155 protein-coding genes, 6 tRNA genes, 3 rRNA genes and 1 pseudogene (1 of these 165 cut by a window edge) are annotated in these 230686 nt (G+C 50.2%); 69 read left to right on the plus strand and 96 right to left on the minus strand.

All coding sequences use genetic code 11. The features are described 5' to 3' along the window. Positions 1 to 49: 49 nt before the first annotated feature. From rrf to D570_RS0102115, 3 genes are all read right to left on the minus strand, one after another. Positions 50 to 167 (minus strand): 5S ribosomal RNA (rrf, locus tag D570_RS0102100). Positions 168 to 326: 159 nt separating this feature from the next. After that, a 23S ribosomal RNA gene (locus tag D570_RS0102105) occupies positions 327 to 3391 on the minus strand. 406 nt (positions 3392 to 3797) lie between these two features. Next, positions 3798 to 5333 (minus strand): 16S ribosomal RNA (locus D570_RS0102115). Together the 16S, 23S and 5S rRNA genes form the textbook arrangement of a ribosomal RNA operon. 479 nt (positions 5334 to 5812) lie before the next feature. On the opposite strand from D570_RS0102115, the gene D570_RS0102120 reads away from it, so the two are divergent. From D570_RS0102120 to D570_RS0102130, 3 genes are all read left to right on the plus strand, one after another. Beyond that, positions 5813 to 5886 (plus strand) — tRNA-Pro (locus D570_RS0102120). 241 nt (positions 5887 to 6127) lie between these two features. Then, positions 6128 to 6346 carry a hypothetical protein gene (locus D570_RS0102125; protein ID WP_018142751.1) on the plus strand — a complete coding sequence of 73 codons (219 nt, stop codon included), beginning with the start codon at positions 6128 to 6130 and terminating at the stop codon, positions 6344 to 6346. Positions 6347 to 6722: 376 nt separating this feature from the next. Further along, positions 6723 to 7460, plus strand: a complete 738-nt coding sequence (locus D570_RS0102130) for an SIR2 family NAD-dependent protein deacylase (protein WP_018142752.1) — start codon at positions 6723 to 6725, stop codon at positions 7458 to 7460. Positions 7461 to 7591: 131 nt separating this feature from the next. Here the strand turns inward: D570_RS0102130 and ilvA are convergent, their stop codons facing one another. After that, positions 7592 to 8902 carry a threonine ammonia-lyase gene (ilvA, locus tag D570_RS0102135; RefSeq protein WP_018142753.1) on the minus strand — a complete coding sequence of 437 codons (1311 nt, stop codon included), beginning with the start codon at positions 8900 to 8902 and terminating at the stop codon, positions 7592 to 7594. A gap of 114 nt (positions 8903 to 9016) precedes the next feature. Between ilvA and D570_RS08240 the strand changes: the two genes are divergently transcribed. Then, a complete protein-coding gene (locus D570_RS08240; protein WP_018142754.1) occupies positions 9017 to 10972 on the plus strand; it encodes a ClC family H(+)/Cl(-) exchange transporter in 1956 nt (651 codons plus the stop codon). A gap of 31 nt (positions 10973 to 11003) precedes the next feature. Here the strand turns inward: D570_RS08240 and D570_RS0102145 are convergent, their stop codons facing one another. The 8 genes from D570_RS0102145 to D570_RS0102180 form a co-directional block, all read right to left on the minus strand. Then, positions 11004 to 11384, minus strand: a complete 381-nt coding sequence (locus D570_RS0102145) for a fluoride efflux transporter FluC (protein WP_018142755.1) — start codon at positions 11382 to 11384, stop codon at positions 11004 to 11006. 108 nt (positions 11385 to 11492) lie between these two features. Continuing rightward, positions 11493 to 12728 (minus strand): sensor histidine kinase, encoded by a 1236-nt coding sequence (locus D570_RS0102150; RefSeq protein WP_018142756.1) that lies wholly within the window; start codon positions 12726 to 12728, stop codon positions 11493 to 11495. Beyond that, positions 12721 to 13401: a response regulator transcription factor gene (locus D570_RS0102155; protein WP_018142757.1), complete on the minus strand. Its 681-nt coding sequence runs from the start codon at positions 13399 to 13401 to the stop codon at positions 12721 to 12723. Before D570_RS0102155 ends, D570_RS0102150 begins: the two co-directional genes overlap by 8 nt. Beyond that, positions 13401 to 14054, minus strand: coding sequence for a GTP pyrophosphokinase (locus D570_RS0102160; RefSeq protein ID WP_018142758.1), 654 nt, complete (start codon positions 14052 to 14054; stop codon positions 13401 to 13403). The genes D570_RS0102155 and D570_RS0102160 overlap by 1 nt, the downstream gene beginning before the upstream one ends. A 98-nt stretch (positions 14055 to 14152) precedes the next feature. Continuing rightward, positions 14153 to 15154, minus strand: a complete 1002-nt coding sequence (locus D570_RS08995; RefSeq protein WP_245531845.1) for a fluoride efflux transporter FluC — start codon at positions 15152 to 15154, stop codon at positions 14153 to 14155. A gap of 250 nt (positions 15155 to 15404) precedes the next feature. Beyond that, complete coding sequence (locus D570_RS0102170; RefSeq protein WP_018142760.1) at positions 15405 to 16709, minus strand: adenylosuccinate synthase; 1305 nt, start codon at positions 16707 to 16709, stop codon at positions 15405 to 15407. Between the two features lie 239 nt (positions 16710 to 16948). Beyond that, positions 16949 to 18004: a class II fructose-bisphosphate aldolase gene (fbaA, locus tag D570_RS0102175; protein WP_018142761.1), complete on the minus strand. Its 1056-nt coding sequence runs from the start codon at positions 18002 to 18004 to the stop codon at positions 16949 to 16951. Positions 18005 to 18014: 10 nt separating this feature from the next. Next, on the minus strand, positions 18015 to 20090 hold the full coding sequence (locus D570_RS0102180) for a heavy metal translocating P-type ATPase (protein WP_026181787.1): 2076 nt from the start codon (positions 20088 to 20090) through the stop codon (positions 18015 to 18017). A 140-nt stretch (positions 20091 to 20230) separates the two neighbouring features. Between D570_RS0102180 and D570_RS08250 the strand changes: the two genes are divergently transcribed. Continuing rightward, complete coding sequence (locus D570_RS08250; protein WP_018142763.1) at positions 20231 to 20656, plus strand: iron chaperone; 426 nt, start codon at positions 20231 to 20233, stop codon at positions 20654 to 20656. Positions 20657 to 20774: 118 nt separating this feature from the next. Here D570_RS08250 and D570_RS0102190 read toward each other — a convergent pair whose 3' ends face one another. The 3 genes and pseudogenes from D570_RS0102190 to D570_RS09000 form a co-directional block, all read right to left on the minus strand. Then, a complete protein-coding gene (locus D570_RS0102190) occupies positions 20775 to 21542 on the minus strand; it encodes a Cna B-type domain-containing protein (RefSeq protein WP_169331213.1) in 768 nt (255 codons plus the stop codon). Between the two features lie 30 nt (positions 21543 to 21572). Next, positions 21573 to 21710, minus strand: a pseudogene (locus D570_RS09730) (Cna B-type domain-containing protein); the annotation flags it as partial. Then, on the minus strand, positions 21694 to 28188 hold the full coding sequence (locus D570_RS09000) for a Cna B-type domain-containing protein (RefSeq protein ID WP_169331214.1): 6495 nt from the start codon (positions 28186 to 28188) through the stop codon (positions 21694 to 21696). The gene D570_RS09000 and the pseudogene D570_RS09730, both read right to left, overlap by 17 nt. Before the next feature lie 425 nt (positions 28189 to 28613). On the opposite strand from D570_RS09000, the gene D570_RS0102200 reads away from it, so the two are divergent. Continuing rightward, positions 28614 to 29399 (plus strand): acetoin reductase, encoded by a 786-nt coding sequence (locus D570_RS0102200; RefSeq protein ID WP_018142766.1) that lies wholly within the window; start codon positions 28614 to 28616, stop codon positions 29397 to 29399. Positions 29400 to 29502: 103 nt separating this feature from the next. Here D570_RS0102200 and D570_RS0102205 read toward each other — a convergent pair whose 3' ends face one another. Then, positions 29503 to 29841: a glutaredoxin family protein gene (locus tag D570_RS0102205; RefSeq protein WP_026181788.1), complete on the minus strand. Its 339-nt coding sequence runs from the start codon at positions 29839 to 29841 to the stop codon at positions 29503 to 29505. A 258-nt stretch (positions 29842 to 30099) separates the two neighbouring features. On the opposite strand from D570_RS0102205, the gene D570_RS0102210 reads away from it, so the two are divergent. Further along, positions 30100 to 30783, plus strand: a complete 684-nt coding sequence (locus D570_RS0102210) for a hypothetical protein (RefSeq protein ID WP_156812208.1) — start codon at positions 30100 to 30102, stop codon at positions 30781 to 30783. A gap of 104 nt (positions 30784 to 30887) precedes the next feature. Here D570_RS0102210 and D570_RS0102215 read toward each other — a convergent pair whose 3' ends face one another. Next, complete coding sequence (locus D570_RS0102215; RefSeq protein ID WP_018142769.1) at positions 30888 to 31448, minus strand: TetR/AcrR family transcriptional regulator; 561 nt, start codon at positions 31446 to 31448, stop codon at positions 30888 to 30890. Between the two features lie 74 nt (positions 31449 to 31522). Here D570_RS0102215 and D570_RS0102220 point away from each other — a divergent pair, with 74 nt between their 5' ends. Further along, a complete protein-coding gene (locus D570_RS0102220; RefSeq protein WP_018142770.1) occupies positions 31523 to 32287 on the plus strand; it encodes a sulfite exporter TauE/SafE family protein in 765 nt (254 codons plus the stop codon). Between the two features lie 202 nt (positions 32288 to 32489). Here D570_RS0102220 and D570_RS0102225 read toward each other — a convergent pair whose 3' ends face one another. Further along, on the minus strand, positions 32490 to 37073 hold the full coding sequence (locus D570_RS0102225; RefSeq protein WP_018142771.1) for a Rib/alpha-like domain-containing protein: 4584 nt from the start codon (positions 37071 to 37073) through the stop codon (positions 32490 to 32492). A 646-nt stretch (positions 37074 to 37719) separates the two neighbouring features. Here D570_RS0102225 and D570_RS0102230 point away from each other — a divergent pair. After that, the gene (locus D570_RS0102230; RefSeq protein ID WP_018142772.1) at positions 37720 to 38778 is read left to right on the plus strand and encodes an NAD(P)-dependent alcohol dehydrogenase; all 1059 of its coding nucleotides are present in this window, start codon (positions 37720 to 37722) and stop codon (positions 38776 to 38778) included. Positions 38779 to 38975: 197 nt separating this feature from the next. Then, positions 38976 to 46325, plus strand: coding sequence for a Cna B-type domain-containing protein (locus D570_RS09005; RefSeq protein ID WP_018142773.1), 7350 nt, complete (start codon positions 38976 to 38978; stop codon positions 46323 to 46325). A gap of 1044 nt (positions 46326 to 47369) precedes the next feature. Here D570_RS09005 and D570_RS0102245 read toward each other — a convergent pair. From D570_RS0102245 to D570_RS08265, 5 genes are all read right to left on the minus strand, one after another. Continuing rightward, a complete protein-coding gene (locus tag D570_RS0102245; protein WP_018142775.1) occupies positions 47370 to 54455 on the minus strand; it encodes a Rib/alpha-like domain-containing protein in 7086 nt (2361 codons plus the stop codon). Between the two features lie 487 nt (positions 54456 to 54942). Further along, positions 54943 to 55013 (minus strand) — tRNA-Gly (locus D570_RS0102250). Positions 55014 to 55101: 88 nt separating this feature from the next. Next, positions 55102 to 56055: a zinc metalloprotease HtpX gene (htpX, locus tag D570_RS0102255; protein WP_018142776.1), complete on the minus strand. Its 954-nt coding sequence runs from the start codon at positions 56053 to 56055 to the stop codon at positions 55102 to 55104. A gap of 66 nt (positions 56056 to 56121) precedes the next feature. After that, positions 56122 to 57552 (minus strand): FAD-dependent oxidoreductase, encoded by a 1431-nt coding sequence (locus D570_RS0102260; protein WP_018142777.1) that lies wholly within the window; start codon positions 57550 to 57552, stop codon positions 56122 to 56124. 178 nt (positions 57553 to 57730) lie between these two features. Continuing rightward, positions 57731 to 59566 (minus strand): S1C family serine protease, encoded by a 1836-nt coding sequence (locus tag D570_RS08265; RefSeq protein WP_018142778.1) that lies wholly within the window; start codon positions 59564 to 59566, stop codon positions 57731 to 57733. Between the two features lie 423 nt (positions 59567 to 59989). On the opposite strand from D570_RS08265, the gene tgt reads away from it, so the two are divergent. From tgt to D570_RS0102285, 4 genes are all read left to right on the plus strand, one after another. Beyond that, positions 59990 to 61288 (plus strand): tRNA guanosine(34) transglycosylase Tgt, encoded by a 1299-nt coding sequence (gene tgt, locus D570_RS0102270; protein WP_026181790.1) that lies wholly within the window; start codon positions 59990 to 59992, stop codon positions 61286 to 61288. Positions 61289 to 61404: 116 nt separating this feature from the next. Next, positions 61405 to 61488 (plus strand) — tRNA-Leu (locus D570_RS0102275). Positions 61489 to 61683: 195 nt separating this feature from the next. Further along, positions 61684 to 62001, plus strand: a complete 318-nt coding sequence (locus tag D570_RS0102280) for a hypothetical protein (RefSeq protein WP_018142780.1) — start codon at positions 61684 to 61686, stop codon at positions 61999 to 62001. 148 nt (positions 62002 to 62149) lie between these two features. Continuing rightward, complete coding sequence (locus D570_RS0102285; protein WP_018142781.1) at positions 62150 to 63052, plus strand: aldo/keto reductase; 903 nt, start codon at positions 62150 to 62152, stop codon at positions 63050 to 63052. 123 nt (positions 63053 to 63175) lie between these two features. Here the strand turns inward: D570_RS0102285 and spxB are convergent, their stop codons facing one another. The 6 genes from spxB to D570_RS09010 all read right to left on the minus strand — a co-directional run bounded on the left by spxB (position 63176) and on the right by D570_RS09010 (position 75334). Next, complete coding sequence (spxB, locus tag D570_RS0102290) at positions 63176 to 65050, minus strand: pyruvate oxidase (protein WP_211204879.1); 1875 nt, start codon at positions 65048 to 65050, stop codon at positions 63176 to 63178. A gap of 1034 nt (positions 65051 to 66084) precedes the next feature. Then, positions 66085 to 67335: an MFS transporter gene (locus D570_RS0102295; RefSeq protein WP_018142783.1), complete on the minus strand. Its 1251-nt coding sequence runs from the start codon at positions 67333 to 67335 to the stop codon at positions 66085 to 66087. Positions 67336 to 68265: 930 nt separating this feature from the next. Beyond that, positions 68266 to 70626: a YhgE/Pip domain-containing protein gene (locus D570_RS0102305; RefSeq protein ID WP_018142785.1), complete on the minus strand. Its 2361-nt coding sequence runs from the start codon at positions 70624 to 70626 to the stop codon at positions 68266 to 68268. Position 70627: 1 nt separating this feature from the next. Continuing rightward, positions 70628 to 73336 carry a YhgE/Pip family protein gene (locus D570_RS0102310; RefSeq protein ID WP_018142786.1) on the minus strand — a complete coding sequence of 903 codons (2709 nt, stop codon included), beginning with the start codon at positions 73334 to 73336 and terminating at the stop codon, positions 70628 to 70630. Between the two features lie 201 nt (positions 73337 to 73537). Beyond that, entirely contained in the window at positions 73538 to 74110 is a 573-nt protein-coding gene (locus D570_RS0102315; RefSeq protein ID WP_018142787.1) for a transposase, read from the minus strand. Between the two features lie 57 nt (positions 74111 to 74167). Beyond that, a complete protein-coding gene (locus D570_RS09010) occupies positions 74168 to 75334 on the minus strand; it encodes an alpha/beta fold hydrolase (protein ID WP_018142788.1) in 1167 nt (388 codons plus the stop codon). A gap of 441 nt (positions 75335 to 75775) precedes the next feature. Here D570_RS09010 and D570_RS0102325 point away from each other — a divergent pair, with 441 nt between their 5' ends. From D570_RS0102325 to pknB, 7 genes are read left to right on the plus strand one after another with little or no spacing between them, the layout of a single operon-like run. Beyond that, positions 75776 to 76474: an FhaA domain-containing protein gene (locus D570_RS0102325; RefSeq protein ID WP_018142789.1), complete on the plus strand. Its 699-nt coding sequence runs from the start codon at positions 75776 to 75778 to the stop codon at positions 76472 to 76474. Between the two features lie 13 nt (positions 76475 to 76487). Further along, positions 76488 to 77096 carry an FHA domain-containing protein FhaB/FipA gene (locus tag D570_RS0102330; protein WP_026181795.1) on the plus strand — a complete coding sequence of 203 codons (609 nt, stop codon included), beginning with the start codon at positions 76488 to 76490 and terminating at the stop codon, positions 77094 to 77096. Between the two features lie 4 nt (positions 77097 to 77100). Then, entirely contained in the window at positions 77101 to 78987 is a 1887-nt protein-coding gene (locus D570_RS09735; RefSeq protein WP_018142791.1) for a PP2C family protein-serine/threonine phosphatase, read from the plus strand. Beyond that, positions 78984 to 80912, plus strand: a complete 1929-nt coding sequence (locus D570_RS08285) for an FtsW/RodA/SpoVE family cell cycle protein (protein ID WP_018142792.1) — start codon at positions 78984 to 78986, stop codon at positions 80910 to 80912. Before D570_RS09735 ends, D570_RS08285 begins: the two co-directional genes overlap by 4 nt. Then, a complete protein-coding gene (locus D570_RS0102345; RefSeq protein WP_018142793.1) occupies positions 80909 to 82375 on the plus strand; it encodes a peptidoglycan D,D-transpeptidase FtsI family protein in 1467 nt (488 codons plus the stop codon). The genes D570_RS08285 and D570_RS0102345 overlap by 4 nt, the downstream gene beginning before the upstream one ends. After that, complete coding sequence (locus D570_RS0102350) at positions 82372 to 83373, plus strand: serine/threonine-protein kinase (RefSeq protein WP_018142794.1); 1002 nt, start codon at positions 82372 to 82374, stop codon at positions 83371 to 83373. The genes D570_RS0102345 and D570_RS0102350 overlap by 4 nt, the downstream gene beginning before the upstream one ends. Next, a complete protein-coding gene (gene pknB / locus D570_RS0102355) occupies positions 83370 to 85547 on the plus strand; it encodes a Stk1 family PASTA domain-containing Ser/Thr kinase (RefSeq protein WP_018142795.1) in 2178 nt (725 codons plus the stop codon). The genes D570_RS0102350 and pknB overlap by 4 nt, the downstream gene beginning before the upstream one ends. 710 nt (positions 85548 to 86257) lie before the next feature. Here the strand turns inward: pknB and D570_RS0102365 are convergent. Then, the gene (locus tag D570_RS0102365) at positions 86258 to 87397 is read right to left on the minus strand and encodes a class E sortase (RefSeq protein ID WP_018142797.1); all 1140 of its coding nucleotides are present in this window, start codon (positions 87395 to 87397) and stop codon (positions 86258 to 86260) included. Between the two features lie 61 nt (positions 87398 to 87458). Then, on the minus strand, positions 87459 to 88250 hold the full coding sequence (locus D570_RS08290) for a DUF881 domain-containing protein (protein ID WP_018142798.1): 792 nt from the start codon (positions 88248 to 88250) through the stop codon (positions 87459 to 87461). 84 nt (positions 88251 to 88334) lie between these two features. Between D570_RS08290 and D570_RS0102375 the strand changes: the two genes are divergently transcribed. Next, the gene (locus D570_RS0102375) at positions 88335 to 88871 is read left to right on the plus strand and encodes a cell division protein CrgA (RefSeq protein WP_018142799.1); all 537 of its coding nucleotides are present in this window, start codon (positions 88335 to 88337) and stop codon (positions 88869 to 88871) included. A 441-nt stretch (positions 88872 to 89312) separates the two neighbouring features. Here D570_RS0102375 and D570_RS0102380 read toward each other — a convergent pair whose 3' ends face one another. After that, positions 89313 to 90095, minus strand: coding sequence for a rhomboid family intramembrane serine protease (locus D570_RS0102380; protein WP_169331215.1), 783 nt, complete (start codon positions 90093 to 90095; stop codon positions 89313 to 89315). A gap of 138 nt (positions 90096 to 90233) precedes the next feature. On the opposite strand from D570_RS0102380, the gene D570_RS0102385 reads away from it, so the two are divergent. Continuing rightward, positions 90234 to 90467: a hypothetical protein gene (locus tag D570_RS0102385; protein ID WP_018142801.1), complete on the plus strand. Its 234-nt coding sequence runs from the start codon at positions 90234 to 90236 to the stop codon at positions 90465 to 90467. 705 nt (positions 90468 to 91172) lie between these two features. Here D570_RS0102385 and D570_RS0102390 read toward each other — a convergent pair. Further along, positions 91173 to 92258, minus strand: coding sequence for a hypothetical protein (locus D570_RS0102390; RefSeq protein ID WP_018142802.1), 1086 nt, complete (start codon positions 92256 to 92258; stop codon positions 91173 to 91175). Positions 92259 to 92639: 381 nt separating this feature from the next. Between D570_RS0102390 and D570_RS0102395 the strand changes: the two genes are divergently transcribed. Beyond that, the gene (locus D570_RS0102395; RefSeq protein ID WP_026181798.1) at positions 92640 to 93065 is read left to right on the plus strand and encodes a sterol carrier family protein; all 426 of its coding nucleotides are present in this window, start codon (positions 92640 to 92642) and stop codon (positions 93063 to 93065) included. Between the two features lie 325 nt (positions 93066 to 93390). Here D570_RS0102395 and trpS read toward each other — a convergent pair whose 3' ends face one another. Then, positions 93391 to 94479 (minus strand): tryptophan--tRNA ligase, encoded by a 1089-nt coding sequence (gene trpS, locus D570_RS0102405; RefSeq protein WP_018142805.1) that lies wholly within the window; start codon positions 94477 to 94479, stop codon positions 93391 to 93393. 171 nt (positions 94480 to 94650) lie between these two features. On the opposite strand from trpS, the gene D570_RS0102410 reads away from it, so the two are divergent. Next, a complete protein-coding gene (locus D570_RS0102410) occupies positions 94651 to 94992 on the plus strand; it encodes a DUF3073 domain-containing protein (protein ID WP_018142806.1) in 342 nt (113 codons plus the stop codon). A gap of 162 nt (positions 94993 to 95154) precedes the next feature. Here the strand turns inward: D570_RS0102410 and D570_RS0102415 are convergent, their stop codons facing one another. Continuing rightward, complete coding sequence (locus tag D570_RS0102415) at positions 95155 to 96456, minus strand: peptidase U32 family protein (protein WP_083907384.1); 1302 nt, start codon at positions 96454 to 96456, stop codon at positions 95155 to 95157. Positions 96457 to 96787: 331 nt separating this feature from the next. Continuing rightward, positions 96788 to 98458 carry a threonine/serine exporter family protein gene (locus D570_RS0102420; RefSeq protein WP_245531851.1) on the minus strand — a complete coding sequence of 557 codons (1671 nt, stop codon included), beginning with the start codon at positions 98456 to 98458 and terminating at the stop codon, positions 96788 to 96790. Between the two features lie 789 nt (positions 98459 to 99247). On the opposite strand from D570_RS0102420, the gene D570_RS0102430 reads away from it, so the two are divergent. The 6 genes from D570_RS0102430 (at position 99248) to D570_RS0102460 (ending at position 108685) form a co-directional block, all read left to right on the plus strand. After that, positions 99248 to 101932, plus strand: a complete 2685-nt coding sequence (locus D570_RS0102430) for a phosphoenolpyruvate carboxylase (RefSeq protein WP_018142810.1) — start codon at positions 99248 to 99250, stop codon at positions 101930 to 101932. 1163 nt (positions 101933 to 103095) lie between these two features. Next, positions 103096 to 103698 carry a carbonic anhydrase gene (locus tag D570_RS0102440; RefSeq protein ID WP_018142814.1) on the plus strand — a complete coding sequence of 201 codons (603 nt, stop codon included), beginning with the start codon at positions 103096 to 103098 and terminating at the stop codon, positions 103696 to 103698. A gap of 13 nt (positions 103699 to 103711) precedes the next feature. Continuing rightward, positions 103712 to 105070: a hemolysin family protein gene (locus D570_RS0102445; RefSeq protein ID WP_018142815.1), complete on the plus strand. Its 1359-nt coding sequence runs from the start codon at positions 103712 to 103714 to the stop codon at positions 105068 to 105070. A gap of 182 nt (positions 105071 to 105252) precedes the next feature. Next, positions 105253 to 105732: a Dps family protein gene (locus D570_RS0102450; RefSeq protein ID WP_018142816.1), complete on the plus strand. Its 480-nt coding sequence runs from the start codon at positions 105253 to 105255 to the stop codon at positions 105730 to 105732. 384 nt (positions 105733 to 106116) lie between these two features. Further along, complete coding sequence (locus D570_RS0102455; protein ID WP_026181799.1) at positions 106117 to 107592, plus strand: amino acid permease; 1476 nt, start codon at positions 106117 to 106119, stop codon at positions 107590 to 107592. A 184-nt stretch (positions 107593 to 107776) separates the two neighbouring features. Continuing rightward, entirely contained in the window at positions 107777 to 108685 is a 909-nt protein-coding gene (locus D570_RS0102460; protein WP_018142818.1) for an SPFH domain-containing protein, read from the plus strand. A 146-nt stretch (positions 108686 to 108831) separates the two neighbouring features. On the opposite strand, the gene D570_RS0102465 is transcribed toward D570_RS0102460, so the two are convergent. After that, positions 108832 to 109425: a M48 family metallopeptidase gene (locus D570_RS0102465; protein WP_018142819.1), complete on the minus strand. Its 594-nt coding sequence runs from the start codon at positions 109423 to 109425 to the stop codon at positions 108832 to 108834. Positions 109426 to 109699: 274 nt separating this feature from the next. Between D570_RS0102465 and D570_RS0102470 the strand changes: the two genes are divergently transcribed. After that, positions 109700 to 109773: transfer RNA gene (locus D570_RS0102470), tRNA-Ile, on the plus strand. Between the two features lie 57 nt (positions 109774 to 109830). Further along, positions 109831 to 109903: transfer RNA gene (locus D570_RS0102475), tRNA-Ala, on the plus strand. A 340-nt stretch (positions 109904 to 110243) separates the two neighbouring features. On the opposite strand, the gene D570_RS0102480 is transcribed toward D570_RS0102475, so the two are convergent. The 6 genes from D570_RS0102480 to D570_RS0102510 form a co-directional block, all read right to left on the minus strand. After that, the gene (locus D570_RS0102480) at positions 110244 to 111080 is read right to left on the minus strand and encodes a phage major capsid protein (protein ID WP_018142820.1); all 837 of its coding nucleotides are present in this window, start codon (positions 111078 to 111080) and stop codon (positions 110244 to 110246) included. Between the two features lie 173 nt (positions 111081 to 111253). Continuing rightward, positions 111254 to 111904 carry a hypothetical protein gene (locus D570_RS0102485; RefSeq protein ID WP_018142821.1) on the minus strand — a complete coding sequence of 217 codons (651 nt, stop codon included), beginning with the start codon at positions 111902 to 111904 and terminating at the stop codon, positions 111254 to 111256. Between the two features lie 233 nt (positions 111905 to 112137). Then, positions 112138 to 112542, minus strand: a complete 405-nt coding sequence (locus tag D570_RS0102490; RefSeq protein ID WP_018142823.1) for a hypothetical protein — start codon at positions 112540 to 112542, stop codon at positions 112138 to 112140. Between the two features lie 51 nt (positions 112543 to 112593). Continuing rightward, positions 112594 to 113067, minus strand: coding sequence for a hypothetical protein (locus tag D570_RS09390; protein WP_156812212.1), 474 nt, complete (start codon positions 113065 to 113067; stop codon positions 112594 to 112596). Positions 113068 to 113103: 36 nt separating this feature from the next. Next, entirely contained in the window at positions 113104 to 114636 is a 1533-nt protein-coding gene (locus D570_RS08300) for an AAA family ATPase (protein ID WP_018142825.1), read from the minus strand. Between the two features lie 507 nt (positions 114637 to 115143). After that, the gene (locus tag D570_RS0102510; protein WP_018142827.1) at positions 115144 to 115344 is read right to left on the minus strand and encodes a helix-turn-helix transcriptional regulator; all 201 of its coding nucleotides are present in this window, start codon (positions 115342 to 115344) and stop codon (positions 115144 to 115146) included. A gap of 181 nt (positions 115345 to 115525) precedes the next feature. Here D570_RS0102510 and D570_RS0102515 point away from each other — a divergent pair, with 181 nt between their 5' ends. Both D570_RS0102515 and D570_RS09020 read left to right on the plus strand, forming a co-directional pair. Beyond that, on the plus strand, positions 115526 to 116248 hold the full coding sequence (locus tag D570_RS0102515) for a helix-turn-helix transcriptional regulator (RefSeq protein ID WP_018142828.1): 723 nt from the start codon (positions 115526 to 115528) through the stop codon (positions 116246 to 116248). Between the two features lie 371 nt (positions 116249 to 116619). Further along, a complete protein-coding gene (locus D570_RS09020) occupies positions 116620 to 117351 on the plus strand; it encodes a tyrosine-type recombinase/integrase (RefSeq protein ID WP_169331216.1) in 732 nt (243 codons plus the stop codon). Positions 117352 to 118503: 1152 nt separating this feature from the next. On the opposite strand, the gene D570_RS0102530 is transcribed toward D570_RS09020, so the two are convergent. The 5 genes from D570_RS0102530 to D570_RS0102550 all read right to left on the minus strand — a co-directional run bounded on the left by D570_RS0102530 (position 118504) and on the right by D570_RS0102550 (position 125708). After that, positions 118504 to 119517, minus strand: a complete 1014-nt coding sequence (locus D570_RS0102530) for an asparaginase (protein ID WP_018142831.1) — start codon at positions 119515 to 119517, stop codon at positions 118504 to 118506. Between the two features lie 577 nt (positions 119518 to 120094). Continuing rightward, complete coding sequence (locus D570_RS0102535; RefSeq protein WP_018142832.1) at positions 120095 to 121921, minus strand: glycoside hydrolase family 13 protein; 1827 nt, start codon at positions 121919 to 121921, stop codon at positions 120095 to 120097. Positions 121922 to 122614: 693 nt separating this feature from the next. Further along, positions 122615 to 123532, minus strand: coding sequence for a carbohydrate ABC transporter permease (locus tag D570_RS0102540; protein WP_018142833.1), 918 nt, complete (start codon positions 123530 to 123532; stop codon positions 122615 to 122617). 5 nt (positions 123533 to 123537) lie between these two features. Beyond that, positions 123538 to 124452 (minus strand): carbohydrate ABC transporter permease, encoded by a 915-nt coding sequence (locus tag D570_RS0102545; RefSeq protein ID WP_018142834.1) that lies wholly within the window; start codon positions 124450 to 124452, stop codon positions 123538 to 123540. A 23-nt stretch (positions 124453 to 124475) separates the two neighbouring features. Further along, positions 124476 to 125708 carry an ABC transporter substrate-binding protein gene (locus D570_RS0102550; RefSeq protein ID WP_245531853.1) on the minus strand — a complete coding sequence of 411 codons (1233 nt, stop codon included), beginning with the start codon at positions 125706 to 125708 and terminating at the stop codon, positions 124476 to 124478. Between the two features lie 362 nt (positions 125709 to 126070). Here D570_RS0102550 and D570_RS0102555 point away from each other — a divergent pair, with 362 nt between their 5' ends. Further along, complete coding sequence (locus tag D570_RS0102555) at positions 126071 to 127261, plus strand: ROK family protein (RefSeq protein ID WP_018142836.1); 1191 nt, start codon at positions 126071 to 126073, stop codon at positions 127259 to 127261. Between the two features lie 92 nt (positions 127262 to 127353). Here the strand turns inward: D570_RS0102555 and D570_RS0102560 are convergent, their stop codons facing one another. From D570_RS0102560 to D570_RS0102625, 13 genes are all read right to left on the minus strand, one after another. Continuing rightward, on the minus strand, positions 127354 to 128925 hold the full coding sequence (locus D570_RS0102560; RefSeq protein WP_018142837.1) for an amino acid permease: 1572 nt from the start codon (positions 128923 to 128925) through the stop codon (positions 127354 to 127356). 2 nt (positions 128926 to 128927) lie between these two features. Next, the gene (locus D570_RS0102565) at positions 128928 to 130109 is read right to left on the minus strand and encodes a pyridoxal phosphate-dependent aminotransferase (protein ID WP_018142838.1); all 1182 of its coding nucleotides are present in this window, start codon (positions 130107 to 130109) and stop codon (positions 128928 to 128930) included. Positions 130110 to 130404: 295 nt separating this feature from the next. Further along, positions 130405 to 131511: a type 2 isopentenyl-diphosphate Delta-isomerase gene (fni, locus tag D570_RS0102570; protein WP_018142839.1), complete on the minus strand. Its 1107-nt coding sequence runs from the start codon at positions 131509 to 131511 to the stop codon at positions 130405 to 130407. Positions 131512 to 131542: 31 nt separating this feature from the next. Then, on the minus strand, positions 131543 to 132601 hold the full coding sequence (locus tag D570_RS0102575; protein WP_018142840.1) for a phosphomevalonate kinase: 1059 nt from the start codon (positions 132599 to 132601) through the stop codon (positions 131543 to 131545). Further along, a complete protein-coding gene (gene mvaD / locus D570_RS0102580) occupies positions 132594 to 133640 on the minus strand; it encodes a diphosphomevalonate decarboxylase (RefSeq protein WP_018142841.1) in 1047 nt (348 codons plus the stop codon). Before mvaD ends, D570_RS0102575 begins: the two co-directional genes overlap by 8 nt. Positions 133641 to 133643: 3 nt before the next feature. Then, entirely contained in the window at positions 133644 to 134606 is a 963-nt protein-coding gene (mvk, locus tag D570_RS0102585; RefSeq protein WP_018142842.1) for a mevalonate kinase, read from the minus strand. A 51-nt stretch (positions 134607 to 134657) separates the two neighbouring features. Next, positions 134658 to 135275, minus strand: a complete 618-nt coding sequence (locus tag D570_RS0102590) for a DNA-3-methyladenine glycosylase (protein ID WP_018142843.1) — start codon at positions 135273 to 135275, stop codon at positions 134658 to 134660. A 36-nt stretch (positions 135276 to 135311) separates the two neighbouring features. Beyond that, positions 135312 to 136346, minus strand: coding sequence for a glycosyltransferase family 2 protein (locus tag D570_RS0102595; protein ID WP_018142844.1), 1035 nt, complete (start codon positions 136344 to 136346; stop codon positions 135312 to 135314). Positions 136347 to 136461: 115 nt separating this feature from the next. Continuing rightward, on the minus strand, positions 136462 to 137019 hold the full coding sequence (locus D570_RS0102600; RefSeq protein WP_018142845.1) for a GtrA family protein: 558 nt from the start codon (positions 137017 to 137019) through the stop codon (positions 136462 to 136464). Beyond that, positions 137012 to 139444 (minus strand): glycoside hydrolase family 3 C-terminal domain-containing protein, encoded by a 2433-nt coding sequence (locus D570_RS0102605; protein WP_018142846.1) that lies wholly within the window; start codon positions 139442 to 139444, stop codon positions 137012 to 137014. Before D570_RS0102605 ends, D570_RS0102600 begins: the two co-directional genes overlap by 8 nt. A 315-nt stretch (positions 139445 to 139759) precedes the next feature. Further along, complete coding sequence (locus D570_RS0102610) at positions 139760 to 142729, minus strand: glycoside hydrolase family 3 N-terminal domain-containing protein (RefSeq protein ID WP_018142847.1); 2970 nt, start codon at positions 142727 to 142729, stop codon at positions 139760 to 139762. A 466-nt stretch (positions 142730 to 143195) separates the two neighbouring features. Further along, positions 143196 to 144440: an AGE family epimerase/isomerase gene (locus D570_RS0102615; protein ID WP_018142848.1), complete on the minus strand. Its 1245-nt coding sequence runs from the start codon at positions 144438 to 144440 to the stop codon at positions 143196 to 143198. Between the two features lie 226 nt (positions 144441 to 144666). Further along, entirely contained in the window at positions 144667 to 146847 is a 2181-nt protein-coding gene (locus tag D570_RS0102625) for an alpha-galactosidase (RefSeq protein WP_018142850.1), read from the minus strand. Between the two features lie 153 nt (positions 146848 to 147000). On the opposite strand from D570_RS0102625, the gene D570_RS0102630 reads away from it, so the two are divergent. Next, positions 147001 to 147810, plus strand: a complete 810-nt coding sequence (locus D570_RS0102630) for a hypothetical protein (RefSeq protein ID WP_018142851.1) — start codon at positions 147001 to 147003, stop codon at positions 147808 to 147810. A 30-nt stretch (positions 147811 to 147840) separates the two neighbouring features. Continuing rightward, complete coding sequence (locus D570_RS0102635; RefSeq protein ID WP_018142852.1) at positions 147841 to 148473, plus strand: DUF624 domain-containing protein; 633 nt, start codon at positions 147841 to 147843, stop codon at positions 148471 to 148473. A gap of 3 nt (positions 148474 to 148476) precedes the next feature. Here D570_RS0102635 and D570_RS0102640 read toward each other — a convergent pair whose 3' ends face one another. The 8 genes from D570_RS0102640 to D570_RS0102675 form a co-directional block, all read right to left on the minus strand. Beyond that, positions 148477 to 149520 (minus strand): LacI family DNA-binding transcriptional regulator, encoded by a 1044-nt coding sequence (locus D570_RS0102640; protein ID WP_018142853.1) that lies wholly within the window; start codon positions 149518 to 149520, stop codon positions 148477 to 148479. Between the two features lie 177 nt (positions 149521 to 149697). Next, positions 149698 to 152397 (minus strand): glycoside hydrolase family 2 protein, encoded by a 2700-nt coding sequence (locus D570_RS0102645; RefSeq protein WP_018142854.1) that lies wholly within the window; start codon positions 152395 to 152397, stop codon positions 149698 to 149700. Positions 152398 to 152531: 134 nt separating this feature from the next. Continuing rightward, positions 152532 to 153437, minus strand: a complete 906-nt coding sequence (locus tag D570_RS0102650) for a carbohydrate ABC transporter permease (protein WP_018142855.1) — start codon at positions 153435 to 153437, stop codon at positions 152532 to 152534. Positions 153438 to 153445: 8 nt separating this feature from the next. Continuing rightward, on the minus strand, positions 153446 to 154537 hold the full coding sequence (locus tag D570_RS0102655; protein WP_018142856.1) for a carbohydrate ABC transporter permease: 1092 nt from the start codon (positions 154535 to 154537) through the stop codon (positions 153446 to 153448). Positions 154538 to 154687: 150 nt separating this feature from the next. Then, positions 154688 to 156079, minus strand: coding sequence for an ABC transporter substrate-binding protein (locus tag D570_RS0102660; RefSeq protein WP_018142857.1), 1392 nt, complete (start codon positions 156077 to 156079; stop codon positions 154688 to 154690). Between the two features lie 477 nt (positions 156080 to 156556). Then, positions 156557 to 157786, minus strand: coding sequence for a multiple monosaccharide ABC transporter permease (gene mmsB / locus D570_RS0102665; RefSeq protein ID WP_018142858.1), 1230 nt, complete (start codon positions 157784 to 157786; stop codon positions 156557 to 156559). Position 157787: 1 nt separating this feature from the next. Next, entirely contained in the window at positions 157788 to 159335 is a 1548-nt protein-coding gene (gene mmsA, locus D570_RS0102670) for a multiple monosaccharide ABC transporter ATP-binding protein (protein ID WP_018142859.1), read from the minus strand. Positions 159336 to 159418: 83 nt separating this feature from the next. Then, positions 159419 to 160570 carry a substrate-binding domain-containing protein gene (locus D570_RS0102675; protein ID WP_018142860.1) on the minus strand — a complete coding sequence of 384 codons (1152 nt, stop codon included), beginning with the start codon at positions 160568 to 160570 and terminating at the stop codon, positions 159419 to 159421. A gap of 226 nt (positions 160571 to 160796) precedes the next feature. Here D570_RS0102675 and D570_RS09615 point away from each other — a divergent pair, with 226 nt between their 5' ends. From D570_RS09615 to D570_RS0102690, 4 genes are read left to right on the plus strand one after another with little or no spacing between them, the layout of a single operon-like run. Continuing rightward, positions 160797 to 161123 carry a helix-turn-helix transcriptional regulator gene (locus D570_RS09615; RefSeq protein WP_245531847.1) on the plus strand — a complete coding sequence of 109 codons (327 nt, stop codon included), beginning with the start codon at positions 160797 to 160799 and terminating at the stop codon, positions 161121 to 161123. Position 161124: 1 nt separating this feature from the next. Further along, the gene (locus D570_RS08865; RefSeq protein ID WP_245531848.1) at positions 161125 to 161967 is read left to right on the plus strand and encodes an ROK family protein; all 843 of its coding nucleotides are present in this window, start codon (positions 161125 to 161127) and stop codon (positions 161965 to 161967) included. A 52-nt stretch (positions 161968 to 162019) separates the two neighbouring features. Beyond that, a complete protein-coding gene (locus tag D570_RS0102685; RefSeq protein WP_018142861.1) occupies positions 162020 to 162829 on the plus strand; it encodes an ATP-binding cassette domain-containing protein in 810 nt (269 codons plus the stop codon). Positions 162830 to 162880: 51 nt separating this feature from the next. Beyond that, a complete protein-coding gene (locus tag D570_RS0102690) occupies positions 162881 to 163183 on the plus strand; it encodes a hypothetical protein (protein ID WP_018142862.1) in 303 nt (100 codons plus the stop codon). Positions 163184 to 163199: 16 nt separating this feature from the next. On the opposite strand, the gene D570_RS0102695 is transcribed toward D570_RS0102690, so the two are convergent. From D570_RS0102695 to dnaA, 8 genes are all read right to left on the minus strand, one after another. Further along, positions 163200 to 163442 carry a hypothetical protein gene (locus D570_RS0102695; protein WP_018142863.1) on the minus strand — a complete coding sequence of 81 codons (243 nt, stop codon included), beginning with the start codon at positions 163440 to 163442 and terminating at the stop codon, positions 163200 to 163202. A gap of 954 nt (positions 163443 to 164396) precedes the next feature. Further along, on the minus strand, positions 164397 to 165017 hold the full coding sequence (locus D570_RS0102705) for a DUF3566 domain-containing protein (protein ID WP_018142865.1): 621 nt from the start codon (positions 165015 to 165017) through the stop codon (positions 164397 to 164399). A 106-nt stretch (positions 165018 to 165123) separates the two neighbouring features. Beyond that, positions 165124 to 167817, minus strand: coding sequence for a DNA gyrase subunit A (gene gyrA / locus D570_RS0102710; protein ID WP_018142866.1), 2694 nt, complete (start codon positions 167815 to 167817; stop codon positions 165124 to 165126). Between the two features lie 72 nt (positions 167818 to 167889). Then, complete coding sequence (gene gyrB, locus D570_RS0102715) at positions 167890 to 169884, minus strand: DNA topoisomerase (ATP-hydrolyzing) subunit B (RefSeq protein ID WP_083907385.1); 1995 nt, start codon at positions 169882 to 169884, stop codon at positions 167890 to 167892. Between the two features lie 216 nt (positions 169885 to 170100). Beyond that, positions 170101 to 170565, minus strand: coding sequence for a DUF721 domain-containing protein (locus tag D570_RS0102720; protein WP_018142868.1), 465 nt, complete (start codon positions 170563 to 170565; stop codon positions 170101 to 170103). A 45-nt stretch (positions 170566 to 170610) separates the two neighbouring features. Further along, positions 170611 to 171873: a DNA replication/repair protein RecF gene (gene recF / locus D570_RS0102725; RefSeq protein ID WP_018142869.1), complete on the minus strand. Its 1263-nt coding sequence runs from the start codon at positions 171871 to 171873 to the stop codon at positions 170611 to 170613. Between the two features lie 35 nt (positions 171874 to 171908). Then, on the minus strand, positions 171909 to 173033 hold the full coding sequence (gene dnaN / locus D570_RS0102730) for a DNA polymerase III subunit beta (RefSeq protein ID WP_018142870.1): 1125 nt from the start codon (positions 173031 to 173033) through the stop codon (positions 171909 to 171911). A gap of 775 nt (positions 173034 to 173808) precedes the next feature. After that, complete coding sequence (dnaA, locus tag D570_RS0102740; protein WP_018142871.1) at positions 173809 to 175425, minus strand: chromosomal replication initiator protein DnaA; 1617 nt, start codon at positions 175423 to 175425, stop codon at positions 173809 to 173811. A 461-nt stretch (positions 175426 to 175886) separates the two neighbouring features. Between dnaA and rpmH the strand changes: the two genes are divergently transcribed. From rpmH to D570_RS0102775, 8 genes are all read left to right on the plus strand, one after another. Beyond that, a complete protein-coding gene (gene rpmH / locus D570_RS0102745; protein ID WP_007054596.1) occupies positions 175887 to 176021 on the plus strand; it encodes a 50S ribosomal protein L34 in 135 nt (44 codons plus the stop codon). Positions 176022 to 176047: 26 nt separating this feature from the next. Then, positions 176048 to 176452, plus strand: coding sequence for a ribonuclease P protein component (rnpA, locus tag D570_RS0102750; RefSeq protein WP_026181812.1), 405 nt, complete (start codon positions 176048 to 176050; stop codon positions 176450 to 176452). A gap of 17 nt (positions 176453 to 176469) precedes the next feature. Next, positions 176470 to 176751: a membrane protein insertion efficiency factor YidD gene (yidD, locus tag D570_RS09280; RefSeq protein WP_211204885.1), complete on the plus strand. Its 282-nt coding sequence runs from the start codon at positions 176470 to 176472 to the stop codon at positions 176749 to 176751. A gap of 24 nt (positions 176752 to 176775) precedes the next feature. Next, positions 176776 to 177774: a membrane protein insertase YidC gene (yidC, locus tag D570_RS0102755; protein ID WP_018142873.1), complete on the plus strand. Its 999-nt coding sequence runs from the start codon at positions 176776 to 176778 to the stop codon at positions 177772 to 177774. A gap of 69 nt (positions 177775 to 177843) precedes the next feature. Next, a complete protein-coding gene (locus D570_RS0102760; RefSeq protein WP_018142874.1) occupies positions 177844 to 178410 on the plus strand; it encodes a Jag family protein in 567 nt (188 codons plus the stop codon). After that, a complete protein-coding gene (gene rsmG, locus D570_RS0102765) occupies positions 178403 to 179092 on the plus strand; it encodes a 16S rRNA (guanine(527)-N(7))-methyltransferase RsmG (protein ID WP_018142875.1) in 690 nt (229 codons plus the stop codon). The genes D570_RS0102760 and rsmG overlap by 8 nt, the downstream gene beginning before the upstream one ends. Positions 179093 to 179101: 9 nt before the next feature. Further along, on the plus strand, positions 179102 to 180094 hold the full coding sequence (locus D570_RS0102770; RefSeq protein WP_018142876.1) for a ParA family protein: 993 nt from the start codon (positions 179102 to 179104) through the stop codon (positions 180092 to 180094). A 1-nt stretch (position 180095) separates the two neighbouring features. After that, the gene (locus D570_RS0102775) at positions 180096 to 181271 is read left to right on the plus strand and encodes a ParB/RepB/Spo0J family partition protein (protein ID WP_018142877.1); all 1176 of its coding nucleotides are present in this window, start codon (positions 180096 to 180098) and stop codon (positions 181269 to 181271) included. 71 nt (positions 181272 to 181342) lie between these two features. On the opposite strand, the gene trxB is transcribed toward D570_RS0102775, so the two are convergent. The 7 genes from trxB to D570_RS0102810 form a co-directional block, all read right to left on the minus strand. Next, positions 181343 to 182281 carry a thioredoxin-disulfide reductase gene (gene trxB, locus D570_RS0102780; RefSeq protein WP_018142878.1) on the minus strand — a complete coding sequence of 313 codons (939 nt, stop codon included), beginning with the start codon at positions 182279 to 182281 and terminating at the stop codon, positions 181343 to 181345. A gap of 106 nt (positions 182282 to 182387) precedes the next feature. After that, the gene (locus D570_RS0102785; protein WP_018142879.1) at positions 182388 to 183374 is read right to left on the minus strand and encodes a D-alanine--D-alanine ligase family protein; all 987 of its coding nucleotides are present in this window, start codon (positions 183372 to 183374) and stop codon (positions 182388 to 182390) included. After that, a complete protein-coding gene (locus D570_RS0102790; RefSeq protein ID WP_018142880.1) occupies positions 183371 to 184684 on the minus strand; it encodes an aminotransferase-like domain-containing protein in 1314 nt (437 codons plus the stop codon). Before D570_RS0102790 ends, D570_RS0102785 begins: the two co-directional genes overlap by 4 nt. Before the next feature lie 8 nt (positions 184685 to 184692). Beyond that, complete coding sequence (locus D570_RS0102795) at positions 184693 to 186903, minus strand: protein kinase family protein (RefSeq protein ID WP_018142881.1); 2211 nt, start codon at positions 186901 to 186903, stop codon at positions 184693 to 184695. A gap of 78 nt (positions 186904 to 186981) precedes the next feature. Further along, complete coding sequence (gene murJ / locus D570_RS0102800) at positions 186982 to 188703, minus strand: murein biosynthesis integral membrane protein MurJ (protein WP_018142882.1); 1722 nt, start codon at positions 188701 to 188703, stop codon at positions 186982 to 186984. Positions 188704 to 188816: 113 nt separating this feature from the next. Continuing rightward, positions 188817 to 191279 (minus strand): DUF6049 family protein, encoded by a 2463-nt coding sequence (locus D570_RS0102805; RefSeq protein ID WP_018142883.1) that lies wholly within the window; start codon positions 191277 to 191279, stop codon positions 188817 to 188819. Between the two features lie 3 nt (positions 191280 to 191282). After that, a complete protein-coding gene (locus D570_RS0102810) occupies positions 191283 to 192251 on the minus strand; it encodes an NUDIX hydrolase (protein WP_033376823.1) in 969 nt (322 codons plus the stop codon). Positions 192252 to 192293: 42 nt separating this feature from the next. On the opposite strand from D570_RS0102810, the gene D570_RS0102815 reads away from it, so the two are divergent. Further along, positions 192294 to 193715, plus strand: a complete 1422-nt coding sequence (locus tag D570_RS0102815) for a CCA tRNA nucleotidyltransferase (protein ID WP_018142885.1) — start codon at positions 192294 to 192296, stop codon at positions 193713 to 193715. Between the two features lie 106 nt (positions 193716 to 193821). Here D570_RS0102815 and D570_RS0102820 read toward each other — a convergent pair whose 3' ends face one another. From D570_RS0102820 to D570_RS09025, 6 genes are all read right to left on the minus strand, one after another. Beyond that, on the minus strand, positions 193822 to 194439 hold the full coding sequence (locus D570_RS0102820; RefSeq protein WP_018142886.1) for a LytR C-terminal domain-containing protein: 618 nt from the start codon (positions 194437 to 194439) through the stop codon (positions 193822 to 193824). Positions 194440 to 194538: 99 nt separating this feature from the next. After that, complete coding sequence (gene rsmA / locus D570_RS0102825; protein WP_018142887.1) at positions 194539 to 195426, minus strand: 16S rRNA (adenine(1518)-N(6)/adenine(1519)-N(6))-dimethyltransferase RsmA; 888 nt, start codon at positions 195424 to 195426, stop codon at positions 194539 to 194541. Between the two features lie 10 nt (positions 195427 to 195436). Further along, a complete protein-coding gene (locus D570_RS0102830) occupies positions 195437 to 196873 on the minus strand; it encodes an aggregation-promoting factor C-terminal-like domain-containing protein (RefSeq protein ID WP_018142888.1) in 1437 nt (478 codons plus the stop codon). 171 nt (positions 196874 to 197044) lie between these two features. After that, positions 197045 to 197117: transfer RNA gene (locus D570_RS0102835), tRNA-Thr, on the minus strand. A gap of 131 nt (positions 197118 to 197248) precedes the next feature. After that, entirely contained in the window at positions 197249 to 198247 is a 999-nt protein-coding gene (locus D570_RS0102840) for a DsbA family protein (protein ID WP_018142889.1), read from the minus strand. Positions 198248 to 198313: 66 nt separating this feature from the next. Next, complete coding sequence (locus D570_RS09025) at positions 198314 to 200419, minus strand: serine/threonine-protein kinase (protein ID WP_018142890.1); 2106 nt, start codon at positions 200417 to 200419, stop codon at positions 198314 to 198316. Between the two features lie 224 nt (positions 200420 to 200643). Here D570_RS09025 and D570_RS0102850 point away from each other — a divergent pair, with 224 nt between their 5' ends. The 5 genes from D570_RS0102850 to D570_RS0102870 all read left to right on the plus strand — a co-directional run bounded on the left by D570_RS0102850 (position 200644) and on the right by D570_RS0102870 (position 208654). Beyond that, complete coding sequence (locus tag D570_RS0102850) at positions 200644 to 201771, plus strand: ABC transporter ATP-binding protein (RefSeq protein ID WP_018142891.1); 1128 nt, start codon at positions 200644 to 200646, stop codon at positions 201769 to 201771. Between the two features lie 262 nt (positions 201772 to 202033). Further along, entirely contained in the window at positions 202034 to 203389 is a 1356-nt protein-coding gene (locus D570_RS0102855) for a DUF4032 domain-containing protein (RefSeq protein WP_245531854.1), read from the plus strand. 99 nt (positions 203390 to 203488) lie between these two features. After that, positions 203489 to 204193, plus strand: coding sequence for a LytR/AlgR family response regulator transcription factor (locus D570_RS0102860; protein ID WP_018142893.1), 705 nt, complete (start codon positions 203489 to 203491; stop codon positions 204191 to 204193). Then, a complete protein-coding gene (locus D570_RS09030) occupies positions 204193 to 205533 on the plus strand; it encodes an ATP-binding protein (RefSeq protein WP_018142894.1) in 1341 nt (446 codons plus the stop codon). The genes D570_RS0102860 and D570_RS09030 overlap by 1 nt, the downstream gene beginning before the upstream one ends. A 187-nt stretch (positions 205534 to 205720) precedes the next feature. Further along, positions 205721 to 208654 carry a glycoside hydrolase family 3 C-terminal domain-containing protein gene (locus D570_RS0102870; RefSeq protein WP_018142895.1) on the plus strand — a complete coding sequence of 978 codons (2934 nt, stop codon included), beginning with the start codon at positions 205721 to 205723 and terminating at the stop codon, positions 208652 to 208654. A gap of 120 nt (positions 208655 to 208774) precedes the next feature. Here D570_RS0102870 and rlmB read toward each other — a convergent pair whose 3' ends face one another. Further along, on the minus strand, positions 208775 to 209758 hold the full coding sequence (gene rlmB / locus D570_RS0102875; protein WP_018142896.1) for a 23S rRNA (guanosine(2251)-2'-O)-methyltransferase RlmB: 984 nt from the start codon (positions 209756 to 209758) through the stop codon (positions 208775 to 208777). A gap of 224 nt (positions 209759 to 209982) precedes the next feature. Here rlmB and D570_RS0102880 point away from each other — a divergent pair, with 224 nt between their 5' ends. The 6 genes from D570_RS0102880 (at position 209983) to nagB (ending at position 217654) form a co-directional block, all read left to right on the plus strand. Further along, positions 209983 to 211557, plus strand: coding sequence for an ABC transporter substrate-binding protein (locus D570_RS0102880; protein WP_026181814.1), 1575 nt, complete (start codon positions 209983 to 209985; stop codon positions 211555 to 211557). Between the two features lie 191 nt (positions 211558 to 211748). Next, on the plus strand, positions 211749 to 212705 hold the full coding sequence (locus tag D570_RS0102885) for an ABC transporter permease (RefSeq protein ID WP_051067171.1): 957 nt from the start codon (positions 211749 to 211751) through the stop codon (positions 212703 to 212705). 1 nt (position 212706) lies between these two features. After that, a complete protein-coding gene (locus tag D570_RS08325; RefSeq protein WP_018142899.1) occupies positions 212707 to 214845 on the plus strand; it encodes a dipeptide/oligopeptide/nickel ABC transporter permease/ATP-binding protein in 2139 nt (712 codons plus the stop codon). Continuing rightward, positions 214838 to 215665, plus strand: a complete 828-nt coding sequence (locus tag D570_RS0102895) for an ABC transporter ATP-binding protein (protein WP_018142900.1) — start codon at positions 214838 to 214840, stop codon at positions 215663 to 215665. Before D570_RS08325 ends, D570_RS0102895 begins: the two co-directional genes overlap by 8 nt. A gap of 151 nt (positions 215666 to 215816) precedes the next feature. Beyond that, on the plus strand, positions 215817 to 216785 hold the full coding sequence (locus tag D570_RS0102900) for a dihydrodipicolinate synthase family protein (protein WP_018142901.1): 969 nt from the start codon (positions 215817 to 215819) through the stop codon (positions 216783 to 216785). A gap of 80 nt (positions 216786 to 216865) precedes the next feature. After that, complete coding sequence (gene nagB, locus D570_RS0102905) at positions 216866 to 217654, plus strand: glucosamine-6-phosphate deaminase (protein WP_018142902.1); 789 nt, start codon at positions 216866 to 216868, stop codon at positions 217652 to 217654. A 191-nt stretch (positions 217655 to 217845) separates the two neighbouring features. Here nagB and D570_RS0102910 read toward each other — a convergent pair whose 3' ends face one another. After that, entirely contained in the window at positions 217846 to 218637 is a 792-nt protein-coding gene (locus tag D570_RS0102910) for a FadR/GntR family transcriptional regulator (RefSeq protein WP_018142903.1), read from the minus strand. 184 nt (positions 218638 to 218821) lie between these two features. Here D570_RS0102910 and D570_RS0102915 point away from each other — a divergent pair, with 184 nt between their 5' ends. From D570_RS0102915 to D570_RS0102925, 3 genes are read left to right on the plus strand one after another with little or no spacing between them, the layout of a single operon-like run. Beyond that, complete coding sequence (locus D570_RS0102915; RefSeq protein WP_018142904.1) at positions 218822 to 219751, plus strand: DUF4862 family protein; 930 nt, start codon at positions 218822 to 218824, stop codon at positions 219749 to 219751. Next, a complete protein-coding gene (locus D570_RS0102920; protein WP_018142905.1) occupies positions 219735 to 220724 on the plus strand; it encodes an ROK family protein in 990 nt (329 codons plus the stop codon). The genes D570_RS0102915 and D570_RS0102920 overlap by 17 nt, the downstream gene beginning before the upstream one ends. 19 nt (positions 220725 to 220743) lie before the next feature. Then, positions 220744 to 221415, plus strand: coding sequence for an N-acetylmannosamine-6-phosphate 2-epimerase (locus D570_RS0102925; RefSeq protein ID WP_018142906.1), 672 nt, complete (start codon positions 220744 to 220746; stop codon positions 221413 to 221415). Positions 221416 to 221538: 123 nt separating this feature from the next. Here D570_RS0102925 and D570_RS0102930 read toward each other — a convergent pair whose 3' ends face one another. Continuing rightward, positions 221539 to 223053 (minus strand): CPBP family intramembrane glutamic endopeptidase, encoded by a 1515-nt coding sequence (locus D570_RS0102930; protein WP_018142907.1) that lies wholly within the window; start codon positions 223051 to 223053, stop codon positions 221539 to 221541. Between the two features lie 196 nt (positions 223054 to 223249). Between D570_RS0102930 and D570_RS0102935 the strand changes: the two genes are divergently transcribed. Then, positions 223250 to 226246 (plus strand): cation-translocating P-type ATPase, encoded by a 2997-nt coding sequence (locus D570_RS0102935; protein WP_018142908.1) that lies wholly within the window; start codon positions 223250 to 223252, stop codon positions 226244 to 226246. A gap of 76 nt (positions 226247 to 226322) precedes the next feature. On the opposite strand, the gene D570_RS08330 is transcribed toward D570_RS0102935, so the two are convergent. Genes D570_RS08330 through dcd form a run of 3 tightly spaced genes read right to left on the minus strand, consistent with a single transcriptional unit; the run spans position 226323 to position 228702 of the window. Further along, positions 226323 to 227360: an alpha/beta hydrolase fold domain-containing protein gene (locus D570_RS08330; protein ID WP_018142909.1), complete on the minus strand. Its 1038-nt coding sequence runs from the start codon at positions 227358 to 227360 to the stop codon at positions 226323 to 226325. Between the two features lie 24 nt (positions 227361 to 227384). Then, positions 227385 to 228110 (minus strand): phosphatase PAP2 family protein, encoded by a 726-nt coding sequence (locus D570_RS09035; protein ID WP_018142910.1) that lies wholly within the window; start codon positions 228108 to 228110, stop codon positions 227385 to 227387. After that, on the minus strand, positions 228103 to 228702 hold the full coding sequence (dcd, locus tag D570_RS0102950; RefSeq protein ID WP_026181815.1) for a dCTP deaminase: 600 nt from the start codon (positions 228700 to 228702) through the stop codon (positions 228103 to 228105). The genes D570_RS09035 and dcd overlap by 8 nt, the downstream gene beginning before the upstream one ends. A 234-nt stretch (positions 228703 to 228936) precedes the next feature. Here dcd and D570_RS0102955 point away from each other — a divergent pair, with 234 nt between their 5' ends. The 3 genes in view from D570_RS0102955 to ftsY are tightly spaced (at most 50 nt apart) and all read left to right on the plus strand, a layout consistent with a single transcriptional unit that may run on beyond the window. After that, a complete protein-coding gene (locus D570_RS0102955) occupies positions 228937 to 229722 on the plus strand; it encodes an alpha/beta hydrolase (RefSeq protein WP_018142912.1) in 786 nt (261 codons plus the stop codon). Between the two features lie 10 nt (positions 229723 to 229732). Then, entirely contained in the window at positions 229733 to 230152 is a 420-nt protein-coding gene (locus D570_RS0102960; RefSeq protein WP_156812214.1) for a hypothetical protein, read from the plus strand. 50 nt (positions 230153 to 230202) lie between these two features. Beyond that, positions 230203 to 230686: the beginning of a signal recognition particle-docking protein FtsY gene (gene ftsY / locus D570_RS0102965; RefSeq protein ID WP_018142914.1), read on the plus strand. The gene runs 743 nt beyond the window's last position; only the first 484 of its 1227 coding nucleotides appear in the window; it begins with the start codon at positions 230203 to 230205; its stop codon lies beyond the right edge, outside the window.

The following is a 230686-nucleotide window of genomic DNA, read 5'->3' on the forward strand; positions in this document are numbered from 1 at the left end:
GAAGTGAGGGGTGGCACCGTGTTGGTGTCACCCCTCATCATACGTGTGATTGCGGCGGTTTGTTACTCTCCCACACCCTATCGAGTGCAGTACCATCACCGTACTAGGTCTTAGCTACCAGGTTCGAAAAGGATACTGGGCGTTTCCCCTAGGCCATGACCACCGCAAAATCTTCAATTATCAACCCCATCAATAATGGGCTCATGTATCATTTGTTTCGTGTTTGTGGTTCGGGGACCGGCTAGTAGACGCGACACGTTTCGTGTTCTCATATAATGCTCCTTGTTGAGTATTAATCGTATTCGCATAAGGAGTGTTCAATAAGAGTGTGATTACCTTCGACTATTAGTACCGGTCAGCTCCACACGTTACCATGCTTCCACACCCGGCCTATCAACCTCATCATCTCTAAGGAGTCTCACACACCCCCAAAGGAGTGTCAGGAATTCTCATCTTGGAGAGAGCTTCCCGCTTAGATGCTTTCAGCGGTTATCTCTTCCGAACGTAGCTAACCAGCCATGCCACTGGCGTGACAACTGGCATACCAGAGGTTCGTCCACCCAGGTCCTCTCGTACTATGGGCAGGACTCCTCAAAATTCCAACGAGCGCAGAGGATAGAGACCAAACTGTCTCACGACGTTCTGAACCCAGCTCGCGTGCCGCTTTAATCGGCGAACAGCCGAACCCTTGGGACCTGCTCCAGCCCCAGGATGCGACGAGCCGACATCGAGGTGCCAAACCATCCCGTCGATATGGACTCTTGGGAATGATCAGCCTGTTATCCCCGGGGTACCTTTTATCCGTTGAGCGATGCCGCGTCCGTACGCCGGCACCGGATCACTATTTCCGACTTTCGTCCCTGCTCGACCCGTCAGTCTCACAGTCAAGCTCCCTTGTGCAATTACACTCAACACCCGATTACCAACCGGGCTGAGGGAACCTTTGAGCGCCTCCGTTACTCTTTAGGAGGCAACCGCCCCAGTTAAACTACCCGCCAGGCACTGTCCCTGACTAGGATAACTAGTCGAGGTTAGACATCCAATATAAACAGAACGGTATTTCACTTGCCGACTCCACACAAGCTAGCGCCCATGCTTCCAAGTCTCCCGCCTATGCTACACAATCCACACCGAATGCCAATACCAAGGTATAGTAAAGGTCCCGGGGTCTTTTCGTCCTTCTGCGCTTAACGAGCATCTTTACTCGTACTGCAATTTCACCGAGCTCCTGGTCGAGACAGTGGGGAAGTCGTTACGCCATTCGTGCAGGTCGGAACTTACCCGACAAGGAATTTCGCTACCTTAGGATGGTTATAGTTACCACCGCCGTTTACCGGGGCTTAAATTCACCACGTCACATTACTGTTAATGGATCCTCTTAACCTTCCGGCACCGGGCAGGCGTCAGTGCATATACAGCGACTTACGTCTTCGCATGCACCTGTGTTTTTGGTAAACAGTCGCTACCCCCTGGTCTGTGCCACCCCCAAAAGCTCCACCCGCAAAGAGTTTCACCATCAAGGGTCTCCCTTATACCGAAGGCACGGGAGTAATTTGCCGAGTTCCTTGACCAGGATTCGCTCGATCGCTTTGGTATACTCTACCTGACCACCTGTGTCGGTTTAGGGTACGGGCAGTATACACTCTCACACCGAAGTTTTTCTTGACACCAAGACACACCAAAACACCACCCAACGATGATGCGCATCACACCTCACCCACACGTTCAACGGATTTACCTATCAAACAGGCTGCGTGCTTACCATGCCAAAACCACCTGACATGTCGGCTATCACGATGCGTCACTCCTGTGCTGTCCTACTACAAACCAAGATCCCAATCATGAAAACTCACCACACCCGAAAGCATGGATCATAAACATCAGAGGTTAGTATAGTAAGCCTCGGATTTGACGAGTATACACTGGTAGGAGAATATCAACTCCTTCACCCAATCGACTACGCCTGTCGGCCTCGCCTTAGGACCCGACTCACCCAGGGACGATGAACGTGGCCCTGGAACCCTTAGTCATCCAGCGGACGGGATTTTAACCCGTCTTTCGTTACTCATGTCTGCATTCTCACTTCCATACAGTCCACAAAAGTTTCCACTCCTGCTTCACCCCAGTATGGAACGCTCTCCTACCCAACCAGCCCTAAAGACTGATTGCCGCGTCTTCGGTGGTGTGCTTGAGCCCCGCTACATTGTCGGCGCGGAACCACTAGACCAGTGAGCTGTTACGCACTCTTTCAAGGATGGCTGCTTCTAAGCCAACCTCCTGGCTGTCTATGCGACTCCACATCCTTTCCCACTTAGCACACGCTTAGGGACCTTAGACGACGATCTGGGCTGTTTCCCTTTCGACAACGAAGCTTATCCCCCGCTGACTCACTGCTAGACACCACTTCACAGGTATTCGGAGTTTGGCTGCTATTGGTACCCTATACGGGCCCGCAAGCATCCAGTAGCTCTACCCCCTGGAAACTAATCTAACGCTGCACCTAAATGCATTTCGGAGAGAACCAGCTATCACGGAATTTGATTGGCCTTTCACCCCTATCCACAAGTCATCGCCCCAGTTTTCAACCTAGGTGCGTTCGGTCCTCCACAAAGTCTTACCCCTGCTTCAACCTGCTCAAGGATAGATCATCCCGCTTCGGGTCTAGGGCATGCAACTCAAACGCCTTTTAAAACTCGCTTTCGCTACGGATCCCCCACACGGGTTAACCTCGCTACATACCACTAACTCGCAGACTCATTTTTCGATAGGCACGCCGTCACCCCTCAAGGCTCCGACGGATTGTAAGCTCACGGTTTCAGAAACTATTTCACTGTCCTCCCGGACTACTTTTCACCTTTCCCTCACGGTACTCGTTCACTATCGGTCACATGGATATATTTAGACTTACCCAACGGTCTGGGCAGATTCACACGAAATTCCTCGAGTATCGTGCTACTCGGGACAACTCATAGCAAGACAACGCGCTACCACCTACGGGGCCATCACCCTCTCCAGCCAGGCATTCAATCCTGTTCAGCTCACACGCCATTTTATCACTCACCACCAGCCTGTCAGAACCAGTACAAAGCATCCCACAACACCACTCACGCAACCCCTGACAAGTATCACACGCAAATGGTTTAGTCTCCTCCGCTTTCGCTCGCCACTACTCACGGAATATCTCTTCCTGTAGGTACTGAGATGTTTCACTTCCCTACGTACGCCCCCACAAAAAATGGGTATCAAGCATTCATACTTGATGAGTTTCCTCATTCAGACATCCTCGGATCACAGCTCGGTTGACAGCTCCCCAAGGCTTATCGCAGCCTCCCACGTCTTTCATCGCTCCCATGTGCCAAGGCATCCACCCTAAGCCCTTAACAGTAAAAACACCATTAAACACTACCGAATACAATTCCTAGACAACAAATCATCACACTAAAATGATCACAAAACGATCGAACCACAACTCAAAAAAATAAAAATTCTCAGAGTTCGATTCAATTACAACAAACAAGCAAAAAAATAAAACTTGTTTGCTCGCGTCCACTATCCAGTTCTCAAACCACAAACCCACACACAACCACACACCAAACAAACCATCCAGCATGCAATCACATGGGGAAGCTACCAAGACTGCTGTCGCAATCCGGAAACCCAAAAGCATATTCCACACTACAATGTTTCAATAACATTCCACACCAGAACACAACACCCCACACCACAACAGTGCAAGAAAAAAAATATGTTGTGCCACAAAAACAACCCATAACAATGGGTTCTCAAAATCTCCGTAGAAAGGAGGTGATCCAGCCGCACCTTCCGGTACGGCTACCTTGTTACGACTTAGTCCCAATCGCGAACCTCACCTTAGACGGCTCCCCCAGAAAAACTGTTAGGCCACCGGCTTCGGGTGTTGCCCACTTTCATGACTTGACGGGCGGTGTGTACAAGGCCCGGGAACGCATTCACCGCAGCGTTGCTGATCTGCGATTACTAGCGACTCCACCTTCACGGAGCCGAGTTGCAGGCTCCGATCCGAACTGAGACCGGTTTTCAGAGATCCGCTCCAGGTCACCCTATCGCACCTCGCTGTACCGGCCATTGTAGCATGCGTGAAGCCCAAGACGTAAGGGGCATGATGATCTGACGTCATCCCCACCTTCCTCCGAGTTAACCCCGGCGGTCTCTTGTGAGTTCCCACCATAACGTGCTGGCAACACAAGACAAGGGTTGCGCTCGTTGCGGGACTTAACCCAACATCTCACGACACGAGCTGACGACGACCATGCACCACCTGTGAAAACGCTCCGAAGAGAAACCCCATCTCTGAGGCAATCGTTAACATGTCAAGTCTTGGTAAGGTTCTTCGCGTTGCATCGAATTAATCCGCATGCTCCGCCGCTTGTGCGGGCCCCCGTCAATTTCTTTGAGTTTTAGCCTTGCGGCCGTACTCCCCAGGCGGGATGCTTAACGCGTTAGCTCCGACACAGAACCCGTGGAAAGGGCCCCACATCCAGCATCCACCGTTTACGGCGTGGACTACCAGGGTATCTAATCCTGTTCGCTCCCCACGCTTTCGCTCCTCAGCGTCAGTCATAGCCCAGAGACCTGCCTTCGCCATTGGTGTTCTTCCCGATATCTACACATTCCACCGTTACACCGGGAATTCCAGTCTCCCCTACTACACTCTAGCCTGCCCGTACCCAGCGCAAATCCACCGTTAAGCGATGGACTTTCACACCAGACGCGACAAACCGCCTACGAGCTCTTTACGCCCAATAATTCCGGACAACGCTTGCACCCTACGTATTACCGCGGCTGCTGGCACGTAGTTAGCCGGTGCTTATTCAAAAAGTACACTCACAGTAAAACTGCTTGCTCCCAATTAAAAGCGGTTTACAACCCGAAGGCCGTCATCCCGCACGCGGCGTCGCTGCATCAGGGTTCCCCCCATTGTGCAATATTCCCCACTGCTGCCTCCCGTAGGAGTCTGGGCCGTATCTCAGTCCCAATGTGGCCGGTCGCCCTCTCAGGCCGGCTACCCGTCGAAGCCTTGGTAGGCCACTACCCCACCAACAAGCTGATAGGACGCGATCCCATCGTATAGCACTCAATCACTTTCCCACACCACCATGCGATGATGCGGACCATAGGGCATTACCACCCGTTTCCAGGAGCTATTCCCCACTACACGGCAGGTTGATCACGCGTTACTCACCCGTTCGCCACTCTCACCAACCCAAGCAAGCTTGAGCCAGATCCCGTTCGACTTGCATGTGTTAAGCACGCCGCCAGCGTTCGTCCTGAGCCAGAATCAAACCCTCCACAAAAAACTTGCAAAAAGGCCATCAAAAATGACTCACAAAAATAAAATCAACGAAAAAACAAAAAGTTTCAACGCACAAAAAAAGACACTCATCAAACCATCACAGTACCCAAACACAAAACAATATTCAGGCGAGCATCACTGGCATTATCAAAACAATAAAAAGTAGTACAAAACACGCTCTTGAGTTCTCAAACCACCACAACACAAACCAGCACAACCACTCACAAACCAAGCAATCACACCGCATCAGGCAGCGAATAAAAACAATACACCAAACCACAACCCCACGCAAATATTCGGCGTGTTGCCCAGAAAATAAAGGCTTTTGCATTTTCGGGTATTTTTACAAAATATCAGCTCTCGACTGTCCACCTCCAAAAAAAAACACACTCAGGGCACACGAAAATGACCCACGAATTTCAGAATTCGCCTCACCGCGCTACACTGTATTTCTTGTACACACAGTTATCGTATGTACATCGGATTATAGCGCAGCTTGGTAGCGCACCTCGTTCGGGACGAGGGGGTCGTGGGTTCAAATCCCACTAATCCGACTTGGCCCTTACGGGAAGCATTATGCTCTTTTGGAACGATACAAGCTAGTCCTCTGTCGTTTATCAAAATTTTGTTTCCTAAATCACAGTCAATTTTCCGTGAAATTCAATAGATTCCCCCGCATCTAGAGGTCTTTTCCGCTACAATAAATAAACAGGTAGTTGCAACACAACAGATGTATTGTCTACCAAAGAATTAAACGATCACCACTTTATGTGGATAACTAGGAAGGGAGCACTCATGGATATTGTTGAGAACCTCAAGGACGCAGCTCAGGCAGCAGGCGACAAGATTGCAGATGTAGCCTCAGATATCAAGGATAAGGCCGCTGACCTAGCAGATAAGGCTGGCGACAAGTTTGACGAGATCAAGGCTGATGCCGAGGTAAAGAAGGCAGAAGCTGAGAAGGCTGCAACTGAAATCAAGAACGACGTGAAGGATGAGCTGGACAAGGACTAAGAACGTACAACGCATGAAGTACGGCTTTATTTAGTACCTCGGTAGGTTCTACGGACTGCTAAAAGTCCGACATAGCCCCATCAATAGTGAGAATGAGAATCTCCTCCATTGGTGGGGCTTTTCATATTTGCTCCCGCGTGTGCTCTCATACCCCTCGTATAGTGCTCCATTGCGCTAACGACCAATGTGGACCCTTGTGCACCCCCACCTGCGCACCGCATGCCCTGTACACTTCATACCTTGTGCACCCGCTTCCTTATCAGCGTGATGTCAGCGTGATGTGCATTATCCCCGAACTAGGCCTTGAGCGCGAAAACGCAAGTTCGAAAAAAAACTGAAGAGTATTATCGCAATCAGAAGTAGTTTGGAGGGATTTATGGAATCTATCGCAGTTTTTACAGGCGCTGGCATCTCGACGTCTGTGGGCATTCCTGATTTTCGCGGCCCGGATGGAGTGTGGACAAAGCATCCTGAGCAAACGAGCGTCTACGATTATGACCTCTTTTTGAGTAATCAGCAGGCCCGCGAATACTCGTGGCGTTGGCAGAAAGAATCTGCTGTATGGAATGCACAACCTGGCCCTGCACATAAGGCGCTAGTAGATCTGGAAAAAGCAGGCCTTTTGAGTGTTATTGCCACGCAGAACTTTGATGGTCTACATGAGCGCGCAGGAAATTCTTTAGACAAAGTCGTCAATTTGCACGGCACAATTGCCACCTCGCACTGCATTAACTGCCACGAAGGCTATCAAACATCCGATGTGATGGATCAGCTCGAGGAGCATCCAGATCCGCGCTGCACGGTGTGCGGAGGCATGATTAAAACGGATGTCACGTATTTTGGGCAGGCCCTACCGGATGGGGCAATGGAAAAGGCTGCCCAAGGTATTTCAAAAGCGGAGGAATTGTGGGTTATCGGATCAAGCCTCGAAGTTTATCCTGCGGCCTCTTTAGTTCCTTTGGCAGCACAGCTAGGAAAACGAATCCTTATCATCAATGCCGAGCCTACACATATGGATTACCTGGCAAATGCTGAAGATATTATTCGAGAGCCCATTGAGAAAGTCATACCTGAATTGGTTCAGCAGAGGGTTGCACAGAAAAGTCATCAATAATCAATAGAGCGTTTTAGCAGGATTGTCTTTTGCTCCAGCCTCCTGGCATGTACACCTGTATTTTTGTGCCCACACAGCCATCTCAACCGTGTGGGCACAAAAATAATGAAATCCGCTCCGTTTAGTATGCGTTAGTATACGCGGTTAACCCTAAAGCCCTTCATATGTAAGGCATCCATAATTTGCTGGATATGATCTGGACCGTTCGTTTCTACCGTGACTTCCAAAAGCACCGCATTGGTGTAATGCGACTGCGCTTTGAACTGGTCGTGGTTCAGCTCGATAACGTTGGCGCGCAAATCCGCCAAAATCTGAGCAATCAAAGCAAGCTGTCCTGGCGTATCCGGAAGCTCTACACCAAACTGCATAATGCGACCGCGCGAAATCATACCGCGCTGGATAACTGCGCCAATGGTTACTGTATCGATATTGCCGCCAGACAAAATGGGCACGATAACGCGCTTCGAAGGCTCAGGAACTTCCAAGAGCTGAGCGTCTGCACCATCGGATTCCAGTGAGGACACGGACTTAACGCGATCAAGCACATTTAAGGCGGCCAAGGACACCGCACCGGCGGCTTCGACCACGAGCTTGTGCTTTTCCAGCATGAGCAAGATCATTTCGGAAATATCGCGTTCACTGACGGTGACGAAGCCATCCAAATACTTTTCGAGCAAAGCAAATGTGAGATCACCTGGCTCTTTGACAGCCACGCCTTCGGCGGACGTGCTGACTGTGGCGGCAGGATGCACAGTATGCGTGCCGGAAGTGAAGGACTGCCCGAATGCCACGGAACCTTCCGGCGTGACGCCGATGACACGCACATGCGGCGCAAAGGTTTTCACCGCCATGGCCACACCAGCGCCCAATCCGCCCCCGCCGAGCGGTACGAGAATATCCGTAACCTCTGGGCAGTCTTCCAGAATTTCCATAGCAATTGTGCCCTGTCCCGTGAGCACATCGTAGTCATTAAACGGATGAACGAAAGTCATGCCTTCTTTTTCCGATAATTGAGCGGCATACGCGCTAGATTCGTCGAATACATCACCTTCCAGATCTACGCGCGCGCCTAATGCTCGGGTGGCGTCAACCTTCAACGGAGGTGTAATACGAGGCATCACGATGGTGGCTTGTGCGCCGCGTTCCCGAGCGGCATATGCCACACCCTGAGCGTGATTTCCCGCAGAAGCAGTAACAATGCCTCGGTCCAATTCTTCTTGGGACAGTGAGGCAATTTTGTTGTATGCGCCGCGTAGCTTAAACGAGCCTGTACGTTGCAAATTTTCTGGTTTGAGCAAAATCTTTGCACCGGTCATCTCCGATAAAATTTTGGATGGCTCAAGCTGTGTATGACGCACAACCTTCTTCAAGCGTTGTGCTGCTGCCTCTAAATCTGCAGCATGATCGCGATTGACGTACTGCGCGACTTCATCTGGTGTCATTCTGCCTCCTCCACGTGTTTCTCATAGTCTAAACCCGAATAGAAACTGCTCAATGTATCTGACCGATGAGTAAGATAACAATCACGATAATAATGGCGATTTTGGGGCGGCTTCATGGCGATTCATGATGAAGATGCAGAGCACGAGACGGCGGCACAAGCGAGCGCGGGCAGCAGTGCAAAGGATTCGGACTATGAACGTTGGCTTGAGCCGCAGAATCCAGCCGCTCGCGCAACCGCGAATTCTTTCTCTTCTTCCTCTGTTTATGACGATATCGATGATGATTTCGATCTCGAATCCTCCACCTCGGACCAATCCACCGCGTTTACTGCGCACAATGCTCAGTCACCTGATCCCCACACTCAAAAACAACCTTATACTCAGAACCACGCCAATTTCGTATCCTACGGATTTCCGCTCTCCAATAGAAATAAACGACCGTCTTCTCTGCGCAGCGAGTCCACCGCTACGCCGGCTACGCAATTTGCCCGCAGAAAAAACTATCGTACGCATCTTCAAGAGCTGATGAGTGGCTCTTCAAGCCATCGCTGGAGTGTGGCATTGCGCGGCATTATGTGCGGCATCGCAGCCGGCTTGCTCGCCCTGGCTTACCGCGCCCTCATCGGGTACGGCAATACGTGGGCTGTCACCGCCTACACGTACATCCGCACCCATCCGTGGTCTGTACTGCTGTGGCTGGCCATTGCTGCGCTGAGCAGTTGGATTATTACCAAGCTCGTTCAATGGGAGCCTATGGCATCGGGCTCAGGCATTCCCCAAGTCGAGGGTGTACTGCTGTGGGGACTGAAGATGCGGTGGTGGTCCGTGCTTTTTGTGCGCTTTACGGCGGGTGTGCTGTGCGGGTTCTTCGGCATGAGCTTGGGCCGCGAGGGACCATCTATACAAATTGGCGCAGCAAGTGCTTCCGCCATAAGCTCGCGCATGAGCACGAACACCGTGGAAAAGGATAATTACGTTACTGCAGGTGCGGCTGCTGGACTGTCTGCGGCCTTTAGCGCTCCACTGTCTGGTGTGATGTTTTCGCTGGAAGAGGTGTACCGTAGTTTTAATCCTTTGGTGCTTCTTACGGCTACCACGGCTGCACTTACGGCGGATTTGCTGTCCAAGTTGGTGTTTGGGTTTACGCCGGTTTTGCAATTTGCACATATTAGTGCGTTGGATGCAGGCACCTATGTGTGGCTGATTCCTTTGGGTATCATCAGCGGTCTGGTGGGCGCTGCGATGAATAAAATGCTACTTGGTATGCAAACGCTGTTTAATCGCATTCCTACGCGCTGGCGCATGTTTGTATCTCTGGCTATTGCGCTTGCTGTGGGCGTGGCTTTCCCCTTAGCGTTGGGCGGTGGAGCACAATTAGTGCAGCTTGCGCAGACGGGCGCACCGAGCTTGGCTTTCCTCGCATTAATTTTGCTCATTAAAATGCTGTTTACCTCCACCAGTTTTGGAAGTGGAGCCCCGGGCGGTATCTTTTTGCCTATTTTGGCCGTAGGCGCTGTGGCAGGCAGTTTGTGCGCGCGTATTTTAGACAGCCTATCCTTTGTGCATTTTTCTTCGGATAAGAATGTGATTATTACCTTTGCTATGCTGGCTATGGCGGGCACCTTGTCCTCCTCCGTAAAAGCGCCTATTACTTCGCTGCTTTTGGTTTCGGAAATGACCGGATCGTTTATCCATATGTTCCCGGTGGCAGTGGTGACGTTTACCGCGTTATTTGTGGCAGATCAGCTGAAAATTAAGCCCATTTATCATGAATTGCTCAACCGTTATATGGCCAGCCACGCCAAACCACAGCAGACTACACCAACCGAGCAGTCGGGTATCCTCTCCCTGCCCGTTGAACTCGGCAGCGTCGCCATGGGCAAGAAGGTGGGTGATATCGCGTGGCCGGAAGATATGTCATTAATAGCCATTCGCCGCGGAGGGCAGGAATTCGTACCACAAAGCTCCACCGTTATCCACCCAGGCGATGGCGTTGTGGTGCTCTTCTCAGGTAAGGATCAGATGAGTGCCCGGCAGGAATTGGGCTTAATCTGCTTGGCCGCCTATTAGGCATGCTAGTGCAAAAGTCGCGTATGTAGCCTTAGCCGCGGAGCGCCACGAAAAACATGAGACCGCCGATAATTGCTAACACCGGCAATCCCACTGCAAGGAGCAGATAAATCGCAAAATCCACCCAGTGTTTCGCGCGTGCGAGGCTAATAATTTCGTTCATAGCGGTGGAAAAGGTGGAGAATCCACCCAGAAAGCCTGTAGTTGCCAGAGCGTAAAGGCCGATGTGGTTGTCTTGATGGAGGAAGGCGAGCGCGGCCGCAAAAAGCAAGCCTGCAGTAGTATTGATAATCAGCGTAGACCACGGAAAAATCGTAGCTTTGACACGTTTGATGAGCGTGTCCACTACGAAGCGCGCTATGGCGCCGAATCCGCCACACGCGCTAATAGCTAGAAGAGTGGTTATGCTCACGATGTTTATCCCTACTTGTGCTGATATCTTGTGCCTGTCCTCACGAATAGCCGCTCATCACTTGTACGCTAAGAAGCAGTCACCCGTTCATCCGTTCATGCCATCGCTCTAAATTCGAACAACGAAAACTATTGTATCGTCCGCGTAGCGCACGTCAATGCGCCCTTTAAAAAGCTTCACCATATTTTGTGCCATATTGAGGCCGATGCCGAATCCGGCGCTGGAGTGTGATTCATCGTCACGATAGAATCGTTCAAAGAATTGTGAATAATCTTTGTTTTTCCCCTCTGCATAGGTATTGGCCACTTCCAGATGTGCCGTGTAGCGAATGTCTCGGGATTTGCGTAGCTCCACGGAGACTTTGCCCTGCGGGTCGCAGTATTTATTGGCATTATCCACCAAAATGGTGGCAAGCTCATACGCGGATTTGGATTCGGCTTTGATATGAATATCAGGCACAATATTCATCTCGAAACGTTTTCCATCTTTGACAATCGAACTCTTAAAACTTTTTGCGGCTTGATACACCGTCTCGGAAAAATCTATGTCTGTTAGCTCCATATTTGGCTGTTCTTCGAGCCGTGCTAAAGCGACCATGTGGTTGATGAGCGAGGTCATGCGTTCCACTTGAGTTTTGGTCGAAGCACTCCACTCATTTTCGCCTTCAATCATTTCTTGCAGCTCGGTATTTGCAGAAATAATAGCCAGCGGGGTTTTCAGTTCGTGCCCAGCATTGGTAATGAAACGCTTTTGCTTCTCATAATTTTCAACAAAAGGTTGCACAGCCCAGCGAGAGAGGATAGCTGCCACAATAGTAAACACGAGCAAGCCGAGCACAAAAAGAATGACGGAAAGATAAAACAGTCGGGTGCGATTGGCTATCTGAGAATTGATATTGATGGCCGAAATTCTCGTACCGCTCTCCGTCACCTTAATTTGGTAGCTAAAGGACTGTTCCTCGATATCCGTTGTACCCTCAGTTATTGCAGCGCTAATCAGGCTCGAGGCGGCTTGTGTGATTTCATCATCGGTGAGATAGTCAAGATTGCTTTTATTCGTGACAGAAATATTGCCCTCGCTATCTTGGAAGGCGCTGAAATATTGATAATGCAATCCTTCTGTTTTGGTGAAGCTCAAGCCGAAAAATGAGGATTGCAATATTTTTTCTATACGATCTACGGGCAATGTGCCGTCGTTTTCGTTAATGACTTGAAGGATGATGGTATTTTCCCGTCCGCTTTCCCACTGGGAGGTGAGATTCAGAAGAGCAATGGGCGCAATCAAAATGATGCTTAATGCCAATGTGGCAATAAGTGTGAAGCGGATGCGCAAGCTCCTAATCATGGACAGCCTCCAAACCGTAAGGTCCACCGTCATGCCCTGTGATTTTTACCTGAGCACCAATGGCCTTGAGCTTTTGCTTGAGATAAGAAATATAAATCCACACATATCCGGCATCTTTATCCTCATTGTGCTCAAAAATATGCGCATACACATCATCTTGTGTTACGGTCGTATGCTGCGCATTCAAAATGAGGTATTCCAAAAGCTTTGACTCGTTGGCGCTTAACCGCATAGAACTGTGCGCGGCAACTTCTTGCTCGCGGACATTCAGCGTAATATTGCCGCAGTTGAGTTCTTTCTCCGTGAAGCTGGTTTCGAATCGTCTCTCCATCGAGCGCAGGCGAGCCAGCAATTCTTTCAGGGATATGGGCTTGGATAAATAATCGTCAGCACCCAAATCTAGGCCGGTTACGCGGTCATCGATTTCTGCCATGGCGGTCAGCATAATAATGTATGTTTTGTTGCCACTGGCACGTATTTCTGCGAGGGCTTCCAACCCGGATTTCACGGGCATCATAATGTCCAAAATCATGATGTCAAATGCGTGATTTTTCGCCTGATCTACCGCTTCTTGCCCATTTGCCACGGCGGTAACCGCATATCCTTGCTTCTCCAACGCCACCTGATAGGCACGGCGTAAAGCTTGCTCGTCTTCGGCTATGAGAATCTTCATTAGTCGTCATCTCCTTGAATGAGGTGTCGAATGGTTTGCATGCTCAGATCGCAGGATGCAAGCTCGTCCGCACACCTTTTGAGTTCCGCAGCTATGCGCTCTTGGTTATCGATGCCTTTTTTGTACTTCATCTGATGTTCGAGCGCAGCCCACGAATCCATGGCGATGGTGCGCACTTGTACTTCCACAAAATACGTGCCTGGCATATTCCCATCACAGTCGGCGTCGTCACAGGACACTTCAAGAATTGCATGATAAGAACGGTAGCCGTTGGGTTTTGCGTTGTATACATAATCTTTTTCGTTGTATACGCGCACGCCTGGGATAGCGCGCAAAACATCCACCACCCTATGGATATCTTCGATAAAGCCCGTCACTACGCGGATGCCGATGCCATCATGAATAACTTTTAACGCATTATGCGGGGTAGCTTCTAATCCTTTGCGTTGACATTTTTCTCGCATGCTGTCTTCGGACTTAATGCGATAACTCACATGCTCATACAGCTTATAATGGGTTTCCTGATAGCTCTGCGCATTAGCGTTGCTCAGTTCTGCGATGATGCGGTCAAGGACGCTTTGCATGGTGAGGCGATGCGATGCATAGATGGATGTATTCTGCTCACCTATGGCATTGCCCTTACTATCATCCATGAAAAACTCCTTGAACATCCGTGTACTTTACGTAGGTACTCCGCATATATACTCTGCGTTACGCAGTCCTTGTCATTCCATCGTAGTGAGTATCGAGCTTAGTGTCTACGCTTGCGCGCTTTGTCTCCACGCCTCGAATTTTCACGTTTATTTCTCCGTGAAGCACGCGTTTCACCCTGCGATGGTTGAGCTACGCGGTCTTCTCTGTCAGCTGCCTGATGGTGGAGCTCCTGCTGTGCCACCTTCTGATGACGTCGAGAAGCATTACGGCTTCTATTGCGCGCGTATTCTACAGTGGAGTTGCTGGAGGAACTTTTGAGAGCAGGCCGTGTAGCGGGTGAAGCATCCTCCTGATGTGCCATATGCTCCCCATGCTGCGCTCTATGTGTATGTGCAGATTGCGTCGATGGCGCTAACTGACTATCCCGATGCGCAATATAGGACACGGAAGATGACGAGGAGGAGGACGGGTGAGGATAAGCATGCACATTGTGCGTACGGGTCTGGTGATCAGATTCACGCCCTTGGCGTGAACGGTCTGTGCTCCGTGAATTGCGCGAAGATCTATCCGCACGCGCATCTTCCCGGGACCTCACCACGAAAGAACCCGCCCATGAGCCCAGCAAGCAGAAAATTAAACCGGATAGGATCGAAAAAACAGCGTACACCCAGCCATAATGGTTTGCCGTAATTTCCAAAGCAAGCGTAGACATCGTGGATAATCCACCACAAAAGCCCATGCCCACTCCGCGAGAGAGAAGCTGCTCCATCCTGCGCGATGAGGCATGTGACGTGGGGTTAGCTCGCGTATGCTTCCTCCCTGATGCCCGTGAGCGATTGCGTTTTCTAGGCTGTGCTACGAGGATGGCTGCGAGCAGCGCAAAGATAAAGCATGCTACCATATTGGCGATAAACGTGCCCCAGTGAATGCCTAAGGTATATGGTGCCGTATTGAGAGCGGTGCCTAAGGAGTAGCGCACAGCCGTGCCGAAAAATCCGCCGACGAACACAACCACGTAAATCCACACGTCTGTCAGTGGATTATATGCCATGGTTGTGCGTGGAGCGGGTGAAGAAATTCGGTGACTGTGTTTTGCCATAACCATTATTGTACAAAGTGCACCACTGCCGAGTCTGAGTGTGTGCTCTAAACTTTCTGAAGATATGCACGTTCTTTACATGCGTGTGCGAGGTTTTTACACATAATTGAGGCCGGACTAAAAATTCTGCAAGCCCAGCGGAAACGATGGGAAAAATCAAAGGGCAGATTCTACTGCACGTAGATATTCTGCCCCTTGATTTCATCATTTATCACAAGCGTTACGGATTTTTGCGCAGTGCCGTGCGCTTTTACTCATCCAGCAAAGAATGCACAGAAATGATGTGATCGCGCTGAGGACCGGTACCGATGGCGGAGATACGGCAACCGGAGAGCTCTTCCAAACGACGCACATAATTCTGAGTCGTTTCTGGGAGGTCGTCGAAGCTGTGGATTTGAGAAATATCCTCATCCCAACCTGGCATTTCCTCATAAATAGGTGTTGCGCGTGCAATAGCATCCTGATCCGTTGGCATTTCGTCGTAGCGTGTATGAGTACCATCCGCATTTTCTACGTCGTATGCCACGCAGATTGGAATAGTCTTTAAGCCCGTGAGCACATCGAGCTTGGTAAGTACGATGTCCGTCAAACCATTGACCTGAGTTGCGTAACGATTGACCACAGAATCGAACCAACCGCAACGACGTGGACGGCCTGTGGTCACGCCGAATTCATGACCCTGCTGACGCAACCACTCGCCCTCTTCATTGTCTAGTTCTGTAGGGAATGGGCCTTCACCCACACGCGTAATATACGCCTTAGATACGCCGATAACACGAGAAATCTTCGTAGGCCCCACGCCTGTACCTGTGCAGGCGCCACCTGCTGTAGGATTTGAGGAGGTGACGTATGGGTAGGTGCCGTGGTCGACGTCCAGCATCGTAGCCTGTCCGCCTTCAAACAGCACAACCTTCCCCTCATCCAAAGCCTGATTGAGCACCAAGCCCGTATTTGCTACATACTTGCGAATCTTTTCGCCCAGCTGCGTCAAATAATCTACGGTTTCCTGCACATCGATGGCACGCTGATTGTAAATCTTTACGAGCATTTGATTCTTCTGACGCAAGGAGGCTTCCACCTTGTCGTGCAAAATTTCAGGATTAAACAAATCATGCACGCGGATACCAATGCGGTTAATCTTATCCGCATATGCCGGGCCGATACCCCGACCGGTGGTACCAATCTTGCGCTTACCTGCATAGCGTTCAGTCACCTTATCGATGGTGCGATGATATGGCGCGATAATATGAGCCGAATCCGAAAGCAGGAGCTTCGAGCAATCTACTCCACGGGCTTCCAGGCCTTCGATTTCTTCGAGCAAAACCTCAGGATCGACGACCACACCATTGCCAATCACCGGTGTGACATTTGCGTTGACAATGCCTGATGGTAGCAAATGCAGCGCGTAGGATTCATCGCCCACCACGACTGTGTGACCGGCATTATTTCCACCGTTAAAGCGAGCAACGTAATCGACCTTGGAGCCAATTAAGTCCGTAGCTTTGCCTTTTCCTTCGTCGCCCCATTGTGCGCCCACAAGAATAATTCCCGGCATGGTGCCCTCCTTGCTCAAACAAATACACTTAGAGGATACCCTGAAGCGTCTACGAGTAAACCGCCTGCGAGTGCAGAAAAACGTGGAAAATTGCTGGAATTATGACACCTCTCAACTTTCTCAAATTCTGCATGCTGGACTGTGCAGCTGCGTAGGCAAAAGAAAAATCTGGCGACCTCTCAGCCACCAGATTGTGTATATCTGATTGGGTATATCAGAGCCCGAAAAGCACCAAGCTTCTATTTCAGTGCTTTCCCTGCCGAGCCGAGGCGTTCGCAAGCTTCAACCACACGCGCGGCCATGGAGCTTTCACCTTCCACACCCCAGGAGCGTGGATCGTACATCCCCTTCTCGCCTACCTCGCCGTCAATCTTGAGGACCTTGTCGTAATTCGTCATCATATGTCCAGCAATGGCGCGGGTAAACGCATACTGGGTATCGGTGTCGATATTCATCTTGATGACGCCGTTGCGCACAGCTTCGGCAATCTCCTCTTTGCTGGAGCCGGATCCACCATGGAAGACAAGGTAGAATGGCTTATCTGCATGCGCTCCGGGCAGTTGAGCAAAGTTCTCAGCTGTGGCCTGCTGAATTTCTTTGAGCAACTCTGGACGCAGCTTGACCACACCTGGCTTGTACGCACCGTGCACGTTACCGAAGGTGAAAGCCGCCATATAACGCGCATGGCCATTGCTGTCCGTGCTTAATCCCAAACGCTGAGCTACAAGCGCCGCATCCTCCACTGTGGAGTAGAGTTTTTCGTTAATTTCCGCACGCTGACCGTCTTCTTCGCCGCCCACAGCGCCGATTTCAATCTCCAAAATGGTGTGAGCCTGTGCCGATTTCTCGAGCAAAGCCTCTGCTATATCCAGATTATGGTCGAGAGGCACCGTAGAACCATCCCACATGTGGGACTGAAACATTGGCTCCTTGCCCTGCTTGACCTGCTCGATTTCCATATCGAGCAGGGGCTCCACCCATTCGCCTAAATACTGCTCAGCGCAGTGGTCCGTATGGAAAGCCACGGTGATGTGGGGATACTGCTGAGCTACTTCGCGCGCGTAGCTTGCTAACGCGACGGAACCCACCACACGATTTTTGACGCTTTGTCCACTCAAATACGATGCTGAGCCTACAGAAACCTGAATAATGCCATCGGATTCGGCTTGCGCAAAACCCTGTAACGCTGCATTCAATGTTTGAGAACTGGTGACATTGATGGCGGGATATGCGTAGCCACCCTCTCGAGCGGCGGCGAGCATTGCTGAATAACTTTCTGAAGTTGCAACTACCATAATTACTAACCTACTTCTTATCTCGTACAGCGTTTAACGCCCACATAATAGAAATAACATCGATGGCCTCTTGCCCGAAAGCACCTAGCACGGCTGGAATGACGCCGAAGGAGGCAACAATCATGCCAATGGTGGCGAGCGCGAGACCGATGATCACGGCTTGATACATCACGTTTTGTGTGCGTCGTGCGATCAAGATGGACTTTGGGATAAGGCTGACATCGTCATTCATAATGACCATGTGTGCAGTTTCAGATGCGGCTGTGGAGGAGCCGTCTGTAATGGCCACGCCAATGTCTGCAGATGCGAGAACGGGCGCATCGTTGACGCCATCGCCCACCATCATGGTGATGGCGTGGGTGTTTTGGCGAGAGTTGTGCAGGATGCGTTGCTTATTTTCTGGCAACAGCTTGGTGTACACGTCTTTTTGATTGATGCCTACTTGCTCAGCGATGCGATATGCCGAATCTTGGGAGTCTCCCGTAAGCATGGAAATATGGGTGACGCCCAGATCTCGTAGTGTTTTCACGGTATCCGCCGCATTGGCACGTGGGACATCGCGCAAAATAATGCGCCCCACCACGTCTCCATCGATGGAGACGTATGCGGCCATGGAGGCTGGCTCCAAATCGGAGAAGATATCATGCGAGGTGATGGCATCTTCGCGTTGCTTCGCTACATCTGGTAAGGTGCCGCGGACGGGTGCTTTCTGCTCGTTTGCCTGCAGCACATATTTGCGTGCAGGCGCAGAGGAATTGGATTTCTTAAATCCTTGGTTTGGTGCCTCTCCAAGCACAAATGCGAATCGGCCCACTTTGACGGTATGACCGCTGACTTGTGCCGTAACGCCCATGCCGCTGCGCTCTACAACTTGAGAGACGTCATCGACATCGAATTGAGCTAATTGCTCATCCGTAACGCGATCTCTTGCCTTTTTTCCTGCGGAGGCAATGCCTTGGGCCAAAATGTGGATGGAGTACGATTCCACTACACCGACTGCGCTGAGCAACATGTCATCGCTGATGTGATTCCAGAGGTTCGCACGCTCATCGTGTGCGCGCTCGACACGAACGACCTGTGGTTGCTTTACTGTTAATGTGCCTGTTTTATCGAAGAAAATTTGCGTAACTTTGGTCAGCTGTTCGATAATTTCCTGTCCCTTCACCAGTACGCCCGAGGCGGCCAAACGGGAGGTTCCACCGAGGTAGGCGACCGGTGCAGCAATCAGCAAAGGGCATGGGGTGGCAAGCACGAGCACCTCGGCAAAGCGCACGGGGTTGCCACTGAGGAACCAGGCGATGCCCGCAAGTGTGAACGCCACAACGGTAAAAGGCACTGCGAGCAGATCTGCCGTGCGCACCGATGCTGGGCGCGAGTTCTGAGCCGCTTCCACTAGGGACAAAATGCGCTGATACTGTGAATCCGCCGCCGCCGCTGTAGCACGTAACGTAAAGCTTTCGGAGTCGTTTATGGCTCCCGAAGGCACGCGCTGCGCATTGCGCACGGTTTGCGGCAGAGGCTCACCATTAATCATGGAAAGATTGACCACCGCTCTGTCGCTCATGACCACGCCATCGACGGGCACCGTTTCACCCGGCTTCACGAGTAGCAAGTCCATGACCTGCACCTCGCTGACGTCGACGTCTTCGATGTCTGAACCTTCCGCATTACCACCCGCAAAGCGATGCGCAATGCTTGGAGCGGACTTCATGAGCATGGTGAGGTTATGCTTTGCAGAGCTTTGAGCATAGGCTTCGATGACAGATCCCGAGTAAATCATCAGCACCACAGTCCACGATGCCCAATACTCGCCCACCGCAAGAGCGGAAATGATGGCCACCACCGCCAGCACATCGAGACCTACATGACCGTTTTTGATATCTTCAATCATGCCGATCAGCGTGTCACCCACGGTAACGATGACCAGCGCAACGACTATCCACAATCTCCACGCAGCAAACGCGCTGAGCGCAGGAAGGCTAAGGATTACGAGCAGGATAAAAACACCTATGGTTACAAAGAGCATGGGAACATTTTTGGCGGACTCCCAAATATTGCGCCACACTGCATTTTTCATTCTCTTCATCCTCCACACAAGGCGGTAGACGCTTTATTTTTCGTTTTTTCTTGAATTTTCTTCTTGAGCAAACCTAAAGCATCTCAAGTATAATTACTCCTACAATCTTAGTACCTTTTTAACTTTCATTTGACCGTCAAGGAGCCCCTATGTCGGATACCGTTTTGCCTCAAGAATTTGAGGAATATCTCGCTGGCCCACGCGTGCCAGATACTACTCGAGAGTTTCTGCGTGAGCTTCTCGAATGGATTTGCGAGAACCATCCTGAGCTGGACACCCGCATCGCATGGAATCAGCCCATGTTTACACATCACGGCACCTTTATCGTAGGCATGTCTGCAGTCACAAAGCATTTGTGCTTTACTGGCGAGCAGGTGGCTTTGGAAAAGCTACGCGATACCTTTACCGAGCGCGGTTATCGTTGCACGAAAAAGCTGGTGAATTTCCCATTAGATAAGCCTCTGCCTTTCGATCTCATCGAAGAGACTATACAGATGCAGATGAAGCTGAAGAAGGATATTGATAATTACTGGCTGCCTCAAGACGTAATTATCAAGGAACTTGGGCAAGAATAGTTTTTAAATCAATTCTGCCGTTGTTTCGATAGAAAATAGAAATAAGAAATACGTTCAGGGCTCTCGACATGACACGAGAGCCCTGAACTTTTAGCTACCTTCAGCTGTTTCTGCGCATCTATCGACGCGTATGACGCCCTAGCATAGCCTCTCCAGCACGCTTGCGACGAACAACCAGCACAATTCCAGCAATGAGCACTGCGAGAGCAACTCCGGCTATTGCCAGTACATCCGCACCCGTTTCAGATAGCTTCTGCAGGATAGGACTCGTCGGCACAGGAACTGGGATGCGGCGGTTGACCACTTCTCCCAGAGAAATCTCTTGTCCCTGTTCAGCGATGTCAGCATCCGCAGACCATTCAGCCTTTTCAAAGCCTTCTGGAGATTGAGTTTCCACAACGGTGTACTTGCCGTAGGCGAGACCCGTGAAGGACACAGCACCGTTGTCATCCGATACCGCTTGCTTGATTGCCTTTCCATTGCCATCTCGCACCTCAAAGGTTGCGCCGCTGAGTGGCTGTCCGTTGCCATCGACCTTCTTTAAGCTGATGGATCCGCGAATCAAGGTATTCACCATGCTGAAACCATTCTCCATATCACCAGCACTATCCTCAGCCACGTAGCCTTCAACCGGCTCTTCTTCCACGGAGTACTGGATTTCTTCACCCTGCTTATTAACCGGCAGGGATTCAAAGCTTCCCGTCCAATCAGACTCTGCACTCAAGCTGAGCTTCTGATCCGTGCGTTCACCATCCGCCAGCAGATAAACAGTAATGCTGTCTGGGCGCAGATTATCGATATTGTCATCATCTTGCCACGTCTTGCTTACCGAAATATCGCGCACATCCGGTGTGTGAGAATTGGTTACCACATATCCTTCTGCCACACTACCTGTAATCGCGGTGGTGTAGCCGGATACTGCGACCTCTTCAATTCCGTAAGTGATGCTCTTACCCTTGGAATCGTAGGTTGGCAGATCTGTGAAGGAGAATGCCCACTGGGACTGTGCATCTGCTTCGGCGATGGTATTTGTACGCTCACTGTTTCGTAGCAGGTACCATTGTCACAGAGTCGGAACGAATGCCGTCCTGATTGTCCGCATCATCCCAGACTTTAGTGCCCTCAAAGCTGATCAATGGGTTGACCATAGTGTTGGTAAAGGTGAAGCTGTGCGATGCCGCACTTCCCTCCACGGATACCGTGTACTCGTGGCCTGCCAGAGTAATCTTGCCGTTGGCGGCTCCCACTTCTTCCACGGTGTAAGCAATTTCCTTACCATCCTTGAACTGATCCAAGTCTGTAAAGGTATGCTTCCACTCGTTCGTTTGGTTGAGTTTCACCACCTGACCATCAACCGCCTCACCGTTGGCGAGGAGCTGCATCTGCACGTCAGGGGCAGCATCTGCATCAATACCGGACCACTGCTTCGTCACGCCCACAGAGACCTTACCCTCAATAGTGTTTGTCACTGTGAAACCAGTCTCAGCAGTGCCCGTCTTAGCAGAAGAGTAATTGTTTACCGTTGCCTCTTCGACGTCATAAACGATGGCCTTGCCCTGCTTAAACTTTGGCAAATCCTTGAAACTATCTGTCCAATTATTTGCATCGTCCAAGGTCAACTTCTGACCTTCGACAGCCGCACCGTCAGCAGTCAGCTGGATAGTCACGCTATCCGGACGCAGACCCTTTGCATTGTCATCATCTATCCACTGCTTGGTTACAGGCACATCCACGGTAGCTGGCGTATGAGTATTCTTCACTTCGAAGCCTGCATCTGCAGAACCCGTAATGTCAGCCGAATAACCCTCTACGTTATCTTCAGAAACGGTGTAGTTGATTGCCGTTCCACCAGCGTTGACTGGGAGATTCTCAAAAGTGTGCTTCCACTCATTCGAAGCAGAAAGCACAGCCGTAATAGCCACACCATCCACATCCTTTGCCGGTTCACCATTAGCAAGCAGGTTTACCGTAACGGAGTCAGGACGTACACCATCCTGATTGTCTGCATCATCCCAGGTCTTCGACACAGAAATGCTCCGTACATCAGGTGTATGAGAATTCGCGACGATGAAACCATCAGCCATACTTCCACTAATTGCAGTCGTATAACCTTCTACAGCATTCTCCGTCACGCCGTACTCGATGGCCTTGCCCTTGCTGTCATAGGTTGGCAGATTATCGAAGCTGAACTTCCAGTTACTCTCCGCATTGACCTGAGCATTCGTGCCTGCCTGCTCACCATTGCGTGTGAGATTTACGGTTACTGCATCTGGACGAATGCCATCCTGATTATCCGCATCTTTCCACACCTTCGAGCCTTGGACGCTCAAAGTTGGGTTGACGATGGTATTCGTCACCGTGATAACGCGAGAGTCATCGATAGCACCAATAGCAACTTCGTAATCATGTCCGTCCAGAGTAATCTTGCCGTCGGCCGCGCCCACTTCCGCGAGGCTGTAGACGATTTCCTTGCCAGCCTTGTACTGATCCAAATCTGTGAACTCAGACGTCCAGCCATTGTCTTCGGTCAAGCTTGCCGTCTTGCCGTCCACGACGCTGCCATCTGCAAGTAGCTGAACTGTCACAGCTGGAGCCGCATCCGCATCAATGCCCGACCACTGTTTCTTCGCAGTAACAGTAATCTTTCCTGTCAGGGTATTTGTAACGGTGAATCCTGCGCTTGCAGAGCCGGACTTCGCTGACGAGTAATTATTTACTGGATTTTCTGCAATATCATAGGCAATTTCCTTGCCCGCCTTGAACTTTGGCAAATCTTGGAAGCTATCCGTCCAGTTGTTTGCTTCGTTCAAGGTCAGTGTCTGGTTTTCGACATTTACGCCATCAGCCGTGAGCTGGATAGTAACATCCGCTGGGCGCAAACCCTTGGAATTGTTGTCATCTACCCACTGCTTGGCGACTCGCACATTCACTGTAGCTGGCGTATGCGTGTTTTTTACGACAAATCCAGCCTGTGCATCACCGCTAATCTCCGAAGTATAACCCTCTACCGTGTTTTCTGTAACGGTGTAGTTTATGGCTTGACCAGCATTATTTACTGGCAACTGCGAGAAGGTGTACTTCCACTCGTTGGCCGCATTCAGTGTAGCGGTTATCGCCTTACCATCGGCACCCGTCGCAGGCTGATTATCGGCTAGCAGGTTGACGGTCACCGACTCAGGGCGTACTCCGTCTTGGTTGCTGGCGTCATCCCACGTCTTAGAAACCGTGATATCACACACGGCAGGCGTATGTGTATTCGTTACGATATAGCCTGCTGTGGCATCACCGGTAATGGCGGCAGTATAATGCGCTACCTCATCTTCGGTTACGGTATACGCAATTGCCGTGCCATTGTTATGCGTTGGCAGTCCGGTAAAGCTTCCCGTCCAATTACCTGCTGCATCCAGAGTCAGAGTTTTGCCCGTATCTGTGTTATCTGCGAGCAGGTGTACGGTCACGCTATCTGGGCGCAGGTTGTCGCGATTATTATCGTCATTCCACACCTTTGTCACCGACACCGTGGTGCGGTTCAACGCGTTCTCCGCATCAACTGTCACGTCCGGCACCTCACGTGTCAAGGTCACAGCGTGCTCTGTGTTATCCAGCGTGTACCCCACAGGTGCAGTCACTTCGACTACTTTGTAGTCATCCAGTGGCAGATTTTCCCACTTCAGCTGACCATTCGCATCGGTGGTAGCGATATCCAAAGCCTTACCGTCTAGATCCGTCACTGCACTTCCGTCAGCCTTGAGCACGCGAAAGACGGCTCCTGTCAATGGCGCAGCGGTATCGTTTCCGTCCTCCACCTTAGAAGTCTTCTGCACGGTAATCGATCCCGGTATATCCTCTACTGGGATATCGCGCGCGGCAGTGCGGTTCACAGGATTCAGAGCCAATGTGGCAGTCAGCATGGTGTCACCGCTAGCGGTGGAAAGATCCAGATTATTGTTCCCGCCCATGTTTTCAGAGAATTTTTCCGTACGCAGGCGTGTTGCCAGAATGCGATAACTACCACGCAAATACACAGGAGCGGAGTATAAGCCTTCGCTATCCGTGGTTATCGAAATCTCAGAACCATCAGGATTCGTGGCCTCACCCGGCAGCGTAGCCCGCGCTACGGTGTTACCCGCCTGATCTTCCATGAGTTTCAGCGTACGACCTGCCAGAGGCTTATCCGTACCCTCATCGTATGTACCGTTCTTATTCTTATCGAGATACATACGACCCGTCACCGTGTACGTAGCAAAATAAGTTTCCGTGCTATTGGCCTCAGAGTACGTTCTACCATCCAGTGCAAAGGCCGCCGTATTCACCGCCACATCCGGTTTCTCGCTCTGATCGTCCTTCAGCGAGGTATCGTACGGCACCTTCACAGGAATGTAGATATCCACTTCCGACTTACTGGCGATCTCTTGCCCATCCTTGAGCACCATCTTGACGGATTTCACCTGAGAGAAGTCGCTCACTTGATCAGCCGTCAGCCACTCACCGTCTCGCACAGATGCGATGGCGTCACCCTGAGGTGTCAGCTGATAGTAGAAGTCAAACTTCTCACTCAAATCAGGATTTGCTTCCTCCAGACTGCCGTTGAGCCCCGTGACATATGTAGACCCTCTGCTCGGGTATTCGCCATCGTTATTCGCCACGATGGTGTGATCGCCCTTATATGGCAGCACATCAATAATCGACAGCGAATCCAGCGGTTTAATCGAATTATTGAAAGCATTAATCTTATATGTCGCCGGATAGCCCAAATCACCGGTAACCGTTGAGCTAAATTCCCCATCATAGGACACGGAGGTATTCAGCATCAGCTCCAGTGGTGGAATGTAGGTGATGTGACTGGTGGCAAATTGGAAGAGCTCCGTAGTATCCCCATCGTCATCCAGATCCAGCGCATCCTGATAGGTATTTGGGCCTCTACTACCATCTTTATCTATCGGATGGTACCCGTATGGTCGAATCAGGTCGTTATTGGCGTAGGACATGTAAGTGACTACATCGTTTTGACCACGTTTGGCATACTTCGTAGCGCGCAAGGTCAAATCAATCGGAGCACGTTGAGCTGCCGGGATTGAGCCGTAATCGATGACGACAGCGGTCTTACCTGTACCTTTGTAATTCTTAATTTCCTGGACAGTCGGTTGCTGATCCGCACCATCCCACTTCCACGTATAGTACGGCGTGTTATACACCCAGCCGATGCCGTTACCAACTTCCGCTTTTTTCCACCGATCAAAGGTAAAGCCGTCCGGCAGAATTGTTACCGTGCGCACATTATCTATCGTCTTCACCGGCCCATAGGCGGCTGTTTCATCACTCATGTTTGGGAAATCCGGCCCCACACGCACATCGACTGGCGTACCACCCTCTTGGTATGCCACGGTCTTATCTACATCCACTTTTTCATTGACTTTAGGCTGCAGCGGCGTGATGTTGTAGAAGTTCCACGGACCGGAATACGTTGCCGTTGCATTATCTACGACTGCGGATACGCTCGATCTGTACTCCCACGTCAGAGGCTCCGGCATGGCCTCAAGATCTTTCTGACCCTGAGCAGTCAAGTGTGTAAACTCAAACAGCCTCAATGTCATATTATCCAAGACAATGGGTTTAGCCGTTTCAAAGACCAGGGATACGAATTCTCGCTCGGTCTCTTCCTCGATTTTGATGTACTCGCGAAGCTGCACGCTCGACTTCAAAAGTTTACGCGAGCCATCAGCGCGAACGCCGTAAAGACTTACATTTCCATCCTCAAAAATGCTGTCCAAGTTCTTGATTTCATCTTCAGCATTCGATTTCCAAGTTTCGAAACCCTTGACATAAACGCCATTAAACTTTATGCTCTCTGCCCGTTCGCCATCCAGTGATAGCGAGAACTCCGTGACGGTGCTAGCATGCCCACCCGCATTCGGATTGCTGACCCCGGATCCGTTATTTGTATTACTCAACCAAATGTTGTGCGCTAAGCCAGGCTCCGTCACATCACAAAGGTTCATATAGTAATGACCCTTAAAATACTGATAATGATGGTTCGCATGATTAGTGCAGTTATACACGGTGCCAAATTTGTCGTAAAAAGTGTTTCCCAACGTCCGCGCATTGCCGTCTTTGGCTATGTTAAACCTATACGTACCTTTGAAAATTACAGGTTTCAGGAAGAATGTTTCATTTCTACTCGCGATAAAAGTACCGCCGGAGCCATCAGCATTGACATTATAATAATAATCAATAAGAACTGGTAAATCGGTATTTACTGGCAAACCGTTATCGAAACCAACTCTGACATATGGCCTGAACGACTTACGATAGTTTGTACTGTAATCTTCATTAGAATTAAAACTCGGGGTAGGCGTAATTGCAGTCAGCCTTGTCCTGCCGTCCGCCAAAGTTTCCTCTGTATAAGTGGTTTCTCGAGTAAACTCTTTATATGTAATAACCATATTTTCGGGCAGAGTGTAAACGATTTTCACATTCTGCGGGTACGCAAGACCTTGAATCCCCGATTGCCCATTCTGTTTTGCAGAAATACTGGCAAAAATATTGGTTTGTGCCGTCGAGCCGCTGACCGTTACACCGTCTTCTTCAGAATCGATGACAGCGGTGCCCATATTGCGGTGACCGTTAGAAACAAGGCCATCAGGGTTTCCCTTCTCAATGGCTACACCGTCTACGGCATCCAGAACCTCTCCACCAAATCCCGAGGCACCATGGCGCGAAAAAGCATCAAAGCCCGTAACCTTTGCTGTATATGTCTTTTCTGAGCTGGAAATAACCGTTCCATCTCGTGCATACAAGGTGGCATTCATTGTCACCTGATCGCCATTAGATGCATAGTGACCGTCAAAATCAAAGCTCACAGGATAGGTGTTGTGGTAGCCACCAGAAAGCGTGGGGAACGTGTACTTCACATACGTGTAGTTGTCGTCATCGTAGCGCTCCGTAGTACCCGTCTGAGAGTCCACGAAGGTAACGTTTTCGAGTTTGTTTGTTTTTGTGAGGCGAATGATGAGGTATGGATTGTCGATTACGTAGTCCTTACCCGATACATCCAAATCGACCACATCATCCACCGTTTCAAAGGTATAGTAGTCGGTTTTGCCGTCAGAGAGGGAATTGTCATCCGCTAATTGCGCAATCTTCAGACTTACTCTCGAAGTATCGTCGCTACTACCTGTAGCCGCAGGAGCTGTAGCGCGTTCCTGTGCTTGAGGTTGGGATGGCTGGGAAGCGCTAGAATCTTGCGCATCTGAACTCTCATCTAAACTCTCTGGGGAGCTTGCATCCTCAGACTGAGTAGACGAATCAGACTGTGCAGACGAGCCGTTCTGCGAATCTGCGTCGTTTTTCGTAGCTGTATCGTCCTGCGGCGTAGTCGACTCAGTTGTCGTTGTGGACTGCGGGGACGTCGTCGTCTGTGAAGTTGTATCTGGTGTCGTATTCGTATCTGGTGTTGCTGCCACGGCACTTGCAGCCGGCAGAATCATGGACACAGCCATTAATGCCGCCACCAAGAGTCTCTTAACTCTCATTTTCCTCTCCTCTTTCAGCTCAAAATGCGCATCCGCGTATTGTGGGCCCATCACGTCAGCGCTCTACTCTAAACACTTCGTAATAGCTCTAATCATACAGTTCAAAGCTTAGAAAATTGACGATGTCCTCAGATATGTTCAAAACTAGCCATAGGAAATTCAAAAATTTTGAAGTTATGGAGTACGCTCTTACAGCTCCGATATGGCGCAAAAATGTGACATTCATCACATGAAACTAATAGTGATTATCACCAAGGTTTAGTGATAATCTGTAAGAGGTAAATGGCATCGTTGCCATAGTCCCCATGCGCACAGTATGCGAGACAGACACGGTAGTCATTATCCGCAATTAACTATGCGTGCGTGCTGTTCCCCGCAAACGAGACAGCTTCGCACCACTCAGAGCATCACAGAAAGGGTGCGCTATGGCAGAAAATAAGGTTGCAGTTGTTACTGGAGCTGCTCGCGGAATCGGTCAGGGAATTGCTCTTCAGCTCGCTGAGGATGGTTTCGACATTGCTGTGGCAGATTTGCCTACACAGCGTGAAGCAGCAGAGGACACAGTTTCACAAATTGAGGCACTAGGTCGCAAGGCTTTCTTCCGCCCAACTGATGTTTCCGATAAGGATCAGGTTTTCGGACTTATCGACGACACCGTTGACACATTAGGTACCTTTGATGTTTTGGTAAACAATGCAGGCATTTGCCAGGTTGTGCCATTTACTGAAATTACTCCAGAGCAGTTGGAAACTATCTACCACGTCAATATTTTCAGCGTTGTATTTGGCATTCAAGCAGCAGCAGCAAAGTTTGAAGAGCTCGGCAAGGAACGCGGTCGCATCATTTCCGCTTCTTCGATTGCTGGTTTCGAAGGATTCCCTATTTTGGGTGCTTACTCCTCCACAAAGTTCGCAGTGCGCGGTCTTACTCAGGCAGCGGCACAGGAGTTCGCTCCACGCAACATCACCGTCAATGGCTATGCACCTGGCATCGTAGACACCCCAATGTGGGATTACATCGATGAGGAAATGGGTAAGCTCAACGGCAAGCCAAAGGGCGAAAATATGAAGGCTATGAAGGATTCCATCGCATTGGGACGCTATGAGTATCCACGCGATGTCGCTGGTGTTGTATCCTTCTTGGCAAGCGAAAAGGCTGACTACGTTACAGGCCAGACCATCATCGTCGACGGTGGTATGCAGTATCGCTAAAGTGCCGCAATACGCAAATGTAAACGCAAAATAGCATCGCTTAAAAATTCAGGGCTGGAAGAGTTTTACTCAACCAGCCCTGTTGCGTATGTATTATTAGTCTCTAGTGGCAAGTGCCATCAATATCGCATGCACCTGAAGACTCGACCTTAATTGCATTGTCCGTGCGCGCATTCACGCTTGCTAAAGTCTCATTACGATGGACATTGAATTCTTTCGCAAGGAAATCGATGATATCCAGGGATTCATACAGTGGCTTGCCATCGATGAAAAGGCATGGCACCTGAGGCTTCCCGCCAACGCTGATAAGCCTTTCGCGTGCGTGAGGATTGGCAATCACATCGTTCATTTCTATGCGGATACCATTTTCCTCCATAAAATCCATCACCTTATGGCAGTATGGGCAATCTTCCTTATAAAAAAGTTCTAAACTGTGTGCCATCGTGCTGTCCTTTGCTCATCTCGTCATTAATTAAAACAACGGATATTTCGCGTAATTATTCCTCTTCTTACTGTATCGAAAATGCGCGAGGAAGTCCGTGATTATGCTCTGACCACAAACGAAAATTCTGTATTCTGTCGCTTACATGCACAGCAATTATGATGAATTATAAAATTTTCTGAGAATTCTTCATCACTTGAAAAATAAGGCCTGCAGATAAGTCGATATAGCAATTCCTACTGTGCTGCTAGTGCTAAGGTGAGAAGGATAACATTTATCCAGGAGGGGGAAATTACCGTGTCCAAAGCCATCAATCCAAAGAAGGGCATGACGTCTCAGGATTTCGGCGCTGTGCTTGCTGAGGCAGAGAGCCATTATCCTATTAGCGATGCGTTAGAGAAGGAAATGCCACAGAAGAAGAAGCGCTACTGGTTCTCTTCACGTCTGCACGTGAGCGCTTTCTTTGAAGCAAAGATGTGCGAAATAGAGGCTCAAAAGGACGCGGCAAAGAAATTGGGCAAGAAGGGTGCTTTTCCTACGAAGAAGCGCGAAAATCTTGCTTACGCATTCTACGCCTTCCAAGGTTTGCAACGCCCTGAAGCCATTATTTGGATGTATGAAGCGTTGGATCTGGATGAGGCCATCATTCAGGAAACTGCCGAAACACTGCATCACATGCATACAGCAGGTTTGAAGCCAAGCAAGCTGGCCAAATTTGCTCGCGGAGCCTTCGAATGGGATGTCATCGAAGCCGCAGCACTAGCCAAGCATGAGGAACTTGTGCAGCAGTCCATCGAAAACGGCCTCCCTCATTACTCCTTCGCCAAGGAATATGCGCCTGAAAGCGATGAAAATGCCGCCGAAGAAGGAAACACAGAAGCAGAAGAAATTTCGAACGCAGAAAATTCGAGTGCAAAAAATTCAACAGAAAGCGCTGAATAGGTTCAGACTCCACCCTTAACCCAGATCCTCCACTGCACAGCCGTGCGTGGAGGATCTTGTATCTCGTCTCCCTCGCCTGCACCATCACCCAGCGTCAGGTTTGTTCACCACATCAACGCCATCGTTTCGCTTATAATCTCTGATTGACTCAGCCCACGCCTATAACGCTGGAACTCATAGGCATCACTTTTCAGCATGGCAATCAGCATATCTGCTCGAAATCTGCAGGCCTGCTCGCTCATCTGCGGATGACCAGATTTTATAATCTGCATAAAAATGTCGATAACCGATTGATAAATATCACTCGCATAAAAATAACTGCCACTAGCAGCATCACTCGTCACGTCAATATTCATCAGTAATTCATGCTGATTCTCGCGAAATTCCAGATACTTCTTAAGAACTCTTGCAAACTGTTCTTGAGCCGGACGCTGCGTCTCCTCGAGATATGCCCGGCTTTCGTTTACAAAAGTTGCAAGACTGTCATATACGAGTGCAATGCACAGCGCAGATTTGTGGGCATAATGCCGATACAACGTGCCCGCGCCGACGCCCGCGGCATTCGCGATTTGATTCATACTAACTTTGGACACACCAAACTGCCTGAAAAGCCGGCGTGCCGTTTCAAGAATCTCTTCCTGATTTTTTCTGGCATCACTTCGCATCACATTTCACCCCTTAATTGACAAACGGACAGTTCTCCGTTTATTATACACACGTATCGTGTGGAGGCGATTATATGTACAATGCTTTGTTTGGATTTCTCATCGGCGTTTTTGTCAGCCTGATTGGCGGCGGTGGCGCCTCTTTGTATCTCGGCGTACTCAGCGGACAATTATCGACTGCGACTGCGGTGTCCACATCCTTATTCGTAGCATTGCCAGCTCTATTTTTTGGCACGTTATCCCAAATGCACATCCATAACGTGCAATTTAAAACCGGGAATCGGCTTATCCTTGCGGCCCTGCCTAGCATCCTCGTTGGTACTTTTCTCAGCCGCTACATACCTGAAACAATTTATGCCATCTTGATTGGCATGCTCCTCATCATCATGGGAGCAATTGTGCTCCGTAAAAATGTGCTGGCTCTAGGACATCACAGCGTGAGCAATGATTCCCCAGAACCACAGGAATCCAAGCATGGCCCTTGGTCCGCATACGGTCTGGGCGCATTAAGCGGTCTTATGGTTGGGCTCGGCGGTTTGAGCGGCGGAGCAACAACCATGGCCGGGCTGTCCATCATGGGCTTGAGCACGTTTGAAGCTGCAGGGACTAGCACCTACGTGTTATGCGCCATGTCCCTCGTAGGATTTATCAGCCATGCGCTTACCGCGAGCATTGCGTGGTCGGCAGGTGCGACCTTAATGCTTGGGGCAATCATCGGTTCCGTCCTCACTCCTCTGATTCTTTCGCGCATTAACCTGAAGAAAATTGACAGTCGTTTTGGCATTTTCCTCGGCATCCTCATTATCTACTTCGGTGTGAAAATGTTCGTAACTCTGTAGCTTCGACGCGCCCAGGCTGCATAGCACAGGTAGCTCAACGCATCAGCTCCGAGGTCTTGCCTACAAATAAAGGGTTGGATACCTGAGGTATCCAACCCTTTACGTTGCCTAGCTTTGACTAGGCTATTCAATTATTCTCACACAGTGTTTTGGATTTCGACTCACTCACGCAATTGTGAAAACCCAAAACTTACTGCCGAGCCTATGAGCGAGCCTGATCTGCGCGACGACGCTTGATTGCGATGACGCTGGACAAACCAGCAATGAGAGTCATGAGCGCAACTGCAGCGATTGTGGCCACGTCAGAACCGGTCGATGCCAATGCATGAGGCTTGGTGGTAGACACTGTGGTGTTTGGTCCAGTGATCTTTACTGAGAACTGGTCGATAACGTTGCCATCCTTGTCCTTGACGGTTACCGTAATGGTGTCGCCAGGCTTAGCATCATCATTTGGAGTTACAGTAATCGAACCATCTGGATTCAGCTCAGCTGTACCAGGACCATCCACAACTACGGTGGTGCCATCTGGTACCTTACCGCCGTTGTTTGGTACGGTTACTGGCTCGCCAGGCTTGGTGGTGCCATCGTTCCAGTCAGGCTTCTCCCCCGGATTTCCTGGAGTCTTAGGCTCCGTAATTGTAACGACAACCTGGTCGATGTCATTGCCATATGGATCCTTTACCGTAACGGTAATGGTGTCACCAGGCTTTGCATCATCGTTAGGAGTGACTGTAATCGAACCATCTGGGTTCAATTCAGCAGTACCAGGACCGTCGACTACAACGGTTGAGCCATCAGGAACGGTGGTTCCATCGTTTGCATTTGGAACGTTCACTGGAGTCTTTGGCTCCGTGGTGGTGTCATTCCATGCAGGCAAGCACGCTGCGTTAGCCATGGACTTGAAGGTCCATGTCACCGTCTGCTCACCAGAGAACTGGTAACCATCCGCAGGTACAGCCGTGACCGTAACGGTTTCGCCGTATGCATAGGTGTAATGACCATCAGCGTCTGCTGTGAGTACATTGCCCTTCGAATCCTTTACGGTGTATACCACGCCCTCATCCTGTGGAAGCACTACGTATGGAGCAATGCTGCACTGGGATGGATCGTCCGCAGATGGGTTGATTACGAATGGGTTGCCATTGTCGTCCGTGCCATTTGGATCAAATGTAGGAGTGGTATCTGCCTTACCGATAGTGCTCTTACCTGTCTGAGGGTCGGTAGTCTTTGCAGACTTGTCACCATCAGGCTCGTTGTAGTTGATAACTACGGTGTAAGGCTTGTCGGTGACAGCCTCTGTAGGCGTACCGGAGATGACGCACTTGCCATCCTTGTACGTAGCAGTCAAGCCAGCTGGCAAACCGGTAACGGTGCAACCCGTGATATCAGCCTTGCCTGGGTTCTTTACTTCAATTTCCACTGGAGTAATTGGCTTGTTTACAGTACCGGTTACATCTGGCAAGGTGGTGTCAACGCTTGGCGCAACGGCGCAACCGTTCTCATCTACCAGAGCGCCTGCTGGCGTGTTTGCGCACTTATCAGAATCATCAGGTACGCCGTCGCCATCGCCATCCTTGGAATCGGCAGGATTGATGGTGTAGCTACCCTGAGCTGGGTCTGTAGTACCTGCAGTTGCAGAATCTGCTGGCTTGTAAGAAACGGTAACAGTGTAGTTTCCTGTGCCCTCTTCCGTTGGGGTACCGGAAATGGTGCACTTGCCGTCTGCAAACGTAGCGGTCAAACCAGCTGGCAAACCGGTAATGGTGCAGCCAGTGATTTCTGCCTTTCCAGGGTTGTCAATGGTGACTTCCACAGGAGTAATTGCGGTGCCTACCTTACCGGAAATGGCAGGAGCGCCATTGTCTGGAATTGTAGGAGCAACGGAGCAACCGTTTTCATCTACCTTCGCACCTTCTGGCGTAGCTGGGCACTTATCGTCCTTGTCTGGGACGCCGTCACCATCGCCATCCGTGTTGGTCTTTTCCGTCACCTTTACTGGTACGGAAACCGTGTCGGTAGAACCATCAGCATAGGTTACCTTTACAGGAATGCTGTAGTCACCTACGGTTGCATCATCGTTTGCAACCACGGTGATAGAACCATCTGCATTCACAGTTACAGTTCCTGGGAAAGCACCCTTCGTACCATCTGGCAGAGTAATATCGCCATCCTGCTCATAGGACTTTACCTCTGGGTTTGAAGCCTCGCCCGTTGCAGAGTTCTTGAACGTAGGAGCTGGAACGGTAGCATTGCCGCCCTGAGCAACGGTGGTATCGGTTGCATACACAGGTTCATTGTCATCGGCAAGGGTAGGCTCAGCCTTCTTTTCTGTCACAGTAACTGGCACAGAAACAGTATCCGTAGAATCATCGCCATAGGTTACCTTTACAGGCACACTGTACTTTCCTACGGTTGCGTCATCGTTAGCAACAACAGTGATAGACCCATCTGCATTCACGGTTACAGTTCCAGGGAAAGCACCCTTAGTACCATCTGGCAGAGTGATATCACCATCCTGCTCGTAGGACTTTACTTCAGGAGTTGTCGCCTCGCCGGTTTCCGTATCCTTGAAGGTAGGTGCTGGAACGGTAATCGTGCCGCCCTGCTCAACTGTGTTGTTATCTTGGTACACAGGCTCATTGTCATCAGCAAGAGTGTCCTCTAACTTAAGGAAATCAATGAACAGATTTGCCGTATTACCATCAATGGCGATCGTCTCACCATCCTTGAGCTGGCTATCGTCAGCGATGGAATAGCCTGGGGTGCTACCCGAGATAGAAACGGTGTAATCACCCTTAGGGAAGTCTGCAAGACCGAAGTTGTGTACAACTGGGTAACCGTCAGCACCACGCCATGTAGAAGCATCACCTGCGGTGAACACGGTACCAGCTGGTACGGTGACGGACTCGCCCGCTGCATTGGTGTAGGTCATCTCAGACTTTGCAGTCAAGGTCACCACGATATTGCGCAAAGCTGCTGGGAGCTCTGCACCGTTATCCGAGTTGTCGCCGTTGGAGTTCACGACCACTCCATCAATCTTCACACCCTGGGTGACGTGCTGGAAGTCCGCAGTCTTGGTGGTATCGTCTGGCGTGCCGTCGTTGTTGTTGTCTGGGTCAGTAGTGTCTGGATCACCATCGTGATCAGTGTCCTCTACAGCATCGAAGGAATCTGCATATAATGCACCATCAATTACAGAGTCATCAGACGGATCCACAGAAAAGACCATTGCGGTGAACGTAGTACGACCATTCAGGGTATCAGGCACGGTGATTGGATCAGATGCCAATGCTCCAGTAGCATCGGATGTCTGAATATTTGGGTCGCCAACTTTCACCAAGGTACCAGTCGAATCAGTCTTGAACCATTGAATTGCATACTTAGTGTATGGCCTCAAGCCCTTAGTTTCAGTCTGAACCGTTGTACCTGGCGTTGCGAGGTTATCGTAGGAGTTGTACTCCAAGACGTCAAACAGTGGGTCAGCAATGAGGAATGCGAAGTTCTGGTCTTGAATTGTGTAGTTATAGGCATCAATTTTGCCAAACTTAATCGCACCTCCCCACTCTTCCGCAGACTGGAACATGTTATCTTGATACATGTCCATCCAGACATCATATCCACTATCAACCACAGGGTAAACATACATGTAATCATCGTTAATATGACGACGCTTAGCTGCGTTAATTAACCCACCAGTAAATACAGCACGATTGTTTGCAAAGTCAGTCGCAACGGTATGCCACTCATCAGCTGTCACCAAATTGTCAACCTGCGCAATTTGATTCATTCGCGTACGGCTAGCACCGTATGTCCCCTTAAATGGCAAATAGTATGAACCATCAGCTTTTACTGTTGCGACTACTGACTCTGCAATAGCCGAACCTGGAACTCCTGTTTCGGCTTCATACGCTTCTACAATTTGCTTTTGGGCGTCACGGAACTGAGAACGAGTATATCCCTTGTTCGCTGCTTTCCAGTCATCAAAGCGCTGGGCCACTTCATCGTTTACATAGGATCCTACAACTTTGACACCATTTGCAGCATGATCGCCTCTACGCGGATTCTGATGGTACACATAAGGCATACTTCCTTCCGCCTCTTGAGCCTCCCACCAAATAGAACTCTCTATGACACCTGAATCCCCTGTATTAGGGAACTGTCCATCAGAAGTGCCAGCCGTTGTCCAATCTGACTCAGGTTTTGCCAACCAACCATCAAGATTAGGCCTCTCTTGTAAGACCATTGATTGACCAATAATTACGTTTACACCAACTGTGAAGTCCCAAGTTTCCACGGTGCGTTGTAATCGTTTGTGGAATGCTGCAGCCTTGAACGTATCACCCGTCATGGCAACAGAGTACTTAGATGGATCTGGGTTTTTTATCCACGTACGAATCTGGAAATTCGGGTCACCAGCAAGCTTAAAGGATGGCGCACCATATTTGCTTGTAACTGAGTCTTGAACATTGAAATGATACGAACCATCTGTAGCTGTCACCGCCGAAAAGATTGGAGATACTTGTCCCTTACCGTTCATGTACTGCAAATACACCACAGCACCAGCAAGCGGCTCATCTCCTTCGTCAGTGTTCATCACAAAGATTGTGTTAGCTCTGTCAACATAAGCCGTTCCGCGGACCTGCTGAGTAGCACGATCCGCATCCTCGGAAATATTGATTGCTTTGATACCGTCAGTTGACGTAACGGACGTATCATTTGAAGACGGTGTGGAGCTACCGCCATCAGCGGCGAACGCAAGGCTACCCACACCTCCCGTGAACAACATAGTGATTGCTGCTATACACGCAGCTACACTTTTCTTATTTATTTTCAAATTTTCCCCTTCCCTCATACCACCTCGCATTTCGAAAAATGGCAGTGATATCTTTTAGGCAATAAAATCCTAAACTCGAGGGGGGGGGGGGGGGCCAAATTGCGTTTTGTATGTTGCGTACAGTATTAAGAATGAAAATACTTCCATATTTGGTAGATGTCCACATGTACGTTGCATACTCGTTTAATGTTCCTGAGCAGTTGAAAATTAAGGAATTTTCCGTACACTATAGCACTCACTATTTTCCCAAATTGGATAAATTTTATATTTCTAAATAAAATTTTGAACTTTGTTGAGTGTAATATATATCACAAAATTTCTACTTTTGATACAAAAATTCGATTCGATTTCGATTCCGTCATTCAGGTACTATTCAGAAATCATTCGTAAACCACATATCCTGCTTCAAGCTTCTCATTTCACCTCTCGGCGTACACAGTGCACGGTGAACTAAAATACAAATAAGAGGTTGGCTCGATATGCCACACCTTCACCCCATCGTGGCACACCCAGAGTAGGCTGCATCAGCCATTCGGCGTGTATCAATGACGCATTGCCATATGAGGATAATTAACCGTTTAACAGTTTAGGAGCAGTAATGCCTCAAGTACTTGCATATGCTTGCGACGATAAAACAAGCAAGTTCCATAAAACAACCGTGGAAATCCGCGAGCCTGGTCCAAACGAGATTTATTTTGACGTGAAGTACGCCGGAATTTGCCACTCCGATATCCACACCGCACGCGAAGAGTGGGGACCAGCGAAGTTCCCACTCGTTCCAGGTCACGAAATTGCGGGCATCGTGGCAGCCGTGGGATCCGATGTCACAAAATTCAAGGTGGGCGACAAGGTAGGCGTGGGTTGCATGGTAAACGCGTGCGGTCAGTGCGATTTCTGTAAGGCTGGAGAAGAGCAGTTCTGCCAAGGCACACCGGGCGGATTGCAGGGCACCTTGTGGACGTATGGCGATGACGCTGAGGGCAATCCAACAGCGGGTGGATATGCCCAAGGTTTCACCGTTTCGGAGGATTTCGCCTGCCACATTCCAGACGAGATTCCATTTGAAACCGCTGCACCACTGCTGTGCGCGGGCATCACCACCTACTCCCCTCTTGCCCGCTTCAACGCAGGACCAGGCAAGAAGGTGGCCATCGTAGGCATGGGCGGTTTGGGCCACATGGGCGTGCAGATTGCTGCCGCTATGGGTGCTGAAGTTTCCGTCATTTCTCATGGCCGTTCTAAGGAAGCAGATGCCCGCAAGTTTGGCGCTACTTCCTTCTACGCCACCAGCGAGGAGGGTACGCTCGAGTCTCTTGCCAACACCTTCGATCTCATCTTGTGCACGGTTAGCGCCGATGACTTGGACTACACCGGCTTAATCAATACCTTGCGCCCGTTCGGCGTCTTCGTGGATGTAGGTTTGCCAGAAGCACCATCAAACATTCACTTGGCATCGCTGGTGATGGGAAACAAGGTTCTGGCAGGTTCACAGATTGGCGGCATTCGCCAAACTCAGGAAATGCTGGACTTCTGCGCCGAGCACGGCTTGCATCCTCAGGTGGAAATGATTTCCGGCGAAGACATCACCGTAGCCTACGACAATGTGGTGGCTTCGAAGGTGCGCTATCGTTACGTAATCGATACGTCAACCTTCTAATCTGAACACTCAATTTTATAAACTCCGGATTGCAGAACATATCTGCGGATCGGAGTTTTTTTAACGAAAGAGTGGGCTCACTCCAGCCTGTTTTCTTTTCACAATTGGTAAAATGAAAAGAGTTTATCCATACGACTGCGGGCAATGATGCGGTAGTTGCATATGGCGCTTTCGCAGTTTTGAGAGAAGAGGCCATCATGGGTATCGGTAAACGCATTATTTCCATGCTTGTAACGATTTTCGTTGTTTTTGGAACGGCCGGAAGCGCATACGCGGCGGATTTATCCAGCGGCAGCACAGTAGCGGTAAGCCAATCAAGCGAGTCGGGCGAGGCGCCGCCACCAGAGTCATCTGATTCAACGCGCGACAGCTCAGAAGACACGTCTAAGGTAACACAAGGCAAGTCCACCGATGACATCGCGGGGGAAAGTACGTCTGATACGTCCATGAGCGAAACCCCAACGCCTCAGACTCCAGCAACCGAAACAGCCACTGAAGTTCCTGTCCCTTCCATGCAATCAAATAACCAGACGGCAGAAGAACCCGCATCGACACCGTCCGAAGAAACTCAAACCCCAGATAAGGCGCCCGCACAAGCTTCTCCTGCAGCACCACAATCCAACTCTGATGCAACGGAAGATAGCACCCTGAAGGTTGATTTCCGCATTTTTAATCTTGAGTCTGACAATTCAATTAACGATAAGTCTGAATTTTGGGTTGAAAATACGGTCAACGCCACGGCCAGCCTCCAAGTTTCTGGCTCAGGTGCGGATGCCATTATCCGAAATCCTTGGCTCAAAATCACCGTGCCGAAAGCACATATTAAAGACCTGAAGCTCTCCGATTCGCAGAACGCGTATCAGACAATCCGCATTACTGAGAGCGCTGTAGACCCAGATAATGCCTATATCATTTACAAATTCACGGAATTCACAGGTGCGTCCAGCGCAGCTTATCCTGTACCGTTTGTGGTTAACGGCGCACGATCAGTCGATGGTGATACCATCACCGTCAAAGCCGAAATTCTTGACGCCCAAGATGACAGCATCGTAGGTAATCGAAATGACAGCAACAAAGCAAATGTGCTGAAAACATCCAATAATCTTCCCGTACTGTATGAAACTACGAAGACCTACACCATCCGTAAGGTGGAAGAATCCTTCAACCATGCAAGTGTAGCGGCCACAACCGGTAAAGCAGCGGATTCAGGCGAACCGCTTATGCACCTGCGCTACGACAGCAACATCCCAGAGGATGAAAATAACGAAGTCTTTGTATATCGCAAAGTGGACGAGGACACAAGCACCACAACCGGAGACACTGGCGTACGCACAAACTTCTACTACAGCACCGTTATCGATCCTCCTACCGTGCCTGAGGGCCAAACGGCGTATTTCCTGAAGCCAAAACTTATCGTTTCGCAGTTCCGTCTCCCCGATAACGTGGAACCCGCGTGGCCGGAACTTTTTGAAAACGAAACCTTCGTAGACACGAGAAATAAGAGCATATGGTCATACGATGCGGAAAACCACATCCTCACCGTATCCGAACCGGAAAATCTCCTCACACCATGGCGCAACGGCGATTGGTATAGATGGTACAAAGATGGTCGCGATTTCATCGTAGAACTCGTGGTGAAAGATGCCACCTACTGGAATCCTGACACGGACACCACCGAGCAGATGATGGACAAGATAGTTGATATTCCTATCCAATCCACCGTAACAATGCCGGATAATTCGCAATACACACTGCCCGCAGTCACCGCTCACCTCCTCGTGCAAAGGGAGCCCTTCAAACGCCACGGAAATTTCTGGGCATATAAGTCGTATAGGAGCTCCGGCACAACCTTGGAGGATGTGTACGCTGGAGGAGGCGATTATACCCAGCCACTGTCTGTTTATTCAGGCCACTACACCATTCGTAATGGTGTCATTTATGACCGTCTCGGCAATGACCAATCAAAGTTTGGCCTCTACTACAACACTGTGCTCAGGAATACGAACAATGGCTCCTCATCCACAAATCCGGACGGTGGAGCGATAAGCAAGCTTCAATCCTATGAAGATTACCTAGATATCCCTGAAAAAATACAGAACGGAGAATACGGCAATACGTATTACGAAAAATTCGAAATCGTAGATGTGGATACGACCAATCCTTTGCTACCTTCCCTCACCAATGAAAAGCGACAAGAAAAAGTCGACCAGACTATTCGCCAAATTAACGAGGCTGGCAATGTACTTTACGCCATCGCAGAGGATGGCACGAAGGTCGAAATTGCAAGGAATGTGAAGTATCGCCAGGTCGTAAGCATCCATGACACAAATCGCACTTACAAGGGAATTATCCTCGAATTCAATGATCCGATTGTCATGGATAACGTCAGCATAAACATCATTACGGGCGTCCAGCTCACTCAGGATGAATATGAACGGTATCAGGTGAAAGAATATGCCCCGCATCAGTATCGCACCGGCTACGAAGCCAAGTATCTGTCCGACAGCGACAGACAATACACGTGGAATAGGCCGACAGACGGCGCAGCACAGGCAACCGTTTCCAGAATCACTCCGCAGGTTCGAGGAAATGTGCCGGCAGACATGTCCCTACCGTATTCTTCCACAGGCAGCTTCATCAATTATAGATTCTCGGTCGGCGGCTACTCATACGAAGGCTCTTGGGGAAACTTGAAAGAATTCTCAGGATACGCCATACTACTCCTTCCTCCTGCGTTTGTATACGGCAATAAAACCGTTATGGTGGGAGACCGGAACGCTGGCACGCGAGTCGAGCCTCGCATAGTGGAGAACTTCAAGGGCACGGGCCGTACGGCTCTCATCTACCCTTCCTTTGACTTCCAGCCACATCTCAGCACATTAGATGATGCAAACTTCGAAGCAACCATCGAGGCTACAAAATACGCGCAACGTGGAAATAACCAGGTTGATATGTATTTCGTGTATACGAATAACGATGAAATTCAACCAAAAAAGGATGTGAATCTGCCAGACATCTCATACACGGATGAGCTCGATTTGGATAACGACGGAGACGTGAATGAGGTCTTCGTACACAGATGGTCACAGATTAACTACATACCATCCCTGGAAATGGTGGTCACTCATCAAGTTGGACTAGACGCGCAAACCATGGCACTCGCCACCACTGGCGATCTGGGCTATGACTATATCTATGGCGTGACGATCACCAATAACACCATTTATGAAGTACATAATTCCACCATTATCGGCGTCCTTCCTCAGAAGGGAGACAAAGTAGTGGCGCCGAACCAGGATGGAGAATACGCTGATCGCGGCTCCACATTTGGCGTAAGCTTGTCGAAATTCCTGGAGGATGAAGAGACGAATGCGGGACCTTTGGAGCGTTTTACTGTCCTCTACCAAACTGAATCTCACCAAGGGGATATCGATGGCTTGAGAGATGGCGCATGGCTTACCAAGAATCAAGTGGAAGATGTTTCCCAAGTCAAGGCTTTCAAACTAGCGCTCAAAGATGGCAGGACGATCGAGCCTAAGGAGGAGATAAAGATCTACTACACCTCGAAGCTGCCTTTTGATAAAACCTTGACGCCAGCAAATCAAGAGAACGCAGATGTGGCTGTCAGCACCCTCGCCATCTCCACAGACGGCACGGTGTATGCCGAGGGAAACAAGGTCGAAACCAAATACACCTCCTATGATGTGGATGGCACAGTGTACATCGATCGCAACCTCGATGGTGACTGCAACGTGTCCGGCCCGACCGCTCGTGCCGCTGGCTCTGCCGAATCTGAGGAAACCGTCGAAGGTATGCAGGTGGACTTGGTAGATGCCACTTCCCTAGAGCCTGTCACCGATCCTGAAGGGAACCCGATTACTGCTACCACCGACGCGAATGGCTCCTATCATTTTGATGTCTATAGGCGAGGGAGCTATCGCGTGCGCTTTACGAAGCTGGATACGCAGCGCTTTGCGCTGGTGAGCGGCGGCGCAGATGCTCTCACGCCTAACCAACTCGCAGCCAGCGATACTTCGGGCAATCTGGGCTACGGTCCTGTGCTCGCCTTGAATCCTGCACATCTCTCGGCAGTAAGCAATGCTGCAATCGAGTCGCGCATGGACTTTACGGCAAGCAAGAAGTGGATTGGCATTACGCAGGATTCCACGACTGTAGAATTACTTGCAAACGGCACCAAGCTAGAGGTAGCCGCGGACGGCACGATTACACCGGACTTGTTTAATGCCGGCACAGTAATTGAAGGACTCCAGAACCCTGTGACGCTGAATGCGGATTCCTGGTCTCATGTGTTTGCGAACCTGCCGAAGTACGACAAGGATGGTAACGCCGTCACCTACACGGCCCGCGAGCTAGGAGCAGATAATGTTGCCCTCAGTGATGCAGAGAGAATCACCATCAATGGCAAGAATTATACGGTGAGTTACGCAGACACTGCGGAAGCCACGACCGTGACAAACACCATGGATAATCCGAAAACTAGTGTTTCGGGCGAAAAAACATGGGATGATGCAAACAACCAGGATGGAAAGCGCCCCGCGTCGATCACCGTACACCTCATGGCGGATGGCGTAGATACTGGGCAAAGCGCCGTTGCTTCAGCCGATGCTGAAGGCAAGTGGACGTACAGCTTCGCGGATCTAAATACTTTCGATGAAGCTGGGCAGCCGATTACCTATAGCGTTTCCGAAGATGCCGTATCTGGTTATACGGCCACTTACAGCGGTATGAACGTCACCAACACGTACACGCCTGAAAAGGTCACGGTTTCGGGCACCAAAACCTGGGCGGATGCCAATAATCAAGATGGACTGCGCCCACCATCGATTACCGTGCATCTCCTGGCGGATGGCGTAGATACTGGGCAAAGCGCCGTTGTTTCAGCCGACGCTGAGGGCAAGTGGACGTATTCTTTCGCTGGTTTGGATAAGTACCAGAACGGTAAGGAAATCGTTTACACCGTCACTGAGGAAGCCGTGACTGGCTATACCGCCACCTACAAAGGCCTGAACATCACCAATACGCATATGCCAGAGCAGATAACGGTTTCCGGCACGAAGACTTGGGAAGACGCCAATAACCAGGACGGCAAACGACCAGCGTCTATTACTGTGCACCTCTTGGCGGATGGCGTGGATACTGGCCGAAAAGCGGAAGTACGCGCAGATACCGAATGGAAGTACGCGTTTGCGAATGTCGACAAATTTGCCGCTGGAAAGGCAATTGTTTACACCATTTCTGAGGACCGTATCGAAGGCTACACTTCAACGGTTAACGGTATGGATGTGACCAATACCTACACGCCTGAGAAGCTTACAGTTTCTGGTACGAAGACTTGGGAAGATGCCGACAATCAAGACGGCGTGCGACCTGAGACTATTACTCTTCATCTGTGGGCGGATGGCGTGGACACGGGTAAAACCACTACCGCCACCGCAGATACTGGATGGACATATTCCTTCGCAGATCTCGATAAATTCAAGGAAGGCAAGGAAATTACCTACACCATAACTGAGGATGCCGTGGACGCGTATTCCACCACCATCCAAGGTTTCAACATCACAAATACCCATAATCCTGAGAAGCGGGACATTACCGTAACGAAGCTGTGGAACGATGCTGATAATCAGGACGGCGCTCGCCCAGATAAGGTGACCGTCCATCTGTGGGCAAACGGCGAGAATACCGGCAAAACCCTAGATATTTATGCCGCCACAGACGGCACGTGGACCGGCAAATTCACGGATCTCGATGTCTACAAGGCTGGGCAACGCGTGAATTACACAGTTTCTGAGGAAGCGATTTCCGGCTATACCACTGCCATTGATGGCTTTACCATCACCAATACTCATGAGATTGAGACCATCGATGTACCCGTTTCGAAGGTTTGGGTGGATAATGACAATGCGAAGAATCAACGTCCGGACACTGTGAAAATCCAGTTGATGGCCGATGGTTCAGACGTGGAGGACGAGAGTCTCAGTCTCGATGCCCAAGGCGCGTGGAAGGGCACGTTCAAGGATTTGCCAAAGTATAAGGCAGGTGCCATAAAGCAAGAGCTGAACTACAGCATTGAAGAAATCGCCGTGCCGGGTTACTCCACGGTGGTGGAAGGTACTGCGGACGCTGCGGGCTTCACGGTGACAAACACCATTACCGGCAAGGTTTCTGTGGCCGTAACGAAGAAGTGGGAAGGCATCAATACGGATGCTGCACCTGCCGTGACCGTGAATCTGCTGGCGGATGGCGTGAAAGTGTCCGAAGCTGTGCTCGATGGAAATGCTGAAGGCGGCAAGTGGGGTCACACCTTCACCGATCTCGACCAGTTCACCAGTGAAGGACAGGAAATCATCTACACGGTCGAGGAGCACGGCGCCCAAGACGGGCACCTTACTGCCGAAGGGCATGAGTACACGGCTCAAATCGTTCAAACCGAAGGCACCAACACGTGGACTATCACCAATACTTTGGTCAATCCGGAGGTGCAGGTGCCCGTCCGCAAGGTTTGGGATGATGCCGGAAATCAAGACGGCATGCGACCTGAAACGATTGTGATGCGTCTGACTGCCTCCCCGGCTGGTGGGGACACGGCACTTACTGCAGAGACCCTGGATGGGATACCGGTTGGACCTCTAACGTTGACGGCTACCGGTGAATGGAAGGGCTCATTTGTGCATCTTCCACGCTTTGATGCGAAGGGACGCTCGATTACGTATACCGTGTTGGAAGACGAGGTCGATGGATACACCACTGAAATTACCGGGGATGCAGAGTCGGGCTTTGTGGTGACAAATAGCCACACGCCAGAAACAATCAGCATTCCGGTGACGAAGCAGTGGATCGCTGACGCAGATAATGCTGCAAGTTTGCGTCCTGACGGCATCACCGTGCATCTCATGTCCGATAGTAAGCAGGTCGAGACCCAGGAATTGCGGATTACGCCTAACGAGGACGGCGTATGGGCAGGCACATTCAAGAATCTGCCAAAGTACGCTCCAGGTGAGGAAGGCCGCGAAATTGTGTACTCGCTCAGCGAAGATCCGGTCACAGGCTATGTCACGAGCGGCATAGTGGGCGATGCTACTGCAGGCTTCACCGTGTCCAACACCCTCATCACCGGCACCATAAAACTGATGAAGGTGGATGAGGCCGGCAAACCACTGCAAGGCGCACAGTTTGAACTGCGCGATGCGGAGGGGAGCATCGTGGCAACTGCCACCTCTGGCGAGGATGGCTTCGTAATCTTCGAAGGAGTCGTGTTCGGCAATTACACCGTAACCGAGGTGGCTGCGCCTGGAGGTTACGAAAAGAGCGATTGGACGGCAGAGGGTGCGATTGACGAGCTCGGTCAGGTGCTTGATCTGGGGCGAGTAGTCAATAAGCAAATCCCTCATCCGGTCGTCCAGCTGGCTCGCACGGGGGCTGAGATCTCGATGATGCTGAGCTTGGCGGGCAGTTTGCTACTGGCTGGGCTTGTAGCCAGAGGCACAGGTCGCCGCCGCTCGGGAGGTGGTGCGCATAAAGACTAAGGCCTCTCAGGCCTCGCGAGAGTTATAGGGAAGGAGGAGGGGCGGCAGGTGGTCGAAGCGTGATGACTGAAGTGCAGATGCCGAAGCGTGACAAGTGAAGCGTGACAAGTGGAGTGCGGAAACTGAAACGCGGCGGATGAGACACGAAACTAAAGCGTGACAGCTGAAATGAGACTGACGCGATGAAAGCACTTCCCTCTCTGATAACAAACAAAAATACAGTTGGTGGCAATCCGGATTTACGGGTTGCCACCAACCTTTTGTGCTCATGACTGGGTGCTGATAAGAATGGGATATGCACGAGAGTAGCTAGGGTGGTTGCGCTAGCGAATAGTTTTCAAACCGTATGTGAGTGAAAGTGATGAAGTTCTTTGCAGATGTGACCATTTTTTGACTCAATGAGGATGAAATGAGGGGTCAAAATGGGCACATTTACAAAAAACATAGCTCCATTGGGAGCCACACCGGGTTTTTCTGAGGTCGATGCGCACTGCGCATTCGCTGCTTCATCGGAAAGCCAGTTTGGAAAGGTCCTTGCGTGATTTCCACCTCGTTCTTTGCAGATGTGACCATTTTTATATTTGAGCACTCCGAAAGAGGACACCGAAATGGGTCAATCTGCAAAATATCGTACTAAATCGAGCACCTTGCAAATTTTCCCCAAATTTTTGCATTTTTTGCACATCAGCCCAACTTTGCCCCCCAATGACCCCAAACCGGTAATCGTATGGGTCAATCTGCAAAATAACGCGCTCAAATCAGAAGTATTTCGATTTTTATCCCACAGTGCGCTTTCCGACCTAGTTTTTTGCACATCAGCCCACATCCGATTCACTGATTAGCAAGTTCGAATGCACAAATGGGTCAATCTGCAAAAAATCCCAGCCAAAACCCCCTCATCCTCACATAATTTCAGCCACATCCCTTTTCAAACCCCCACACACAAAATTTGTCCCCGGTAGGAATAACCTACCGGGGACAAACTCAATCAATCAATCAGCGCCTTCTCACCGAGCGCCGAGCGCTTTCGACGCACGAGGTGAATTACTCCTCATCACGGCGCTTGCGCGCAGCCAGAGCCATCCAGCCGAATGCGATGAATCCAAGTGTTGCCACTGCGATTGCTACCACATTTGCACCGGTGTCGACGAGAGCGGTAGAACGGTACTTACCGGTATTGGAGGTTGGTACGTTGTTTCCAGCGTTGCCCTTGTTTCCATTGCCGTTAGCATCGTTTCCGTTTTGATCGTTTTGACCATTCTGTCCGTTCTGGCCGTTGTTACCGTTGTCGGTGTCCTCTACGGTAACCTTGACCGTGATTTCTTCACTCGAGCCATCAGGATAGGTGATGCGCACCGTTCCTTCAGAGGTACCAGGCTTGCTGGTATCTGGGGTCTTCGTCCAGTCGATGACTGTGCCCGCAGGCAGGTCGTCGAGATTGCCAATTGCATCGGAAGGATTTGGAGTCTTATCACCAGGCTTGGTGGTGATGTCCTTTCCTTCTGGATTGTAAATATCAGCATCGCTTCCGACCTTGACGTTGACTTCTACTTCTTGAGTGGAGCCATCAGGGAATGTGACGAGCACGGAGCCCTTCTTAAAGCCTGCTTCAGTGGTGTCTGGAGCATTCTTCCATTCGACCGTGGTGCCTTGTGGGAGATCCGCCAAGTTCTTGATGGCGTTGGATGCGTCAGGCAGCTGAGCACCCTTGTCCACCTTCACATCTTGACCGATAGCCGTGTAAGCATCGGCGTCAGAGGTGATCTTGACTGTGACATCCACTGTGTCGCTAGAGCCATCAGGGTAAGTCACCTTCACCTGAGACGTGCTGGTGCCAGGCTTAGATGTATCCGGCTCGGTTACCCACTCAAACGTGGTGCCGTCAGGCAGGTCGCCCGCATTCTTGATGCCATCGCGAGCATCCGGTGTAGCGTCGCCCTTCTTCACCTCAATGGCTTGAGCTTCTGGATTATAAGCCTCAGCATCCGTACCCACCTTGACTGGAACCGTTACCGTATCCTTCGAACCATCCGGATATGTAATAGTCACAGTGCCCGTAGTAGAACCAGGCTTAGTAGTATCAGGCTTTGGCTCATCCCATGTCACAGTCGTGCCGTCAGGTAGCTTGTCTGCATCCTTGACGCCGTCCTTTGCATCTGGGAGATCCTTGCCCGTGTCCACCTTGACTTCCTGGCCCTGTGGATCGTAGGCGTCAGACATTGTCTTTACGGTGACGGTGACAGCAACCTCATCGGTGGTGCCATCTGGATAGGTGACCACAACCGTGCCGGTCTTCTCACCCGCAGTTGAAGTGTCCGGAGCGACATCCTTCCACTCGTAAGTAGTACCCGCAGGGAGATCATCCTTATTGGCAATGCCATCCGAAGCCACCGGTGCAGTACCGGCTGTTACTTCAATGCCTTGAGCAGTTGGAGTGTACGCATCTGAAGCATCACCGTAGGTCAATGGCACAGACACAGCATCCGTGGAACCATCTGCGTAGGTGACGACCATCTGGACAGCCACATTCTTACCATTGGTTGGAATGCTCGTACCCTCAGCCAGCTTGATGCTCTTTACTACGCCTTCTGCAGGTGTAGGGCTGATGCTGACCTTTGCTGCCAAGGCTTCTTCTGTGACCTTCGTGCCGTAAGGGACATTCAATGCTTCGGCGGTGGCATCGTACTTGGTGGCATCCGTGCGGTTATCTGTCACGTTTACCGTAACGTCTACCTCATCGGTGGTGCCATCTGGATAGGTGACTACAACCGTACCGGTCTTCTCACCAGCATCAGAAGTGTCCGGAGCACCATCCTTCCACTCATAGGTGGTACCGTCTGGCAAATCATCCTTATTGGCGATGCCATCAGACGCAGCTGGAGTCTCACCCAAGTCAGTAGCAATTGGTGCAACCTCTGGGGTGTAACTATCGGCAGCATCGGCGTAGGACAGAGTGACGGTCACGGTATCGGAGGTGCCATCCCAGTAGTCAACGACCAAAACTACAGCATTATTCTTGCCACTTGATGGAATCGTCACCTTGTCGGCGAGCTTGATCCGATAATCGTTAGCCTCAGGCTTATCATCACCGGTGAAAGTGACCTGATCAGTCAGATCCTTTAGCGTTGCAGTCTGTCCGTAAGGCTTTGTGACTGTGCCGCCTTGTGGATTGTACTTGATAGAGGCTGGTCGAGGATCAGAGACCACAACTGAAATCTCCTTCTCGTAAGTCGAGTTATCAGGGAAGGTGACCACAACCGTAGCCTTAACCGTGCCTGCCTTGCTGACATCCGGATCTTCCTTCCATGCGAAGGTGGTGCCTGCTGGCACGTCACTGTCGTCACCGGTGACGGTTTGAGTGCCCGCAGCGTCAGGCACCGTACCAATAGGCGTGTATATCGTATCCCTCAATTCGACTTCATAGATATCGTTATCCTTGCCTACCTTCACAGGTACGGTTACGGTATCCTTCGAGCCATCCGGATAGGTGACGGTTACAGTACCGGTCGTGTTGCCAGCCTTTGAGGTATCTGGTGTCTCTGTCCATTCGGCAGTTGTGCCTGAAGGCAGGTCGCCCCAGTTCTTGATGGTATCCGAGGCTGTTGGTACATCACCATTGACTGGGACGAGAATATCATCCTTAGCCTGTGGATCATACAAATCAGCATCCGAACCCACCTTGATCGGCACTTCTACGATATCCGAAGAATTGTCCGGATAGGTGACCTTCACGAATGCGGTGCTTTCACCCGCAGTGGATGTATCTGGATCCTTCACCCATTCATACGTGGTGCCATCTGGCAAATCAGCTGCATTTTCGATGCCGCTCTTTGCATCTGGCACATCCGCGCCGGTCTGTACCGTGACCTGCTGAGCAGTTGGCGTGTATGCATCCGCATCGGTGCCAACCTTCACAGAAACGGTGACATCTTCCGTGCTGCCATCTGGATACGTGACGGTGATAACACCACTCTTCTCACCAGCCGTAGAGGTATCCGGCGAAGTGGTCCATGCAGCGGTAGTGCCGGCAGGCAACTCATCAAGATTAGTAATCGTGGTGTTTGCATCTGGCAGAGTACCGTTCAATGGCACGGTCACATCCTTAGCCTGAGGATTATAAGCATCCTTCTGTGGCTTCGCGGTGACGGTGACTTCCACCTCATCCGTGGTGCCATCTGGATAGGTGACTACGACTGTGCCCGTCTTGTCACCCGCAGTAGAAGTGTCCGGAGCGCCATCCTTCCACTCATAGGTGGTGCCAGCCGGGAGATCATCCTTATTGGCAATGCCATCGGAAGCCACAGGTGTGGTACCTGCAGTCACTTCGATTGGCTGAGCGGTAGGCGTATAAGCATCTGCAGCGTCGCCATAGCTCAGGGTGACGGTAGCAGTATCTGTAGAACCATCCGCGTAGGTGACCACCATAGGCATTGGCAAATTCTTACCATTGCTTGGAATGGTTACACCATCAGCCAGCTTAGTGCTTGTGACTACACCATCGGCAGGTTCTGGGCTGATGTTGACCTTAGCTGCCAAGGCTTCTTCTGTGACCTTCGTGCCATAGTCAACCGACAAACTGCCACCCGTAGCTTCGTACTTAGCAGCATCCTTACGGTTATCTGTGACGGTGACAGTGACAGGAACCTCATCGGTAGTGCCATCTGGGTAGGTGACTACAACCGTGCCGGTCTTCTCACCAGCAGTAGAAGTGTCTGGAGCTCCGTCCTGCCACTCGTAAGTGGTGCCAGCCGGGAGAGCATCCTTGTTGGCAATGCCTTCTGAAGCAGATGGCGTGGATCCCAGATCAGCAGCAATCTCTTGTGCCTCAGGCGTATACGCATCCGAAGCATCGCCGTAGCTCAGCTTGACGGTTACGGTATCCGTAGTCTTATCAGCGTAGGTTACGACGAACACAACGGCGTTATTCTTACCCGAAGTTGGGATGGTTACACCATCGGCGAGCGCGATTGAGTACGAATTGTCGGCAGGTGCTTCACCGGTGAAGGTGATCTTGGCCTTGAGCTCATCCTCTGTGGCGGTCTGTCCGTAAGGCTTTGTCAGTTCGCCGCCCTGAGCATCGTACTTGTTGGAGTCCGCGCGGGTGTCCAAAACGTTCACCTTGACTGGTACTTCATCGGCAGTGCCGTCAGAGTACGTGATGACAACGGTGGCGTCCTTTTCGCCTACGGTGGAGGTGTCAGGAGCGCTGTCCTTCCACTCGATGCTAGAGACCTCGGTCAGCTCGGTTGGGTTTGCAATAGCTGTGGAAGCAGATGGAGCATCACCATTGAGCACGGCGGTAACGTCTTGTCCCTGTGGGTTGTTGCGTTCTGCATCCGTACCGAAGATGACGCGCATTGGCACGGTATCGGTGGAGTCATCTGCATAAGTGACCACCATATCTACGGTGTTAATGCCGGAGGTTGGTAGTTCTTCGCCATCGAGTAGTGCAACGCTCTTCACATCGCTTGCATTGGCAAGTTCTGGTGAGTATGCGATGTTGTTTTGCAACTCTTCGAGGGTTACGGAACCCTCCATTGGCTTGCGGATGACTTCTTTCGCGGATGTCGTGTACTTTTCTGTAGCTGTGCCGAATGCTACTGCTACGTTCACATTTTCAGACGAGCCATCCTTGTAGGTGACAACCATAGGAACCATGTTAATCTTGCCTGCTGTAGGCAGGTTGTCTGGATCTACTGGAGCGATGGTGCCTACGGCGCTCTTGTCTGGGGTGACGGTGACTGCATTCGCTAGTTCGTCTGCGGTGAGCGTGGAGCCGTATTCCTTTTCGATGGCGCCACCGGTTGCGGTGTACTTTTCAGCAGCTGTCTGGTAGGACAGGGTGACAGTGACGTCATCCGTAGAACCATCTGGATAGGTGATGACGAGTGGAATATCGTTATCGATACCGCTGGTTGGAATGCTTGCGCCGTTTGCGAGTGCGACAGTTGGCGTTACGCCATCTGCGAGCTCAGGGTCATAGGTAATGGTTGCGGACAAATCATCCAGCGTTGCCATTTCGCCATATCCCTTGGTGAGGGAACCGCCGCGAGCGCTGTAGGTTTGAGCCTGGGTAGCGTTTTCGGTGACTGCAATGTTGATCGTCACCTTATCTGTGGAGCCATCAGGGTAGGTGACCACGATAGTGGCTGGCACCTCGCCTTCATTGCTCAAGTCTGGGGTGGTTTCCCATGTATAAGTGGTACCATCCGGCAGGTCAGACTTGTTGGTAATCAAAGTGGCAGGATCTGGTGCAGTATCGCCTGGTTTGGCAACTGTATCCTTACCAATTGGCTCATACTGGTCAGCTTGGTTTTCCACGATGGTAATGACGGTGCCTGTGGAGGTGTTTACGCCCTTAGGATCGGAGCCCACCAGCACAGCCTTGGTTACATTCGATGGAATGGTATTTGCTGGAATGCTGAGCGTAAAGGCGCCGGATTCCAAATCGTTGAGCGGGATGCTGTAGGTCGCGTAAACGGTACCATTTGCCGTTTCTGTGCCGTCCGCTTCCGCCTGGACGAGTTTGACGATGGCATTGCCCGCCGCCTCGTTGGTGGCGTGAATCTTCTGCGTGGTATCTGCAGGATTGTCATACACCGTCTTTGGCATAGTGCCCGTGATGGTGCTATCTGCAGAGCGAATCAGCGTGGTGGTTTGAGTAGTTGGTTCGTTGACCTTGTACTGGCCGCCATCTGTACCGACCGTGTTGTCATCGTACAGTTCCTGAGGATCTGGTACGCCATCGCCATCCGTGTCCACGTTCGTGTTGTTATAACCAAAAGCAAACTCGACAAAGTCGAAGATGCCGTCGTTATCCGTATCATTCGACTGCACATACGAGTTTGCGTAGGAATTGGTCAGAACCTTAGGCGTGGCACCATTATCTGCTTTACCAACCAAGCCGCCGAAGATGTACTTATTTTGGTAATCTGCGACCAAATCAGACTGGAAGTTCAGTGTCTTTCCATCTTCTTGCACGAGCTTCTTGACGGTTTCGGTAAATTCTTTTAGCGATACCCCATCCTTGAGCTTATAAGAGATGGTGTAGCTTCGTGGCTGTCCAAGCGTACCCCAGAACACATCATTGGTGTTATCGCGCGCTTTATTTAACTGGGCAAGCGTCAGATCATCGCCATACTGCGCAATAGACAGTGCGGAATCCGTGCCCGTATCGACTCTTCCATCCGCAGTCGTGTTGATGGACCACTTGGTACGGCCGGTATCTACGTACTTACCTTGAGCATCGGAATTGTAGAGCTGCGTACCCGTAGTATCAATGAATGGCAGTAACTCTTCCGGAATTTGCTCACGAATGTAAACAACCCAACCGTAATCCGTCTGCAAGTAGTTTTCTGTAGGCTTGACGGTATGGACCGAGTTGATGCGCATCGTGGTTGGATCCATCACGATAAGATCAGAGACGCCGCCGCCGACTGGCGAGTCAGAGAACTCGTTGTCTTTCTCATTGACCAGATCTGGATTGTTTTGTTGGATAAATCCGGTAGAAACAGCATCACTTGCGATGGCACCGTCGCCTTTAATCCACACGGATTCGAAATTCAGTTTCTCATCAGCGAGACCCAACGATTCAAGTGTCGCGCCATTTTTGAGCTTAATCGTCAGCATATGCTGAAGCGCACTACCAGCAGGTCCAGGACGAACGCCACCAGTTACTGCGATAGGAACTGCCCACGTCGCACCATCAAAATATTTTTGGAGGTATGCGCCTGAGTCTTTGACCTGAATCGTGTCGATCTGCTTATAGAATTCATCTTCCATAAAGCTGAGCACATACTTACCAGCCCACTCATTCGTGGTGCTGGTTCCCCAGCCAGTAATACCATCGGCCCATTTAACAATTTCGAGCGTGATAGTGCCATCGGAATTCACACCAATGTAATTGGTCTTGGAATACCGAAGGTCGGAATCCTCGATACCGGTTGCGGAATAGTGGGTTTCTGTATCGATTGCTCGGGTAGACGTACCATCAGCAGCAAACGCTGCCCCAATACCTCCGACTCCTATTGCGCCAACTAATGCAAGAGCCGACAGCCCTGCAATAATTCGACGCCCTCCCCCTGCAATCTTGAAGATTGCTGCACTATGTGCATTCTCTTTCGGTCTCATTTTTTCCAACTCCTAAACTTTCAGGAAATTAATATGAGATTTAATTTTGCATACTGCACTTTCTATTGTAATGTTTTGTTTTCGTGTGTCCAAAAATGGGGATACCGAGAGAAAGATGACACACGTAATGCGATTTCAAGCCATTGTGTCTCCGTAGAAGCCCGAAAATACAATCCTTACGGAGCTTTTATGACGGGAGCACTCATAACGTGAAATCTATAAGAATCATCATGTATGAGCCGAAACATGCGTAAAAATTCTATTATTCCTACAACAAATAATGAGATATTTTATGAGTGTTCTACAAGAGTTTTTTGAGATGATTCGTTGTGGGATTGCTAAATTTTTCTAAGAACCATGTAAAAATTATTTACACCCCGGACTTCTTCCCGTATGGTTTTCCTTTTCCACATCGGCTATACAGGTCCGCAGAGACTCCTCTATTCACAAAAATCCTCTCGAAAGACATTTCAAGAGGATTAATTCGAGCGAATGACGGGAGTCGAACCCGCCTCTAGAGCTTGGGAAGCTCTCGTTCTACCGATGAACTACATTCGCGATTTCGTGCTTCTAAAGTGCACACGAAGCACCAGATAAGTGTACCACGCCTCAGGACGGAATCCAGCGAAGTATCACGCCAGCTCTCCTACGACTGCCGGTAAGGTGTCTGCTGGAAAGGCTGACCCTGATCATATGAGCCGTAACTAGTACCCATAAACGGCGTTTGGCCCATATCTGCTGCCATTTGCTGCAAACGAGCAATGCGCTCAGCTGTTGGCGGATGAGTAGAAAACAGACGGTTGATATCTGCAGCGCGGAACGGACTTGCAATCATCGAAGCAGACATATTCTCGGTAGCTGCAGTCTTGCGCAAAGGCGCGGTCTGCACACCCCGCTCGATTTTGGCCAGCGCCGATGCCAAAGCGAGAGGATCTTCACTCAGCGTAGAGCCATCCTCATCCGCGTCAAATTCGCGCGTACGAGAAATGGCCATCTGAATCAGGCTTGCGCCAATGGGAGCGAGGATTAAAGCCAACAAACCGCCAATGGCTGCAAACGGGCCATTATCGCGGCTATCTCGGGAGGAACCAAAAAACCGCATGGAGTATGCCAAGTACGTGATGACCATAGACATAGCAGAAGCAATGGCCGAGGTAAGGATATCGCGATTGTACACATGCATGAGCTCGTGGCCGAGCACACCGCGAATTTCCCGATCGTCAAGCAGATTCAAAATGCCCTGCGTGCAGCACACGGCAGCATGCTTCTCGTTGCGCCCCGTAGCAAAAGCATTCGGAGACATCGTAGGCGCCACGTAAATGCGTGGCATAGGCTTGCCGGCCTTCTGAGCCAGTTCGCGCACGATAGCGTAGAGCTGTGGCTGCTCCTGCTCACTCACCGCCACGGCTTGCATCGAAGCGAGCGCGAGTTTATCCGAAAACCAGTAGCTACCGAAGGTCATAGCCACGGCGATGGCCACATAAAAACCGAGCGTGCTCACCGATCCGCTGGCAAAATACCAGACGAGAAAAATAAGCACCCACATAAAGCTAAAAAGCGCTAAAGTTTTGAGACCATTGGCATGTCCGCGAATCTTCATACATCCTCCCTGTTCGCGCGCATTTGGTTACAATTTTTCGGCATAAAGCTAAAACGCCGCCGCTTTTTACTCGTTGCCATACGCAATTTGACGCAGCTGATCCGCATTGATGACCTTGATATGCTCACGCCCCACCTGTGCACCCATGTCGCGTTCAAACTTGTCCACGCGCTGCCATGCCACATAGTCGAGCGGCTTGATTCCCTTGTCCGACAAAATTTGCGCGATATCATCCTCTGGCTGCGGCGCAATGCGTCCGTGAGACTCGGACTGTGCCCAGTCGGCGAGCAGATTTTCTACTGTTTCCAACGCATCTGACTTAGTAGAGCCAATCAATCCTACAGGTCCGCGCTTCGCCCAACCGGTAGCATATACAAAAGGCATACCAGCAATGCGTCCGCCCGCATTTTCGAGGGTATATGCCTGCTCATCGTAAGGAATGCCCGGCACTTGAGCCGGCTTGTAGCCAATAGCATGATACACGGCCTGCACAGGGATAGTTTCAAATTCTCCCGTGCCACTCATCGTGCCATCCGCAGCCGTGCGCGTTTTTTCGATTTTTACTGCGCTGACTGTGCCGCTATCATCGTTGTCCGTCAGGATTTCCACTGGATTTGCGTTGAAGTGCAAGAAGAAACGACGCTGTGCAGGTTTTCCTTCAAAGTCCGTATTTTTCTCCATCATTTCAAGGCTCATTTCGCGCACTAGCACGAGTTCATCGACCATCTGTCGCGTCAGCTTGTCTTTGCTTGCCTCTTCCATGTGTTCATCAGTCAGCACTTCAGGGCTGAAGTCTGCTTCATCCGTGACGATTTGTACGCCTGGTAATGCTTCGAGTTCGCGCAATTCTTGTACAGAAAACTTTGCATGGGTAACGTCACGGCGGATGAAGACATGCACGTCTTTTGCCTTGTTCGCAGCTAAGCCGTCATAGACGTTCTGCGGAATATCCGTATGGAGCAAATCATCTGGATAGCGCACCAATAGGCGGGAGATATCCATAGCCACGTTGCCACCACCCAGCACAGCCACCTGCTGAGCTTCGAGCGGCCACTGTGGGCTAGCCGTTGGGTAGCCGTCATACCACTCCACAAAGCGAGCTGCACCATACACGCCTGCCGCCTGCGCTCCGGCGATCTCCAATGGTCGATCGTCTACTGCGCCGGTAGCAAAAATCACTGCATCATAGCGAGGCTTTAAATCGTCCAAAGTAATATCGCGACCAAATTCCACATCGGCGAGCAAACGAATCTTTGGGTTATTCAAAGTCTTTTCCAAAGCGCCAATAATGTACTTAATAGCAGGATGATCCGGTGCCACACCATAGCGCACCAAGCCAAAAGGCACGGGCAATTTTTCAAAAATATCAATCTGAGCTGTAGCATCTGCTCCAAAGCCCAGTTCTTCGCGCTTTTCTTCAATTTGACGCAACAAAATATCAGACACGTACACGCCTGCAGGGCCTGCGCCGATAACAGCTACTTTAAAATCTCTCATGTGCTTCCATCTATAAGCTATCTGTTTATTTTCTGCCCTCTAGCTTATAGGAAAGGGCATGAAAAGGGAATGAATATATAAAAGCCTTACTGCCTATCCACATGCAATGGCATGACAACTGGAGAGCGCAGTAAGGCTTGAGTACCCATTCGTTATACGGTGAGCTTTAGTTTTATTTTTAGTTTGAGCCGCTTCCGCCGAAGAACTGCTCAAATGGGTTGTTTGAGCTGTTTCCGTTGTTGTTATTTTGGCTGTTGGAGTCGTTGTTGCTCTGGCTGTTGGAATTCGAGGAAGACGTGGTGGTGCTTTCCTCCTTATCCATGTTTACGGTCAAATCCAAGGCCTTGCCATCGCGGATGATGGTCAGTGTGACCTGCTCGCCCTTCTGGGTGGCGCGTACGTAGCCGAGCAATGCGGCGTTAGAGCCTACGGAATGCTTGTTATACGCCACGATGGTATCGCCCTGCTGAACGCCCGCGTCTGCCGCAGCAGAGCCGGATACTACGCTTTGCACCTGGGAGCCGGAGACCGTTACGCCATCAGCCGTTGCCGTAGCAGACTTCACGGTCACACCCAAGGACACATGTGTAGCCGAACCATTTTCGATGATGGAGCTCGTAACCCACTTCACCAGGTTTGCAGGAATGGCAAAACCAATGCCGATAGAACCCGACGAGCCTTCAGAAGACGAAGACGAGCTAGTGGTAGCGATAGAAGAATTAATACCAATCAACTTACCGTCCGTATTGAAGGTTGGGCCGCCGGAATTACCAGAATTAATAGATGCATCAATCTGTACAGCGTTCGTTACGACCACGTCACCACTATTGTCCTCACTCGATACGGATACTGGACGGTTCAGTGCGGACACAATACCGGTGGTTGCCGTATTTTCGTAACCCAGTGGGCTACCAATGGCCATCACAGACTCGCCGACTGCCAAGTCATCAGAGTCCGCAAAGGTCACAGGTGTGAGATTGCTTGGTGGGTTTTGCAGCTTGATAACGGCCAAATCCGTGGTTGGATCCGTGCCTACGACCTCGGCCTCATACATAGCACCATCGGATAAGGTGACCTGAAGATTCGAGGCGCCAGATACCACGTGATTGTTGGTGACGATATCGCCGTCTGTGTTCAAAATTGCACCCGAACCGATAACTGTGCCGCCGGAAACCGTGCCCTGAATGGAAACTACGGATGCGGACACTGCCTTCGCTACAGCAGACCAGTCGCTGGACGAGCTGGTGGCGCTGGCACTGCCGGAGCCGCCGGTGGAGCTGGTGATAGAGCTCAAGGATGAGGAGCTTGGGATGGTGAGAATGCCGCTACGAATGCCCGCAAAACCTAAGCCGGCGACGAGCACGGCTGCGGCGGCCGCAGCACCAATGGAGGTCCAAATCGTGGTAGTGCGGTTCTTCTTTATCAAGCTTTCCACGGTGTGTGCGTTTGCATTCACACCCGCTGCGGTGACGCTGGCTTCGGTGCCGAAAGCATTGGCAGGATCAGCGAAGGCATTACCGTTCTTTTCACGGGAATTCTGCGCATTCTGTCCGTACATTGGGGCGCCTGGGTTCCTGTACTGGTTGGCATTCTGGGCGTGCTGCGCATTCTGAGCAGCCTGTGCTGTCTGTGGCGTTTGCGGAGCTCCATAGACGCCAGCCTGAGCCTGTTGCTGCGATTGCTGTGGCTGCTGGGCATAAGGGAACTGTGCAGTTGGCTGCTCCTGCGCACTGCGATAGTTTCCCTGAGCAATCGGCGTAGTTGGTTGAGAAGCGTAGCCTTGGCCATTATTCTGGCCGTACTGTACAGGTGGGATTGGCTGCGTTGGTTGAGATTGCGCATACTGGGCAGGTGTCACCGGACGCAATGGTTGCGTTGGAGCCGCGAATTGCGAGGACTGCTGATTATATGGCTGAGCCGTATTCCTGTAATCAGAACGAGTCTGCTGAGAGTCGTTTGTGGAATTATTGGTATTCTGATCGTTTTTGGCCTCATCGAAATATTCGTTTGCCATTATTCTCCTTCAGCATATTAATCGCCGTAATGGCGTTATTCATTTCTGATTAATAGGTAAACGTATAAAACTGAGAATAGTCTGAGAATGGGCTAAAAAGTTTCTATTCATCCCTTGAACACATAAAAATTACAGAAATTATCAAGAAAATATCAACTCTGCGAGGATCTCGCTGCGGCCTTATCACTTTGAAATTTGCTCTTCTTGCACATTCTTCGGGTTCCTGCTTTCAAAGATACCCACGTATGGAATACAGTAGAGTAAATGAGCGATTTGAGTAATGATAGCAAGGCATTAACGCCTACCGAGGAGCAGACGGGCACACAGGACACACAGCCCGTTCCAGCGGAAGCTCCCGTAAAGAAGAAGCGCAAGAAGCGCCGTAAGAAGAAGAGTGTTCCTCAATTCACCTACGTCGAGGTGATGACGAAGGCACCCGAAGGCACAGTACGCCCACAGCAAAAATTCTCTCCACTTGGAGCGCACGAGGGCCAGCCGGGCGACCGATCCGCCTTTGGTTTCGACATTCACACCCGTCTAGAAGGCAAGCATGGACGTACGGGCGTTATTCACACGCCACACGGCGATATCAAGACACCCGCCTTCGTACCGGTAGCCACGCAGGCCACCATGAAGGCCGTAACCCGCGAGCAGATGGAAGACAACGGCGCACAGGTAATGCTATCCAATGCTTTCCACCTGTATGAGCGCCCCGGAGAGGCCGTTTTGGACGCGGCTGGAGGCCTCAACGAATTTATGAATTGGGATAAGCCAACCTTCACGGATTCTGGTGGATTCCAGGTCATGAGCCTCGGTGCAGGATTTAAGAAGACCTTGGCTATGGATGTCGAAGGCATGAAAAGCGACGATGTCATCGCCGAAGGTCGCGAGCGCTTGGCTTTTGTGGATGAGGATGGCGTGAGCTTTAAGTCTCCACTCAACGGTGGCATGCATCGTTTTTCTGCGGAAATTTCCATGCGCGTGCAGCACAATATCGGCGCAGATATCATGTTTGCCTTCGATGAGCTAACCACACTGATGAATACGCGCCGCTATCAGGAGCAATCCGTGGAGCGCACGTATCGCTGGGCTCAGCGCTGTGTTGCGGAACACAAGCGCCTCACCGAGGAGCGCTTAGGCAAGCCATATCAGGCTTTGTTTGGCGTCGTACAAGGTGCGAATTACGAGGATTTGCGTCGCAAGGCGGCATCCCAGATTGGCTCTTTGGATTTCGATGGTTTCGGCATCGGTGGCGCTATCGAGAAGCGCATTTTGGGCGAAACCTGCGCGTGGATTTGCGATGAATTGCCAGAAAACAAGCCCCGCCACGTGCTGGGCATTGCGGCTGTGAACGATATTTTTGCGGGCGTGGAAAACGGCGGGGATACCTTCGACTGCGTAGCTCCTGCGCGTACCGCGCGTAACGGTGCCGTGTTTACGAAGGATGGCCGTTGGAATATCAAGCGTGCAGCATATAAGTTTGACTTCTCCCCTATCGAGGACGATTGCGACTGCTATACCTGCCGCAATTACACGCGTGCGTACGTGAACCATTTGCTGCGTGCGGGCGAAATGACGGGTTCCACGCTTGCTACGATTCACAATGAGCGTTTCTTCATCCGATTGCTGGATGATATTCGCGCGTCTATCGATGGCGGTTATTTCTACGAATTTAAGGACCAGTACTTGGCGCGTTTCTACGCAAACGGTTCTCGCGGCTAGCCGAGGCTGGCTAGGCTAGGTAGTCTCGGTCATATCCGAAGAATTCTGGAATTTTTTCAACACTTCAACCCCACACTTTGCGTATGACGTCGTTATATGCTAGTGTGGGGTTGTTTGCGCACATGGCGGAATGGTAGACGCGCTGGCTTCAGGTGCCAGTGACCGTTAAGGTCGTGGGGGTTCAACTCCCCCTGTGCGCACGATAATGTATCGTGCACGGGTTTGCATTGTGTACGTTTTATTGAGTCGCCTTTCTGCGCTTTTAAGATGTCTCATAGGATATTTGTTTATCCGTTTATATTGCCTTCATTTCGGCAATTTTTATTTTTCATTCTGAGATTTTATGAATCTTAAAGCGAGCGCGACTAAAATCTAATACAAAGAAGAAGGGTATTATGTCGCACTATACGTTTAACCGCTTGACTACCACGGATATTGATATTTACACATATCCCAATGGGGATAAACTCCTGACCATTACCCGCTCGGGCCTGCTGAGTTTCCTTCTTTTTGGCAATCATAAGGAAACCAAAGTACTGAGCAACACCATCGATGGTGTGGCTTTTAAGGCTTCACATCACCGTCCGGGTTCTATGAAATTTACTATTAACGGTAAAAAGCAGCACGATGCTACCGTGTATTTCTGGGGCAGTCAGGAGCAGGACAAGGCTTTGGCTTTGTACGACGAATTATCGGATATTATCAAAAAATAAGTGTTCAATATTTGACGTCGCACTGTGTTCGTTCTGCGTTGAAAACATTATAGGTGTATCGTTTTACAAGGAAGCGTATTTGGGTCGACGATGTGGCCTGAATGCGCACGAAACGTGGTCGCAGCTATACAACGATTGGAGCACAATCATGACAGACACCACACAACAGCGCACAATTACACTCAGCAATGGCGTAGAAATGCCTTTGGTAGGTTTTGGCACCTTCCAGCCTTCTGCTAGCGCAGGCGAGGGAGTCAATGATAACGATGCTGAAACCGCCGTATTTGAAGCCCTTAAAGCTGGCTATCGTCTCATCGATACCGCTGCTTTTTACCAGACAGAGGCTGCCGTAGGTCGTGCAGTGCGCCGCGCCGAGGACGAGCTCGGCATCCAGCGCTCCGATATTTTCATTACCACTAAATTGTGGTGGACGTCCGCTACTTATGACAAGGCTGCTCATGCGTACGAGCGTTCGCTGGAGCGTGCGGGCTTGGATTACTATGACCTGTATCTCATCCACAATCCGCTCAATGATATGTATGGCGCTTGGCGCGCGATGATGGAGCTGTATAAGAACGGTCAGGTGCGTGCCATTGGCGTGAGCAACTACTCGCGAACGCGTCTCGAGGATTTCATCACTTTTAATGAAATCGCACCTCACGTCAACCAAATTGAGGTGAATGTTTACCATCAGCAGGATCTGGATGTGAACTATATGAACGAGCACGATATTCGAATCCAGGCTTGGGGGCCGTTTGCACGTGCCAAGCATGATCTTTTCCATAATGAGACTCTGATGCAGATTGCGGAAAAGTACCAGAAAACTACCGCTCAGGTGGTGGTGCGCTGGCTTGTGCAGCGGGGCATTACGGCTCTGCCAAAGAGCGTCAACCCACAACGTGTGCGTGATAATTTCGATGTGTGGGATTTCGAGCTGACGGCTGAAGATATGGAGCTCATCCATACGCTGGATACGGGCACGAGTCAATTCTTTGATTGGTCTGATCCTGCGGCTTACAGCCGTTTGGTGAAGTTGCCTTTTGAAGACTAATGCGTTGTTTGCTTTGAGATAATCAGACGCAACACGGTTCAATACATCCATAAAGCAATGAAGAAGTCCCGTTATCTCTAGCCCAAGAGATAACGGGACTTTTGTGTGAGCCTGAGTATGAAACTAGGCTTCTACTCCTTCTTGCTCGAAGTAGTAGGTCATTGGCAGAAGTTCCTCACCATCATAGGATGCGAAGAATTCTTCCAAGCTATCTGGATGCTTCAAAGTACCGTTGGAATTGTACTTTGGATTAATCGTCTCCACGAACTTGCCATCTTCCACATGGAATTCAAGCTCTTCTACAGGCAAACCACGCTTATCCGTAATTTTGGCATCGATGAGGAATGGGCGACCTGCCTGGGTTACTTCAATTGCCTTGTCGAAAGCGGCTGGAAGTTCATCAGAGGAACGCACTGTAACGGACTCTACGCCCATGCCCTGCGCAATCATGGCAAAGTCTTGATCTTCTAGGAAGATGCCCGAATGCTGTGGGATCGGCAAATCATCCTGCTCCGACTTGATGAAGTTCAAGGCCGCGTTCGACGTAATGACGTTGATGACAGGCAGCTTGTACTTCTTCTGAGTGATAAGGTCCTGCATCACCATGGAGAATGCGCCATCGCCGGAAATATTGAAAATCTGGCGTTCTGGGAAGCTCAGCGCGCCTGCCAGTGAACCTGGCAAACCGTACCCCATGGAAGCGAAGAGCGCAGAGATAGTCCACTTATTCTTTGGCGTCAAGTGCAGGTAACGGAAGGAGTTGATAATGTTGTCACCCACATCGATGGAGAAAACAGCATCCTCCTCAGCGACACGGTTGATTTCCTTGTACACGGCTTCGAATTCGAGTGGATTCGATGGACGGTTAGTCATCTTATCCAAGTATTCGCGCCAATTCTTGTTGGCAGCCACTACTGCGCGGTAGAACGGGGAGGATGGCGATGGCTCGGACATCTCTAGAGCTTTCTCGACGAAGGCGGTGGCATCGGACCATACGCCGTAATCGAGGAAGTGATGCGAGCCGAAATGGCCGGAATCTGCATCGATTTGGATGAACTTGAACTTGTGCGTGCGGTAGACGAGGTTTGCGAATGGGAAGTTCGATCCCAAGGCAATAACGAGATCTGCCGTGGCGAATGCTTCGTCTGCAGCCTTCGAGGCCGCGCGGTTTGCGTAGCCGAGGTTTGCTTCGAAATCGTCTGGCACGAGGCCCTTGGCAAGGCCGGTGAGAATCAACGGGATTTGGAGCTTCTTGGACAGCTCGGCAAGCTTTTCGCCGCCGGCTTGGATGCCGCGGCCCACGTGGATGATTGGGCGTTTGGCGGCCTTAATCATCTTGATCACAGTGCTTACTTCCTCATCCGTTGGCTGTGGAAGTGGGGCTGGCTTGCGGTCGGTTGGCGACGAGCTGGAATATGGCTCATCTGGAATCTGCACGTAGCCGTAATCGTTAGGGATGACGACTACTGCCACACCCTTATGCTTGTAGGCTTCGCGCACGGCCTTGTCGACTACGTAAGGAAGGCTTTCCGGCGTCATCACAGTGCGATCGTAGATGGCGACATCTTCAAACATAGGGTTTTCGGCGAATTCCTGGAAGTAATTGTAATTCATGTTGGTGCTTGGCACCTGGCCAATCAACGCCACAACCGGAGCGTGATCCTCACGGGCATCGTAGAGGCCGGTCAGCAGATTCGTAGCACCCGGACCAGCCGAACCGAAGCACACTTGCACGCGGCCGGTTAGCTTTGCATCTGCGGAAGCTGCGAGCGCGGCGACCTGCTCGTGGCGGACTTGAATGTATTGAATATTGTCTTTTTCAGCATCCAGCGCGGCCATGGTGGAATTGAACGAACCGCCAGGATAACCGTAAATATGCTTGACGCCCCACGATTCAAGAACTCGAAGCATTGCTACGCTTGCTGGGACAGTTGGAACAGTTGAAACATTTGATTGTGCTACATCTGGGCTATTGCTACTCATTATGCTCACTTTCATAACAACCCTCATCCTCGAAGGTCCTTACTGTTAAAGTACCACCCTTGCGAAGCGTTATTCAAGTCGTGAAATCTTGAGAAAAATCACATGCGAGCTTGCTCACAATTGGCTGATTTTGTGGAATTTTTTGGGCTTTGTGTGTGTGGGGGGGGGGGGGACTTGCGGAAGATTGATGCAGGTGCGGCGATGTTTTGACGAACTTTTTTGCAGATGGGACCATCTGTGAATCGTTAATTGCCTAGTTTTGAGAAAATAATGGTCACTTGTGCAAAATACCCAGCGGAATCGCAAACTTAAGTGATGATTTCAATGAGAACTTCGATTCATCGTGCTTCCACAATATTGCCGACTGAAATTCTCAACGCTTTGCACTGTATCAAGGCGAATTACCCCACACCTACCTATGATTTTGCAGATTGGACCATTTTTAACTGACAATTATCTACATTCGAGAAAATAGTGGTCACTTGTGCAAAATAGTTCACTCAAGCAAACACGGTGCGCAGTAATTCGGTTTCGTTTCGATGATTCTGAATTCTGGAAGCTTGCAGGCTACGCTTCCTCATGATTCAGAATTTTTCTCGATGAGTTTTAGCTCACCAGTCTACGTTTTTTGCAAAACGGACCACCTAGATGAGTTCCGCGTCTAAAATCGAGCACGAAAATGGTCACTTATGCAAAAAACTCTGCCCAAACGACAGACATGGGAGTAATGTCAATCCGATTCCTCGAAATAGCTCATGACGGGCACTCTCTTTTTTTCCCCCCCCCCGCCGCATTTACAAGGTTCGGAAGTTTTCCTATTTCGGGTATTAAACTGGCCTATGTTTTTTGCAAAACGGACCGCTTTTGACCAGCAATCACATCCATATAGAGATGATAATGGTCACTTATACAAAAAATCTCCGTAAAGCAACCTACATTCGTTGCAATACGAAGATTTTCGATGTTGACCGTGTCAGCGTCGTTTCTGGTTCAGCGACTCAGTAATCTAGTGACTCAACAACTCAGCAATCTAGCGCTTCAGCCACTGCTTACTTCTTCGACTTATTCATCTGTAGAAGCGAAAAACGCACACCGAGCAAGATGATGTAAGCCACGCCGATATTGACCACCATGACAGCGCCCACCTGACCGAGTAAGTCTGCAGCGATTCCCATGATTGGCGGGACGATTGCGCCACCTACCAATCCGGTAATCATTAGACCGGAAATTTCGTTTTGATGCTCAGGCATGTCATTGAGCAACTGCGCGAGCACAATACTGAAGATGTTTACATTGCCGAAGCCAATGATGAACGTTGCAATCCAAAACTCCCATACCGGTGGATTCGTTGGCGCTGTCGAGAAATGATAGAAGAGGAACAGCGCGAACAGCATAATTCCGCCGCACAATTGTAGCGCCGTTTTGCCGCTCATCTTTGGCAAGAAAATACCGCCCAAGAAACTACCAAACATACGGCCGATGAAATAGACCATTGTTGCGGATGTGGCTGTACTCAGAGCAATGCCCGTATGCTCCATAAGAATGCGCGGAGCCTGAGCATTCATACCCACATCCATACCCACATGGGCAATAATTGCAAAAAAACCGAGTAAAACTGCGCGGTTTTTCAGCAGAGAAAATGCGCTGCCTACCGTCACCTCGGTAGTTGGTTCGGGCTCGTCAATTTTGTCGAATTGCAAGGCGAGTGCGCCCACTACAGCCACGATGAGATAGACCACATACAGTCCCCACCATGCGCCGAATTGAATCAACATCCATGATGCGATGTATGGAGCGAGCAGAGATGCGATTGAGCGGATGAACTGTCCTAGCGTCAGCATAGACGATACTCGTTCGCTGGACACGAATGCTGCCATCAATGGATTGAGCGATACCTGGTTCAGCGTATTTCCAATGCCGAGCAGGCAGAAGGAAATGACGATAAGCACGAAGCGCGCTCTTCCTTGAGTTGCCAGATATGCAAAAATCGGCACAATCATAGCGGCCACGGTAATCCAAATGGACAAAATAACGGTCATACGACGCCCGATTTTGTTCATGAGGATGCTCGTTGGCACGGATAGCAGCAAAAACCAGAAGAACACCATAGTTGTAAACAAATTCGCCGTGGAATTTGAAAGATTGAATTCTGGTTTTACATAATTTGTCGCGGTTCCTACAAGATCCACAAAAGCCATTACGAAAAAGGCGATAAAAATAGGAACGAGTCGAATGAATCCTATTTTTGTAGAATTTGTTGCTGATTTTGTAGGCGCAACGTTATTTTCTGATGTTTTCATATCAGGAAAACCTCCCCATTGAATCATAATCGAAAAAGAGCCAAAAAATGGAGACTTTCGCTGTCATCGTGATATATTGAAATTTTGCCTCAGATTCGTGGAATGTGGATAGTTTTCCCTTTGAATCGGTGTGTGGATTCGATTGTAAGGCGAGGATGTAACTGTTGGGCTTGATGGTCTGAATCTGGCAAGTTTTTTGCAGAACAGACCACTTTTTATGAGATGAGGTACTGAGTTTCGCTCTTCTGTGGTCACTTTTGCAAAAAAGTTGGGCAATATAGAAAAGTCTTAGTAAAAAAGCAACGGTGGAAAGCCAAGTTGGAACGCTCAAGTGGAAAATATCCATTTCATTTTCTTTGGACTCTTCTCTGACCTACATTTTTTGCAGACCGGACCATTGAGCTATGCTGTCTGGGCTTTTCCCCTAATGAAAGTGGTCCGTTGTACAAAGAAGTACACCGAACCTCGAAACTTGCTCGGTCTTTTCACTTTGAATCTTTAACCGACCGACGTTTTTTGCATAAGTGACCATTCTGGGACTTGGACTGGTTATCAAAATGGTCAGACATGATCACTTATGCAAAAGATTGGCCTCAAAGTCCCAGTTGATCCATATATTTCCACTTTTTTGCAGAAAGGACCATTTCGCTGCGCCATCCTGGTCCGTTTCATGACTAATGTGGTCCGTTGTGCAAAAAACTGTAGCGAAACACAAAACTAACCAACCTGAAAATCACAAACTGCACTAGTGACACAACTTCTTCCATACTTTTGCACCTGAGACCATTTGAGTGCATCTAAATATAGGTCTAGGGACCAGCTGTGGTCACATGTGCAAAAAATGTGGGACACAGCCACGCATGGCCCCACATTCTCCAGAAACGTGAAGTGAAAGCCTGTCACAAGTCACAAAGCCCAGGCGTTTACACATCACTCCCCATACACACCGGTCTTGTCCAGCTGCTCCATTACCCAATTCGTACGCACAAGCGGCCGCGCGATAATCAAGCCCACGATAAGCGCAGGCACAAGGAACAGCGCAAACTTGCCCAAAGCCACCCAGTATTCATTCTGATACGAACCCGCAATAGCCGCATGCATCGCCTGAAGCCCATACCTAAACGGCAGCAGCGGATACACGGTTTGGAAGAATTTCGGCATGAGTTCCACAGGGAAGGTACCGCCTGCACCCGCAACCTGCATCACCATCAAGACCACAGCTATCGCCTTGCCCACGGCACCGAAGGCCAAAGTCAACGCATACATCAAGGTGGAGAAGACCAGGCTTGCCATCCACGCCGCAAGGAACAGCTGCCATGGATTCTCGCATTGGATCTTAAGGAACCACAGGTTGCCCATGATGATGAGCGTCGACTGGAAAAGCGAAATCAGCAGGAAGGTCAAGTATCGTCCCCAGTACTCCGAGCCCAATCCAAGCCCGAAGGCCGTTGTATTCCCCGCCACGTGTGGCTTCGCCTTGTCTGGCAGATTCTCGTAGAGCTGCTCGACGCTAGAAAGTCCCAAAACCTTGGCCTTCAGCTTGTCAGATACGCTCGTTTTCATCATGGCTACAAGGAAGACGCTTCCCACCCAGATGGCGAGGATAGTATAGAAGCCAGCCATTGCGGAGCCATAGTTTTCAATGGCAAACACAGCATTACGCTGGAGTTTAACCGGCGACGAAAGCTCTGCTGCGAGTTCCACGGCTGAGCGGTCGCTGTCGGTCAGCACGGACAGCGATTGAGTGCCAGCATTGACACTATCGGAGAGCTTCGTAGCCAGATTGCGCAACGATTGTGCAGAATCGCCCAGCGTAGTATGCGCATCATTCATAGCTGCCACCACATCATCAACTGTGGCGCTTGCCGTAGCGCTTTTTGCTTCCAAGGCATTCAGCACGGCGTGTACAGAGCTAGACGCTTGCTGCGATTTATCCGCCGTATCGTTGAGCTTGCTAGATAAATCATCGAGCTGCGGCTTCACACTGGAGGAGTACGTATTTTTTGCATTCTGAACCGTAGCTTTGACGGCTTCAATCTGCTTTTTCAGTTCCTCTTTTTGACTGGAAATAGTGCTTTGTGCGGTTGAAATATTTTGGGAAGCAGTTGAGATACGGTTGCCCACAGTCGAAATGTCTGAGGATGCCTGATTCAGGCTCGCAATCACAGCATCCAGCTCACTCGATAGGCGCGCTTTTGTGGCATCCGAAAGATCCGAAGAGGAATTGACTTGATCTTTCACGCGCGTCAGCGATGCCGCCAAATCATCGTACCGACCAGAAGACTGGCTAATAGCACCACCCAAGGTCGACATATGCTGCGTCATATCATCCACAGACGTGGAAATCGGCGCCGTCAAAGAATCTAGCTGAGAGGAGACGGAGTCCAAGCTGGAAGCCGCACTCTCCAATGCTGTGCTCACGGCCGACACCGAGGCAGATGACGACTGCGCGAGGTTTTTCACACTATTGACGGTATTATCCAGCTCTGCTTTTACGTCTCCAGCCCCCTGAGTGCCCTGAGAAATAATACTTTGTGAAGAATCCACCAAGCCTGCGCTAGCCGTTAAGAGCTGAGCATACGAGGACAGCTGATTTCCAGCCGCATCCACATCATCCGCCACAGCATTCAGCCTCGTCACAGCCGTGCTGACATACTGCTTGCCCTCATCACTCGTCGCAAAAGTATGGACATTATCCGCCAAATTCAACGCTACAGCGGCCACCGATTCCGAAAACGTACTCGAAATTTGGGTGACAACGGTATCCGCGGCGCTTTGCGTAATGCGCGGCGCAATCGCATTGGATTTTTCGTTGATATAGTACTCAATGCTGGCCTGCTGGGCGTCGTTGGAAAATACGGTCATCATATGGGCGCTGAAATCCTGAGGGATGACGATGGCAGCATAGTAGGTGCCCGCGTTCACGCCTTCCACCGCCTCGTCTTTAGAGACAAATTGCCAATCTAGCTTGTCATTGGCACGCAGGGAGGACTCCACATTATTGCCCACATTGAGCGGAACGGCTATGAGATCAGACTGATAACCCTCATCTTCATTGGCCACGGCAACTTTGAGCTGGTTCGTACTTCCATAGGGATCCCAGCTGGCAGCAATGTTAAACCAGGCATAAAGCGCTGGCACAATGACGAGTCCCATCAGCACTACAACGCCGATGACATTGCGGAAAAGATGACGCTGATCTTCTACAAAGATTTTTGCAATATTGACAAAGGGATTTTGCCAAAGAGCGCGAGGCTTGCGTGACTTTTTCTGAGGTTGATTTTCAGCCATGTTATGCCTCCTTGCCTTCATTTACGTGGGATTGAGATGCTGGCACGCTTTCTGGTGTAGGCGTGGTCGATGACGATGATGCTTGAACATGGCGTCCAGCACCATCCAATCCCTCATCTGAAGCACCATCCGCATCGCCCTCGTTGTGCGCCCAGCGATGCGCAATTTTCTCCAAAACCTGCGCGCGCAAAGCATCTGGCGACAGTGTACTCATGCCCAGCTCACGTTCATAAATTTCGCGAATGTATTCCAAAGAAATGAGGTAGAAATCTATCAATGCAATAGAAATCACCCACAGCATGAGGAAGACGATTTTCGCTTCCACCGTAAAGAGCAGCACGAGGAACATGGCCGGAATCACTCCAATGGCGATAAGCCCCCACGCCACGAGTTTTGGATACAACTTGCCAAATTTCAGTGCTTTACGGCGAATTGTACGCCCGAATTCGTCATGACGCACAATGGTCTGAACGATAGAACTGAGCCTGAAGCGTGCGGAATTGCCCTGAGCCCGCTCGCCCACCAGCAAATCCGTATCCGCCAAACGCCTGTCAAATAAGGCATTCAGATTCATCATATACGGGCGCACAACGAGGCCAAGAACCAAAGAAAATACGAGGAATAAGCTCAGCATTCCCATATTTTTCCAGTAGTAATGGTCGTAGTATCCGCCAATAGTTTCACGCATCGCACCGATGCTGTACGTAAAAGGCAACCATGGTCGGAATTTTTGGAAGAATTCTGGCATAATTTCAATCGGATACGTGCCAGATGAACCCGAGATTTGAATAATCACCAGCACAACCGCCAGCGCCTTACCGATGTGCTTGAAAGTGGCCGCCAGAGCGTAAATCAGGCTGACAAAGACGATGGATGCAAAAATGCCCGCGAATACAAAGGCAAGTGCATCTTTTAATTGAATGCCGATGATTATGTCGCCCACCGTAGCAATGACCCCTTGCGCTACGCCCACCGTCATGAAGAGTAGCCAGCGCCCCATATAGGCTTCGCGGTCACGAATGCGCTTTGAACGGCGAAGACCTTGCAAATTCTTGCGGTCGATTTCAATTTTCATCACCGCAACCAACGCAAAGCCGCCCACCCACAGGGCGATGCTCGTAAAGAATGGCGCGATAGCAGAGCCATAATTTTCGACCGGATACACAGCCTTTTCCACGAGCTGCACGGGAGACTGCATGAAACTGCCCACCGCATCTGCGTTGATATTTGTGCCGCGGATGGCTTGAGCGAGCTTACTCGAGTCCAAGGCCGCCATATCCGTGCGCACGAGACTCAGCTGGCCGATGACATTATCCAGAGATTTTGACGTCTGATCCACGGTATCTGCAGTTTGATGGAGCACATCTTGTAGTTGATTGAGCACAGTTTGAGACTGCTCCATGGAAGAGCTGAGCTGCCCGAGCGAAATGCTGGTGACACGCGCCAGCGAGGATACGCTATCGATGCTAGAAATCAGCGACTGCCCTGTGGAGCCACCCAGCGCGGAAGACGCCGAGGTCAGGGCACTGGAGCCACTTTGAGACGCCGATCCTAGCGATGTCGCGAGTGCGGTCACAGACTGGTTGGCGGCGGTCAGTGATTGCTGCGTGGAGGTGGTATACGCATTCAGCGCATCGCTGTGGTTTTTATTTACCGTTTCTAAGTTGTTCAGAAGGGTGCTGAGCTGCTGGTACGCCTGAGAATTGTGGTCCAGCGTGGAGTCGTTGAGCAGGGTTTCGATTTGGCTGATGGCAGCATTATTGCCGGCTATGACAGCGCTCAAGCGAGCGCTGACATCCGTGATATCGGAGTTCACGGTGGAAATCGAGGAGCTGATTGTGGTACCGGCTTGGCCTGCTTGGATGCCTAAAACGGAGAGATTTGCGCCGGCAAGACCGAGATTTTGTGAGGTTTGTGAAGTGAAATCCTGTGCCGCAGTGGAGACGGTTTGGGCTGTGCTGGAGGCTTGGTCTGCGGCTTTTTGCGCGGAGTCTACGGCAGCTTGCGCATCAGAAACGGCCTGTTTCATGTCCGAAATATCGTCCGCAGTGCTGTTCAGTGAGTCGCGCGCGCTGGAGGCCTTGTTTCGCATGGTTTCGATTTTTTGGATGCTGTCATCGATATGCTCAATGGCTTCGTGGTGGGCGCCTTGGACGATGGTTTGCGCCTCATCCGTGGTTACTTTGAGTTTTTCGGATACGGCTTTTGTCACCGTGCCCACAAAGACGGAATTAAGCGTTCTGTCGAGAGTTGTGGCGCCGGCATCTGTAATTTTCGGAGCAATAGGATTGAGTTTTTCGTTGACGTAGTATTGAAGTTCTGGTCGATCTCCACCATTGAGGAGCATGTCCACGAGTTCTTGAGAAAAGTCCTTATTCACCACGATGACTGCGTAGTATGTGCCCGCGTATACGCCTTCGAGTGCCTCATCTTGAGTTTTGACAAAGTTCCAGCCGAGCTGATTATTCGTTTTTAATTCAGCCACGAGCTGGTCGCCCACATTGATATCACCCGTTATGTCTGAATGTGCGCCAGAGTCGAGATTTGCTACAGCGATAGAAATATTTTGCGTATTAGCATAAGGATCCCAGTTAGAAATGATATTCAGCCACGCATAGAGCGACGGAAGAATAGCGATGCCCACCGTGACGATAATGGCCACGGGGTTTGTCAGTATGCGTTTGAGGTCACGCCAGTAAATACCCCACATTATCTTCTCCGCTCACAGTTGTGTCTTATGAATGCTCAGTCTGGTGTGCACGGTATACACCCAAAACTGCGCCCCGAATTTCAATATAACAATACACCTTGTCCTAGTTAAAGCGAAAGTGTGGGTTGCATATATCGAATTCTTTTTTGTAAGCTTGTACAATTCTTTATTCTATCTCATCAAAGCTTTTGTATGCATTTCTTAAAGCTTGTTTTCATCCTCACTCGAAGCCTCGCTACTGTTTTTCAGCTCACGCATAACGGAAAGCACGGTTTTATCCGCTACGCGCATGCCGAATTCACTGCGCAGAAGCTCCGCTACCTTGCGATGCCCTTTGCCGGCGGCGGCGCCGTCCATCAGACACATCACCTTTTCACGGATTCGCGCATGCACGGTGGCTATAGGATGCTTGGAAATGTAGTGGTATGTAGAGTATTTCAAGCCCAGCAGCGGCAACACATCGCTCAGAGCGTAGCGTTTTTTTACACACAGCCGAGCAATGCGCGCCTTTTCGCGATTAATTTCCTTGGAATTCGTAGATTTTGCAAGAATATCTGACTGCTCGATGAGTTGTGCCACCTCGCGCTCGACAAGAGATTCGGGAGCAAAACTCTCAGCACCTTCGCGTCGGTACTGTCTGCACCACAGCAAAAGCGTGTCTCTTGAGGCAATATCATACTTCTCCATGACCTTGTTCAAAGGCATGGAGTGGTCTACATGATCTTGTGCGGCGCTAAGTTTCGTTTGAGCGCTGTATTGCTTGCGTTTTACCATTGTCTACATCGAAGTTGTGGGTGGTCAGCTCTGTGCCGGCCCCACACAGCAGCTGGGCTAGTTTTCCTGTGCTAGGAACTGTAGCATAGCGGCTACCATATCATGGAGAATCTGAGATTTCTCGATTTCCAATTCGTGGCGCGCGCCTCGCATAAACACTTTCCTCACAGGTTGTGGTCTGGCTTGTAGACGTGCAGCATCGTTGACCTCAGCCATAAAGGCATCCTGCTCATCGTTATCGACCCAAGCATCATTTTCCGCTTGGAAGAGCAGCATAGGCACATGAATTTTCGACTCATTTTCGCGAGTGCGAATGTACTTATTGAGTTTCAGGCTTTCTTTCACCCAGCCGTACGTGGCCGCGGATAGTTGGTTGTATATGCTGGCACAGCGTTGGGTGTGGAGCCATAGGGCACGCCCATGATGTAGACCACGGCAGAATTCCTCATCGAATTGCGTGCTGAAATGGCGTAGTTGCTTGTGCAAAAAAATGCACTTTTTACTGCCAAAAATGCTCGCGAGACCCGCAAATGTGCGGGTAAGCCATAACGGCATCGGACTCAGCGGCAACACCATAGGACTGCTGAGCACGTATTTATCTACTAATTGGGGCGCATACTCGGCGAGGGCTATGGAAATGCCGCCACCCATGGAGTGCCCATACACATACACGGGTGCTGAGTTTCCAAAGGTTGCTTGAGCATGCGGGCGAACTACCTCGCGAATGAGTTTCTCTGCATCGGCTACATAGCGGCGGTAATCATCAATCCATACAAGGTGCGGATCTTGCACATCGCGCGGCGACAATCCGTGTCCCCGATGGTCAAATAAATACACGTCGTATCCCGCTTGCCAGAGGTAGTATGCGATTTCCATCATGCTTTCGGCCACTTCGGCAAAGCCTGTGAAAAATACCATCGTTGGTGTGCCTTCGCGGGGATGCTTCGCAGGAATGTGCACAAAATGCAACATGCCCGAGTGGTTTTCCTCTAAGTGCCTGCTTCCCTCACCTAGGACTTCTCGGTCTACCGGCGCAGGGGCGGGCTTCAGCCCTTCAAAATCCGTGCCTGTCACGTCTTCTGGGCCTGTGGGAGCCAACCACCCGTCTTCGCGCAAAGTATCCAGCAAGGCATGCACACCGCGCATACCTACAAAATATGATTCATCCGTTGTATCGTCAAGGAAGGTGACACCGTACTGAGTCACTCGCTCATCTAATTGCATCGCTTCCTCACTTCGTTTATGTCTCTTCGTTCATCGCACACATACGTACATTCTTTGTAGCCAATGTGCAATTCCTCTTCTATGCTTGTTATCTTAGTCGGAAATGCAATGACTGGGCGGCGTGTGGGGCGATTCCACCCCCAGAAAACAAAGAAAAGCGCAGTCTGTACGAGAAAAACCTCGAAAACCGCACACGCGATGCCTCATCTGATGTGCAAAAACCGTTCAGCATGTGTGGGTTTGAGCGTTATTGCACACAAATGCTCAAGTGAACACCCGGTAAACATCGACGCTGTGATGTTTCAATTCTTCTCAATATCTACAGAATAATCTTTTATAGTTGTGTATGGCGTGTAGAAATGCGTGCAAAATCAAGCATAATTCTATAAATTGCACTACAAATAATAGAAGTTATGTGCATAGCTCTATGAAAGGGAAAACATGGGATTCCTTGACCGATTGGAAAAAACTGTCGAAGGCGCAGTTGAAGGCGCTTTTTCGCGTTTCGGTTCCAAAGACTTACAGCCTGTGGATTTGTCGAGTGCATTAGAGCGTGAAATTGATTCTCAGAGCATGAGCGTGGGCCGAGACCGCACGGTGGCCCCTAACGAGTATCGGATCAAGTTATCCACTCCAGATTTTGACAACATCGAAAAATGGGGCAGCTCCACCCTTGCCAACGAGCTTGCGGACAATCTGACGAAGTATGCTGAAAGCCAGCACTATGCTTTTGTGGGCCCTGTTGTGGTTATTTTCGAGGAAGAATTAGACCTCGCTAAGGGTGATTTCACTCTCAGTTCGGAAACTGTACAGCGCAAGAACGCATCCCAGCCTGCACCGAAGGATACAAAAGACTGCCCAGTACTGGAAATTAACGGTCGCAAGTACCTGCTCACGGCCAGCAAAACCATCATCGGACGTGGCTCAAATAGTGATATCCGCATCGATGATTCAGGCATTTCCCGCAACCACCTCGAAATCGACATCACCGAAAATGGCGTGATTGCGCGAGATATGGGCTCTACAAACGGCACCTACGTCGAAGGGCACCAGACTCCGGCAGCCACATTATTGGATGGAAATACCATTACTATCGGCCGTACACGCATCTTTTTCTGGGCTAGCGCGGTTTCGGAGTAAAATCGCTAGTATTATGACTGATTTAACATTTGCCATCCTCAAGTATGGCTTTCTCCTGTGCTTGTGGATTTTCGTATGGCTTACCGTGCGCGCGATAAATCGTGATGTCGCTACACTTGCCCCGCGGAGATCATCGCGAAGATCCAAACGCGATCACGAAGCACAGATGGTTGTGGTTGGCGAGTCTGGACCTGTTATTGTGCCCGTTGATGAGCAAATTTCTGCGAATAATCAGCCAAATCCTATCAATGCCCATGAGGCAGCGCCCGTGCGTATGCACAGCTCGGCGTCGGGACATACGGGGCTTGCACAGGGCAATGCGTCTGCCGGGCCGGCCGTGCTCACTATTATCGATGGCCCACTTTCCGGCACCACCACCTCGCTGAGCAACGCACCTATCACCTTAGGGCGCGCGGCAAATAATACCTTGGTGCTGGATGATGAATTTGTATCCTCCCACCACGCTCGCGTGTATTTTGACGCCCAGTCCGGTCAGTGGGCTGTAGAAGATCTCGATTCAACGAATGGCACGAAGGTTGCCGGTCAGCCAATTCATAGCGCATGTCTCCTGTCTCCTGGAGTACCTGTGCGTATAGGCGCAACTACTTTTGAATTGAGGTAGACGCATGGCTTTAAGCATGATTTCCACCACAGTCTCTGATATCGGCTTGGTGCGTAAGGACAATCAAGATTCGACTTTTGCAGGCGTTCGCCTTATTGCTGTATGCGATGGAATGGGTGGCCATGCTGGAGGAGATACAGCTTCCACTATTGCTATCCGCTCCCTTGCACACATCGAAAATATTCCCTTGGTAGCCAATAAAAACAAGGCTATTACGGATGTGGCCACTATGCTCTCCACGTCTGTTATCGCAGCCCATGATGCCATCGTGGGCAAGGCTCACCGAGAAAAATCTTTGGCCGGCATGGGCACCACGGTAACCAGCGTGGCTTTGGTCGCGGGGCATTGGGTGATTTCGCACATTGGCGACTCCCGTGCGTATCTTTTGCGCGAAGGCGAAATAATTCGCGTCACTAAGGATCATTCGTACGTGCAGCATCTCATCGACACCGGCCGCATCACCGAAGAAGAGGCGAAATCGCATCCTCAGCGCAATGTCGTCATGCGTGTGCTCGGCGATTTTGACATCGATCCGCGTCCAGATGTGTCCATTCACAAGGCTCAGGCTGGCGACCGCTGGTTGCTGTGCTCCGATGGTTTAAGCGGCGTGGTTAGCGAGGATTCCATTCGCGATACTTTGCTCACACATCCTCATATGCAAGAATGCGCGCAAACCCTGATTATGCTAGCGGAAAAGGGTGGTAGCACGGATAATGTCTCCGCGGTTATCGCCGATGCGTACGATGCGGACGACCCGAATATCCCGGTTTCCATGTCCCATGCCTCCGCGAAGATGTGCCTCGTTGCGGGAGCGGCGAGCAAGCAGCCTCAGACCATTGCTGATACCTTGAATTTGCTGGTAGCCGTGGCCCCAAAATTTGTATCAGAGGAATTAAATAATTCACCGGTACTGAAGGCTGCACAACTGACGGCCTCGAGCCAGCGTGCAGACGCCGCGGATAACTCAGCTGATTCTTACGATGCGGATGATAACGCCGATTATTCCGATTTCTTAGAAGACGAGGATTCGGATGCGCAGTACAGCGACGGTACGGACGATGGCTACGGTTACGGCTTAGACGACGATTATTCGTACGATGTCGACTACTCCGGCGGATATGACATGTACAGCGTGGTGGATGCACGTGCGCAACGCGAAGCTCAGGTTACGGTACGCGCAGGCTCTGTCTCGGATATTACGGATCAGTCAACGGATACAGATCTGGACTCCCGCTACGAAGTGCAGCGCATTGTGCGCCCAAATAGCGGTGGATATGTGTCTCCTGAGGATGCCGCCGTGGTGGCTGCTACGGGTGAAATTCCTATTATCCAGAAGAAAGATGGCTCCATCGTGGACGATCCTCATGACCCGGATGTTATGCAGGCCTTGCATATCCGCAAAATTGAGGATGAGCGTGATTGGAAGCGCAAGAAGACTCGTCGTCGTATTTTGTGGGCTATTCCTATTCTGCTACTACTTGCAGCCCTTGGCATTGGCACGACCCTGACATATAACTGGAGCCAGAACCACTATTTCATCAAAGAAAATAATGGCGTAGTGGCGATTTATCAGGGCGTAGACACGGATATCTTTGGATACTCCCTCAGCCACGTGCTGGAGGATACGAGTATTTCTATGGCGGATCTACCTCAGGGTTGGCAAGAGCGTATTTCTAAGGGCATCGATTCGCAGAGTTATGCGGATGCGCGAGATACGATTCAGACTTTGGAAAATGAGGTTCAGAAGAGCCAGTCCGGCAACTCGAGCCAGTCTGTGCAATCGGAGCAGTCGGGAAGCCAGTCGAGTAACTCGTCAGAAAACTCATCTAGTAGCTCATCTGACAGTTCATCGAGTGGCTCGTCCACCAGCCAAACAGGGAGTAGCCAGTGAAAAAAGAGCTTCTCCATCAAATCACGCTTCTCGCTTTAGTCGCACTCGCCGCAGTTATCGGCTTTTTGCAGATGTTTGAGAAGGTGGCCGGCGGCCTCCCACAGAGGTACACCACCCTTCTGATTGCTATTACTGCACTGAGCATCATCGTGTGGTTGATTTTGCGTTTTACGAAAAAATATGCAAACCAAAATTTCTTCTTTGGCGTGCTTTTGCTCACTCTTGTGGGCAGTATGGAAATCATCCGCATCGACTTCGAAAATGCTGCCTTAGGACGCGATTCCGCAGCCGGCATGAATCAGCTTGTCTGGTTTGTGCTCGCCTTAATACTCATGTCCGGCATACTCATAGCGGTCAATGATTACCGTATTTTTAGGAAATTCAGCTATATTTCTATGGTTATCGGCCTGATTTTGCTGTTTTCTCCGATGGTTCCAGGTTTGGGCGTGACGATTAATGGTTCGCGCATTTGGATTAGCATCCTCGGGCATAGTGTGCAGCCGGCCGAATTTGCCAAGATTTTTATGGCAATTTTCTTCGCTTCCTATCTTTTCGATCACCGCGATCAGCTTGCCGTCGGTGGTAAGAAAATAGGCGGTTTGCATCTGCCACGTTTGCGTGACTTGGGTCCTATTATTGTGGTGTGGGCGGCGTGCATGGGCGTGCTCGTATTGCAACGCGATTTGGGCACAGGTTTGCTGTTTTTCGCTATGTTTGTCTGCATGCTGTACGTGGCAACCGGTCGCACAAGTTGGATTCTTATCGGATTGGTCTTCTTCCTCATTGCTGCATTTGCCGCTGTGAATCTCTTTAGCCATGTCGGCAACCGTGTCGAAGCATGGTTGCACCCCTTTGACCCGCAGGTGTATGAGGCAGTGGGCGGATCGCAACAGCTCGTCACCGGTATTTTTGGTCTCGCGGCTGGCGGTTTGCTCGGTACTGGCTTGGGCCAGGGTTATCCAGCCTTAACGCCGCTTGCAAATTCGGACTTTATTTTCTCCTCCTTGGGCGAGGAGCTGGGGCTGACAGGAATTTTTGCAATTCTGGCCATTTACGCTGTCATTATCGGCACGGGCATTGTCACGGCTATAAAGGTGAAAGACGGTTTTGGCAAGCTGCTCGCATCCGGCCTGGTCTTCACCATGGCATTCCAAGTTTTCACCGTTATCGGTGGCATTACGTTGGTTATTCCGCTCACCGGTTTGACCTTGCCATACATGGCTGCCGGTGGTTCGAGTTTGATTGCAAACTGGGTTATCGCCACCCTGTTGCTTATTATTTCCAACCAGGCGAATAAGCCCGATGCGGATGTCAGCTCGGATACTTTTGCTATGGCTGCCATGGAAGTGATTCAGGAAAAGCAGGAGCAAGAAAAGCAGCGCGAAAAGCTGGCTCAGCGCGAGTCCCGAGCTATCACTTCGGAAGCTATCCCAGTGACGCAGGCGAATGATACGGATACTGAAGCGGCAGAGACTGAGGCTGAAAACGTAACCGAAAACACCTCGGATGCTACTACCGACGATACCTCTGCTCCACCAGCAGCCCACCATCGCGCGCGCAATACCCAAGAATGGGGTCATTACGATGCTGAGGACGCGAGCGAGGATGCGGACGCTTCTGAAGGCACTTCCGCCGATGCGTTGGCAGGCGATGCAGATCTTTCTACGCCTCCACATCCGGGACGGCATAGCGCAGACCATCAGCCGGCGGACGAATCGAATATTACAAAAGAATTCAAGCTCGTCGCCTCCTTTGATGACGTAGAGCTGCCTCACGCCTCTGCCCAGTCTGCTCAGTCTGCGAACGCAGAGGAAGTAGATGATTTCGAGGGTCTCCAGCATTTCTTTGCTGATGACACGGATGATACAGACGATACAGATAACAATCACAACGACCCACAGGACAAGGAAGGACGGGAACGATGAACCGCACATTGCGCCATATTTTCTACGTTGTTATCGCCCTTTTCGTTGTTTTGGGCATCTCCTCGAGCATTTTGATGGTCGTGTATTCGGATACGTTAAACTCCGATACGCGCAATACGCGCGCACTGTATCATGAGTATTCTTTGCCTCGTGGTTCTATTCTCGCCGCCGATGGCACGGTGTTGGCCAGTTCCACCGAATCGGATGATCTCTTCACCTACCAGCGTTCTTACAGCGCCGGCCAAGTCTATGCACCTGTCACAGGCTATTTCTCGGTGACTGTACGCGCAGACCGCGGGCTGGAAGCTTCTCGCAACGCGCAGCTTTCAGGCCAGTCGAATTCCCTGTGGATTTCCAAACTGCGTAGTTTAATCACCGGTTCGAAAAATTCTGGCGCCATTATTACCACCTCCATCGATACAAAATTGCAAAATCTCGCCTACGAAATGCTGAAAAAAAACGGCTATGATGGCGCGGTTGTGGCAATGGAGCCCAGCACCGGTCGCATTTTGGCCATGGCATCCACGCCAAGTTACGATCCAAATTCTTTGGCCAGCCACGATACCGCAGCCGTGGCTCAAACGTATAATTCGCTTGCACAAAGCGACTCCAGCCCGCTGATCAACCGCGCAACGAGCCAGCTGTATTCCCCGGGATCCACCTTCAAAGTGGTAGTGGCTGCTGCAGCTTTGGAGTCAGGTGAATACACCAAGGATTCCATGATTCCTGCAGGCGCGAGCTATACCTTGCCAGGTACTCAAACGGAACTGCCAAACGCTATTTCCGCCGGAAACGGTACGAATGGCGAAATTTCCTTAATCAATGCTTTGACATACTCGTCCAATACTGCGTTTGCTCAATTAGGCGTGGCTTTGGGCGAAGACAAGGTCTACGCTATGGCGAAAAAGCTGGGATATGGCAGCACCATTACCATCGATGGCTCAGATAATATGGGCGTGCCAATGACGGCCGTGGCCTCGCACTTCCCCAGCTCTATGAGCGCGGACAAGTTGGCGTTAAGCTCTATTGGACAGTCGGATGTCACCACCACCCCATTGCTGAACGCCATGATTGCGTCAACCGTGGCCAATGGCGGTGTCATGGTGAAGCCAACCTTAGTCGACTCCGTGCGCGCCAGCGATTTATCCGTCATTTCCGAACGCAACACCACCGTGCTATCCGAGGCATTCAGTTCAAATACAGCCTCCGAACTCAACACCATGATGCAGTCCGTTGTGGAGAATGACACCCCAACGTTGAAAATGAATGATATAAAAATTGCCGCCAAAACAGGTACCGCCGAGCTAGGCAATGGCACAAATAATGGTTGGATGATGGGATTTGCGCCAGCCGATGGTACGCCAAAAATCGCAATTAGCGTGGTATTGCACGGCATCCAGGGCTACGGCATCCAAGAAGCAGGACCTATCATGCGTTCCCTCATCCAGGAGTATCTCCAATGAGACTAGTAGAAGGACAGTTAATTCACCGCCGATACCGCTTGGACAAGCGCTTGGCGCAGGGCGGCATGGGTGAAGTATGGCGCGGCGAGGATATGGAAATTCATCGCACCGTAGCCATCAAAGCCATGCGCGCCGATCTAACCGTAGACGACTCCAAGCTGCGCCGTCTTCGCGCCGAAGCCCGCAATTCGGCCAATCTTGCACACCCAAATATTGCTGCACTGTTTGAATACTACGAAGACAATGGCATCGGCTACCTCATTATGGAGTACGTGCCGAGCCCAAGCCTTTCGGAAATATACAAAAAGTGTGGGGCTATGCCCGCCACCGAGCTGCTCCCTATCCTGATTCAAACGGCGCGTGGCCTATTTGTGGCGCACTCTCATGGAATTATTCACCGTGATGTGAAACCTGCGAATATTATGGTTTCAGATACGGGAGAAGTGAAAATTACAGATTTTGGCGTTTCCTACTCCACGGACCAAGGGCAAATTACCCAAGATGGTATGGTTGTAGGAACTGCACAATACATCTCACCTGAGCAAGCTCAGGGTGAGCAGGCCACTCCGCAATCGGATATTTACTCGCTGGGCGTGGTGGCCTACGAAGGTTTATGCGGGCACAGACCATTTACCGGCAAGACTCCGGTGGATATCGCTGCTGCCCACGTCAATGAGGCAGTGCCACCTCTGCCCGATGCAATTGATTGGCAATTACGTGAATTTGTTATGAGTATGCTGGCAAAAAACCCAGCAGATAGGCCAGAAAACGCGCTTGTTATTTCTCGAGTACTGGCAAAAATTGAACGTCGATTGCTCGATGCAGAGGCACGCGAAGCCACGGAAGAGTACGGCGTTGGCTCGGACGACGGATCGCGCGGACGGCATTCCTCACGGGCATCCCGACGAAACGGCGATGCTTCCCCACGAATAGTACGTAGTACTGAATTTTATCCACGATTTATTTACACAGCAGACGCAAAGGAAGGCGAACGATGAGTATTTTTACACCATCGACTCTCTCCCACGGACGGTATACTGTCGGCGAGCTGATAGGGCACGGCGGTATGGCAGAAGTGCGCAAAGGAATTGACACTCGATTGGGTCGAACCGTTGCAATCAAGATCATGCGTTCAGACTTGGCAAATGATCAGACCTTCCTTAAGCGTTTCCGTTTGGAAGCTCATTCCATTGCCTTGCTGAACAATCCGAATATCGTATCCATTTTCGACACCGATGAAGAGGAGATCACCGACCCAGACACCGGGCGCTCGGTGCGCATCCCGTATATCGTGATGGAGTATGTCAAGGGTCAGACCTTGCGCGATATTTTGAAGGTGAACGGCCCTTTGAACCAGCGCGATGCAAGCCAGATTATGCTCGGCATGCTCAATGCTCTGGAATATTCGCACCGTATGGGCATTATCCACCGCGATATCAAGCCGGGGAACATCATGATCAGCGAGCAGGGTGCCGTGAAGGTCATGGACTTCGGCATCGCGCGCATGTTGGATGATTCGGCTGCCACCCTGACGCAAAGCCAGGGTGTGGTGGGAACTGCACAATACTTGAGTCCAGAGCAGGCGCGAGGCGAGGTCGTGGATACGCGTTCGGACTTGTACTCTGCCGGGTGCGTGCTGTACGAAATGCTGACGGGACGTCCGCCATTTACAGGCGATTCGGCGGTGGCCATTGCATACCAGCACGTCAGCGAGCGCGCGGCGAAACCAACCGAGGTTATCCCTGCTTTGAATCCTATATGGGATGCAGTGTGTGCCAAGGCGATGGCGAAAGATCGTACGCAGCGTTACGGTACTGCGGCTCAATTCCGTAAGGATATTGCAACCATTGCTGCTGGTGGCACGCCTGTGATTGAGGGCATTGAGAAGATTCTGCCTATGGCGGCGGGCGCGGCGGCTGGGGCAGGCTTGGCTGGAGCGGGTGTGGCGAATGCTGCCACCGATCCCGGAGCTACACAGACTTTGCCTCCAACGCAAACTTTGCCTTTGCAGGGAACGCAGAATTTCGATGACCTAGACTTTGATGATGCGGGTGTGGCCAGCCTTGCTAATGCCACCTCGAACGCACCGTCTCAGCAGAGTCGTGCGCAGCAGCGTCAGGCGGCTCTGGCGCAAAAACAGAAGAAGCGTCGGAACATCATCATGTGGTCTGTAGTGGCCCTGCTTGTGATTCTTGCAGGCGTGGGTGGCGCGTTGTGGTTTACGAGTAACTCTGCTGCAACGGCAACTGTGCCAACCATTACAACGTCCATGACGCAAGCGCAGGCGAAGCAGGCCGTGGAGCAGGCTGGATTTGTGTTCCAGGCGGAAGTGGATTCAGAATCCACAGCGGATGCGGGTACCTTTACGAAGCAATCGCCTGAGGGTGGCCAGTCTGCAAAGAAAGGTAGCACAGTAACCGTGTGGTTCTCCGCTGGGCCGCAGTCCGTGTCTGTGCCGGATGTATCGGGGAAGACTCAGGACCAGGCTAAGTCCGAGCTGGAGAGCGCTGGTTTTAAGGTCGGATCGATTTCTGCTGAAGATTCCGATAGTGTGGAGAAGGATTTGGTCACGCGTACGGATCCTGCTTCCGGCTCGAAGGCTACCAAGGGTTCTACAATTAAGCTGTATATTGCCTCTGGAAATGTGTCTGTACCAACCGGTTTAATCGGGCAAACACAAGATGCAGCAACGGCGATTCTTACGCAGCATCACTTCTCTGTGGTGGTGAAGGATGGCGACTACAGCGACAGCGTGCCAGAGGGTTCGGTGTCGAGTGTGGAGCCGGCTGAGGGGTCATCTGTGGCGCAGGGCTCGACCGTGACTATCGTGATTTCGAAGGGTGCAAAGCCTGAGGAGACGGTGTCTATCGATCCAAGCGATTACGTGGGTCAGACCTATAAGAACGCCACGTGGGCGTTGAGCGTGCTTGGTTTCACGGCTTCGGCACAGTCCGGAGAAAGCCCATCCGATAGCTCTGTGGTCACGCATATCTACGCTAACGGCACGGAAATCACCTCAACTACGAGTGTGCCTAAGGATGCAACCATTACGTTGAGCACTTCTGGGTCATCCGGGTCGTCGTCTTCGGGATCGAATTCCGGGTCGAATTCGAGTAACTCGAGCAACTCGTCCGGGTCGAATTCGTCGAGTTCGTATAGATCGAGAAGGTAGTGGGATGTGATCCTCTCTGCGTCCGGGGCTGGGAGGCTGGTCTGGGCCTCGCCATCTCGCACTGAGGATGAGGGCTTCCTAGCGTGCTAGCTGGACGATCTCAGAGCCGTTAGACAAAAGAGCATGCATCTCGTGAAGATGCATGCTCTTTTGTTTGTGCCCTTGGAGAGTTTTTGCAGACGTGACCGCGTGCCGGTTCCTCGCGAATTCGAGCAAAAAGCAATTAACGTTTTTTGCAGATCGAACCAAGGAACTCACATTGGACACTCACATCACAAAGTCGCGGATGGTTGCGCTTCTGTTTTGAACTTTATGATCGGGCGGGAGCGCGATTTCGTCATGTTTTTTGCAGAACGTCCCATTTTCGGGTACTCAATCCCGAAAATATCAGTCAAAATGGTCACTTGTGCAAAAAACATAGGTCGTAATCGATTTTTACGGCTCTCACTACAGTTTTTTGCATATGTGTCCATCCAGACCACACGAGCGCATCAAAAAGCATATGAAAAAGGGACGTTCTGCAAAAAAACATTGCAAAACATCCCTACATAGCTCAAAACTTTGCGCCAACCCACGAAAACAATGCCCTTGGGTTTTGGCACGCCCCGGGCTGACCTGGCCGACCTCACACGTCAACCTCCCTCGAGAAAGCCCCAAAGAGCCCCCATCGGTCTTGGCCTAAGCCCCAGCACTTCCGCCGGCCAGCGCCGCTATCCCACAGACACGTAATTCGACGAAATCTGCAAATAAGGTACATTCGCCGCCGCCCAAGGGTATCCCCACTGGAAGAGCGCCACAGCAGCAATCAAAGCCAGCAAAAGGAACAATACAATGCGCACTACGAGCACACCCGGCTGGTGACGCATAATCCACCCCAAAATGCTGACCACGCGAGCAGAACGTGGGCGTTCCTTGTACGCGCGCAGTGCTGGGAATCGCCAAGCAATTGCAGCCGCCAAGGCAATGACCACATATGCCACAATCAGCCACACAATGAGCTGGCTCAAATCTGGAATTTGCGATGACCACGAGCGTGCAGAATCCGTCGTAAAGCTGACCTTACCATCGGAGCTCTTTTGCACCAACACATTCGGCACACCATCAGATACATTCGACCAGCTCACCAGCTTGCCGTACACAATCAATCGGTGCGTTGGCGTCGCATATTTTGGCTCGCACGTCGTCAAAGTGATGTAACGCTCGGTTGGCGTCTGCCCGATGTTGTGCGGCACAGGCGCCACCACATCGCCCTGGTCTGGCGTTACGATTTCGGTGCTGTCATATTGATAGACATACCAATAATTTTCCGTGCGAATGACAATATAATCGCCATTTGTCAACTTATCGGCATCGCCCAATGGCTCACCATATCCGGCACGGTGCCCTGCGATTGCAAAATTGCCCACTTCGCCTGGCTTTTGAGAATTTGCATAATGCCCCAAACCGTGGCGCGCCAATTGCGCATCATCGGTACCTTCGACCACAGTTCGTGACCAATTCTGCCCAAACCGCGGCACGTAAATTTTGCCAATTGTGTCACCATTCGCCCAATTTGTGGATTCCACAGGCGCGGTATCTGCAGGATTATCCGGCGCCACGTTGACACTACCATCCTGGTTTTCCGATGTCGTCCACGAGGATGTGGTGGCATCGTTCAACTGCGTTTTTTCGGCCTCGACCCCGGTCCACCACAATTGCCACACGATATACAGCGCACTGACTACCGCAAAAATAATGAGGATTTCGCCCACAATGCCAAGGATAGAATTGAAAACCCCCGGTCCGCGCGATTTTCTCCGTGAACGCCTCGTGCCTTCGACGGGTTCGTAACTATTCATATTCTCATTCATTGTTTAATTCCTACAAATTTGTACATATGCGAGCTTGTAGTCTTATAGCCTAGCTGATGTCTCAGCGTTGAGCCGTAGCATATTTCAACGGCTGAACCGTGGTTGTCACTTCCTGAAAGACCAAATTTTGACTCGTTTCAAGAGTCCACCCCAAGCCATCCGCCTCCACATACTGCTTGTATATTTGCACTGTCTCAGAGCTATTAATTGTAGCGGTAAGCTCCGTTATATCGCCGATAGCCGAAATTTTGTAGGGTGGCGCATATTGCTTGCCATTGAGAAGCAATACGTTTCCGATACATTTAATTGCCGATGTCGGCTGCAATCGTTGGTCTTGGATAGTTATCGCGTCGGCGCCACCGGCCCACATCGCGTTCACTACCGCTTCGATATCTTGTTGATGCACTACATAATCGTTCGGATTCGCGTTTTTATCTTTGGAAACCTGCTCCCATTTTTGCGAATCGTTCAGCGTAACTGTAACGCCCGCCCCTTGAATCGCAGGCAACACAGTCGATGCCGACGTTGCATCCGCAGAATTTGACGAGACCGAATCATCCGAATCTGAAGAATCTGCAACAATACTTTGCAAAGTTTCAATCTGCTTCGCCTTCTCATCGATATCCGCTTGCAAACTATCAATGCGCTTTTGACGGCTTGCAATGACCTCAATGGTATTGGAATGATACGCATTATCAGAATTATGCACATTCGTCACTGCGCTCCACCCAACCAGCGCAAATGAAATCAAAGTGCCAATTGAACTTATCAATCTTTTCTTACGCGAATGGCGAGCGAATTTCTTTTTGCGCGGCCCCGAATTATGGGAATGCGCAGCAGTTTCATCAGTCATGAAATACCGCCTTATCATGTACTAACCGAATTCCCATGCTTTTATTACTATATCTATTAGCGTAAACCAAAAGGAGAAGCTTTCATGGCTCAAAACGAAGAAACACCAGAGACTTCGGAAGAACTGCTGGACAATGCTGCCGAGGCAGTTGCAACAACGAATCCAAGCACATTAGATGTGCAGGATGATGTAACGTCTGAATCTGCTCAGGATGCCTCTAATCAGGATGCAGCAGAAACATCTGAAGAAGAGGCCGAAGTTGCAGAGGCAGAGGAATCGGATGAGGAAGAACTCTCTGCTGCAGACTTGGCGGGTATTCGCGCTGCCGAAGCGATGAAGAAGACTCTGGAACACCCTGAGTCCCTCAGTCCTCGCGTGCAGGCTGCAGTAAAGCGCACCGAGGATGAAACGCGCCGCGTAGAAAAAACAGTAGAAGGCACCAAGTCCAATCCATCTTGGTATGTGCCGCTGTTCAGCTTCTTCCTCGTGCTCGGACTTGTATGGGTTATCGTGTTCTATCTCAAGTCTGGCTACCCAATCCCTGGACTCGGCTACTGGAACCTCGCAATTGGTTTCGCAATCATGATGGTGGGCTTCGTGCTCATGATGTCGTGGCATTAAAGTCGAGACCTGTAAGGTATAGCCATTAAACGTGCGGCTGCGATAGCGGGGCGAGGCTCATGTATCAAGCTCTTCGGGGCTTGACTCTATAGCGTGGAGGTTGCTGCGTCCTGCTGTCCTGCTTGCTTACTTGGCCAACTCGCGGGGATTGCTTTTTTTGGAAGCTCTTATGCTGCTTCGTAAGCTATTTGCGGGTGCTTGAGTTATTTCGCGTACACCGCTTCAGTACTGGCTTGAATATGTTGCATTTTTTGCACAAAGGACCATGTTACCGAGATTTTCTCAAACATGGTCCTTTTTTGCACTTCGACCCATTTCTGAGCGGAAACTCGTCTGATTGATCCTCGAAATGGGTTGAGTTGCAAAAATCCGCCTCTAAATCGAAAACTAACCACATATTCTGACGGGAAAATCCTTCCCTCGCCAAATTATCAGCAAATATTAGCCAACCATCAGCGGCACCAACCACGCGAGCACAAGCAACACAGCCATTCCGGAGCCATATACGGCCATGCGCTTATTGATGCTGGCCGATCTGAGCCCCACGAAGCCGTGCATCATGAGCAACGACAGCACCCCGCCAGCAATAAACCCACCAAGATGCGCCTGCCATGCAACGTTTCCCATAAAAATCGGCAAGAACAACATGACAAACAAGAAGAACATCATCCCCCTCGTTTGTACGCCAATTCGGTTGTAAACGGTCATCATCGCCGCGAACAACCCGTAAATCGCGCCAGAAGCACCCATAGCTGCAGATGCCAGGTTCCCGGGCCAAAGTGCAAAAAGTACACTTCCGCCGAGCATGCTGACAAGGTACATGCCCAAGAAAGCCCAATGTCCAAGGAGCTTTTCCATCTGCTTACCCACGAAATACAACGTCAGCATATTCATCAGTAGGTGGATTATCCCGGTATGCAAAAAACCGGAAGTAATGAGCATCCACGGATTGCTGTACGCCAGCGCGGGAATTAATGCAAATTTTGCATTAAAGACCAAAGTGGCTCCTGGGATCAATTGCAAAATTTGCTGGACGATAAAAATCACCACATTAATCACGACAAGAACTTGCGTGATGTTCTCGCCATTCATGCGCCAATTATTGCGCCAACGCCTACTAAAACGTTGCCAATTTTCTTTCAAATCTGTTTGTGTGCGATTCGGATTTCGAGGATCCCATGGTCCTGCAGGGCCGGAATCGCCGCGAGTAAATGGATTAGTCATACGGATAATCTTATATGCAGCACGATTCAAAAGCGACGAAATCAAATTGAGCATAACCACACCACATTCACAATTTCGCGGTAAAATGAAAACAGAAACTCACCATGAGGGTGAGGCACTTGACGAAAGGAGCACTACATGGAGAACAATCGATCAGGTAATGGCTGGAAGTTCTTCGCGCTACTTTTTGGCGCTATGCTCGCAGGCGTCGTGGGCTTGTACATATACAGGAAGCAGAATCCAGAGTATGATCCATGGGAGGAACCATGGGAGAACTCGTCTTCTCCTGTAGATTTAGGCAACAGCGCAGCTAAGGAACTTGCTGTAGAATCTGAAGACGTTGCAGATGAAGAGGATACAAGCAAAAAGTAGGAAGTAATACTCCAGTGATTACTACTCGGTAATGCAGAGGAGCCACGCGAAACACCCGGATTTGTATAATGCTACATTTTAGTGCATAATATATTTAAGGTAAGTGAAGAAGTTTCAAATTTATTTGGTGACTGAACCATTACCCATGTCTTGACAGACATTTTGTTTCATCGCCGAAAGGCCGCGGAATGGGAGACGTGCGAGCGTCTCCCATTTTGTGTTTCTGATGGGGATTTGTGTTTTTTGCATTTTGGACTAGGCTACAGCATCGTAAATCCGAGCAGGTGCTTCTCTTCGTGGATATTTTTGTTCCATCGTGTGTTTTTCTAGGATTTTTTGCATTTCATCCCATCGCGTGGCGCATTTACCTATAAAACCGCACAAATATATGGTCTCATCTGCAAAAAACCGCAGCAGATCGCATCTATAAGACTTCAGGGGGCAACAAAAAAGCTCAACTCCTGATCCTATCTTCCCAACTAGGAATTAATTATGTTGATATAGGCCTAAAACGCCACATTTTTTGCAAATCATCCCGCTTTCAGCAGTTCTTACTACCCATTCAGGCAAAATCTGGTACGAAATGCAAAAAATCGAGCAATCCTCTCGCTCTATGCAAAACAAAACATTAAATCTTATCCGAACAACACCTATTAGTCACGAAAATCGTGCGAGATCACTCTACCGCTACAATCACGAATTCAGCTATTCCAGCGAATGCAAGGTCACATCGCCTAAACGCATAGCAAGCAAGCGTTTTCTCCGACTCTGCTCGAACTTTGACACCATTGGAACACCCGCAAGTTTTAACTTCGAAAGCATCGCGTTTCCTCCATTCCTCACAGCCTCCGCAAATTGAAATCGTATTACTTTATATCCACACAGATTCAGCGCCGTTTCCCGATCTTTCTCCCGCAATGCTACCTCCATGAGGTCTCGGTTTCCTTGTTGCGCAAGCATTTGAGGGTTCACATATTTGTCACGCCCGTCTAATTCTGCAGCAATATATTTGAAATTCTTTTTCGATTTTCCTATATTTTTGAGTTTCCATACAAAGTCGGGCCTAATTACTCGAGTTGACTGCAAAGTTGCTGCTTTTGTGCGTTTCATACGAAATAGAGGATTATTTATCACCGACTGTAGTTTTGGAAGTTCAAATCCTCCACGAATCATAATCGCTCTGCACAGTGATTCTCCTCCATTTTCAGAAGATGAATCGATAAACTTTGCTTTAAACTGGGCAACTCGTGCTTTCCAACACCGTTGTCGTTTTATGACAAAGTTTCTGATTTGAATATACGATATTTTATAGATTCGCGATAGTGCATCACAGACAATCAATGCCTGATCAAACGGCAACATACGCATACAATCAAAAATGGTTTGCAAAGGCGACGTCACAAACATGCCATGCATGACGCCCATCCTGTCATCCAGAGCAAGATAGCCGTTATTGCGCAATTTTTTACGATCAAACTCCTTCGTACATATTTTTTTATATTTTGGAGCCGAACGACAATCTTTTATGTAATGAAAACGAACCGGTAAAGTTTTTCGCCTACCCGTTGCTGTATGCTGATCGACTGCAAAATGCACGTTTCGATGAAATTTTGGATGAATGACGGCGCCGTGAAGCGCGGCAGCAGAAACAGCAGAGACCACCCAATTCCTATGTTTTTTAGCCATTGCAACTATGCGAGCTCGAATTTGTTCAGAGTTTGAGAGCTCATCCCATTTGTGGGATTCTACAAATCCGCCGGGAATAGGCTGAACGATTTTGCCTTGTTTCACTCTTCGCAACAGACGCCTTCGCTCGTTTCGGCACGAGGGCTGTTGGATTGTCTCTGTGAGCTGAGCGCCTGATCTGTTTATTTCATGCATACCCCTACTGTGTATGAGAAGGAGACACTGGAGCGAGTCCAGACCAGAATGTTTACGAATGTGGATAATTCGTTACGGGCGGGATTGTCTTGCTTTGTTTTGTTTTATATTGCTTTGCATCGTTACGTTTTGTGTAGAGCAACTTTTCCGACGCATTCACCCGTGTTTATGGTATGTTTTTTGCAGATGGGACCATTTTGTCTCATATATGCCCTCAACGGTACGCATAAATGGTCATATCTGCAAAAAGCGGGCATATCAATACCCAAAGCACCTTGTACAATCAGAATCATGCCAGTAATCAAACAAACCGATATCCTCGAAGGTGAAACTGCACTCAAAAATTGGGCACGTCTTGCTAAAAATGAAGCAGAAATGGCCCATAACACGACCGATCTTTTGTCGATTTCCCCAAAACTCGCCCGGCGTGAAATGGCAATGGCGGTCCGGTATTCACTCTATATGTTGCAATTGCGCGCACCCGGTCCGGGAGTAGAAGTCCGCGTCGCACCTTTTGCCGCAGTCAAAGTCTTAGAGGGACCAAAATCCGACCCCCACAACCTGACTCCTCCTGACGCGATTGAGCTCGAGCCCGCCGTCTGGCTGCGTCTGGCGTGTGGCATCACTATGTGGACTGAGGAAAAAGAGGCAGGGAACATTTCGGCGATAGGTGAGCGCGACGACCTCAGTGGAGTGCTGCCACTTCCGATTGACTAAAGTCTCGTCTTTTTGACTAGCTTTTCGTGGAATTTTTTGCAAGTGTGACCATTTCTGTCTGATTTTTCTGCTGAATTGAGAATTTCATGGTCCGATTTGCAAAAAACTCGTCCAAAATCGCCCCCCCCCAAAAAAATGCAATGGGCGCCCAGCCATTTCAGCCGAACGCCCATTGTCACATTCTTGAGTCTGCCCTATGCTGCGGGTCATAAACACCGAGCGAAACTTCCGCCCAACCTCGCCTGTTCCGGCTTAACCCAGCAAAATCGCCGAAGAAACGCCGATTTCAAGCGCAAGAAAAAGTCTACTAACCAGTTACTGCTAACTAGTAAACCATGCCCATTGCCTCACGCACCTCGTCGAGAGTCTGATTGGCGATTTCATTGGCACGCTTGTTGCCCTCGTGCAGGATGTCACGCACGGTGTCCATGTCCTTCGCCAACTCTGCACGACGCTCGCGATGCTCAGCCAAGAAGGAATTCACGGATTCGATGACATATGCCTTCAGTGCACCGCCGCCACCATTGCCAATCTCCTCAGCAATTTCGCGAGGGTCGCGCCCCGTCACGAGGCCGGCAGTCGTCAGCAAAGCAGACACCTGAGGGCGATTGACTGGATCGAAAGTAATCATGCGCTCGGAATCGGTTGGGCTCTTCTTGATAAGCTTGGCCGTTTCCTCGGCGGTCGCGCCCAACATAATCGAATTACCGTAAGACTTACTCATCTTGCGACCGTCAAGTCCTGGAATTTCAGGCGCATCAGACAGAATCGCCGCAGGCTCTGGGAAAACAGGGTTGTTCTTTGCATAACGTTCATTGAAGCGTCGTGCAATAGTACGTGTGATTTCAATATGTGGAAGGTTGTCCTTACCAATTGGGACAACGTTCGCTTTGCAAAAAAGAATATCGCATGCCTGATGCACAGGATACGTCAAAAGCAGACCTGTCAAGGCATGACCGGATGACTCCATTTCTGCTTTCACCGTTGGATTGCGATGGAGTTCGGCCTCGGTCACCAGCGACAAGAATGGCAGCATCAGCTGGTTTTCGGCGGCCACAGCAGAGTGCGTAAACATCATCGTTTTGGCCGGATCAATGCCCGCCGCCATGTAATCCAGCACCAGATTCAATACGTTGTCCTGAATATTGTCCGTGGTATCGCGGTCGGTAATTACCTGATAATCGGCAATAATAATATTGGTATTAACGCCCTTGTTTTGCATGGCAACGCGTTCTTTAATCGAACCAAAATAATGGCCCAAATGCAGGCGTCCCGTTGGGCGATCGCCCGTCAGCATGGTAAAAGCGCTTGGATTCTTTTCCAATTGTTCCGCTGTTTTATCCGACAACTCTTTCGCGGCTAAGAAGCTCGCGCTTAATTCGTTTCCCGCTGCTGTCATTTGTGGCTCTGTCATATCCGCTCCACTCTCTTTAGCTTCTTCGATAATTCTTCTTTAGCTTCTAGCCTATTTTGTTGTTATTTAGTGTAGAAGTTTTCTCCGACATTATGGGGTAGTGGTAACCTATGAGAGATGAATTAGATATGTTGCGCTTTTGAGCGCTTATGAGCAAGCGAAGGGGGTCAGATGGGCCGCGGACGCCAAAAGGCAAAACAAACAAAAATTGCCCGTAAGCTCAAATATCTGACAACTGATACAGATTACGACGAGCTCGCAAAGGAGCTTAGCCATCACGATGATGACGATGCAAACTTTGAAGCCGTTTCAGAAGAGCCAGTAGAATCCGTAGAAACTGGCGATTTACAAGAATCAGCAGATGTAACAGAATCAACAGATGAGGATTTGGACGATTATGCAGCGTGGGCTGCTCAGGCAGCAAAGCGCGCAGAAGCGAAACCTGCCGTTTCGCCAGTCAAGCATAAACCATTTCCAAAGATTCCAATGCCTGGAATTAAGCCAAAAAATTGAGGCACGCTGATTTTGCTAGAAAATCGTAAATAAGAGTTGGATTCTTGAGATTTCAATAATTTTCTCAAGAATCCAACTTTTTTATTGCCTAAATTTACTGCGATAAAGCGTCTCACATGCTAAGACAACAGCGCCGAGCAGCGAGACATTCCACAATTTGCATTATTCCTCAGAATTCTTCAGTAAATCCTCTTTACGGAACTGTCGAATAGGCTTCTTTGGCGCCAATTTTGGCGCACGCATTGGAGTGGCAGGAGACATTGGTTCAGGGCACGGCAACGAGAAGATATGCGTTGGATGATTTGCAGCCTCGACCTTATTGCCCTTTTCATCCCAAATATCATCAGCAACTTCCAGCACATACGGCTGCACGCCTGGGCGCACGAATTCGACCTTTAAGCCAGGAATAACCTTGTTTTTCGCCTTAAACGTGACGCGACCATCCTGCCACGAAATGACATCGCCAACCATCTGCCAATCGTTGATATAGCCGCCCTTTTCTGTCTCCTGACCCGCTGGAGATTCTGGATAATAGAACGCTGTGCAGTATGGGCGATGCACGACCTTAAAAGGCTCGTCCTTCAACCATTGTGGCAATTCAAGATGGCCGAAATCGCCGGATTCACGCTGCTCTACGTACATATTCGTAGCCATTTTATACGCATTTGTGACAACGGCAGAATACAAAGCAGACTTCGCACGACCCTCGATTTTCAAGCTGGTCGCGCCGGCATCGATTAAATCATCGATGTGTTCCAACATGTTCATATCTTGAGAATTGAAAAGATATGCGCCATGCTCGGTTTGCTCGATTGGATAGAACTCATTAGGGCGACGTTCTTCAACGACGCTCCACTTCCAGCGACACGACTGCGCACAATCGCCATGGTTCGCATCGCGGCCCGTCATGTGCTGCGAAATCAAACACCGCCCAGAAAATGCCATGCACATAGATCCGTGAACGAAGCATTCAATGTCCAAATCGGCCGGTGTATTTTTGCGAATATCGCGCACGGCATCCAAGCTCAATTCGCGCGCCAAAACCACACGCTTTGCGCCCAGTTCATACAAAGAATTTGCGGCGAGATAATTAACAACTCCCGCCTGAGTAGAAATGTGAATTTCCAACTGCGGGGCGACACGATGCGCCATCATCATGACACCGATGTCAGATACGATGACCGCATCCACACCAATATCGGCGAGGTCGGAAATATACTGCTCGATGCCCTGAATTTCAGGATTTGTAGGCAAAACATTACACGTAATAAAAATGCGCGCGTGACGTGCATGCGCATAACGCACAGCCTCTTGCAAATCTTCGTATGAGAGATTCTTTGGAGCGGTGCGCATGCCGAACATTTTTCCTGCGCAATATACGGCGTCTGCACCATAATCGATGGCCAGTTTGACCGTTTCAAGATTGCCTGCTGGCGCTAAAACCTCTGGACGATGGCGACGCATCATCGGATTGCTCAGACTATACGGTGGCTCATGATCCGCGAGCGCGGCGGTGATGCGCGGTGCGTTGTCACCGAAAAATTCTGTATTTACTAATCCTTCAATTTCCCCGCGCTGGGCGGGCTTTGCCATACCGGTTTCATTCATAATGAATATTGTGCCTGAACCGCCCCGACAAGAGGCCTTATGCCGCGAGCGTATTCATGTGACATGTGCATGAAGTTTGCGGGAGGGGCGGCACGTTCGATGGGTCTAGGCAGATTTTGCAGATTGGACCATAAACCATCTCATAAGAGTGCGCAAAAGCCTGCGATTCTTCCCCGAAATCACACACTCACACGTCGTATCGCCAATTCTTATCGGTCAAAATTCTCGCAAAAGCAAGGCCAATCGGAAGCCCCACGATAACGAGCATGGCGCGGAAAATCCAGTCCATAGCATTCACTGTTTGCAAATTGCCGAGTTCGTAAACGGCTCTATACATATAAAGTCCTGGCACCATAATCACGATCGATGGGACCGTCAAGCTGATGCGCGGGAAACCCCACTTTGCAGGGAGATAACCGTGCCGGACGGAGATGCGCCAGGCAGATGCGAGAAGCCCCGCAATTAGTGCACCAAGGAATGCGGCGAGTTCCAAGGACATGGAGAAATAGTTGACCATGACGAGTCGGGTTGTGTCGGCGATGGCGCCGATTCCGCCGGCAACGAGGGCCATCTGCCAAGGTGAATTGAAGAGTACGGAGAATCCCCACACGCCGCCGATTGCGGTGAGGAAGATGAAGGTGATGTCGAGCCACACGGGCAAGACTGGCGCTTCGAATCCGTTTGGGCTCAGGCCGACCATGGTCGCAACTACCCACGCGGCGAGGGTGCCCACGCCAACGACACAGAGGAAGTACACGATGCGTTGGATGCCAGACGGAAGGTCGAGTTTGGCGAGATCGAGGCCGCCGGTAATCAATGGGAAGCCGGGAACGATGAACAAAATCGCGCCAATGTACGCCGTGTCATGGCCGAGCGCGTGCGGATCAACGTATCCGATCATACGCAGCGTGGCGATAGTGACGAGGGCTGCGACGATGACGCCGATGGCCACTCCGAGGAATTGGTTGAGACGCTTGGCGTTCATGTGGCTTCGTACGAATTGGCCGACTCCGGCCCCCACGAAAGCGCCAATCATGTCGTATGCGGCGCCACCCAGGAGGAAAACGAAGCAGGCGCAGGCAACGGCTGAGCCGAGGGCTTGCATCCACGGGCCGTAGAGACGGGGGCGTTTTTCGATGGCGTCGAGTTTTTCGTGGGCTTGGCGCACGGTGATGCGAGGGCGGGCGGCGGTGTTTTGGGTTGGGGTTTGGGTTTGCGTTTGGAGCGCAGGGTCGTTTTGCGCATTCCGTTCGAATCCGATTCGATCTTGCTCGGCGGATGAAACGGAAATTTTGAATTGTGAGGAAGAATCTACACTGTTTTTTGCAGATGAGCCCATTTTTGACAAAAATTGGGCTCTTTTTTGAGCTGAAACGGGCTCATGTGCAAAATTCTTGAGAGAACGTTCGTCAAAACCGAAATTTGCCGAGTCAGCGTCATCGTCGGATTCTTCGGCCGCATATTCAAATACCTCCGATGCAGCATCTGTATGGTACACACCTTCGTGTCCCAAATTGACAGTAAGCCAATCTGCAAAATGTTCCATCTGCCAAATGCGCTCCGTATTCACGCCAACGGTAGGCAAATCCACCACTTCAGTTACGCGGTCGGTACCGTCCGAGCAGGAGGCCTCAATGCTGGTCAGATTGACGTCAGCCCTGACGTACACGCCCAGCGCGTATCCTAAGCGATTCATGATTTCCTTGACGCGGTAGCTTCCCGTGCCAGCGCTCAGATCGAGGTACCCCGTGCGAACGATGACGCTCGCTTTCGCAGCTAGGCAGGCATCCTCGATTGGAGTATCAAAATCGGCCACGATATCATCCATATCCAATGGAATTGAATGGCGATGCTGCATCGCGCCGTTTGCGGCTTTGCGTGATTTTGACGTCTTCGAGGTGCGATGTGGGGCTGGATTGGACGTTCGTGTAGATGCTGTCGTTGGTGCTGTACTCACAGGCACCATTGTTGACACTAGGCTTGACAGGGTCAGGCACGTTTTTTGCATTTCGTCCCATTTTGGGTGTCAATTTACTCCTCGTGTAGTCATGAAATGGTCGCTTATGCAAAAAACTTCAGCAAAGCAGCGAATAGTGGCTTCTAACAATTTTCAATTTTCTCGATTGGGGGCTTATTCACCGTCCGGCGTGGTTTCCTCGCTTGAGAATTGCGTAAGAGCAGAATAAGAATTACGTTTTTCTCCCTTCAGATCCTTCTTTCCTCCACTTTTTTGCACATCGTCCCATTGCGGAGGCCGGATTCGGGCATATGGCCGTAAAAAATGGTCCCATCTGCAAAAAACGTAATTCGATTTCGTCACAAATCCGTTTTCACCACTACTGCCTGCCTTCTTCGTTCGCCTCGACCATCCTTCTCTGGCACACAAAGCCGCGCTCCTTCCCTATCTCGCAAAACCACCGGACAAACCCGCAGCACAACTCGCCACACAAGCCCCCTCCCCCGACACCATGTGAGACAACAAGTGAGATTCCTCACCTTTTGTGTCATGGCGGGGCGTACACTAAAAATCGTCAGGTTATCAATATCAACGTGGCTTTGGGTTCGCAACGTTTGACTTCACATAACTGGGGAGGAGCCCCAGATGGCCAAAAGACCGAACAACCACTGAGATGTTGGAGGAGGTCAAATGACTGAAAAAAATCTGCCAGAACGTCTCCAAGATAATTTGGAATTATGCTTGGAAATTTTGCGCAAGGTTCTCGGTGAATATGACATCGAACTCTTGGCTCAGTTCGATGAGTTGCGTGAAGACGTTATCGTGGCAAGTAATACAACAGATGATGACGATGAAGCAGCCGTAAACGTGGCAGCCGAAGGTCTTGCAGCCGCTGCAAAGCTTTTGGATGAGTCTTCTCTCGAAGATGCAACCATGCTGTCGCGCGCTTTCACCGTTTATTTCCACCTTGCAAATCTATGCGAAGAAAACTACCGCGTTTCTGTGTTGAAGAATCGCGAATGGGGCGTTGATACACACGCTGCAACCGATCCCGTTAATGAACTTACCGTTGCTTATAAGCAGCTTATTGACGAGGTGGGCCTTGCAGGAGCGAATGAACTTCTCGAAAAGTTGGAGTTCCACCCAGTATTCACCGCTCACCCAACTGAGGCTCGCCGCAAGGCAGTCGAGGGCAAGATTCGCCGCATTGCCAAGTTCTTGCAGGATCGTGAGAACACCGGCGGATCTGCACGCGCGGAAATGGACCGTCGTCTGCATTCTGAGATTGATTCTCTGTTCCGTACATCGCCTATCGGTTTGAAGAAGCCAACTCCAGTGGAAGAGGCGGATACCGTTATCGATGTATTTGATAACACTTTGTTTAATGTAATTCCTAATGTTTATCGTCGTTTTGATGATTGGATTTTAGGCGCAAAAGCTGGCACCGTGCCACCTGTCTGCCCTGCATTCTTCCATCCGGGAAGCTGGGTTGGTTCCGATCGCGATGGTAATCCGAATGTTACGGCGAAGGTTTCACGCCAAGTTGCTCGTAAGTATTACGATCACATGGTTTCCAAGTTGGAAGAGGCAACGCGCAAGACTGCTACACGCCTTACCGTGGAAAGTGGCACCACACCTCCAAGTGATGAGATGAAGGCACTGTGGAGTCGCCAAAAAGAAATGAGCGAACGTCTCACAAGCCGAGCAGAACTCATCTCAACCAGCGAACCACACCGCGCCGCAATGATTGTGATGGCCGATCGCTTGGCCGCAACCGTTGAGCGTGACGCTGATTTGATGTACCGCAGTGCCGAAGATTTTATCGCCGATTTGCGCGTCGTGCAGCGTTCTTTGGCAGCTGCTGGCGCTGTGCGCATTGCGTATGGTGATATTCAGGCGTTGATTTGGCGCGTGGAAACCTTCGGATTCCACATGGTGGAGATGGAATTCCGCCAGCACTCCCTCGTTCATGCTCGCGCTTTGGAAGATATTCGCGAACACGGATTGCATGGCGAGCGCGGCCCACTCCAGCCAATGACTATCGAGGTTTTGGATACATTCCGAGCCATCGGATGGATTCAGCGTCGTCACGGACGCAAGGCTGCCGGTCGTTATCTCATTTCGTTCTCGAAGTCCGCGCAGCACGTTCGCGATGTGTATGAGCTGAATCGATTGGCGTTTGCAAACCCAGCCGATGCCCCAGTTTTGGACGTAATTCCACTATTTGAGCAGCTCGAGGATTTGGAAAACTCCGTTTCCGTGCTCGATGACATTATCAAGATTCCAGAAGTCCAGCAGCGTTTGAAGGAAACTGGCCGTCGCATGGAAGTCATGCTCGGTTACTCGGATTCCTCCAAGGATGCGGGTCCAACGTCAGCAACCCTTGCCTTGCACCGCGCTCAGGAAAATATCGCGCGCTGGGCAAAGGAAAACGACATCGATCTCACCCTCTTCCATGGTCGTGGTGGAGCTGTGGGTCGCGGTGGCGGTCCTGCAAACCGTGCAGTGCTCGCCCAGCCGGTTGGTTCCGTAAATTGCCGATTCAAGTTGACCGAGCAAGGTGAAGTCATCTTCGCGCGCTATGGCAACCAGGTTTTGGCAACTCGCCACGTTGAGTCTGTGGCTGCGGCAACTTTGCTCCAGTCCGCCCCATCTGTGGAAAAGACCAACACTGAGATGACCAAGAAGTTTGACCCAATGGCTCAGACTTTGGATGAGGCCTCTCACAAGCGATTCTTGGATTTGCTGGGAAGCGACGATTTCGCGCCTTGGTTCTCCATCGTGACGCCTCTGACGGAGGTCGGCTTGTTGCCAATTGGCTCTCGCCCAGCAAAGCGTGGTTTGGGTGCAAAGTCCCTCGATGATTTGCGTACAATTCCTTGGGTGTTCTCTTGGTCTCAGGCGCGCATCAATCTCGCCGCTTGGTACGGATTGGGAACGGCTTGTGAGGAATTCGGCGATTTGGACACCTTGCGCGAAGCGTACAAGACATGGCCATTGTTTAACACCTTCATCGACAATATTGAAATGTCGATTGCTAAAACCGATGATCGCATTGCGCGCATGTATTTGAGCATGGGCGACCGCGAGGATTTGAGCAACAAGGTACTCGACGAGATGGCGTTGACGCGCAAGTGGGTGCTTGCAATCAAGGGCGTGGAATGGCCTCTGCAGCATTCGCACACTCTGGGTATGGTGGTGAAGGTGCGTTCTCCTTATGTGGATGCTTTGTCCATCGCACAGGTGCGCGCACTAAAGACCTTGCGCCGTCGCGTGGATAAGGAAGAACTCAGCGAGTCTCAAATCGGAGACTACATCTACCTCATTTTGTGCACCGTGAGCGGAGTTTCCGCCGGCCTGCAAAATACGGGCTGATCCTTATTTAGTCGGTCGTAATTGTTGGGATCTCTTGCTTTTTGCAGGAGGTCCCAACTTTTTTTGCGCACTGTGCGCCTGTGCCGCGTGCTTTTTGCTTATGGCTCGGGCAAGTTCGCGTGGGCTGGATTGCGGAAAGTATGGAAAGCACGGATGGGGATGTCGGTTTTTTGACGAATTTCTTTTTTTGATTGTTAGGAAATTGATTTGCTCCGGTTTTTTGCAGATTGGACCACTGCTGATTTGAAACGAAGAAAGATCACAAAAGGAGCAACCTGTAAGCCCAATATTTCCAACGTTTAAGCTCGGTTCCCGCTGAGTGCCCTGCCTGGGCTGAGACCCACGTGGGCTAATATGCAAAAAACGCTGCTTATCTGGGTTATCTTCGAAGTTTCCCTCCCTTTTTTGCAGAATGAACCATTCCATCAGCAGCACGATGACGAACTTCTAAAACGCCTCCTCAAAATCCTTGCAATTCCAAGGATTTATTACGGCTGTATCGGAACGTGTTGTCTACGCTCTAGAAAAATGGGCCGATATGCAAAAAATAGTTCCAAAACAAAAAGTCTGCGAAGATTACTCAGTTTTTTGCACATGTGACCATTTCAGTTTTCCGGTCACCGCTCAGCCATAAGCAGCACCCGTTTTGCCCAACAATTTCAATGCTTCAGCAAGTTCGTATCGATTGTCGTCAAAAGTTACCCATTACCAATGGTCCGTTTTGCAAAAAAATCGCTTTAACTGGAGCAGTTTCGATTTTTCCTCCCTTTTTTGCAGAGCGGTCCATCACAATAACGCACGATGAAGAGCCAATAAAAACACGACTGGTGAAACCTTGCAATTCCAAGGCTTTACGAATGCCACTCAGAAGTATCTTTTTCTACGATTGAGAGAAATGGTACGTTCTGCAAAAAACTGCTACGAATCCCACTTGCTCCCCACTCAAAACGAATAGACCACTTATGCACCGTCGAAAACAGCACCAAGCCCATCACTCCACCACCACCATCTCCACCACTGCCAGTTGAGTCCAGCGCCCATCACCGTCAGCTCAGCTAAATCCACTTCCACGCGCCCACAGCCCCTCACCCCACCAAACCAACGCACCCCCCCCCACCCAACCACCAAAAAAATCATCGTATTCCCTTAGTAAAATGGGGTGCATGACCAATCTAGCTGATGAAAACCAAGCAAATTCCGTTTGGACTCGCCTTCTCGAAGGAAATAAGCGCTTCGCCCGCGGCGAGGCCATCAACCCTTGGCAGGACGAAGAAACCCGCAAAAGCCTGTGCTCCGGGCAAAACCCTTCCGCTGCAGTTCTCGCTTGTGCGGACTCGCGAGTGTCCCCGGAGATTATTTTTGATGCCGGTTTGGGTGATATCTTTACCGTCCGCTCAGTCGGTGGCGTTCTCGACCAATCGGTTATTAATTCGCTTGAATTCGCAGTAGATATCCTGCACGTGTCCATTATCGTGGTTATGAGCCATGAACATTGCGGTCTGCTCGAAGCTGCCATGACCTCCGCCAAAACAGGCATCGTTCCAGAGTCCTTGCAATACGCCATCGAGCAGTCTGCCGGCACCATCGAAGCAAGCGACGATGCCGAATCCCAGGCGGATGTTGAGCGCATTCACGTGTCCATGTTGATTATGCAGTTAGTCGAGCGCAGCCCCATCATCGCCCGCGCTTTAGCCACAGAAGAATTGAAAATTGTGGGTTCTCGCTACACCATGTCGAATGGCTTGGTCGAGGTTTTGAGCTTCTAGGGATAGGATTTTTATGCCGATATGGCTTAACATTTTCTTCATTTTCGTATTCATGCTCGTCGGAAGCGTCTTTTCCGGCACAGAAATGGCGCTTGTTTCCCTTCGATCAAGCCAAATTGAGCGCATGGAGCAGGAAGATGAGCGCGGGGCCCATGTCGCACGCGTTGCCCGCGATCCTAACCGTTTCTTATCGGCATTACAGATTGGCGTCACTCTTGCAGGCTTCCTTTCGGCATCCTTCGGTGCCAGCTCGATGTCACCGCATATTGTACCCATTCTCATCACGTGGGGTTTGAGCGAAGGTCTTGCCAGCGGCCTGACCATGGTTGTGCTTACCCTGCTTATTTCCTACTTTTCCATCGTAATTTCGGAACTCGTTCCTAAGCGCATCGCCTTGCAGCAGGGCGAAAAAATTGCCCGTGCCATGGTGCCTATTATCGATATTTTTGCAACATTGACCTCTCCTATTATTTGGTTAATTGGCAAAAATACGAATCTTCTGGTGCGATTGCTGGGTTTCGATCCGAATGAGGTGGAAAGCGAAGTCAGCAACGATGAATTGCGTGTGTTGGTATCGTCGAACACGCGTTTGAGCACGGATGAGCGTGAAATTCTTGCCGATGTGTTTGGTGCCGAGCAGACTATTGTGGCTGAGGTCATGCGCCCACGTGCCGATGTCGTCTTCCTTGACGGCACAATGAGCATCCCTGCAGCCGCTGCTTTTGTGCGCGATCAGCCGTATTCTCGCTACCCCGTGATGGGCGAGAGTTTTGACGATATTTTGGGCTTCGTGCATGTGCGCGATTTGTTGGATATTCGCGATCCGAACGCCACGACCGTTTCCGATGTAACCCGCGATATTATTCAGCTTCCGGGCACTTCGCGTATTTTGCCTAGCATGAGTTTGCTGCGTCAAAAAGGCATCCATTTGGCTGTGGTTATCGATGAATATGGCGGTACGGACGGCATTGTTACACTCGAAGACATTACGGAAGAGCTCGTGGGCGACATCCATGATGAGTATGATCTGCCAGAAAACAACGATTCCACCACACCAAATGCCTTTATTAACGGTGTACTCACGGTCGATGGCGGCATGACATTGGAAGACTTCCAGGAAGTCTCAGGAATCCGTCTGAATGATGGACCTTACGAAACGGTGGCAGGCTATATGATTGCTCGCACGGGTGAGCTGGGCTATGAAGGCCAGGTGCTGTCCGATGATGGCTACGATATGGAGGTGACGGAGGTCGAAGGCCGCCGCATTCAAACCATTCAGATTCGCAGGCACGAAGACAACACCGAGGGCAACACAGAAAATTTGGAGGATTCCGACAATAACGCTACAGGAATGCAGGGCAGCGCCGCATAACCAGGAATACTCACCCATAACCACCCCTCCAGTGTCACCTCACACACCATGTGTGAACTTGCCGACATCTAAATTCTCTCCATGCGAAGTTCGCACATGACCAGTCAGAAACAGGTAAGCTGGAAGGTGCAGGGTTCAATAGAAACTACAGACACTATAGAATTCCGGAAAGAAGGCACATTATGTCATTGAATTACACTATTGCAACGCTGAGCGAAGAGGCTAGCGAAAAGATTATCTCCATTCTCCAGAGCCGCCTGAGTCAGGAGCAGGAAGCAGCCCTGATTTTGAAGCATGCTCACTGGAATGTCAGCGGACCAAACTTCATTGCGGTACACGAAATGATCGATCCACAGGTCGACGTCGTGCTCAACCAGGCTGACGAATCCGCAGAGCGCATTTCCCAGCTTGGAGGCTCCCCTGATGGCCGCCCAGATGCTATCGTGCGCAACCGCGACTGGTCTGATTTCAACACCTCCGGCACCCAGTCCACCGAGGCATATATCAAGGCACTCATCGATTACTACGATGAATTCATCGCCAATGATCGCAATGCCATCGCAGAATTGGATGAGCTGGATGTTATCAGCTCGAATATTATCCAGGATCACGTTCAGGATCTGGAAAAGTTCCAGTGGTTCCTGCGTGCGCATCTTGCATAATTCACGACATTTGCTCATCGTGCACAACTAGTACGATCCAGCACATAACGGCTCTTCCCAATCAGGAAGAGCCGTTTTTTTATGTCCTTTGCAAATCTTCCCACAAGCCCAGCCCTCTCCCCCATGGAACGTACACAGCGCCAACGAAAATCTGCCGGACTGTCTCTCGACGCAATCCATCCAACTCCCCAGCTCCTCAGCCCCCAGCCTACACACACTCACACACCGCACCCTCGGCCACGAATAATTCGGATATTTTTCTCGAAATCTCTTCTCTTCGCCTTACCTCGATGTAGGATAATTCGAGCATCTATTGCCTTGATTGCGGACACATGTCGGCCCTTTCAAGGCGCGACATCATGGGAAATGGGAAGAGGTATACGCATGCCCACACAGGACTCGCCAGTCACCACATCATCAGCGGATGATAACAGCCTTAAGAGGACGCTTGCATCCCGACATTTAACGATGATTTCCATAGGCGGAGCCATCGGTACTGGATTATTTGTCGCATCCGGCGAATCCGTGTCCACCGCAGGCCCTGGCGGCGCCCTCATCGCGTACACGCTCATCGGTTTCATGGTGTATCTGCTCATGCAGTCTTTGGGCGAAATGGCCACATATATGCCCCTTGCCGGCTCCTTCGGCGAATACGGTACACGTTTCATCAGCCCGAGCTTCGGCTTCGCTGTGGGGTGGAATTATTGGTACAACTGGGCCATCACGGTAGCCGCAGAGCTGAGCGCCGCCGCCTTGGTGATGAAGTATTGGTTCCCTAATTATCCGGGTTGGATTTGGTCTGGACTCTTCTTGGTCATCCTCATCCTGATGAACGCTTTATCCGCACGCGCTTACGGCGAAGGCGAATTCTGGTTTGCCCTCATCAAAGTCGCCACCGTGCTTGCCTTCTTGGGTCTCGGCGTATTGACGATTCTGGGCGTTCTCGGTGGCAAATCCCCAGGCTTTACGAACTGGACCACCGGCGACGCGCCTTTCGTGGGCGGCGGCATGGGCATCCTCGCTATCTTCATGGTGGCAGGCTTTAGTTTCCAAGGCACGGAAATCGTTGGCGTAACGGCTGGCGAAGCGGATAATCCTTCTGTCACCGTGCCCCATGCCATTCGCACGATTTTCTGGCGCATCCTGCTTTTCTACATCGGCACCATTGCCGTTATCGGCTTCCTGATTCCTTATACCGACCCAAATTTGCTGAATTCTGACGTAGCCAATACGTCCATTTCCCCGTTTACGTTGGTATTTGAACGTATGGGCATTGCTGCGGCGGCTTCCGTGATGAACGCCGTCATTCTTACCTCTATCCTGTCGGCTGGCAATTCTGGCCTGTATTCTTCCACACGCATGCTGTATGCCATGGCTCACAATGGCAGCGCGCCTGCGTTTCTAGGACGCACAAACAAGCATGGTGTCCCGATGAATGCCTTAGCCGTCACGTCCTTGGTGGGCGCAGCCTGCTTCATTTCTTCGCTTATTGGAGACGGCTCAGCTTACACCTGGCTGGTCAACGCCTCCGGATGCGCGGGTTTCATCACGTGGATGAGCATTGCCTGGTCACATATTAAATTCCGACAGGCTTTGGCCGCACAGCACTTCCCTCTGGAGAAGCTGCCTTATCGTGCGCACTTGTACCCATTCGGGCCCATTATTGCTTTGATTATGTGCACCATTGTGATTGTGGGGCAGAATGTGGAGGCCCTGCTGGGGCAGGAGGATATGACTGCGCTGCTGTCGAGCTATATTGGCATCCCGCTGTTTTTCGGAATTTGGATTATCCACAAAATAGTAACCAAGCTGCCGAAGGTCAACCCGGCTGAGGCGGATTTGTCGGTACCAGAACGGTAGTTATTGCTGGGCATTCACTCACACGGGATGTGGCCTTCGGTTGCATCCCGCGTTGTGTATGAAAAGCCAGATTAGCCTTGTTACCATGCGAACTTCCCGGTAGATTCGCTAAAAATAACCCCTTTGGATGATGTCTCGAAATCCTCATTTGGTAAAATGAACGTAGCTTTCTGAAGGAGGGAAGATGGATTTTTATCTCAGTCCATTACTTATTTTCGTTGTTCTTATTATCATCCTGCTCTTCCAAAGTGCTTATGTAGTTCCACAGCAGCAGGCTTTTATTATCGAACGTTTGGGTAAATTCCACACTGTGAGCCTTGCGGGTTTGCATTTCAAGATTCCATTTATCGATCGCGTGGCTCATAAAACGGGGCTCCGTGTCCAGCAATTGATCGTCAAAGTGGAAACCAAGACTTTGGATAATGTGTTCGTCAACGTCGTCGTATCTACGCAGTTTAGAATCGACCCGAAGAATGTGGCTACTGCTTACTACGAATTGGGCGATCCGGCTGGACAGTTGCGCTCCTACATGGAGGATGCGTTGCGCTCTGCTATCCCACAATTGACGCTGGATGACGCCTTTGCACGCAAGGATGATGTGGCGCGCGACGTTCAGCAAACCGTGGGCGCGGAAATGGCGCGCTTCGGCTTCACCGTCGTAAAGTCCTTGATTACGGCCATCGACCCTTCTGATCAGGTGAAGGCCGCTATGGACTCCATTAACGCCGCTCAGCGCGAGAAGGAAGCCACGCGCGAACGTGCAGAGGCGAAGCGCATTGCCATCGAGGCACAGGCAGCGGCAGATGCCGAAAAGACACGCCTTCAAGGTGAAGGTCAGGCAAATTACCGCCGCGAAATCGCCAATGGTATCGTCGACCAGATTAAGAGTCTGCAGAACGTGGGCATGGATATCGAAGACGTCAATAATGTCGTGCTCTTTAACCAATATTTGGACGTTATGCGTTCGCTATCCGAATCCAATAATGCCAAAACTGTGGTCCTCCCGGCTTCTACACCGGGCGGCTACACGGATTTGTTTAATCAGATGACTCAAGCCATCGTCACCGGCGACGAAAATAATTCAGAAAAATAAAGATAATTCAGATAATGCTCTGAAAATTTTCTGAGGAGTATAATCGAAGTAAATAGAAGGTCCAAACGTTCCCCGAATAGGCGAATAGTTTTCAACTCCTTCTATTCGCCACAGGCGAGCGCTCGTTGCATTAATCTCTTATGCAATTAATAACTCCCGTAGGAGTTGAGTGCTCGCCTTTTTCTCTGCCAATCGGGCAAATACTGGCTCATGCGGCGTTTGAATCCTTCGCCGTGGCCGCGTTCGTACAGATGCGTAAGTTCGTGGACAAGCACGTATTCCAGGAGTTCATCTGGCACAAAGGCGAGAGCAAGATTAAGCCGAATGCGGCCTGTGGCCGGCGTGCAAGATCCCCATCTCGTTTTCATCACGCGCAGAGTTATATGCGAGGGCGTGCGGTCGATGATGCGACCCCATTTTTTCAGCAAACTCGGCAGTTTACTCTCCAAAATCGCGCGCGCTTGCTTTTGCCTGTCCACAGTCCAATGGGTAAGAACATTTTCGCCAGTGCCACGTTCGTGAGCTTTTTGCGATTGCAGGAAAATGCGATCTCGAGCCTCGTCAATCCATTGAGTTTTGGACTGCACAAAATTCACCACATCCGAACTGTGCACATAGTACGGCGCCGTCACTTCCACGCGCGCGTCCGGCGGCTTCACGCGCAGGTACATGTTTTTGACGCTTTTCAGGATAACCGTTACATCAAAACCATCAATGTCTAATTCATAGATTTGAGGCATACGTAATAGTGTGCCACAGTTTGCGGGGATGGTGGGCGATTGGACGGATTTTTGGCTGTGAGCGTGGGATTCGTGCGGGTGGAGTCGTGGGGGGGGTAGGAGAGAGTTTGTGACGATATTTTGCATAATGGACCATTACGAGGTTGCACTGTGCACTTTTAAGCGGTGCGACACGCAGGACGACACGCGCAACGCACGAAATTGACTTTAGAAATATTGTGGTCTATTATTTTCTTTTGTTGTGACTTAGGTCGCAACTCCATAATAGAAGAATGGGCCCGTAGCTCAGCAGGTTAGAGCGCATCCCTGATAAGGATGAGGTCGAAGGTTCGAGTCCCTCCGGGCCCACGCTTTTGAAAAAGAGCGTGTTGCAGTCCACTAAATGTGGTAGGCTGTTTCTTCGTTGGGGGTATGGCGCAGCTGGTAGCGCATCTGCTTTGCAAGCAGAGGGTCAGGGGTTCGAGTCCCCTTACCTCCACTCTTCAAAACCTTTTAGAAACCGCTAGAAATAGCGGTTTTCTTTATTTCTACAGCAAACAAAACAACCGTTTCTACAACATTTGTACAACATTGAAAAAAGAACACTAACAAAAATCACGCCAAAAACACGACAAAGTGAAACGATACGATTATTAAAAACGAATAAAAATAAGGCTGGAACACTCCACAAACACAGTATTCCAGCCTTATCCACAATGGTATTACGTAACGGCAGTAACGAGTTAAAAATTCGGGGGGATATAGGCGCTGGGGCCGGGTAATCCGCTCGGCCCTGCCGGGGAGGAGGGCTCCCCCACCCCCCCCCTAAACCATAAGCATTAAGCCACGGCAGAAATCTTTGCAATACGATTAGGGTGCAAAATACCATAACCAAAACGGAATGTAGCACGCAGCCCAACAGAATCATGCTCAAAATATCTGTCTTCAGTCGTGGAAGCAATCACAGTACCCACGCTTGATACAATCTCATCTTTATCGATAATGATAATTGTGTTAGCAGGCATATAAGCAGACAAGACTACAGGCAAACCAAACAATGTAGGCTCCGCACTATTCGCTACGTCTGGGCTGATTAGTGGACGCTTATCCGCACCCTTAAGCTTAAGCATGTATGCCCATGCGTCAAAGCCTAGCAGAATAGCCATAGGCGTTCCACCGTTCGTAGCGATTGCAGCCATTGCGTCAATAATAGCGTCAAGACTTGTACCCAAGTTGCCGCCGTCTACAATGCCTTGATAGTTTGCTAATCCAACAATCTTATTTGCCTGTCCTACTTCTCCCGCTGGAGCACCAAGGAATAACCTATCAGCCTTAGCAACGATAGAACGGGCAAGACTACCGCCAATAAGCTCGGGCATACTGTTGTGGCTGTATGCCTCATTACTAATCACGGACAAGGAGGCGACCTTTTGCGTACCTACAATCAGTTCACTAATAGTAGGGTCTTTCGCTTCAATCTCGGCACCCTCGGCAGTAATTTCTGCTTCAGGATCTACAGAAACATATGCAATACGCACGGTAGCGGCGTCACCCTCAACTTCACCCATGATGGTCGAAGCATTCATAATGAGAGCACCCGGAATCGCTTCACCTGCATCCACTCCCGTTCTATTAGGGAATGCGGCCTCATTATTAATTAATGTTGTCAGAGCCATAATAATTATCACTTTCGCTAGTATTTTTCCGATTCTCACATGCGACGGGATAATTACTATTTCAAAAGAATAATGCCCGTAGCATGCTAAAAATAAATTTCAGTATGCCACGGGCATTATTTAAAAACTGTCTGCAATCAAATCACATGATTACATAAGCTATTATAGCACGGTTAATAGAAACCGCCACGACTACGAATGCTAGTAAATACTCCACCTAATTGTGATTGGCGTATTGGTGTCCTCCATGGGATACTTTCACGCACGTGAGGGGTATTCATTGGGAGAGGCTCGCGCCTCATATATCTGTGTTTGTCCCAAATTTGACCAATAATACGTTTTGCAATAAAGTCCGCGGGAACCTGCTCTACCAGTTCTTCTAAAGCCCAATCAGAGCGACCTCTAAACTCTACATTAAGTGGCTTGTTTAAGTGTTCGTTAAGCCAATCCGTTAGCGCTTCGGGGTCTATACAATAGGTTCGCGCATTATCTTTTATCCTCTTATTATTTTCGCCTTCAACGATTTGGAAAAGAAGCTTTTTACTAAGCTCATGCACCTTTTGCGCATTTTCAGCTGTCATTGTGTTGATATATTGCTGTGTGAGCTGTTCTGCCTCTTTTTCTTTTTGTAATGAGTGTTCTAGCGAATTGGCAGCCTTCTCATATTTATCTTTCATTTCCTTGTATTTCAGCCTGTACCGTTTCGCTTCAGCATTCGCCTTACTATGCTCAGAAACACTCTCGTGGACGGTTTCAGCCTCAGGCGTTGAAGTTTTTTCTACGATTGGTTCAGGATCCTGTTTAGGACTAGTAGTATCGGCCATTATTCCCCTCCCCCTATTTTTGTGCGATTCGCTAGTTCTGTGGTACTGTCGGCGATACGGCATAATGCTAAAATTAATGCTTCCTCATAGGACAGTTTCCCTGTAGCATATTGACGTTCAAGACTTTCCACACCACTAGTGAACACTAGACCGTGTTTGTGCAGCGTGTCATATTGGTATTCTGTAAGCGTGGGAAGTTGCGAGGAGTAACTCATTATTTTTCCCCCATATCTTTATATTTCAGTCTCAGGCACTACCGTGTCCGCGCTAAGTTCATGTTCAGGCGTATCGTTAATGTATTGGGTTTGTGGATCCTCATTAGTATCTGTCATTATTTGTTCCTCTTTCCCATTGTTGGGGAAAATTTTCCGCGCGAGACTGCGGAACGCTTCCATTTCCCTTTCTTCCTTGGCCCTTTTATTCCCCTCCAGAAGCTCGATTTCCGCCGTAACACGGGCTATATCTTCTTCTTGTTGCGCGATACGTTTTTCCGTGTCTTTCTTATCTTCGTCTAAGGCTTTTAACCGGGCGAGAAGATTACTTTTTGAAGCTCTCATCACGTGGAGAACGCTTGTAAGCTCTTCTCTATGCTTTTTCAAACCCTGTATAGTCACATCTAGATCATTTAATTTAACCAAAATACACCGCCATTCCTATATGCTTAGTAAATAAACCGAACATTGCGCGTCTCATTTTTCTTCTCCCTTGGTGTTGAGATTCCTATATTCCTTCTTATACTCTTCAGAAATCCCTATCATGATTTTTAATACGTCTCTCATCGGCGTATGTGTGGCAGTGCTCACCGTTTCAATATCGGTTATGAGGATCTTGCCAGAATGGGCGTTCTGCTCAATGCCTAGACTGATTAAAGATTCAGTATTATGACTCAAGATTGCTACACATTTGGAAAGTGCAAAATAGTCTGCTGATTGATTGAGGGGTAAGCCGAAATATCTGCCTGTTTGTTCAGACTCTTCGCGAGCTAGCACACACAGGGGGCACTCTTCGTACTGACTAATGCCCTTGAGACATACTCTCCCCGTACTGTGTAACGATTCGCCGCATAGTGGGCGTGCTGAACCTGGTAAAGACCAGTGAGCCGTTTTTTTACGTGGTGTTCGTGTTACTTTTTTTGTTTGTGTTTTACGTATTTTTTGTACCATTGTCTAATCTTTTCTTGTATATTACCTACATATTTGTTATTTTCGATTTTCTAGTTCTTCATGTGCTTTCGATGCCCATAACCCTCCTTTCTCATCGATTAAATAATGGAGTTGCTCATAAGTGAGTTGGGTGAAATCACAGTCAGACGCATATTGTGGAAGAGCGTTTTTAAACTCACTCATATCCTGTTTTGGGACAGAATTCACAGAACTCACCTCATTGACAGAACTCACCCCGTTTGAGTTCCTTGAGGTGTTGGAAACATTGACAGAACTCACAGAACTCACAGAACTCACATCCTCTAGAGCGTGAGTTCTGTCACTTTCAACACACTCTAAGTCCTTGGAATTATTAGCCTGACGAACAGAACTCACACTACTATTTTTCGTGAGTTCTGTGAGGTTTGTGAGTTCTGTGAATTCACGGTCTAAAACGCCTTGAAATGGGGTTGTAATATACCACTCATAGACGTATTGTTTCACCTGCCTAGAGAGAATTTTCCCATGAGAGCGTTGACGCGTATTTTGTACCTGTCTCCATTCGTAGCCTGCTTCAGACGCTTCTTTTTTAATCTCAGACGTGAGCGCATGCCCATCATTGTTTTGTAGATACTCTACAAGGAATTCGAGAATCTCATTTGAACCGTTATTACTACGAGTTTCCGCAGCGGCGTCCGTATCACGTGACTGGTTAAGGTTGATTATTTCGCCAACACTCTTATCTGTGTCCTCGAGGTTGGCAACACGGGCAACACTCATGCTTTCGCCCTCATCGGTGCGAATATCTATAGACTGGAGACTAAAACACCATGATTTGCCCTGCTCGGGACTGTACTGGGCTTTATCCAACGTGACGTAACATAAGCCTGTTTCATCATCTTTGGCTACTAGGAGGACACTACGAGCCACATCACGGAATGCATGAGAACCACTGAGCTTGTCGGACGCATACCCGCCACCCTTCCCGAAGTGAATTACGCCGATAACACTAATGTTTAAGCGTTGAGCCATTCGGGCTAATGGATCGAGTGCACGTCTTACGTCATCTTTCCTATTCGTGTCCCCATTCATGTAACTGTTTAACGGATCAATGAGGATTAGACGGATATCGTTTTCTTTTAATAGGTTTTCAAGTAGTGGCATGTCTTCGGGGATAGTAATATCCGACTCTATTTCAGATTCTCCGTACATGTCTGTGGTTACAAGTGCGGCGTCTCCGAAGAATACTCGGTTTAGGTTTGCTCCTGCTGCTTGTAAGCGTGCTTTCTGCATGCTTTGTGTATCTTCTTTAGCAAAGATAGCCACGTTGATAGGTTTGCCGTAATAGTCGCCTTGTAGTTTGCCCGTAGTGGCTAGGGCTAGTTTAAATAGGGCAAATGTGGACTTACCTACACCCGCACGCCCACTAATCAGCGTCACCATGTCTAACGGCAGAGCGGGCATATCTAAATAGCGTGGTTTCACCGTTTTCACATGCGGGGCGGGAGTGAGTTTGAGTTTTTTCTCAAAATCGTGAGAATCGTGAGAAGGTTCAGGAATGTTGAACGGATTGTCAAATCTATCTGTCATACTAGTGGTATTCCTTAAAATTGAACGTGCTGGAAATCATACCCACCCTGTCGTGTTATGAAGGTTATGGGGTGGGTTTGGTTTGTGATGAGTGTTTTATTTTCTTCTACGGATACTTGTATGCGCGCGTACAAGTATTGAAGGTCGAGTGTTGTAGGAAACAGGGGCGCGTATGCTCGATGCCTGTCTAACATTTGTTTGTCTCTGTCAGACGTGTGTGGCAATACTGTGAGCGTGTTTGAACCTGTGTAGCCTATGACGGTTATAGCGTTTTTGCATAGTATGCTTGCTAGCGATGCCATAAAGAACACGGGCAAGTCCCTAACTCCGTATGTGCTTATAGCGGGGTGGGGAATTTCCGCATGATCCGCATAAATAAGAACTGCTAAGTAGGCCGCGTTGTGTCGTGCTTCATCGGAAACAAAACCCTTACTAATATCAAAGGTTTGTATAATGAGAAAATCTTGAATACTTGTCAGACAGCTTTCAATACTGTTCGCGTAGTTTTTATTTACGTGTAGCGCGTTCATATTCTTCTGCCTTGCTTTCCAACCAAGCATCTAAATCACACTTACGATACAAAATTTTCCGTGGCGTGACTTTAATAAAAGTTGGGCCCGTACTTTGGTAACGCATATTCGCTAGCGTCCCTTTTGTGATATGTAAATATTTGCTCGCCGTATCTGGCGTAAGAATTTCGGTATCCATTTCCTTAACCCTCCGTATAGATATCCTTGCCATGGCTCTTATATGTAACCCTCTTAAGCACACTATACATCATTTCGGCTATGTTACAAACACATGACTAGTTATTAAAGCCTTTTACGGCTAATTAAGCGCTTTTCATCGGCGTGTTTATCATTCTTAGTCACGGCTAGTATTTATAAATATGGATGAAAACATTACTATTGGCAGAAATCTTGCATCATTGAGGAAACAAGCCAACATATCGCAGGAACGTCTAGCAAACGACATGAAGGAACTAGGACATAAGTGGAGCAAAGCTACTGTATGGAGTATCGAGCAAGGTAAGAGACCATTGCGCCTAGATGAGGCAAAATCCCTTCTGCTTTGTCTCGACTTGCCCCAAGACTCTGGGTTATCAAAACTCCTTGAACCTGATAACACAATAGAAAAAATCAAAGATGGGTTTGGGAATGTATGGACCGCTGAGGGCGCAGTTACTATTGCATTGCGCACATTAGCAAACGTATATGTAGCGCAGATACTTCTTCTCGCCACCCAAAAAATTAACCTTGATAACGAGCTAAACCCAACAGAAGGCTATGAGTCACAATTATTCGCTAAAGGGAATAATGAAGATTTTCGAATGTTAGTACAGGAATTTAATGACAATGAATACTCACCAGACTCACATACCGACTTATATCGGATAGCAATACTAGACGCTTTGCACGTTGCAGCAGACCAAACTAACGGCATGGAAGAGCTAATAAAGACTCTCAGCACCACGGGGTATTTAAAACACATCGAAACTATATTAGGTGGCAGCTTAGCTGATTTAGCAGTTAAATATCGAGAAACACAATTAGCCTATGACACAATGCTTAAGAAAGCTCAACAAGCAAGAAGAAGTAAGGCAATGGACTAGCAAGAAAGATAGTTCTTATGGTTTCGTATCGTAGTCGTAAGGGGAAAAATGGCACGCACTGGTACGTGTCATGGAGAGACGCGGACAAACACCAACGCACTAAAGGCGGTTTTACACGTAAAATAGACGCCGAAAAATGGGCAGCCGAACACGTTATAGTTGCACAAGTAAAAGGCACCTACGTAGATCCCCAAGCAAGCCGAACCCTTATAGGACAACTCGGAGAACAATGGCTCAACAGTCACACAACATGGTCTAACAGTTACACATATAGCATGCGTATCGCATGGCAAACATGGGTAGAACCCCAATGGGCACACAGAAGATTAGACAGCATACGCACCAGCGAAATACAAGCATGGGTTACACACATGGGCGAACAGCGCAGCCCCAGCGTAGTCAAACGCGCTTATGGCATACTTCGCGGAATCTACGACATGGCCGCAAAAGACCATCTCATAAGCCTCGCCCCTACGCAAGGAGTGGAACTACCTAAGAAAAGAAAAGCAGACAAACACATTTACACACCTACCCAGTTAAAAGCCATCGCACAGGCCAGCGGGGAGCATGCGTCACTTGTCTATGTTCTCGGGTTATGCGGACTACGGTGGGGGGAAGCCACCGCATTGACTGTAGAAGATTTCGACAAGACAAACAGCACTCTACGCATTAATAAAGCCGTGAAGAAAATAGGCAACCGCACAGAAGTCAGCAAACCGAAAACCCTTAAAAGCATACGTACCGTATATCTGCCCCAGTTCCTTACGGATATGCTTGCACAAGAGATCCACGACAGAAAACCAACAGATTTACTATTCCCCAACAGGCACGGGGGCTATTTACGTCATGAGGCTACCAGTGACCAAAATCATGGGTGGTTAAAAACAGCCATGATAAAAGCAGGCGTACCCCTCTACAGAGCACACGACCTGAGGCATACGGCAGCAAGCATTGCTATTAGTAGTGGCGCAAACGTGTATGCCGTTCAACGCATGCTAGGGCATGAGAACGCAAGCACGACCCTGAACACGTATGCTGATTTATTCGAGAAAGATGCCAATAATGCAGCCATGCGCATCAACGCCACCATGCAAGCATTATGAGAATGTACAACATTTGTACAACAATTTACGTATATTCACAGTGATTTATAGTGATTCACAGTGATTGAAAAATAAGGGCTTACGAGAAAAACTCGCGGAAACACTAGACACTAAAAGGGGTTCGAGTCCCCTTACCTCCACTAGTTCTAAAGCCTTGAAAACATTGGGTTTTCGGGGCTTTTTTGTTGCTCAGATTTATGTCTATTTCCTTCTAAAATACCCTATTTTTTTCATGTTGAGAGTTCCGCTAGAGCACGCAGGGGGCATGTCAATCGCACACGCATCGCACGGGACTTTCAAAAAGATTGTTGGAGAGAGAAAACCATTAATTCGCAATCGAGCATCCTGCAATGTTTGAAATCATGCAATCGATTGTCGCGGGATAGAAGCTAATCTTCATGCGTGTTTCAACAATTCTCGATTTTTCTCCTCTTTTTTGCAAAAGTGACCATCGAGTCATCGTTGGCAATTCTACACCGATCACAGTTCGTCAGAAACCCAGTAAAGAGAAGGCCTACGAAAGGTTGTCAAGAAAGTTAGATAATCATCTCAATTCTCTGAAAACCAAAATGGTCCAATCTGCAAAAAAGCATTCAAAAACAGGCTATGTCATCCTTATTTTTTCTCACTAAGCTTGTTCACCGCTCTATTATTCAAGAAAATTCACGAAAACCCGCCCACCCCCTCCCCAAAAAGGTCATGTCTGATGTTAAGCCCACTCACATGTCTGCCGGCCTCGTGCCAACCGTGCGAGAATACTCTGGATAATAATTAGTAATTTTTGAGTTTTCGATGAGTCGGCTGAGCACATTCGTACTTTTTCAGTTTTTCTCCGGTACAGATGCACTTCTTGCACACTTTTTGCAAAACGGACCACAGCTTCATAACACGCAAAAATGCACCCGTTGAAATCGAAGGTCTTCAGAAAATACGCAAATACAGTAATGGTCCAAACTGCAAAAAATTCGTCATAAGAGCCAGCGCAGGCTAGACGTTCAAAATTCTCATGCAAAAGCCAACGTTCACCATTTTTCATTCCTGGCCTTCGTTGGCTTTTCACTATCTGCACCGAGCGCAGGACCACCCCACCTCGTCTGTCCAACGAACCGTAACGATGAGTGACGCGTATCCCCACCCGCCCATACGAGACAATTACTTATTTTTACAATAAGCCGGTGTCAGTTCACCCGCAATCGGCTTTGCCATCCACTGCGCAAGCTCCTGCCCGGTCAGCCCCTGCGAAAGGAGGAATACGATTTTTGCATAGGCGGCTTCCAGTGTCATATCGCCGGTGCCCACTGCTCCAGCCTGGGCAATTGCGCTGCCAGTTTCGTAATGACCTAGTAGCACCTCGGCCTGCTGGCATTGCGAAGACACAATGACCGGCACGCCGTCGCGGATCACGGATTCGATGACGCGCGTCAATCCCGGCTCGTCGGATGGCACGTTACCCACACCATAGGCGCGCATAAGCACGGCTTCCGGGCGCGGCGTGAGGATATGTTCGAGGCGCTCGGCCGTAATGCCCGGCACCATATCGAGCACGACCACATCGTGACGGGTATAGGGTTGAGGATTCTCCCAGCCGCAGCCCATGCGCTCAACCGGATACCAACGCCATGGCGCACCTGTGCGAGCGAGCGGGCCCGTGGCAGGCGAAGAGAAACCTTCAAAGGCCCACGAAGACCGCTTCGTCACGCGGTTGCCCGCAAAAAGATGGTGACCGAAAAACAGTGTTACGCCTTGGAGACGTTCGTCCAAGGCTGCGTTCAAGGCGCCTGTAACGTTAGCCGTCGCATCGGTCTCGACCATACCCAACGGTAGCTGAGAGCCGGTCAACACCACCGGCTTATCGAATTTCGTCAATGCATAGCTCAACGCCGCGGCGGAGTAGCTCATCGTATCCGTACCATGCAAAACCACAAAAGCATCCGCATCGTTGTGGTGTTGCCACAAATCGTCGATTATTGCCTGCCAATTCTCCGGCGTTGCATTCGATGAATCGATGAGCGGATCCAAATCCGTCGTGCTCACATTGCCTTCGCCCAGCTGTGTCCCTTGCAACACATGACTGAGCCACGCGTGCAAATCCGCCCCCGGGATCAAACCTTGAGGAGAATCAATCATGCCAATGGTTCCGCCGGTGTAGGTTATGTGAATACGCATTTTCCTCCCCTATTCGTGACAACGTTATGTGTGCTTGTGCGTTCGTATGTTTATACGTTTGCACACATTTTCGCGCTACCAAGCCTGAGATGGACAATTTTCCTCAGCAATTGGCTTTTACGGCTTCTACAACCTCAATTGCCCGAGCACGGGCTCAGCCCCGCTTCCATCCACGAATTCTCGAAAGACAGAACCCAAAGCTCCAGAACGCGAAACCTTGCAATCTTTAGTCTAATACTACGACTACGGAAGTAATACGTATCCGAGCACAGAAAAAGACAGTACACAGACAGCAGGCCGTATGAAAAAAATTTTTACCTCTGTTCCTCGCAATCTGCCGACTTTTTTGCATTTCGGACCATAAGAGAAAACCGTTTGCGCTTCATCTCGTAATACGACGAAGCGCAAACGGTCCAATCTGCAAAAAATGCTACGCAAACCCAACAGGAGCACACATACGCCAGCTAGAAATTGAGAATGCTCTCACACAGGACATCCCAACATGTCATCTTCACATGTTGTCATCCCAAGTGTCTCAGCCTCAGCCCATCATCGGCCCAGCATCGGCCAAAGCTCCCTACAGGCGCACAACCACACCTTCCCACGGCGAGAGGCTCAGATCCTTCAGCGACTGCTCAGCATGAGCAGCGTCATATGTGCCGATGACGATTCGATCAGCAGATTCCGCACTGGCATCACCCAGAAGACCAGCACTTTCAGCTGGTACCGGCACTTGCTGTCCCGAAACATTCACCATCACAAGCAGTCGTTCATCGCCCAAGCTTCGCGTGAACGCGTACACCTTATCGTCTGCTTCATCGACTAATTCCCAGTCTCCAGCGGCGACTACAGGATTCGTATGACGCAGCTCAATTAACTTTTTGTAGAAACTGTACACGGAATCTGGATCATCGAATTCGGCTGCCGCATTGATGGACACGTGGTTCGGGTTGACACTAATCCATGGCTCCTGAGCCCCAGCCTCTGTAAATCCCGCATACTGAGATCCATCCCATTGCATAGGCGTGCGCGCATTGTCACGACCTCGGCGCGCCAGAGCATCCATCATGGATTCCGACGTTTGGATGCCCGCCTCTTCAACGCGTTGACGGTACATGTTCAACGACTCCAAATCGCGGTACTGGTCCAAGGATGTGAAGTGCGCATTCGTCATGCCCAGCTCTTCGCCCTGATAGATATATGGCGTTCCGCGATGCATGTGCATAAGCAGGCCCAGTGCCTTAGCCGAACGCGAGCGCGATTCTTCGGTAGAATCATCTCCCCAGCGCGATACGGAGCGTGGTTGGTCGTGGTTGTTGAAGAAGAGACTTGCCCAGCCGGCTTGCGCGACGGCCCTTTGCTGATCTCCGAGTGTGCGCTTCAGGTCGCCCAAACGCAGATCAATAGGGTTCCACTTTGTATGGTTTTCGCAGTCGACATCTACGTGTTCGAAGAGGAAGAGCATGTCGAGTTCGCCGTTTTGCGGGTCTGTGACATGTCCGTTGCGTTCTGCAGTAATGCCTGGAGCCTCGCCTACGGTCAGGAAGCCTTCTCGCTGTGCGAATACGGCTTGGCGCATTTCGCTGAGGTATTCGTCGATGCGTGGTCCGTCTGAGCAGAATGGGAATGGCGAGGAGAAGCCGTCTGGGCCGACAGGGAGGTCTTCGATGTCGCTGCCTTCTTCGCCTGGTAAGCGTCCTTCAGCGTCGATGGTTTTGGAGACTTGGGTGATGACGTCCATGCGGAAGCCGTCGATGCCCCTATCCATCCACCAATTCATCATGGCGTATACGGCTTGGCGTACTTCAGGGTTTTCCCAATTGAGATCCGGCTGTTTTTTGGAGTATTGGTGGAAGAAGTATTCGCCGCGCTGTGGGTCGAATTCCCAAGCGGAACCGCCGAAGTAGGATCCCCACTTGTTTGGCTCTGCTCCGGGTTCGCCTGGTGTGAAGCCTTCGCGGGCTGGGCGCCACCAGTACCAGTCAGCGTGCGGATCGTTCTTATCTCGGCTGGCTTGGAACCATGCGTGTTCGTCAGAAGTGTGGTTGACGACGAGGTCCATGACGACCTTTAATCCGCGTTGATGAGCTTGGTCGAGCAGCTCGTCCATATCGTCCAGTGTGCCGAAGAGTGGATCGATGTCTTGATAATCGGAAATATCGTAGCCGTTATCGTCTTGAGGTGATGTGAAGACTGGGCTAAGCCAGATGACGTCGACGCCTAGGTCTGCGAGGTAGTCGAGACGGCTCGTGATGCCTTTCAGATCGCCCATGCCGTCACCGTTGCTGTCTTGGAAGGAGCGTGGGTAAATCTGATAAACGACTGCGTTCGACCACCAAGGATTTGGAGTTGCACCGTTTGTGCGGATGGCATCTGTAAGAAGCATGCGTTGTGATGTGACCATGATGTGTGGTGTCCTTTCTGACTGTGCCTTTTTCTTTCTGTGCTTTGTGTGAATTGTTTGTTGTATGAGTGTGTGGTGTAAGTGTGGTGTTGCGCGCCGCTGTGGGTGCTTGTGCGACCCGTCCGAACGCTGCCAGCCCTTCACTGCGCTGTCACCACAAGTCTATGTCGTGTGCTGCCTTTCGTTAGTGCACTGCGTTGTGTTTTTACGTTTTTGCTGTGGGGATCTGCCGCTTTACGCTGCTTTTTTGCATTTCGGCCCATTTTTGCGCGCCCATTGCCTACGAGAATTCTCGAAAATGGTACGACATGCAAAATTTCATTCTAAAGCGCAACCTTTGATTGATTACTGCGCCGTTTTCGCGAACTTTTTTGCAGAAGTGACCACACGGCATTGTGCACGATTTTGCGCACAATTGCGGCTGTACAAAAACGTTGATTTCATGCTAAAAATTTTGGGTTTTCATTCCCAATTCGGGCGTGCCCTATCAGCGCAGAAACAAAATGGTCACTTCTGCAAAAAAGTTGCCCCATTCGACCCCCCCCATAAAGAAAATTGTGCGTCGTTTTCCTCCCCGCCTACACAACCTTTAGAAATACAAGAAAAAAACAGAAAGTCTCGCACACAACGTGCGAGACTTCCCTTTTCTTTTCTTTTCTTTTCGATTAGATACAAGCGCCTATTTCACAGCACCTACTTCACAGCGCCGCGCATCACGCCACCAATCACCCACTTCTGAGCGATGATGTACACGATCAGCACTGGAGCCATGGCCATGAGATAGCTGGAGAACGCCATCGGATAATTCGTTGCAAATTGCGAGCTAAACACGTATTGCGCCAAAGGAATCGTCTGATTCGACTGATCAGTCAAGATAATCAGAGGAAGCAGGAAGTCGTTCCATGCCCACAGAGCCGTCAAAATCGCAATCGTTGCGTTGATTGGACTCATCAGCGGGAAAATAATCTTCCAGAAGATGCGCCACGTGCTCGCCCCATCGATGCGTGCAGCTTCTTCCAACGAAATTGGAATCGAACGGATAAAACCGGTAGCGATAAACAGATTCGTGCCCAAACCAAGCGTCATGTACAGCAAGATCAAGCCCAGCTGATTATCCAAATGCCAAGAACCCATCTGCTTGGCAATTGGTAGCATGACCACCGGGAATGGCACAAACATGGCTGCGATGAAGAAGTAATACAGGAAGCGGAAGAAGCGCTTATCCATATTGCGTGCCACCGCGTATGCCACGAAAGTATTCGTGAGCAAGGTCAAAACGACTGCAAGCACGGTGATGATAGCGGAATTCAGTGCCGCCTTAGGATAGTCCACCTTGGCCGACGCAGCCGCGAAATTCGACCACTGCCAGGAGGTTGGCAAAGCAAAAGTGCCCGCCTCTGCAGGCGTCTTCAATGCCGTGACGATGGTGAAGTACAACGGCACGAGCACGGTCAACGACAGCACGGCAACGGCCGCTGTAAGCCACCAATTGATGTTGTGATCGCGGTGCTTCTTCGCACGACCAGCACGACCTACCTGACCCGCGCGACCAGCCCCAGCCCCAGCACCAGCACTCACGCTCGATTGATTCAAAGATTGTGCAGCTGACATTGTTATCACACCTTTTCCTTGCTACCGAAGAACTTCAATTGAATGAAGGCGATAATTGCCAACACGATGAAGAAGAGCACCGCGTTTGCCGTCTGATAAGCGTATTCGCCGCCTGTCAAGCCGCCCTTCCAAATGAGATACGTTACTGTTTCTGTTTTCGAATTTGGACCGCCGTCGGTCAATGCCACGACCTGGTCGAAGGTGCCTAAGGCATTCTTCATGGTCAGCACCAAATTGATGGTGAAGAATGGCCCAATCAATGGGAACGTAATTTTCCAGAAATTCTGCCACGCGTTCACGCCGTCGATAGCAGCAGCTTCGTAAATTTCCGAATCAATGGTCTGCAAACCAGCCAAATAAATAAGCACGGAGTATGCCACGCCCTGCCACACGGCAAGGAAAACGATTGGAATCCACGACAATTGCTCACTCGTGAGCAGAGATTCGGACAGCCACGCGATATTCAGCGCCTTGCCCAGCTCCGGCAGTGGCTGCATGAAAATGTACTTAAAGACGTAGCCGATGACCAAAACCGACAGCGTATACGGGATGAAGAAGATGGCGCGGAAGCCGTTCTTAAACGCGATTCTGCCGTTGAGCATAACGGCGATAAACATGGCAAGCACGTTAATCAATACCGTAATCAGGATGGCGATAAAGAAAGTAAACAAATACGCGTGACCTACTCGATCGTCTTGGAATAACGCCGTGTAGTTCCTAAAACCAATCCACTTGTAATCGCCGTATCCTTGCGAATTCGTAAATGAGAATCCGATGCCTTGGACGAATGGCACATACAAGAAGATGGCGAAAATAATGGCAGCCGGCACAGCCATCCAGTAGTAAGCAGGATCTACTTTACGATTGGAAAATGGGGATATGCGCTTCTTGCGCACGGGTGTTTTTCTCACATCTGACATGATTTCTCTCCTTCCTTTCTCCTCTAGAAGGTCCTAGCTTGGACCTTATCCCATTCGCTTTGCATGGATGCGGTGAATTGCGCCACATCGCCTGTGGTGACAGCGCTTTGCAAATAACCACCGATGTTGATGGAGGATGGGATATAGTGATCGCAGAAGTCCACCACGCGGCTTTCTTCAAAGAATGGTCGCACGCCTTCCAAAGCCTCGCCGCCGAAATACGTATCCTTTAATGGGGTAATGGCGTACTGAGCGTCGGCATAAGCGTTGAGTTGCTCTTCTTCCATCAGGAATTTAATGAATTTCATGGCTTCCTGAGGATGCTTTGTATTGGCACCCATGGTCAGCATGACATCATCACCTGCTGTCAGCATCTGTGCGCTGGCATCGTCGCTGGCTGGCATTTGAGCAAAGCCAATTTCGATGTCCGGATTAATCATGGTGATCTGAGGAATGGCGTACGTACCCAAAGGAATAATTGCAGCCTCGCCCTTGGCGAAGTTCTGGGTGCCCTGCTGATAGGTGACGCCCTTTTCAGAGTCCGCGTAGGTGTAAAGTTCAATTTCCTTTTGAACGGTATCTGTCCAAATCTCCTCGAAGGTCGTATCGCCCGTCTTCAGCTTTGTATACTCCGACTCTGGCACCAGCGTGCCGGCTAGAGATGACAGTGGAGCCTGCGTAGTCCACGCATCGGCTAGTGTTGCCTGCACCGGGTTAATGCCTGCATCACGGAATTTCTGAAGCATGGCAATAAATTCGCTCCACGTCTGTGGAGGATTGTCCGGGTCTACGCCCGCCTGACGCCACAGCGCCTTGTTATAGATATAGCCCGACGCATTGCCGGCGAATGGCAAACCGTACAAGCGCTTCTTGGACGTATCCGTGGTCTGCACCAAATTTTTTGCAATTTGAACCATGCCTGGATTTAGTTCATCCACAATCGGATCATCCGTAAAATCGTGGAAAACTCCGGATGCGGCAAACATGCCGAAGCTGATATCGCCGTTGAAAGTAATGACATCTGGCACACGATTCTTGACAAAACGGGTGCGCAAATCTGTCTGAGCATTTGCCGAATTATTGACATTTATGCGAATCCCAGGATTTTCGGCTTCAAATTTTTTCGCCATTTCCTTGAATTGATCCGCGGCTTCAGACTTAAATTGGAAGAAATCCAACGTAACAACTTGGGAATTCGCTGCCGAGCAACCAGCAACGCCGATGCCCACAGCTACTGCGCATACGGCCACAACCATGCGACGCAGCACCTGAGAAAGCACCCCTCGCGCGGTGTGCGAAATATGGGAATCCTTGTCCATATTCATAGACTCCTTTGCCTCTCCTACCTAGTTCCACAGCTTCTTCGCCGTGGGTGACTATCACACTCATAGTAACGCTGCCCCGTTTTAATTCCCAATATCGTGAATTACTGACACGCAGAAAGTAATTTAAAGGTATTTTTATTATTTAAGAAAGAAATTCGGTAAAATACGGATGTATGAGTGTGTATCATGCCGCCTTCAAGCTCTTACACGCACGAAAACGATGGCACCTGTCAGAGCCGAACAAGAAAGCCGAATGAGAAAGCCAGCTGAAAAACTGAACGAGAAAGACTGTTATGAGCCAATACCCTTCTCCCCAATGGTTTAGCGGATCAGAGTACACACATCGCGTTGCACAATGCATCGCACAGTATGGCCCGATTGCCCGCACAACCCTCGCACAATTGCTAGGCCTTTCCCAGGGCGCGCTGTCGCGCATTACCAGCGATCTCATTTATGCCGAGGTCATCGAAGAGGATTCGGATTCGGACGCACACACGAAGAAGCTGCCGAAGGATTTCGTGCCGAAAGACACCTCAGAGCGCCGAGGCCGCCCGCAAACCGCCTTGCGCATCCGTGCCGACCAGCGCAGTTTTATCGGTGGAAATATCCATGGCAAAGAGCTGAGCATGGTTGTTACCAATGCCTTGTGCGAGCCGCTGACCTCGTGTGTGACGGTGGAGCTGGATTCTACACAGCCTCAGGATGTGGCACAGCAACTCAGCGATGTGGCGGTGGAGCTCAGCAAGGACGTCGACCCTCAACCCGTGTCCATGGGCCTCAGCGTGGGCGGGCATGCTACCGAGGATCGCTTTGTCACCTACGCCCCATTTTTACATTGGGATGGGCATGTGGATTTGGGTGGCATGTTGTATGAGAAGAGTGGCATTCCTTGCGCCATTTTTAATGATTTGGATTCTTTGCTTTTCCACGAAAGCTGGTTCGGCTCGGGTGTGGGCCTGCCTCGCTTTGCCGTGCTGACCATTGGATCCGGCGTAGGATATTCGTTGTCTGAAAATGGACTGCCGGTCAATTATCCTGCGAAAAGTTATGGCTTAGCCGGGCATATTTTGGTGGACCCGGAAGGCCCTCGCTGCTTCGCGGGGCATATCGGATGCTCACAGTGCCTTACGAATGACTCCCTTGCGGAGGAATATTCCACGATGATTGGGCGGCAAGCAACCTTCGAGGAATTTGCGGCCGATGCCCGCGCAGGCAGCTCGCAGGCGAAGCAACTGGTCAATCGTGTCTGCTTCCGTTTAGGCGCACTGATTGCCGCCACGGCGAATTTCGCGATGCCAGAAAAAGTGGTGGTCAGCGGCGAATCGTCCTTCCTAGCCCGCATGAATACGGAGTCTATCCGCAACGGCATTAGCCGTTATCGTCCGAGCCAAGCGGCGCATGTGGATTTCGAAATTTTGGACTTTGATTGGTCTGATTGGGCGGAGGCTGCTGCCGCGCGCGCCATTGCACGGTATATCGGCTAAGTTGACGCCATGCGCGCACATAGCATGTGGGTGGCAGAAATCAAACTGCCACCCACATGTATTCTGCTCGCCTCTATAGAGTTCTAAAACTTTTATGATTGGGAAATTTTATCTGTTTCCGCAATGCCATCCGTTGTAGTATCCGTAACGGCTTCAGATTCCAGCACCTCATCGATATCCGTATCGAGCATATCGTCCATCAAATTGCCCTTAATGCGGCCACGCACGTAGAACCAGCCCATAATCAGTGCCACGACCACGACAGCAAACAGAGCCAAGGTCTTACGACCAGAGTCACTCCACAGATTGGACAGCACCACAATGCCAAAGAATGCCAAGGAAATATAGTCGCTGAAAGGCGCCCACGGCATGTGATAATCCGGACGCGTTTCCTCGCCCTGCCGGACCTTGCGCATATACGCGATGTGCACGATTAAAATCATGGACCACGTGCCTGCGATGCCGATGCCTGCCAAATCCATGATGACGTTGAAGGCATCTTCCGCAAGCACAGCATTAAGCACCACGCCCACTAGGCCCAAAGCAGAGGTAATAATAATGCCGCCGTATGGCACCTTGTGCTTGTTGAGCTTGGATGCGAAGTGCGGACCTGAGCCGGCGATGGCCATGGAGCGCAGCGTGCGACCAGTCGCATACAGGCCGGCGTTCAGGGAAGATAGAGCCGCAGTCAGCACCACGACTTGGATGATATCGCCTGCATACGGGATATTGAGACCCGAGAAGAATGTGACGAATGGCGACTGAGCGGAGGAGTACGCCGTATACGGCAGTACTAAAGCCATGAGGATGACAGAGCCCACATAAAACACGAAAATGCGCACAATCATGGAATTAATCGCCTTAGGTAGCACCTTCTGTGCATCCTGCGTTTCTCCCGCCGCGACGCCCACCATTTCCGTGCCACCAAAGGCATACACCACACCCAACGTCAAGGACAGCACAATAGGCAAGCCTTCAGGGAGCAAGCCACCAAAATCCGTAATATTGTGCACACCAGCCGTGTATTGTGTGCCGTCACTGGCCGCACCCGTATGCGCTTGGGTTACGATAGCCCAAATGGCAATGAGCATAAAGGCGATGATGGTGGCCACTTTGATGGCTGCAAACCAGAATTCGGCTTCACCAAACATTTTGACGCTCAGCATATTGAGCGCAAAGACGACGGCGAGCGCGATTAATGCCAGTACCCATTGTGGAATGGGCTTAAACAGTGCCCAGTAGTGCAGGTACAGCGCTACTGCGGTGATGTCTGCCATGACGGTGGTGGCCCAGTCGAGGAAGAACATCCATCCGGTGATGTAGGCGCCCTTTTCACCGAGGAATTCACGCGAATAGGACACAAAGGCACCGGAGCTTGGGCGGCGGATGGCGAGTTCGCCGAGTGCGCGCACCATGAGGAATGCGAAAATGCCGCAGATGGCATAGGCGAAGACGAGGCCTGCGCCGCCTTGGGCGAGACGTCCGCCAGCGCCGAGGAAGAGTCCTGTGCCGATGGAGCCGCCGATGGCAATCATTTGAATGTGGCGTGCCTTAAGGCCTTTTTCGTAGCCGGAGTCGCCCTTATCTACCTTGTGTGGCAGCGTGTCCTGTGCGCCTTGCACACCTGATGTATTTTCGCTGCGTGATTGCGATGTTGAGCTCACTGTTACTCCTGTTTCTCCAACCATGTCTGGATGCGTTGTGCCGCTTGACGCAGATTATCCATGCTGGCCGCGTAGCTTGCGCGTACCCAACGCGATTGTGGATTGCCGAAAGCGGCACCCGGGATGACGGCCACTTTTGCTTCATGAGCCAGCTGGGTACAGAATTCTAGGCTTGTGCCGTTAAACCCGTCTGGGATGCGGATGAAGAGATAGAAAGCGCCATCTGGATATGCTACGGTCAAGCCCATATCCGTCAACGCTTGGTACAGGAAGTTCCGGCGTTCGGCGTACTCGGCTACCATGGTTTCGATATCTTCGTCGCCGTGCTCGTAGCCTTCTTGAGCCGCATCCATGGTGAAGGTAGCCCCGGTGGCCACATTGGATTGGTGAACTTTTACGAATTGTGCGGCCAAATGTGCGGGCGCTGCGATGTAGCCCACTCTCCATCCGGTCATCGCGAAGGATTTCGAGGCAGAGTCGATGAGTACGGTATTGTCCGGAGCGTAGCGTGCGATGGAATCTGCTCGGCCTTCACCGTAGTAAATTTCGCTGTACACTTCATCGGATACTACGAGGATATCGTGCGTGAGCACTACATCGGCAAGCGCTTTTAATTCCTCCGTACTCAAGGCCACACCTGTTGGGTTATTAGGGTAATTGATGATGAGAACAGGTCGTTTACCCGCCTCAATGGCGCGATTAATGGCCAATTCTAGCTGTGCAGGCGTCAGCTTGAAATCGGTGTCCGTGGTATCGATGAGATCGATGCTGCCTCCGGCCAGGAGCGTCTGTGTCTTATAAGCACCGAAAGCGGGAATCGGGATAATGGATTGCGTTTCTGGGCTCAGTAGCGCCCCCAAAGAAGAAGACAGCGCTTCCGAGCCGCCCACGGTTGCCACGATATTGTCAACGGTGTAGTGCAGCCCTCGTCTGCGCTTCAGGTACTCCACCACTGCTTGGCGAAATCCCAGAGTTCCCGCATTTGGAGCGTAATGTGTACGACCTGCACGCAACGACTGTATACCCGCCTCGGTAATGCGCTGAGGCGTGGCAAAGTCCGGCTCTCCCAGCGTCAGCTTGATAATTCCTTCGATACCGGAAATTTCTGCGTCAAAGGAACGAATAAGAGAACCGCGCAAATCACGCACAGGCTCTCGCACTGTGTTTTCAGCCGTTACTGTCATTGTGACTCCCTAAAAATCTGCATACTAATGCGTCATACTCTACTCAGCTAAATCGATGAGAGTACCATCCTGGCCTCGGCCATCTTGCATAGTGAAGCATGCGCACCCCGCACCGCCCCTATTTTGAGCGCGCATATGCGAGCGCGAAACATTCTTTCCTATGAAGAAATATTAAGAAAATTCATTAACACTTTATGTCATGCGTGTAAACGCGCGATGTTACGTGTTCAATGGACAGAATTGTGCACGCAGCCCGCACTGACGGTCCCGCTGCCAGCGCCTACTAACCTGCACATCACTGCCCAGACACTGTTTGCCCGAAACGCTGATGCATGTACGAACGTAAGCTTTCCGGCAAGGTGTACCACACATTTTGGCGCAGCTGCTTCATGGTCGTGACGCCCAGCACAGCCATCAGTCCGGAAATATGTACGTCCCACTCGCGCATCAATGCAATAGTGGACTCCACCGCTTCATCGGCATCTTCAACGCGCGTTACCTGCTGGAGGAAGGCGGCAGACAGTCCCACTGCATCGGCACCCAAAGCCATGTATTTGACGATATCGAGCGGATTGCGCACCCCACCGGAGGCAATAATTCTGAAATTCGCGCGGGACAACTGTGCATCCGTGCGTGCGCGCAGGGCTTCCATGAGGGAGCGAATGGTGGTAATGCCCCAATTTTCGAGATAGTCGAAGTTGCGTTCCGCATTGCGCGCATTTTCGATTTGGACGAAGTTCGTGCCGCCGCGTCCGGCCACATCCACATTCTGCACGCCCAGATCGATGAGTGTTTTCACCGTTTCGTAGCTCATGCCGAAGCCGACTTCTTTTACGATGACGGGTATGTCTAATTTTTTGACGATGAGTGCGATGTTATTTTTCCATCCATGGAAATCTTTTTCGCCTTCCGGCATGACGATTTCTTGGGCGGCGTTGAGGTGAATTTGCAGGGCTTGAGCGCCCACCAAATCGGTGACGAGTTGTGCCGATTCGAGGGGATGCTCGGCTCCTAGATTGGCGATAAAGCGCACGTCGGGGAATTCCTGCCTCAGATCCGCGTAAGCTTGGCGTGTTTCCGGGTTTTTCACCGCAATACTCATAGAGCCCAAGGCCATGGGCGAATGCGTGGCTTGAGCCACCCGCGCGAGGCGATGGTTGATTTCGTTGGCGCGCTCCGTGCCGCCGGTCATGGCATTGATAAAGTACGGGCGGTCCAGTTCAATCCCGGCGAAACTCGTGCTGAGTTGGACATCCTTCATCCCTGTTTCCGGGAGGGCTTGGTGGATAAATTGCATGCCATCCACCTCCGCATGAGCATCGTATTGCTCGAGATTATGCTGGTGAAATTGCTGTGCTAACCGAATGTGATCGTCTTTACGTGAGGAAATCTGTGCATCCATAATGATCGTCCTAACTACTTGTGTAGCTATCCTATAAAAGCTTCCAATTCATCGCACTAATGCCATGATCCGACCACGCCTGCTCCAGTGCTGCAGCCTTAGCATCTGTAGGAGCTAAGGCAATGCCGCAATCGCCGCCGCCTGCGCCGGAGAATTTTGCGATGTATCCCAAGGACTCGGCAATGGTGCGTAGTTTTTCCAGCAAGAGCGTTTCCATATAGCCATTGTTGATGCGAGAAAAATGCACCATTAATGCGCTAGCTCGCGCGTAGGCATCAAGGAAGTCCTCGGTGTTGGCATTGTGGCACGCGCGCCGCATATCTTGCGCAATTGCGGTGGATTTTTCTATGAACTGCTGATATTCAGCGCTATGGTCTAGTTTATAGGAACGCACTGAGTTTACGAGTGCTGCCGAGCTGGCCGGGCTACCAGTCCAGCCTATGCGCGCATCGATGTCCTGTGGCCACAGAAGTTTTTCAATAATCAAGCCCTCCCAAGGACTTTCGACTAGCTCGCGAATGCTAGGCTGCGGTTTTTCACCATCGAGCAGCGCAGCTTTGACCCGAGCCAAGAAACTGAGCGCAGGGCGCACATAGTACACCAGCTGACCGCAGGCAATGCATGCCACATCGCCAAAAGATCCGTTATCCTGTGCGAGCAGTAAGGACATCACGGCGAGTTTGTAGATTTTTTCGCGCGGAAGTTCTAGGGCAGCGAGCAAGGTATCCAGCACAGCAACGGTAACGGCTCCGGAGGATCCCAAACCGTATTTTCTGCCATCGGTTTCGACTAAATGCGATTCGAATTCCAGCGCATACTGACCATTGAATAACTCGGCTACGGTCTCTGTCTCACCCAACTCATTGAGTAATTGCCACGCTATATACGTAGCCGGTGTGACGTAATAGAATTCATGTCCCTGCTCTAATTGCGGAACCTCGTTTTCTGGATGAAGAATATATGCCGATGCGCTAGCCATTTCTGCCGGCACGAGATGCACGTTGAGATCTCTGTCTACGGCAGAAATCACCGCCGCACCACCGTCTACAACGGCGTATTCTCCGCATAAATACAACTTGCCCTTAGCCATAGAGCTTACTCCACGTCTGAGCACTGAGCATTTCGGGTGCGCTTCCCGGTCGTGCATCGAAAAGGGTGAGCCACGGGAATTGCTCCGCGAGGCGCGCGTGAATAAGCGCTTGGTCGCTACGGCGGCAAAGAATCTTGACATTAGGGCCCGCATCCATGGTGTAGTAGGCACTGAGGCCTTCTGCGCGCATGTGATGCACAAACTCGATAATCTCAAAGCTCCGCGCCGTCAAGTAGGTAATGGGTGGCTCAGCTGCAAACATCGTGGCGTGGAATTTCATGCAATTTGCTTCCATCGCAGCGCCAATAACGTCGATATCGCGCTGACGAATACCTGCGCGCACCTTTGCTAAATCGCCTTCCGAGGCCTGCCTCCATAAGGGATAGAAGGCTGATGTGGCCATGGTGTGTTTCATGCCATACGTGCTGGAAATCTTCTTTTTATCCGTCGACACGGCGGCCAGCACCATTGCAATATCCCAGTTCGCATCATCCACCGGTACTGCTACGGAGTCTTCACTGCCTGTGCCGTACGCCCATTCCACAAAACCACCGAAAATACTGCGCGTAGCCGAGCCCGATCCACGGCGTGCGAATGTGGATAATTCCACATCGCTCATGGAGCCTTGACGGTCATAAGTCTGCTCAAAAAGCGCACGCAACGCAAAAGCCAGCGCCGCAAAACCGCTGGAGGAACTGGCAAGGCCTGCAGCCGTGGGCACATGGTTATAGCTCTCTACACGAATGTGTGGCGCATCAGGCACCTCATAGCGCTGGCGGAAAAGTTCGATAACCCGCGAGATCTTTGCCGTCGACTTCTCATCTTGCGCCTGACCGTTCAAAAACAAAGAATTCTGACTTACATGCTCATCAAAACAGACTTTCGTATCCGTATACAAAGCATCCAAGGTCAAGGACAAGCTTGTACTTGTGGGCAGGTATAACTCTTCGTCTCTTTTTCCCCAATATTTAATGAGGGCAATATTTGTATGCGCGCGTGCAGCTACCTGTTTTGCGTTCATATCGCTCCCACTATCCATGAATTACGCACCTTTCGAAAGCAGAGGGACACTCCATGTATGTATAGCTCCAGCTTGTCTGAGCTGCGCGCTCATCGTGCGCGCTACTTGGGCATTTTCCGCTAAAGCAACCATGCATCCGCCTCTTCCGCCTCCTGTTAACTTTGCTCCTAACGCTCCTGCGCTCCGTGCCACCTCGACGAGGTGATCCAGCTCCACGCTGGATACCTGAAGAGCCGATAAAATGCGATGCGCCTCGTTCAAGCAACGACCGAGCACCTTAAGACTACCAGTACGCAGAGCTTGAGCGCAGTCGAAGGCGAGCTGGCCGAGGCGATTAATATGCCCCGCTGTTTCACGTGAAACATTTTCATTCTGAGACTGAAGCAAAGCGCGCACAGAGCTTACGGCCTCTTTTGTGCACCCCTGCACACCCGTATCCGCTACCACGATAACGCCGGAAGTATCAAAGGCAAAGCGTGAAATTTCCTCATCCCGCTTAAACCAGACTGCCCCATGTGCCGCCACCGAGGCGCTATCCATGCCCGAAGCATTGAGATGTGCGATATTTTCCGAAATCTGAGCGTACTCAAATTCCTGAGTAAAACTCAACGCATGCCCTGTAAACTTTGCCAATGCACGCACCACAGCCACCGCCACAGCCGCCGACGAACCCATACCCCGCTCATGCGGTATATTCGAGGTAATTTCAATATGAAATCCCTTATTTTCCAAGGAAAAGTCATAACGCAAACGGCTGACGAGGGTGCGAATATTATTCAGCATCTCAGGAGCCTGATCTAAATCTCCGGTAAAGTACTCGCAATCAATACTGACCTTAGTATCTTCTCGAGGCGTGACGACAGCGGATAGTTGTGCCTCAAAAAGTGGAAGAACTATGGCAGGATAACCATAAACCGCTGAGTGTTCGCCGATGAGTATAACTTTGCCATGCGAGACCCCACGAAACTCAGGAAATGCAACCATGCTCTCTACTGTAAAACCTTAAAGAGCAACGGTGGAGTCTTCGAGCCGGCTCTATACATAAAAATCACGTGTAAAACGTTGTTCCGAGACATATGGATGCGGTTTTCCCGACTGAAAAATCACAAATCGACGCATATCCGACGTGGCACGAGAAATACCAATGCGTGGCGTTGCGACCACTGTCTCGTTCTCAGCCAGTTCCGCTTGCTCCAATATCAGCGGGCTTTTGCGCAAATTATGCCCATATAACGCAAAATCCACATCTAGCGCCTGCGTCAGTTTGGCGGGACCATTACAGATATTGACGCCCCGTGCTCGGCGGCGACGAGCTTGCAGATACGCTTCTGCGCAGACAGGCTCCACAGCGCGGATTAACACACCGGCTCCAAAGCCCTCAGCCCCGCACACCACATTCAGGCAGTAATGCATGCCATATGTAAAGTACACATACGCTATGCCACCCTGCTCAAACATAGCACGATTTCTCTTGCTTTTTCCGTGGAACGTATGCGAGGCGGGGTCATTTTGGTCATACGCTTCGGTTTCCACGATGCGTACTACGGCTTGCGCGCCATCATCAAAAGTGCGCCGTAATCGACAACCCACAAGCCTTTGCGCCACTTCGACAGCAGAAAGCTCCGGATTGGAAACAAATTCAGGAAATGTCACTTCAGAAAATACCGCACGAGAAGGTTTCGGCGCGCACTAGCTATTAAAGCCGATAACACGGTTCGATATCGTATACCCCACCTTGATAAGGAAACGACCCAATTTCCCTGGAATTGTTATCGCGCGCGCAATAAATTCCTGCTTGCGCATATCAACGTAGATATCGTTCCTGTCTTTTTTGAGTTTCTCCCACAACTCATCCTTTTGCTGCCATCGCTGAGGATCATTGGAAAGAATGAGGAAAACGCTGGTGACCATAAACTCGCAGCTCAAATAATGCAGCATATAGCGATACAATCCCGCTGGCACCTGTGTTTTGCGCGGCATGGCGTCTAGCATAATCTGTCCTACGCGCATGAGCTGATCCACGCGCTTAATCATGATCTCCTTTTGCACGCTTTGACCTTCACGCCCAATGAAATAGCGGTAAAAATCGATATTGAGGTAGGTCAGCGATTTTACCCAAGGCAACGGCTGGAAGGAGAAGATAAAGTCCACATAAAACGTATGCTCAGGCAAATGCAAAGCAGATTGACGCAACACCTCCGTACGGAAGGTCATCGTATGCATCAGCAAATACTGCTCCACGCGGCATTTGCGCATATCATCCCAAGCGAGTCGCTTATTGGTATCAAAAATATTCGTATACCGAATCGTGCGCGTATAACGTTGTGAAGTATTTTCGTATGTGTAATTCGTCAACACTAAATCCACCGGATTGTGCGTATAAGCCTGAGACCTCAAAAAGGTGATATACGTGACATACGAGCTGGCATCGACCCAATCATCCGCATCGACAATTTTGACATAACAACCACTAGCAGCCGCAATTCCCGCATTGCATGCACCACCATGACCGGCATTTTCTTGATGAATGACGCGAATCGTCTGCGGATAAAGCTGCGCATAAGAATCCGCTAAGTCCCCCGTTCCATCGTGCGAACCGTCATCGACGATGATTATTTCTACATCAGAGGTATCTGCGATATTGAGTAGCGAGTCTACGCATCGCGCCAAATACCCCTCTACGTTGTACGAAGGAACTACGAAACTGATAATTTTATTTGTCATGGTATTTCTACTCGCATATAAAAACTCTGCCTGACACATTGTGCCAGACAGAGTTATTGTATCAAATTGGTTTAATCACTTCTGACAGATACAACGGATGGGGATTGAATTCAGATTATTTCTGAGCTTCGCCCTTGTGAGCGGCATCCTTAGCAGCATCCTTGCTCTTTGGCATAATCCAGAACTTGAGCAGAGGATAGGACACGACCACAGCCATCAAGGTGTTAAACACAGCAGTTAAGGTACTTGCTGCACCACCAATACCTGCAGCTGCACTCCATTCGTTGATATAGCTTGGTGCAAATCCGGAAATAATAATGATGATAATGGCGAGCACCACGTACTTCCATGCGGCATCCTTGAAGCTGGAATCAGACTTGAAGACCCACTTCATTTGGACGAAGAAGTTCACCGTTTGAGCGATGATTTCTGCGATAATCGTCGCCAAGAAAATACCTACACCGCCAGCGTTGGAATCATAGTTGTAGAAGAGGAAATGGAATGGCTCGGTCAGACCCATGGCGTTCACAAACAACGGTGTGAGCACCCACAGCACGACGAAGCGCGAGATGGTGGAAATATTGGAGAGTACATTGAAGAGGATGAACTCCCACAATGCTGGATGTTCGTCGATCCACTTCTTGAAACCGCTTTTTTCGCTTGTATTACTCATGGGAAATCTCCTTCAAGGTCTTCTTATTCGCGCTTGCATTGCGGAAGTATTCGCTAATGACATGGCCCAATCCACGCCAGAAGTGCTTATTTGCGATGTCGACGATGCCATCCACCATTTCTGGTGATACAGCACCCTGAGTCATTTTTGCCATGGCCCGTGGCGGCATATTGAGCAGGAAGAGGGCATTCAGATCCGGAGAGCCTGTTTTTTCAATAGCCTTTTCGGATTGCTTCACTAAAGTACGTGCAAAGAAGCGAGCAACGGCCGAGCGGGAATCCTCCCACGAGGAAAGCGCATCGTTGACTCCGAAGACACCATGCGTGTCGTACTTTTCCGGCACGGAGCCATACAATGCTGCAAATTCTGCATCGGTGACGTGCTTGACATCGGCATCCCAATAATGGCCGAGAGCTTCATTGCGTGGCTGCGGATCCATGGTTCCAGCCACCGCATGTACGGTGCGAAGTGGCGTATTCTCCACATTATTGCCCACAAAGAGCTCCCAGTCGCCGCTTTCGACCTGCCAAGAATTGGACTTCACATCGAAATGGCGGAAGGTGTACTCATCAAAGGCGATGCGCACCTGCTTGGATTCGTGAGCCTTGAGTTCTACGCGCTGGAAGCCCTTAAGCTCGCGTGCTGGACGCAAAATGCCGGACTGCTGAGCATGGACGTAGAGCTGTGCCACGTCTGTGCCATCCACATCCGAGGTGTTGGTAACCGTGAAGCTTACGCCACTGTCGTCCGCACGGATATCAGAGTACTCAAAGGTGGAGTAGCTCAGTCCGAAGCCGAATGGGAAACGCACTGGGATCTGGCGTGTGGCATAGTAACGGTAGCCTACGAATGGGCCTTCCTTGTAGATAGAATCGCGCTGCGCTACAGGGAAGTTGCCTGCGCTTGGCACGTCTTCATATGCAATTGGCCAGGTTTCTGCCAGATGCCCGGAAGGGTTGACGGCGCCGGTAAGTACATCTACTGTGGCGAGCGCGCCCGCTTGCCCGGAGAGACCCACGTACAAAATGGCGTCTACATCGTTGGCAAAGTCCACTTCTACAGCAGAGCCGGCGACGAGTACGACGATAATGCGCTTGCCGGTTTTCACCAGTTCAGCCAGCAAATCCAACTGTACCTGTGGAATGCGCAGATGGGAGCGATCCAAACCTTCGGATTCAGAGCGTTCGTCCAAGCCCATGCATACCACGACTGCGTCTGGCTGGGCGTTGTTCACGGTAGCCACGGCTTCTTGGATAAGCTGTGGGTTTTCCGCGCCTTGACGGTCATAGCCTTGGGCGTAAGCAGCCACATCCACGCTTGGAGTGTTTTGCAGCACGTCCAAAAGGTTATCCACGCGGAATGCGTTGACCTTAGAAGATCCAGAGCCTTGGTAGCGAGCTTTTGCCGCCATATCACCGACGACCACGATTTTTTCGCCGTTGGTCAGTGGCAATGCATTGTCTTCATTACGTAGCAGAACGGCTGTTTTTTGGGCGATGCGACGTGCGATTTCGTGATGAGCCTTCTTCTGCTCTTCTGTGAGGAAGCCATCCCCCGTTGGACGGGTATTGCGCGTTTTGTCTACGATATTGACCACATCTTGGGCAGCCTTCGTCAAATCTTCTTCTAAGAGACGACCGGATTCTACGGCTTTAACGAGCTGACGGGCGGAGGCAAGTCCCGGTGCGGGCATTTCCAAAGCAGCGCCGACGCGTGCGGATTCTATGATATCGTTGGAGCCGCCCCAGTCGGAGATGACGAGGCCGTCAAATCCCCATTCGCCCTTGAGGATTTCCTTGATTAAATGCTCGTTTTCGTGGGCGTATGTGCCATTGATCATGTTGTACGAGGACATAATCGTCCAAGGCTTGGCTTCTTTGACGGCAATTTCAAATGCGGTCAAGTAGTATTCGCGCAGTGTGCGCTCATCCACGATGGAATTGGATGCTTGGCGACGTAGCTCTTGGGAATTGACTGCAAAATGCTTTGGGCAGGCGCCTACGCCGTTCTCTTGAATGCCTTGGATAAAGCCAGCTGCCAAGTGGCCCGCAAGCTGTGGATCTTCAGAATAGTATTCGAAGTTTCGTCCGCATAGCGGGTTGCGCTTCATATTGATGCCTGGTCCAAGCAGTACCTGCACATCCAAGTCTCGGGCTTCTTCACCGAGTGCCTTGCCCATGGCGTGGGCTTCTGCTGGATCCCAGGAATTTGCAACGGTTCCCGCTGTTGGGAAGCAGGTTGCAGGTTTTGATGCGCCCAGACCTAAGTGGTCTCCAGAACCGGTCTGGCGACGTACACCATTTGGGCCGTCACTCATAACGAAAGAAGACAAGTTATGCTGTTTCAGCTCGCGACTCTCCCATTCTGACTGGCCGGAAAGTAACGACGCGCGTTCAATGAGCGTCATATCCTTTGCATACACCATTGTTTCTCCTCCACGATGCAAGCTTCCTTGCATACATCTCTCAAAGATTTACTCCATTAATTTTAGGAAATTACACGCGTTATATGGGGTGCAAGTGCACGAAACGTGCGATTTTGAACGTGAACTGTAAGGTTTATGACCATGCGTTCGCACAGTGGACATAAGCCCGCATGTCCTGTGGCACTTCAGATAGGCAAAGGCTCGCCGCTCTGTGTAAGAGTCAGCGAGCCTTTATCATCGCAATCCCATCTCTGTCAGACTTGCGTCCTATTTTTCATGCGTTGCGATTTTACCCGAAACAACGCTTGCGCGAGGTTATTCCGCAATTTCTGCTTCTACTACTGGGTCTGCCTTCTCTGCCTTGCGGCGCTTGAGGAAGCGGCTGATGGATACCCATGCTGCCCACAGGAGCAGGAGCGCAATGATGGCCACGGCTACGTAGTAGATCCACTGCCACATCGCAATCTCGGTTTGTGGTGCACCATTCTCGTATACGTAGGTGTTTACTGCTGCATAGAGAATGCCGTGTGCTGCCTCACGCATGTGAGCCACGGTGTTTGCCGACTTGTCGGTAATCTCGTTGGTCGTTGGAACAGTAGCCAGCATGCCGTTTCCACCGTTGTAGATGGAGTAGGTGCCTTCCATGTATCCATAGCCACCGAAGTAATCGGTCAGTACGAAGCCGTTGAAGCCCCATTCATCGCGCAGTACCTTGTTGAGCAGCGCATCATTTGCACCTGCCCAGGTGTTACCGATGTAGTTGAAAGCGGACATTACTGCCGTAGCACCACCTTCCTTGACAGACATTTCGAATGGCTTCAAGTAGATTTCGCGAATTGCCTGCTCGTTACTCCATGTGTGTAGCATTGCAAGACGGTGATCTTCCTGATCATTCATGGCGAAGTGCTTCATGAAGACATACAAGCCTGCATCCTGTACGGACTTGATTTCAAGGGATGCCATATAGCCCGAGAGAATTGGATCTTCAGAGAAGTACTCGAAGTTACGGCCTGCATATGGGCTGCGGTGGATGTTCATTGCTGGTGCATACCAACCGGTAACCTGCAAATCCTTACCCATCTGAGCAATGGTCTTACCGAATTCGGTTGCGAGATCCTTATTCCACGTAGAAGCAACGGTGGTGCTGGATGGCAAACCGATGGAACCTTGCTGGGTGAAGTTGTTGTTCAAAGCAGCAGGACCATCCACATCAGACTGACGAACCTTGCCGATGGAAGGAATTGCCGTGTTGTTGTAACCAGCGAAGGCAATGAGCTGAGCCATCTCATCGTAGGTGAGCTCATCGAGGAGCTGATCCCACATCTCATCGTCGTAGTCCTTGCCATAAAGCTGGTAGAGCTGGATGCCATTCTTGGCGCCGGTCGTTGGCATATCGACAGTGCCTTCTTCGGACTTTGCCTTCTCCAACCATTCGTTCACATTAGAAGAGTTTACGAAGGTGGACTTGTACTCTTCTGGGAGCTCCAAGTTTGTAGGCGCTGCAGTAGCTTCAGCCAAATTTGCGAAGTTATTTGCGCGGGAGAGATAGGTTACCGTACCGTCACCATCAGCATCCGCAAACTGGTTGGTAGCAGCAGTCTTATCGCCATCGTGTGTATTCGAACCGTCATAGCGGATAGTCGACGCTACATTAACGGTCTTGGAGTCCAACTTGGTGTGGGAATCAGAGTTAATCGAAACTTCGTAATCGCCGGACTCGAGTACGTATGCGCCGTCGCCAGACATGTCATAGGAAGCCATATCTGAATCGTTGAAGGAGATCTGAACGGTCTGAGAAGCGCCTGGCTCAATAATGTCGGTCTTTTCGAACTGTACGAGATTTGCAGTCGACTTTTCAATGCCACCATTGGTGTATGGAGGATTGTAGAAGACCTCGACGGCGGTCTTACCAGCGGTATTACCCGTGTTTGTCACAGTGACATCGAAGGACACGGTGCCATTGGAGTAGGTGACATCGCCCATTTGCTGGTTGAAGGTGGTGTAGGACAAGCCGTATCCGAATGGATACTGTACAGCTTCGTCGTAGTTCAAAGCGCCTTCAGCAGCTGCCGTTTCGAAGAACTTGTAGCCTACGTAGATGCCTTCATTGTAGTTGACGAAGGAAGGAGTGAACTTACCGAAGAAGCCAGCATCCGTGCTGTACTCGGACATGTTCGTATACTCCCAGTGTCCAATGTTGTTGTACCAAGCAGCCTTGGAGAAGTCCTTCAAGAAGGTATCAGAAGTCTTACCAGATGGGTTGACATCGCCTGCGAGGATAGAACCGAGAGATGCGAAACCAGTCTGACCTGCTGGTGGGCACCAGAGCACAGACTTAATCTGAGAGTAGTCATTCACCCAGTTCAGGTTCATGGCATTTGCGCCGTTATAAACAACGGTGACATCGTCAAAGTTATCGGTAACGAGCTTGACCAAGTCCTGCTCAGTCTTGGAAAGAGTCAAATAACCCTGACCTGCTTCGAAATCGTTATAAGAACCGTTGTTGACGTATTCGTGTACTTCTTCACCACCGAAAGCCTGAACAGTAGACTTATAGCCAGCTTCATGAGTGTCAATCTTGCTCATATCGGTTGGCAAATCTGCACCTTCACCACCGGAACGACCGATGACGATGATGGCCTTGTTGGAGAACTGCTTTGCCTGAGAGATTTCCGCATCTGTGTAAGAATCGGCCGTTGGCTCTGGCAGAGACCAGTCCTGGCTGACCATGCCGACAACTGGGCGATCAGAACGGTAGTCCGTGTACTTCTTTGTCAGTTCTTCGTTAGTCTTCAAACCAGCATCCTGCAAGCCCTGAATAAGGGATGTTGTAGGATACTTATCGTTCATCGAACCAGAACCGGTACCACCGTAAATTGGGTTGGAAGAAGCCCAACCAAAAACGTTTACCGAGGAGTTTGCTTGCAATGGCAAGCTGGAATCGTTATTTTCGAGAAGGGTAATGCCTTCGTTCTGAATTTCAGTAGCAAGCTTTTCTGCCTGTTCCTTACTTGCACTGGACAATGTGCCCGTACCGGACATCAAGTTCAGTGTTGTATTCAAAGGGCCAAAAAGCATCATAGAAATAGCAATTACGGAAGCAACCGCTGCTGCGATCCATGTCCAGGAATGAATCAGCTTGCGCCAGCCTTGGGACTTTACCCACATCTTGTTCACTGCAATTGTCAAAATAATTGCAGCAACCAGAGCAACACCGAGAATAATCAGCTCTGACCGCAATGATTCAAGCATTGCAATGACATCGCTCATATTTATGCCGAGCATCTCTGCTCCTTTCTTTTCTTCACTCTCACTCATTGAGATACCGATTTTGTGAGAAAAACGCTTTTGTATCCCTCACAAACGGCCTTATTCCCACCGTAACACAGTGGACCTAGGCTTGACACCCAACCATTTCCTAACTGGTCCGATTTTTTACATAAGCGGATGGGTTTGGATGCGTTTTTTGCAAAAGTGACCATTTTCGATGTGAATTGGAGCATTTTGGGCATAAAAATGGGCTGTTATGCAAAAAACATAACAGCCCTGAGCATGCAAGCGCTTATACAGTTCAGAAATCTAGAAGCTCCTCACTCTTTCTTTCTTCCATCTTCTCCCTGAAGAGATCCTACGTTTTTTCTTCGTCCGTTCCACGCCTTTGTGCACTTTTTTGCAGATTGGACCACTTGTGCACCTTCAAGGAGAGGTATGAGGCACAAAAGTGGTCACTTCTGCAAAAAACTCGAGAAATTTATGCAAACCTCTTCTTCGTTGCCACCGAAATGGACAACGCCGGATCGCTCAGAGGAATCATCATCGACTGCGTGGCATGATACAAGTCGGACTTGCCCGGCCATACTGTATCCAGCACCTGATTATGCTGATCCAGCTGATGGAACCACGATCCGTTCTTCTTGTCGATAAGGAAGTTATCCACATAGTTCACCACGGTGGAGAACCACTGTGCAAATTCATCCTTACCGGTGACCTGCGCAAGCACGGAGGACGTATTAATAGCTTCCGCCAAGGTCCAGTGCATACGGTCGTGCACCACTGGCTTTCCATTCCAATCGGTCGTGTACACAATGCCCGGCGCACCGTCCGCGTCCCACGCATCTGCCATGGCACGATTGAAGAGATGCTGAGCCACATCGATGAGCCTCTGCTTTTCAGTCTCGTCAATGGAAGCACTCAACGCATACTGCGTAATCAAACGTGCCCACTCAATGCCATGACCTGGGGTTGCACCATAAGGCTTGAACTGGTCGTCCTTCTTATCGTCGTTGTATTCCAGCTCAGCCACCCAATCCTGCGTGAAATGCTCAGGAATGCGCCACTCGTTTGCCTCTGCCCAGCCGATGACATGACCGATAATGCGGCCAGCACGTTCGCGCCAAGCCTCTTCGCCCGTAACGTCTGCCACAGCGAGGAATGCCTCGACTGAGTGCATATTTGCGTTTAAGCCACGGTATGTATCTAGCTGTGTGAATTCTGTGTTCCACGTATCCACGGACAAGCCCACTTCGTCATCCCAGAAGCGCTTCAGGAAAACTTCCTTCGCATCGTCCAGTAATTCCTGTGCGCCCGGGCGGTTGATGAGCAAGCCCGAAGAAGCGGCCAAGAGGACGAAGGCGTGAGCGTAGCACTGCTTATCTGCTGCTGGCGTGCCATCCGCAGACACAGATGGATACCAGCCGCCGTTTTCGTCGTCATGCAATTCGGTACGCAGACCGTTTAATCCAGCGTCGACCAGCTGTTCTGCACCTTCAAAACCTGCCAAGGATGCCAATGCATACACGTGCGTCATGCGGCTGGTAATCCAAGTAGCACGTTCGCGATCCTTCCACGGTGTGCCATCGTCGCCCAGCCAGTACGAGCTGCCTGCAGGAGAGGGGAACTGGGTACCAAATGCAAAAAGACTGTCGCGTTGAGCATCTAACCAGTGCGCATTTTCTTCGGTTCCTAAGCGGTACTTAGCGTCATTTACATCAGTCATTATGTGACTCCTTTATTATTTCTGCGCGGTTGAACGAAGAGGAAGCGACGTTGCCAATGAAAAACCACATTGTCGTTAGCATAAGCATCAAGATCTTCCTTTTTTACTTAATCGCTTAAGTAATGACTATACAACCTTTTTTACCCGCGTGCAACACCTGAAATCCCCGCGTTTTTTCGGGATGATTCACATGGTGCACGCGTTTTAACTGTGCAATCCGTATGAATTAATGCATTGCTTGAATATCCAGCATAAATGCCTGCATTGGCCACAGTGGCGGCAGCAGCACACCTACCTGTGAGAGCAATAAGCCGGATGTTTCGAATCCTTCATCGGTTAAGGCCTGCGACAACCACTGAGGTGTCACCCATCCCCATTGTGTTTCCCCAATCGAGCGCACGACTTTTACGCGATATCTGCGTTTTTCATCTAAGCTCGGTATGTGCAGATTTTCTTGGAAAGCATTGCTCACATCATCCACGCTGGCTACGGTCCACAAGGCGCGCAAACCATCGGACGACACCACCCCGCGAGCGCGCAAGGATTTTTCCACAAAGTCTGCATGCATGACGCGGCCGGAGTGGAGTAAGGCGCGGTACTGCTTGTAGGTGCGCACAAATTCGGCCACTGCTTCGAGTTCTGCGTCCGAGCATTCGAGGATATTCCATTCCAATCCGGCGCATCCCATCAGGGATACGGCGGCCCTGTAGCTCAAATCCGTGGCGCGCGCCGTGGTGTGGGCTGGTGAAGGGCCGATGTGCGCGCCGATCATTTCGGGTGGCACGATCATTTCAGTCCAGCGTTGGATGTCTATGCGGTTGCGCGGATCGTTGGAATCCGATCCCCACACCCTGTCTGCATGGGCGAGTATGCCGGCATCTGTGCGAGCACCGCCAGAGGCGCAGCTTTCTATCTCCAGTCCTGGGAACTGCGATTTGAGGTCGTCAAAGAGCGCGTAGCAGGCCAGGGTTTGCGCATGGAGGCCATATTTCCCGTTGTGAACCGGTTCTGTGACTTCTCGATTGTGATCCCATTTGATGTAGTCAATGTGTAATTCTTCAATCAGTTGTGCCATGTGCGAGCGAATGTATGCGTAGGCCTGTGGATTGGCTAAATCGAGCACGTATTGATTGCGATATGACAGGTCTTCGCGGTATGGCACAGCATCTGCATCCGCTAAGATCCAGTCGCGATGGGCGCGTGCCAGATCAGAGTCGAGGCTGATCATTTCTGGCTCAAACCACAGGCCGAATTGCATGCCTAAGCCGTGTACATGGTCTGCCAGCGGTTCCAAACCGTTCTTCCAGACGCTGCGGTCTACAATCCAGTCGCCCAAACCTTTTGTGTCATCGCGTCGCGCGAGGAACCACCCGTCATCCAGTACGAAACGCTCTACACCCACGAATGCAGCGCGATCGGCAAGGCGTTTGAGGGTGTCTTCGTCGTGGTCAAAGTAGACGGCCTCCCACGTGTTCAGCGTCAATGGTCGCGGCGTGCGAGCACGCTGTGGCATGGATCGCAGCCACATGTAAAAGCGCTCAGAGATGCCGTCCAAGCCTTGGTCAGACCAAGCAAAGCATACGGTTGGTGCTTCGTAGCTCTCGCCAGAGAGTAGTCTGATTTCGCCCGGTCCAAGTAGTTCTCCAGCGCCAAAAACTGGTTCATGTGCGGGCAGATTATCACAGCGATAGGTTTGGTTTCCGCTCCATGCGAGATGGCATGCCCATACTGTGCCTGACTGCGACTGCGGCGCTCCTTCGGAGAGGATAAACATCCATGGGGATTCGTGTCCGGTTTTGCCCTTGCGGCAGTCGCGCGTAATGGACCCAACCGGCAGATCCATCGACTGCGGTTGCTTTTCAAGTGGCCAGCGTCCCGTGAAATGCGTCAGTGTATCCACGCTTTTACTCACCGGCATGCTGGCGTCCAGCCAATGCACGCTGAGAGGCTCCGCGTTAGCGTTGCCGCCTTCTGCGGTATTGCGTACGGTTTGCTTGATGGTTACCAAGCCGCCCTCTTCTATGCCGAGAACGATGCCCACTTCCGCGCCACGGCGGTTATCACGAGCTACAATTTCCACTGCATACGGCAGTTTTTCAGTTTGAATGCTGACCTCATCCCAGCGCACAAAAACCGGTGCGTCACCGCGAGATAGCTCGATGCCCGGCCTGCCGGACCAGCCTTCTACCCCTTGCGGGATTAATGACGGGCGCCATGCTGCATCTGGCTTGTTTGGCGGCGTAATTTTCAAGGTCATCGCGTCTAATGCCTCAAAATCAGCCGCACTGTACTCTACTTTGAGGTCTTTTCCCCATCGCACAATTTGGGGCATTTCACCCTCTGGCACTTTCAGAACGATTTCCACGCCATCGCGGCGCAGGACTACATGCTTTCCCTGATCAAACACCAGCACTCCTTTGTACACAACCTGTCTATACAAGTTTTCACAACTGTGATAACCTAGATAACAGTATATATTAACCGCTTCAGTTATAAAACTGCCGTGTGTTAAGCATACGAAAACACCTGTGACTGCATAGAAACCAATGAAGGATGAATTATGCACACCCCGCTGGAACCGAGCAATGAAGCACAGCCTTCCTCCGCTGCGTCAACGCCGCACAATCCTCTGCTTTCTCAGCAACATGGCGAGAATGTAGAGGCTCTGGCCGGGCATGTTGCCCAGGCCCGGCTGTCTCGCTGGCAGACTTTACGCAGTCTATCGGGCGCTCAGCGTTGGAAGTATTTCCGAGACGAATTTGTGTGGAGAATTCTGGCTGTGCTTACAGCTCTTCTGCTTGTCATTTTACTGGCTGTTCGTATTTTCTCGCCTGCCGCTCAGGCCCAGCTTTACATCGCTGTCGTCGGCGTGGAAACCACCACTGCCCAAGTCTCCGCGCTCCAGCAAGATATTGCTCAAACGCTTCATCTCCCCGAAGGACAGGATAATGGCGTCATCGTAGATGCCAGTTTTAATCTCTCCGAAGGTGGATTAAGCAAACTACAAACCCTGCTCAGAAATGCGCAAGTCGATGTCATCATCGCCTCCCCTGAAGATTTTGCAACGCTAGCCGGATATGGGTATTTGACGAATCTGCGCCAGTCTCTAACCTCTGAGCAGCAGACAACGTTGGGTAGTACATTTCTGACTTTTCCAGGCTTTGATGACAGCCAAGAGGAGGACCCGGACTACAATGGCGCAGGCAAAGGCGCTGAAGAAGCCTATGGCATCAGCCTTCAAAGCTCTGCACTCTGGTCACAGATCTTCACGCCAGCAAGTTCCACCTCCGCACCCCTTGTAGGCCTTGCGCAAGACTCTTCGCACACGGCACAGGCGCAAAACTTCGTCGATATCATCACCCGCAACTAAGCACGCACAGCCCCTATCAAAGGATTCACCATGAGCACCGTATTTCGTCACGACAGTTCGTTTAGCACCATCATGTCCACCGTGGGAGACCTCGCAGTTATCAACATCCTGTGGCTGGTCGGCAGCCTGCCGCTCGTCACTATAGGCGCCTCCACAGCCGCTCTGTTTGACACCGTGCGTGCGCTAGAAGCGGGCGATGATGCACACTATATTCGGCGCTTCTGGAAGGCATATAGGACGAATATCGGGAAAAACATCCTGCTTAGCCTGCTCTTCTTCGCCTTTTATGGACTAGCTTTATTTAATCTGTGGTATCTGGGCCAAGGTGCGGGTGGCACGGATTTTGCCGCGCTGTCCTATGGCATCAATATTGCCATCATTATCGTCGTTGCTGTCCTAACCGTTTTCGTTTTCCCGTTTGCAACCCGCACGCCGCTCTCCGTCCTTGCTCACATCAAGCATGCTGCCACACTAGCTCTGCGTTATCCGAAGGCAGCCGTTTCTATGACGCTTATCAATGCCATTCCCCTCGCCGTGCTGCTCTTTGTACCCGGCGGTTTCAGCTTCGTGCTGTTCTTCTGGGGATTGCTTTTTACCGGCATGAGCGCTTGGTTTTCCGTTCGTATTATGCGCTCTGCCGGCATGTTCAAGGATGAGAACTAACGGTTACAACTCCATGTGACGCACGGAACGCGGAGCTGCCGTGGACGAGCGTTCCACCAATTCGTAAGCGGATTCCATCGCATTATCCACTTTCTCGCCGTCTATCATTTTGAGGAGCATTGGCACCGCTTTGGCACCCAACTTAGGAATGTCTCTCCACAAAGCCGTAATGGATGGCGTAGTTGCGGTGCAGGCAAAGGAGTCATCCCACGAAATAATGGACAGATCCTCCGGCACGCTCATGTCCTGCTCTTGAGCCACATGCAAACCCTCGATAGCCATGACGTCGTTGTCGTACACAATAGCCGTCGGTGGATTATCAAATACCAACAGTCGGTTCGTGCAATCACGCCCCTGCTCCGGCGAGTAATCTGTGTGCAAATTATCGCAACGCATGCCTAAAGCCGTGGCCTCTTCCGTAAAGGCACGGTCACGGATAAAGGTGTGTGCATATCTCTCAGGACCGCCTACATGGGCGATATGCGTATGGCCCAGTTCATGCAAATAATCGATGATTTTGCGCGCGCCATCGGTGTCATCGCTGGTCATGGAAGTGAGCCCTTTTGTCACCGATGGATCGGCGATAACGAGCACAGGCACTTCCGGATGCTGCTTATACAAATCAATGCGCGGATCGCCTATTTCCACATTAAACACAATCATGGCGTCCACACTGCCGGCGGCAATCCAATTGCGGTGGATGCGTAAAGCCGCATTTGCATCCGGCACCACGCGCAACAGCATGGAATAATCTTGCTTTTCCAGCTCCTCCCCGAGACCGGAGATGAGTTCCATAAAGTAGGACTCCACGGCAAACACCTTCGGAGCGGATACGATTACCAAACCGATGGTGCGTGTGCTGGCGTCCGAGAGAGCCTTGGCAGCACTGTTCGGCTTCCACCCCATGGATTCCGCCACTTTCAGCACCTTATCGCGCGTGTTTTCGGACACACCTGGTTTCCCATTCAGCGCATACGATACTGCACTATTGGACACGCCTGCTGCTCGTGCAACATCGGAAATCGTCACTTTTGCTTTGGCTACCATGGTCTTCCCCAACACTTCTCTGTATTCGCTCTAGCATTCTATCGTTAAGTTCATAGCTTACTTAATAAAAACAAGACTACTCCGCCATGATAATACAAAAATTGGAGTGTCTTAACTGATTAAGCTAAGACACCCCAGAATGTCGAAATTATCGAAACGAATTCATCACGCTTCAGATCATGGGCGCTTTAAATCATTGGCACAGCGCAAGACAGACGGATCGAGGAAGGCTTCAGGCTTTTCCACGCCCTGAGCAGTGATATGCCACTGCACCTCTTCACCGGGCAAAAGCGATAGCATACCACCATCAATGCGAGCTGAGCTATCCACTTTATCCACCATGCAGAAGAGGTCACGCGCATAGTGCTGCGCATGAATGGTGAGCAGATATCCACCCTCTTCGCTCTCAATGCGGGCCGTAACCGGCTGCTTGTCGAGCTTTTGGTCGATAACTTCCGCCGCATTGTACAGTGCACGTGCAAAGTCCTGCACGCCTCCGAGTTCTTGTGCCTGAGGGGTGGCTACGATGATTTCATCGGCGGCATCCTCGCACTGAGATACGGCGTTATCCAGGAAATAGGTAGCGTGGCTAACGCCTTCCATCTCCACATCCACACGCTGCTCGGCGAGTATGGTGCCGTCTAAGCGCATGCGTTGTACGAGCCAACTACCCTTCCATGCTGCCGGCGAATCATTGAGCACCACCAAGGCCAAGGAATCTGCCTGAGGCTTCTTGCCTTCCCAGCTCAAATCCTCCCATGCCTTCTGAGACACGCGTGGCTGGATGGTAGCCAAGCGAGGCGCAAAGAAATCACGGGATGCATGCCAAAGTGGCTTGCGATGACCGTCGTAATCCACGGCCGCCCACGACACCACAGGCCAGTCATCGTTGAGCTGCCAAATCAAAGCGCCAGCATTGATTGGCTCCAGCGAGCGCATATGCTCCACACCGAAGCGCAAAGCCTGTGCCTGCTGCAATTGGCACGCCCAATGCCAATCCTCAATATTGGCCCAATTATCGGTTTCGATAAGCCAGTTACGTGAGCCGTCCGCATTGTAGCTCACATCATCCAAATGCCCAGGAGTTAGATGGGAACGCATACCGCGGGCCAGCTTGTAATTTCCACCGCTGGCCTTTTGATGTACAAGCATTTGCTCACCAAAAGGATCCAAGGTGGCATCGTGTACGACGCGTGTCAGCGTACTCCAAGCTGGCGGTGCTTGATAGCCGAATTCGTCCGCGAAGCGAGGGGTGTACTGCGCATACACGCGGTAATCTTCGCGATTCCAGGCATCCCAGATATGCATCGTGCCATCGGTATCCAGATTTGGCGAGGTGTACTGGGTAAAGCTCATTGGAGAGCTAGGCAGATACACGCGCGTTGGATCGAGTTCTTCGAGCAATTCTGGGATGAGGTCGCTGTAATAGTAATCTCCCCAACCCTTTTCGCCGTAACCATAGGCATTCTTTGGCTGATCATCATCACGCAAAGCCTGCTTAAATCCAAACCATTCAGAGTACGCCACATAGTTTTCGTTGGACCCATTCCATACAACCAAGCTTGGATGTGTGCTTAAACGATTAATTTGCTCGCGTGCCTCAGCTTCGATTTCCGCCACAGTCTGAGGATCTTCCGGATATGCGGCACAGGCGAGCATAAAGTCCTGCCAAACCATAATGCCCAACTCATCAGCCAATTCGTAGAAATCCTCGGATTCGTAAATACTACCGCCCCAGGCGCGCACCATATTTGAGTTCGATTCCACTAGGTCCGCGAAGCGCTGAGCGTACACGTCGCGCGTGGCACGTGTCATAAAGGCATCCACCGGCACGAAGTTGTAGCCACGCGCATGCACAGGTACATTATTGACATAAATCTGGAATGGACGGCCCACCTCGTCCGCAGCTGTATCTACGTGTACGGTGCGGAAGCCGACTTTACCGCTCCAGGTAGCGGCACCTTCGGCCACCTCAACGGATACTGCATACAGTGGCTGATCACCGTAACCGATTGGCCACCACTTCTTGACGTTTGGAATGCTCAGCTGCAGTTCCGCTGTGGAGCGTCCGGCCTCGATGACCGTCTCCACCTCATACTGCGCGCCCCCGTCACTAAGCTTCACCCGCACAGGTACGACCTGCTCATGAGCGCGCGCCTGGTCTACAGATGGTACACAGCCTGGGCCCACGCCTTCGCGTTCAATATCCACAGACACATTCAGTACGCCTGTACCATCATCGAGCACATCCACCAGCGGACGCACGGAAACAATGCGTGCTTCGGACCAGGAATCAATGCCGATAGCCTGCCAAATGCCCGCAGCCGCTACATCGATGCCCCAGTCCCAGCCGAATTGATACGATGGCTTACGGATCTGATTAAAGGCATGGTGCTCGGTATGAGGATAGTAGCCTAACGCCTGCTCGCGGCGATTGGTTTCGCGCACAGGAGAGGTGAAGGAGATCTCCAGCACGTTCATGCCTTCGATAAGCAGCGGGCGAATATCCCAGCGGTACGAACGGTGATAGTTATTGGCATGCCCAACCACGGAACCATTTAAGCTCAGCGTTGCTACGGTATCCAAACCATAAGCCACCAAATCATAACGCGTACTGCCATTTGGCTGCCATTCAAATTCGCAGGTATATTGCCAATCGATATCGCCAATCCACTGCTGATGATTTTCATTATCCCCATCAAATGGTTCATCGATGAGTCCGGCATTGTGTAAGTCTAATGTTACTTCACCAGGGACTGTTGCTGGAATGCCTTGAGAAAGGGCATCTCTCACTTCAGATGGTGCAGCTTGAGGATTGAGTGCACGCACCGTCCAGCCTTGATGAAGGGCCGCAAAGGTGTCCGATACTGTAGTCATGTGTTACTCCTCGAGAGTAAGTGAGCGGTGTGCTGCCATCGTTGGCTCGGTCCACCACTCTTTCGTTTGAGTTTGTTCTGTCATGGATTTTGCGGTTCACAGTATGGAGGGAACCATGAACCGCAAAGTTTTCTTTATTCCTTAACCGCTCCAGCTGCAATGCCGTTGTAAATCTGCTTCTGGAAGATGAGGAAGAGGATAAGCATTGGCAGCAAGGTGATGATGACGCCCGCGCAAATCAAATTGTATTTACTGCCCATAGGACCGGTGAAGGAGTACAAAGCAATTGCAATGGTCTTCAGCTTGCTGTCTTGCAAGTACAGGTTTGCTGCGTAGTACTCGTTGTACACGCCCACGCCCTTCAAAATCATGCAGGTGACGATTGCAGGCTTGAGCAAAGGCAGCAGAATCTTCGAATAAATCGTGAAGTACGATGCGCCATCCACGATGGCCGATTCGTCCAAGGACACCGGAATATTTTCAAAGAATTGGATAAACACGTAGATGGAAATAACGTCCGTACCGCACATCATCAGGATGTATCCCCACAAGGTATTGACTGCATTGAGGTGCACCATAATGGCGTACAAGGACACCTGCATAGCAATGCCAGGTAGCAAAGCGGCTAGGGCAAACAAGCCACGAATCAAGGTATTTCCTGGGAAGGTAAAGCGGCTGAGCACATAGGCCAACTGGGTACCAATTAAGGTTGTGACGACCAGTACCACCACCAGTACGATGACGGAATTTGTAAAGGCAAGTCCCATATTGGACGCCTTGAAGGCATCCACATAATTGGCAAAATTAAACCAATTTGCTGGCGCTTCCATCACGGAGGTGGTGCGATACTCACTTTCCGTTTTTGCTGCCGTTACGAAGCAGCTGACGATTGGCAAGAGGAACCAGAATGCGAAGAAGATAAGGCTGAAATACTTCAAGCCTATGAGCAGCGCCCGTCTTGCGTTGTACCAATTGACTTCGTACTTGCCAATGCGCAAGTTATGCCCCTGAGTACTGGAATAGGATGTGACGTTTGCCATTGTTCTCACTAATTCCTCTCTGCTTGTGCAGCTGGGATACGCGACTTCTTCAGGAGATTTAATCCACGCGAGGAGACGCGCGATCCGTTTCTCAACAATGGAGCAGCCTTCACCGATACGCGACGACGCTGACGTGCCACCTTCGCGGCTTTCTTACGTGCTTTGGCTACACCGTCATCTGCATTTCTAAAGACGTATTTGAAGAAGACTTGCTGAAGCAAGGCGCAAATTAAAATAATAATCAGCAATACCACGGCCATAGCAGAAGCCAAACCGACCTTCTGGTTCACGTGTGCCAAACGATCCATGCGTACGAAGTAGGTAGCCGTACCGTTTGCACCCGTGGTAATCACGTATGGGCCTTCAAAGGCAGACAGCGAACCCGTAATGGAAAGAATGATGTTTAGCACGAGAATCGTCTTAATACCTGGAAGGATAATATGACGGAATTGCTGCCACTTGTTGGCACCGTCGATTTCTGCAGCTTCGTACATCGTCTTATCAATGGACATCATAGCGCCGATAAAGAGGATGACATTTTGTCCCAGATAACGCCAAATGGATGCGCCCACCAGCGACCAGTTATTGATGGACTGATCTTTCAGCCAGTACGGTAAATTCGCTAAATCAAAGCCACACCACTGCAATACGCTATCAAATACGAATCCACGGGTGTAAAAGAACTTGAAGATAAAACCGACAGCAATACCGTTAATCAGGTATGGGAAGAAGTAAATACCCTTAAAGGCGTTCCCACCGCGTACCTTAAACGCAAGAATTGTAGACAGATACAGCGCCAATGCCACCTGAATCAATGCACCGATCATGTAGTACACGCTGAGTTTCAAGGACGACAAAGTATCTGGACGGGTGAAGACCTGGATGTAATTATCCAAACCCACCCATTTCGGGGTGCCAATGTACTTCATGCGGTAAAAGCTGTAGCCCACCATGCTTCCAAATGGCACATAAGTAAAGATAACAAGAAGTGAAACAGGGATTACACTGAACGCAAAGATGGTAAGCCCTTTTCGCCAGTCACGGCGATATGTATTGAACGGTATTTCACTGCCATCTGTAGCAACTGTTGCCGAAGACATGACAGCCCCCTTTAAAGAATTGAATTGGTCTTCGTTTTTGAATCTGCGAAGATGAAATCTATTGTGTGAGTTCGGTGGCGGCATTCTGCGGATGTCTACGGCCGTACAATGCCACCACCAAGAATTATCTGTGAAAAGTAGGCTTCTGCCTTACTTGGCAACTGTGGTGTACTTGACGTCTACACCTTCACTCTCGAGGGCAGCATTCCACTTGCTATTCCACTCCTGCATAATGTCGTCAAAGCCTTCATCCTTATTGGATGCGTGCTCCACGATGGCCTGAACGCGAGCATCTCCACCGGCGTTGATAGCCAGCTCAGATTCGGAATTCAATGTAGTAAACAAGTCTTCTTCGCCTTCTAAGGATGGCTCATCAATGACAAAGTCCACATTTTCGAAGTCGGAGTAAATTTCTGGAAGCTTGTCATCGCTCTTATCTACAGAAATGCCACCTTCGTTGTAAGCATATCCAGACTTTTCTGTCATCCACTTGACGAAAATCATGGCTGCCTCTTGATGCTCCTTATCGGAATCCTTGTTGATGCCATAGGAGTAGTTTGCTGCGGAGGAGGTGTATTGCTTGCCATTTACGCTAATTGGGAATGGCATATAACCTACGTCATCCGGATTATCGCCGGCACTCTTCATCTGGGAAACAGCCCAAGAACCCAAAGCCATAGTAGCGATGTCGCCGTTATTCATTTTGGTCTTGCTACTCTCCCAATCGGTGGTGGAGAAGTCTTCTTCGGTCAAGCCTTCGCTCACTGCATCGTACAGAATCTTGTATACGTTGTAGGCGTGAGTGCCGTCACCAGGGTCCGAGAACGGATCCTTAGTGTGCTCCAACTCCTGATTCATGTACTTTGCATCACCGGTAGACGTAGCACCAATATAGGAATCCCAAGCGCCCATAGCCCAGCCTGCTGCATAATTGGTGTACAGAGGGATAGCGTTGGTATTGCTCTTGATTGCCTTTAACGCGTTAATGAATTCTTCCGGCGTCTTTGGCAGCTCGGTAATGCCTGCTTCTTGGAAAACCTTCTTGTTGTACACCAAACCCAAAGCATTACCATCACTAGAAATGCCGTAGACCTGACCCTTGTATTCCTTATCGTAAACGTACTTAATTTCCTTATCCATATCGGATGTAGAGCCATAGGACAAGAAGTAATCGCCCATTTCGGACTTATCAACGGCAGGGATCATCATAATATCTCCCCAGTCGCCGCCCTGAAGCCTTGTCAATGCGCTATTTGCATAGTCCGTGCCCGTTTCAACCTGCACTTCGATGTTTGGGTAAAGCTTGTTGAAGTCCTCAATATAAGACTTCCATGTCTTTCCTGGATATGAATCTTGGGCCATATCTGTACGGCCATTGTAAAACTTAATCGTGGTTTTAATATCTGTTCCGGTAGTACCCAAATTGATCTCTGGATAGGTCAAATCTGTACTACTGCTTGAGGACGAGGATCCGCAAGCTGCAAGACTGATTGCGCATACACCGGCCAACGCTGCTGCGATAATCTTCTTGACTGATTTCATCTCTGAACTCCTTCGACTGAATGCTGCTCGAGCGATGAGCTGATATCGTCCGAGCATGTGGCCCTGCGGTTCTACGATGAACTTCTGAGCCGCATATCTAGCAAGTTTTTCCTCGTGTGGAGAGGCTTTCTTGAAGATACGTTTTATCGTAACAGGCTTTTTCCAAAAAATCAACCGGTTAAGTTAAATCGGTCACATTTTTAGAAATTTCACACGGCAAATGCTGACTATATACCGATATTATTTATCGTAAATACCCTTCTATATCCCTTTAATATCAACGTTTACCGTAATTTCCCATGTGAAGTAATACGCTGAGCTCTGGTAAAAGTATGAGTCAAAAAATTACTTAACCGTTTATGTTTATCGGCGTTTCGTATTTCACGCATATGAGGGCAATGCCAGGCACGCAAAAGCTCCGAGTATCTTCTACGACACCCGGAGCTTTTGTGTTAATGGAGAGAGAATGAAGGGCTACTATCCCTTCCTGCGCTTTGACATCAAATCGACGGCAACTGCGCCCAAGAGCACGAGGCCCTTGATGGTCTTCACGATTGCGGTATCCACACCCATAATGGACAGACCCTGGTTAATAACACCCATAACGAATGCACCAACCACAGCGCCCGGAATAGTACCAATACCACCGGTTACAGCAGTACCACCGATGAAGCATGCGGCGATTGCATCCATTTCGAATTCCATACCAGCCTGTGCTGTTGCAGATGCCAAGCGGGACAGCATGCACACTGCTGCAACTGCGGAGAGGAAGCCCATATGAACGAAGAGGAAGAAGTCGACCTTACGATCATCGATACCGGAGAGACGAGCAGCCTTACGGTTGCCGCCAACTGCATAGACGTGACGACCAAATACTGTACGGGTCAAGATGAAGTTGTAGATGACCACAAGCACGCCCACGATAACGAGCATGATAGGAATACCACCGTTTTCGCCACTACCAGAAAGGGAGAGCAGGTAGGTGACGAAGCCGATTGCTACACCAGCCACAATAATCTTGAGCCAAGTCATGCTCATTGGTTCAGGCTCGAGTCCAGAAGCGGCCACCTTTGCACGACTACGGAACTGGAGGAAGACGAACAGAGCGAAGACGAGAGCACCTACGACCAAGGTAAGCAAGGACATATCGCCTACGAAGCCGAGGAAGTTAGGAATGTAGTTACTTGCAATGCCGCGGAAATCGCGAGAAGTAATAGGCACAGATTCACCTACGATAACGGTTGCAAGACCACGGAAGATAAGCATACCTGCCAGTGTGGTAATGAAGCCTGGGATGCGTACATATGCGACCCAGAAGCCGTTCCACACACCGATGACCAAACCGAGAGCAATGCTGACGAGGATGGCCAGCATCCAGTTCACATTGTAGTGCTCCATCAGCAGTGCACAGACACCACCGATAAATGCTACCAAGGAACCCACGGACAAATCGATGTGGGTAGCGATGATAACCATCACCATACCGATTGCAAGAATAATCACGTATGCATTCTGCTGAATCAGCGATACGAAGCTGTTAGGCTTCAGCAAAACGCCGCCTGTTAAGATCTGGAATGCAATAACGATGACTAAGAGAGCGCCAACAATACCGTACTGACGAAGATTTCCGGCAATGGTGGCAAAGAGTGAATTCTCACTCGCATTTTTTGCTGCCTTTTTCGTGACAGAAGTTGTAGGGTTTGCCATTTTAAATCTCTTCCTTTTCCTTTGTCATGCAACGCATGAGATATTCCTGAGTGAATCCTTCTTTGGATACATCTGCAGTAATAACACCTTGATTTACCGTGTAAATGCGGTCGCAAATACCAATCAGCTCTGGAAGCTCCGAAGAAATGACCACAACCGCCTTGCCCGCATCGGCCATGCGATCGATAATTTCATAGATTTCGTATTTTGCGCCCACATCAATACCACGCGTTGGTTCATCAAGAATCAAAATATCTGGGTCAGAAATAACCCACTTAGCAAGCACAACCTTCTGCTGATTTCCACCAGAAAGCGTTCCTACATTGACGTCGATATTTGGACTCTTGATATTAAAGCTCTTGCGGTATTCTTCGACGGCTTTGCGCTCAGCGCTGTCATCCATAATTCCACCCTTGCTCATCTTGTGCAAAGAGGCAAGAGCAGCATTCTCACGAATATTTTGAAGCAGATTCAAACCATAAGACTTACGATCTTCGGTTGCATATGCCATGCCAGCATCAATGGCTTGCTCCACGGTTTTGATATCGGCCTTCTTACCGTGGATATACATATCGCCAGAAATATCCACGCCATACGAGTGCCCGAAAAGACTCATAGCCATTTCTGTACGACCAGCACCCATCAGGCCAGCAAAGCCAACAATTTCACCCTTACGCACGTGGAAGTTCGCATGGTCCACAATGACACGAGTAGCATCCAGTGGCGAGTGTACAGTCCAATTTTCTACACGAAGAATTTCTTCGCCAATCTTTGATTCGTGGGTTGGGTACAAGTTCGTCAGTGGACGACCCACCATCTTACGAATCAATTCATCTTGATCCAATGGTTGCTCTTCGTCGATATACATCACACCCACGGTAGAACCATCGCGGATGATGGTGATGTTATCAGCGATATCAGCAATTTCATTCAATTTGTGTGAAATGATAATACTGGTTACCCCGTGATTATCACGCAAGTCACGGATAAGACCTAGCAAATGAGCAGAATCTTCATCATTCAACGCTGCAGTTGGCTCATCCAAAATCAGAAGCTTTACATCCTTTGTCAGAGCTTTTGCGATTTCAACAAGCTGCTGCTTACCCACACCGATATCCATAATCTTGGTATCTGGATCTTTAGGAAGACCGACACGATCCAAAAGCTTCTGTGCCTTTGCACGGGTCTCTTCCCAATTGATAACACCACCCTTTTGAGTTTCATTACCTAGGAAGATGTTTTCAGCAATGGACAAGAATGGGATTAAAGCAAGCTCCTGGTGAATAATAACGATTCCATCGCTTTCGGAATCATTAATATTCCTGTACTGGCATACTTTACCTTCGAATTCGATATCGCCACTGTAAGTACCGTATGGATATACGCCAGACAGAACGTTCATCAAAGTCGACTTACCTGCACCGTTTTCTCCGCAGATTGCGTGGATTTCGCCACGGTCTACGCTCAAGTTAACGTTTGTCAGAGCCTTGACAGGACCGAATGTCTTGGTGATATCGCGCATACGCAGAATGGTTTCTGCTTCAGCCATGATCACTCCTTTAAGAAAACCGGGCTGTACGCTACCGTACCGTGAACGTACAGCCCGAAATAATATGCGAGGTTTTACGCTAACTACTTAGTCAGCTGATCAAATCTCTCTTGAGTAATGTATCCTGCAGTAACCAAATCGCTGAGGTTATCCTTAGTGATGGATACTGGGTCAAGCAGCTTAGACTGTACGTCGATAACACCGTTGTTGAAGGAACCATTCAGGCCGGAAACTTCCTTGCCTTCTGCGATTTCAATAACCATGTTGTATACAGCATCCGCGAGCTTGTTTACATCCTTGAATACGGTTTCACCCTGGAGGCCCTTAGCAATGTTTGCTACAGCGATTTCCATTGCATCCTGACCGGTCATAACTGGCCATGAATCCGTGCCTGGCTGCATATCTGGACGCTTGGTCTGGATAGCGTTGATAATACCCTGAGTAATACCGTCATATGGGGAAAGAACAGCATCGAGCTTCTCACCGTGTGCATAGGTGGAATCGAGGATAGATTCCATATCAGTCTGAGCCTGTGCGGTCTTCCACGACTGGACAGAAATCTTCTGCCAATCATCTACTGTGGAAGATGCAGTAATGCCACCACCGTGGTTAGATGGAGAAACGAGCACACCCTTCTCAAAGTATGGCTGGAGCAAGTCCCAAGCACCCTTGAAGAAGTACTTTGCGTTGTTATCATCTGGGGAACCGGTGAAGAGTTCAATGTTGAATGGGCCAGTAGCTCCATCTTCTAGCTTCAGCTGGTCGATGATGTACTGAGCTTCCAATACACCTACCTGCTCAAGCTGGAATGTTGCGTAGTAGTCTACAGCCTTCGTGTTCATAATCAGACGGTCGTAAGCGATAACCTTAGCGCCTGCTTCCTGAGCCTTTTCTACTGCAGGTCCTACTGCAGTACCATCCTTAGATGCCACAACCACGATCTTTGCGTTGTTGTTGACCATATTTTCGATATCAGCATTCTGCTGAGCTGGCTTATCATCAGCGAACGAAAGAATTACCTTGTATCCAGCATCTTCGAGCTTGGTCTTCAGGTTGTTTCCATCCTTATTCCAACGCTCCTCAGACTTGGTAGGCATTGAAATACCGATAGTTGCACCCTTTTCAATGCCGCTAGAGCTGCTGGATGAACCGTCACGGCTAGTTGAGCATGCACCCAAACCAACCATCATTGCTGCTGCAGCTGCAAAAGCTACGAGCCTTTTTGTAATCTTCATTTCCTTCTCCTTCGTAGGAATGAGATATGTAGTGAATAGATTTCACCATTGATATCTATCAGCAAGCAAAAGTTTAATTCCTTGAGTTTAAAAAATCAATTCAACACGCATGTTTCCACAATCTTGTGTTTAAATATAAACTCAATTCATAAATTTTGGGCATTTTAATGCAATTAAAGAGTAAGATTATTGAAACAGTGTTGTTCACAGTATTAGGCTTAAAGTCATGGTAAATCAGATTTCGGGTTCTCAGACATCTTTGCGCGAAGCAAATATGGCGCTGCTTTTTGATGCCATCACGAAGTATGGCGCGATGACACAGGTGGAACTTGCCGAAAACACGGGTTTATCTACAGCCACCGTTTCTATCTTGGTGCGTCGCCTTGTCAACGAGGGACTCTTTACCACCAGCGATACGGTACGTTCGGGGCGTCGCGCTACCCTCGTGTCGATTGCACGCAAATTGGGCATTGGTGTGGGGCTCTTTATAGGAATTACCGAACTCGCTATTTGCGTTACCGATTTTTCCCAAAAAATCGCTCGCTTTTCATAGTGTGCCGCTTGCACGGGGGCATAAACCGGATTCTACGTTAATTCAAGCAACTCGATTAATCCATGAAACCATTGAAAAGATTGGTGCTGAGGTGGCAGAAATCGTCGCTATTATGGTGGCTTTATCTACGCCTGTGGATTGGAAACACCAGCAAATTGGCGTACGAGGCATTTTGCGCGGTTGGAACGACGTGGATGTGGTCGCTCAGTTTTCACAGTCCTTCAGCTGTCCTATTTACATCGATAACGACGCTAATGCCGCTGCTATCGCAGAATCCAGGCAGGGTGCGGGCGTGGATATACCGAATTTTTTGTATATCCAAGCCGGTGATGGTGTCGGTTCTGCCTTATTCATCAATAATGCACTCTACCGTGGTTCTATGGGCTTTGCCGGCGAAATTGGACATATCCAAGTGGATCCTTTAGGTGATATTTGTGCCTGCGGAAACCGCGGATGCTTGGATACGGTGGTCAACGAACGCCGACTCACCAGCGTACTGTCCTTTACGCACGGCTCCATCACCTTAGACGATCTCATCCATGGTGCTCTGGAAGGAGACTCCGGTTGCCGACGTGTCGTCTCTGATGCTGCGGTGCGCATCGGCACGGTTATCGCTCAAACGTGTACGGCTATGGATCCTGAATGCATTATTATCGGCGGAAAGCTGAGCAAGGCGCAGGATGTCTTCCTCGAGCCTTTGCAGCAATCCATTCAGCGCCTGCTTTTCCCGGACGCCGTGGCTCCTATTCGCATTATCCCATCCACAATCCCTGACACCAATACAGCACTCGGCGCCGCTTTAGGCAGCATCGAATTGGCTCCGAATCACCAAATCGAGAGCTGATATACTGTAAAAAGTTAATAATAAGGTTGAGGGGCAAAGGTGACTTCACACAATGACAGTGATTGAACATCCAGCATTACTGGAGCTGAGTCATATTTATCTCAGCTTCGGTTATCTCGATATTTTGCATGACATCAACCTGACTATGCACAAACACGAAGTCATTGCCATGGTAGGCGATAATGGCGCAGGCAAATCGACCCTACTCAAAACCATTGCTGGATTGAATATTCCTAATTCCGGCACCATTCGTTTGCGCGGGGAGGAAGTTCACATCCCCAGCATTAAGGCCGCTAATGATTTAGGCATCGCCGCTATTTTCCAAGATTTAAGTTTTTGCACAAATCTTGATATCGCCGCCAATATTTTCCTCGGGCAGGAAATTGCCTCGCGTTTAGGCAATCGCGATGAAAGCCAAATGCACGCGAAAGCACGCCAAATTCTCGCACATTTGACCTCACCTTTGAGCTCATACCGTTCTATGGAAGGCCTGTCTCAAGGTGAGAAGCAGACTGTGGCTATTGCGCGTGCCATGCTGCACGATCCTGAAATCGTGCTGATGGATGAGCCAACGGCTTCTCTATCGGTGATTCAAACAGCGCAAGTCTTGTCCTTTATCAAGGATCTGCGCTCTCGAGGCAAGTCCATTTTGCTTGTGTGCCATAATTTGCCGGACGTATTTGCTGTGGCCGACCGCATAGCCGTAATTCGCCACGGAAAATTGGTGGCTGTGCATCGCACAGAAGAAACCTCATACGAGCAAATTATTGCGGAAATTTCTGGTGCTCGTGCCGTCAACGAGGACTTTATAACGAACGAAGAAACGGTAAACCCGCATAAACTTATCGATAGATACAATTAAACCGTGCCATCACGTTGTGGGCACCGTGTGAGCTTTTTCCAAGGAGTACCTATGAATACAGTAATTATCATCGTTAGCGCCGTCATTGGCCTTGTGGCTGGTCTTCTCTTTGGCGCTTTCCCGCTGCGCACTACTCAGATGACGCGCAAGCAGGAAAGTTACAGCTCTGCCCTCGGTTTTGTCAGCTTAGGTTTAGTACTCGTACTGATTTTAACGGGATTCAATACTGCATCGTATGTGCTGATTTTTGCTTTGATTATAGGCTTTGGAATTGCAAAAATTCCTGTCATTCATCAATGGTTTGTCCGCAATTTCAAGATTTTCAAGCCAAAGAAGGTTGGAAAGAAGAAGTAAAGAATTCGAATTTTCTCTACTCGTTCTCCTCTGAGTCGTCGGCATCGTCGTCATCATCGGCAGAGCGAGTTTTTTTATGCAATTGCCAGCCCTGATAGCCTGTATAGGCCACGACCACGGCGATGCAGACGATAAAGATCCAGCTCGCCCAATTAGTGATGGAGCCGTCATTTATAAAGCTGTAAATGCTTTGAATAAGCCAAATAACGCATGCAATGCAGGTTAAGAAATAAAGTCGCGACTGTGCTGTTTCATTCATGGTTTCTAAGTGTATCAAAGGCACTGGGTATGACATGGTGCGCTTATGAAAGAGCCTTCGTTTTACTCACAATACGAATTGCGTAAAACGAAGGCTCGCATGCGATAATTCGATAAAAGACACTGGTCATGAAACCTTTCCAGTATCTCGAAAATTATCAATACCGTGTGCCGTAGAAAAAATAATCTTTCGTTTGAGAATCATAAAAAATTACCATGAGACTCGTTCCTTTGATGGCTATTTTTTCATATCGAAGCGAAGGAGAATCTATTGTAGCCATTGAGATAGAGAAGGATTTATTGACGTCCTGTATGAGTTGATTTATTCGTGAATCTTGACTTCCAGATAACGGAAGATAATTACTTGTGTTGATTATCCCATTATCTATGGATTCTTGTTTAGAAAGGACACCATAGCATAAATGACCATCCCAATCTGGTTCGGTGTAGAAAGATTCAAGTTTGACTCCGGATGGCATCTGAATACCAAAATTTGTCAGAATATACTGACTTGGTTGATTCTGATACCATATCAAACCATAAATAAAACTAGTTAAACCTATAAAAATGGCGATTATGGTAATAAATGATTTCGTACTTCTTTTCATACATAGGCTCTTAGTAAGTTATCACTACTAAATATGGAGTGAGATACCCCGTACTTTGCATATCATATGCAATATTTACTGCAAGACCCTGGACAGAAGGATAATTATTATCCCTAGCAAAATCATAGGTATCCGTGATTGTAAGCACTCCACGGTAAGTTTTCCATGAGAAAGAATGAATCGCATAGTACAAATCTCTTTGCTCTGTATTGCCAGAATTCGGAAATGCTGAATTTCCTGACGAATTTCTATTTTTTGTACCCATACCAACTACGCAAAAGGCTCATATGCAAATAAACGCATACGAGCCTTACAAGATAGATATTGAGAATCTTTTAAGGAAAGCCTTAATCATCCCCCAATGTGACGTGTATACCACCCACCAAGGAGCTGACGATATTGTAGAGGAAGGCAGAAATCGCTGCCAATACAGTGCCTACAACGATTTCAAACACACTGATAATGGTGAAGATGGAAATCACGCGACTCAGGCTAATAAAGGATGACAAGTCAAATCCACTGGAGTTCAATCCGGCGCTGGACACGATGGATGTCAAAGAATCAAATACGCCAATGGCCTGAAGTACATAGTATAAGAAGATAATAGCAACGAGCTGAATCAAAGCTGCTGCAATCAACAGCATGAAAGAGACCTTGGTGACAGACCATGGATCAATCTGAGTAAGGCTCAGCTTCATACGGCGTGCACGAGGAACGGATTTCTTCTTCTCCGCACGCGTGTGGGAACGATCAGCGTGAGAATGCGAATCCTGTGCGTTATCCGCATCATCGGAGGAGTCAGACATCTGAGCCATTTCCTTGGTTTCTAAATCAGATTCCAGAGCAGAATTGCTGGAAGCAATACGAGCGGCTCTATCCTCATTTTCGGATGGCTGCTGTGAAAGTGGAACTTCCGTGGTCTGAGCATCGTTTACCAATGGCTCTACTGCTTCGGTTTCATCACTCATGTGATTCCCCTTTTTCTTCCCAAATCCAAAACCTGTTTGTGCACACTAGCGATGTACTCTAGTGTACACAAACACATACTGTTTTTTAGATTATCAAATACTGCGCCTACTCAGCAGGTGTATCTGTTTCCGTTACTGCGTCTTCACTAACGGCCGCTGTAACGACTTCTTCCGGAGCAGAGGACTCAGTTGCAGTTGTGGTATCTGCTGTTTCCTGAGAATCGTCCTCAGTTTCCTTCTCCTCGTTACGTGCAATCGACACGATTTCGTCACCCTTATCTGGCTTTGCCAGCGTTACGCCTTGAGTGGTGCGGCCTGTGCGCTTGATTTCGTCTACATTAGAGCGGATAACCTTACCAGACTTCATAATTGCCATGATTTGGTCATCTTCTTCTACCACGACCGCGCCGACCAAAGAACCGCGACCTTCTACGAGGTTGATAGCCTTCACGCCGTAGCCGTTACGACCCTGCAAGCGGTACTCGGACAGGGCTGTACGCTTAGCAAATCCTTCGTTTGTCACCACGAGCAAATCAGAATCGGAGTTTGCTGGCACGACGGCCATGCTTAGCAGATAGTCTTCGCCCTCCGCACCCTTGAACTTCATAGCCTGCACACCGGCGGTTTGACGACCCATTGGACGCAAGGTTTCGTCATCTGCTGCGAACTTCACGGACATGCCACCGTGGGAAACCACGATGATTTCATCATCGCTATTGCACAGTGCTGCGCCGATAAGCTCATCGGATGCTGGCATTTCATTGCCCTCGTCATCGGTGGTAGTCTGGCCTTCCAGCTCCATCAAGCGCACGGCAATCAAGCCACCCTGACGCGTGGAATCATACTCTGGCAAACGCGTTTTCTTGATTTTGCCGCTCTTGGTAGCCAAAACCAAGTATTCAGCCTCATCGTAATCCTTGATGGACAGAATTTGCTGAATCTTCTCCTGAGGTCCTAACTGCAGCAAATTAGCCACGTGCTGGCCCTTGGAATCGCGAGATCCTTCTGGTAGCTCATACCCCTTCAAACGATAGACGCGACCTTCGTTGGTAAAGAAGAGTAACCAATTGTGCGTGGAGGTAGCAAAGAAGTGATCCACCACATCATCCTCACGCAGCTTGGCACCCTTAATGCCTTTGCCACCGCGGTGCTGTGCGCGGTATTCATCTGCCTTCGTGCGCTTGATATAGCCCGAATGCGTGACGGTTACGACCACGTTTTCTTCGGCAATCAGGTCTTCTACATTCATTTCACCGGAGAATGGCAAAATGTGTGTGCGACGCTCATCACCGTACTTGTCGATGATTTCATCCATTTCATCGCCGACAATCTTGCGACGACGCTCTGGCCTTGCCAAAATATCGTTATAATCGGCGATGCGACGCATGAGCTCTTCATGCTCGTCCATGATCTTCTGGCGTTCCAAAGCGGCCAAACGGCGCAGCTGCATAGCCAAAATAGCATCAGCCTGGATTTGATCGACATCCAGTAAGTCCATCAAACCTGTGCGAGCCTGCTCCACATCTGGAGAGCGGCGGATTAAGGCGATAACTTCCTCGATCATATCCAATGCCTTGAGGTAACCCTGCAAGATATGATCGCGGTCTTCTGCTTCGCGCTTCAAATACTCGGTACGGCGGTAAATCACATCCAGCTGGTGATTAATCCAATGGCGGATGAAGGCGTCCAAGCTCAGTGTGCGAGGCACACCATCCACCAATGCCAGCATATTTGCACCGAAGGTTTGCTGAAGCTGCGTGTGCTTGTAGAGATTGTTGAGGACAACCTTTGGCACAGCATCGCGCTTAAGCACGAGTACCAAGCGCTGACCTGTACGACCGGAGGTTTCATCGCGCATATCGGCAATGCCTTGAATCTTGCCATCGCGCACACCTTCACGAATGGAAGAAGCCAGACGATCCGGATTCACCTGATAAGGCAGCTCCGTAACCACGAGGCATAAGCGACCGTGGATTTCCTCAGTATTGACCACCGCACGCATGGTGATGAGACCACGACCGGTGCGATACGCTTGCTCAATGCCGTTATGACCCAAAATGGTGGCACCCGTTGGGAAATCTGGCCCCTTGATGATGGCGATTAGATTGTTGAGCAACTCTTCCTTAGACGCATCTGGATGGTCCAGTGCCCAATGCACACCCTGCGCCACCTCACGCATATTGTGAGGAGGGATATTGGTGGCCATACCCACGGCAATACCGGAGGAACCGTTGACCAAAAGATTTGGGAAACGGCTTGGCAGTACGGTTGGCTCCTGAGTTTTACCATCGTAATTTGGTACGAAATCGACGGTATCCTTGTCGATGTCGCGCACGAGTTCCATGGCCAGTGGCGCCATACGGCACTCGGTATAACGCATGGCTGCTGCAGGATCGTCACCCGGCGAACCGAAGTTTCCCTGTCCGTCCACAAGCATGTAGCGCATGGACCAGCTCTGAGCCATACGCACCAACGTATCGTAAATAGCCGAATCACCGTGAGGATGGTACTTACCCATCACATCACCGACCACGCGGGAGCACTTGTTATAGCCACGATCTGGCCTGTAACCGCCATCGTACATGGCGTAGACCACGCGGCGGTGCACTGGCTTCATACCATCGCGCACATCCGGAAGAGCACGCTCTACGATGACGGATAACGCGTAAGCCAAGTAAGACTCGCGCATTTCCTTCTGCAAATCTGTTCTTTGAACGCGATGCCCCGCCATTAAACCATAATCTTCGTTTGATTCTGGTGTATCTGGGGTTTCATTTTCTGGCGTTAATTCGTCTGCCATTATCTAAACCTTTAGCTACCTTAAATTTCTATTAACCAGCAATTATCTGTTTTGTACTGTTTGCACATGGATTTATGCATCGATAAATCGTGCATCGCGTGCATTGCGCTGAATAAACAGACGACGTGGTTCCACATCATCACCCATGAGCATGGAGAATGTTTCATCTGCCTGAGCGGCATCTTCGATGTGAATTTGCTTCAAAATACGGTTATGAGGATCCATAGTTGTTTCCCACAGCTCCTGATAAGACATCTCGCCCAGACCCTTATAACGCTGGATGCCTTCGCCCTTAGGTAGCTGACGACCAGCTGCTTTACCTTCGGCAAGCGCGCGGTCACGCTCCTCATCTGTATAGACGAAGTCGTGGTTGCCCTTCGTCCACTTCAAGCGATACAAAGGCGGCATAGCCACATACACGTATCCTGCATTGATTAATGGACGCATATAGCGGAACATCAAGGTCAAATTCAATGTGGCAATATGAGCACCATCCACATCCGCATCGGCCATAATAATGATCTTGTGATAGCGCACCTTATTGATGTCGAATTCTTCACCGTAGCCGCCACCGATGGCAGTAATGAGCGACTCAATGGTATCCGACTTCATCATGCGATCTAGGCTTGCACGCTCAGTATTCAGAATCTTTCCACGCAAAGGCAGGATAGCCTGTGTAATAGGATTTCGACCCTGAATAGCCGAACCACCTGCGGAATCACCCTCCACGATAAAGAGTTCACATTCGGCAGGATTGTTGGACTGGCAATCCTTCAGCTTATCTGGCATGCCGGCGGACTCGAAGATAGACTTGCGACGCGTATTTTCTCGAGCCTTCTTTGCAGCCAAACGTGCACGAGCCGCTTCCTGGCCCTTTTGCACAATCATCTTCGCCTCTGCAGGATGCTCCCCTAGCCAATCCGTCAGCTTCTCAGTCACCACACGCTGTACGAAGGTCTTCGCTTCGGAATTACCCAGCTTGGTCTTGGTCTGTCCCTCGAACTGTGGCACGGTCAACTTGACGGAAATCACAGCCGTCAAGCCTTCGCGAACGTCATCACCAGAGAGGTTTTCATCCTTATCCTTGAGCAAGCCCTTTTCGCGTGCGTAGCGATTAATGAGGCCCGTTAATGCTGCGCGGAAGCCTTCCTCATGCGTACCACCCTCGGTTGTCGTAATGGTATTGGCAAAGGAATGAATGGATTCGGAGTATGCACGCGTCCATTGCAAAGCAATTTCAGCAGAAATACCCATAGTAAGATCTTCAGACTCAAAATCGATCACATCTGCTTCTACAGGCGTGGTCTTCTTCGTCTTGACCAAATACTCCACGTAATCCTTAATACCATTTGGGTACATGTAGGTAACGCTTTGATGCTTTGGTTCATCGTTAGAATCTTCATCGGCAATTTCATCGCCCGCTTCATCCAGATAACGCTCATCCGTGAGGGTAATCTTCAAGCCCTTGTTGAGGAAGGCCATCTGCTGGAAGCGTGCACGCAAGGTTTCAAAGTCGTATTCCGTTACTTCGAAAATATCTGGATCTGCCCAGAAGGTCACGGATGTACCAGTTTCTTCGCCCTCTTCCAAAGCACGACCTTGAATCAAAGGCGTCACAGAATGCTGATTTTCGAAGTTCTGAGTCCAGTAGTAGCCCTGACGACGCACTTCGATGTTAATGCGCGTAGACAAAGCGTTCACCACGGAAATACCCACACCGTGCAACCCACCAGAAACGGCATAACCGCCGCCACCAAACTTACCGCCCGCGTGAAGCTTCGTCAGCACGACCTCCACGCCAGACTTGCCTTCACCAGGAACCTCATCTACTGGAATGCCACGTCCATTATCGACAACGCGCACGCCGTTGTCCGGTAAAATGGTCACCTCGATGTGCGAAGCAAAACCAGCCAACGCCTCATCTACAGAGTTATCGACAATCTCATACACCAAATGATGCAAACCACGAGGACCTGTGGAACCGATGTACATGCCTGGTCGCACACGCACGGCTTCCAGTCCTTCAAGAACCTTCAAATCACTTGCATCATAATGTTCTGGGGACATTGTGTCATCAAGTTGAACGGAATTAGTGTTTTCGTCCGTCACTGACGTTCCTTCCCTATCCAATAAATAAACCTCGAAATTTCTTCTTTTTCGAGGTTTATTTCATACCCATATGCGTTAGAAAACACAAAAACGGGCCTTCTACGCATTTTTATTATTTATCAATAGGGTACTAAAACCTAGGGACACTCTTCTTATATAGACTTATATACGCCGCTAATATCTTTTTCGACGGAACGGCTCTGGCTGAGGACCAATTATGCGAATTTCTTGGATATCCAAGCTGGGCAAAAAATGCTGAATATTCTCGATAATCTGCGTGGTCATATAACTCAACTGGGTAGCCCAGGCAGGGGAAATCGCATAAATTGTCAAAACGCCTGCTTCGAGCCTGCCCACCCTAGAATTGTAGGCCACAGCTTCACCCACGATGGACGGCCACTGATCATACAAACGTGCCACATCCATCTTGCTTTTCCATTGCGGATTATTGGTGATAATCGCTAAAACGCTCCCAAAATCCACCCAGTCTCTGCCTTTTTGACCAAAGCTTTCCGCAGCAAGCTGGTTTGATTCATCGAAACTCTTGCCCTGCACAAATTGATGTGCGTAGGGCTCAAAAATGTGCGCTGCTAGGGCGCTCATATTGAGGTGGAAACGTTCTGCAATAGGTTTCTGCATGATACTTTAAGTTAACTCTGAGGTGAGGAAAATCCCGATATCTCACTACTCGTTCAAGAAATCGCTCAAGGATGGCGTTTCCGTAAGGAGCTTTTCTTGGGCTCTCAGGCTTTCTACATCGATGAAATGCACGTTCGCATGCAATAATTCTTCTGGCACATCGCTTTTCGCAGCCACGGTGATAAAAACCTGTGGTAAGGATGCAGCAAAGCTGATAATTTGCGATCGCCGGGAATTGTCCAACTGCGCAAACACATCATCCAAAATGAGAATAGGTTGATGCTCTTCAAAACGCGTCAGCACCTCAAAAAGTGCCATTTTCAATGCGAGGGACAGGCTCCACATCTCACCGTTCGAGGCATATTCCTTGGCATTCATGCCATTGAGGATGAAGCTGAAATCATCGCGATGCGGACCGATAAGGTTGCGCGCCTGAGCTACTTCGCCTTCGAAAAGGCGTTGATAATGGTCAATAATGGCCGCATATGCCTGTGTTTCATCGGCGATAAACTCCTCATATGACGCTGCGTAGGTTATGTCTGCGGTATTGCGCTCCCCTGCGATGCGGCGATAAATGCGACTAAAGGGCTCCGCTAACGCCTGAACCACTTTGAGACGAGCCTTTGTAATGGCGATGCCGGCATCCACGAGCTGGTTAGTCCAAATTTCTAGTCCGGAGAAAACCTGACTCATATCCACATTTTCGCCGCTTAAACTCATGCGCGAACGCAAACTTGCCACATTTTTGAGCAAAGCAACGCGTTGTTTTGCAATGTGATTGTAACGCTGGAGTAGTTCGTAATACCCCGGCACCAGAAATACCGCTGCAGCATCCAGAAAATGCCTGCGCATACCAGGCTCTGAAGATACCAAAAGCTGATCTTCCGGTGCAAAGGTGACCGTGGGCACTTTGCCTATAATGTCACGCAAATATTGGGAATTTCCATTATTTACTCTGGCTCTGTGGGCTCCACGGGTGGATAATGTCACGGAAAAGGTGGTGACATCCTGCGTTTGCGCATCCGCAGATGTACTTTCATCTTGATCCGCGATGTCAGTCGCATCCTGATCTGAATCATTAAAAACCACGTTTGCGCGAATATGAGCGCTAGCCTGTCCTGCTTGAATCAGCGTTTTCGCCGTATGAGTCCGATGGCTCATACCCGAGGACAGAAATTCAATGGCTTCTACGATATTGGTTTTACCTCTGCCATTATCTCCATAAATTATGGTAATCCCGGGAGCAAAGTCCAGTAGGCATTGCTCCCATGAACGGAAATGATCCAATGCTAAACGCGAAATGTACATATAAATTGAATTTATACCCTAGTAATCACAGGAACTTAATCGGTAAAGCGCATAGGAACGAGCAAGTAACGATAATCCAATGATTCGTCACCCTCAAGCTCTTGTTGACCATTGAACTCTACAGCACGTGCGGCATTCACCATCTTCATACGCACATATGGCTCATCGATTGCGCTCAAACCCTCCTTCAAATACGAAGGATTAAAAGCAACAGTAATAGGTTCGCCATCAAGCTGTGCATCGATGACTTCGTGTGCCTGAGATTGATCCTGTGCACCAGCGGATAATTGAACTTCATTTTCACTGAAAACCATGCGAATAGAAGCATCTCGTTCAGCTACCAAAGCCACACGGGAGATTGCACTGATCAAATCTGCACGGTTAATTACGGCGTGAATCGGATATTCATCCACAAATAAACGATCAACAGCAGGGAATTCGCCATCAATCAACTGAGCAGTGGACTGGCGTCCCGCATTAGAAAAGCTGAGAAGCGTGGATTTTTCCGGATCATAGCCGATAACCACATTGCTCGAGGTGTCAATACTGCGCGAAACATCACGCAAAACTGCTCCGTCAATCAAAATTGTTCCTGTGAAATCATCCTGAGCAGGCGTCCAGGTAAAACTGGTGCGCGCAAGACGGAAACGATCCGTCGATGTAAGCACAACTTTATCCGAATCAATGCTGATGCGAATGCCCTTCAAAACCACGCGATTTTCTTCGCGAGCCACAGCCACTGCCGTTTTTGCCACAGCATGTGCGAAGGTGTCCGCATCGACCTGGCCCAAATCTGCAGGAATTTCTGGGAGGGCAGGGTAGTCGCTTTCTGGCATGAGTTGCAACGTAAAGCGTGACTTTCCACCGGAAATAATGGCGTGAGATCCTTGAGTTTCCAAGGAAATTCGGCCTTGAGGAAGAGCTTTTGCAATATCGGCGAGTAGTTTTCCGAGCACCACGATAGTGCCAGGTTCTTCGATATCGGCCTCTACACGGTCCCGAGCAGATTTTTCATAATCAAAAGTTGAGAATGAAAGGATGCCATCTTGAGCATCAAGCTTTATGCCGGCAAGGATAGGGGTAGCGGGACGAGACGGAATAATGCGGGTAGCCCACGCAACCGCATCAGCAAAAGCTGCTGAATCGACATCAATTTTCATAACTTCTCCTACGTTAAAAATCTACAGACCATTGTAGCGAAAAACTGGGGAAGATTTTTTCTTAAAATTCTTCGTACAGACTTTACGATGACGACTAACTATAAAAAAGAGATAATAGTAATAATAAGGGCTGTGGAAACTGTGGACAGAGCCTGTCAGAGCAGTAATTAAAAGGCTAGCAAAGATTTTGGCAATGTGGATAACTTGCTTAAAATTTGTGGATAAGTATATGAGTTATCCACATGGTTTGAATGGCCTTGAGTTTATTCACATTTTTGCGGGTGTTGTACTCCGATTACCCACCGGTTATACACGGGTTTTTGCCCAATTTGTGGATAGCATTGTGGATAACTTTCTTAAAAATTCATATCCGCATCGGCGTGGCGAAACTAAAAAAGCGGATTTTCGTCTCTCAGAATCATTTTCACAGACGAAAAAGTGGGGGAGTTGAGAGAGTTACGCTACATGAACGCTTGTGCTGTCTTTCGAGTCTGCATAACAACAGTTCTGTGGCAGTTCTTGTGTTGTTGCTATCTCTAACAGATGATAGCTGGCTGGTATTTCGCTATCCACTAGCAATGGAATTGGCGGTGCATACAAAATGCGCAAGTTATAAAAATTGAGAGGTACTCAAAGTTATGAGTACCTCTCACGATGACGGCATAGTTCGGTATGAAATCTGAAAGGAATAACTCCTCAACTGCAACCATAGTTTTAGAATCTCGCACAGGTTCTGGTGCATCCGCATAACAGGAATCTGCGCACATCCGAACTTTTAATCGATAAATGCGCGATTTTGCTTCAATTGCGAGGTCAAATCTGTTACAGCATTATATGTTTCTGGAATTTCCTGCATTTCTGTGGAAATTTTTCGGCACGCATGCATGACGGTGGAGTGATCGCGGCCGCCAAAGGTTGCTCCAATATCCACCAAAGACATGGATGTCAGTTCGCGCGACAAATACATAGCAACCTGGCGAGCTTGCGCCACATTTTTTGTGCGTGAAGATCCAACAATATCCTCAAACGTCAACTTATAATACTTCGCAACAAAAGTGATGATATTCGTCGGTGTAATTTCCACCGTCGAATTAGAAAAATCTTTCAGCGTTTGCTCAGCCAAATTCTTTGTAATGGCTTGATTACTCAGGCTTGCCATCGCAGAAATACGTGTTAATGCCCCTTCCAGCTGACGCACATTTTCCGTCACGCGCTCCGCAATTAAAGTAATAACATCAAGCGGAATATCGATATGCTGCGCCTTCGACTTCATGCGTAAAATAGCTTCACGCAATTCCTGCGATGGCGGATCAATACTTACCGGGATGCCTTGGCTAAAGCGAGAAATCAAACGATCCGGAAGACCTTTCAAATGCTGAGGGGCCACATCGGATGCCAGTACAATTTGCTTGCCCTGTTCATACAATTCATTAAAGGTGTTGAAGAATGCTTCCACCGTGGTATCACGGCCCGCAATAAACTGCACATCATCGACGAGGAGAATGTCAACGCCTCGGTAGCGGCGATTAAATTCCACCATTTCTGCGCGACGACTGCTCGCGCTATTGCCCAAAGCAATCACCAAATCATTCGTAAATTCCTCAGAATTGGTGTAACGCACCTTCAAATTTGGATTAATGAGCAAAGCCTGATTTCCAATGGCATTGAGCAAATGGGTTTTGCCCAGACCGGAACCACCGTAGATAAAAAGCGGGTTGTATTCCACGCCGGGGCGCTCAGCAGTAGCAAAAGCGATACTTTTTGCAAATTCATTGGATTCGCCGGGGACGAAGTTGTCAAAAACGGCGTTCTTGTTCAGATGAGTAACCTCATCACGTGAATTTGCCGGACTTTCCATCATTGCTGGCGAGGCCAGTGAAGCCGAAGAATCCGGTGGAGCAGCCTGCGAGACATGCGCAATCGGTGTTGGTAGCGTATGCGATGGGGTAGAGGTGCCCATTCCTTCGGCATCGCGCGTGCTGGAAACCACAGGAATATCGGAGGTGGTGGTGGGCGCAGAAGTGGCAGACATCTGTGGAGTTTCCGAAGACATAGGCGCAGACGCGGTATGCTGCTGCATCTGATGAGGTCGAGGTGAGCTCTGAGGTGTGCCGCCTTGCTCTAAAATTTGAGGATCAATCTGCACCACATAGGTCATTTGCTGACCTGTAACCTGCGAAAAAAGCTGGGTTAACACATTGTGAAGCTTTTTTTCTACTACGCTACGTGTCGATTCACTCGAAACGGTGAGCACAATCATTGTGCCGAAAATCTGGGATGGCTTAATATCGTTCAAACATGCAAATTCGCGCAAAGTAAGATCTAGGGACTGATCGAGTAAGAGCTGATATGTCTGATTCCACACATCAGAGGCATTCATCATATCTGCCATATCGTCTCCTTGTTACAGGTCTTACTCGTCCATCACTTCTATCACATACATGTAAATCTGGCCGCCAAATGACCAGCCAATACAGTCTAGCAAAAGGGCCTCATACTTTTATACACCGTTGTTGAAAAGTTATCCACAGTCAAGCGTGTTGAAAATACACAAATGTTAATAACATGCGTGTAATTTGTGCATAAGTGGATAAAGTTATCCACATAGTTATTCGCTTATTCACAAGGCTAAGTGTGGATAACTACACGCATGTAATTTAAAAATGTGAATTATTTTCGGCAGTTATGCACATGGTGGATAACGTGTGGGTAAGCTGTGGAAGTGACGTGGATAACAAGATTTTTTTGCTGAGAATTTGCCTCAGTACAGGGTTTCGAGTAAGGTTGTAGAGATTGACTTAAAGAAGGCCGTGATAGACACGGCAAAAAGGCACTATTGGGGAGCGTTAAATTATGAAGCGTACATTCCAGCCAAACAACCGTCGTCGTCATATGAAGCACGGTTTCCGTTTGCGCATGCGTACCCGTTCGGGTCGCGCTGTTATTAATCGTCGTCGTGCAAAGGGTCGTAAGTCCCTCTCTGCATAAGCGACGCGTAATATCAACGCCTGACAGTGGAGCGGTTAAAAAGTCATCAAGACTTTACTGCTGTGTTGAGGAAAAGAAAAAAAGTTTCCACAAAAGATATAGTCGTTCATTTCGTTGTTACTTCACCATCTGCAAGTAATAATCAAATGAGCGACTTAGTCAGTTCTACAGGCAAAAAACGCCTGGGACTTGCAGTAACAAAGTCGGTAGGAAATGCGGTTAAGCGTAATGCGGTTAAGCGCCGTTTTCGCGTACTCGCACGACGTTACGAGCACCTTTTACCTCAGGACGTGAATCTCGATATCGTGATGAGAGCAAAGCCTGGGTGCTATGGCGTACCATTTGATCAGTTAGACCACCAAGTGAGTACGGCTTTTGGTAAAATCGCTAGCACGTTACAATCAACTCAACAGGTAGAGGAAGCATTGTGAGTGCAGCCAGCAGAATGATGATAAACGCGATACAGTGGTATAGAACCACTATTTCTGCGCGTACTCTGCCAACCTGCAAATACTATCCAACCTGCTCCACCTATGCTCTGACCGCCATTGAGCGCTTCGGGGCTGTACGCGGAGGCACACTTGCACTTTTACGATTAATGCGGTGCAGGCCCTGGTCTCGCGGTGGAATTGATGATGTTCCCCATAAGTTTTCTGTTTTTTATCGTTTTTCCTGGTCTTCAGCTCATGAAGAGCCCAGTATAGAACCTCAATACCATCCTTACGAATAGCTTACGAATAGGAAGACAAGAAGAATGAATCTCGATCAAGGTTTCTTTGGCTTTATTTATAGAATTCTGTACCCACTTGAGTGGTTAATGACGCAGATCATGGTGCTCTTCCACGATTTGTTTGTATTCTTGGGCATGCAGTCTGGTTCGGGCTTTGCGTGGGTTCTTTCTATTATCTTCCTGACAATTACCGTGCGTGTGGCTATTTTGCCATTCTTCGTACGTCAGATGAATTCTATGAGTCGTATGCAGGCTATACAGCCAAAGATTCAGAAAATTCAAAATAAATATAAGGGCAAGACAGATCCCGCATCGCGCGAGGCTATGAGCCGCGAAACGATGAAGTTGTATCAGGATAACAATGTCAATCCTATGGGATCCTGTGTGCCTTCGCTGATTCAGGGTCCTGTGTTTATGGCGCTCTTCTATATCTTGTCTTCTATGCAATACATTGCAAATGGTACCAAGGATGCGCTGGGTGGCTTTACACAGGATGTGGCTTCGCAAATTATGCATACGGAAGTTTTCGGTACGAAGATTTCTTTGAACTTTACGAATGCTTCTGGTTCCGGTCGTGTGGTTATAGGCTTATTCGTCGCTTATATGTGTATTACTATGTTCTTGTCTCAGTACTATAGCCTTCGCCGCAATATGCCGAAGGAATCCATAGGTACGCAGCAATATAATACACAGCGCACGATGGCGTTTATCTTCCCGGTTATCTATATCTTCTCTGGTGTGGCATTGCCATTCGCTGTGCTCGTATACTGGGCTACCAACAATACTTGGACTCTGTTGCAGATGGTCTTCCAGATTGAAAACTTCCCAACGCCAGGTTCTGCAGCTTACGAAGCTAAGCAGAAGCGTGACTATACTAATGAAACCAAGCGTCGTGAGCGCTTAGGCCTTCCAAGCATCGAAGAAGAAGAATTGGAAAAGGCTAAGGAAGCAATGGAAGAAACCAAGAAGAGTGGCGGCACCCAGCGCTACCAGCCTTCACGAAAGAAGTCCAAGAAGCGTTAATGTTTCACGTGAAACATGACGGACGAAATACACTTGCAGGGATAGACTGAAGATAATGTAAGGAGCATTATGGATCAGAATACTGAAGTCAACCTGGATCAGCTCAATGACGAAGCTGACATCGCTGCTGACTACCTTGAGGGTCTTTTGGATATTGCTGATTATGAGGGCGATATTGAATTAGGCGTACGTCAGGGACGTCCTGTGGTACAAATTGTGGCCGACGACGATACAGATATTCGCCACCTGATTGGCCGCGATGGTCAAGTGGTGAATGCCTTGCAGCACCTGACGCGTTTAGCTGTGCAGCAGTCTACAGGGGAACATTCACGCATTATTGTGGACGTGGATGGATATCTGAAGAAGAAGCGCGAGAAGCTCGTGGCATTGGCCTTGGATGCGGTACAGGAGGTATTGGATTCCGGTGAGCCTGTGGATATGCGTCCGATGAATTCTTACGAACGCAAGATTGTGCATGACATTGTGCGTGAGGAAGGCTTACGTTCACGTTCGCATGGTGTGGATCCTAAGCGCTATGTCACTGTATATCAGAAGCGTGTATCGGATGTGGATGAAGAGTCTATGGACGATGTGGACAACTTCGACAACGAAAATGTAGAAGAATACGATGACTGATATTCTCAACACTTCGCCCATTCCTCGTCAGGTTTTGGGTGATGCCTTTGACAAGCTTTCTCTGTTTCATCAGAAATTGGAAACGGAGGGAGAGCCACGAGGCATCATTGGTCCTCGTGATGTGGATATTATTTGGGAACGGCATATCCTTAACTCAGCTGCCATCGTTCCATTCCTGAAAAAGGAAATGAAGGATTTGTCGGGCGCTATCGGCGATATTGGTAGTGGCGGAGGTTTCCCGGGAATTATCATTGCCGCGTGTATGAGTCAGACTCCTGTATACTTAGTGGAGCCGATGGAACGTCGCGTGGAGTGGTTGCATGAAGTCGTTGAAGAATTAGACTTATCCAATGTGACTATTATCCGTGCTCGTGCACAGGAAGTAGTTCCAGGAAAAATTGAGCCGAAGATTTTGAAGCAACTTCCGGCGCGTTTCCACGGATTTGATGTGGCGACTTGTCGAGCCGTTGCTCCCATGACAAAGCTGACGGGTATGGTTTTCCCGTTAATCCGGCCAGGTGGGAAGCTCGTGACCTTAAAAGGTCGGAGTGTGGAGACCGAGCTCGAAAAAGCAGCCAAAGAGATGAAGAAGTATGGTACATACTCTCCGCGAGTTTTTGAGGCGCCGGTGGCTGAAGGATTAGAGCCAACGCGTGTATTAGTGCTTAAAAAGAAACAATAGGAGGCAGAAATGAGCAATGTTTCACGTGAAACATTACCTGATGACAATCCTCAATTTGAACCAGCCTCCGAAGTCATTGATCGAATTTTTCATGAAGCGTCGGATTCAACCGTGGGTTTTGAAGTTGCGGATGAAAAGAAGCGCTATGAATCTATTGCCTCGCTAAAATTTGAAAAGCCGAAATCTACACGATATATAGCCGTGGCAAATCAAAAGGGTGGAGTCGGAAAGACCACGTCCTCTGTTAACCTCGCTGCAGCTTTTGCAGAGGCGGGGATGAATGTGCTTTTGCTGGATATGGATCCACAGGGGAATGCTTCGACAGCCTTGGGCGCGCAGCATGAATCCGGTACGGCTTCGTTGTATGACGTCATCGAAGGACGTTCGCAGATTTCTGATGTGATTCAGGTTTGCCCGGATTTTGATAATCTCGATGTGGTTCCATCGACTATAGACTTGTCGGGAGCGGAACTGGAAATTGCCGCTTTAGACAACCGCGTGTATCTGCTCCGTGATCAGTTGCGCGCGTTTATGAAGGCCAGCAAGAAGAAATACGACTACGTCATTATTGACTGCCCTCCAAGTTTGGGGTTGCTGGTATTGAATTCTTTGTGTGCTGTGCATGAGGTGATTATCCCGATTCAGGCCGAATATTATGCGTTGGAAGGTTTGGGCCAATTATTGCGCACCATCCAGCTGGTGCAGAAGAGCATGAATAAGCAGCTTGTTATTTCTGCGATTTTGATTACGATGTATGACAAGCGCACACTGCTCAGCCAGGAAGTGTATCAAGAAGTCGAAGAGCACTATGCTAATCTTTTGCTAAAAACTACAATTCCGCGTGCTGTACGTATTTCCGAAGCGCCCAGCTTTGCGCAATCCGTTATTGCATACGACCCGAGGGGAGCGGGAGCAATTGCTTACCGTGAAGCTGCATACGAGATTAATCAAAAAAGTGCACAGATATTGAAACGATTAGATCGTTCGAAGAAGGAGCAGTAAGATGCCAGGACGTTCTCGGCTGGGCAAAGGGTTAGGGGCTCTTTTCCCAGCAATCGAAGAAGAAATCACTCCTGATGTTTCACGTGAAACATCGAAGCCAAGCACTGCATCCGACTCTCAAGAAAAGAAGACTCCTACGAAGAAGCCAAGCCGCAAGAAGAACCGCGTATCCGTTCCAGCCGTCGATTTGTTGGGAGGCGTATCCGACAATCCGGAAGAAGAGATGCGTCCAGCTATTCCTAGTCTGGAAAATTCCATTCCACGCTATGAATCCTCTGCCGCTTTGGACGCATTACTGTCATCGACGCAGGATGCAGGTGTAGTAACAGGCCTGCGTGAAGTGCATGGTGCATATTTGACGGAAGTGCGCTTGGATGATGTGGTGGCAAATGCTAACCAGCCTCGTCAAGTATTTGATGAAGATGATTTGATTGAATTATCGAATTCCATTAAAGAAGTCGGCATTCTTCAGCCTATTGTCGTGCGTGAGGCTGATCCGGCCACTCATGAGGGACATCATTACGAGCTGATTATGGGTGAGCGCCGTACACGCGCGAGCCGCTTGGCTGGGCTGGAAAAGATTCCAGCAATTGTGAAGACCACAGCAGATGATCAAATGTTGCGTGATGCGCTTTTGGAGAATTTGCATCGTGTGGCTCTGAATCCTTTGGAAGAGGCAGCCGCTTATCAGCAGATGCTGAAGGAATTTGGTTTGACGCAAGAGCAGTTGGCGCAGAGTGTCTCTAAATCCCGCCCGCAGATTACCAATACTTTGCGTCTTTTGCAATTGCCGGGAACTGTCCAGAAGAAAGTGGCATCCGGTGTGCTTTCTGCAGGGCATGCACGTGCATTGTTGTCTTTGTCCTCTGAGGAAGAAATGGATGAAATTTCTCGCCGCATTATTGCGGAGGGATTATCTGTGCGCTCTACGGAAGAGCTGGTTGCTCTGAAGAATGGTGCGGCTCAGAAGAAGAAGCCTCGCAAGCAGCGTACGAATCCGTGGGAAAATTCTGAGATTGTGCAGCATTTGGAAAATCGTTTTGATACGAAAGTAGCCATCAAGGGATCTGCGAAGCGCGGTCGTATCGAAATTACCTTTACCTCGCAAGAAGATCTAGATCGAATTCTTGCAGTCCTCAATACACAGGATGAGAAGAAAACGGATGGTTGGGTTTAATCCTCTTTTGTTTGTGAGTATAACAAAGCCGGGTTGGATGAATATCATCTAACCCGGCTAATTTTTAAAGATTAATCTGCTAGGGTCATCAAATATGACTGAGCATCCAGAGCCGCTTGGCAACCCGCACCCGCAGCTACAATAGCTTGGCGATAAACCTTATCTACAGCATCTCCCGCAGCGAAGACACCCGGTACAGACGTTTGCGTACCAGGGCCGGAAGGCACAATATAACCTTCTGCGTCCAGTTCTACGGCATTGCCGAGGAACTGAGACTGTGGTACGTGACCAATAGCGATGAAAAGACCCTGGGCATCCAGTGTACTAGTGGATCCATCTACTGTATTTTCCAGCGATAGGGAAGTGACGCCAGTATCCGCAGCACCATTAATTTCTGTAACGCGCGTATTGGTGAGAATATTGATCTTCTCATTGTTCTTCACACGGTCCAGCATCACCTTGGAGGCACGGAATTCGTCACGGCGATGAATAAGAGTAACAGAAGAGCCGTAACGTGCGAGGAAGTCGGCTTCCTCCATAGCAGAATCGCCACCACCCACTACGACGATTGGCTTGTCCTTGTAGAAGAAACCATCGCAGGTAGCGCAGTAGGATACACCACGACCCGAGAATTCCTCTTCTCCAGGAATGCCTAAGTGACGATACGAAGCGCCCGTTGCTAAAATAACAACCTTCGCCTCATAGGTTTCGCCCATATCTGTAGTCACTTTTTTGATATCGGAGCTAAAATCTACGGATACCACATCGTCGTATTCAATCTCTGCGCCGAACTTTTCTGCCTGCTCGCGCATATTGTCCATCAGGTCTGGGCCCATAATGCCTTCAGGGAATCCAGGGAAGTTTTCCACTTCCGTGGTGTTGACGAGCTGTCCACCAGGCGTAACCGCTCCCGCTATAACAAGTGGTTCATATCCAGCGCGTGCTAAATATAATGCTGCGGTGTAGCCAGCAGGGCCGGAACCAATAACTATGGCATTTCGAACGGTCATAATTTCTCCTTGGAATTCAATACGAAATCTTTAACATGCAAACACTCGTTTTCATTCCCGAGGTGTGTAGTTTCGCTTGGGGAGTGAAAATCGGTGTTTTCTCTAGTTATCGAGAAATTTTATCGTGCGGTACATTGCGCTTTTGACTGATGACAGATGCAACCATACGGGAGTACAATTCACTCAAATCAAATCCAGCAGCCGCAACCTGACGAGGCAAAATTGACACATCGGTCATACCCGGGGTGACATTGGCCTCCAAAAATTGTGGATTTCCTTCATCATCGATAATGAAATCAATGCGTGAAATATCGCGCAAACCGAGGACCTGGTACGCAGTCAGCGCATCTTCCTTGACATGCTCCAAAACATCCGCATCCACGCGGGCTGGAATGATGAATTCCGTAGCACCTGGCGTATAGCGCTCCGAATAATCGTAAACGCCGTCTGGTGTGCTAATCTCCATCGGAGGCAGAGCAATAATTTCATCTCCCGTATCCAAAATGGAAACGGACACCTCCGTGCCGGACACATAGTGCTCAATTAAGGCCGTATGTGAATAGGCAAAGCAATCCACCAATGCTTGTGGTAGATGTTCGGCATCAAAGACAACAGAGCAACCCAAGGCGCTGCCACCCATATTTGGCTTCACAATCAGCGGAAGCTCTATGGAATTAATAATCAATTGGATAATGGCTTGCACACCCATTTCACGGAAAATATCTTGAGGCAGCGTCACAGAATGTGGCGTGTGCACATTGCCAATTTTACGGACGATATTTTTCGCAATCGGCTTGTTCCACGCGAGCATGGAGGCTTTTGCGCGTGAGCCGATATAGGGCAGGTCTAGCATCTCCAGAATATCGCGAATAGAGCCATCTTCACCGTATGAACCGTGGAGGAGCGGCCAGACGACATCTGGTCGGGTACTAGGATCTTGGAGATAGTCGATGAGGTTGCTGTCCACATCGTGTATGGCGACATCCCATTTTTTGGATTCCTCCAAGAAACCCGCAACGCGGTGTCCTGAGTTCAAGGAAATGTCTCTTTCGTGGCTCAGGCCTCCACAGAGAATTGCTACACGTGGCTTCATGCTTCGTCCTTCTCATTGTGTGAATTGGAAGTGCTCAAATGTGCTCGTGACGAGTGGGCCGTGCCGAAGAGCTCAACCGTTGCCAGCTCGTCTTCGACAACTGTGGATAGGCGGCGGATGCCTTCCGTAATACGCTCTTCAGTCGGGTAGCAGAAGCTTAATCGCATATGATCTGCACCTTCACCTGTGTCATAAAATGCAGTACCAGAAACATAAGCCACACGTGCGGTAATGGCGCGTGGAAGCATAGCTTTAGCGTTCAGACCTTCTGGAATCTTCAGCCAAATATAGAAGCCACCCTTCGGTTTATTCCATGAGCAGTAGGGCATATAAGTACGCAAAGCCGCATCCATGGCATCGCAACGGGACTTGTACATACCACGATAATCCTCAATTTGTTTTTTCCAGTCAAAGTTATCGAGGTAAGTGGAAATGGTCATTTGGCTCATATTCGAAGGGCTCAAAATAGAAGACTCGTTGGCAAGCACCAGTTTTTGGCGAATGCCCGGAGGTGCAATCATCCACGCCACGCGCATGCCGGGAGCGATGATCTTGGAGAAACTGCTCAAATACACCACGTTGTCCGCATCGAAAGAACGCAAAGCCGGATAGGTTGTGTTATCGAAAGACAGAAGACCATACGGATTATCTTCTACGATAAGCACGTGGTATTTGCGCGCAATCTCAAGAATGCGAGGGCGGCGTTCCACACTCATGGTAACGCCGGCAGGGTTATGGAAATTAGGAACGGTGTAGAGGAATTTCACGCGTTTTCCTTGAGCCTGCGCCGAGCGAATGCTCTCTTCAAAGGACTCAGGAATTAAACCATGTTCATCCATGTGGGCGTTGATAACTTCTGTTTGAAAGCTTTTAAAAACGCCCAAAGCACCCACATAATTGGGATCTTCGGCGATGATAACGTCACCAGGATCACACATAAGACGCGTGATGAGATCCAAACCGTTTTGGGAACCATTCGTAATAACTACGTCATCGGCTTGCGCATCGGTAATCCCTTCGAGGCGCACGATATCCAGGATACGCTCACGCAGGTGAGGGTCTCCTTGTGCGCTGCCGTACTGCCAAGCCGTAGTACCGCGTTCGCGGAGCATGGAAGCGACTAATTCGGATAATTCATCAAAGGGAAGAAAGTCCAGATATGGCATTCCTCCCGCCAAAGAAACGACTTCCGGTCTGCTCGCCACCGCAAAAAGCGCACGAATTTCCGAGGCACGCATGTCCTCGGCTCGAGAAGCATAAGAACCAAACCATGGATCGTTTTTAATGACGTGAGATGAATTATTCGTCATGGTGCTCCTTAATAGAATGCGTAATGCGTCAGTCGAATGCTTTGTGGGATGGTTGATGCATCCGTGCCATCAATCCACACCACAAGCTTAGTGGCTGTGACTGGTTTTCTCAGGATAATGCTTGTAGTTTGGGCATTGTCGGCAAAGCTGAAGCTGGCCACCTCATTACCGGTAGTTGGATTTTCCGTGGTTGGATCCGCATAAATGTGGACCTGACCGCCGCCCGTTTGGTTACCGACTTCGACCTTCCAGAAGTGCGTGGCCTCGGAGAAGGTGAAGGAATAACCCCATCCGCGGATACCGTCAGGTCGGTTGAGGAAGGTATATCCGAGTGGCTCAATCACCGTTGTGCTACCTGTGCCTTCAGGGGTTGGCACGGCACTGACGGCTTTGGACTCCGGCAAGCTGACTGGCGTGATATCACTATCCGATGTGGTTGGAGTCGTAGTCGTCGACTGAGTTTGGTTATCCGAGTTTGTACTCGAACTCGAGTTGTCCGAAGAGGAAGAATTCTCCTGCGAATCATCGGTAGAAGATTCCGCCAGAGTAGAGCTATCGGCACCCTTGTTATTTTCTTGTCCTGGGAAGCGCACGGTTTCCTTTGAAATCTGCGACCACGGGTCGTTTGGTGAATCCGTGGAGGAGAAGCTGCCCAGACCAAGGGAATATATAGAGCCAATCAGCAACGCAATCAGAATAATAGCAATGCCGATAATGGAGCCGGTTCTGGTTTGAAGAATAGTACCGACCTTTTCAAGTAGTGTAGAAAAGACAGAATTCTTCTTCTGAGGCTGTGTCTTAGGACTGTTCTGTGTTTTCTCAGGTTGCTGAGCAGGTGTAGCCGCACGATTCCTCGATGTTTGTGAAGCGCGGGGCGCGAAAACAGGAGGAATGACTTCGGTTTCTGTGCCTGCTTCTGACAATGTTTCACGTGAAACATTCGCACGGGATGCGGGTGCAGGATGAGCGGAGCGGGATCGGAACGAGCCAGTAGGGATACGATCCTGGTCTGTGCTTGCAGGCTTATTTGCTGATTCAGACGCAGCTACAGCTGAATCAGCCGAAGTTGAAGCTGCGGTGGCGGCTTGACGAATAGCCTGAGTATTCATATTGACCGTGCTGAAATCCGCATCTGGAAAATCATTAAAATCGTATGGATCGTAATGCTTCTCCAACTTGGTCTCATCTAATTCGCCCAGAGCATGGAAAAGATCGGTAGACGTATCAGGCTTGGTCAAATCCACAGCCTTTGCGCCACCAAAAATTAATTCTGAGGCACTCCAATCCGGGATGGCAGTGGAATCCGAATCAGCTGGCTTTTCCTTCAAAGAACGCGGAATGGGCGCAATATACTGCGGATCCACGCGCTTGAGCACAGCCTGAGAAATCGACGGCACCGAACGCGGCCTGTGGCTCAGATTGATATGAGAGTTGTCTTTTTTCGACAGCTCGGACAAGCTCTGGTATGGATTGAGCAGGATATTGAGCTCAAACAATGTGACCAACGGAACGGGCGTTTCATTCTTCTCGTCCGGCAGGCACAGCCCACGCACGCAAATAAGCATAAGATCTTCTGGTGTATGTGCTTCGAGCAGCATACCGCGTGCACGTCCAGCAAGCACAGAACGGTATGGCGTTCCCGTCAACATTTCGAAAGCTAAGGCCGCAATCTGGTAGACCATAACGCTTTCCACATCGTGATTTGTGGACTTAAAGCGTGGAGCTGTCGGCGGAAGCAGGGCAGCGGACACCGGGAAATTTGCCATAACAATATGACGATGCGCCAGACGCACGTTAATGTCATCGATGCAGTAATGCGCTTGACCATTGTCATCGAGCTTTTGGCACAGCGATGTCAAATCGCCAGTGATAGAACGAATAGCATCGTGGCTCAGTGGGAATGCCTGCGGATCTGCCGCATGATCCGTGAGATAATCGCGTAAGGTGACACCCGTATCTTCATCCGTCACGATGACGCAGACCTCACCATCGCGGTGCAGATGGAGCACCTGTACAAAATGCTTATCCTGAGAAAGAGCCAGCGCCGACGCGGCCGCATTAACGCGTGAAATAATCGTCGAGTTTGCCACGATAAATATCTGGCAACGACGTTGCAAAGTATTATCCCGCGCAATCCACACGGAAAAACCTGGCTCGTCGCGCAAAACTTCGACCAGGCGGAAGCGATCAAGTAATACATCGCCAATTGCAAAATTCATAGCATCTCTCTATATGCAGGGGTTCCAAATCTTTATGCCTATTTTACTTATGGGGGTAACGTAAATAGGGCATGAAAATCACTCTATTGTGGAGGTACTGTCAGAGCTTGAATCAGGAGAAATTCGGTTCAGAATTTTTTCTACGATGGAAAATCGGGTCAGATTAAATCTCGTAGAAAGGGCACGTAAACCGTGGGCAAATTCCTTTGTACGTAGAACAATCAAAATAATGGCATATACGATAAAGGACACCACGGTGGTGATGGCGCAAATCAGAATAGCGATAAACCAAGCCGTTCGCCCTTGTGCCGTAGAAGGGTTGAAATTCAAGACCTGACTTAATGCGGTAGACGTACCCCACGCCGCCACAAAAGTGATAAGCGCAGCCAGATAAATCTTCACATGGCTTACGGTAAATTCACCCACATGGAAAGCTCCACCAAAACGACGGTACAGCATAACGAGCAACACCGGGATGCAGAGCATATAACTCAGGCTCGTTGCAAATCCCAGCATAACCGCCTGATGCTGAGGTGCTACCCACAACCAGGTGATAACCTGGATAATTACCATCAGCGCGCTTTGCACAGCGGCGATGATAAAGGGACTTTTACCATCCTCGAAGGCGTAAAATGCACGCTGGGCCAGGAGGACGAGAGAGGTAAAGGGCAGGCCTAGGCTCAGTGACATAATAATAGGGCTGAGCAAGCTCATTTCCGTGCCATCGATGGAGGGCAGGAAAACAGCAGAAAGCTGCAAAGGAATAGCCATCATCACCGCTGTGAAGAAGCACATAATCAGGCTAGAAGAGCGCATGGTACCATCGACGATATCTGCAGCAGCCGTGATATTTCTTTGCGCAATATGATTTGAAATACGTGGAAAAGTGGCGGTGGCCAGAGATACAGCAAAAAGCGAATACGGCAAAATGTAAATACTCATGGCATTTTGGTAAGAACCATTTCCAGCCACGCCGAAGGTATCGCCTGCAGCAAGTGGTGCACCCGAGGCGATGCGTGCCGTAATAATAGAAGTAATTTGCACCAAAATGGTAATAGCTAAACTCCACACGGCTACGCTACCCATGGAGCGCAGCCCAATGCCTCGAAAGCCCCACGAAAAGCTGAATTTATAACCACTACGAATAAGCGGAATAAAGAGCAATAACGCTTGCACGGCCACGCCTAAGGTCCAGGTACCTGCCGTGAGCGCGATTTTATCGGCTGTCCAGAAGCTTAAAGGCTGGCGAGAAGCGTTGCCAAACAACACTAAAAAGGTAATAAAACCAGCAGAACTCACTACATTCGCTGCCACGGAGCTCCACGCATACATGCCGAATTTGTCTTTGGCGGCTAGGATTTGGCCAAGCACGGTGTACAAACCATAAAAGAAAATCTGCGGCGTACACCAGAGTGTAAAAGCATCGGCCAGCGCACGCTGCGGTCCGGTCCAAGAGGAGCTCAAGAAAATTGAGGTGATGGCGTGCGTACCCAGCATGATAATGGCTGTAAAGCCGAGCAAAATCAGCATGCTTAACGTGACGAGCTTATCCAAACGTTCCTTGGAATTTTCTGCTTTTAAGGTGCGCACAATCTGTGGCACCAAAATGGCGTTGAATAACCCACCCGAAATCAGCGTATAAATCACCTGTGGAATCGACGAGCCCGTTTGGTAAGCATTGGCCGCAATGCCTGTCGTGCCCACGGCTGCCGCCAGTAAAATGGTGCGAATCATGCCGGTTAATCGCGATGCAAGCGTGCCGGAAGCGAGGATTAGCGAATTTCGACCTACTGAGCTCATGTGAAGAATGTTACCTTACCTGACAGCGTTATGGAATGATGATTAGTATAAGCCTTTCACTGGCGAAAGGAAGAATGCCGGAACGAGGTTTCTGCGACTTCAAGGCTATGGATTTACGATTTATCAATTTCAGGAGACGTCTCTGTCGGCGCAGATTCCGAAGAACCGCCCTCATTTTCAGTCGTTTTCTTGTGCATGCGAGAAATCTGTCGTTTTGCGCCAAGAATGGCGAGCAGAGCAGCTAGTCCGATAATAGAGTAGCCAGCATTATCCAGCACAGTAAAAGAACTCGAAATGGTCAGAGGCTTTTCATCGCCGATAATCACGCCTTCGGAGGTGGTGAGGTAAATAGAGAAGGTCGTGGTCCATCCGGAAATGGCTCGAATAGGTAAGGTTTCCTGCTGCTCAGAGTGTGCCGGAATGACTAAATCCGATTTACCCGTAATCGTCACCTCGGAGGACACTTTTCCGGATGACTGCGTATCGATATTGAGCTTCAGCGCCACCGGCAATTCATTGGAAACGGTTACCGGCACGGTAGCTGTTTCGCTGGCAACGAGCAGTGACTTTGGCACAGACACATTGACGCTGCCAAATAAATCATCGGTAACCGCCGTATGCGATTGAAGCGCAGCATTCGAGGATGCGTCGCTGGCAAAGGTTTGAATGCCTAACGCCGTAAATGCTTGGGAAGCGTACTGGGAGGCGAGACTGCGCAGGGTAGACTGCCAGGTGCGCAAATCATCCGACGATAGTGTGCGGGATCTATTTGCCGTACCCGTTGCGAGATCTTGGGGATTGCGCGACTGCTGATCGGTGGAGGTGGTCTGGGCGCTGTCATCCACACTGTTCAGGAAGCTGGTCATACGGGAGGTATTGGCATTGATATCCTGCGCCAATTTTTCCACCGTTTGCGCATCCTCATCACTCAGGCTGGGTGCAGTGTTGATAAAATCTTCGACATCCGATGTGCTGTACGCCGTTTGCGCAGAAATAAGCGCATTGAGATCGCTCATGTGCGTCCAGGAGGCTGCATTTACTTGTGCCAGTAATTCCGTTAAAAAGTTCAGATGGTCGGCGCTTAGATTATCCGCCAAACTTGCAGTATTGACGAGCAGGGTGCGCGATTCGTAGGGTGCTTGTGTTTCGTAAAAGGCGGACTGCGCAATGAAACGATTAATAAGTCCCGCAGTAGAGTTTTCCGCAGTTGCAGCACTATCGGTGGTCTTACCTTGTGCCAAGGTGCTGAGCTCTTTTTGAGCGATGAGCACCGTCATATCCGTATTGTTTACGGTGACGTGTGCTACGGAATTATGCACTGCTCCATCGGTGTCCGAGCTGAGGCCGTGCTGGGCTAAAACTGTGGTGTAGCCAAGGCTTTGCGCTGCGGATAAAGCGTTACTGGACCAGCCAGCGAGGCCGTCCAGAGCAATGTATTGCGCGGAATCTGTGCTGGCCTCAGAATTGACCGCAGTTGGGATGCTGGAAAGGGCCGCGTTGCTGGCAAAAGTATCGGCGTAATTTGCACTACTCAGTGCGGAAATATCGATGCCGTATGGCTGCAAAGAGCGAGCCGAAGAAATGTTATAGGTATTCGAAGCCTGAGACGAAATGCTGGGATCCGTAATGATTTGCACGTTTGATTGAGCCTGCGCGAGCTTGGAGAGACTGAGAAGCGTATCCGAAGCGCAGGAGGACTCATCACTGCTGTGTGTGGTCGAGTTGGAGCTGGACTGGGCATCCTGAGTTGAAGAGGTGTCTGTGTTTGAGTCATCATCCGAGGAGGAAGATGAGGATGACGAGGACGATGATGACGCACTCGAGCTGACAGCTGTCGCCGCCTCCTCCAACGTCGTACTTCCAGCCAGCAGGGCGGTCATCAAAGAATGCGCATATGTAGACTTATCTTGCGAGCTCACGCATTGCTGAATATTTCCGCTACTCACAGGTAGCGTAAAAACTAAATTAATCTGTGGTAGCGATTCGGAACCCGTGCCTTGATTGGTACGCGTTACGAAGGTATTCACGGTGGAAGACAGCGCATCATCTGAAGAGGCGTAGCTGATTTGTACGGGCTTAGCACCCCATGAGGCCTGCGAACTCAAGGGCAAATCCTGAGCACTAATCGTCAGCGTCACTTGGGTGCTTTGTCCGGCCTCCAGTGCAGGCACATCCAACTGAGACAGGATCAGAGGATTGCGTAGTTTGAAATTTCCCGTTGCCCAGTCTTGCATCTGCTCGCTGGTTTGGAATTCGAAGCCGAATTCCGTAGAAAAACTCACGGTTCCTGCGGGAATGCTGGCATCGGAAGTATTGGTAATGGTGAGCTGTGCTGAATATCCGGAATCTGAAGTGACGATGCTGGTAGCGCTGTCTAAAGTGAGTACCTGTGAACTCGAGCTGGTTTCCGCGGCAGCGGCAATAGGTCCCGTGAGGAGAGAGGTTAAGGTCGGAGACGGCGTGGAAGCCGACCCCGCCAGCAGTGATGGCATGCCCGCAATAAACATACCCAACACCAGCCCCGTAACAGTAGCGACACAGCGCACAAAACTCTTATGCGACGTTGAATTCGTCATATTTTAGGCGTCTTTCCTATGTTTCTTCGCATAAAGCCAGACAATGCGGCGCTCATTTGGGTAGCTCAGCACGTCGGTTAAATCATCAAATTTGACCCATGTAGCATCTTCTGCCTCATGGTCAGGATCGCCCTCAACGGTTAAATACCCACCCGTCATGCGCAAGGCATAGTGATGGACGAGCTTATGCACGCGTTGGGAGTCACCCGTAAACCAGTAGTCAATTGTAGCGATGGAATCCACCACTTCGCCAATAATGCCCGTCTCCTCATGAATTTCACGCACAGCCGTTTGGTCCGGTGTTTCGCCCTTTTCGATGTGTCCCTTCGGCAGACACCATTCTAAATGACCCGAGCGGGAATGACGGGCGATAATAGCTACGCGATCCTTATCATCAAAAATCAGGCCACCGGCAGAATACTCGCGCACTACAGGCAAATCGCGATTATCCAGAGACGCAAAATTCGCAGGTAAATCATCCCGCTTTTTCGGCATGATCGCTGGCGTAGGGAAGCGCGATGAAGACTGCGCAGTCGGAGCAAGTTTTTGACGAATTTGCTCGAGGATAGTGTGGGAATCCTCATGGGGATAAGAATTTGGATGTACGCCCTCCTTATCCTCTTCAGGCGTGCTGGACGTGGAATATAGCGGAACGACGGAACTAGAAATACTGCTCAAGTGAGAAGCATCCGCCTGCGTGTCGAGTTCTAGGTCGTATTCGGTCCTATACTCTTCATCTTCCATAAAATAGTCGCTGGCAAAGTGCGCCGAATATGCAATTTCTATGTGCTTTTTTATCTCCACATCAGGATGAGAATCCGCAGAATTCTGGGCAGACTTGGGCACAGCGCGTCTACGCTGAAGCATTTTAAAAACGTCTGCCGGATTAACCATAATTACTAGTTTACTTGCCACCGTGTGCAGGTGGGGTAACGGTAGACTGAAAGGTGCGTTAAAATCTATATTTGGCATGATGCACCCCGTGCTCTCTGGCGCACCCAAGAAAGGAAACTCGTGGATTTTGCAGTTTCACCTGTAGCAATAGAATTAGGCGAACTCTTTGAATCGCATGGTTACGAGCTTGCCCTGGTGGGTGGTCCGGTGCGTGATTTGTTATTGCACAGGCCTGCGCACGATTTAGATTTCTGCACATCTGCGCGTCCTGAAGAATTTGAACCACTGCTCAAAAAATGGGGCGACGGTTTTTGGGATATGGGTCGTAAATTTGGGACTTTGGGCGCCATTAAGCGCATGGCCGATGGTCGTGAGTATTCGGTTGAGGTGACTACCTACCGGTCGGATGTGTATGAACCTGACTCGCGTAAGCCGGAGGTCAACTATGGTGACAGCTTAGAGGGCGACCTTTCACGCCGAGATTTTACGGTGAATTCTATGGCAATTCGCGTGCCGAGTTTGGAATTTGTGGATCCTTTTGATGGCAGGCGTGATTTAGAACGTAAGATTTTGCGCACGCCAGCATCACCGGAGCAATCCTTTGATGATGATCCTCTGCGCATGATGCGTGCTGTGCGTTTTGTGGCACAGCTCGATTTCCGCATTGGCATCGACACGGCGCAGGCAATTAATGAAATGGCGGAGCGTATCGACATTGTGTCTGCGGAGCGTGTGCGCGATGAACTGTGCAAGCTTTTGCTTTCCGATAATCCGCGCAAGGGTTTGGAGGCCTTCGTGGATTCTGGTCTGGCAGAGTATGTACTGCCGGAACTTCCTGATTTGGAATTGGAAATTGACGAACACCACCATCATAAAGATGTGTATGAGCATACCTTGCAGGTTTTAGACCGTGCAATTGCTCTAGAAACGGATGATGAAGGCCCCGTTCCAGCTCCAGACCTGACCTTGCGTTTGGCAGCCATCATGCATGATGTGGGAAAGCCACGCACCCGAAAATTCGAAAAAAATGGTAAGGTCAGCTTCCTTCACCACGATGTGGTGGGCGCAAAAATGACGAAAAAGCGCTTACGCGCTTTGCATTTTGACAATCATCTGGTGTCGGATGTCAGCGCTCTCGTAGAAATGCATTTGCGCTTCCACGGTTATGTGGATGAGCGGTGGAGCGATGCTGCTGTGCGTCGATATGTTAAGGATTCCGGCGACTTATATCACCGTCTCAATAGGCTGACGCGCGCGGATGCCACCACACAAAATCGCGCAAAAGAGCAGATGTTTGCGCGCGCTATGGATGATTTGGAAGACCGCGTCATTGAGCTGAAGAAAAAAGAAGATTTTGACGCCATTCGGCCGGATGTAAATGGCGAAGAAATTATGAGCATTCTTGGTCTTCAGTCGGGGCCTCTTGTAGGTCAAGCGTATAGGCACATGCTGAATTACCGGCTTGATAATGGTCCAGTTGAGCATGAGCAGGCCGTGGCAGAGTTGAAAAATTGGTATGCACAGTTGGCCGATGCTGAATAAGCTCCGAATACGCTTCACATAAGTTCAGACGATAGTATGCACGTGCCGGGTGGGAAATTCTTCCTTCACCCGGCACCTTGTTATCTCAGTTATCTCGCGTCAAAAATCACACGGCCTGATGCTCTGAAGCCTCCGGCACATCCTTCAACTGATCTGCTCCCACGCAATTTGGCAAAGCGGTAATGGCCGTACCAGCCTTTGGCGTTTTGGTCGTATCTATAAGATCATTAAAAGATGAGCCAATAACCACATCGATGAGATTATCCGTGCGGTTATCCATGCGCAAAATAGCATCGTTAAATTGTTCCGCCAAGGTATATGCCTGCGTAATGGCATTCGCGCCGAAGTGGATTTCCGTGCGTTCCATCACACTATCGGATTCGTAATCACCCACGCCCTGCAAAATGAAACCACGGTTGCGCAATTCTTCACCTACAGCGGTGCCCAAGCCAGACTTATTTGTACCGTTCAGCACGCGAAGTGTAATTTCCGAGGAATTCAGCGATACCGCACCTTCAGGTGGGCAAGCAGTGACGACACCGTAATTGGTCTGCTTACTGCCTTGTGCCTTCTTGGCTGGAGAGAATACGCCAAAAGCGCCGAGCAGAGAAACGATAACTGCTACGACAAGGAAGCCAATCGTGCCGCTGAGAATCATGCGCTGGCGTGCGCGCAGATACAACTTACGCTGCTCGCGTTCATTCTTGATGGTGTTATCCGCCATAGTTCCTCCGTCTACTCTTCAGCTATTTTATACGCAGTACCCGCCTATCAGAAGTTGAAGAGCTTTACCTTACGAATGTTTCACGTGAAACATTTTTACTCAGTGGGCCTCTTGTGCGAGAGCTAGAGAAATAAATTCTTGAATTGTTAAGGTTTCGCCACGTCTGCTGGGATCAATCTGGGCACGGACAAAGGCTTCGTCGCTTACAGATTTTTTCAATACAGCACGCAAGGTTTTCCGACGCTGGCTAAAAGCGGCATCAATTAACGCAAAAACCTTTGTTCTCAGCTGGTCAGAATCTTTGGTATCGGCTGACATGGCGGCGTACGCCGGTTGGCGGTGGAACTCCACGAGAGCGGAATCCACATGAGGCGCAGGCCAAAAAACATTGCGTCCAATGACACCAGCAGGACTTGCTGTGCCGTACCATGCCAGTTTTACGCTTGGCACCCCGTAGACCTTGTTTCCCGGGTGGGCGCTGAGACGATCTGCCACTTCCTTCTGCACCATGACTACGAAGGATTCGATAGTGGGCAAGCGTTCCAGTAGTGTCAAAATAATCGGCGTAGCCACGTTATACGGCAGATTTGCTACCAAGGTCAGGGGCTTATCTTGTGTAATACCCGTATTTTCAGGTGTTGCTTTCAGTGCGTCCATTTCGACTACGCGCAGGCGGTTGCCGGCCTGAGGCATGTACTGCGCTACGGTCTGCGGAAGTAGTTGTGCCACAGGGGTGTCGATTTCAATGGCCGTAACCTGAGCGCCGGTTTCGAGTAGTCCAAGCGTCAGAGAACCTAAACCAGGGCCCACTTCGATGACACGAGACTGAGCATCTACACCGGCCGTGCGCACGATTTTGCGGACGGTGCCGGGGTCTATGACGAAATTTTGTCCGAATTTCTTTGTGGGGGATATGCCTGCAGCCGCCGCAATCTGGCGAATATCTGAGGCGCCCAGAAGATGGGAGGAGTTCTCTTCATATGTCATAGTGTTGATTTTAGTACCATCCCGTCTGCTGACTATGTGCCTGAGCTGCCAGAGGGGAACCATAACGGTTGCGAATATAATTCAAGCCCCAATTAATCTGAATGGAGGCATCATCGCGCCAATTATCGCCGTAAGCTGCCATTTTTGAGCCCGGCAAGGATTGTGGAATTCCATATGCGCCGGAGGAAGCGTTTTCTGCATTCCAACGCCATCCGGATTCACGATTCCACAGCCATTCCAAAGCACTCCAATTATCTCCCGTCCAGCCGTACTGAGCTGCTGCGGCCTGGGCATAAGCCTTCGCTTGGGCTACGGTTGGATGCCACAAGCCACTTTGCTGCTGTTCTTGTTGTTGTTGCTGCTGAGCGGCCTCTTCTGCTGCCTTGCGTGCAGCCTCTTCTTCGGCGGCTTTTTGAGCGGCTGCTTGTTGCTCGGCCTCTTGCTGAGCCTTCTGCTGGGCTGCAGCATCATCTTGGGAAGACGACTGGGAGTTATTGTCATCGGAGTTCTGAGATTGCTGATTATCGGACGAAGCATCTGAGGAATTATCTGACGAATTATCAGACTGTGTAGAATCCGATTGCGTTGATTCGGCTTTCTTCGTGCCCACGCGAATAATTTCTTCCTGAGGATCGCGCGTCACGACTTCATTCGTAATTTCTGTGGATTCCACCTGACCATCGGTCAAGGTATTGTGCAAATACTGGGTTTTTACGCCGTTCACACCTGTCTGTTCCACGACAGTCATGCCCTCATCCAAAGTGTCATCTTCTACGGTGCGTGAAGTATAAGGAATTTCCACCTCACGCGTGGAATCCGAGTAGGTAATGCGGATAACCCGCAAAATCGTATTATCCCCATCTTGCTCCACGCTGACGCGATCGTGCTGATCCAGCGTAATGCCTTGAGAATCCAAAATAGATGCTGCTGGCAGCTTCCCATCCGGCGCAGTGGTGGTCTTGCCATCGGCAATGACGGTAACTGGACCGTCAGCATTGATGACGAATCCGCCCGTGAGTTTGTTGTAAATATTCGTCACATCTACCGTCACTTTAACGGCATTTTCTTCGTTTTGCTTAAACAATTTGAGCAATTGATCCGCGCTCGTGGCGTAGGTCCAAAAGCCGACTTGCTGGCCATCGATAGTAATCGTGGCTTCATATGCGCTGCGCACGGTCACGTGTGCGTCATTTGTCAGGCGCTGTCCGGAGGTGGATTCGATGAAATCGTGGGACTTGGTTTTTACACCTTCCTGCTGGAGGAGACCGTCCACACTAATGGCGTAGGTTTGCACATATGTGGTATCACCGTTCACGGTCAATGCCACGGATTTGCGTTCACCGATAAAGAATGTGGAAAGAGATAGTGCAAGACTCAGCGTGGTGCATAAGGCAATGCGCCAACGCCTATGGGTGACGAATCGTTGCGGAGTCCATCGTAGAGCCATCTCTTCTCCTTGAAAGCGGTTTCAAATACTCATTACATTACTAGAGTCCTGCGCTGTGCAAAAGTTATCTGTAATGAGTACAACGATAATTCCATAAATCGGTATGCGCAAAACTGAAAAACACGTGATAATGAGCTGTGAGGATCGAGAAGAAAGCAGATATAAAAAAAGAGCCTCCAGGGGGACTCGAACCCTCGACCTGCTGATTACAAATCAGCTGCTCTACCAACTGAGCTATAGAGGCGTTGAATAAATCAACTCTCCTACTATACATAAAACTCAGCAGGGATACAAAACGGCTCGCCGAAAAACATAAAAATCTGTCATCGACGAGCCGAAACTCAGAAGGCGTGACGTGCACGCCTTGGAGGCGTTTTAATTGCTGGAGCTACTGGAGCTGGAACTACTCGAGCTAGAAGCGGTTAAAGATACCGGAGTGCCTGTGCCAATGCTAGGCAGAACCGAAGCATTGCCGACATCTTCAGAGCTCAAACCCAGGCTTGCTAGCAGCAGGGTATTGTAATCGGAATTTGTAGCCGCAATCAAAGCGTTGTAATCCCAGTAATTTCCATTAATCAAAATGGTTGGGGTAGTCATCTGGCCCTTGTAGGTGCCGGAAATATTCCACAACTTGCTTTCCGTTGGATACCACTTGCTGACGGCATCAATCCAAGCTTCGTACTTCCCTTGGGCTGCGGCCGTAGCCACCTCATCACTGACGCCCACGGACTGTGCCAATTCGGTCAGCTGCTCATAAGAAACACTCTTGTAATTCGAACCTTCAGAAGGCTGGAAGTCCTGCTCAAACATAGCTTTGATGAGCGCCACTACCTTATCTGGCTCGTTATCGGCTACATAGGCAACGAAAGCAGCAGAACGTGTGGAGTACTTGTCAGAAGAAGCGGAGTTCAAGAAGGCAGCCGGATGAATATTGAGATTAATCTGACCGGCATCGATCATGGAGGATACGGAATCATCGACGGCGCGATGCATCACGCCACAGGCAGGGCAGATGTAATCCATGTAGTCATCGATGGTTGGTACGCCTTCTACTGCCTGATTCACGCCATTCTTCGACAGGAGGAAGCCGCCATCCGTAGAAGCGTTCTGAGGCTTATCCTTCACCTCTTGCACAGCGGAGTAGGCTGCTGCGGCCACTTCCTCGTCGGAGCGTGTACTCTCATAAATATTGCGTCCCACAAAATATGCAATAATGGCGAGCACAACCACCACGACGGTGACCACAACTACGCCAATAGTGGTCTGAATCTTGTGCTCACGTTGAGCTGCTAATTGTGCTTCTCTTTCAGCAGCAGCACGTGCTTCCATACGTGCTTTGCGCGAATTTGCACGATTGTCTGAGTTTTTTGCCATAAAAATAACCTTATCTTAAGCCGTCAATCAGGCGATAGGATTTCGCCTACTAAGAAATGCCGGAGTTTATGTGAAGGACGGGATGGTGGCGAGTATGAGATTTTGAATATCCGGGAGGGGATACCACAGCACCGAGGTGGAGACTAAAGCTTGGATAAGGACGGCGCCGAGGACGAGCGCCCAGACCAAGACAGTGATGATCCGTCCTTGTGCGCTGAGCTTGAGCTGAGTATTCATGCCCACATAAAGGACACGAGAACGGGGAGTTATCATCATGAGAAGCCACACAAGAGACGTAGAGATAGCATTGAGTAGCACAAAAATGCTCGTCCAATCGCCAAAAGTTACAGTAAATCCGGTGTATCGGAAAATGACAATGCCTATCACATTCACCACGCCGGCGCACACACCATAACTCAACGCATAACTAATCGTCGGGAACAGTGCTTTAATCGCATGCCAAGGTAGAGACAGGGCTAGGCTGAAGCCAGAAATCTGAGGATTCATTGCACGCGCAGAAATTCTCCAACCGCGGATTGTGCTGATAAAAACGGCCAGCATGAGGAAAACCCCGGCCGCACAAGGGAAATACAGCGCAATGGCAATATTGAGAGCGGCTAAGGCCACGCGATGGAAATAGCTGATGCCTTGCGGAGCGTTATTACTGTGTGTAGGCTGAGGCTGATACTCATCGTATTGCGCAGGGAGTTCTGGCAGTTGTGCCGGCGAATCATAATCCCGATCCGGTGACTGATAGCGTGGATAATGAGGATAGGACGAGTAGGAGGGGCGTACGCGCTCAGGCCTATACAGGTGGTTCGCAAAGTCCGACGAGCCCTGTGGCACGCCTCCTTGCCCGTGGTCTAACGCTTGAGTGGACGGGGGAACTTCCGAAGGCATGACGCGGGTGAGCTCGAGGACGTTGGGAGAGGGCATGGCTGAGTTGCCCGTAGCGGTGCCGGTTTGAGAGGACGACACACGTGGCTGATGGTCGCGCTCGCCATTCGCGTCCGCATTTGTCATGTCTATGTCATCCGCATACTTCATAGAAAGCTCAGCAGGATCTAGCACTCGCGTAGCCTGCTCAGAGGACGGAATCTGGCTGAGGGGAGTAGTACTGTCGTTATCTCTTCCTGGAGAAGAGCTTTTTGAAAAAGGGAGCACCACGGATGAAGGTTCCGCTCCTTCTGCTGGAGCAGCCTCGGCTCCTGAGCTTACTAAACGAGATAGTGGCCCCGCGGGCACACCCTGTGCGCCGTTGGTCCGCGTGTGTGTATCGGCTGAAGCATAAGCGCTGTCTGGTCCGTTGTCCCAAATTTCCGGTGTGAGGGCATCCTCGTGGATAGCAGCAAGTAACTCTTGAGCAGAGCATCGCTGCATACGATCCGGATTTAAGGCCTCGCGCATCGCGTGCAGTGTGCGTGGAGGCAGGCCGGTTAAATCGGCATTTCCCGAGGCTTCCCTTTCGAGCACGGTCATCAAAGGCTTCGAGCCGAAAATAGGCTTACCCGTGGCCGCAAATCCTAACACTGCAGCCACGCTCCACCAGTCCGTAGCTTCATCGGATTCCGCCCCTTCGATAATTTCCGGAGCAATAAATCCTGGCGTGCCCATAACCAAGCCCGTGCGTGTCACATGAGATTCGTTTTCTCCCATGGCAATGCCGAAATCGACCAAAATCGGGCCAGTCTTGGAAATCATCACATTCGTTGGCTTAATATCGCGGTGAATAATACCAGCATCGTGCACGGCATCGACTGCGTTAATGAGCAATCGCGCGAGATTTTCCAAGTCCTCGGCTGTGTACCGACCATTTTCATACACGTCATCGCGTAAATTTTTTCCCTCAATTAATTCTGTGACAATGAAGGCGAGAGCATCATCGAGCTCCATATCCACAATGCGATTGACACCAGGGTGGTTGATGCGGCGCAAAGCCAGGGCTTCTCGCCTAAAACGTTCCCGAGCTGTCAACCTCTCTTCGCCGTCCACATCCACTGTTTCGTCATCGTTGAGAGAATCAAGAAGAATTTTCATGGCATAAATATTTCCGCCGTCATCGCGCACTTTCCAGATAGTACCCATGCCACCTTGGTCAAGACGATTCAGCAATGTGTAGCCACCAACGACATTTCCTGGCGCTAAATCTAATGCAGAGTAATTTTCAGCCATAACCTCTATATTAGGGAAACGCCACTAAATTCCTAGGAAACCCGCCCAACTTTCGACTATTTTTTACGAATTGTGAAGAAAACGCCCCTTTTTGGATTTCCTTGTGTATAGTGGGAAGTGGCTCGAAGAAGAGTTATCTTTTTGATTATCTTCCCAGAACCACGAAAACAATAAACCTCTCACTCGGATCGTTTGGCACGTACCTGCCAATGAAAGGAAATATTATGGCAGAAGTGGTATTTGAGAACGTTACCCGTATCTACCCAGGTAATGACACCCCATCTGTAGACAACCTCAACTTGACCATCAAGGATGGCGAGTTCCTCGTACTCGTTGGTCCATCTGGTTGCGGTAAGTCTACAACATTGCGCATGCTCGCAGGTCTTGAAGAAGTAAACAAGGGCCGCATCTTGATCGGTGGCAAGGACGTCACGAATATGCAGCCAAAGGACCGCGATATCGCAATGGTATTCCAGAACTATGCTCTCTACCCACACATGACTGTGGCAGATAACATGGGCTTTGCTCTGAAGATTGCAGGTACTCCAAAGGATGAAATCCGCGAACGCGTTGAGAAGGCAGCAGCAATTCTTGACTTGACCGAGTATCTCGATCGTAAGCCAAAGGCACTTTCTGGTGGTCAGCGCCAGCGCGTAGCTATGGGTCGTGCAATCGTTCGCCAGCCAAAGGTCTTCCTCATGGATGAGCCTTTGTCTAACTTGGATGCGAAGTTGCGTGTGCAGACTCGTACCCAGATTGCTGCATTGCAGCGTCAGCTTGGCGTTACCACTCTTTACGTTACCCACGATCAGACCGAAGCTCTGACCATGGGTGACCGCATCGCAGTTATTAAGCTCGGCATTCTCCAGCAGGTTGGTGCTCCTACAGAGCTCTACGATCGCCCAGAAAACGTGTTCGTAGCAGGCTTCATTGGCTCCCCATCCATGAACATCTCTACCCACAAGGTAGTCAATGGCAAGGCAGTTATCGGTGACGATGCTATTACTTTGCCAGCTGAAGTGACAGCAAAGCTTACTGCAGAAGATGACAACAAGATCGTTATCGGCTTCCGCCCAGAAGATGCTTCTCTCGCATCTGATACGGAGCCAGATGCATTCAAGCTCAACGTGTTGAATGTTGAAGATCTTGGTTCTGATGGTTATATTTACGGCAACATTGTAGATGCAAACGGTGCTGATGAGGCATCTTCTGTAATGTCCGATCAGAACAATATGACCACCGTTCGTGTAAACCCTCGCTCCCTTCCACAGGTCGGTTCTACCGTGCGTATTCACATCGACCCAACGAAGATGCACCTGTTTGCACCATCGACTGAACTGCGTTTGAACTAATTCTATGAACTTATGCAGTTTATGAATTGTGTAGCTTGCTGAGGCAAGTGTGAGAAAAGGCGGTGTGTGGCTCAAAGGCCTCAGCCGCCTTTTCTTGTATGATGATGTGTATAAGTGGTGGAATTGCTGGGCTAGGCTAGGATTGCTGAGTTGCAGGCAATCGCTGCGAAGTACGAAGGCTGTCATCTCGTTTTAGCCAAGAGTTAAGGCAAAGGAGTGGTGAATGGACACTACACAAACTAAAGGTTCTTTTGGTTCTCGGATGTCCGGAACGAGTGCGAATGCTGGCGAGGAGTCGGCGTCTGAGCGTATAGAACCAAAGAATTTGAACATCACCGCTGCCACAGCCAATCCTCGACTTTTTACGTTGCCGTGGTCCTTGCCATTGACGAAGTGGTCGGAAGATCTGATCGTGAATTTGCCACGTGGTATATCCAGACACGTGGTGCGTTTCGTGCGCGTGGGCGATCAAATTAACGCGATGAAAGAGATTTCTTACCGTTCGGCGGTGAAGGAATACGAAATGTTGCGTAGACTGGAGCGCATCGATGTGCCGAGTGTCAAGCCGGTGGGCGTGGTTGCGGGCCGTCGAGATGCCAATGGGGACGCGCTGGAAGCCATCCTCGTCACCGAGCAGCTGAAGTTTTCTTTGCCTTATCGCGCGCTCTTTGCTCGCAATTTGCGCGCTGACACGGCCGACCGTCTCATTGACGCTTTGGTGGTGCTCCTCGTACGCTTGCATTTGCAAGGCTTCTACTGGGGTGATGTGTCGCTGTCGAATGTGCTGTTTTTGCGCGATGCTGATAATTTCTCTGCCGTGCTCGTGGATGCGGAAACGGGTGCGTTGTACGCGAATTTAACCGATGGTCAGCGCGAATACGATATCGATTTAGCGCGCACGAATATCATCGGCGAACTGATGGATTTGCATTCGGGTAATTTGCTGCCCAGCGAGGTGGATGAAATCGAGGTAGGTAACCGCCTTGTCGAGCGATATCACGAGCTGTGGGATGCCCTCACCGGCATGTCCTCCTTCCCTCCGGACGAGATGTGGAAGATTGAGCAGCGCGTCAACGCTTTGAATAATTTAGGCTTCGACGTGGATGAGCTGGAAGTCACGACTACGGATGACGGCAATCGCATTAATGTGCGTCCACGTGTGGTAGATGCCGGTTACGCCTCCAATAAGCTGCTGCGTCTGACTGGCTTGGATGTGCAGGAAAATCAGGCTCGCCGCCTGCTCAACGATATCGAGGCGTACCGTACCTCCACCTGGCGTCAAGGCGAGGACTTGGAAATTGTGGCCACGGATTGGATGCGCGAGGTCTTCGAACCAACGGTGCGCCGCATTCCGGCAGAATACCGCAGTCAGATTGAACCCGCGCAGTTCTTCCACGAGGTGCTCAACCATCGCTGGCATATGGCGGAAGAGATTGGACATGATGTTTCCACTCCAGAAGCAGTGGAAGATTATATCGAAAGCAAGCTGGGCGAGTACAAAATCGATCCGAAGGCCATCCAGTCCATCTTGGATGAGGCAGATTCCGGCGTGATGGATGATTATGGTGACTATCACGCCGAGGACGACCCGGATGCTGCTGTGTGGGCTTCCGCATAAGGTGTTGATACAGAAAACGAAAAAGCACGTATATCTCCCCGTTTCGTCTTCCTGTGAAAGTGGGAGATATACAACTGCAGATAGTGACGTGCATACGTAATGGCAAAAATTGCAATAGTTGATGATGATAGTGCGGCACGTGAGCGGCTCCGAGCTTTTGTGCAACGCTACGCTCACGAGAATGCCGAAACCTGGGAAATCCAGGATTTTTCTAGCGCCGAAGAAATTCTGCACCACTACAAGGCGGAATTCGATATCATTTTTCTGGACATCGAAATGTTGAAAATCGATGGAATCCAAGCGGCGCGCATTATCCGTGAAACGGATCCTTCCACCGTGCTGATTTTTGTGACGAATATGGCCCAGCTGGCTATCAAGGGTTACGAAGTCGAAGCGTTGGATTTCATCGTCAAACCGATAGATTATGGCAGTTTTGCTATGGTTATGCGCCGTGCCCGCGCTCGCATGGAAAGACGGAAACAAACGAGCTTGAGCTTGAGCATCCGCGGCGCCGCACATATCATTGCGCTGGATCGCATCGATTACGTGGAAGTGCGCGATCATTACATTACGTATCACACGCAAGACGGCGATTTTACGGTGAAAGGCTCACTCTCTCAGGCGGAAAAAGCACTTTCCGAGGGCAATTTTATGAAATGCAACCGCTGGTATCTGGTCAATATCGACCACGTCACCGGCATTCAGGGCAATCTTATTACGGTGGGTGAGTGGACGGTTGAGGTGAGTCGCTCTAAAAAACAAGAAATTCTGCGCGCGGTTACCTTGGCTGTGGGAGAAATGTAATGCTAGTGACGCCTGTGATGATATTCAACAATTTGGCGGTGCTTGTGGAGCTACTCGTTGCGCAAGTCTTGTTTGCGTATACCTTACCTAGACGACCACATGTGTGGCGAAACGCGATACTGGCTATCGGGGGCGCAGTTATCGCAGATATTGCCCTGGCCGCCGCCTTTTATGGGGTGCGGGAGATTTTTCCTTCGGCTTTAGTGAATTCCATAGCAAATTTCATGCTGCTCTTCGTCGTGGTCAACCTCGTAGCGCTGGCCATCCTGGACGTAGAGCCGCATATCGTTATCGCCATTTCTATTTGTGCCTACGCCATACAGCATATAGCCTCTGCGATTACGTATATCGGCCATTCAATTCGTGAAGCCCTGCCGCTAGCATCCCTGCATACGTGGCTGGCAGGTGAACTGTTGAGAATTGTGATTTTTGCTCTGACATATTATGCCTGCTTTAGGTGGTTTTCGCAGCGCTTTGATGTGACCAAGATGCGCGTCAGTTCGGTGACTTCACTGGTTTTCCTTACTGTGAGCACGCTGAGCGTGACCTTAGGATTGAGCTCATATGCTTCTACAACGGTGGTTTCCACGAGTACTTTTATTATCCTGCGCTTCGTCTCGATTTTGGTCTGTGTCATGATTTTGCTCATGTTTCACGAAATTGCGCAGAATCAAGAGCTTTCAGATGAACTGGCGTTTGTACGTCAAATGAACGATTTACAAACTCATCAGTACGAATTGCTTAAAAATACCATAGACGCCACAAACGTGCATTATCACGATCTTAAACATCAAATTGCCCGCATTCGCGCCTCGAGTAGTCATGATTCTAAACACAGCAGCGTAACGAACGAGGTCCTCGACGAAATTTCACGCGAAGCCAGCACCTGGGACAGCATCGCCAAAACGGGCAACGCCTCACTGGACGTCGTGCTTACACACAAAAGCCTAGAATGCACGCGAAAAAACATCCATTTCACCTATATGATCGACGCCACCTGTGTAGAAGGCATCAATGACCACGATATCTACTCGCTATTTGGCAATGCCTTAGATAACGCTATCGAGGCCACAGAAAAAATTCAGGATGAGGATAAGCGTGTTATCAAGCTTACCGGCACCATGCGCGGGGCATTAGCACATATCAATATCGTGAACTATTTCGAGGAACTCCAGCGTAATGAACAGGGGGAAATTCTCACAACCAAAAGCGATTTCAGCAGTCACGGGTATGGTCTGAAAAGCATGCGCATGATTGTGGAAAAGCTGGGTGGAGATATGACCATTACTACGGATGAGGGTATTTTTGATCTCCATATCTTGCTGCCCAGCCATGCCTAAGGTAAAAATGAGCAGCAAAGTTGAGACAGCTACCGTTCGCGTACCGGGAATGACCGCTAACGCCCCCAAGCTTTGAAGCACTCCGGCTTTCTTTTATCGTCAAACGTATAGACGCAGTTGCAATGACAGCAACTCGATCTGAACACATGCCAATGTAGGCGTGTGAATGAGGATAGAAGGAGTAAAGATGCTCGGCATCAATATGTCTGATGTGATCAGCACTATCGAGTCGGTGAGAACGGAACTCATTGCCATCATCGTAGTGCTCGCGCTCGCAATTCTTGCGACCGTCGCTATCAATAAATTTACGGTGAAAAATCGCGCCGTGCGCAAGCTTGTCCATGCGCAAACGTGGATTGTGGCTTTCATTGCTAGCATTGTGGCCATCAGCGCCATGCTGTTTGGACCATTGAATACTATGCTGTCTCTGATGTCCGGCACGGGCACCTTGAGCGAACAAACCATTGCTCAGACCAAGACGCTCGCCGCAGATATCGAGCGTGAAGGCATTGTTTTGCTGAAAAATGACAGCAATCTGCTTCCTCTGAGTGCAAAGAAGGCGAATGTGTTTGGCTGGGCATCCACCAGCCCCATCTATGGTGGAACGGGCTCCGGCTCTATGAACGATCAGTACGAGACTACCTCGATTTTGCAAGGCATGGCTCAGGCGGGCATTGAGACGAACACAGAATTGACGGATTTCTATACGAACTACCGCGCAGAGCGCCCGGTGAACAATGTGGCTATCCAGGATTGGACTTTGCCGGAGCCAACGGTGGACTCTTACTCCGATACCTTGCTCAACGATGCGAAGAACTTTTCTGATACGGCTGTCGTGGTCCTTGCCCGCACAGGTGGTGAGGGCTTCGACCTGCCGAGCGATATGACCAAGATGGGCGACTATCGCCAGTTCGGTCCTGGCACCTCCGCAGTGACAGGCCCGGGTGAAAGCAGCGATGCTGTGGCTGTGTATCACAATAATTCTGCTGATTACAACGACTTTGAAGCAGGCCAAGGCTACTTGGATCTTTCTGCGTCTGAACGCAAGATGATTGACATGGTCACCTCCAACTTCAGCAATGTCGTCGTCGTATACAATGGCGCAAATCCGCTGAATCTTAGCTTTGTCGATGATTATGCTGCCATTAAGTCTGTGTTGTGGGCACCTCCAGCAGGTCAGACCGGCTTCAGTGCTTTGGGCGAGGTGCTCACGGGTGCTGTAAATCCATCGGGTCGCAATACGGATACGTTCATTAAGGACTTCTCCCAGGCTCCTTGGTTCCGCAACTACGGCCAGTTCCTCTATGACAATATGGATGAATTTAAGGTTGATACCAATTTTGCGGGCCAAGATTTGCACGTCACACCGGCATTCGTCAATTATGTAGAAGGCATTTACACGGGCTACAAGTATTACGAAACTGCGGATGACGAAGGCGCTATCGATTACAATGCGCTTGTGCAGTACCCATTCGGTTACGGCTTGAGCTATACCACTTTCTCCCAGTCCATGGGAAATGTGTCCTTTGATGCTAGCAGTGGCAAGATTTCCTTTGACGTGACGGTTACCAACACGGGTACCGTAGCCGGTAAGGATGCCGTGCAGGTGTATTACAATCCTCCATACACCAATGGTGGCATTGAAAAGTCCTCCGTCAATCTGATTGACATTGATAAGACGAAGGAACTCCAGCCTGGCGAATCGCAAACGCTCAGCGTAGAATTCAATGCCGAGGATATGGCATCGTACGACCAAAACAATGCGAAGGCGTATGTGCTGGAATCCGGCGATTATCAGATTTCCATTAATTCCAGCTCGCACGAGGAAATTGCACGCCAAACCGTGCATATCGACGACACGGTGACATACGATGCTTCTCACAAGCGTTCTAGCGATCAGACAGCTGCCACAAATCAGTTCGATGATATCAAGCCGACCTTCGAAACCTTGTCTCGTGCAGATCATTTTGCCAATTTTGCAGCCGCCACGGCCGCTCCAGCTAGCTACTCTATGCCAGAGCAGTACAAGCAGACTTTCATTAATTCATCGAATTATGAGAATGTGAATAACGATGCAGACGTCATGCCGACGACGGAGGCTAAGAATGGTGTGAAGCTGTACGAATTGTATGGAAAGTCCTATGACGATCCGCTGTGGGATAAGCTACTGGACCAGCTGAGCGTTGATGAAATGAATCAGCTCATCGCTTTCGCAGGCTATGGAAATGCGGCTGTGCCATCCATCGAAAAGCCGCGTCAGTCTGACGTGGATGGGCCATCGACGCTGAATAACAACTTCACGGGTGTGGGATCCATCGGCTTGCCATCGGGCGTTTCTGTGGCGAATACCTTCAGCAAGGAGCTCGGTAAAAAATTCGGCGAAACCATCGGCGATATGGCACGTGAAATGAATGTTACGGGTTGGTATGCACCGGCGATGAATATTCATCGCACACCTTATGCAGGTCGTAACTTCGAGTACTTCTCGGAAGATGGCGTGCTCTCTGGCATTATGGCTACGGCACAGGTGCAAGGCGCGCGTTCTAAAGGTGTGTATCCATTCATTAAGCATTTTGCTCTGAACGATCAGGAAACTAACCGTGTAGCCATGCTGTCCACATGGGCAGATGAGCAGAGCATGCGCGAAATCTACTTCAAGCCATTCGAAATGGCGGTGAAGGAGGGCGGCGCCACAGCCGTGATGGCATCCTTCAATTACGTAGGAAACGGCTATTCATCTGCAAACTCGCACATGCTTAACGATGTATTGCGCGCAGAATGGGGCTTCGAGGGCTTTGTAGAAACGGATTACTTCGGTGGTTTCGGCTACCAAATTGGTGATCAGGCTATCCGCGCAGGTAACGATGCCATGCTCGCCACGATTTCTGGTGACAACGTCATCAAAGATAAATCGGCAACCTCCGTCATCGCCATGCGCACGGCTTCCCACAATATTTTGTACACCGCCGTCAATAGCTGGTTGTACGAAAATGGCCAGCCTCAGGTGGAAACACCAGTATGGCAGTATATCTACTACGTGGTGATTGCCATCCTAGCCTTGATCATCATTGGCTTGGAAATCCTTGCCGTTCGACGTTTTATAGCTCGTCGAAAGGCATGAGAAAGACCATAAGATAGGTCTATAAGAGTAAACACAGATAAGATAAAGGTGGAGGAGAACTCTAGTAGTTCTCCTCCACCTTTGTATTTGTATGATGCGAAAGTTTTCGCTTATGCGGACTTACTCAGTCGCAGAAATGCGTGCCTTGTGCACACTGTAGAGCGCAATGCCGGCAGCCACAGAAGCATTCAAGGACTCCACCATGCTGGTCATAGGAATGCCCACAATGGAGTCACACGCTTCACGTACCAAACGGCTAATGCCCTTGCCCTCAGAGCCCAGCACGACCACCAGTGGATCCGTTTCAAACCCGGACTCGCCGACGAGAGCGTCGCCGCCACCATCCAATCCGATGGTGTAGTAGCCGCGCTCGCGCAAGCTTTCGATTGCCTTCGTGAGGTTGACTACGCGTGCTACGGGCATATGTGCTGCCGCTCCGGCCGACACCTTCCACGCAGCAGAGGTGACGGAAGCGCTGCGGCGCTCGGGCAGGATAACGCCATTTGCGCCAAATGCGGCTGCGGAACGGATGACAGCGCCGAGATTCTGTGGATCGGTGACGCCATCCAAAGCGATGAACAATGGACGTGCCAAGTTGCGTGCCTTTGGAGAAGCATTCGCCAAAGCCGCAGCCTTCGCCTCTGCACGATCTGCTAATTGCGCCAAAGACGCATACTCATACGGCTGCACGCGCAAAACCACGCCTTGGTGATTGCTACTGCGCGCAATGCGATCCATTTCCAAACGATCCGCTTCCAGCAAGTGTAGGCCCTTAATGCCCGCAAGGCGCACAATTTCACGGGTACGATCGTCATGCTCGATGCGTGCAGCAATGTATAGATCCTTGCTTGGCACGCCTACTTTCAAAGCTTCTAGGACGGCATTGCGGCCTATAACAATGTCGTCAGAATCGGAAGTGAACTTTGCTACGCGTCGTTTAGCCGCTAAGCGTGGGTCGGAAGCGCGACGCTTGTCCGCAGCCTTTTTTGCGGCATAAGCCTTGTGGTATACACGATCCTCAGCCTTCGGTGTCGGGCCTTTGCCCGCTAACTTATTGCGGTGTTTTCCGCCTGAACCCTTTGTTGGTCCCTTTTTATTCGCCATAACATACCATTTTACGCTATACCAAGGGATGAGTGAGGGTGAGAGAATGTACGGGCGAAAAATATTATCCTCAACACCAAGCCCACCTTGACATATGATGTCTGATGTCTTACGATTAGACGCAGGAGATAACTCCATCCGCATATAACTTTTAGAAGAACGCGCAACGTAGCGCAAGGCTTTTAATCTTTGTGGATACCTTTCAATGTTGAAGGAGAAAAGAAATGAAGTTTGGGAAGTCAATGAAAGTGGTTGCCGGTTTAGCAGCTGCTGTATTAATGTTGGCTGGTTGTGGTTCAGGGAACTCATCAAGCTCCAGTTCATCTGCTGCAGTAAGCACAGTCGTGCCAGATACAATTACTGCACAAATGGCTTATGCAGGCCAAAACTATAATCCTACCTCTACGTCTCAGGCACTGCCACAGTCCGCCAACTGGAATGTAGTGGAGCCTCTCTACACGCGCCAAATGAATGATTTCCAGCTCGTATCGGGTTTGGCAAGTGGTGAACCTAAAGAAATTTCCGATACCGAATATCAGATTACGCTTCGCGATGGTGCTAAGTTCTCTGATGGAACTGCCGTAACAGCAAATGATGTCAAGTCCTCCTTCGAACGCATGATGGCCGAAGGCAGCTTGTATCTTTCTATGCTGAACTTTATCCAGAGTGTGGATGCGACAAGTGATAATGTGGTCACCTTCCACCTCAATAAGCCATATAGCTTGTTCAAGGAGCGACTTGCCTTGGTGGGCATTGTGCCAGCTTCTATGTCAGATGAAGACCTGCAGAAGATGCCTATCGGTTCTGGTCCTTACAAGTACAAGGAAATCACGGACCAAAAGGTCACTTTTGAAAAGAATGATTACTACAACGGTGAGTGGACGGCACAGGCTAAGAATATGGTCTGGAATATTTCCGTCGATGATACCGCTCGTGTCACGGCCATGCAGTCCGGGCAGAACGACGTTATGGAAAACGTTCCTGCGAAGGCATTTGAAACCCTGCAAAACTCCGGCTCTGATTTGGAGAAGGCTCAAGGCTTCAACCAAGCATTCATCATGTTTAATACGAAGAAGGCCCCATTTGATCAGAAGGAAGTCCGTCAAGCAGTGCTCTACGGCATCGATGTGGATACACTGATTAAGAATCAGCTCTCCGGCCAGGCAGAAGCAGCTACTGGATTCTTGCCAGAAAGCTTCAAGTACTACCACAAGGCGAAGAACGTCTACACCTACAACGTTGACAAGGCAAAGCAGATGCTCAAGGATGCCGGCGTAGAAGATGGTGTCACCTTCACCCTGTACACCACGGACCACACCTGGATTACGGAATTGGCCCCACAAATTAAGAACAACTTGGAAGCTCTAGGCTTCAAGGTTGATATCCAATCGATGAAGTCCTCGGCTCTCTATCCAAATATTACGGATAAGGAAGATGCAGACTACTCTATGGTTCTTGCTCCTGGAGATCCATCCGTATTTGGTAACGATCCAGATATCTTGATGAATTGGTGGTACGGCGATAACGCGTGGACCAAGACGCGTACCTTCTGGAAGGATTCGGAAGGCTACACCAAGCTTCACGAATACCTCGATGACGCGACCAGCACAACCGATGAGACTCAGCGCACCCAGGACTGGAATGACGCTATGGACTTGCTCTCTGAGGAAGTGCCTCTGTACCCACTCTTCCACCGCCAGCTGACCACCGCGGTACGCAAGGGAGTCTTCAAGGATTACAAGGCCAGCGGCACAGTCGGCCTGTACTTCCTGAACCAAAAGCTTGCTAAGGAGAACTAAGCCTCAGCAACGCGCAAGAAGCAACAGATTTCATAAACCAATGAAATAAGCACCAGCTTCATGATGGTGCACCCGATGGGGGAAGGAGATCTTCACCCTTCCCCCATCCTTATGCCCAAAATGGAGCTCATTACAAAGATGTGATGCGCCGCTCCACGCATTCAAACTTCGGAGTATAAGGGGTAAAACTCATGACTAATCTATTACGACTACTAGGGAAGAGGCTCGCCTCACTGCCATTGGTGGCATTCGGCGTGGTATTCCTCGTCTTCTTCTTAATGTCATTTTCTCGTTATGATCCAGCCGTAGCTGCATTAGGTGAAAATGCAACTGCAGAGCAGCTCGAAGCATACCGCACGGCAAACGGCTTGGATAAGCCTTGGTATGTTCGATTCTTTATTTACATTTGGGGTATGCTTCACGGAAATCTTGGAACCTATGGTGTCAACCATGAATCCGTAGCCGCCAAAATTGGGCAAGCATTCCCAATTACACTTCAATTAACATTCATCTCCCTCATTGTCGTTGTAGTAGTAGCTACGTTGTTCGGCGTCCTCGCGGCATTGTTCCGCGATACATGGGTCGATCAAGTCATTCGAGTCATTTCCATTATTGCTATTGCCACACCATCATTCTGGTTAGGTGTTTTGCTGATTTACGTCCTTCAGATCAAGATGGGATTGCTTCCGGGTGCGGGTCCGCTGGTCTCGTTCACGGAAGATCCCGGCGCCTACCTCGCGCGTATGGCCATGCCGGCATTCTCTTTGGGATTGCCTGTAGCCGGTCAGCTTATCCGCGTCATTCGAACTTCCATGGTAGAGGAATTGGATAAGGACTACGTTCGTACGGCAATTGGCGCAGGCGTGCCAAAGGCAGTAGTGGTGTCACGCAATGTATTGCGTAATGCATTAATCACCCCAATCACCGTCCTTGGTATGAAGATCGGTTACCTCATGGGTGGCGCTATCGTTATCGAAGTTATTTTCGCACTTCCGGGTATGGGCACCACACTTTTCGAGGGAATTAACGGAAACGAGCCAACGCTGGTACAAGGTGTTGTGCTGGTCGTAGCCCTTTCCTTCGTCATCATTAACATCATCGTTGATTTGCTCTATGTGCTGATCAACCCACGCATTAGGACGGTGTGACATGCTGTTTGGTAAGAATGCAGCTGCACATGCAGCATCTCAGCCAGGCGTTAAATTACGCAGATTTGCGCATCTGAAGTTAGGCACGAAACTCGCGGCTCTCTTTATCGCGCTTCTCATAGTTGTGGCAGTTTTTGCTCCACTTATTTCCCCGCATGGTCCTTTGGATATCACCGTCAGCTATCAAGCTCCATCCGCAGACCATCTCTTCGGTACGGATAACCTCGGTCGAGATGTGATGAGTCGCGTATTCTATGGTGCGCGTTACTCCTTGACCATTGGTATCGGCGCCATCGTCTTCGCTCTGGTACTCGGTGCCATCATCGGTGCTATTGCCGCCGTATCGCGACCATGGATTTCTGAAGTAATCATGCGTATCGTGGATATCTTCATGTCCGTCCCAGGTATTGCATTGGCTGCCGTATTTGTGACTATCCTCGGACAGTCCATGTTCGGCATTATTACAGCAATTGGTATCTTATATGTGCCACAGATTACCCGCGTGGTGCGTGCAAATATCATCAGCGAATACGGCCAAGATTATGTTCGTGCAGTCATCGTTTCCGGTGCTCGCGCTCCGTGGATCTTGATTAAGCATGTGGCGCGAAATATCGCAGCTCCTGTCATGGTGTTTACCACCCTGTCTGTGGCAGACGCCATCGTGTTCGAAGCCTCCCTGTCCTTCATTAACTTGGGCTTCCCGGAGCCGACGCCTACGTGGGGTAATATCCTTTCCTCGGCAAAGCAAGGCGTTATCTTCGGATACTGGTGGCAAGCACTGTACCCAGGCTTGGCCATTATGATTACGGTTTTGTGCCTCAACATTTTGTCAGAAGGCATTACCGATGCTATCGTTTCCGCTCCAAGCGCTCCAATCGTGAAGAACGCCGTAGATGCGGAGGCTGCACGCAAGGAAGATTTGCTGCTCGCAGACCCTGTAGCCGCTTACGCAGCTCAGCACGATTCCTTGGTGAAGTCTTTGGCTCAGCTCAAGGAAGCTGAAGCCAAGCGCACAGATCGCTTCGTGCCACGCGGACCTGAAACCGGTGAACCGGTCATCGAAGTCAAAGACCTCTGCATTTCCTTCCCTCGTCACGGCGATGTGAACGTAGTCGATCACGTATCCTTCTACGTACGCCCAGGCGAAACAATGGGCTTAGTAGGCGAGTCCGGATGCGGTAAGTCCATCACATCCTTGGCCATTATGGGGTTGCTGGATAAGCGTGCAAAGATTTCCGGCGAAATCCTGTTTGACGGAAAGAACCTCGTAGGACTTGATCCTAAGGAACACAATGCGCTGCGTGGCAACGAAATCGCTATGATCTACCAAGATGCTTTGAGCTCGCTTAACCCATCTATGCTTATCAAGAACCAAATGGCTCAGCTCACCAAGCGCGGTGGTACCCGTACGGCGGAAGAGCTACTGGAACTTGTAGGCTTGGATCCAAAGCGTGTGCTGGAGTCCTATCCACACGAGCTCTCCGGCGGTCAGCGTCAGCGTGTACTCATCGCAATGGCATTGACGCGTGATCCAAAGCTCATCATCGCAGATGAGCCAACCACCGCTCTGGATGTGACCGTGCAGCGTCAGGTGATTGATTTGCTCAATAGCTTGCGCGAGAAGCTCGGATTCGCCATGATTTTCGTCTCCCACGACTTGGCTTTGGTGGCTAAGGTAGCGCACAAGATTACCGTCATGTACGCCGGTCAGGTGGTGGAGCAAGGCTCTACCCAAGAGATCCTTACGGATCCTCGTCACGAGTACACGCGTGGATTGCTGGGCTCGGTGATTTCTATCGAGGCAGGTCAAACGCCTCTGCACCAGGTACCGGGCACGGTGCCAAGTCCGAAGGACTTCCCAGAAGGCGATCGCTTCGCTCCTCGTTCCTCGCATCCATATGATGCCCTCGATGAGCACCCTGTCATGATTGAAATTCCAAACACGCATCACCGTTACGCAGTGCGTCCATCCCTTGCAGAGCTGGATGTGCACAACGCACCCGCTGATAATCCAGGTGAAATGATTCATCTGATTGATCCATCGTTGAATACCGCATTTGATGATGTGCAAGCGGTACCGGGTGATACCTCAAACGTCATCGTAACGGATGCATCCGCACAGGAGGCCGATAATGAATAACGAAATTCCGAATGCTCCAATTATCGAGCTTCAAGATATCAAGGTTATTTTCAAAACGCGTACAGGCGGTATCTTCCACCCTAATATGGTGACGGCGGTCAACGGTGTAAGCCTCAAGCTCATGCCGGGTCAGACCATCGGCTTGGTAGGTGAGTCCGGATGTGGTAAGTCCACCACGGCGAATGTGCTCTGCGGATTGCAGCTGGCTACAGAAGGCAAAGTGCTTTTCAAGGGCGTAGATGTTACCAAACGTACTGCGAACCAGCGTATGGATATTGGTCGCGTGGTTTCCGTGGTCTTCCAAGATCCTGCTACGGCTTTGAATGCGCGCATGAAAATCATCGATCAGCTCATCGATCCGCTGATTGTGCATCATTTGGGCACGAAGGAAAAGCGTACGCAAAGAGCTATGGAGCTCATCCGCATGGTGGGACTGCCAACGTCCGTATTGGATGCCTTGCCCGGGCAGCTTTCCGGCGGACAGCGCCAACGTGTAGCTATTGCGCGTGCCTTAAGCCTTGAGCCGGACGTCATCATTGCGGATGAACCAACCTCAGCTTTGGATGTGTCTGTGCGTGCGCAGATTCTGAACCTGTTGACGCGGCTCAAGGAAGAGCTCGGATTGGCCATGGTTTTCATTAGCCACGATATCCAAACCGTGCGTTACGTGTCGGATGAAATTGTGGTGATGAATTCAGGCCAGATCGTGGAGCGCGGCGCTGCGAAGGATGTCTTCTTCCATCCTCAGCATCCGTACACAAAGAAGCTCCTAGCGGCAGCTCCATCCTTGCTTCATCCAACAGAGGAGGAATGCGCATAACACCAAGGGCGTAAAACCCACCACCATAATCGTGCGGGTCTAACTCACACCTTATTCCACACATCTTTGAGGTGTGGTTAGGCTCGCCATACCCACAAATTGAGAAAAGCATTAACAATACTTTCAATTTCACGAGAGAAAAGGACAAGTCATGGATTCTCGTTTCAGAGGAGTATTTCCTCCAGTAGTAACCGCTTTAACCGCAGAAGGTGAGCTCGATGAAGAGTCTTTTGCGCGCAGTATCAACCGCATGATTGATGCAGGTGTCAATGGTCTGTTTGTGCTCGGCTCTTCCGGCGAGGTTGCTTTCAGTACTGATGAGCGTCGTCGCGAAATCATCGAAGCAGCTGTGCGCATTATCGATCACCGCGTACCTCTTCTTGTAGGCTGCATCGATACGGAATCAAAGCGCGTTATCGAGCATGCGAAGGTGGCTCGCGACCTCGGTGCAGATGCCATCGTAGCTACGGCTCCTTTCTACGCCTTGGGAGGCCAGGCAGAAATCGAACGCCACTTCCGTCTCATCCATGAAGCCGTGGATTTGCCGCTCTTCGCCTATGACATCCCGGTGTGTGTACACACAAAGTTGCAAGCAGACCTGCTCATCCGTCTCGGACTAGATGGTGTGCTAACCGGTGTGAAGGATTCCTCTAATGATGACGTATCCTTCCGCTTCTTGGTGGACAAGAATAAGAAGGCGGGTCACCCGTTGAATTTGCTCACCGGCCAGGAAGTGGTAGTGGATGGCGCGTATATGGCGGGCGCGGATGGTTCGGTGCCAGGACTTGCCAATGTGGAGGCCACAGGATATGTGCGCATGTGGAAGGCTTACGAAGCCGGTGATTGGCAGACCGTGCGCAAAGAGCAGGATGTACTGGCTGACTTGATGCGCGTCGTGCTCGTGTCGGAAGGCGTGCAAGGATATGCAGGAGGCGTAGGTGCTTTCAAGACCGCCATGGCTTTGCTGGGTGTATTTGCCACAAATCAAATGCCTGAGCCGGTACTTCCACTTCAAGGCGAAAATGTGAAGCGCGTAGAGCAGGTGCTGCGAGAAGTTGGGTTGGAGCCAACGGTTTCCGCAGAAGCCGTCAGCGAAAGCGCTACTATTCGCGCTTTGTAAAACACATGAGCCGGCACCTCGCCATGAAGAGATGCCGGCTCTTATGAATTATCTCAGTTTATGCATATTGAGGAGAAACAATGGCAGAAGTACTGATCGTAAAAACACAAGAAGAAGCAGGCGAAATCTATGCTCAGGCCGTGGGCGAAGCTATCAAGGCTAATCCGCAATTAGTGCTTGGACTGGCCACGGGTTCCACACCTCTTGCAGCATATAAAGCACTTGCGCGCAAGGTAAAAGCAGAGGGAATCGACGTTTCGCGTGTGCAGGGCTTTGCGCTCGATGAGTATGCAGGTTTGGATCCTGCACATCCGGAGTCCTACCACAGCGTCATCCATCGTGAGGTGGTAGAGCCTGTGGGGTTGAATCCTCAGCTGATCCACGTGCCAAACGGCGCCGCCGAAACGCTACCTCATGCAGGAGCGGACTATGATGCGGCCATTGAAGCGGCCGGCGGCGTGGATATTCAAATCCTGGGAATTGGCACAGATGGTCATATTGGTTTTAACGAACCCGGTAGTTCCTTGGCCTCTCCAACGCGCATGAAGACACTAACGCAGCAGACGCGCGAGGACAATGCACGATTCTTCGATAATGACCTTGAACAAGTGCCTACGCACTGCATTACTCAAGGTGTGGGCACTATTATGAAGGCACGTCACCTCGTGCTGCTCGCCTTTGGTGAGGCTAAGGCGGATGCCGTAGCGGCCAGCATCGAGGGACCAGTTTCTGCCATGTGCCCAGCTTCTGCCTTGCAAATGCATCCTCACGCTACTTTCATCGTGGATGAGGCAGCTGCGAGCAAGCTCAAGCTCGCGGATTACTACAAGTGGGTAGCTGCAAACAAGCCTGAATGGCAGAAGCTCTAAATTTCTATTTTCTCAACTGTGTGGCAGGCGCGTACCCACCTGCCACCATGCGTATGGAGTAGCAATTCGTCTAGCGTAATCGTGGGTCTTTCCTCTGATTGAGAGAAAGGCCCACGAAGTTATGTGAGCGCACATACACATATGCCCGAGCCGTAAAGCTCGGGCATATGTGCGCAGAGGGGAGATAAAGATTAGCTCATACGCTTGTGGATGATGTACTCGATGGGCTGATAATGCGAATCCACAGCTTCGAGGTAGCGCATAATATCGCCACTCAAAATGCTTTCCAGCATATCCACATGAGACTGTGCGGAATGCATAAGATCCGTGGAAATATCTGCGTTTAGAGCCGGCACTACGGCCATATGCACCAGCCAGAGGCTGCTCATTAATTGTTTCGCAATGGCGTTATCCACCGGCTTCATTAGCCCTTGATGGAAGGAAATATCCTCATCAAGGAAGGTTTCACCATCCTGCGCTTTAGCAATCATGGACTGTGTTAAGTCGCGCAGATGAGCAATATCCGACTCCGGCAGCTTCTGCACTTCCTGCACCACCTGACGAGCCATGCCTTGGTCGAGAATCTTCCGCATCTCTATGACATCGCGCAGATTTTTATAACTATTTCCTTGAGGAATCATCGCACGGAAGGATAGCGCCTCCACCAGCGGGTCCAAGGAGAGCGAGCCGACAAAGGTACCCTTGCCGTGTACAACGCTGACAATATCGAGAGCCTCTAGCTTACGTAAGGCTTCTCGCACGGAGGAGCGTGCAGATTTAAGATGCGTGCACAATTCCGACTCCGTAGGCAGCGGATCGCCGGGTTGGAGCCCTTCGTGGATGATATAGGATTTGATAGCATCCATCGTAATATCTACACGACGTCGCGTAGACGAAGGCTCCGTAAATTGCGCATTTAACGACTCTCTGAGCCCAATAACGTTAATAGCATCGTTTGGGCCGCCATCCTGAGGTACGACCATGGTGAATCCTTTACTCCGTTTCGTATCACTGCCATAGTGAACTGCGAATTACTAAAAATTATATAGAAACAAAAGCTCTTATGAAGAATAATATCGCAATATCAGACATCAGACAAATTTATGTTATACTATGACTAGCACCGATGGGGTGATTATCATGCTTTAACACGAAGGAGTGTTTTTCATGGCTGATATAACAACTGTGGCCGGCGTATACGCCTCTCAGCCAGCAGATACAGAGGGCAGAGAAGCCTATTATGCGTTGCTTGCGGGCGAAGATTGGATCGATGGGGCAGAAATTCCATTTCCGGGAGAGCTGGCGGATGCGGAAATTCGCCGGTGGCTGGCTCAACATCTGCCAGAAAACTGGCATAACAATAACATCACTTTAATTCCAGGAACTATGCAAAGTCTGGGCAAGAATCCAGATTTTGGCTTGGCTAGCCCAGTAAAAGAAGGTCGTCAGGCCGCGCTCGATCACTTGAAAACGATGCGGGATGCCTTAGAAGATTTCGTTGCGTTACGTGGTAGTGAAGACGTTCGTTATGTACAAATTCACACAGCGCCGAAGGCCCACGCCGATGCAGACTCCATGCGACTAAGCCTGAATGATATTTTGAGTTGGAATTGGAGCGGTGCGCATTTAGTTGTGGAACACTGTGACAAATTCATCGAAGGGCAGCCTGCGGAAAAGGGATTTCTAGATATCGAAGAAGAAATAGCGCTGGCCCATGAGTTTGGCATCGGACTTACCATTAATTGGGGCCGTTCTGTAGTCGAAGGTCGTAGCGCTTTACGAGCTAATCAGCATATTGCACGTTGCGTCGAAGAGGATGTGCTTACGGGACTGATGTTTTCCGGCGCTGGTCCTGAAGCCACTCAGTACGGATATGAGTGGATTGATGGGCATCTGCCTTTGAGCAGTGATGAGCCGGCAAGTCTGATGACGCCGGAACTCGTGGCAGAAGGCTACGAAATCGCCTCCCAAAGCTTCCGCTGGGTGAGGTCAGGTTATGTGGGCGTCAAGGTCTGTGTGCCGGCCAATGCAGATTTACAGACACGTTTGAGCTATATGAAGAATGTTTACGAGGCGATTCATGGCACAAAAAACTAATAGTACGCATACGTATATTGCCGTAGATATTGGAGGCACGAAGGTTGCCAGCGGTTTCGTTTCCTTAACCGGTCATGAATTTGAGGTTACCGGTCATATGCGCATTCCTACTCAGGCCTCCTTGGGCGGATCTGATGTGCTGCGCCGCATTGTGGAGCTCGTAGAACGCCAATACAGTGAAGCGCAGAAGCAGGGACTGAGCATTGATGGTATCGGTATAGGCAGCGCCGGCGTGGTCGATAGCGCACAGGGCAGGATTACTTCCGCTACGGATCTCATGCCCGGATGGGCGGGGCAGCATGTGGCTGAGGCGCTGGGCGCAAGTGACACCGTGGGGCAATTACCGGTGTATATGGTCGGCGATGTGGGCGCACACGGTTTAGGTGAGGCTTTGCATGGCGCGGGAGCCGGATACACATCGGTGCTCTCCATCAGCATTGGCACGGGCATTGGTGGCGCGTATATTTCCGATGGTCAGCTGATGACAGGTGCGCATGGCGTGGCCGGTCATGCAGGACACATCCCCCATGGTTTGGGCACGGGGGTGCGTTGCTCCTGCGGAACTACCTCAGGGCATATAGAGCCGGTGGCTTCAGGCACCGGTTTGGGCACCTTATACAATTTGCGCCGCGAGCAGGCGGGTCAGGAAGATTTCGTGAGCAATGGTGCCGAAGTGGTGGATCGCATGAATCATGGCGATGAATTCGCGCATATGATTGTGAAAACCTCCGCCACGGCACTGGGCGAGTGCATTGGCGGCATGGCAAATCTTTTAGATCCGTCCATCATCATTTTGTCCGGATCCGTGGTGAACGCGGGCGAAGTGTGGTGGGAGGGCCTGCGTACAGGCTATGCCAATTCCGCTTTGGTGCCGGTCAAGCAAACGCCGCTGGTGCAAGGCGTCTTGGGCGATGATGCCCCATTGGTGGGCGCCGCGAGTGCCGTGCACCGTCATATTTTTCATGAGAATTAAAGCATTGTAAGGAGTAAAGATGGTACATCCTATTGCGGAAAAGCTTAAGGGTGGATTGGTGGTCAGCTGCCAAGCGTATCCAGGCGAACCACTGCGCCACCCAGAAACCATGGCTCAGATGGCACAGGCCGCCGTGTTGGGCGGAGCTATAGGCATCCGTTGCCAAGGATTGGCAGATATTAGCGCGATAAAAGGTCAGGTTGATGTGCCGGTAATCGGCATTTGGAAGGACGGACACGAAGGCGTGTTCATCACACCAACCTTGCGTCACGCCCGCTGCTGCATGGCTGCCGGCGCGGATATTATCGCCTTGGATGCGACGCGTCGTCCCCGTCCGGATGGCTTAACCTATGCACAAACCGTGGCCGCCCTGCACGATGAAGGTGCAGTCGTCATGGCGGACTGTGGAAGCTTCGACGATGCGCGCATGGCCGTGGATGCCGGTTCCGATATCATCTCTACGACTCTCAGTGGCTATACGGGCGAGCGCGAAAAGACGGATGGTCCTGATTTTGAGTTGCTGGGTCAGATGATTGAGGCTTTTCCGGATGTGCCGGTGCTGTGTGAGGGGCGTATTCATACGCCGGATCAGTTGGCTCAGGTGATGCAAATGGGTGCGTGGTGTGCTGTGGTGGGTACGGCTATTACGCATCCGACGACGATTACGTCGTGGTTTGCGCAGAAGATTTAGAGACTTCATTTTCTCTCCCTCCACTAAGGGGTGTGGTCATTCTTAGGAGTGACCACACCCCTGTTTTTTTGGGTGGGGGGGGGAAAAAATGAGCTGGATTAACGAGGTTCCTTTACAGATGCATTACGGGCGTGGCACCGGTCCGAAGTTGTGTGGATGATACGGATATTGCGGCTGCTGTGGCATGGCAGTAGGGAACGGTGAGTATGTCCCGGTTGGGTATGGATTGTAGCGCAGGGATGGGGTTTGCTGTGTCATTTGTGCCGGATACGCGAATTGTGCTTGTTGAGCGGCGAAGAAGGCGGCTTGTTGCTGTGCATACTGCGCCGATGCTTGTGCCGCGAGCCTTTGCTGTTGTTTCAGGTGCTTGCGTTGTGTGTATTTTTCTTGAGTGGTGTGTACAAAAGTCTTAAAGTGTCCCGCGAGGTCGATGCCTTCGGTGTCGAACCAATGCTTTTTTGCGGCGCCCCAGACGATGCAGGCGGCTATGATTAGTTGCACGCTGATATCGATAATTGCGCCTAGTAGCCCGACAGAGCTGTCTGTGCCTGCGCTGGCATCGTAGAGTCCGAAGGCTTGGAAAAACACGATGGTGACGTTATTGGCGATATGCATGCCGATGCCGGCTTCCAATCCGCCGGTGTACATCACCAGATAGCCGGTAATGAGTCCCAAGCTCAAAATGGTGGATAAGCCATACCAGTCATACAAGTGGAGGGATGTAAAAATGAGGGCTGGGATGATGGGGACAAGAATATGAGCGGCGCGGGGAATCCAGCGTCCCATGGTTTGGATGAGCAGGCCGCGGAAAATATACTCTTCGGTGGCGCATTGGATGGGAACGATGGTGATGGCAAAGAAAAGTGTCACCAGAGAAGGCATGTGAATGTTGTAGTGTGCGCCGGACAGAAGATCGACAACGGCGGAAACTGTGTTGAGTAGGGTAAATAAAATGCCGGCTGTGAGGGTGGATTTCACAATTGCACCCCAGCGTAAATGACCGAAAACGCTAGAAATTGAGCCAAAACTTTGATTTTTAAAAATCTTTACGGTCCACCACAGGGCGGGCAGCATGAGAGCAATGGAGCCGAACTGGACGAGCACAGAGGTGGGTCCCAGGTCGTCGGCGAGTGTGTTGGTATTAAATCCTAGGAATTGCACGTAGTCTTGGAAGCCCCATTCGCTGATAAGCGAGAGACCACCGAAGAAGAATACGCTTAGACTGAGCAGTGTGTAGAGGAGATACCACACGCCTATCGTGGCGAGGGGCTTCCACCAAGGATTGCGTGGAGTGTCGCGCAAAGTCGAAGCGTAGCCATGGCCTTTCCACCAGCCCTTCATACGTACCAATTCCCATGGCTTGGTGTACACGGTGCGTGGTGGTTCCGGTGTGCGAGGTGCCGTGTAGGACAGGGCAGGGAAGACTTTATGCGCGGGTTGCATCGTCGGAGTCACAGGCATTATCGCCGGCATAGGCGTCTGGCTGAGTTGTGGCGATGGGTAGGACGCGTAAGGGAAAACATAAGAATGGGCGTACCCGTATCCGGGTGCTCCTGCAGGGTTCTGCATCCTTGGAGAACCGCCTGCAAGAGAGGAATTGTACGTATATACATACGAGGAATTATTCGCTGACGTCATACTTCCTTATTTTACGCATGAATGGACAGGGCGTTAAGTAAAGCATTTCGCAATCGACGCAAATCCGCAAATTCCGCTACAATAAGCACTGTAGAAACATATCCGCACAGCATATACATACGAGGGAAACTCGTCCACGGCGATTATGTCGCTAGTTTTATATGTTGACAACTCTGCGGCGGAATAGGAGATAGTTATGACCGATAATGTCGGTGTAACTCACGATGCGACGCAGAGTAATTCTGCGGCGCCATCTGAGACACGCACGTTAAATCCTTTCGAGGGCTCAGATCCGTCGATTTCTGAAATTTCAACCGTGGAAACGGCAATGAATACCAGCATTGCGCACGGTTTGTCCACAGCGGAAGCGAAGGCACGTTTAGAGAAATTTGGGCCAAACGCGCTCGCTTCAAAGCCAAAAGACCCAGCATGGAAGCGTTTTTTGGCGCAATTCCAAGATCCGCTGGTATACCTGCTGCTGGCCGCTACGGTTATTTCCTTTGCAGCATGGGTGATTGAGCGCAATACCAATCCGGCAGGTGCAGAACCATTGCCATTCGACTGCATTGTAATTGTGCTTATCTTGATTGTGAATGCGGTCCTCGGCTTTATCCAAGAAAATCGTGCAGAGGCGGCGGTTGAGGCTTTGGCACAAATGGCAACGCCGCAAACCACTGTCTTGCGTGACGGCCGCGTCAGCACTATTGCTACCGCGGATGTAGTGCCGGGTGACGTGCTCATTTTGGGTGAAGGCGATACCGTATCCGCGGATGGCCGCCTTTTCGAAGCGGCCAGTCTGCGCATTGCAGAGGCGTCCTTAACGGGTGAATCCCTGCCTGTGGCAAAGAAGGTCGTCACCTTAGACACGATTAAGTCCTTGGGCGACCGCGTCAATATGGTGTTTAATGGCACCTCGATTACGCAGGGTACGGGTCGTGCCATCGTCACTTCCACGGGTATGAATACGCAGGTAGGTAAGATCGCCGACATGCTGTCTCAAACCACGGAAGAAGCCACGCCACTGGAAAAGGAAATGGACAATGTGTCCAGAATCTTGGGCATTGCTGTAGTAATTATTGCTGCCGTGGTGTTGGGTGCCTTGTGGCTGCTTGAAGGCTTCTCCACCATAGAAGATGTGATTGAATCCTTGCTGTTGGCCGTATCCTTGGCTGTGGCTGCGGTGCCGGAAGGTTTGGCTACGATTTTGACCGTGGTACTGGCTTTGGGTGTGCAGCGCATGGCAAAGCACAACGCCATCGTGAAAAAGCTCTCCTCTGTGGAGACGTTGGGTTCTGCTTCGGTGATTTGCTCGGATAAGACGGGTACTTTGACACGCAACGAGATGACCGTAGAAACTGTCATTACCCCAAGTGGTGAGGTCAAGCTGACGGGTACGGGTTACGATCCAAGCGGCCTGTTGCTTAATGTGGATGGAAGCGAAGTGAGTGCAGCGTCCACATTGCGCCCAGAAGTGGTGGCTGCTTTGGCTGCCGGTTCTATTGCCAACAATGCTGAGCTGCAGAAGCCAACGGATGCCAAGAGCTCCTGGGAGATTGTGGGAGATCCAACCGAGGCTTCTGTGCTGGTGGCGGCACGCAAGATTCGTGCAATGGATACGTATCAGGGCATCGAACGTGTGGCCGAAATTCCATTTACCTCCGAGCGCAAAATGCAAACTGTGATTGCGCGCGATAAGTCGGATGCTAATTCTTTGACAGCTTATGCGAAGGGTGCTCCAGATGTTTTGCTGGCTCACTGCGCCTTCATTGAGGTTAATGGCACTGTGCGTGCACTGACCGAAGAGGATCGTCAAGGCATTTTGAGCCAGGTGGAGCGTTTGTCTTCGCAGGCATACCGTACTTTAGGTCAGGCATATCGCCCATTCCATCAGTCACGTTTGGCGGATATCGAGGGCATTCAGACCAATGCTTCCGGTCAGATTGACGATATTTCCGAGCAGGATGAGGTTATCGAACGCGACTATATCTGGCTTGGCATGGTGGGTATTATTGATCCGCCTCGCACCGAAGTACGCGATTCCATTGCGGAAGCACACCGCGCAGGCATTCGCACCATTATGATTACTGGTGATCACCCGTTGACGGCGGCTCGCATTGCTTCGGATTTGGGCATTATCGATGAGGAGCTGGCAGAGCGCACGGGTCGTCGCGCCTTGACTGGCGACCAGCTGGACGCTTTGACGGATGAGGAATTCAAGCAAGCCGTTAACGAAGTGTCCGTGTACGCACGCGTGGCTCCAGAGCATAAGTTGCGTATCGTCAACGCTTTGCAAAAGCAGGGCAATATCGTGGCTATGACCGGTGACGGCGTCAATGATGCTCCAGCCGTGAAGTCCGCGGATATCGGCGTGGCTATGGGCATTACCGGTACAGAGGTGACCAAGCAGTCCGCAAAGATGATTTTGGCAGATGATAACTTCTCCACCATCGTGGCAGCTGTGCGCGAGGGTCGTGTGATTTTCGATAACATTCGTAAATTCTTGCGCTACCTGCTCAGCTCCAATGTGGGCGAGGTCTTTACCGTATTCTTCGGTGTGGTCTTAGCTGGATTCTTGGGTATCCAAGATCCAAATTCCACCGGTGTTACCGTGCCGCTTTTGGCTACGCAGCTCTTGTGGATTAACCTGCTCACCGATGCGGCGCCGGCATTGGCCATGGGTGTGGATGGTCAAACGGACGATGTGATGGGACGTGCGCCACGTAAGGTCAGCGACCGCGTGATCGACACGGCGATGTGGCTCAATATTGCCTTCATCGGCCTCGTCATGGCAGCGGTAACCTTGATCGGCATCGATCTCTACCTGCCAGGCGGTCTGTTTACGGATACCTCGGGAATCCGCGGCATTGTTTCTGATGCGGAGCCAATAGTGATGGCACGTACTATGGGCTTTACCATTTTGGTATTTGCTCAGCTCTTCAACGCACTGGCCTCCCGCTCAGCCACCCAGTCAGCCTTTAAGGATCTCTTCTCGAACGCATGGCTGTGGGGCGCAATCGCCCTGTCCATCGTGCTGCAGCTGGCAGTTATTTACATTCCAGTGCTCAACGAGGCCTTCGGCACCACACCTCTGCACGCGCATCAGTGGTTCGAAGCCATTGGTTTGGCGGCGGCCGTGCTTGTGCTGTCGGAAGTCTACAAGTTGGTCGTACGCTTAGTGACGAAGCACAAGTAAGCGTCCACAACCGGTAAGCTATGAAAGGCTCCCTGTGCAGTTCTTGCGCAGGGAGCCTTTCTCGTAGGGAATGTAACTATTGAATAATGGCTTCGATTATAGCCATTTCAATCTGATTTAGGGGTTCCTTAGCCTCAGGAATTGGCTGCAATGGATAATCATGCGTCATATTTTCACCAATATGCAACTTTGTGTGCACACCTGCCTCGGACAGCAGGGCTGCGAACTCTGTGGTATCCGGGTAGAAGATTTCATCGGTGCCCACCAACAACGTAACCTGAGAATTCTTGAGATCCTTCAGATTTCCGGTGATTGGGGAAATGCGATAATCGCTGTCATCCCAGCTACCCGCCCACTCATGGGCATCGATACGCAGAGCGTCCGCATTATTCATAGGATCCAGAGCCTTGTATTCTTCGATTTCGGGGTTATCCAAGCGCGTATCCAACCATGGGCAGATAGCCACAATGCCTTCCGGAGCCTGTATGCCCTTCTTCGCCCAGTCCAAAGCCAATCCCAACGCGAGCCCAGCGCCAGAACTATCGCCCATTACAATAACCTTCTGATGAGGATTAAGCGCGCGGAAATTCGTATATAGCGCGGTAATCTGACGGTAGGCATCCTGAGCCGTGCCATACGGCGCAGGATCGTAATCCGGCAGAAGCACATCCACACCGTACTGCTTGGTCATGTGCGAAATAAAGGCCACATGCAGTGGTGAAATCGAGCCCACATAACTGCCACCATGCACAAAGAGAATCGTGGTATTTGGTGCAATCGTATTGGAATAATCCTTTGGGCTGAAACGGTATGTGGTCATGCCGTAGGTGTCTGTTTCGGCATCGTTGCCATCGTCATACACCGTGGCAATGCCAGACTTCAACACCACACCCTGAAGACCCGCATCCTGACGTTCCGAGCCCTTGCGTGTATCCAGCCAAGCAATTTCTTGCTGCGCATTGCGCTGAGGATAGATTTCGAATGTCTTTTTCACCGCTAAGGACATGCCTGAACGCTGATGCTTGGTGCGTGCATATTTGTCAAAAGCCCATGCGGCGCCGACAGCGACGGCAGCACCTGCGACAAGCTTTCCAATCCATGATGAACGTGCCATATCTTTTCCTTTCGATAGAGATGGTTAAGACTGAGAAGGTGAAAGCCGAGGGCTACTCATTGGCTTATGTGCGTACAGCTTGGCGAGCTGAGCGTAGTACACCCATGCCACTAACGCCGTCCATGCAATGCCCAGCGACCATCCGCCCAGCACATCCGTAACCCAATGCTGAGCCACATAAACGCGGCTAATGCCAATAAGCACAGGCAAAATGACTGCAAAAATGCTAAAAGCACGTGCCCATTTGCGCTGCACCTCGGTTGTAGCCAGCGAGACTACGATAATGGCCAAAGTCAGCCATAGTACGGTGTTGTTCGCACTGTGGCCTGAAGGGAAAGACTGCTGATCTTCTACCGTGCCCAACCAGAAGGAGGCGTCGGGGCGCAAACGGCTCATGGCACGCTTAATAGCGGTGACGATAATCACGTCACCGGCCAGCGCACCAAAAAGAATCTTCACCTGCAGCCAGCGACGCTTAAAGGCCAAAATTCCCAAAGATACAGCGGCAAGAATCATCACAACCGTTGTACCGCCAAAACTAGTAATCACAGGGAAAATAGCATTGAAGAACGCATTACGATGAGCGACCACGCCCTCGGTTATGCTCAAATCCCATTGGGCAGTGGCTCCGGATGCTACCAAAGCGGTAATCAGCACAAAAATAACAGCAAAAATACCACCCACCTGAGCGCAAAGGCGCTGCGCAGATCTGAGTAACTGTGTGCGTGAGGTCGCGTGTGAATTAGTCATGAATGTCGAGTTCTCCTGAAACATCAGCCTTGTAGAAATTAATATACGAGCGGGAAGCCGTCGGTCCGCGCTGGCCCTGATAGTGCGAGCCATTGGGCGCGCTTCCATACGGATGCTCGGCAGAGCTGGACAGCTGGAAGAAGCACATTTGCCCAATCTTCATGCCCGGCCACAGTTTGACGGGTAGGGTGCTGACATTCGATAATTCCAACGTAATATGACCTTCAAAGCCCGGATCGATGAAGCCTGCAGTCGAATGCGTCAAAATGCCCAAACGGCCCAGCGAGCTCTTGCCTTCAAGGCGCGCAGCCACGGAATTTCCCAGCTTGACGTACTCATAAGTGGAGCCCAAGATAAACTCACCTGGATGCAAAATCCACGGTTGATCGGCTTCCACCTCCAGAAGCTCGGTTAAATCACCCTGATCCTCGGCAGGATCGACGTAGGTGTGCTTATGATTATTAAAAATTCTAAAAAATCTATCGAGGCGTACATCAATCGATGCCGGCTGCACCATTTCAGGCGTCCACGGGGTCAGAGAAATCTCCCCAGACGCGTGGGCCTGTACTATATCGCGATCACTTAAAAGCATAATTCAAGTGTACCCGCGAGCCATTGAAATTCGAGCCCAGAAAACGGTTTAGCACAGATGTATACAAAATTTTCTATTTTACGGCTTTCGAATTTTATATCACGAATATTCAGGCCATGCTCAGAGTACGTTCAGACGAGCAAAGGGGCACACGTACTCATCACACGTCTCAAAATTGTCAAGAAGAGCTGAATTTTATGGGATGATGAGGGTGTTTAGGTTTAGAGTAGAACTATGAAACATATACCCGTAGAGCCGGGAGGTCCCGCCACTGCTGTTGCAGGTCATTACGGCGATGAACTCCACGTAGAAGATGCCCTGTTTTCGCCTGGGCGAGGCATGAATAATCCTCGCAGGCCGCTGTTTATTTTGCTCCATGGCTGGGGATCTAATGAGGACGATATCGCGCAGTTCTTCTCGGGCTATGTATCGCCCCATAGCGACTACGTATCCTTGCGTGCGCCGCTCACCTTGCTCGATCCGAACGATATGGGTGATTTCATGGATGAGGATGCTGCGGGGCTGGCGGCTAAGACGCGAGGCGCGTTTACCTGGTTCCACGAGGCGGTGCCGCAGGGTGAAGATCGCGATCGTGATATGTATGCTGCGGCGGTGGCCATTGATCAGTGGGTGGAGGATTTTATCCCGGATGAGCGGGAGGTTATCCCGTGCGGATTTTCGCAGGGTGGTGCGTTGGCAGTGCATCTTATGCGCATCAATCCGCAGCGATACAAGGCGGCGGCCTGTTTATCCGGATTTTTAGCGCCTGGACTGGTGGAGGGCACGCACAATGCGGATATGGAATTACAGCTGAAGTCACCGTCCATTTTTTATGGATATGGCTTGCGCGATGATGTGATTCCACGTTTTGAGTCCAATACCATGGCCGCATTTTTGGAGGAGAATTCCTTCTTGAAGATGTGCGAGTACAAGCAGCTGGATCATGCGGTGAGTTTGGACGAGTGTAACGATTTGCGTCAATGGCTTATGGACATCGGCGCCTCTAGTGGGGTCATGTAAAATTACGAATATGATAGGAATCTTGATTTGGCTTGTGGTCATTTGCGCTTTGGTGTACTTTATCGTGCGCTGGGCGCAGGGTGAGGCTGTGATCAATAATCAAGCCAGCGGATTGAGCTCGGTAGAGCGTGACGATGCTGAACCGCTCAATGACGGGAAACCTGCACCGCGTATGGCGGGCACGCCTATGTCATACCCTCCTCAAGAGGGCGTGCGCGAGCTGGCTGCACAGTTGCGCAAGGAAGCCCGAGCAAAGGAAGCGGGCATAGGGCCCGCAGAGCGCGCGGAGGATGTGGTCGATTCAGCAAATCAGGCGGCGCAGGCAGAGCAGAGCTCCACGTCAGCAGACGGCACAGCCTCAGAAAATGAGCCGGAAGCTAAGGTTTACATTGGAGAGCATTCTTCGGTTGTCTCCGTTCATCTCCAGTAACGCAGCTGTGCAGGAATTTAACAATTACGAGGTTCAAGTAGGTCAGAAGTATGGATATTCATGTGATGTGGGCGATTATAGCTATCGTCGCCGTAGTTATAGGTGTGGCGCTGATTGTGTGGGCTATGGCGCGCAGGAAGAAGGCCGGCTCTGCGACTGAGCAGGGGCAGGTGCAGAGCCCAGAAGCTCCAGCACGTGCAGCAAGCGCACCGGAAATACAGACAGAGTCGGCAGTCAGCTCGACGGTGCCAGTAGCAGAGCAAACAGCAGCGTCACAGGAAGAGCTCGAGGAAGAGGAAGTAGTCTCTGAACCCGCCATTCAAGTGCCCGAAAGCGGCAACTCGCGCATGCAAAGGCTACGCTCTCGACTGGCCAACTCTGCAAATCCGTTTGGCAAGGCCCTTTTCGCCATTCTTACGCGCGATAATCTCACCGAAGCGGACTGGGAAGAGGTGGAAGATACTCTACTCCTCGCCGATGTGGGGGCTGAAACTTCCGCCCAGATAGTCGAGCGGCTGCGCAAGGATGCGCGCA

The sequence above is a fragment of the Alloscardovia criceti DSM 17774 genome (assembly GCF_000376885.1).
Classification (GTDB): domain Bacteria; phylum Actinomycetota; class Actinomycetes; order Actinomycetales; family Bifidobacteriaceae; genus Alloscardovia; species Alloscardovia criceti.

Bases quoted from the DNA above. Each gene is read 5' to 3' on its own strand.
- D570_RS0102125 (WP_018142751.1), top strand. From the start codon at position 6,128: ATGGATATTGTTGAGAACCTCAAGGACGCAGCTCAGGCAGCAGGCGAC.
- D570_RS0102130 (WP_018142752.1), top strand. From the start codon at position 6,723: ATGGAATCTATCGCAGTTTTTACAGGCGCTGGCATCTCGACGTCTGTG.
- ilvA (WP_018142753.1), bottom strand. From the start codon at position 8,902: ATGACACCAGATGAAGTCGCGCAGTACGTCAATCGCGATCATGCTGCA.
- D570_RS08240 (WP_018142754.1), top strand. From the start codon at position 9,017: ATGGCGATTCATGATGAAGATGCAGAGCACGAGACGGCGGCACAAGCG.
- D570_RS0102150 (WP_018142756.1), bottom strand. From the start codon at position 12,728: ATGATTAGGAGCTTGCGCATCCGCTTCACACTTATTGCCACATTGGCA.
- D570_RS0102155 (WP_018142757.1), bottom strand. From the start codon at position 13,401: ATGAAGATTCTCATAGCCGAAGACGAGCAAGCTTTACGCCGTGCCTAT.
- D570_RS0102160 (WP_018142758.1), bottom strand. From the start codon at position 14,054: ATGGATGATAGTAAGGGCAATGCCATAGGTGAGCAGAATACATCCATC.
- D570_RS08995 (WP_245531845.1), bottom strand. From the start codon at position 15,154: ATGGCAAAACACAGTCACCGAATTTCTTCACCCGCTCCACGCACAACC.
- D570_RS0102170 (WP_018142760.1), bottom strand. From the start codon at position 16,709: ATGCCGGGAATTATTCTTGTGGGCGCACAATGGGGCGACGAAGGAAAA.
- fbaA (WP_018142761.1), bottom strand. From the start codon at position 18,004: ATGGTAGTTGCAACTTCAGAAAGTTATTCAGCAATGCTCGCCGCCGCT.
- D570_RS0102180 (WP_026181787.1), bottom strand. From the start codon at position 20,090: ATGAAGAGAATGAAAAATGCAGTGTGGCGCAATATTTGGGAGTCCGCC.
- D570_RS08250 (WP_018142763.1), top strand. From the start codon at position 20,231: ATGTCGGATACCGTTTTGCCTCAAGAATTTGAGGAATATCTCGCTGGC.
- D570_RS09000 (WP_169331214.1), bottom strand. From the start codon at position 28,188: ATGAGAGTTAAGAGACTCTTGGTGGCGGCATTAATGGCTGTGTCCATG.
- D570_RS0102200 (WP_018142766.1), top strand. From the start codon at position 28,614: ATGGCAGAAAATAAGGTTGCAGTTGTTACTGGAGCTGCTCGCGGAATC.
- D570_RS0102205 (WP_026181788.1), bottom strand. From the start codon at position 29,841: ATGGCACACAGTTTAGAACTTTTTTATAAGGAAGATTGCCCATACTGC.
- D570_RS0102215 (WP_018142769.1), bottom strand. From the start codon at position 31,448: ATGCGAAGTGATGCCAGAAAAAATCAGGAAGAGATTCTTGAAACGGCA.
- D570_RS0102220 (WP_018142770.1), top strand. From the start codon at position 31,523: ATGTACAATGCTTTGTTTGGATTTCTCATCGGCGTTTTTGTCAGCCTG.
- D570_RS0102225 (WP_018142771.1), bottom strand. From the start codon at position 37,073: ATGTTGTTCACGGGAGGTGTGGGTAGCCTTGCGTTCGCCGCTGATGGC.
- D570_RS0102230 (WP_018142772.1), top strand. From the start codon at position 37,720: ATGCCTCAAGTACTTGCATATGCTTGCGACGATAAAACAAGCAAGTTC.
- D570_RS09005 (WP_018142773.1), top strand. From the start codon at position 38,976: ATGGGTATCGGTAAACGCATTATTTCCATGCTTGTAACGATTTTCGTT.
- D570_RS0102245 (WP_018142775.1), bottom strand. From the start codon at position 54,455: ATGAGACCGAAAGAGAATGCACATAGTGCAGCAATCTTCAAGATTGCA.
- htpX (WP_018142776.1), bottom strand. From the start codon at position 56,055: ATGAAGATTCGCGGACATGCCAATGGTCTCAAAACTTTAGCGCTTTTT.
- D570_RS0102260 (WP_018142777.1), bottom strand. From the start codon at position 57,552: ATGAGAGATTTTAAAGTAGCTGTTATCGGCGCAGGCCCTGCAGGCGTG.
- D570_RS08265 (WP_018142778.1), bottom strand. From the start codon at position 59,566: ATGGCAAACGAATATTTCGATGAGGCCAAAAACGATCAGAATACCAAT.
- tgt (WP_026181790.1), top strand. From the start codon at position 59,990: ATGACGAAGGCACCCGAAGGCACAGTACGCCCACAGCAAAAATTCTCT.
- D570_RS0102280 (WP_018142780.1), top strand. From the start codon at position 61,684: ATGTCGCACTATACGTTTAACCGCTTGACTACCACGGATATTGATATT.
- D570_RS0102285 (WP_018142781.1), top strand. From the start codon at position 62,150: ATGACAGACACCACACAACAGCGCACAATTACACTCAGCAATGGCGTA.
- spxB (WP_211204879.1), bottom strand. From the start codon at position 65,050: ATGAAAGTGAGCATAATGAGTAGCAATAGCCCAGATGTAGCACAATCA.
- D570_RS0102295 (WP_018142783.1), bottom strand. From the start codon at position 67,335: ATGAAAACATCAGAAAATAACGTTGCGCCTACAAAATCAGCAACAAAT.
- D570_RS0102305 (WP_018142785.1), bottom strand. From the start codon at position 70,626: ATGGCTGAAAATCAACCTCAGAAAAAGTCACGCAAGCCTCGCGCTCTT.
- D570_RS0102310 (WP_018142786.1), bottom strand. From the start codon at position 73,336: ATGTGGGGTATTTACTGGCGTGACCTCAAACGCATACTGACAAACCCC.
- D570_RS0102315 (WP_018142787.1), bottom strand. From the start codon at position 74,110: ATGGTAAAACGCAAGCAATACAGCGCTCAAACGAAACTTAGCGCCGCA.
- D570_RS09010 (WP_018142788.1), bottom strand. From the start codon at position 75,334: ATGCAATTAGATGAGCGAGTGACTCAGTACGGTGTCACCTTCCTTGAC.
- D570_RS0102325 (WP_018142789.1), top strand. From the start codon at position 75,776: ATGGGATTCCTTGACCGATTGGAAAAAACTGTCGAAGGCGCAGTTGAA.
- D570_RS0102330 (WP_026181795.1), top strand. From the start codon at position 76,488: ATGACTGATTTAACATTTGCCATCCTCAAGTATGGCTTTCTCCTGTGC.
- D570_RS09735 (WP_018142791.1), top strand. From the start codon at position 77,101: ATGGCTTTAAGCATGATTTCCACCACAGTCTCTGATATCGGCTTGGTG.
- D570_RS0102345 (WP_018142793.1), top strand. From the start codon at position 80,909: ATGAACCGCACATTGCGCCATATTTTCTACGTTGTTATCGCCCTTTTC.
- D570_RS0102350 (WP_018142794.1), top strand. From the start codon at position 82,372: ATGAGACTAGTAGAAGGACAGTTAATTCACCGCCGATACCGCTTGGAC.
- pknB (WP_018142795.1), top strand. From the start codon at position 83,370: ATGAGTATTTTTACACCATCGACTCTCTCCCACGGACGGTATACTGTC.
- D570_RS0102365 (WP_018142797.1), bottom strand. From the start codon at position 87,397: ATGAATGAGAATATGAATAGTTACGAACCCGTCGAAGGCACGAGGCGT.
- D570_RS08290 (WP_018142798.1), bottom strand. From the start codon at position 88,250: ATGACTGATGAAACTGCTGCGCATTCCCATAATTCGGGGCCGCGCAAA.
- D570_RS0102375 (WP_018142799.1), top strand. From the start codon at position 88,335: ATGGCTCAAAACGAAGAAACACCAGAGACTTCGGAAGAACTGCTGGAC.
- D570_RS0102380 (WP_169331215.1), bottom strand. From the start codon at position 90,095: ATGACTAATCCATTTACTCGCGGCGATTCCGGCCCTGCAGGACCATGG.
- D570_RS0102385 (WP_018142801.1), top strand. From the start codon at position 90,234: ATGGAGAACAATCGATCAGGTAATGGCTGGAAGTTCTTCGCGCTACTT.
- D570_RS0102395 (WP_026181798.1), top strand. From the start codon at position 92,640: ATGCCAGTAATCAAACAAACCGATATCCTCGAAGGTGAAACTGCACTC.
- trpS (WP_018142805.1), bottom strand. From the start codon at position 94,479: ATGACAGAGCCACAAATGACAGCAGCGGGAAACGAATTAAGCGCGAGC.
- D570_RS0102410 (WP_018142806.1), top strand. From the start codon at position 94,651: ATGGGCCGCGGACGCCAAAAGGCAAAACAAACAAAAATTGCCCGTAAG.
- D570_RS0102415 (WP_083907384.1), bottom strand. From the start codon at position 96,456: ATGCGTCGCCATCGTCCAGAGGTTTTAGCGCCAGCAGGCAATCTTGAA.
- D570_RS0102420 (WP_245531851.1), bottom strand. From the start codon at position 98,458: ATGCAGCATCGCCATTCAATTCCATTGGATATGGATGATATCGTGGCC.
- D570_RS0102430 (WP_018142810.1), top strand. From the start codon at position 99,248: ATGACTGAAAAAAATCTGCCAGAACGTCTCCAAGATAATTTGGAATTA.
- D570_RS0102440 (WP_018142814.1), top strand. From the start codon at position 103,096: ATGACCAATCTAGCTGATGAAAACCAAGCAAATTCCGTTTGGACTCGC.
- D570_RS0102445 (WP_018142815.1), top strand. From the start codon at position 103,712: ATGCCGATATGGCTTAACATTTTCTTCATTTTCGTATTCATGCTCGTC.
- D570_RS0102450 (WP_018142816.1), top strand. From the start codon at position 105,253: ATGTCATTGAATTACACTATTGCAACGCTGAGCGAAGAGGCTAGCGAA.
- D570_RS0102455 (WP_026181799.1), top strand. From the start codon at position 106,117: ATGCCCACACAGGACTCGCCAGTCACCACATCATCAGCGGATGATAAC.
- D570_RS0102460 (WP_018142818.1), top strand. From the start codon at position 107,777: ATGGATTTTTATCTCAGTCCATTACTTATTTTCGTTGTTCTTATTATC.
- D570_RS0102465 (WP_018142819.1), bottom strand. From the start codon at position 109,425: ATGCCTCAAATCTATGAATTAGACATTGATGGTTTTGATGTAACGGTT.
- D570_RS0102480 (WP_018142820.1), bottom strand. From the start codon at position 111,080: ATGGCTCTGACAACATTAATTAATAATGAGGCCGCATTCCCTAATAGA.
- D570_RS0102485 (WP_018142821.1), bottom strand. From the start codon at position 111,904: ATGGCCGATACTACTAGTCCTAAACAGGATCCTGAACCAATCGTAGAA.
- D570_RS09390 (WP_156812212.1), bottom strand. From the start codon at position 113,067: ATGGTACAAAAAATACGTAAAACACAAACAAAAAAAGTAACACGAACA.
- D570_RS08300 (WP_018142825.1), bottom strand. From the start codon at position 114,636: ATGACAGATAGATTTGACAATCCGTTCAACATTCCTGAACCTTCTCAC.
- D570_RS0102510 (WP_018142827.1), bottom strand. From the start codon at position 115,344: ATGGATACCGAAATTCTTACGCCAGATACGGCGAGCAAATATTTACAT.
- D570_RS0102515 (WP_018142828.1), top strand. From the start codon at position 115,526: ATGGATGAAAACATTACTATTGGCAGAAATCTTGCATCATTGAGGAAA.
- D570_RS09020 (WP_169331216.1), top strand. From the start codon at position 116,620: ATGGGCGAACAGCGCAGCCCCAGCGTAGTCAAACGCGCTTATGGCATA.
- D570_RS0102530 (WP_018142831.1), bottom strand. From the start codon at position 119,517: ATGCGTATTCACATAACCTACACCGGCGGAACCATTGGCATGATTGAT.
- D570_RS0102535 (WP_018142832.1), bottom strand. From the start codon at position 121,921: ATGGTCACATCACAACGCATGCTTCTTACAGATGCCATCCGCACAAAC.
- D570_RS0102540 (WP_018142833.1), bottom strand. From the start codon at position 123,532: ATGTCAGCTGCACAATCTTTGAATCAATCGAGCGTGAGTGCTGGTGCT.
- D570_RS0102545 (WP_018142834.1), bottom strand. From the start codon at position 124,452: ATGTCAGATGTGAGAAAAACACCCGTGCGCAAGAAGCGCATATCCCCA.
- D570_RS0102550 (WP_245531853.1), bottom strand. From the start codon at position 125,708: ATGGTTGTGGCCGTATGCGCAGTAGCTGTGGGCATCGGCGTTGCTGGT.
- D570_RS0102555 (WP_018142836.1), top strand. From the start codon at position 126,071: ATGAGCCAATACCCTTCTCCCCAATGGTTTAGCGGATCAGAGTACACA.
- D570_RS0102565 (WP_018142838.1), bottom strand. From the start codon at position 130,109: ATGACAGTAACGGCTGAAAACACAGTGCGAGAGCCTGTGCGTGATTTG.
- fni (WP_018142839.1), bottom strand. From the start codon at position 131,511: ATGGATGCACAGATTTCCTCACGTAAAGACGATCACATTCGGTTAGCA.
- D570_RS0102575 (WP_018142840.1), bottom strand. From the start codon at position 132,601: ATGGCTAAGGGCAAGTTGTATTTATGCGGAGAATACGCCGTTGTAGAC.
- mvaD (WP_018142841.1), bottom strand. From the start codon at position 133,640: ATGGATAGTGGGAGCGATATGAACGCAAAACAGGTAGCTGCACGCGCG.
- mvk (WP_018142842.1), bottom strand. From the start codon at position 134,606: ATGGTTGCATTTCCTGAGTTTCGTGGGGTCTCGCATGGCAAAGTTATA.
- D570_RS0102595 (WP_018142844.1), bottom strand. From the start codon at position 136,346: ATGACAAATAAAATTATCAGTTTCGTAGTTCCTTCGTACAACGTAGAG.
- D570_RS0102600 (WP_018142845.1), bottom strand. From the start codon at position 137,019: ATGAGTAATACAAGCGAAAAAAGCGGTTTCAAGAAGTGGATCGACGAA.
- D570_RS0102605 (WP_018142846.1), bottom strand. From the start codon at position 139,444: ATGGTGTATGCAAAGGATATGACGCTCATTGAACGCGCGTCGTTACTT.
- D570_RS0102610 (WP_018142847.1), bottom strand. From the start codon at position 142,729: ATGCTCGGCATAAATATGAGCGATGTCATTGCAATGCTTGAATCATTG.
- D570_RS0102615 (WP_018142848.1), bottom strand. From the start codon at position 144,440: ATGACTGATGTAAATGACGCTAAGTACCGCTTAGGAACCGAAGAAAAT.
- D570_RS0102630 (WP_018142851.1), top strand. From the start codon at position 147,001: ATGCACACCCCGCTGGAACCGAGCAATGAAGCACAGCCTTCCTCCGCT.
- D570_RS0102635 (WP_018142852.1), top strand. From the start codon at position 147,841: ATGAGCACCGTATTTCGTCACGACAGTTCGTTTAGCACCATCATGTCC.
- D570_RS0102640 (WP_018142853.1), bottom strand. From the start codon at position 149,520: ATGGTAGCCAAAGCAAAAGTGACGATTTCCGATGTTGCACGAGCAGCA.
- D570_RS0102645 (WP_018142854.1), bottom strand. From the start codon at position 152,397: ATGACTACAGTATCGGACACCTTTGCGGCCCTTCATCAAGGCTGGACG.
- D570_RS0102650 (WP_018142855.1), bottom strand. From the start codon at position 153,437: ATGGCAAACGTCACATCCTATTCCAGTACTCAGGGGCATAACTTGCGC.
- D570_RS0102655 (WP_018142856.1), bottom strand. From the start codon at position 154,537: ATGTCTTCGGCAACAGTTGCTACAGATGGCAGTGAAATACCGTTCAAT.
- D570_RS0102660 (WP_018142857.1), bottom strand. From the start codon at position 156,079: ATGAAATCAGTCAAGAAGATTATCGCAGCAGCGTTGGCCGGTGTATGC.
- mmsB (WP_018142858.1), bottom strand. From the start codon at position 157,786: ATGGCAAACCCTACAACTTCTGTCACGAAAAAGGCAGCAAAAAATGCG.
- mmsA (WP_018142859.1), bottom strand. From the start codon at position 159,335: ATGGCTGAAGCAGAAACCATTCTGCGTATGCGCGATATCACCAAGACA.
- D570_RS0102675 (WP_018142860.1), bottom strand. From the start codon at position 160,570: ATGAAGATTACAAAAAGGCTCGTAGCTTTTGCAGCTGCAGCAGCAATG.
- D570_RS09615 (WP_245531847.1), top strand. From the start codon at position 160,797: ATGGTAAATCAGATTTCGGGTTCTCAGACATCTTTGCGCGAAGCAAAT.
- D570_RS0102685 (WP_018142861.1), top strand. From the start codon at position 162,020: ATGACAGTGATTGAACATCCAGCATTACTGGAGCTGAGTCATATTTAT.
- D570_RS0102690 (WP_018142862.1), top strand. From the start codon at position 162,881: ATGAATACAGTAATTATCATCGTTAGCGCCGTCATTGGCCTTGTGGCT.
- D570_RS0102695 (WP_018142863.1), bottom strand. From the start codon at position 163,442: ATGAATGAAACAGCACAGTCGCGACTTTATTTCTTAACCTGCATTGCA.
- D570_RS0102705 (WP_018142865.1), bottom strand. From the start codon at position 165,017: ATGAGTGATGAAACCGAAGCAGTAGAGCCATTGGTAAACGATGCTCAG.
- gyrA (WP_018142866.1), bottom strand. From the start codon at position 167,817: ATGGCAGACGAATTAACGCCAGAAAATGAAACCCCAGATACACCAGAA.
- gyrB (WP_083907385.1), bottom strand. From the start codon at position 169,884: ATGTCCCCAGAACATTATGATGCAAGTGATTTGAAGGTTCTTGAAGGA.
- D570_RS0102720 (WP_018142868.1), bottom strand. From the start codon at position 170,565: ATGCAGAAACCTATTGCAGAACGTTTCCACCTCAATATGAGCGCCCTA.
- recF (WP_018142869.1), bottom strand. From the start codon at position 171,873: ATGTACATTTCGCGTTTAGCATTGGATCATTTCCGTTCATGGGAGCAA.
- dnaN (WP_018142870.1), bottom strand. From the start codon at position 173,033: ATGAAAATTGATGTCGATTCAGCAGCTTTTGCTGATGCGGTTGCGTGG.
- dnaA (WP_018142871.1), bottom strand. From the start codon at position 175,425: ATGGCAGATATGATGAATGCCTCTGATGTGTGGAATCAGACATATCAG.
- rpmH (WP_007054596.1), top strand. From the start codon at position 175,887: ATGAAGCGTACATTCCAGCCAAACAACCGTCGTCGTCATATGAAGCAC.
- yidD (WP_211204885.1), top strand. From the start codon at position 176,470: ATGATAAACGCGATACAGTGGTATAGAACCACTATTTCTGCGCGTACT.
- yidC (WP_018142873.1), top strand. From the start codon at position 176,776: ATGAATCTCGATCAAGGTTTCTTTGGCTTTATTTATAGAATTCTGTAC.
- D570_RS0102760 (WP_018142874.1), top strand. From the start codon at position 177,844: ATGGATCAGAATACTGAAGTCAACCTGGATCAGCTCAATGACGAAGCT.
- rsmG (WP_018142875.1), top strand. From the start codon at position 178,403: ATGACTGATATTCTCAACACTTCGCCCATTCCTCGTCAGGTTTTGGGT.
- D570_RS0102770 (WP_018142876.1), top strand. From the start codon at position 179,102: ATGAGCAATGTTTCACGTGAAACATTACCTGATGACAATCCTCAATTT.
- D570_RS0102775 (WP_018142877.1), top strand. From the start codon at position 180,096: ATGCCAGGACGTTCTCGGCTGGGCAAAGGGTTAGGGGCTCTTTTCCCA.
- trxB (WP_018142878.1), bottom strand. From the start codon at position 182,281: ATGACCGTTCGAAATGCCATAGTTATTGGTTCCGGCCCTGCTGGCTAC.
- D570_RS0102785 (WP_018142879.1), bottom strand. From the start codon at position 183,374: ATGAAGCCACGTGTAGCAATTCTCTGTGGAGGCCTGAGCCACGAAAGA.
- D570_RS0102790 (WP_018142880.1), bottom strand. From the start codon at position 184,684: ATGACGAATAATTCATCTCACGTCATTAAAAACGATCCATGGTTTGGT.
- D570_RS0102795 (WP_018142881.1), bottom strand. From the start codon at position 186,903: ATGAATTTTGCAATTGGCGATGTATTACTTGATCGCTTCCGCCTGGTC.
- murJ (WP_018142882.1), bottom strand. From the start codon at position 188,703: ATGAGCTCAGTAGGTCGAAATTCGCTAATCCTCGCTTCCGGCACGCTT.
- D570_RS0102805 (WP_018142883.1), bottom strand. From the start codon at position 191,279: ATGACGAATTCAACGTCGCATAAGAGTTTTGTGCGCTGTGTCGCTACT.
- D570_RS0102810 (WP_033376823.1), bottom strand. From the start codon at position 192,251: ATGCCAAATATAGATTTTAACGCACCTTTCAGTCTACCGTTACCCCAC.
- D570_RS0102820 (WP_018142886.1), bottom strand. From the start codon at position 194,439: ATGGCGGATAACACCATCAAGAATGAACGCGAGCAGCGTAAGTTGTAT.
- rsmA (WP_018142887.1), bottom strand. From the start codon at position 195,426: ATGACATATGAAGAGAACTCCTCCCATCTTCTGGGCGCCTCAGATATT.
- D570_RS0102830 (WP_018142888.1), bottom strand. From the start codon at position 196,873: ATGGCTCTACGATGGACTCCGCAACGATTCGTCACCCATAGGCGTTGG.
- D570_RS0102840 (WP_018142889.1), bottom strand. From the start codon at position 198,247: ATGGCAAAAAACTCAGACAATCGTGCAAATTCGCGCAAAGCACGTATG.
- D570_RS09025 (WP_018142890.1), bottom strand. From the start codon at position 200,419: ATGGCTGAAAATTACTCTGCATTAGATTTAGCGCCAGGAAATGTCGTT.
- D570_RS0102850 (WP_018142891.1), top strand. From the start codon at position 200,644: ATGGCAGAAGTGGTATTTGAGAACGTTACCCGTATCTACCCAGGTAAT.
- D570_RS0102855 (WP_245531854.1), top strand. From the start codon at position 202,034: ATGTCCGGAACGAGTGCGAATGCTGGCGAGGAGTCGGCGTCTGAGCGT.
- D570_RS0102860 (WP_018142893.1), top strand. From the start codon at position 203,489: ATGGCAAAAATTGCAATAGTTGATGATGATAGTGCGGCACGTGAGCGG.
- D570_RS09030 (WP_018142894.1), top strand. From the start codon at position 204,193: ATGCTAGTGACGCCTGTGATGATATTCAACAATTTGGCGGTGCTTGTG.
- D570_RS0102870 (WP_018142895.1), top strand. From the start codon at position 205,721: ATGCTCGGCATCAATATGTCTGATGTGATCAGCACTATCGAGTCGGTG.
- rlmB (WP_018142896.1), bottom strand. From the start codon at position 209,758: ATGGCGAATAAAAAGGGACCAACAAAGGGTTCAGGCGGAAAACACCGC.
- D570_RS0102880 (WP_026181814.1), top strand. From the start codon at position 209,983: ATGAAGTTTGGGAAGTCAATGAAAGTGGTTGCCGGTTTAGCAGCTGCT.
- D570_RS0102885 (WP_051067171.1), top strand. From the start codon at position 211,749: ATGACTAATCTATTACGACTACTAGGGAAGAGGCTCGCCTCACTGCCA.
- D570_RS08325 (WP_018142899.1), top strand. From the start codon at position 212,707: ATGCTGTTTGGTAAGAATGCAGCTGCACATGCAGCATCTCAGCCAGGC.
- D570_RS0102895 (WP_018142900.1), top strand. From the start codon at position 214,838: ATGAATAACGAAATTCCGAATGCTCCAATTATCGAGCTTCAAGATATC.
- D570_RS0102900 (WP_018142901.1), top strand. From the start codon at position 215,817: ATGGATTCTCGTTTCAGAGGAGTATTTCCTCCAGTAGTAACCGCTTTA.
- nagB (WP_018142902.1), top strand. From the start codon at position 216,866: ATGGCAGAAGTACTGATCGTAAAAACACAAGAAGAAGCAGGCGAAATC.
- D570_RS0102910 (WP_018142903.1), bottom strand. From the start codon at position 218,637: ATGGTCGTACCTCAGGATGGCGGCCCAAACGATGCTATTAACGTTATT.
- D570_RS0102915 (WP_018142904.1), top strand. From the start codon at position 218,822: ATGGCTGATATAACAACTGTGGCCGGCGTATACGCCTCTCAGCCAGCA.
- D570_RS0102920 (WP_018142905.1), top strand. From the start codon at position 219,735: ATGGCACAAAAAACTAATAGTACGCATACGTATATTGCCGTAGATATT.
- D570_RS0102925 (WP_018142906.1), top strand. From the start codon at position 220,744: ATGGTACATCCTATTGCGGAAAAGCTTAAGGGTGGATTGGTGGTCAGC.
- D570_RS0102930 (WP_018142907.1), bottom strand. From the start codon at position 223,053: ATGACGTCAGCGAATAATTCCTCGTATGTATATACGTACAATTCCTCT.
- D570_RS0102935 (WP_018142908.1), top strand. From the start codon at position 223,250: ATGACCGATAATGTCGGTGTAACTCACGATGCGACGCAGAGTAATTCT.
- D570_RS08330 (WP_018142909.1), bottom strand. From the start codon at position 227,360: ATGGCACGTTCATCATGGATTGGAAAGCTTGTCGCAGGTGCTGCCGTC.
- D570_RS09035 (WP_018142910.1), bottom strand. From the start codon at position 228,110: ATGACTAATTCACACGCGACCTCACGCACACAGTTACTCAGATCTGCG.
- dcd (WP_026181815.1), bottom strand. From the start codon at position 228,702: ATGCTTTTAAGTGATCGCGATATAGTACAGGCCCACGCGTCTGGGGAG.
- D570_RS0102955 (WP_018142912.1), top strand. From the start codon at position 228,937: ATGAAACATATACCCGTAGAGCCGGGAGGTCCCGCCACTGCTGTTGCA.
- D570_RS0102960 (WP_156812214.1), top strand. From the start codon at position 229,733: ATGATAGGAATCTTGATTTGGCTTGTGGTCATTTGCGCTTTGGTGTAC.